We start from the raw sequence: 230,686 nt of genomic DNA, 5'->3' as shown, positions 1-230,686 counted from the left end.
GTAATCGCCAGGCAGGAGCAACTATAAGTAGCCTGGGCCAAGGCAAGCTTGAGGTCATGACCCGGCAAGCCCTGGATATCAACCCCCAGCTTGAATTGAAGGGGTTTGCCAAGGGCGTCACCGCCGACAACCTGGATGACTTTCTGGACGGTGTGGACATTTACGTCGATGGGCTGGATTTTTTTGCTTTTCAAGCTCGCCAGCAGCTCTTTGCTGCATGTGCGGCAAAGGGCATTCCTGCCGTTACTGCTGCCCCGTTAGGCATGGGGGTGGCGGTGCTCAATTTTCTGCCAGGCGGTATGAGTTTCGATGATTATTTTCGTCTGGACGATGGCACCGAGGCGGAAAAGCCCTTACGTTTCCTCATGGGGCTTGCTCCTGCTCGTCTGCAGATGGGCTACCTCGTCGACCCATCGGCAGTTGACTTGGTTAACCACAAAGGGCCATCCACGATTATGGCCTGTCAGCTTTGCGCCGGCGTAGCGGCGACCGAAGTTATGAAAATTCTCCTTGACCGCGGCTCGGTTCGAATGGCGCCCAAGGGCTACCATTTCGATGCATATCGTAATAAATTAGCATTGACCTCGAGGCCCGGCGGTAATCGCAATCCCTTGCAGCGTCTCGCCATCGCTTTAGCCAAACGCAAACTGGGAATATAAGTGCGCACGGTGCCTCAACCCATCGCGGATATTCTTGAACTCGCCCGCTGGGCACCCAGCGGAGACAACACTCAGCCTTGGCGATTTGAGGTCGTCGACGAACGCCATCTAATCGTTCATGCATTCGATACGCGGGACCACTGCGTCTATGACCTGGACGGACATCCCAGCCAGATTGCGCTCGGGGCGATGTTGGAAACTCTCTCCATTGCTGCCAGCACGCGTGGCATGCGGACAGATTTCAGGCGCCGCCTCGACTCGCCCGAGACCCGGCCTGAGTACTTCGTCGAACTGATCCCTGACAGTCAATTACTGCCGGATCCTTTATTTGCCTACATCCGGCACCGGTCCGTACAGCGGCGGCCAATGCATACCAGCCCGCTCACCGACCAGCATAAACAAGCACTGCAAAGTGCTTTTGGAACTTTTTACACCATCCGTTGGTTTGAGGGAGGGATACAACGCTGGCACTTGGCAAAACTGATGTTCGACAACGCCAAGCTCAGGCTCACGTTGCCGGAGGCATATCTCGTTCACCGCAACATTATTGAGTGGAAAACCCGTTTCAGCGAAGACAGGGTGCCCGATCAAGCTCTGGGGCTGGACGCCCTGACCCTCAAATTGATGCGCTGGGTCATGGCCAATTGGCGTCGGGTTAATTTCTTCAACACCTATTTGGCCGGGCATTTGGTTCCCCGGGTTGAAATGGATTTGTTGCCCGGGATTTTTTGCGCGGCTCACTTTGCTATTCTGGCTTCTAAAGCCCCTGAGACGATAGACGATTACGTGGCTGCCGGCAGGGCGGTTCAGCGCTTCTGGTTGACCGCCACCAGTCTGGGGCTACAATTGCAACCAGAGTTGACTCCCTTGATCTTCAGCCGCTATGTGCGTGAGGACAGGACATTCAGTCGCCTGCCTGGCGCCATGAATATGGCGGCTATGTTGGCGAAGCGCTTACCCGGGTTGCTGCAAGGCAATCCGGTAGAACAGGTGGTCTTTCTCGGTCGTATCGGTATCGGGACCGCCGCAGACAGTCGATCCCTTCGGTTGTCCGTTGGGAGATTAATCAGTGGAAATAAGTAAAAACCGGCCTTATCCGGGCGACGAATTGTGAAAGCGGTATCTCAAACATTATGCCGCAGTGCTTCAACGATCACGAGGCGTGACGCGCGCCGAGCGGGAAGTACGGCCGCCAGGAGGGACGCCGATACTCCAGTAAGGCCCGCTATCACAAGCGTCCATGGAACCAGGTGTATCGTCGCGGTGTAGCCCATGCTGGAACCGGGAGGCGGCGGCATCGCAATGCCGATTCTCGATATCATAGCTGCAAGCGCAACTCCGAGAATCATGCCAAGCAGGCTGCCCAGCAAACCCAGCAGCACATTTTCGAGCAGCACCAGCTTGAATATCCGGCGCTGGCGCAGCCCCAGGGCGAGCAAGGTTCCAAACTCGCCGGTGCGTTCGTACATTACCATATTAACGGTGCTGGCAACGCTTAAAACCAGCATGACAAGAATGATGGATTGAAGCGCTCCGAATTGACGCCGGTATAGCGCCTCTGTCTTTTGATAAAAATCGGCCAACTCATGCCAAGGCTTCACTTCGTAACCGAGCGGCTCCAGCCGGTTGGTTAGAATCTCTGCGATGCTATCGGTTGTGCTGGTGTCGTCCAGCAATACAACAATGCTATGCACCGAATGGGTAAACAGCAATTCCTGGGCTGATGACAATGGAATACGTACGGCTCGATCATCGTATTCCTTGGAGAACGTGCGGAACACACCTAAGACTTCATATTCAAGTGTATTTAGGGCGCCTTCGGACGTATTCAGCATCAAGGTCATGAAATCGCCGGGGCGTAGATGCAAGGCGTCGGCGACACCTTCTCCTATCATCGCGCCAAATGCGTCCGTATCCTTCAATGAGCGGCCAGCAACGATAGTTGTTGCGGTGCCCAGCCGTTCTTCCTTGCTGGGTTCAATACCTTCGCCGATGATTGGCAAATCGGCGCGGCTATTGTTGGCCAGTCCGGAAAAATTCACGCGAGCCATTACGTCCTGGACATGTGGAATGGACTGTACCAAGTCCATCACGAGTCGCGGTTGCTCGATCATGTAACGGGAAGGTTCGCGCCGGCCGTATTCGATATAGCCATGTCGAAAAATCTGGATGTGTCCGATGCGAGAGCGAATGGTAGCCTCGCGGAGTTGCACAAACACGTCCTCGACAAAACCGCCGCTGATGATGATGGCAATCACCCCGGTAATGATCGCTGCCAGCGTCAGGAACGTGCGCAACCGATTCCGGAAGATGTTGCGGAATGCCAGCTTGAACATGGTTTTTTGCAATCTTTAAATGTTATGGCGTAACGCATCAATGATTTGCAAACGTGATGCTTTCCATGCTGGATACAGACCCGCCAGCGAAGTGGTAACGAATGCGATCAGGAACGAATGTGCCATCACGCTGGGAGTGACCCGGATTTTACCCGTATAACCCTCCTCCATGCCAGGTGGCGGCGGCATCGGGATTCCAATCGCGGAGATCAATTCGGCCAACCCGTAGCCTGCGATCAACCCAAGAGACGCACCGGCCAGTCCGAGCAGCAATCCCTCAATAGCGAACAAGCGAAGGATTTTACGGCGCTTGAAGCCAATGGCCAGCAGCGTACCGATCTCGCCGGTACGTTCGAGCACATTCATTATCAGCATATTGGAAATGCTGAGCACGATAATGCAGCCAATGATCAATTGCAGTGCGCTCATCTGCTGCGAGAATAGCGCGACCGTCTTGTTGTAGAAATCAGCTTGCTGGTACCATGGAATAAATTCGAGATTATTTGCGTCTGCGGGGAAGCGGGCGCGAAACTGTGCAAGGTACTCGTCGGTGCTCTCCGTTTCATGAAGCAGCACCAGCCAAATATGGGAACCATCTGCGCGCAACAACGACTGAGCCAATCCAATGGGCAGACGCAGGGCGGAGTCATCATATGCCTGGTTGGTGCTAATGAATATCCCCGACACTCTTGCCTCTACGGCTTTAATCCCGCCACCTGAAGCAGTTACCAGCAATGCAACCGTGGCCCCTGGTCCCACATTGAGGCTGCGTGCGAGACCGCGCCCCAGAACGACTTCTTTCGATGTTGCACCGGTTAGATTTCGCCCTTCCACAATGCGCAAGGCTTTGCTCAACTCAGCTTCCTTTTCCGGGTTAACTCCATCCCCAAGGAATGCTACAGTTGCCTCACCGTGACTGATGAGTCCGGTCACCGCCAGTCGCGGCGCCACCAGCTTAACCCCGGGGATAGACTCAATCACCCTGCGTTGTGGCGAATTTTCCGGCAATACATACGCGTAAGGATTGGCTGCGCCTGTGCTTAGGTATCCAGGCCGCATAACCTGAATGTGACCTAATTGAGACTGGATGGTGGCTTCGCGCATACCCCAGAAAATCCACTGGATGAATCCGTCGGCGAGTACCAGGAAGATGACACCGACCGCAACCGTAAACAGAGCCGCCAGCGCACGCCGTCGATTACGTGCAAGATTGCGCACGGCGATCCGCAAGCTAATCATGGGGTTCCAATACGGCTGATTTAAAGTGAATGTTACTCACTTTTCCCGGCAAGAGTGGACAATACAAGAATACACTCCTGGTTATGGTATTGCTTTATTGCAAATATATGCAATAAAAACTGGAAGAAGCGCAGCATGTGCTTTCGGGTGTTGAACGCAATCCAATTTCATTTGCTCTACGGTCTTCCAAAGTTTGCCATCCGACAGTTGTCTGTGCAACGACGCCTCCCGTGGCGATCCCTCCTTGCAGGCCGTGTGAGCGATGGCGATTACGAACTCATAGAAATAATTATCCGAAACGTCACTAAAAATCAATAGCTGAGCTATGATCTAATGGGAGCGGCTAGACTCCTCACGTACGCAACTATTCTATTCTATGAGTAAGAGTGGTTAGGCCAAAATCGAAGCCTATAAATCAAGACGCTGAGCTAACCGGTCTTTTCCGATTTTTGTTCTTGAAGAACCTGCTGACACAGGGGAGCCAATTACCCCAATTAATTGGGGCTCTGAAATACATCTCCCACTTATGAGATTGAGATCAGCGTCAAAACTATACAACGGATGAGGAAATTACCGTAATCGAAGGTTATTTCCCCCAGCTTCTGGGAATCTATAGCCCAAAAACGAGAAGGAAGTGTTTGGGATGACCTGTTCCTTGGAGCCCCCTGATCATGCAATGAAAGCGGCAGGCCGGTTGGAAAAAACATCAACGCATGTAAAGTGATGGAATGAACGCCTTGGCACGAAACCGGGTACAACCTGCGCAAATCCTTCATCATTGGCTTTCCCCGACGAATTCCGACGCCTACCACACTTCGTTCAGAAACAAGATGAAAATAGCCGTCAATAACTGGCTCCTTTATTAAGAAAGAAGTTTTTCTAAGGAATTAATCTTGATCCAGATTCTCAACCCAGAGGGAGATCGGTTCAGTGCGAAAAATTACACTCACACAGATAATAGTTTTTTTTGTGCTATTTGGTTTGGCCCTCGCCTTCGCTATCGTTTCCACTGCCTTTTTGTTCGGGGATATGGCGCTGGGCGATTTTCGGGGAGTCGTTCTGATCATACTGGGGATAGGATTGCTCTACGTTTACGCGATTGTTATCTATCGTTTTTTTCTTCATTATTTGCCACTCCCGGAAGGAGACATTGCCCCTAACTCTACCGAGGAGTTTGTTTATCACGTCTATCTTCTTTTTTACCTGATACTTTTTTATCCTATCATGCGTAGCGGGTTCGTGCCCGTTCCTCTTATGCGCATCGTATATCTCTCCCTAGGAGCCCGCCTTGGCCGCAACACATACAGTTCGGGTATACTTCTTGACCCCCCATTTATACAGATCGGTGACAACACCATCGTGGGTCAGTATGCGCTACTTGTTCCACATGTGATTGAGGGAAGCAAGTTAGCACATGAGCCTATTTGTGTGGGCAGCAATGTTACTATCGGTGCGCACGCTATTGTGTTATCCGGGGTAAGAATAGACGATGACGCTATGGTGGCGGCTGGGGCTGTGGTAACAAAGGGAACTCATATATGCAGAGGCGAGGTTTGGGGCGGCGTGCCGGCGCGACGCTTGCGTGCCAATGAATAGGGGTCCGAAAGGACCCCTATATATCTTACTGTTTGGTGCGGTTGATGATTAGACCGATCTGCTTGTCCGGTTGTTGCTCCGCTTCCGTGACACACCCATTGCTACCAACCCTAAGCCTAGCAACGCGAGGGACGCTGGCTCCGGGATTGGGCGGACAGTGAATGGATCGTTACTCGCGATGTCCCATTGAGAATTACCACCTGACGCTCCCGAGTTGGGATTTATCTCAAACTCGCTCGTGCCAAAAAACTGATTACCAGTAACTCCAATTACAGAGCCCAGCTCATCCTCATTGGGGTCATTAACCAGCCCAAAGCCGAGTCCGGTCGCATTTTGGATCGAATCCAAACCGAAAAAGGATTCACCCGTAAAATTTGCCAAAGTTGATAGAATATTCGGATGACCATACGCATATCCGGTGTCATCTCCTGCGTTGGCGGGACCATCAGCCGGTGTACCGCCATCATTGTAGCCCAGGGTAAGAATATTAGTGCCGTCTGTCGCATTCGCTACATCGCCGGCCAAGGTTCCTCCTGACGTAAATACCGTGGTTCCAGCACCTGTTTGATAATAAAATGCGAAAGTCTCATTTCCGACCAGACCGGTACTGAAGCTATCTCCTCCTTTGATAAAGTCCGTTACTGTCGGAGCTCCCAACGTAAAGTGAGGCGAACTGGTTTGTGCCGGATCGAACGTATCGCTGCCTGTGGGTAATATAGCGTTAATGCGTTGCGCAAAAATACCGGTAAGTTGTTCCGTGGGTCCTGAGAACCAATGGGTAGATCCGTTGGAGTCAATGTTTTGTACATTGAAGATTCCGACCAGATGGTCCCCAACTTCCAAGGCTGTGCCGGGTGCCTTGTAATTGCCGTTTACATCGTAAACATTCTCGAAATTGTTAAAAAAGATCTGGTTATTGGTACCAGTAATAAATAGAGTAGCTGCGTATGCGCCACTCGGCAAAACCGCAGCCCCTATAATCCCGGAAGCAAGGGCGGTTACAAGCAATTTTTTTTTCATTATAAATCTCCGGTTCATATTATGAGTATTTTTTCCCAAAATGCATTTACTACACTATAGCTTAAGCACGAACTGTGCCATCCCATAAAAACTGCTATTTAAACAGCGTGATAGCATTTTCAGTTAACGTAAGAAGCGTTCTTTAATGGCTCAATGTAAAGAATTCCGACGGAAGGCGTCATACGTTTATTTTAACGAATGAAGTATGCCTTCCGTTCGTAGATTTGTCCTCCATTGCTTTACTGTCCGGGCTATAGTTGCAAGATACATCGGGAAGAACTCGCTAATTCACACATGAGCCATCGTATCCACGCATTATTGCACTATTCGGTTTCAGCGGAGTGGAGATAATGCAAACCCGAAATAGGCCAATCATCCTTCTTGTGGCGGAAGCAGTCACGCTTGCGCATTTCGCACGAATTGCAACGCTTGCAAGGACCCTTGATCCATCGTCTTACGAGATAATTGTTGCATCGGATCCTCGTTTTATCAATCTGGAAGCACCGCTTGGGGATGGGTTTCGTCCAATTCGCTCAATCTCCCCCGTCGAGTTTGCGGAGACCCTTGCCCGAGGCAAGCCGCTGTATAACGCCGAGACGCTTACACAGTACGTTGAAGACGACCTGAAACTGCTCGACAGCGTCAAGCCCGATCTGGTCGTCGGTGATTTCCGGTTATCTCTGGCGGTAAGCGCGCCGTTAAGCAAAGTACCTTACGTTGCAGTAGTCAACGCCTATTGGAGTCCTTTCGCAGACATCAGCTATCCGGTGCCTGATCTGCCTATGACCCGGATTCTGGGGGTCCATCTGGCGCAAAAACTGTTCGATATCGCCAGACCCATGGTCTTCGCCCTGCATGCCCGACCACTGAATCAGGTGCGGCGCCGCTACGGACTGCCGCCTCTTAGGGCAGATCTTAGAAATGCCTACACCTGGGGTGATTACACGCTATATGCGGACATCCCCGAATTGGTCCCGACTCGCAGCTTGCCAACCCGCCACCACTACCTCGGTCCAGTGCTCTGGTCCACCCATACACTGCTACCGGATTGGTGGGATCGCTTGCCGGAAGATAAACCGCTTATATTTCTGACCTTGGGCAGTTCGGGGCGGGCGGAACTCCTGCCTATGGTGCTTACCGCCCTGGCGCGGCTACCGGTTACCATTATGGCCGCTACCGCCGGCAAAATCGAACTGGGCGATATGCCTGCCAATGCGTACATTACCGATTACCTGCCCATGAACATTGCAACCCGGCGCTCGCAATTGGTAATCAGCAATGGCGGCAGCCTGACCACCTACCAGGCAGTTGCTAGCGGAGCGCCGGTCATTGGCCTGTGTTCCAACATGGACCAACTGTTGAATATGAACGCGATGGAACGCCTGGGCGCCGGCCTCTCGCTGCGTGCCGGAGAGATCAGTAGCAGAGAACTTGTGGCGGCGGTCAAAGTGATACTGGGGGATCCCTCTTATGCTCAGGCGGCCCACCGGATTGGCCTGCTGTTGAAGCAGTATGATGCGGGGCAACGCTTTCGGAAAATTGTATCGGATATACTCGCCGGGGAGAACGGTCCTTCATCAGATCCACTCCGATCGTAACGGCGGGATTTAAGCGTTGCAGCCCCAATAGACCGCCCCAGGCAGTTGTCGGAAAATTTTATGTCTGTACTGGTGAACCGTTGCCCGACTGCGGATCAGAGCGCAAGGAGCCGGTGAGTGAATAAAAAAAAGCAAGGGTTTTACCCCTTGCCCTTCAAGATGGCCAGTGCAGAATGTTCATGCCTGCTTGCGGCGGCGGGCCGCAAATCCCATGCCTAGCATTCCCAGCCCCACTAGGGCTAGTGTAGCCGGTTCAGGAACTTCCCCAGGTACTTTATCCACGACCTGCGATTCCTGTGTGAAGAGACTGATAGTATAGGTGCCGGCCGCCAATGGATCGGTTGTTACGCCAAACTGGGTAAAAGCACCACCATCATTGGAATAAAACGCCCCATTACCATCGGCAACGAGGTCATTGATGCTGATGTTCAGGCTCTGGCTATCTGCGATTTCAGTACCGCCCGTCACTCCGCCAGCAGCGCCGTCCGGCGCCCAGCTGAACACTACGAGACCTGTGTCATCATCGCGGATGGTGATGTTGTTATCCAGGTTGGGCGAGGCCGAGGAACCAGCGTTGTGAATGAACGCTTCCAGGTATGGGTTTGCTTCAAAAGTAAATGTCAACGCACCGGGAGCGCCCATATCCAGGCTCATTGTCAATATTGAGCTAGAGCTGTTTTCGGCGCCCGACGTGGCGCTGCCAACCCCCTCGTGAATATTCCCCTCGGCGGCATTGATGACTTCGAATCCCTCAGTAAGGGAAGTCTGCTCACGGATGGTGTTGCCATCGGCCCAGGAGTATGAATTGGCGATCCGGCCGAACGGCGAGTAACCGCTATCGGTTTCGGCGAAACCACCCACCGTCTCGTCGATCCTTACAGGGCTCCCCTGCGTTGCAGGGAGGGCATTGGGCGCCGTACCAGTATCGAGATCCCCTGCACGGGTGACCGGCATCGGCGTCCCTGTTGTACTGGTTGAGGAACTGGAACTGGTTAGAGTGGCAGTGCCACCTTCCACGGTTATAATGCCATTCCGAATATGGTTATAAGAGAAGGCATAGGCGCCGGCCTGTGCTTGGCTGGAAAGCGCCATACCAGCCGCCATCACACTTGCCGACAGCGTAAGAAGCTTGAATTTCGTTTTCATGATTGATACTCCTCAGTTGGATAATTTGATATCGAGTAATCTTTCAAAAGCGAAGCGACCAGAAGTGGAGCCACGTTCTAATTGCGGGTCTCACCTCTGATATCGTTTTTAAAGCAAAAAATATGCCCCGTTATTTTAATAGTTTAATTCCAATCACTTAGGCGTCCAGCTATCAGCTCGGGCACTCAAATGCACCTTAAACTGTAAAATAACTCGACACTCTTTATTCGCGAGGTAGTCTCCCTCCGCTTGGAGCGAGCCTAAGGTAAGACGAGATCCAACCGCCGTTTTGTTTCCTATTTCTGATGCAATCGGGGAGATTTCAGCAGGGTAGTGGCCAGAAAAAGGTGGCTCAGTGTCATGAGAATAGAAGGATGATGGCGAACTGCGGCTGAATAGACGGTGGAGATTTGAGATCGGCTGGATGCGAAGTAATGACAAAATAAAAGTTGCATTTGGTACGAGCGTTCCCAGCCATTTGTCGAGTAAATTTACATTTACTGTCGTGCTGCGAACGACCGTACACCTATTTTGCACAGACGAATCATGACAGCGGAGGCGGGTCCTTCCGCTGGCTAATGCGCGAGTTCAGCGCAATCCCGCGCATTGTGCTGAACGTCCACCCGTTCGAGTCATGGAAGGATGCCAATGAAGATTACTGGTTAGCTAGTAGAGGAGTCCAGCGAAAGGCGTCCTCGCAGCGCCTGGAAAATCGCACCAGTTGAATTCGCTCGTCAGCATTGGCTAAACTGGGAATGCGGTAGAGAAATACGGCTCGCGATCAGCTGTGGAATTGTCTACAAAAAGCTGTGCGGATCACGACACAAATGAGTGGGATTAAGTTATACAATTAATTGCGAACCCGCCTCATTCCATATACTTGTGTTGTTAGCTTCGCCGGATGTTGTTATGGCTTGATGCGGGAATAGACTCAGAATTCCAGGTTAGGTAAAACTCGGACAAAATAGACTTCAAGTCTTATCAAAAGTTTTTCTGCTTAACCGCAGTACAAGGCGGTCCAATCGAAAGCTGTTGGCCGGTTAATGTGCAGGATCCGATTGGCTACCTTTTTTCCCTCGTGATGGGATAAAAAATAGGGGTAGAGGGATCTTTCCCGAGGTTGATGCGAGCCCGCCAAAGAAGAAACCTGCGCATCCACGTAATCCAATTCCAAATGCAGCAGCACCGCGGGCGCGTTTACTCGTTGACAGTTGCGCGTTTCCCCAAGCTGGTGGAATCCTAACATCCGTTTATAGTACCCAGTATGCCGTGGGTTAACCTCGATAAAGAAATCGGTCGCCCTATGAATAATGCGTGCGCATATATAAGCAAGATTGAAGAGGGACGCAAGCAATTCCTTCGAGCTGAACTGAGGATCTATCGCGAGCTTTGACAGCTCGCATACCTTTCTGTCCTCCGCACGAAAGGTACTGATCTTCTCTTCATAAAGTTCGTCAGCAAGCAAACCATTTTCCGAATCAAGTCCTAGCGTTAGCGTGCCAACAAGATCCTGTCCGCTGAATGCTTCCAGCGTAGTTTGGTGGTGTGAAGAAACTACGGTACTCTCCGTACTATAGCCGCGCCAGGAGTACATGCGCTTGATCAGAGCACTTGCCTCACTGCGCCGTTCCGATGGCTCGGTTAGACGGATACTGTAATCGCCACGGCTTAAAACACAATTTTGATCAGGGATTTCATTCCGAAACTCCCCCTTTGAGTGTGCGGGAGGCTTTGGCATTAAGTGGAGCGTGTTGCACTTCCCACTTGCTCCGACTGAAGAGGGCAGATGGGTTCTGTTAAAGCGAAGACTTTCATCATTGTATAATAGCATAATGCTAAATTCCCTTATTAATCAAACATATATAATCAGGATAGATTCGAATCGAGAGTGAGTAATTTGCCGTGGCAGCATAAATGCGGGAAAAATGAGTGCTGGACAATCTCACCCGCCGGGCGATTTACGTAACGTTACGCATAGGAACTGATCGAGATAAAAGAAGGGAGCCTGTAGATTATCCATTGCATAAAAACGGCAAAATAATTTACGTGGTGCGCGAAAAGAGCTTGCTCGCATAGAAAAAGTATTTTTGCCGCTGGAATGCCAATACACGTCATGCAATACTCAATGCTTAGTCAATAGCATCATCCTTCACTAATAAACCAGTTAATCACCACTTTGAGATGAGAGTTTGTCGATCTTCAGAATTATAAAGCAAGAATCGTGCCAATTTATTTTAGACTTATAATCAAGCTATTAGTACGCCATCCAAAAGAGCCTCAAGCCTAGACTGTAGTCAATTCCCGACAGGTGGTCAGTATTTTAAATTAACCTTTTGTTTATAAAGCAATTAAATTGTCGCTGGAAAGCTACAAGTCGAGTAGAAAGGGATAACGGAAATTACCCTTGAAACACCTGCTTTCTGATCAGCAAATAGTTTTTCTGTCGGCCTTGAATTCCGGGCTTGAGTTGTGGAGAATGGGCGCAAGACCGTTGGGCCGACTTGCGAAAGGCGAAGCTTGCAGGGCTTATTTACAGGGCTGCCAAGGTGGAGGCGCAAACCGCCTTCAAGTTGACAAATGAAAACGTAAGCTCAAGCCATTGACTGGAGCTTACGGTGAAAGATTGTACTAAAAGATAAAAAGATTACATCTGTCAATTCGCGTTGGGGATTCATGTAAGAATCATTCAGCGGCCTAATACTCGCTTACTGCAGCTGTTTCAGTAATGTTCTGGCCTCATCAATATTGGGGAAATTTTTTCCGGTAGCCAATAGTTGTTCAAGTTCTTTACGGGCTTTAGGCTTGTCACCTGATTTGGCGAGTCCGAATGCCAGATGGTAGCGAAATTCAGCTGCTTCCGGGGCAAGGGAAGTTGCTTTCTGCAGGAGTGGCAGGCCGCGCGCGGTATTGCCCTGTTCTACCAATATCCATCCCAGGGTATCCATTATCATTGGCTCGTCTGCAGCCAGTTGGTAAGCCTTCTCGGCATATTCCAGAGCTCGCGGGTCTTTTTCCTGCTGGTAAAGCCAAGCCAGGTTGTTCAGTGCCGGCATAAAATCAGGGACTTGCTTCAGGACGATCTGATACTGCTCGATGGCGGCTTTATTCTGCCGCTCTGCCATGTATGTTTCGGCAAGGTACAGGCGGGTAGGTCTGTCAGCGGGATGGTCCTTCAGCCATTGGGTCAAGCGAGAGCTTGCCTCTTTTGCTTTTCCGGCCTGGCTGAGCGATGCATGCAACTTCACTAATATTGGTCCGCTCTGGTTGAGAGCAAATGCCTGTTCGTACGCCTTTGCCGCAAGCACCGGTTGTTTTTGCCCTGTCAGCAGCTCACCTTCCAGAATGTAACCCACCGGTGACTTTCCCTGTTGTTTTTGAATCTGCTTGGCGATAGCGAGAGCTCGCTCATGATCTCCTTTACGTACCTCCAGCGCAGCTTGGGCCAATTGGGCATCCAGATAATCCGGTTTTATAGCCAGCGCTTTTTTGAGAGCGTCAGATGCGGCTGACGGGTTCTCCATTGCCATATGAATAGAAGCGACGCGATATTGAGCGAGCGCGGATTCCGGCATCACGGCTGCAAGTTTAGTGTAGCTCTCCAGCGCGCCGGCCTTGTCATTGTTGGCAAGTTTGGTTTGTGCGAGAAGCTCCAGGACATCGGGGTCATCAGGGTGAGTGCCTTGGAGCTTTTTGGCGAGAGCAAGAGACTTCTGTTTTTCTCCCAAGCGTAGGTAATGCGCGCCCAAAAGCAGGGAGGGCTGGAGTGCGTCAGGATTCTCCTGGCTGGCCCGCTCCAGCCAAGCCGTAGCCTCCTTGTTTTGTCCCTGCTTGAGAGCAAGACGGGATAGCGCCGTCATGGCCTGAGTATTTTTCTTGTCCTTTTCCAGGATAGCTTCGAAACGCCTTCTGGCCGCTTCCGGCTTTTTATCCTGCAAATCAAGCTGAGCCAAATTTGCCGCAGCCGGGAAATAAGTGGGCTCCAGAGACAGTGCTTTTTCAAAACTCAATCGTGCGCTCGCTGGATCTTTCTTGCCCAGATAGACGCCACCTTTCAGATTCTGGATAAGGGGATTATCCGGCTGTTCCTTCTCAAGAGCCTTTACTGCGGCGAGCGCCTTGTCGAACTCCTTGAGACGCAAGTGGGTCATGACCAGCAGGACGCCGGCCCGGGATGATTTGGGATCCAGCTTTATAGCCGTTTCCAGCTCGGCCACCGCACGGCCACTCTCGCCTTGCCCCAGCTTGCTCATGCTTAAGGCAGTACGCAGCAATGAACTTTTTGGAGCAATATCGCTGGCCTTTTCAAAGTATTCCGTTGCTTTGGCAAAATCCCTGGCCTGCATATAGGATTCACCCGCCAGGGTGAATAGCTGAGGGTCTTGCTTCACTTCTTTGAGTGCGGGGCTCAGTACCGCGATGGCACTCTGAGTATCGCGGTTTTTCAACAGAACAGAGGCTAACAGTTTGCGTGCCTGGAGGTTCTTCGGGTCCTTTTCCAGATAATTTCTGAGGTGACGCTCTGCCTGATTGGCCGATCCCAGAGCGATTTGTACCGCTCCTGCAAGTAGCACGCTAGGCATGTGTTCAGGCGCTTTACTCAGTATCTGCTGTAAGGAGTCCAGGGCAGCAGCATGCTTGCCCTGGTTAAAATCAAGTAGCGCTTGAGTATAGAAAACCATCAAACCGCCGGGCGCTACTTTGCGGGCCGCTTCGATATCCGCTTTGGCAGCTTCGAATTTTCCAGTGCCGATCTCTATGAAGGCTTTATTGATATAAGCAGAGGAGTTATCCGGTTTCAACTTCACAACCTGATCATAGGCGGCAAGCGCTGGATCAAGCTTACCTTGGATGCGCAGCAGGTCACCTTTGAAAAACCAGGCATCAATGTTCTCCGGGTTTCGGGTTACCGCTAGTTCTGAAAAATTCGTGGCAGCCTCGATATCTCTTTTTGAGAGCGAATATTTTGCCAATCCAATTAATGCATCAGGAAAATTTGATTTGTCCTGAAGCGCCTGCTCGAACAGGTCTTTGGCTTCCTCGGTTTTACCCAGTGCCAGCGAAGCGTTCCCTCTTAATGTCGAAATTTCGGCGGATTTTTTATCTTCATAAAGCGGTTTCGTTTCATCCAGAACCTGCTGAAATTGGCCCAAATTGAGCAAAGTCTGCCCCAAGTCAGGTAATACTTGAGCAGGGCTCATTCCCAAGCTCAAGGCCTTCCGGAGTTCCTTCTCGGCCGACAGCGAATCGCCGGTTTTGTTATAGATCGTACCTAGGAGATAGCGGGCCTCGGGATTATCCGGATTTTTCTGCAAGGCATTTTTCAGTTGGATAATGGCAGCCTTGTTATCTCCCTTTTGCTGATATTGCCTGGCATCCGAGATGAGAGCTTTCGCATCTTCGGTCTTGCCGCAACCAGCGACGCCGCCTCCAACCAGTGTCGCGGAGACCATAAGCATCAACAACCTTTTGGTTGCAGCAGCCTTGCTTGAATTACGCATAATAAAAATCTTCCTTCTCTCCGTTAGCGATTGTAATTATAAGTGAACGCAAGCCCTGGAATCTTGATTCCCGGAGGCAAACGGTGGTAGTGTATGCTCAAACCGTTCTGGTTAGCACCCCTTTTGACAAATCACCCAGATTAAATGGTACTCGGGCTATTTCGAAGATTTTGCGCGGTTGAAAGCTGAACGGAAATAGAATGCGGCGGAAATGATCACAGATAATGTTCTGTCTGGCTATCATAGGCTACCGCCGAGGCAGCTGGATGGTCCGTACTGGAGTTGGCATAGGGTGAAAAGGAGGGGAATATTTTATCTGTGCGCGCGTACCCAGTCGCGCCACTGAATAAATAGGCCTGGATCAAGCGCCGCGATGGCCGAGCGTTGCCAGAGCGGCTCAGTCCAGAAATCATCCTGATCAAGACCACACATGCGCCCTCCAGCCTCTTCCAGAATAAGGCTGCCGGCGGCGTAATCCCACAGTTTTTGGCCACCGTGCAGGTACAGGTCAAACCGCCCGGCCGCCGTGTAGCACCATTCCAGCGAACAGGAGCCGTAATTCCGCTGAGAAGAAAATGGGCGAGCCGAACAGATTCCCTCTGCGAGACTGCGGCTAAGGCGTTTCAAATCAACGTTTGCCATCGCGCTTCGCAACGCCGGCACATGTTCCTTGATCGGCAGTTTTTCACCGTTAAGATAGGCTCCTCTGTCCTGCTCAGCGTAGAACATTTCATCAGCGACCGGATTATAAACCGCGCCGAGTACGCTCCTGCCTCGTCGCATAAGCGCCACCGAAACCGCAAAATAGGGCAAGCCATTGACAAAATTGGAAGTGCCGTCGATTGGGTCCATACACCACAGTCCGGCGTCACCTGCATGCCAATGCGCGACTTGCTCATGCTCCGCCATTTCCTCTCCGACGACGGGGCAGGGATAAATCTTTTGTAATTCGCGCGAAAGTGCTTCCTGCGTGACAATATCCGCTTCAGTGAACAGGCTGCCATCCACCTTGCGCTGTCTTGCTACTTTCAGATAGCGCGGCAGTATTTCCTGCTGTGCGACGGCTTTGACCGCACTAATGACCGCATCGAGCACCTGTTATTCCACCCGCCATTTAATCGAACAGCCGATACTGGAAATCTGTTCGTCAGGTCCGCGGCCGGTCTCTGCGACCTGGCGCATCGCCTCGAAGAGATCGCGCCGCGCACCGGGGGGTGCGGCTTCCTTCCGCGAGGCATCCAGGCGGCCGCGGTACTGTAATCCAAGCTGGTCATTGAAGCCGAAGAAATCGGGCGTGCACACTGCCCCATAAGCTTTTGCCACCTGCTGGGTTTCGTCCCATACATAGGGGAAAGAGAAGTCAAATTCCCTTGCTACTCGCACCATGTTGTCAAATGAGTCTTCCGGATAGTCCAGAGGATCGTTCGACATGATTGCAACTGCGCCTATACCGTACTCTCTCAATTCCGTCACGTCGCGCACGATGCGGTCTCGAACCGCTTTTACATAAGGGCAGTGGTTGCAGATAAACATGACGAGCAGCCCGTTCTCGCCCCTTGTCGAGGCAATGTTGTAGCGCCTCCCATCTACTCCTGGTAAATCGAAATCCACCGCCTTCCAGCCGAAATCGCAAACAGGGGTTTCCAGGCTTGCCATGTTCCTCTCCTGAATGATTGACAAATGACTTATAAGCTATTCAACTCAATACTTGAACGAAGCTCGCGCAAAAAGAATTGCGAGTACCGGATATAATTGATAACCAATTTGTTGACGGTGCTATTCAAGACGAATTTGAAATTGGTCGAGGCGTTAATATTATCATGAGAGAAGCCCATTAATTCTCGTTCCTGAAATCAATGACACTGTCCCGTTTTTATTGCCCCGGCGAAATTTTCGCTGGCCGGGCCATCGAGCTACCCGCAGGCGCCGCGCATCATGCATTTCGGGTATTGAGGCTCGAACCGGGCGCGAATGTGATATTGTTTAACGGCAATGGGGGGGAATTCCTCTCGGTCATCGTGCGGATCGGTAGAAACGGCGCCACGGTCGTACCTGAAAGGCATCTGGATATCGAACGCGAGTCCCAACTCGCCATTACCCTGGCTCAGGCGGTCTGCGCCAGCGAGAAAATGGACTGGATCATTCAAAAAGCGGTGGAGTTGGGCGTAAACCGCATCCAGCCCCTGGCGACGAAGCTGAGCATGATAAGGCTGTCAGGCGAGAGAGCGGAGAGACGTATGAGCCATTGGCAACAAGTTGCTATTTCCGCATGCGAACAGTGCGGTAGAAATCATATTCCTCAAGTGCTGCCGCTGGCGCCGCTTCACAACTGGCTTGATACCCAAGCCAGTGATCGTAAAAGTAACGTTTCGCCTGACTCGTGTTTTATGCTCTCGCCTGTCGCAAAGAATGCCTTGCGCGATTTCCCCCGATCTTCCGCTGATGCTGCCATAACGCTGCTCATCGGTCCGGAGGGCGGCCTTACACCGGATGAGGAGGCCGCAGCCAAGGTGGCAGGATTTGTTCCACTGCAATTGGGGAGGAGGATACTTCGTACTGAAACGGCCGCATTGGCGACAGTCGCCGCAATGCAGACGCTATGGGGCGATTATTGATTCAACCTAAATCCGTCCTGTAGGGCTTCCCATCCAGAATGTGAAATTTGAGTGGGGTAAAAAGTCATTATAGTCATAACGCTTAACTGAAAAAATGAGCAATCAACTGCTGGATTCAGGTTCAATTCAGACCGTAGCGGTACCCGGTCGGTTCTGATGCCTGAATTTTGGCTGTAAACTGTAGAGCTTCTTCCTGAATTTCATTTTATCCGGCTTGGTACGGTTATATATCCATGCAGCTTTCAATGCACCAGCCTGAACCGTGAGGCTCGATACCGACTTTGTAGCCTGGTTTCGCTCGGTCGCGCCTTATGTAAACGCATTCCGCCACAAAGTCTTTGTGGTCGCTTTCGGTGGTGAAGTGGTGGCCGACGGCAAATTTGTCGAGCTTGTTCATGACCTGAACCTGCTGGCAAGTCTGGGCGTACGCCTGGTACTGGTGCATGGAGCCCGGCCGCAGATCGAATCCCGGCTGAACGAACATAATCTGGAAACCGTATACGTCAGAGGAATGCGCGTCACTGACGCCGCAACGCTGCAGTGCGTGAAGGAGTCGATAGGGCGCGTTCGTGTTGAAATTGAGGCACTATTGTCGATGGGATTGCCTAATTCACCCATGGCTAACGCCGCCATCCGTGTTGCCAGTGGAAACTTCGTAACCGCACGGCCCGTCGGCGTGATAGAGGGCGTTGATCTGATGCATACCGGCGAGGTGCGCAGGGTGGATACCGCAGCCATCCGTTCCCGGCTGGAACAGGGGGAGTTGGCGCTGCTCTCGCCCCTCGGTTATTCGCCCACAGGCGAGATTTTTAATCTGACATTGGAAAATGTCGCGGCTGAAGCGGCAATCGCGCTCAAAGCCGAAAAGCTCATTTTTTTGATGGATGCCGGGAGTGTAGAAGAGGAACGTTCCGGTTGCCCGGAAACGTTACTGTCGCGCGAACTGACGGTGGCTGAAGGTAAGGCGCTGCTGAAGGAATTTGCCAATGGCGGGGCTAAACTTTCCGACGATGTCCAGTTGTATCTGCCCTTTGCCATGCGGGCCTGCGAAGGCGGCGTATCCCGTGTTCATCTCATTAGTCGGCATGTGGACGGCGCAATATTGCAGGAGCTATTCACCCACAGCGGCATCGGGAGCATGATATCGCAGGGCCCGTTGCAGAACTTGAGGGATGCGAGGATAGAGGATGTCGGCGCCATCCTGCAATTGATCGCGCCGCTGGAAGCCGACGGAACGCTGGTGCGGCGCAACCGTGAACTGCTGGAAATGGAAATCGACCGTTTTGTGGTGGTTGAGCATGATCGTATGATAATTGGCTGCGCCGCGCTCTATCCATTTCCCGACGATAAAGCGGGCGAGCTTGCATGCCTCATCGTGCATCCCGATTATCGCAGTGGAGGATGCGGCGATGCGTTGCTCAAGAATATAGAAACCAAAGCCAGATCTCAGGGAAGCAGGAAATTATTTGTGCTTACCACCCGAACCGCTCATTGGTTTGTCGAGCGAGGTTTCCTCGAGACTGATGTACGCGAACTACCAAAAGCCAAACAGGGACTATACAATTATCAGCGGCGCTCCAAGGTATTCGTAAAACAAATATAGCAAGGAGCTGATAACTTGCCGGTCCATTTATCCGACCATGAGCTTGTCATTCCGTACCTGATCCGGAATCGGTCCAAGCCGGCAGTGGCAACTTTGTCTGCCACCAGTGCCCTGCCCGGTATAACGTTTGTGCCTTTCTTCGCTGCGTGCATAGCGTCAAGCCGCGTGGTTTATGGTAGAAGTCATTGCGGAGAGGATTGTTGTATGACCATCGATCGACTGGCGAAGCTACGAAGTTCTCAGATTTATCTATTGCATTTGGAGAAGATCAAATGGCAAGAGTTGTTAAGTGCGTCAAACTCGGGCGCGAAATGGAAGGGCTGGATTTCTCACCTTATCCCGGCGAGTTGGGAAAGCGTATTTTCGATAGCGTATCGAAAGAGGCCTGGGCGGGCTGGATCAGGCATCAGACCATACTGGTCAATGAGTACCGCCTGAATCTTTCGGATATCAAGGCACGCAAGTACCTGGCTGAACAGCTTGAGGCGTATTTCTTTGGAAGTGGGGCAGAGCAACCTGTGGGCTATGTGCCCCCGACGAAGTAAATATGCAGGGAGAAGCAGATACATGTTACCTGCAAAATTCAGTTCTCCATTTCCGCCCACGGCTTAACAAGTAAGGCAATTACTGCTTATCCATGACGACCTCCCAACCCGGTAGCCGATTTCTCAACCGCGAGGTTGCGCAGCTCGAGTTCAATCGACGAGTCCTTGCGCAAGCTGAAAACAAGGATACGCCGCTTCTGGAGCGCTTGAAGTTTCTGTGTATCGTCAGTAGTAACCTGGATGAGTTTTTTGAGGTCCGCGTTGCCGGACTGAAGGAGCAGATTAATCTGGATACACCTGGCTTTGGGCCGGATGGAATGTTACCGCATGAGGTATTCAAACTGGTTTCCGAGCAGACGCATGCGCTTGTGGCGCGGCAGTACCAGTTATTGAATCAGGAAATTCTGCCCGGTCTCGCAAACGAGGGCGTTCGTTTCCTGCGCCGTGTCGCGTGGAATGATGCACAGCGGGAATGGATCAAGGCTTATTTCTTTCGCGAGCTGATGCCGGTGCTCACCCCCATTGGTCTGGATATTTCGCATCCGTTTCCCCGCGTGCTTAACAAAAGTTTGAATTTTGCGGTTGAACTGGAAGGCAAGGATGCTTTCGGCCGCAGTTCCGGATCGGCTATCGTGCAAGCGCCGCGCGTGTTGCCGCGCGTAATTCTGCTGCCGAATGAAATCAGCAGCAGCGAATATAACTTTGTGTTTCTGTCCTCTATTTTGCACGCTCACGTGGGCGAATTATTTTCCGGCATGAGCGTGCTGGGTTGCTACCAGTTCCGCGCAACTCGCAATAGTGATCTGTTTGTAGACGAGGAAGAAGTCAAAAACCTGCGGATTGCGCTCCAAGGCGAGTTGCCCCAGCGGCATTTCGGCAATGCGGTGCGGCTGGAAGTGGCCGACAGTTGCCCCAAACACATGTCGGATTTTTTGCTGGACCAGCTCGGCCTTTCGCGCGATGATTTTTATCAAGTGGAAGGACCAGTGAATCTGGTGCGACTGATGCAGGTGCCTGATCGTATTGAGCGTCCAAACCTGAAATACCCGCCGTTCATTCCCGGTCTGCCGCTAACGCTGCAAAAGAAAAAAGCCCCGGATATCTTTCAGATGATACGCAAGAACGATATCCTCCTGCACCATCCGTATCAGTCGTTTCAACCCGTGATTCATTTCTTGCAGCAGGCGGCAGTGGATGCCGACGTAGTGTCGATCAAACAGACCGTTTATCGTACCGGGACCGATTCGCTGATCATGGCTGCCCTGATCGCCGCCGCTGGTAGAGGCAAGGAAGTGACGGTAGTGGTGGAATTGCTGGCGCGTTTCGATGAGGAGGCCAACATCAATTGGGCGAGCCGATTGGAGGAAGTCGGCGCACATGTAGTATATGGTGTGGTTGGCCACAAAACCCATGCCAAGATGGCAATGGTGGTGCGGCGTGAAGAAGGCAAACTGCGGCGTTACGTGCATGTGGGTACAGGCAATTATCATGCCGGCACTGCCAGGCTCTATACCGATTTCGGATTATTCACCTGCAACGAAGAGGTTTGTGCCGACGTAAACGAAGTATTCATGCAACTGACCGGTCTCGGCAAGGCGGGAAAACTGAAATACCTGTGGCAATCTCCGTTCAGTTTCCACAGCCAGATGCTGGCGGCTATCGATAATGAAGTGCAGAACGCCAAGGCGGGAAAGCCCGCTCGCATTATTGCAAAAATGAACGCGTTGCTTGAGCCGGAAATCATCAAGGCCCTCTATAACGCTTCCGGCGCAGGAGTAAAAATCGATCTTATTGTCCGGGGCGTGTGCGCTTTGCGCCCGGGCATAAAAGGATTATCGGAAAACATCCGGGTGCGTTCGATCATCGGACGTTTTCTGGAACATACCCGGATTTTTTATTTTCGTCGTGGCGGCGCCAACGACATCTATCTTTCCAGTGCTGACTGGATGGACCGTAATTTTTTTCGCCGCATTGAAATATGCTTTCCGGTATTGGAGGCTAAATTGAAGAAGCGAGTGCTTACTGAAGGTTTGAACATGTACCTCAGGGACAACAGGCAGGCATGGGAAATGGATGGTAATGGCCATTATCATCTCAAAACCAGGCGCCGGGGAAAGAAGCTCTGTGCCCAGGAGATGCTGCTTACGGAATTGGCGGCAGCGAAACAAGGCTGAGGTACTATATTAAGGAAAACACCTCAGCCATGGCTACCGAAATCGAGCTTAAATTGCGACTGCCGCCGGATAGCGTTGCACGATTGAGGCGTAATCGATTATTAAAGTCCCTGAGTATTTCCCACCCCGTTACGCGAAAACTCTACACCGTCTATTACGATACACCTGATTTTGATCTAAGGCGTCACGATATTGCCTTCCGGTTGCGCCGTACTGGCAAAAACTGGATACAGTCCATTAAAGGCGGAGGCGACGCCACAGCGGGATTGCATCAGCGGTATGAATGGGAAATCCCGCTGCGGACAGCGCAGCCCGATTTCATCGGAATTTCAGATCCTTTCCTCATCGAATTTTTCAAAAATGCCGATATACGCGAGCAATTGCGTCCGGTATTTACCACTGAGTTCAAGCGCAGCACCCGTACGCTATGTCTTCCCGGTGGCAGCGAGGCCGAGTTCTGCCTGGACCAGGGGGTAGTCAGCACCGTCGATGCCAGCGTTCCGTTTTGTGAAGTTGAACTGGAATTGAAATCGGGCGGCCCGCTGCCGTTATTCCAGCTTGCATTGGATCTGCTGCACACTGTCCCCCTCAGGCTGGAAAATGTAAGCAAGGCTGAGCGTGGCTATACGCTTGCTTCAGGCGATAAACCTCCGCCTCTCAGAGCGGCGCCGGTTCAGCTTTTTACTGAAATGAACGTAAGTGAAGCGTTCAAAGCTATCGCCTGGAATTGCCTCAATCATTTGCATAGCAACGAGCCGGGCATGCTGGAATGCCGGGATGTTGAATATCTGCACCAGATGCGAGTTGCTTTGCGCAGAGAACGTTCGGCCTTCAGTATTTTTTCGAAAGCATTTTCCAAATCCGCGTTTTCTCCCCTGGCGCAGGATTTGAAATGGCTTTCCCGGCAGCTTCGGCCAGCCAGGGATTGGGATGTATTTGTAACGGGAACATTAAATGATGTTTGCGCCCATTTTCCCGAGCTTCCGGAGATGCTGGCACTACGGGAACAGTGTGAGGCAATATGGCGCGGTCACAACGAGAATGCGCGCAACGCAGTTGAATCCCGGCACTATACGGAAATGATGTTAAAGCTCGGTGCATGGTTAAGCGCGGAATCCTGGATTGCCCAGCCCGGCCCGGCGGCCTCAGGTGCCGGCACCGGAACCGCATCCAGGGCGCCGCCGGTGAAAGAATTCGCCGAAACATTGCTGGCGCATCGTCACAGGCAAATAAAAAAATACGGCAGGAAGCTTGCGAATCTTGGCGCCCCGGAATTACACGCGATACGTATCCTAGTAAAGAAACAACGCTATGCCGCTGAGTTTTTTGGCGGGCTGTACTCCCATAAAAAAACGAAGCGTTACATTAAGTCTTTGGCGGCACTTCAGGATATTCTGGGCAAGATGAACGATACTGCCGTTATCGAACGACTGCTAAGCGAACTGCCTGTCAGTCAGGATAAGAATGGCATGCATGAAGCGATTGGCATCGTCCGGGGTTGGGCCGCAAACCTGGCGCTGATGAAAAAGCCGGAATTGAATAAGACCTGGGTATGTTTCAAGAGAAATGATTCATTCTGGTAAAGCTTCTTCAATACGTCCTGAATCGAGCAGATAAAGGCAAGCCGTCTGTTTATGGCGGATCGATCTTCCCATAGACAAAAGGCGATCCATGCTGATCGCCTTTTGTCCGTCCTCTCGGTCCCGGTTCAGCTTGCGATGGTCAAAATGAAGTGACGCGCAACGGGACCCGATATGCGTTTTTACTTGATGACGGCTTTCAACTCGCCTTTGGCATATTTACCGGCCATGTTGTCCAGCATGACAGGCTTGATCTTGGCGGCCTGCCCGGCGCAGCCGAATGCCTCAAAGCGTGCCTTGCAAATATCTTTTGCCGCTGCGGTCGCATCCTTGAGGAATTTGCGCGGATCGAACTCGCTCTTGTTTTTAGCAAGATGGCGCCGGATTGCACCCGTCATTGCCAGACGAATGTCGGTATCAATATTGATCTTGCGCACCCCATGCTTGATGCCTTCCTGGATTTCTTCCACTGGGACGCCATAAGTTTCCTTCATATCCCCGCCGTATTCACGGATGATATCGAGCCAATCCTGCGGTACGGAGCTGGAGCCGTGCATGACAAGATGTGTATTGGGAATGCGCTGGTGAATTTCCTTGACACGCTCAATGGCGAGAATATCGCCAGTTGGCTTGCGCGTAAACTTGTACGCGCCATGGGAGGTTCCGATGGCAATTGCCAGGGCATCCACGCCCGTCTGCTTGACGAAGTCCGCAGCCTGCTCCGGATCGGTCAATAGTTGGTCATGGGAGAGCTTGCCTTCCGCTCCGTGGCCGTCTTCCGCCTCCCCCATGCCTGATTCGAGCGAGCCCAGGCAACCCAGCTCTCCCTCGACAGAAACCCCTACCGCATGCGCCATCTCCACCACCTTGCCGGTGACCTCGACATTGTATTCATAAGATGACGGCGTCTTTGCGTCTGCCTCCAGCGAGCCATCCATCATGACACTGGAAAATCCGCTACGGATGGCATTTATGCATACCGAAGGAGATGCGCCATGATCCTGATGCATGACGATCGGAATGTGAGGATATGCCTCTACCGCGGCCGCGATAAGATGGCGCAAAAAAGGTTCGCCGGCGTATTTGCGCGCCCCGGCAGAACCCTGCATGATTACCGGACTATCGCATTCATCGGCCGCCTGCATGATGGCCTGAATCTGTTCCAGATTGTTTACATTGAAAGCGGGCAGGCCATAGCCATTTTCCGCTGCGTGATCCAAAAGTTGACGCAATGATACGAGTGCCATTTGAGCCTCCTCCAAGTTAGAATCAGTTATCGTGAACCGTAAGTGATAAATTCTCAGCTATAAGTGCATGAAAAACGGAAAACAGGATCTCGTGAGGCTCACGATTCCGGCTTTCGTTCATGCCTTCTGTGTTCTCCTACCTTCACAATCTTCATGGTGTTGGTGCCGCCAGCTTTGCCTACCGGCTCACCGATAGTCATGATAATCAGATCACCGTTGCGCACCGCGCCACGCTTGAGCAGTTCGTTTTCAGCATGATTCAGGATGATCTCCGGATCGTTCGAGCCGCCACCGAACTTCACCGGGTAGACACCGCGGAATAAAGTCATTTTACGGCGGGTGTCCTCTTGTGGACTCAGCGCAAAAATAGGGACATTGGAACTTCTGCGCGACATCAGCAGTACCGTCCTGCCGCTTTGCGTGAGGGCCGCGATAGCCCGGATTTTCAGACCACCCGCGGTGAACATGGTCGCGCGTGCAATCGCTTCCTCTATCGTGTCGGGAAGGCCGCCCTGGAGCCGGCGGAGTTCGCTGGCGACCAGGTATTCCTTTTCTGCCTCGAGACAAACCCTGGCCATGGCCGCGACCGCTTCGACCGGATACTGTCCTGTGGCGGATTCTGCCGAGAGCATCACCGCGTCGGTGCCATCCAGTACCGCATTGGCTACATCGGATACCTCTGCACGGGTCGGAATCGGGCTGGTGACCATGGATTCCATCATTTGCGTAGCGGTCACCACCAATTTGTTGTTGGCGCGAGCAGTGCGGATCATTCGCTTCTGCAATGCCGGCACCACTGCGTCGCCCACTTCTACCGCAAGATCGCCGCGCGCCACCATGATGGCATCAGAGGCTTCCAAAATATCGTCCAGCGCCAGGATAGCCTCCGACCGCTCGATCTTTGCCATCAGCAAACTCTTTCCACCGGCCTCGCGCATTACGTTACGCGCCCATCGCATATCATCACCGGAGCGCGGGAAAGATACGGCGAGGTAGTCCGCCTTGAGTGCTGCAGCGGTTCTGATGTCCTCCACGTCCTTGCTGGTCAAAGCGGGTGCGCTAAGTCCGCCACCCTTGCGGTTTATACCCTTGTTGTTGGATAGTATTCCGCCCTGCTCAACCACACAATATACCTTGCGCCCCTTGACCTCCGAAACACCCAGTACGATGCGGCCATCATCAAGGATAAGCGTCGCGCCGGTTTCAACATCATTCGGCAGTTCCTTGTAATCCAGGCCCACGCGCTCCTGATCGCCCAGATCACATTCAGCGTCCAGTACGAATCGGTCGCCGGTTTTGAGCAGAATGTTGCCCTTCTCAAATTTGCCAATGCGGATTTTTGGTCCCTGCAAGTCCGCCAGAACGCCTACGGCATGACCCGCAGAACGTGCCAGCGAGCGGGTCAATTCGGCGGCTGCGATATGCTCTTCCCTTGTACCATGGGAAAAGTTGATGCGTACGACATCCACTCCGGCATTTATCATCCGCTCCAGTACCTTGGGGTCTCTGGATGCCGGGCCTAGCGTTACTACAATTTTTGTTCTACGGATCATTTTGGGTGGGTAGAGGGACGTACAAAGATAGCGTACCGAGTACGTTAACCCATAAAATCAGCGTGCTCGCTGTTCAAGTATTTCCACGGCCGGTAGTTTCTTGCCTTCCAGAAACTCAAGAAAAGCACCTCCAGCGGTGGAAATGTAGGACACCCTTTCGTAAATATCATATTTCTGGATGGCGGCGATCGTGTCGCCGCCACCTGCCAGGGTAAAGGCTTTGGTATTCGCAATGGCCATGGCGATAGTTTTGGTGCCGGCGCCAAATTGATCAAACTCGAATACGCCAACTGGTCCATTCCACACGACAGTACCCGCTTTCATGATGATGTCCGCCAACTCTTGCGCGCTCTTCGGACCGATATCAAAAATCATCTCGTCATCCGCAACCGAATCGGCATCTTTCGATACGGCCGGCTCGTTTGCGTCGAACTTTTTTCCAACCACAACATCTACCGCAATAGGAATAGAGGCATGGCGTTTCGCCATTTTATCCATCAGCATTTTCGCAGTAGAAACCAGGTCGTCTTCACATAACGATTTTCCGATGTTCTTCCCGGCGGCTTTCAGGAAAGTATTGGCAATGCCGCCCCCAACCACCAGCTGGTCCACTTTTTCTGAAAGAGACTCCAGCACGGTAAGCTTTGTCGAAACCTTGGAACCACCGACGATCGCTACCATGGGACGGGCCGGATTCAGTAGCGCTTTGGTAAGCGCGTCCAGTTCTTCCGTCAGCAGAATGCCCGCACAGGCTACCGGCGCATATTTGGCGATACCATGAGTTGAAGCCTGGGCACGATGCGCCGTGCCGAAAGCGTCCATCACGAACACATCGCATAGCCTGGCATATTTTCGCGCCGTCTCGTCGAGATTCTTCTTCTCTCCTTTATTGATGCGGCAATTTTCCAGAACGACCAGTTCGCCTTCGGCAACCTCGAAGCTGTCCTCCACCCAGTCCTTGACCAGGCGCACCGGCTTCCCCAGACGTGCGGCAATATTGTGGGCAACCGGCTTCAGCGAGTTTTCTTCGGACCACACACCTTCTTCGGGACGGCCGAGATGTGAGGTCACCATCACTTTCGCACCTTGTTTCAGGCAATGGTTGATGGTGGCCATCGAAGCAGTTATTCGCGCATCGGATGTAACCTTGCCGTCCTTCACTGGTACGTTGAGATCAGCGCGGATGAATACGCGCTTACCTTTAAGATCAAGGTCGGTGACTTTAATGACAGACACGGAAAACTCCAAGTTTTAAAGCATAAGGAAGTCCGGTGTGGTTCCTTATGATGAATTGAAGGGAAAGGCGGGAGGTCAGGGGAAAGAAACCGGCATTTCGTTCCTCTCCCTTGCGGCGCATCCCTCCTGTTTATTACTTGCCGGCGATAACGCGAACCATTTCCAGAATCTTGCTGGAGTAACCCCACTCGTTGTCGTACCAGGAAACGACTTTTACGAAATTACCATCCAGCGCCATGCCCGCCTCGGCGTCGAAGATTGAGGTGGCGCTTTCGCCGCGAAAATCCGTGGAAACAACCTTTTGATCCGTATAGCCCAGCACGCCTTTCATCGGTCCCTCGGATGCCTTCTTCATGGCGGCGCAGATCTCTTCGTAGGTCGCGTCCTTGTCCAGTTCAACGGTAAGATCAACCACCGATACATCAGACGTCGGTACGCGGAAAGCCATACCCGTGAGCTTCGTGTTCAGTTCCGGGATAACCTTGCCAACGGCTTTGGCGGCCCCGGTCGAGGACGGAATGATATTTTCGAGGATACCGCGTCCGCCGCGCCAATCCTTGTTGGAAGGACCGTCGACAGTCTTCTGTGTGGCAGTAGCGGCATGCACCGTGGTCATCAGGCCCCGCTTGATACCCCAGGTATCGTTCAATACCTTTGCGACAGGGGCGAGACAGTTGGTAGTACATGAAGCATTGGAAATGATGGATTCTCCGCCATATGTTGCATCATTTACCCCGTACACAAACATCGGCGTGTCGTCTTTCGACGGCGCGGACATGATGACTTTTTTGGCGCCCGCGGCTATGTGTTTCTGGCAAGTTTCCTTGGTAAGAAAAAGTCCGGTCGACTCGACGACAACTTCGGCGCCCACTTCGTCCCATTTCAGTTCCGCGGGATCCTTGACCGCGGTCAGACGGATCTTCTTGCCATTGACGACCAGGGTATCGCCCTCAACCGAGACATCCCCCTTGAAGCGGCCGTGCACTGAATCATGCTGCAGCATATAAGCCAGGTAGTCAGGTTCAAGCAGATCATTGATAGCGACGACTTCAATGTCCGGAAAATTCTGTATTGCCGCACGGAATACCATCCGTCCAATTCGGCCAAATCCATTGATACCGACTTTGATTGTCATGTTTTAATACTCCTTGGATTAAAAAAAGATCCCCAGGCGAGGGAATAAGTCCCGCTGCATTGTGCGCACACTGATCGGGATTAGATAACGCTGTTCACCGCCTTTACCACATTCTCTACGGTGAAGCCGAAGTGCTTGAACAGCTCGCCGGCAGGCGCTGACTCGCCAAATGTATCGATGCCGATTACGGCGCCCTCAAGCCCTACATATTTGCGCCAGAAATCGGTAACGCCCGCCTCCACTGCGACGCGCGCTATACCCTTTGGCAATACGCTGTCTTTATAGTCTGGATTCTGGCGATCAAACACATTCGTGCAGGGCATGGAAACCACCCGCACGTGAACATCCGTTTCGGCCAGGGCCTTTTGAGCCATCATCGCCAGCCCAACTTCCGAGCCGGTAGCAATAATGATGGCCCGCGGCTTGCCGTCAGGTGCGTCGGACAGAATATATCCGCCTTTGTCGATCCGCTTGATGGTCTCGGGGTCACGCTTCTGGAAGGGCAGGTTCTGGCGGCTGAAAATCAGCGTTGACGGTCCGTTCTTGCGTTCAATCGCCCGCGCCCAGGCAACGGTCGACTCGACCGTATCGCATGGACGCCACACATCCATGTTGGGTATATAACGCAGCGTCGCAGTCTGTTCTACCGGTTGATGTGTGGGACCGTCTTCACCCAACCCGATCGAATCGTGAGTGAATACAAACAGGTTGCGAATTTTCATCAGGGCCGCCATGCGCAAGGCATTGCGGGCGTATTCCGAAAACATGAGGAAAGTGGCGCCATAGGGGATGATGCCGCCATGCAAAGATAGTCCGTTCATCATCGCGCTCATGCCGAATTCACGTACGCCGTAATAAACATAGTTGCCTCCGCTTTCGGCGGTGACGGCTTTTGAGCCCGACCAGAGGGTAAGATTGGACCCTGCCAGATCCGCGGAGCCGCCGACCAGTTCCGGTAATTTTGGCGCCAGACCCTCAATGGCGTTCTGCGAAGCCTTGCGACTGGCAATCGATTCTTCCTTCGCATGCACACGAGCGATCAATCCATCCACGTGTTCGTGCCAGTCGTCCGGCAGATCGCCGGACATACGCCGAGTGAACTCGGCGGCCTCGGCCGGGTATTTCTCCGCGTATTCCGCAAACTTGCGATTCCATCCATCCTCCAATCTTTTGCCTTTCGCCCTGGCATCCCACATCGCATAGACGTCCTCGGGGATTTCAAAGGGTAGATGATCCCAGCCGATGTGGGGACGGGCGGCGGCTATTTCCAGGTCGCCCAATGCGGCGCCATGGACTTCATGAGTATCGGCCTTGTTGGGGGAACCCATACCGATTACGGTTTTGCAGCAGATCATCGAGGGCTTGTTCCCCGCCTGCTTGGCCGCCTCGATGGCTGCTTCAATAGCCACCGGGTCGTGGCCATTGACGTTGGGCACCACATGCCAGCCATAGGCTTCAAAACGCTTGGGCGTATCATCGGTGAACCAGCCTTCGACATGGCCGTCTATGGAGATGCCGTTGTCGTCGTAAAAACAGATCAGCTTGCCTAGCCCCAGTGTTCCTGCCAGCGCACATGACTCATGAGAGATTCCTTCCATCAGACAGCCATCGCCGAGAAACACGTAGGTGTAATGATTGACAATATCAAAGCCGGGACGGTTGAAATCCGCGGCAAGTATTTTTTCCGCCAGCGCCATGCCGACACCATTGGTGATACCTTGCCCCAGGGGACCGGTTGTGGTTTCCACGCCAGGCGTATAACCATATTCGGGATGGCCGGGAGTCTTGGAGTGAAGCTGGCGGAAGCGCTTTATTTCCTCCATTGGCAAATCGTAGCCGGTGAGGTGCAGCAAGGCGTAAATCAGCATCGAGCCGTGCCCATTGGACAGCACGAACCGGTCCCGGTCGGCCCACGCCGGATTCGCGGGGTTGTGGCGCAAATGGTGAATCCATAATACTTCAGCTATCTCCGCCATGCCCATGGGCATACCCGGGTGACCCGAATTGGCTTTCTGAACAGCGTCCATAGCCAGCGCACGGATAGCGCTCGTCAGGTTTTTGAACACCGGCGCTTCAAAATCTCTAAATGTTCCCATGAACATGGACTCCCTTACTCAACGGAAATATATTTGGCACATAAAAACACCGCTCTCCCAACACGGGAAGCGCCGGGCAGCGGTGCGGATCGGCAAAATCGTTATTATCGCTTAAGATACGATGTCAGACAACATGACAAATCACAGGTTATCGGCAATCAAGCTCGCGCGCCCATAAATCCGACCGGGTGCGCTGGACCTTATTGCCGTGGTGATTTTACCTGTTTACCGATTCAGCGGCGAAAGCGACAAAACACCATCGCTTGTTCAGTATCGGAATACTGAACAAATCTTTCCTCATTTTCCCTTATCTTCCCTCGTAGTCCCGCCGGCAAATCCGGAAATTGTCCAGGGCTCAATTATTCCGCAGCCTGATGCCCAGCAGTTTAAGCTTGCGGTAAAGATGGGTGCGCTCCAGTCCGGCTCGCTCAGCGACTCGGGTCATATTGCCATTTTCCTGATCGATAAGCTGTTCAAAATATACTTTTTCGAACATATCACGCGCTTCACGCAATGGCATATTAAGCGGGACACCCGCAACCGCCGGCGCCGGCGATGAAGATGCGAGTATCTGCTTCACATCGTCCACAGATATTTCATCGCCGGCGCAGGTTAATGCGAGAGAATGCACCGCCCCGGTGAGTTGCGCAAGATTTCCGGGCCAGTCGTGGTTCCGTAAACAATTGAGTGCGGCGGTACTGAATTGCCGCAGAGGCACTTCGCCTGATTCAATATAGCGTGAGAGTATCTGGGCCGCGAGTTCAGGAATATCTTCCCGATGCTCCCTCAACGCGGGAACATTTATGCAAAGGCCGCTCAAAAGTTCATACAGTCGAGGGTCATATACGCCTTGTGCTGCCAGTCCTGCAAGGGGTGTCGAGGTAACGCATACAAGCCGAACGCTGTATTTTTCGAGTTTGCCCAGCAGCAGCAGCAGCCCCTTTTGCGCCAATCTGTTGAGATCACCGATCTCCTTGAGAAACAGCAGTCCGCCTTTTGCCTGTTCAAGTAAATCGAATGGAGCGTTCGCGAGGGCGGCAAGCGTATCCGGCTCCACCCAGGGAGTATTTGGGCGATGCAAAAAACGCGCGCAGAGATCCACTCCGGTTCCTGGCTCACTGGTGAGCAGCAGCGGCGTTCTCAGGTTAGCTACTTGTTCCAGCCGTTTTTTAAGATCGGCGATCAACGGTCCCCTGCCCAGGCTGGAAAGCGGGAGCGTCATGCGTGGCTTGACCTGTCCTCCCCGCAAAGCGCGCCCCACGGTGCTCAACAGCTTTTGCAGCGGCACCGGTTTCTCCAGATACCCCGCTGCGCCCATACGTGTTGCCTCTACCGCAGTATCGATGGTGCCATGTCCTGACATCATCACTACCGGCATGGTGAGCAGTCCGCCGCTCGCCCATTCTTTCAGCAGGGTGATCCCGTCGGTATCCGGCATCCAGATATCCAGCAGTACCAGATCCGGTCTCGCCTGTTTGCGCCAGCTGCGCGCCTGTCCCGCATTTTCCGCGAGGGCCACATGGTAACCTTCATCACGCAGGATTTCGGACAATAGCTCGCGTATGCCGATTTCATCATCAACAACAAGTATTGTGTTGTTACTCATAATTCAGGATCAACTGCTCACAATGTGATGGAATTGCTCTCCAATTTCCCATTACGAATTATCTCTGGATGCTCAGGAGCATGTTCACGATGGCCGGTTCATTACGTCGCCTTGCGGTAGGCTGCCAAACGGGCTTTCTTCGCCGCCGGCAGGGTGATTGAAATGCGCGCGCCGCGAGGCCGGATATTTTCGACCTGTATGGCGCCCCGGTGCTCTTCGATTATTTTTTTGACGATGGGCAGCCCCAGCCCCGTTCCTTTTGATTTAGTGGTAACGTAAGGCTCGAATACCCGGGCTCGGACTTGCTCGGGAAAACCGCCGCCGTTATCACTTACGCTGAACCGTATTCCGCCGGGTGCGAGTTCGGTTCGCACCATAATTGCGGGTTCTGCGACCCCAATCAGTGTGTCCTGGGCATTCTGCAGGAGATTATGAATCACCTGGCGTAGCCGAGCGGAATCCCCTCTCACGGTCGGCAGGCCGGGAGCCAGCGCCAGATAAATTCGTGGCTGGGGACTTCCCGGCGCCGCTGCGCTTGCGGCCTCATACAATGCAAGGATTTCCCGAACCAGACCGTTGAAGTCAAGCAGATGAAACTCGAGCTCGGGCGCGCGAGCGTATTCGCTGAATTCGTTAACCATTTTTTTAAGCGCTTCCACCTGGTTGACGATAGTCTCGGTGGACCGCCGCAGGATTTGCGCGTCATCCTGGCCGAGCTTCCCTGCAAGCTTGTGTTGTACACGCTCGGCGGAAAGTTGTATCGGTGTGAGCGGATTCTTGATTTCATGGGCCAGACGCCGTGCCACCTCTCCCCAAGCGGCCGTACGCTGAGCCTGCAACAAGTTGGTAATGTCATCAAAGACCACCACGCCCCCGCCGCCTGATACATCCGGCAGGCGTGTCCCGCGCAGCAGCAAGACCTGGTTGGCCCCGTCTCTCGAGCGCTCCAGCTGACACTGCCATTCGCCTTCTTTCCCTGAATGAAACCCTTCAAGAATCTCCGTTTTGAAAGAGTCCAGTTGAGATTCACGTGCTGCACATTCTTCAATAGTCAGCCCTTGGAGACCGGACAGTGGAACCTTCAGAATTTGTTCAGCGCTCAGATTTGCAGTACGCACACGTAAGCCTTCGTCGAATACGAGAACGCCGGAGGAAAGATTGGCCAGTACGTTTTCCAGGTAGGCTCTGGCGCTTTCTACTTCCTGTTGATGGTGCTGGGCCGTTGTACGCGCCTCCTCCAACTGCTGAGTCATGAGATTGAATGATTCCGTCAGCACGCCCAATTCATCACGGCTCTGCACTGGATGGCGCCTGCTGAAGTCACCTTGCGCTACCGCACGGGTCCCTTCCGCCAGCATACCCAGAGGCGCGCTCAGCCGCTCACTAATAAGAAATGCCGCAGCCAGAGCGGAAAAAAGCGACAGCAGCAGCGCGAGTGTAAGCGTAACCCCGTAAAGGCTTTTCAACCCTTCGCGCGATAGCAGCAATTCCTGATAGTCCCGATACGCTGCCTGCACTATTTCTGCATCTTCGGCCAGTTGTTTCGGTACTGGCTGCAGCAGTTGCAAGACTTGGGTATCCCCTTCCGCGTCGGGTGCTTCGACTAATTCCAGTACCTTTAAATACAGACCCTTGCCCGGGATCGATTCTACCGCGCTGTACGACCTTTCCGTGATTACCTGGCGCATCACCGCCGTACTTAGCGGTTCCGGGATGGGCTCCGCGCCTCCGGTACGCGAAAAAACGGCTACGCTGCCGTCATGGTTGAACAGCGCGGCTTCCTGTATTTGCGTTTGCTCCAGGAGACGGTTTAGCGTCGATAGCGGTGGTTCCGATTGCTCGGATAGCGAAAGTGCGGCAACCCGGGCCTTGTTGCGAAGGACATCCAGGAGATTGTCGAGTATGTTGCGCCCCAAATTCAAGCCGCCTTCGAGCGCACGGTCCACTTTGACATCAAACCAGGATTCGATGCTTTTCCCCAGGAATTGCACCGATACACCATATACCAGCGCACCCGGAAGGACCGCCATTAGCGAGAAAATCAGCAACAGGCGCAATGCGAGCCTGGAACCGAACACGCCTGCGTTAAGCCTGCCCCTGAGCCTCCAGAGCAGATACCCTACCACCGCCATCAGAAATAACACGAAGCCGACATTGAGCCGGATGAGAAGGCGGTATTTCCGGTCAAAAAGCCCCGTGTCGGCGCCTGCCGTGGCAAGCAGGAACAGCATGACCGCACCTAACCCCGCACTGATGATAATGACGTACTTCACGGCCTGTGGCTATCCGCATGCTTTTGCGGCGGCAATATTGTGCTCCATCGCAGTATGCCGGAACTGAGATCCCACTCCTTTGATCCACCCAGCGTCTCTACCTGAAATGGCTTCGGCAATGCGGATATGTCAAGGCGCATGCGTAATTCCATCGTATATTCGGTGTCCTGCTTCAGTTCGGAACTGACACTGATTGGACGATTACGCACCCGGCTCAGTGCCTGCAATGCCTCCTTCAGCGTCGCGAAGTTCTGCGACAGCGTGCCGCGGCTCAAGCGGTATTGACGAGTCAGTGCGAAATAGCTCAGTCCTTCCCGAACCCTGCTATGGCCAATTCTCTCATCCAGCCAATACCAGCGGGAATTCATTATGTTGAGTTCGGTCACGAAGTAAAGAACGATGCCTTTCTCAAGTGCATATTCCAGTTTGTGGTTGAGCACGATCTCGAAATCAGCGTCAAACTGATAACCTTCCTCAGCCGTTTCCAGTTTTACCGACGTTATCTTTATGCTGCCCTCCGCATGGGCCGTGGCGGCCGGCAAAAGCGCCATGGTCAGCAGCGCAGTTACGCCCGCCCACAACAGCCGCATGAGGAAATCAGGCTTTATGAAGCAAGGCATAAAAGAAACCGTCATGATGGGAGTTCGGCAATAGTTGCCCGTCAATTATTCCAGACCGCGAAAGCGGTAGCAGACGGGCGTCAGAATGATGGCGCAAGAAATCTTTCACCTGAAGTCCGTTTTCCTCTGCAAATACCGAACAGGTGACATAGAGCAGCTTGCCACCTCTGGCCAGGATCTGCCAAAGGGCGTTGAGGATTTCCCGCTGTTTCGCGCAAAATTGGAGTAGATCGCTTTCACGCCTCAGCCATTTAATGTCCGGATGACGTCGCGTCACTCCCGAAGCAGAGCAGGGAACATCAGCCAGGATACGGTCGAATTGCTTGCCGTCCCACCACTTTATCGGCTGCGATGCATCTCCATGAACGATGCAATGGGCTTTAACGCCCAGTCGAGTAAAATTCTGGGTTATGCGAGCGACTCGTGCGGCGTCATTATCGGCCGCGGTTAATTCTACATTCGCCAACTCCAGCAAATGCGCGCTTTTTCCACCTGGGGCGGCACAAGCATCCAAAACGCTCATGCCATCCCCTGCGTCCAATAGGGGCGCAGCCATCTGCGCGCCAGCATCCTGGACCGACACCCAACCTTCCGCAAATCCCGGCAGCCTTTCCACCGCCACCGGTTTTGCCAGCTCAAGCGCGTCATTTAGCGCATCATCTTCCAGTGGCACTGCCTCCATGCCATTTTGAATGAGAATCTCCTGATATTCCGTAACATTGAGTTTATGCCGATTGACTCTCAGCGTCATGGGCGGGCGCTTGTTGCCCGCCTCCAGAATTGCCTTGTAGCATTGTGGATATTGCACGTGAAGTTTATCTATCCACCATTGTGGATGAGAATACCTTCCTACGTCGCTTTCGGCTACTCGCTCAAGCAGGGCGGCACGTTTCCGCATGAAGTTGCGCAATACGGCATTGACCAGTCCCGCCGACCCCTGTTTACCTTTGCCACCTTTGCCACCCTTGCGACCGCTGAGATCGTTGCCCCCCCCAAGGCCGCGAGAAGCTGACACAGCATTATGCACAACCGCGTACGGAGCGGTTTTGCTGTATTCCAGTTGATATAAACCCACCAATAATAAACAGTGCAGATTCTGGTCCTTCAGCGGCTTGTCCAGCAGCAAACGAAGCAATACATCGAGCTGGCCAAAAAAACGCAGTACGCCGTAGCTTAAATCCTGAATGGCGCCGCGCTCCTGATCAGAGAGATCGGAATGGGTGTGCCAGATGTCTCGCAACACCGCCGTCAGGCTCGTGCCAGCCAACACTTTTTCCACAGCGGCGGCGGCCAGACGCTGAGTTCTGATCATTTGCGGCATTCAAAGCGATCACCTGGCAGCAGCGAATGCCCTGAGAGAAATTCCGCTGCACTCAATTTTATTCCACCAGATTTTTGCACGGTTTTCAGTACGAGCGAGCCGTTGCCACATGCAACAACAATGCCATCGCGCCTTATTGCAACAATTTCCCCGGGTTCACCGGCGATATCTGCAGCTGTACTTGCCTGCCATATTTTCATGAAGACTCCGCCTATCCGGGAATAAGCGCCGGGACGAGGATTAAAAGCCCGCACCGCGCGGCTGATATTTTCAGCATTCAATCGCCAGTCGATTTCAGCTTCATCTTTTTCGAGTTTGGGGGCGTATGTCGCCGTAATTTCATTCTGGGGGATTGCAAAAATTTTCCCCTGCTGCAAAAGTGTCAGCGCCTCCACGATGCAATACGCTCCCAGCATGGCAAGCTTGTCGTGCAGAGTTTGTGCGGTATCATCCTGTGCGATCGCGATACTTCGCTGCAATAGGATAGCGCCCGTGTCCAGACCTCGATCCATTTGCATGATCGTAATTCCGGTTTCTCTGTCGCCCGCCAGGATTGCGCGCGGGATAGGGGCCGCGCCTCGCCATCGCGGCAGCAATGAAGCGTGTATATTGAGGCAGCCGAGCTTTGGAATGCTTAAAACAGAGGAGGGCAGGATCAGTCCGTAAGCCGCAACAACCATGACATCCGCGCCGATGGCATCCAGTTGCGCATGCAACTCGGGCTGTTTAAGCGAATGCGGCTGTAATAACGCAAACCCGTATCGTTGTGCCAGTAACTTGATCACACTCGCGGTGGATTTCATCCCCCGTCCGGCACGACGGTCAGGCTGGGTCAACACCAATGCAATTTCATGTCCGGCATCCGCCAGGGCTTCAAGAGCGGGAGCGGCAAATGGCGGCGTACCGGCAAAAATAATTTTCATGGGAAGTAGGCGGAGGTATTCGAAGAAATGCCGCAGCTACTTCGCTTATTAATCCATAGAACCTTGATGATTGCACGTTCACCAGTAAAAAAAATCGATGTCACATTACCTTTCGCCGCTGCTTTTTAAATTTTGCCTGAATACGCGACTGCTTCATCCGGGACCAGTACTCGACGAATACCTTCCCTAGCAAATGGTCCATTTCATGTTGAATACACACAGCCAGCAAACCGTCGGCCTCAAGCGTGTATGGTTTTCCGTCCTGATCCAGCGCCTCGACCGTGACCCGTTCCGAACGCGGTACCTTTCCAAATATTCCGGGTACCGATAGGCATCCTTCTTCATAGTCAGACTCGCCGCTGCGCGTGATGATTTCGGGGTTGATCAACACATGCAACTGGTCATGCGTATCGGAAATATCGATTACGATCACGCGCCGGTGGACATCGACCTGGGTGGCCGCAAGGCCGACGCCAGGGGCGGCGTACATTGTTTCCGCCATATTCTGCACCAGAGTCCGAATTTCGCTGTTAACTTCTGATACTCGGCTCGCTACAGTGTGCAGTCGTTCATCCGGATACTGCAATATTTTCAGAAGCGCCATACGATTCGTGAGCGATGCGTGGGCTTGGGCATCAAACAATCCAACTGCAAAGTTCAAACCGTGCTGTTACCATATTCACACTGCATCCAGTAGTTGACGTAGTATTTTTCAGGAATTTGCCCCATTATATCCTGATTTCGGCAGCAAGCTCATTTTGCAGCCCCCGCTCGCTCGCCCCTTACCCACAAGAGAGAAGTTGATAACGCATCTTCTCTTCAGGCGAATAAAGCGCGGAATCAATTCAAAAATCATTGGCTCTGCGAACATCCAGGGAATACAATCGGCTCGGTAAATGACGATGCAAAAACGGCGCAACTGGCAAATATTAAATGAAGTCCATGCGGGATATTGAATCCTGGCTGGCCCTTGGCATGATTGACGGTCTCGGTGATGAATCGATACGACGATTGCTGGTGGCTTTCGGAAACCCTGGGGAAATTCTTTCCGCTAATATCGCCTCGCTAGAGCGGGTGGTGAAAAAGAAGGTAGCGCATAATATTGTCCAGGGCGCGGACGAAAAAAGAATTGCCGCTACGCTTGAGTGGCTGAAAGATCCGGCAAATTCGATTGTAACGCTGGCAGATTCCCATTATCCCGCGCTGCTGCTCAACATTCCGGATCCTCCCCCTCTTCTTTATCTGAAAGGGAAGCCTGAACTGCTGAATTCGCCGGCGCTTGCCATTGTCGGTAGCCGCAATGCCACACCTCAAGGTCTTGCCAACGCTGAGGCTTTTGCCGAAGCCGCAAGCAATGCGGGACTGTGCATAGCTAGTGGCATGGCGTCCGGCGTGGATGCGGCGGCTCACCGTGGCGGCTTACGGGGTGGAGCAGCCAGCATTGCAGTAGTGGGAACTGGCTTGGATCTCGTCTATCCCGCAAGCAATCGCGAACTGGCGCACGAGTTGGCGGAAAAGGGTATGCTTATTTCCGAATTTCCGTTAGGCACGCCTGCCATCGCCAGCAATTTTCCTCGCCGCAATCGCATCATCAGCGGGATGAGCCGCGGCTGTCTTGTGGTGGAGGCCGCGCTGCGGAGCGGCTCGCTCATTACTGCCAGGCAGTCATTGGAACAGGGTCGCGAGGTGTTCGCCATCCCCGGATCCATACATTCGCCTTTATCCAAAGGTTGCCACGCACTCATCAAGGAAGGGGCAAAACTGGTCGAAAGCGCCGACGATATTCTGGATGAGCTGGCAGAGGAATTAAAGGGACTGGAAGGATTAGAAGGATTAGAACGGGGGCGAGCTGCGGGTGGTGCAGCCCATGATGTGGATGAGGATGAGCCACAGGGCGGCGAGCCGTTGCTGCGGCATCTCGGCCATGACATTACCAATATAGATACCCTGTGCGTTCGCAGCGGCTTGACGATAGAAACGGTATCGGCGATGCTGTTGGCGTTCGAACTGGATGGAGTGGTTGCAAGTCTCCCCGGCGGGCGCTACCAGCGGCTTCGGTAGAGCATCGGCCAGTAGCCAAGTAGTTCCCTATAATAAAATCAATTGAATAGTGGGATGTTTGGCGTTGGTAATTTCAACGCTAGCCAAAAGTGTACTGGCACGGATGGCAAGGTGTACTATTTGCGGCGCGACTTGTCCCTGTCTGGTAAGTTTCCATTATCATGCGCCCGGGATTGCGGTGGCTCGGAGTCAAGTTCTTCTCCTGTACACTAGCTACCGGGAAATTCGAGCCTCACTGGAGTTTCATGGGTAAAATTTTGATTATCGCCGAAAAGCCTTCTGTCGCCGCAGACATTGCGCGTGTCCTGGGCGGGTTCGCAAAACACGCAGATTACTTCGAAAGCGATAAATACGTGCTGTCGTCCGCTGTGGGGCATTTGCTTGAGCTGGCAGTGCCTGAACAGTATGAGGTCAAACGCGGAAAATGGAGTTTTGCCAATCTGCCCGTAATTCCACCCCACTTTGATCTCAACCCCATCGAGAAAACCGAGTCCCGGCTGAAGCTGTTAACCAAACTCATCAAACGCAAGGATGTAGACGCTCTTATCAACGCTTGTGATGCGGGGCGCGAAGGAGAATTGATCTTTCGGTACATTACACGTCATGTGGGAACAAAAAAACCGGTCAAACGGCTTTGGCTGCAATCGATGACGCCAGCTTCAATTCGAGATGGTTTTACTAAATTACTCGACGATGAGGCTGTGCAGCCGCTGGGGGAAGCAGCGGTAAGCCGCTCCGAAGCCGACTGGCTGGTTGGCATAAACGGCACCCGAGCCATGACTGCATTCAATTCGCAGGAGGGCGGTTTCCACAAGACCACCGTAGGCCGGGTACAAACGCCCACGTTGGCAATTCTGATTGAGCGGGAAGATGTCATCAAGAAATTTGTTGCCCGCAGCTACTGGGAGGTGCACGGTACGTTTGTTGCCAATGCGGGGAAGTATAACGGCCGCTGGTTCGACGAGAAGTTTTCCAAAGATAAAAAGGATGCCGAACAAAAAGCCGAGCGGCTATGGGATCAGGCAAGTGCCGAAGCTATTCGAACCAAATGTCAGGATAAACCCGGTGTCGTCAGCGAAGAAAGCAAGCCTGCCTCGGAAATCTGCCCGCTACTGTATGATCTTACCAGCTTGCAGCGAGACGCTAACGGGCGCTTTGGTTTTTCCGCCAAAACAACGCTTGGGCTGGCTCAGGCGTTATACGAAAAACATAAGGTGCTGACTTATCCGCGGACCGACTCGCGTGCATTGCCGGAAGACTATATCGCAACGGTTAAAGACACCATGGGTTCGCTGGAGAGTACCCGTTACGGTGTTTTTGCCAGGCAGATCCTTAAAGCAGGCTGGGTTAAGCCCAACAAGCGTATATTCAACAACGCAAAAATTTCCGATCATTTTGCAATTATTCCGACTTCTCTTGAGCCTAAAGCACTAAACGAGGCCGAAGCAAAACTTTACGACCTCGTCGCCAAGCGTTTTCTGGCCATTTTTTATCCTTCCGCTGAATTTCTTGTTACTACCCGCATCACTCGCGTCGAGGATGAGCCTTTCAAAACTGAAGGCAAGGTGATGATAAATCCCGGCTGGCAGGCCGTTTACGGCAAGGAGGTGCGTGCCAGCGGCGCAGAAGATGAATCGACGTTAGTCCATGTAAAGCCAGGAGAGACGGTTCTTGGGGAGGAAGTCAAGGTCATCGCCAACCAGACCCGGCCCCCGGCCCGATTCAATGAGGCAACGCTGCTGTCCGCCATGGAGGGTGCAGGTAAACTTGTGGAAGACGAGGACCTGCGAGAAGCCATGAGTGCAAAGGGACTGGGTACACCCGCAACCCGCGCCTCGATCATAGAAGGGCTGGTGTCGGAAAATTACGTTCAGCGTGTGGGTCGGGAATTGCATCCTACCGCGAAGGCTTTCTCGCTAATTACGCTGTTGCGCGGACTGAAGGTGCCTGAACTCACTTCGCCAGAGCTGACGGGCGACTGGGAATTCAAACTGCGCCAGATCGAGCAGGGAAAACTCGAACGCAACAAATTCATGGCAGAAATCGCTGGCATGACCAGCCATATCGTGGAGCAGGCAAAAAGCCATCGTGGTGAAACCATCAGCGGTGATTTTTCAACGCTCAAGTCTCCCTGCCCGAAATGCGGCGGTGTGGTGCAGGAAACTTACAAGAAATTCCAGTGCCAGAAATGCGACTTTGCATTATGGAAAATCCTTGCCGGGCGGCAATTTGAAACGTCGGAAATGGAACAGCTGATCACCCAGCGCGAGGTGGGCCCGCTACAGGGGTTTCGCAGCAAGATGGGACGCCTGTTCAACGCCAATGTCAAACTTACCGACGAGTTTGAAATGAAATTCGATTTTGGCGGCGATAGCGAAGAAGATGCGGAAGAGATTGATTTTTCCGATCAGGAACCGCTGGGAAAATGCCCCCGTTGCGGGAGCAGGGTATTCGACCACGGGATGAGCTACGCATGTGAGAAAGCGCTGGGTTCGCTGCGCACGTGCAGCTTCAAGATAGGGAAAATAATTCTCTCGCGTCCCATTGAACGTGAACAAGTCGTCAAGCTGTTGCACACTGGTAAAACCGATCTGCTGTCAAAGTTCATTTCCAAGAAAGGCAGGCCATTTTCGGCTTATCTGGTTGCAGGTCCGGACGGAAAAGTGGGATTCGAGTTTGAACCAAGAAATACAAAGTCAAAAACAACGGCAGCTACAAATGAAACAAGGGTTACGAAACCAAAAACCAGGACGTTGTCATCAAAAAAAGCGCTGTCTGGTAAAATATAGCGAGACCGGTGCGCATCTGAAGGGTGTTTTTACAATCGGGTTCCATTCATTTGATGAGCGGATACAAGCTTGAGCGCCTCATCCTATGATGAAGCCTGGGCCTGATGATTCTCAATATAGGAGATGATATCGCCGACGCTGGTAAACCCTTTGGCTTCTTCACTGTCGAAATTAATGCCGAAAGTATCTTCAGCGTCAAACAAAAGCTGAATCGTATCCATCGAGTCAAGTCCCAGTTCTTCGAACTTTGAAGATCTGGTTATTGTAGATGTATCCAGATTTTCAACCTTTGTAGCGATAAACTGTATCACCTTCGATTCAATCTCTGCTGTGTCCATATCTAATCTCTTCCTTCATTCAAGGTTGTGAAAAGGATACTCGCATTGTTGCCCCCAAACCCGAAAGCATTACATAAGCCGGTACGTGGGTGCTTCTGCTGTGCGTGATTAGCCGTGTAATCGAGATCACACTCCGGATCAGCCTCATCAAGGTTGATGGTTGGATGTATGGTGCCGGTATGAAGTGCCATGATAGTGGCGATGCTGCCGATGGCAGCCGACGCACCGACTGTATGTCCGATCATTGACTTGGTGGCGTTGACGGCGATATGGCGAGCCCGGTCTCCAAACAGATTTTTGATAGCACGGGTTTCCACGATATCTCCAAGCGGTGTGGAGGTTGCATGCGCATTGATATGATCGATGGAATCGGCGTTCATGCCCGCGTCGTCGATCGCCCCCCGCATTGCCGCGACCTGGCCTTCCATGTCCGGCATCACAATATGCGACGCGTCACATGCTTGTCCATAGCCCGCAAGTTGAGCGTATGTTTTTGCGCCTCGACGCGTTGCCTGTTCTTCCCTCTCCAGGATGAGGATGCCTGCGCCTTCCGCCATGACGAAACCATCCCGACCTTTGGCGAAGGGCCGGGATGCCCGGGCCGGATCATCGTTAGAGCTGGTAGTCAAAGCATGCAATATCTCGAAACCATTTATGGTCAGCGGTAATACGCATGCTTCCGCACCCCCCGCAATCACTGCATCCGCTCTTCCCGAGCGCAAGAGGTCAAGAGCCACGCCGATGGCGTTGGCGCCGGAAGAGCATGCCGTACTGCAGGTCAGGTTCACCCCTTTCAGTCGATGTTTGATTGCGATCCAGGCAGCTGCGGAATTTGCCATGGTTCGAGGCACCGTAAAGGGAGGCACCGGCTGATTCCGAAACTTGCGTAGTGCGGAAGACTCGAACGTGGCAAAGCCGCCCATTCCCGAGCCTATGCTTATGGCCACCCGTTGCGGCGCATACGCACCAAGTCCCCCTGCATCCTCGAGAGCAAGATCGGCAGCCAGCAGCGCCAGTTGTGTGAATCTGTCCGTTTGCTCTATGTATTTGGGCGACAGAAAAGTGGCGGGATCAAACCCGGCAACTTCTCCTGCTATCCGGGAGCGTAGATTTGAGGCATCGAAGCTTGTAATTTTTTTGATTCCACTAATACCCTTGACAGCCGCTGACCAGAACTGGTCAGTGCCGATACCGATGGGGGATACAACCCCCATTCCCGTAACAATTACACGCATACGCAATCAGAATCAGTCATGAACGATCTGTGAAATATCATAAATTTTAGTGGGATGGCGAAGTGGAGTTGCCGCCGGCGCATTTACGCCGGGCAGGCAACCTGATAAGAAACACAAGGCGGATTTTCATACGCCTGGAAGCCGGATCATTTTGCGGGTTGAATCATAAATTGAATTCAGGAAAACCACCAAGCCTTCTTCAGTCCTTGACATCGATCCTGCCAAAATGGCGAAACAGGCCATGGCTAGCACCTCGCTCATCCTGTTGTTTTTCAGTCTGAGCATGAATCCGTGCCCTACTGCGCATTAAACATCACTGGGAACAGGTATCTCAATATGCCTCCCATGATCCAGATTACAAGTATTAAACTCGAGATCACGGCCATTCCTTCGATGATCGCCGAAAGGAGCGTCGTGGCCAGGCTATCGAATTCCTGTTGTCCGGCCTCGTTACGCCGGCCCAGACGGCGTTTCCTCACCCATATCTGCAGCCCGATGACAACCGGAATAAGCGCCAGAGATATCAGGAGATTATATTCAGATGTTTCCATTACTAATTAACCTTTCCATATAAATTATCGCGATAGGAAATTTCCATGTTGCCAAGTTGTTTGGCTTCCTTTTTATGCGGCAAGCGCTTACGCTCATTTACGCATTTGCTTCTCAAGGGGCGCCTGGTTCTTCAGTCGCTGGTTATCAGACGTTGGCACGGCCGTCGCAAATTTTTAAAACCGCCAATCTCCCTGATCCATATGGACCAATTAAATAACCACGGAAATCCATGCCTGATGCTCCCGCTTCCTTAACTGCGGGCAATTTACTGAAATCTGCGCCTCAGGTTGTAAACCACCGATTATAATATCACGTCATCAACATGTCATCGAGTTAACATACTTCGCTCATCCGGAATTGTACGAAGGCCATGCTGTGGCTCCGCAGGCGGTCTAAAAGCACGCTTAGCCAGCCTTGAAGAATATTCCCTTATTCCCGCCGGAACGCGCCAGAATCAGCCCGCCTTTTTAAACCGGCTGCCGCTTTTACAATAGCTGATTAACCGCACACACCATTATTCTTCATGAATGAAAAAGCCGCCCAACCAATATCCTCGGGGGTTACCGTACGTCCGGTTACAAATCGCCGCGAGATGGGTGTGTTTATCGATGTCCCGTGGCGTATCTACGCTGACGACCCGATGTGGGTGCCGCCACTACGTTTGGAGCGCCGCCTTCATTTTTCAAGGTTTAACCCTTTTTTCAAGCATGGAGAATGGCAGGCGTGGACCGCATACCGGAATAATCAACCGGCAGGAAGGATCAGTGCCCAGATTGATCAGCTCCATCGGCAGCGCTACGGTGCCGACACCGGGCATTTTGGCTCGTTTGAATGCGTTGATGATGTTGAGGTGTCCAGGGCGCTGGTACACGCCGCCGAGGAATGGCTGGCTGCCCGCCATACCAGACGTGTAACGGGACCATTTAACTTATCGATCAATCAGGAGTGCGGCATCCTGGTAGACGGTTTCGATACACCCCCGGTGGTAATGATGCCGCACTCACGCGGATGGTATGGCCGGTTGCTTGAGGAGCAAGGCTACGAACCTGTAAAGGATCTGCTTGCCTATTGGGTGGAGGTCGATTTCAAGGCGCCTCGATTGATGAGCGCGCTGATCGGGAAATTTTCCGACCAGGTAACTTTGCGAACCCTCCGCCGCGACAAGTTCAACCAGGAGATGGAAGTGCTGCGTGATATATTCAACGACGCATGGTCCGAGAATTGGGGCTTTGTTCCTTTTACCAAGGCTGAGTTTGACGAACTCGGCACGAGCCTCCGCTTGCTCGTCCCCAATGATTGCATTCAAATTGCCGAAGTTGATGGTGTTCCGGCGGCGTTCATGGTGGCACTGCCGAACCTCAACGAAATTTTTGCCGAGCTTGACGGAAGCCTGTTTCCATTTGGCTGGACCAAGCTGGTCAGACTCAAGTCCCGGGGTGGGGTTCGTACCGGGCGGATACCGTTAATGGGAGTCCGCAAGCAGTTTCATAATACTCCGCTCGGCATGGCGCTGGCCTTTATGGTAATTGATGCGCCCAGGAAACTGGGTCGGGCCATGGGAGTTCAGGCGGTTGAATTATCCTGGATACTTGAGGATAACAAGCCCATGCGCGCAATCCTCGCGAGTTTGGGCTGCAGGGAATACAAGCGCTACCGGATTTACGGCAAGACGCTGACCGGTTAACTGACTGACCGATGGAAAATGGAGCAAACGTTTACAATGAATGAAAAGGATCAGTTTGTCGCCGTGGTGCTGGCGGCGGATCGTACCGCCAACGATCCGATCGCTGTTGCAACCGGCGCGGCCTGCAAGGCGATTGCCCCGATTTGCGGAAAGCCGATGATCATACGCGTATTGGATGCGCTGGAAGCCAGCGGCATGGTGCGGACGATTATTGTGTGCGGACCGCCGGCGTCCGTGCTTCCCGAGTGCCCGGAACTGGAGGAGCGGATCAAATGCGGACGTATTACATGGCTGCCGAACCTGGATTCGCCCAGTCGCAGTGCAAATAGCGGTCTCGCGCAAATCGATCAAGGGGCTCCTGTAATATTGACCACCGCGGATCATGCCTTATTGACACCTTCCATTGTGCGATATTTTTTAAGCAAATCTCAGGAGGCGGACAGCGATGCAACAGTGGGTGTCGTTAAACATGAAGATGTCGCCGCCGCGTTTCCGGGAGTAAAGCGCACCGTGATAAGGCTGCGGGATGGAGGCGTCTGCGGCTGCAATCTCTATGCCTTCCTCAATCAAAATGGCCGCGGTCTGGTTTCGTTCTGGCAGCGGGCGGAAGACCTGCGCAAACAGCCCTGGCGATTGATCGGGCAAACCTTTGGTGTTACGACCGTTCTTTTCTATCTCCTGGGATTATTGACGATTGACAAGGGACTGAATGCCGTCAGGACCAAAACCGGCATACGGGTGCGGCCGGTGTTTTTGCCTTATCCACAGGCCGGCGTCGACGTTGACAAGGTCGAGGATATGCTGCTTGTCGAATCAGTCCTGGCGGGAGAAGCACACGTTGCTCAAGAGCAGACAGATCCGCAAAATATCTCGTAGACGGTTCCAGAGACCGTTCATCCATCGCGGCAGAGAATACTCGTGAAAATAATAGAGCGATATATCACGCGTGAGCTATTGATACCGTTTACGGTGGTGGCGGTTATCCTGGCGATATTGTTTGCGAGTTTCAGCAGCGCCCGGTTTCTGGCCGGGGCAGTGACAGAGTCGCTCGGTCTTGCGGCCATGCTGAAGCTCGTACTGCTGAAAACCTTGATTGCGCTGGAAGTGCTGATGCCAATCTCCCTGTATGTCGCCGTAGTCATGGGGCTCGGCCGGTTGCACAGAGATCAGGAAATCGCTGTCTTACGTTCCGCCGGCGTGAGCGAGAGCCGCATAATATATGCTATTCTCATAGTCGCGATTCCAGTGGGGATTGCCAGCGGCGTCCTTTCCATCTTCGTCCGGCCATGGGCATATGAAGAAAGCTATATGCTGAATGCTCAGGCGGAGGCTGAATTGAATATGGAGCGATTCCAGGCCGGGCGCTTCTACGGAACCGAGGGCAAGGGCAGAGGCCGGGTGGTTTATATTCAAACCAAGGATGATGCCGGTAATCAGGTGAAAAATGTATTTCATTATATCAATGAGAGCGGCAGCAGCGAGATCATCCTGGCGAAAGCCGCACATCAGCCTGAGCTCGAGCCCGGCCAGCGCCCACAGATCCATCTGCTGGACGGCTACATTTACCGTCTCACGCATTCTGGAACGGAAGATACCGTTGTCCAGTTCGATAAACTGATTTATTTCACCGACAGCGGTAACGTTCTGGATTACAAACGCAAGGCTGCCCCAACCGCGGCATTGATGAAATCCGATCAGCCACGTGATATTGCCGAATTCCAATGGCGACTCTCACGTCCTGTTGCAACCATTCTGCTGGCGCTTATTGCGGTGCCATTCAGCCGTGCTTCGCCTCGCCAGGAAAAAGGCGAAAGGACATATTACGCCGCAGCCCTGGTTTTCGCGATCTACTATATCTTGAACGGATTAGCCCAGACATGGGTGGAGCAGGGCACTATCGGCAGCTTGCCCGGTGTCTGGTGGCTTTACACGCTGATGTTCCTGATCGTGCTCACTCTGCTGTCACCGCGTTTCTGGCAGAACCTATTTCTGCGCAGATGACTATAATCAACCGCTACCTGGCGTTGCAGATTGTCATGGGCCTGGGAATCGCTACCGCAGTGCTCCTGCCGTTATTCGGTTTTCTCGACTTGCTGGATCAGCTCGATGACGTCGGGAAGGGTACTTATCGCGTCAAGGATGCGTTCCTGCATACCGCCTTGCTGCTGCCCCGCCGATTTATCCAGCTTGCGCCTTTCATTGCGTTGCTAGGCAACGTGGTCGCCTTGGGACGGCTGGCTGTGGGATCGGAGCTGACCGCGATGCGTGCGGCGGGTGTGTCTCCCGCTCATATCAGCCTCGCTTCACTTGCCGTTGGGCTGATACTTTTATCGTTCATTACTGTACTGGACCAATTCGTCGCTCCGCAATTCCAGCAGAAAGCCATCTCTTCCCGAGCCGTTGCGCTCGAGAAGAGCGCCGCACTTGGCAAGCATCTGGGTATCTGGACCCGCGACGAACGAAATGTATTACGTATTGGCGAAATGCTGCATGCGGGAAAAGCAGCAGATATTGAACTGATGCATTTTGATGAAAATGGCTTCCTGCTGACCTACACCTATGCCGGATATGCGGATTTCATAGATGGGGATCTATGGGAGTTGCGCGATGTCACCACCAAGACTTTTACCGGCAACGGGATAGAGTCCGTGAGCACGGCATCCATGCAATGGAAGTCATTCCTGAATCCGGACGATATCTCGACGCTGACCAAGTCGCCGGAAAGTCTTTCCCCGATCGAGTTATTCTTTCATGTGCGTTTTTTACGTTCCACCGGACAGGAGGTAGATGCCTACGCACTCGCTTTATGGCGAAAAGGCGGCGGCATATTGACAACGGTTGCGATGCTATTGCTTTCGATACCCTTTGTTTTTGGATCGGTTCGGGCGGGCCTCGGCAACAGACTCGTACTTGCTTCCATGCTCGGTATCAGTGTCTATTTGTTTGACCAGATTGTGGCGAACGCGGGGCTGCTGCTGCACTTGAACCCGGCATTAACCGCGCTTCTACCCGGGTTGGTGCTAATTGCGCTTGCCGGTTTGTGGCTGCGGCGGATTTTCTAGTCTCCGCTCATTATTTCCTATCTGAATAAAAGAGTCTGTAGTCGCTGCGGACAGATGTTGCTGTGGCATGAATGGAACATATGTTGTAATCTGCGCGGCTTGCCTTGACAAACCTCAGAATAAATCCCTTTAAGTCCCCTTGCGGGGCCAGTATCAAAGATTGAATGATAGAACAATTCAGGATCGATAGACTTAGAGCAGGTTCCGCAACCGTCGGATTCCTGTTCAATCCGATGAGCGGGCGTATTCGCAAGCGCAGGGATGCAATAAGACGTGAAATGGCCGGGATCCATGATGCCATCTGCCGGGACGCGACGAGCGGCCCCGAGATTCGCGCGTCGGTTGATGCTTTTGTGGAAGCTGATACTGATCTGCTGGTCGTCGTTGGCGGGGACGGTACGGTACAGGCCGTATTGAATCATCTGTTCACAATACAGCCACCGGCCAAATGGCCGATTTTGACGGTAATCCCCGGCGGGACGACCAATATGACGGCACTGGATCTGGGTATTCACGGCAGACCGGAAGACAACCTGCGGAAGTTAAGCAAGTGTTTGTTGAACCGGAACCTGCCTCCGTTGCTGCAGCGTCACGTTTTATGTATTGAACAGGCAGGGACCGCCAAGGTCTATGGCATGTTCTTCGGTATCGGCCTTATTGCCCGTGCTGTCATATTTTCCCAGGGCCGGATCAAGCAGCTCGGCGTAACCGGAGAAATTTATTCGGCCATCATAATGCTGGGCTATCTCGCCGGCGCGCTCATCGGACGTCGCCAAGGCCCCTGGGCGCCGGTTCAGCTAGCAGTTATCGAGAGAAATATCGAGCTGCATCGCGGAACTTATACGTTTCTTTTCGCCAGTACCCTTGATCGCCTGCTGTTCGGCATGCGCCCATACTGGGGTCAGGAACAGGAACCGCTGCATGTCACGTTTGTGCGACAGCAGCGAAAGCGCCCGCTGCGCTCATTGTTGCAGTTGCTTTCAGGTCACGGAAGCGCTCTCAAGGAGCAAAACGGCTATTTCAGTTCCAATACCAGCGTATTGGAACTGATGATAGATGACGATTATATCGTTGATGGCGAGTCCTATCGGGCAGCAAGTCAAGGGGGGCCATTGCGTATCTCGGCAGCCGGCCCTATCAGTTTTCTGGTAGCAAATAGCGCCAACGCAAACTTATAAATGTCGAACCGCACACCAGTATTCGATCAACAGCCCCCGGACGAACTGGTATCGGAGATGGCGTCATTGAGTTCAGAGGCTGTATCGGCGGATTTTTTTGTCCTGGTTGAAGCACTGAAATTACGGTTCGGCTCCTCGCTTGAGGCTGTTCTTCTTTATGGATCCTGCCTGCGCTCCCACGAGATTGGTGACGGGGTCGTGGATTTCTACGCTGTGGTGAACAATTACGGTGGTGCTTACCCTGAGCGCTATCTGCGTCGCCTGAACGCATGGTTGCCTCCAAATGTATTTTATCTGGAGGTATCCCAGCAGGAAAAAAAATTTCGCGCCAAGTATGCGGTGGTCTCAATGGCGGATTTTGAGCAAGGAACCCGGCACTGGTTTCACCCATATTTGTGGGCGCGCTTTGCTCAACCAACAAGGTTGTTGTATGCGCGTGACGAAGGTATTCGCAGGAGAATTCACCACGCGCTGGCACATGCGGTGATAACGTTTCTGAAGTCCACCCTCCCGACGCTGACCGCTTCGATCGTGAATGTCGAGACGATCTGGACTAATGGATTGACGCAGACCTATGCCGCAGAACTGCGGCCTGAACGGGCAGGGCGGGCGCGTCAGCTGGCGCAGTTCAATCTGGATGAGTATGCCGAACTGACCGCATATGCGACACCGGCGTTGCCGGGAAGGCTGGAGGCGCTGGCAGATGGAAATTATCGGTGCCTGACCGATGCAGCGAGTCATCGACAGTCGCTGTGGCGCTGGCGGTTGCGCCGCTTGCAGGGAAAGGTCCTGTCTGTGCTGCGGTTGGCAAAGGCGGCTTTTACCTTTCAGGACAGCATCAGTTATGCTGCATGGAAGATTGAGCGCCATACGGGGGTTCGTGTTGAAGTCACCCCCATGTTGAGGCGGCATCCTCTGCTTTGGGGTCTCAAGGTTTCCTGGCGGTTGTTGCGGCGTGGCGTGATGCGCTGATACCGGTTTACATCAGCAAGTATTCAGCGGTCGTATTGCGGGCTCGGTACAGGTCCCACGCTCAGCCGATCAATGGGTGCAGATCGGGCAATATGTTCACATGCGCCGGAAAAGGATTTTTATCCCCGGGACGCACCCGTCCCAAAAATGAAACATTGTTAACCTGGGCGCTTTGATAATCTATCAGGGCGTCGCCTATCATCAGTACACGCTCCGGCAGTAGGGCATGAGCCGATAAAATATCGGCGATAAGCTTCTGTTTGGGCGTCGGGGAACCGCGTACTGCGGTGAAATAGGAGGCCAGGCCACGGCGACCAACAATGGTATTGAGTTCTGCTTCCGGTGTGCCAGATGCGACAAATAACGGGATTCTTTTTGCCTCTTTACGAATCAGTTCGGCCGCGCCAGGCACTGCATCGCTCGCAATCACAGCCTCTACCACCAGCTCGGAAAAGCGTCGATCCAGCTGCCGCTCTTCGTCCGGCGTCAGGGGAGGCTTCTCCAGAAGCGTTTCCTGAAAATAGCGAAATTTCTGATAGCGCGACATACCGCCATTCGAGCTGTGATACTGCGCTACCGCAGTCATTATCGTCTCGCCATAGTCACGATAGAGATTGACAAAGGCTTGCGTTTTGATTTCACCGGATTCAACCACAACTCCGTCAAAATCGAAAATGATGGCTTGCCAGGTTGTAATCTTCATGCTCTGTTGTCCGACGCCAGTGGCGTCGCCTCATCATCTTCACCGGAGTGACGCATCGCCTTGTGAATATCCCTGAGACAATCCAGCAGTCCCTGCCCCAGATCGACATGCTCATTCAGCACCAGTTTGCGGCCAATGCGCGGTTGGAATGCGTAAGGGGTCACCTCGTAGTGATGTCCCGCGCGTGCCTGGTCGAAATGCAGATCAATTTTCCAGGGCATGATTTCAGAGATCATTGTCATGACGTCCCTGATGCGTAGCCGCTCCTGGCCGGTCAGGATCAGATGGCGGTTGGCAAATTCCGGTGCAAGCACCTGTACACTCATGCGCGCAGCGTCCTCCACATGGATGTACTCACGAATCGCCTCGCCGCTACCGTGATAGGTAATCGAATGCCGCTCGACCGCTTCATGCAGCATGCGGTAGATACCATTACGCGCGTCAGCGCGTCGGCCGTACAGTGATCCGTAGCGCAGAATGCTGTAGTCCAGGCCGTAGCGTTCGTGATACGTTTCAATAAAACGCTCGGCCGCCTGCTTGCTGGCGCGGTAAAAAGAACCAGACTCGGAGTAGACGTAAATAGTACTGGCGAAGACAAAGCGGCGGGCTCCAGCAAGGCGGGCGGCTTCCAGTGCATGCATATTGCCCAGCACATTGACCGTGGCGGTAGCCAGCGGTTTATCGTGGGCCTCGTCAATATCCGCGATAGCGGCAAAATTATAGACCACGTCGGCGCCCTTGGCCGCTTCCGTCACCTGGCCAAGATCCATGATGTCGCCAATGATCATTTCCTGGTCTTGGCGCTGATATTGGGATGGGGAGCGATCGAACAAGCGTACCCGATAGCCGACAGTGGACAAAGCGTCGGCCACATGACTGCCAAGAAAGCCACTGGCGCCATATACTATCGCGATTTCGTTGGACATTCCCTGTTTATCCGTTTTTCATTACGCCTGCTTCAATCAGGCCCTGCAGCAGATTCTCTGCGGCTTCGATCTCCATGCGTTGGCGCGATTCCCTGGCAAGTGAGCCGACATGTGAAGTGAGAATTGCATTTTCGCATTTTAGCAGGGGACCGTGGTACGGTTCCTGCTCGAAAACATCAAGCGCCGCCGCAGCCAACTGCCCGGAATTCAAAGCATCTGCCAGAGCGGTTTCATCGATGAGGCCGCCGCGAGCGGTATTTATCACTATGGCGCCGCGTTTCATACGCGCAAAAGCGTTCTCATTCAGCAGATGGTGAGTGTCAGCGTCATACGTGACATGGAGGGTGATGATATCCGCCTCCGCCAGAAGCTTCTCCAAGGGTATCAATTCTACCTCGTCAGGCGAGTTCGTCACATATGAATCATGCGCCACCACGTCGGCGCCAAACGCCTGGCACACCCGCGCAACGCGGCGGCCGACTCTTCCCAGGCCAATGATACCCACGCGTTGGGCGGCCAGTAGCCTTCCCTGTGTTCGCGGCCACTGGCCGGCACGGACCAATTTATCAGTTTCGCATATCCGTCTCAAAATGGTCAATATCAGTGCCAAGGCAAGCTCGGCCACTGCCTGGGCAGGCGCCTCAGGTGTATTGAGAACAGTAATACCGTGGCGCTTCGCTGCCGCAAGATCGACACTATCCAGACCGCTCCCGCAGCGGGATATCACTTTCAAGTTTCTGGCGGATGCGAAAACACGCTCCGTCAGGGGTTCTATCCCGGCGATCATTCCTACAGCATCATTGCCCAGCAATGCGATGGCTTCATCTTCCGTGATTTTGCGTCCGTAACTATTGGCGGCGACGGGCATACCCTTTCTTACTAAATGCTGGATATGGGGGTTATTTTCCATATCAAACGACGAGGTGGAGATGACAAGCTTGCTCATAGATCTTCCCTTATTTTTTGCATATGGCTCCGGCAAAGTGTGTCGAGGATGCGAATGTCCAAACCGTAGCCAAGAAAGCTGAAGCCGGCCTGGATGCTGCGGCGCAGCTGATCGGGATCGGGCTCGACTACATGAATCCCTCCGGGCTTGCCGAGGCGGCGTCCAGCTTCCAGCACCCGCGTTATCGCCGTCTGAACTTCCGGATAATCAAGCTCGCCTGGACGGCCCATCGAGCCGGAAAGATCGTAAGGCCCGATGATATAAGCGTCAATTCCCGGTACGGAAAGAATGGAATCGATGGCATCGACGGAGTCGATATGCTCAATCATGGCTACCACGACCGCGTTGTCTTCCAGCCAGCGCCGATACTGCTGAAATGTCGCGCCATACCCTTGTGCGCGCGCCAGGCCGACTCCACGATGGCCGCGAGGCGGGTAGTAGACGGCCTGGACCGCAGCCTCGGCATCTGCCGCGGTTTTAACCATCGGCACCATTACGCCCGTTGCACCGGCGTCCATGACACGCTTGATCTGATCGGGGTGATTCGAAGTCAGCCGAACGATAGCGGGGCATCCCCGCCCGTCCAGCGCCTGGATCAGTATTTGAACCTCGCTCAGTTCCAGGACACTGTGCTCGGTATCCAGTACGAGCCAATCAAACCCGGCTGCAGCCATGATTTCGGCGATCGCCGGATGTCCCAGGGTAATCCACGAGCCGATGGTTAACGCGTTCCGGGCAAGTTTCGATTTTAATTGCATGAATACATCCAATAGATCCTTTAAACAGCTATCTCGATTTGGGCCGAGGGACGCTGACTCAGTATGAGGCCAGCAGCGGGTCCTCTTCCATCAACTTTGCCACGCGCTCAAGATCGGCCTGGGTATCCACCGCTTGAGTGTTGAACTCCGTTCTTACCATCTTCACCCGATAACCATGCTCCAGCAATCGTAGCATGTCCACTGACTCCAGTTTTTCCAGCGGCGTTTGCGGTAATCCTGCGAAATCGAGCAACGTGTTGCGTCGAAACGGAATGATACAGACCTGTTTATAAGCGAAGGCGGGCTGGAAATTCAATTGTGAGGAGCCCGGGAGGGACGGTATTGGCTGTCGCGACATGAACAGGGCATTGCCCCGTTGATCCATCACCACCTTAATTGTGTTAAAGTCGTAAAAGTCGGTTTTGTTGTCAATACTTCGCACCAGATTAACGCAGCCCAATTGCGGATCGTGCCGAAACGGCTCTACCGCCTCATCGATCATCTCCGGACGGGTCATTGGTTCGTCACCTTGTACCATGACAATGAGTTCAGCATCAATTCCGGCTGCTGCCTCGGCAACTCGATCGCTGGCCCTTTCGTGGGTGTCAGCCGTCATAATCACCGGGGCGCCAAAGTCCTGCGCCGCCCTGCGGATTTCCTCATCGCAAGTGGCGATGTAAGTGGCATCGAGCGCGCGGCTCAGCGCAACACGCTTGTAGACATGTTCCAGCATCGTGCGGCCCAGCAGTTTCGCAACCGGTTTACCGGGAAACCGGGACGAACCCATACGTGCCGGTATTACAGCGATTGTTTTCATTAATAGTTTCACATTCCTTGGATTTATCGGTCGGGGTGCTTTAGTTGTTGATTGCCGATTATCAGCTATTCGCGAGTATCGGGAGCGAATCCGAAACAATCTATTCTAACAGACTGCTACGGACTAAAACGATGGCCGTGCTAGTAAACGGATATTCGCCAGTGTACAATTACGCGCTTTTCGCCACCAGAAACACATCGGAATCCTCAATTAAATGATGGGTATACTGGTTGTTACCAACATGCAAAGGATGAGAATGCGGGGATGAAAGCGCTTTTTTTCCTCCGTCATTATAACGACATAGACCATATTACACCGGTAATCTCGAAGTGGATCGATTCGGGGCATACCTGCGATATTGTCCTGATAGGGAACTCGCGGTTTCGCGATGATTACCGGATCAAGTTCCTGCAGGGGCTCAACGGCGTGCGCATGGCCTACATCGCCGATGTGTTGCCGCCTGTCGAATTTATCAGATGGTTTTTTCAAACGCTGATATTGATCCGCAGTTTGCGCCGTCCGTTCATCGGCCCGATCATGAATGCTCTGGCATCGTTTTATGATGCCAGGCGGCGTGAACCGATCTGGCGAAGTACCGCTAAACGCTTATTGACGCGTAGTTTTGGCGACAATGATGAGGGCGTGGTGGTATTCGACTGGATAGAAAGAAATTCGTCCATTTGCGTGGAATGGGTCAAGGTGATGCTGTCGACAGCGCGTGAAATGGGCCTGGGCACGGTATCGCTGCCGCATGGCGATAGTCCCCATGCCAGTCAGTTGATCCGGCGCCGGGAATTGCGCCTGGAACCCGATACCACGTTTGCCAACGCGGGGATTTTTGAAAGAGTTGTGGTGCCGAACGAGCTATGCTCGGTGCGCTTTCGCCCCTTCATGGATAATCAGAAGCTTGCCGTATTGGGTTCCCCGCGCTACTGTGACGAATGGCTCGCCAAATTGGCCGAATTGATGCCGCCTTCGCCCCTGACCCGCTCCGACAGCAAGCTCAAGGTGGTAATGTTTTTGAGAAAGAGCAATTTTTCCACATTCTGGGAGGAAGTGGGCGAGGTCGTACGTATCGTTGCCGGCTTTCCAGGGGTGGAGCTAGTGATCAAGCCCCATACCCGCGGAGGCTGGCAACAATCCTTGACAAAGGATGTTTCCCTGCGGCGTTTGTCAAACGTCAGCGTAGCCGGCGGTGATGTTCATTCCATTTATCTCATGAATTGGGCGGATGTCATCATTGATCTTGCCACTTCGGTTGTATTTGAAGCAGTCAAGACAAAGAAGCCGGTACTGGCGGCTGACTATCTGCATGCGGGACGGTCCGCGCTGGCTGAATTCATGCCTGAGACAGAGCTGCGTTGCCGGGATGATGTGTATAAAAATATCGAAAGGTTTCTTTCCCATGGCTGCGATTCTTTTTATATCGAAGAACACCACCAACGCTTTCTGAGGGAAATGATTGATGTAGGGGGTCCGGACGTACTATCCCGTTATGTGGCATTGCTGGAGGGACAGGTGCGGCCAGAGGCCAGCCAGTACCAAGCTCATCCCCACGATAGCGCCGCTAAACTGGCTTTTGCATGATTAGCGGGTTTTCCGCCTAGTTTTTCAAGGAGATTGATGAGCCGTATGCCGGTAATGCCATCCATCGATGTGGTAATCCCGGTCTACAACGCGCCGCTGCTGACGCGGCGCTGCATCGATTCCGTCGTTACGTTCCTCAGCGGATCCGTCAGGTATATTCATGTACAGGATGACGCATCCGGCACCGAGACACGCCAGATGCTCGAGCAATTGCCGTATGAATGCATTCGCGTTCATCACGCTCGGACTAATCGCGGTTTTGGTGCGTCGGTAAACGCGGCAGTCGATCGCTCCGACGCATCTTATGTGCTGGTTCTCAATTCGGATACCGAGGCAAGTGAAGATTTCCTGCCGCTGCTTTGTGCGGCGCTAGCGGCTGACCCGCAGCTAGCGGTCATCATTCCCGGGGGCAATGACTATGCCAGGCACGATCTGGGCCAATATTTGCGCCGGCCTGGCGGTTACATTGCTACCTACCGCCTTCAGGGGCACGCGTTTCTGGTTCGCCGCAAGGTTTTCCAGGATACCGGTGGCTTTGACCGGGCATTCGGTCGCGGCTATTACGAAGACGTGGATCTTGGCCGCCGGCTCGACCTGCGAGGCTGGCGGCTCGGCGTGCATCCCGACGCTCGTATACAGCACAAGGGGGGTGGATCATTCGGGCGCGGCCGGTCTTTCAGGGCACTGGTGAGGCACAACCGCAACCTTTATTTCTCGCGCTATCCGAATGCCCGGCGTAACATCCTGCTTCTCTCGGGAAATTATCCGCTGACGCGTTTTCCCTCAACGCTTCTTGATGCGCTCGAGAACGTGTTCCACCAGGGCGGCTATGTTCATTGGCTTTCGCCGGAATCGGCGCGACAGCTTCTCTGCTTGCAGATGCGCAGCCATTCCATAGGCGCGGGGGCCGTGATGAGACTTCTGCTGCGTAGCTGGCGAGAGGACAAGCGTATCTCGGAAATATGGATGCTGCCCGATGCTTCACGCCTGTTGCGCGTCTTGATCATTTCCTGGGCGCGTATGCGGGGCATCAAGGTATTGATGTGGGAAAGGTCTGCGGCAGCACACGGCTGCAGCCTCAGGTTGCTTTGAGGAGCTCCGGGATCTTCAGGGGAGCGCGGATCTTCAGTTCTGAGTCGTTTACTTTCTTGTCTTGCGTCTTTCATCGCCCCAGGGGGCGACAACCATTTTTTGATAGCATTTCTTCACTTCATTCGCTGATCGAAATAAAATGCGCATAACCGTGCTTGGATGCACCGGCGGGGTGGCGGCGGACTTGAGAACCACGTGTCTGATGCTGGATGACGACATTCTGATTGACGTCGGTACCGGGGCCGGAGATTTAACGCTGACTGAAATGTTATGTATCAATACGGTATTTCTTACCCACTCGCATCTCGACCATGCAGGACTGCTTCCAATGGTAGCGGACATGGTGGGGCCGCGGCGTAACAGCCCGGTAACGGTTTATGCGCTACCCGAAACTATTGCCGTACTGAAGCAGGACATGTTCAATTTTCGCCTTTGGCCGGATTACACCCGGCTACCTGCGCCCGACAACCCCTATATTGTGTTCCAACCTGTTGCGGTGGGGGAGACTGTGGAGTTATCAGGAAGGAAAGTGACCCCGCTACCGGTGCGGCATGCTGTTCCCGGCGTGGGCTATCAACTGGATAGCGGCAAGGCCAGTTTTGTATTCAGCGGCGATACCACTTACCATGAGCCGTTCTGGACCGCGTTGAATGCGATCGGCAACTTGCGCTATCTGATGATCGAGACAACCTTTCTCAATCACAACAGGGCAGGCGCCGAGGCTGCGGGTCATATGCGGCCGGAGCTGCTGGCACAGGGGTTAAAACAGCTCAACAAAGCGGTTCGCCTTTTAGTCACCCACATGGAACCTGGCAATGAGGATGCCACGATGGCGGAGATCCAGGCAGCAGCAGGGGAATTCAAACCGGAGAGATTGAGGCGCGGGCAAGTTTTCGAATTTTAAGGCGGGCTTGCTATGATCCTAAATCCGGCAGTTGATCGCTCATTCTCCAGTTTAGGATTATGATCCACAAAGACTTTTTGTATCACTTGACCTTACCTTTTTGGTGAGTTCGCTACGGGGCGGATTGAACGGTTTTTGCGGCACATGGCTGCGTTGCAACTCCTTGGAATGGGGCGCCCCGCAGCGTCGCACGAGGGGCCCCGCAAAGCGGGGATCGGGCAGCGCAGGGGATGCCGCGACCGCGTTTCATGGCGACCGCATCCCGCTCCGGGGTCGCACCTTCCTGCGGAAGGCACTGCTCCGCCCTGCGCGGTCGCACCATTCCGCGTCGTCGCGCCTTGCCCTGCACCCCAAAAACCGCGCACTCCACCCCGTCCAACTACCGGATTTAGGATTATCCTTTCATAACCATTTTTTCCATCGAAATAGCAGCAACATACCGCCGCTGATTACTGCCATCGCACTCAACACCGCAAAGAATCCCAAATCCCATTCAAGCCCCGGCAAATATTTGAAGTTCATTCCGTAGATGCCGGCGATCAGGCTAAGCGGCATGAATATGGTGGTAATGACCGTGAGGACCTTCATTACCGTGCTGATGCGAAAGCTCACGCTGGACATATAGATATCGAGCATGCCCGCTGTCAAGTCTCGCAGGGACTCGATGGATTCGATGATATGTATGGTGTGGTCATACACATCCCTCAGGTAGAGCAAGGTATTACGGGTGAACAGCGGAGAATCGCCGCGCTGCAAGGAGCTGATAACCTGGCGCAGCGGCCACAGTAATCTGAGCAGAAAAGCACCTTCGCGCTTTAGATGGTGAATTGAACGCAGGGTATTCGGTTGCGGGCGAGCTATCAATTCTGCTTCCAGCGCTTCGGTTCTTTCATCAAGTTGTTCAAGAATGACGAAATAGCTGTCCACAATGGCATCGATCAGGCTGTACATCAGAAAATCCGCACCTGACTTTCCGATCTGGCCCTTGCCTGAACGCAAGCGATCGAGCACCGACCGGAACTGAACGCCATCCGCTTCGAGGAACGACAGCACGAAATCTTTTCCCAGTACGAGACTGATCTGTTCCGAATATATCTTCTCTTCTCTGCCTCTGGTTTCGTAACCGAAGGTTTTCAGTACCACATAAAGATAATCGCCGTAATCCTCCAGCTTCGAGCGTTGTTCCGTATTGAAAATGTCCTCCAGCACCAGCGGGTGAAGGTTAAAACAGGCGCCGATCTGCTCCATCACTCCAACATCACCCAACCCGTGCAGGTTGATCCATTTAATACCTCGCGCGGACTTGATTTTATCGGCCAGTCCTCCGGCAGTAACCTCGGATTCGCGTACGCCATTCTCATCATAATCCAGCAGGGTAACGCGGGAAGCAACACCTTTTCTTGCGCCGATATGCACCAGCGTGCCCGGTGGCAGTCCTGCTTTTAAAGATCTCTTTTTGGAGTGTGATGCCATGGCTTCGTTTGTTCAAATTATCCGTGTTGCGCTCTTCGCCGATTTATCCGCCTTATATCCCTGATCAGTCTGGTCTCGTTATCCGGAAATTGAGACCGAGAGCGCTCCACTGTTCGATTTCGTCATAAAGTGCCGTATCGGTCAATGGATTTCTTTCTAACCATCCTCGTTCGATGGAGAGTTTCAACTCTTTATCGTCCAGGCTGACTTCCAGGCGCGGTATCTTGATATCACCACGGCTGCGGTGAAACAATGTTGCCAGACGAAGTGCGCACAGCAGAGCAAAATCCAGTGGGACCGCAATAAATTCTCTCGCTTTACCAAGCATGCCCCGCTGGACGAGCACAAGCGCACTCAGGCGTTCTTGTTCCCTTCTCGAGAAACCTGGCATATCGGCATTGCCGAGAATATATGCTGAGTGTTTATGATAGCCGGAATGGGCTATTGAAATACCGACCTCATGCAATCGCGCAGCCCATGAGAGGGTTTGCAGCAATTCTTCCGCTTCATCAGGAAAATCCTTCAGCAACTGTTTTCCCAGCAACAGCGCCAGTGATTCCACCCGTCTTGCCTGAGCAGCATCCACCCGGTAACGTTGCATGAATCGTTTAACCGTTACTTCACGCATATCATGCTTATGGAAGCGCCCGAGCAAATCGTAAAGCACACCCTGGCGCAATGCACCCATTGCCTGCGACATGCGCTGGATCCCCAGTTCGGCAAATGCAGCGGACATGATGGCAAAACCTCCGGCGATTACCGGCGCCCGATCGGCGCGTAGTCCGGCAAGGTCCAGCTTTTCAATATCGCCAATCTTGAGCAAACGGTCCCGAAAATTTTCCAGTCCGTCCGCGGTGATATCCCCCTCGCTGCTTTCCGGGGCGAGCTTGTTCAGCTTGATGATGTCACCCAATGCACGCGCTGTGCCGGATGATCCGAATGCGTCCCGCCAATGAGCGCTGGAAAACTGTGCGGCGATAGTCTGTATCTCGCTGCGCGCCGAGAGTTCGGCCCGTCTCATCGCACCCTTCGTAATCTTGCCGTCCGGAAAAAAGCGCAGGCTGTAACTGACACAGCCCATATAAAGACTTTCCAGCTTGACTGGCTTCAGACGGCTGCCAATGATAAATTCAGTAGAGCCGCCCCCGATATCCATAACCAGGCGAGGGCTGGTAGAGGCTGGAAGACTGTGGGCGACACCCAGATAGATAAGCCGCGCTTCCTCGTGCCCTGCGATCACTTCAATCGGGAACCCGAGAGCGGCCTCGGCTTTTTTGAGAAATACCGGTGCGTTTCTGGCTACTCTAAGGGTATTCGTTGCGACTGCACGTACTGTATGCGGTGGAAAACCTCTCAGACGTTCACCGAAACGTTCCATGCAACCCAAAGCGCGGACTTGAGAATCCTCGTCCAGCCGCTGGTCCTCCGTCAGGCCGGCGGCAAGCCGCACCATTTCGCGCAAACTGTCCAGCGGATAAAGCTGTTTGCCTTCCACCCGTGCCACTTGCAGACGAAAGCTGTTGGAGCCAAGGTCTACCGCCGCGAGAGTGGAGTATTCGAGCATGGCGTTCCGGTTTGAATTCCGACGGCTGACTAATCGACCTAATCTCTTATTTCACGCTCGATCTCTTCAGCAGTCACATGGCGCACGTCCTTGCCCTTGACCATATATACCACGTATTCGGACATATTTTTGGCATGATCGCCAATCCGCTCGATCGCTTTGGCGACAAACAGGATTTCGAGGGCGGTAGAAATTTTACGCGGGTCTTCCATCATGAAGGTGATGAGTTGACGCATGATCGAACGGAATTCCTCATCCACCTGTTCGTCTTCGCGCACGACCTGAGCCGCTGCTGTCAGGTCCAGACGAGCAAATGCATCCAGGGACTTGCGCAGCATTTCCAGGGCGATGTTGGCTACATGCCTGATTTCGACAAAACGCGGCATATGCATACGGTCTGTTTCGTAGATCAGCTTGGCCATCCGAGCAATTTTTTCTGCTTCGTCGCCAATGCGTTCGAGATCGGTGATGGTCTTGATGACGGTCATGATCATGCGTAAGTCACCGGCGGCAGGTTGTCTGCGGGCGATAATCTGACTGCATATTTCGTCTATCGATACCTCCATTGCATTGACCCGGTGATCATCGGCGATAACGTTTTCTATGAGGCTCTCGTTGCCGGTGGTCAGCGCCTCGATGGCTCTCTCGATCTGCTCTTCCACAAATCCGCCCATGTGCAACACGCGTGTGCGCACCGCTTCAAGATCGGCGTCAAATTGTTTGGATATATGTTCGCTGCTAGCCATTGCGCTCCTGTCGTTCAATCAAAATGAAAGAATATTACTAACCGGTTATGGAGGTTTTATTACTGCTACATCAAATGGCTATTGTCCGGATACCATCATCACTGCTCAGCAGCAATACATCCGCTCCGCGCTTCGCAAACAAGCCGTTGGTCACGACGCCCGTGATCTGGTTGAGTGCGGTTTCCAGTTCAATCGGATTCAGGATCTGCAGACCATGGACGTCCAGGATCACGTTGCCGTTGTCGGTGATGAATCCCTGGCGCAGCACGGGCTGCCCGCCCAGGCGTACTATCTCGCGCGCCACGTAGCTGCGCGCCATCGGAATAACCTCCACAGGCAGTGGAAACTTGCCGAGCAGCTTGACAAACTTGCTCTGGTCCGCAATACAGACGAATTTTTTCGCCACTGCAGCAACGATTTTTTCTCGCGTCAATGCCCCGCCGCCGCCTTTTATCATATGCAGGTGCTCAGTGATCTCGTCTGTGCCATCCACATATATCGGAAGTTCATCGACGCTGTTCAAATCCATGACCTCTATGCCATGATCGCGGAGCCGACGTGCTGTTGCCTCTGAGCTTGCCACCGCCCCCTCGATTTTGTGCTTGATCCTGGCCAGTCCGTCGATGAAATAATTTGCAGTGGAACCGGTGCCCACCCCGACTATGCAACCTGCGGGAACATATTGGATAGCGGCTTCGGCGACCGCCTGTTTTTGTTCGTCTTGCGTCATAGTGTTATTTTTGTGGAAGAAAAAAACTGATTACTCGTGAGGATAATACTATCCACCGATTTTAACAATGAAGCTGGGTATTTAGCGTTTCCTGGCATGCTAAAATGCTGCTTCCTTCGCCAAGCAACGGTTCGATGAAAAACAACTATCTCGAAAGAATTCTCACCGCACGGGTCTATGACGTGGCGGTAGAAACCCCGTTGGAGCTAGCATCAAATTTATCTGCGCGCATACACAATCAGTTATTACTGAAGCGCGAGGATATGCAGGAGGTTTTTTCATTCAAAGTGCGCGGCGCATACAATAAAATGGTCAAGCTTTCCCCGGCCGTGCTCAAGCGTGGTGTGGTGACCGCGTCGGCAGGCAATCATGCGCAGGGGGTGGCGCTTGCGGCACAACGGCTGAGTTGCCGCGCGACCATCGTAATGCCCGTCACCACGCCGCAAATCAAATCACAGGCAGTTCAGGCGCGGGGAGCGACTGTGATATCGCATGGTGATTCTTACGACGACGCCTACGCCTACGCGTGGAAATATGCGGCAGAGCAGCATGCTACGTTTGTGCACCCCTACGATGATCCGGATATCATCGCGGGACAAGGCACAATCGGCATGGAAATCCTGCGCCAGCATACTGGCGCCATTTATGCCATATTTGCGCCGGTCGGCGGCGGCGGACTTATTTCCGGTGTCGCGGCGTATGTGAAGAGGCTTTATCCTGACATCAAGATTATCGGAGTCGAACCGGTTGATGCCGATTCCATGTATCAGTCACTGAAAAAAAAGCGGCGAGTCAGGCTCCCGCAAGTAGGATCGTTTGCGGATGGCGTGGCCGTGAAGCAGGTGGGAGGAGAAACCTTCCGCTTGTGCCGTGAACTGGTGGATGAAATCGTACTGGTTGATACTGACGCGATCTGTGCCGCGATCAAGGATGTGTTCGAGGATACTCGCGCGATTCTGGAGCCATCCGGTGCGCTGTCTGTGGCGGGAGCAAAGGCTTACGCCAGGAGAGAGGGGATTCGCGATAAAAATCTTGTTGCGATCGCTTCCGGCGCCAACATGAATTTCGATCGTCTGCGTCATGTCTCCGAACGGGCAGAACTGGGTGAGCAGCGGGAAGCCGTGATGGCGGTAACGATTCCCGAAGAGCCTGGCAGCTTCAAAAAATTTTGCGCTATGTTGGGAGCGAAAAGCATTACCGAATTCAACTACCGCTATGCCGATCCGAAAGAAGCGAATGTGTTCGTTGCCGTATCCGTTCGAAATCGCGACGAAGCGGCAAAACTCATTAAGAACCTGGAGAGAAGCGGTTTGCGCACTGAAGATCTGAGTGACAACGAAATGGCGAAATTGCATGTGCGCCATCTTGTCGGAGGCCGCGCACGGGAGATAAAAAATGAGCTTCTTTACCGCTTTGAATTTCCTGACCGACCCGGCGCACTCATGAAATTCTTGAACAGCATGAGCCATCACTGGAATATCACTCTGTTCCACTACCGCAATCATGGCGCCGACTATGGCCGCGTGCTGGTGGGCCTGGAGGTGCCGCCTGAAGGGAAGGCGGAGTTCAAAGCGTTTCTCGGCAAACTGGACAACCGTTACTGGGATGAAAGCGAGAACCCGGCCTATAAGCTGTTTCTGGGATAGATGCGAGCCGAATATTCCATTTCCACCGATTTAAACAGGATCGTAGTGAAAGCCATGCGCGCTACGGATAAAGAGCACAGGCGATTTGGGAAGTCGAGCACGAGGCTGACATCACTTTGGTCGTCTGCCAATGATTAAGCAGTCACTCGGGAATAGAGCTGAACGCTTGCGAAAAGACTGAAAATCAATCATGAATCCATGTAAGAGCGACTATTCGATAGAACATTCGTTTACGATAAAGCGGAGGATATTGATGTAGCATTTTGGCCTTTTTTGACAGGAAGGATCAACTCGTGTTCTCGCTGGATGTCACGAATCTTGTTAAACCGAAACATCGACTGTTTTGAACGGCTTCAAATCCTTATGTCCGGGGAACTAAGGAAAAATAAAAATGAAATGCATGCCAAAAGGCAAACGCCAGCTTCTATTTGCGATAGGCAGCCTGTTATCGGTTATGATGAACTCGGATATCCATGCTGCTGGCATAATAGACGTATTCAAGGATAGCGGTATAAGGGTCGGTGGCTGGATCAATGCCGGAGCAACTTATAACCCGGGCAATCCGGGTAACGGCTACAACGGTCCCGTTACTTTTGCGGACCGCGCCAACCGGTTTCAATTAAATCAATTTAATGTGTTTATACAGCGCACGGTGGTAACGGAAGGCAATGCGTTTGATTTGGGAGGCCGTTTCGATTTCATGTTTGGCACCGACTCTATTTATACCCAGGCTTTCGGTGTGCCTCCATTTGATGTGAATTCCGGTCAGCCGCTTGATAGGGGAAATTGGGACCTCGATTTGTGCTGTTCTTCGACCCGCAGCTACGGTATTGCGCTCCCCCAGGCTTATGTTGAAGCCTATCTTCCGGTTGGCAATGGCCTCAATGTCAAGGTTGGCCATTTTTATTCTCCGACCGGCTATGAGACAGTGCCGGCTCCCGACAACTTTTTTTACACTCATGCCTATACATTTAACAATGGCGAGCCGTTTACCCATACAGGCGTCGTGGGTAACTATACAGTCAATGGAAATTGGTCCGTCATGGGTGGCGCAATCACCGGTAGCGCTACCGGTGGATGGGACGGGGGTTTTGATAGGCAGTTAGGGAACTGGGGCGGCCTGGGTGGCATTACATGGACCAGCGATGATAAGAGAACGTCGGCCAATGTCACGGGTACGTACAGCGAAACTTCCACGCGCAGCAATGAACCCTGGGGTATGTACAACATTGTGCTGCAACACAGAGTCACCCCTAGAACGCATCTGGTTCTACACCACGTTCACGGGTATGCTGGGGGAGTCTTGTTGAATGGCGAGCACAGGAATGCCGAATGGTATGGTATCAACACGCATATGTACTATGATCTACTGGATGATCTGTCCATCGGGATTCGAGGGGAATGGTTCCGGGATAGAGATGGCTTTCGCGTCTTCTCGCCATTTCGGGTACTTGCCGCTACCGATAACACGGGACGTAGTTTTGCCGGCGCCTTTGCGCCCACCAGTGCGCCCGCGGATTATTATGCGGTCACAATTGGCATGAACTGGAAAGCGGCCAAAAGGCTGAAGCTGGACTGGAAGTCCATGCAGAAGCTGAACATTCGCCCCAATATTCGTTACGACAGAGCAGATGGCATCAATCAATCGTACAGGCCGTTCGATAACCAAAAAGACCAAATTGTTTTTTCTCTCGATGCGACTATCCCTTTCTGATGCCGCATAGATTGCAGCAGGTAGCGTATAAGACGCAACCCGAATGTTAAACCTTTAAATCTGGACACCGAGGTGAGTAGCGCCAGCTTATCTTTGAGAACCGAGGGGTGCGAGGACCACAACCCCCTGTCATATATTTAACGGCTTCCCTCACGCCTCGGTTCTTTAATAGCGCCATTATGCACGGCGAGATTGGCCTGAGCCTGCTCCAAGGCCATTAGCCGATGGGCGGCAGCCTCTTTTATGTTTTCCTCTGCGGTTTCTTCATATTTACGCACTAACGCGGCTGTGTGCGATTTGAGGTCTTGAGCTTGCCTACCATACAGATAGCCTTTTTCCTCGTAATGCTCAAGCAATTTCTTTTGTTCCTCGGCCTTTGTTTGCATTTCCCTGGCCGCATTTTCAAAATAGCTGGTTAGAGCATTGTGGTCGCTATATGTTCTGGCGTTCTGAGCAGCTTGGCGGATATTTTCATTCTGCACGATCTCTTGAGAACTCATCTGGGCACAAGCAGTCGTGAAGCCGAGGAGCAAAGTGGACAAAAATGCCCTTGTTTTCATTATGTCACCCCTCTTTTAGACCCGACCCTCTTTGATCCAACCATCGAGCGCAGAATGGGAAAGATTCCTACCTCTGCGATTATTATCAGGGGCTAATGACACTTTGTCAAGTTATTTGTGTTATAAGTTTGTTTGGATTGAATTCAGCTATTAGTGGCCTATAATAATTTTCAAGTGCATGGGTGGTGAAAGCGTTAGACGACTGACATTATGGGTGAGCGGCAGAAACAATTGCTTAAGCTGCTGGGTCAAACCAAGCCTGGTTTGAGTGTGGATGAGCTTTCGAAAGGGCTGGGGATTACTCGAAACGCGGTGCGGCAGCATCTTGCATCCCTGGAGGCGGCGGGGCTGGTAGAGGCTGGATCTACACGTCCGTCCGGAGGTGGGCGTCCGCAGCAACTTTATGTTCTTACCGAACTCGGCAAGGAAATGTCGCCTCGCCAATATTCCTGGCTTGCGCAGTTGGTGGTAGCGTCGGTTCGGCGTGAAGACAGCGGCGATATGGGCAAACGTATGAACGAGATTGGTGCAAGCATTGCCCGGCAGATAAGCAATCAATATCCCGGTCTGAGGACCCACAAAGAGAAGGTCGAGAAACTTGTCGAAGTCATGGACCAGCTCGGTTATAACGCAAGAGATGCTACGCTTCCAGGGGGCGAGGCGGTCATTGAAGCGGAGAACTGCGTATTTCACGCCATGGCAAAAAAAGATCTGGCGATCTGCCATCTGGACAGGGGTTTGATGGAAACCTTTACTGGCGGCAAGGTTGATCATTACGAATGCATGGCCCGGGGCAGCAGCTTATGCCGCTTCAAGCTTACGTCCAACGAGTAATCATTCCAGGGATTAACTCCCTTCCGCTTTTCCTTCCACTGTCAGGAGTGCGGGCGCCCTGTTTGCTGGATTTTGTAAATGGATGCCTATCGCAATACGTGCGACATGGTGATTATCTGCCAATCCTCTGAACCCCTCGGTTTGAATCTGTGAGTTCGTTGATGGGTTTCGTCCCATTCCACTTTCTTCACATCGTAGCGATAAATGGAAGTTGAAAATCTTCACAAATCTGAAAAACTTAACATATTATTCACAATAAAATCACATTTTATTTATATATGGCGTGTTACGTTGCCGAGAGAATAACAATTTCGGATGTAGTGTTTTTACCCAGGGGAATCACTATATGTCGTGCACGCCAAAACGCAGAAGCCGGACCGTGTTCGTTTCTGCCGTCAGCCTGTTCGCAGCGGTTGCCGGATCAACGGATGTGCATGCGAATGCGGCAGTGGAGTGGTTTAAAGATAGTGGGATACGGGTAGGCGGCTGGATCAATGGCGGAGCGACTTTCAACCCGGGCCAGGCGAGCGGGTTCAACGGCCCCGTGACTTTTGCCGATCGGTCAAATCGATTTCAACTGAATCAGTTCAATATATTTATACAACGACCCGTAGTGGCCGAGGGCAGTGCGTGGGATTTTGGCGGGCGTTTCGATTTCATGTTCGGTACGGATGCCATTTTTACCCAGGCATACGGCGTTCCTGCGTTCGATGTAAATACTGGTCAACCCCTGGACAGAAGTAACTGGGATCTCGATTTATGCTGTGCTTCGACCCGATACTATGGTATTGCGCTTCCCCAGGCGTATGCGGAAGCTTACGTACCGGTCGGTAACGGCCTGAATGTCAAGCTCGGCCATTTTTATACACCCATCGGTTATGAATCGGTTCCGGCTCCTGACAATTTCTTTTACACCCATGCCTACACGATGCAATATGGCGAACCTTTCACCCATACCGGGGCATTGGGTAACTACAAAATCAACGACAACTGGTCGATTATCGGCGGGGTCACTACCGGGAGCGCCACTGGCGGGTGGGATGGAGCATTTGATAAACAGTTGGGTAATTGGGGCGGTATAGGCGGTATCACCTGGACCAGCGACGACATGGCGAGTTCGGCCAATATCAGCGGCACCTATAGCGAGACCTCCACACGAAGCAGCGAACCCTGGGGAATGTACAGCGTCGTGCTGAAGCACAAGATCACCACCAAGACACATTTTGTTTTCCAGCACGATCATGGTTACGCCGGTGGGGTATTATTGAACGGCGTGAACAAGAATGCAGAATGGTATGGCATTAACACGCACCTGTACTATGATCTTACGCCTGAACTATCAGTTGGCGTCCGCGGCGAATGGTTCCGTGATCGAGACGGTTTTCGCGTATTTTCACCCGGCCGTGTAGCGGCGGCTACAGACAACCGCGGATTGAGCTACGCGCTGGGCCGTGGCCAGTTCGGCAATAGCACCAGCGTACCCGCAGATTATTACGCGGTCACTGTGGGAATGAACTGGAAAGCTGCCAAGACGCTGAAACTGGAGTGGAAGCCGATCCAGCAGTTTAATGTTCGCCCGAACGTACGATATGACAATGTGGATGCGCTCCATGGCGCGACCTACCGGCCGTTCGGAGGGAAAAAAGACCAGGTTGTATTATCGCTTGATTTTATGGTTCCTTTTTAATCACATCTTTCGACTGTTTTTTGTGTGTAAAATACACACAGCTTTCGGAATCAATAATGGCTAATCTCGGGGAGTACGCCGGTATGGGGCAGGTGGATGTTGCCCTTGGTAGCTGGGCAAAGATCAACCGGATTTACTTGACTTGAATGCGATCTACAATCGCAGAACCATTTTCACATGCGGAATCCCTGCGTCCAGGAACTTTTCTCCCTCTATCCGAAAACCGAATTTGGCATAAAACCCGGCAGCATATATCTGCGCATTCAAGGCAACCTGTTGAAATTGCCGATCTCCAGCTTCTTGCAGCAGCCACTGCAGGAGCGCGCCGCCCACGCCTTTGCCTCTCCATTCCTTTAGCACTGCCATGCGTCCGATGGTTCCGACCGGTAAAAACCGGGCCGTGCCAATAGGATTTCCCGCCGAATCCGCAGCAAGGGCATGAATACAGCTCGCGTCAAATTCGTCCCATTCCAGTTCGACAGGAACGCCCTGCTCACGGATAAAAACTTTTTCCCGTATTGAGCGCAGTGCGTGGTTATCACATTGCCAGCTTGCGTTGCGGACGTTATAGCCGTTCATGCCTTTGAGGGTTCAAATGCCCGATTAACCATGAGTCCCGAAGGTTGTAGGTTTATGCAAATTGCAAGTACCTCGAAACCGGGGCATTAAAAAGGGCTACTCGAAGGGATGCCGCAATACAATCGTTTCTTCCCGGTCCGGCCCGGTTGATATCATATCTATCGGCGCCTCGCACACCTCTTCCATGCGCTTCAGGTATTTTCGTGCTGCTGCGGGGAGTTGCCTGAAATTCCTGATTCCTACCGTGCTGTCGGTCCATCCGGGCATTTCTTCATACACCGGCTCGCAGCAGGCGAGTTCCTCTGCGCCCACGGGCAGGATCTCCCTGAAATTTTCGCTTTCACCATTTCCGATCAATTTGTAACCAACCCCCACACGCAGCGTTTCGACACCGTCCAATACGTCAAGTTTGGTGACGCACAGCCCTGAAACGCCGTTGATCTGAATGGAGCGCTTTAACGCGGCGGCGTCAAACCAGCCGCAGCGGCGCGGGCGACCGGTGGTTGCCCCAAACTCGTTGCCCCGCTTTGCAAGATGCCTGCCGACGTCGTCAACCAGTTCAGTAGGAAAGGGCCCGGCTCCAACCCGCGTTGTATAAGCCTTGGTGATGCCCAAAACATAGTGCAGCATTTGCGGACCAATCCCGCTTCCCGTTGTCGCCGCACCCGCAATGCAGTTGCTCGACGTAACAAAGGGGTAAGTGCCATGGTCAATATCAAGCAATGTGCCCTGTGCCCCCTCAAATAACAGGTTGCTGCCGGACCGGTTGGCTTCGAACAAAAGCCGCGGCACATCCGCCATCATGGGTCTGATACGCTCCGCCAGGGATAGCGTATCGTCCACGGTTTGCTGAAAATCCACCACTGGCGCATTGAAATAATTTTTCAGTACGAAATTATGATAATCCAGCATTTCGCCCAGCTTGGCGGCAAAGCGGTCACGGTGAAACAAATCCTGCAACCGGACCGCGCGTCGCGCCACCTTGTCCTCATACGCCGGCCCAATGCCTCGTCCTGTCGTGCCAATTTTGCCCAACCCCCTGGCTGTTTCCCGGGCGGCGTCGAGCGCGGCGTGGCAGGGCAGGATGAGAGGGCAGGCTTCACTGATGCGAAGCCGCCCCTGCACGTCGATTCCTGCTTTCTCCAGCATGTCGACCTCATCCAGCAACGCCTGGGGTGACACGACTACGCCATTGCCTATATAGCACGCAACGTTCTCGCGCAAGATTCCGGAAGGAATCAGGTGAAGTACGGTTTGCTTGCCACCGATGACCAGCGTATGTCCCGCATTATGACCGCCCTGGAAGCGAACCACGCCTTGTGCGTGATCCGTAAGCCAATCCACTATCTTGCCCTTGCCTTCGTCGCCCCACTGGGTCCCAATGACGACCACGTTTTTTGTCATGTCTGCCAATCTCTTTTTGCATGCTGCATCTGATATTCGAGTTAAACCTTTACTACTGACCAAACGCCGCCTTCCAGTATCAATTTCCTGTCACAGTTGAAAATACCCTGGTCATCCTCGTGCCCCGGCAATTCAACCACTACTGTCTGACCTTCATCACGAAGCTGTTCGATTCTTTTTTCAAGCGTTTCGTCACCCTTCACATAAGGCGCCGAAATTCCTTTTGGATAGGGCTGGGGTTGCACCAATCCCGACAGCTCCCGTAAATCCATGCTAAAGCCGGTAGCCGGTCGCGCTCTTCCAAATGCCTTGCCCACCTCGTCATAGCGTCCACCCAGTGCAATTGCATTTGGGCTGTTGCACGTATATGCCGCGAACACCATGCCGCTGTGATAGTGATAGCCGCGTAGATCAGCCAGGTCAAACGCGAGAGTATCCACCAGCGGACTCAACTCCGTTCCCACCATTTCCAATTCATCCAGCGCTGTGACTATCTCCGGATAATCCGGAAGGGATTTGCGCGCCGATGTCAGTATTTGTTTGTCGCCATACAGTTCTGGTAACAGCAATAGCGCCTGCCGCGCTCGCGTATCCACATCCAGGCGGGTGCAAAGCTTTTCCAACGCGGACTTATCCTTGGCCTGCAGCACACCAAATAATTCTGTTTCAAGCTCGGCTGGAATCCCCGCGCCTCTGACCAGGCCCCGAAATACGGCAACGTGGCCGAGATCAAGGTGAATTTTACCTATACCGGCAATCGCCAGGCATTGCAGCATAAGCCGCTGAACTTCCAGATCGCTTTCCAGGCCGTTGTGGCCGTAAAGCTCGGCTCCCACCTGGAGAGGCTCCCGGGTCCGGGTCAAGCCCGACGGCACCGTATGCAGCACAGTACCTGCATAACAAAGGCGGGTAATACCCTTGCGGTTCAACAAGTGGGCATCGATACGCGCAACCTGTGGCGTCATATCGGCACGTAGTCCCATCATTCGTCCGCTCAGCTGATCCACTACTTTGAACATGCGCAAATTGGTATCGCCGCCACTGCCCTTGAGTAACGATTCCACATATTCCAGTAAAGGGGGGCCCACCAATTCGTAGCCGTGTACGAATAGCCAATCCATCACACGCCGGCGCATCATCTCAATGCGAAATGCCTCGGCAGGCAGGATATCCTCAATATATTCGGGAAGAACCCACGCACGCATGTTTACGTTCCAGTGCTCTGAAGAGAAGCGCGAACGCGCAGATCTATTTCACAAGGTAAAGTAGCAGAAGTCCCGCCAGCATGGAGGTAAGACCGATAAAGCGTATCTGGTTGTCACCCGCTTCGGTCAGCTTCCTGAAGGTTTCGCGCCAAACGCCGGGTATCAGGAACGGAAGAAGCCCTTCCAATACCAGCATCAGGGCAAACGCCATTAATAAAGTATCCCACATGCCGTCATGCCTCAGTAGACTCTATCATCTACAGTTCTGCACGAGCTCATTACCGACGGGGAACAGGAAGGAAATAGAGCAGGGCAAAAGGACGCGGCTCATATGTTTTAGATGGTCTGTTATGACTCCGTGGCGACCGGCGATTCAGAATTCGCAAGGTCCTGTTCTCCGGCGGCTGATAAAAAATGGACTATTATTTCGCGCTTCGGCCCGAGTTCTTCAGATACTTGAAGAATTCAGAATTAGGCTCAAGGACCATCATATCGCCCTTGTTTTTGAAGCTCTGCTTATAGGCTTCAAGACTGCGATAGAAAGCATAGAATTCCGGGTTGGGCTGAAAAGCGTTGGCGTAAATTGCGGAGGCCTTGGCATCTCCCTCACCTTTCACCTCCTGGGCTCTCCGATAAGCTTCCGCCAGGATGACCTCGCGTTGGCGATCGGCATCGGCCCGGATCTTTTCGGACTCCGCCGCGCCGGTAGAGCGCAATTCATTGGCCACCCGTTTCCGCTCCGCTTCCATCCGGCGGTAGACCGATTCACTCACTTCCTGCGGCAAATCCACGCGCTTCAGTCGGACGTCCACAACTTCCACGCCAATCTTGCGCGCATCGGCATCAGCTTTCTGGCGCATGATTTCCATTATCATGTCGCGCTCGCCGGAAACCACGTCGTGCACCGTCCGATTACCGAATTCGTCACGCAGGCTGGAATTCACGGTTTGAGACAACCGCGTCTGCGCGAGCATTTCGTCGCCGCGTACACTGACATAATATTGCTTGACGTCAATAATTCGCCATTTCACGAACAGATCCACCAGTACGTTCTTTTTTTCCGAAGTGATGAAACGCTCCGGCTCGGCTGTATCCATGGTCAGGATACGCGAGTCAAAATAGCGCACGTTCTGCGCCAGGGGAATCTTGAAATACAGGCCGGGCTCCGTTTTTACATCTACTACCTCACCCAGTTGGAACAAGATTGCCTGCTGACGCTGATCCACGATATACAGTGAAGAAGTTGCCAGAAGAAACAGGGCGACAAGCGCACCCAAGAGCAACGCGGTATAGTTTTTCACTTATCTTGTCTCCCGTTCACGGCCGCGAAATGCCTCTCGAGTTCGAGCGGCGCTGTCAGGCACAGCCTCTTGCGCAGCGGCAGCCGGCGCCTCCGATGGCGATGCAGCAGGAGACGAAGGTCCACTTGTTTGTATCAATTTATCCAGGGGCAGATAGAGCAGGTTGTTGCCGTTTTTCTGATCCACGATAACCTTGCTGGTGCTTGAAAGCACCTGCTCCATCGTGTCCAGATAAAGCCGGTCACGGGTGACGGCGGGCGCCTTGTTGTATTCGACGAGAACCTGTTTAAAGCGGCTCGCTTCACCCTCGGAACTTGCAATCACCCGTTGTTTGTATCCGTCGGCCTCTTCCAGCAGACGCGCGGCGTTACCCTTGGCCTTCGGAATCACATCGTTGGCGTAGGCCTGGCCCTCATTTTTCTGCCGTTCCCTATCCTGGCCGGCTTTGACCGCGTCGTCGAAGGCCGCCTGCACCTGCTCCGGTGGTTGTGCATTCTGCATGGTTACTTTGCTGATCGCGATCCCTATCTTGTAACGATCGAGAATCTGTTGCATCAGGTCGGTCGCTTTCGCCGCCACTTGTTCGCGCCCCTCGTAGAGCACGAAATCCATTTTGCTTTTACCGATAATTTCCCGTATGGCGGTTTCCGCCGCCTGTAGCACCGCGTTTTCCGGTTCGCGGTTGTTGAACAGGAATTCCTCGGGGTTCTTCAGGATGTACTGCACGGCAAACTGAATGTCGATGATATTCTCGTCATCGGTCAACATCAGCGATTCCTTCAATACCTTGCTTCTCACATTGTTCCGATAACCGATCTCCACCGTCCGTACCTGGCTCACGTTAACGGCTTCCACTACCTCGATCGGATATGGCAGATGCCAGCGCAAGCCGGCCTGGGTGCTTTCGACATATTTTCCGAAGCGCAGCACCAGGCCTCGCTGGCCTTCGTTCACGATGTAGAATCCACTGGCTACCCAAAGCACCACGAGCAGCCCGATAAGCAACCCTATACCCCCGCTATATCGCTTGGGTTGACCGCCGCCAGGCCCCTCGCCGCCGCTCGATCCGTTGCCGCCGCCCTTGCGCTTTAAAAGGTTATTGAGCTTCTTGTTGAAATTGCGCCACAGTTGATCCAGATCAGGTGGACCGGAATTGCCTTTTTTTCTTCCCCACTGAGGATCATTTAATCCCATGATGATTCCTATTTTCTGCTTAATGTCGATAAAACCATTAAACGGTATGGTGAAAATCCTGAATTTCAGCCTGCCGGAGAAAAAATAGACCGCGTTATCTACCTGATATAGTAAATAACTGAACGGGCTATTCATTCATTACGGTTCGGGCTTCGCGCTGATCCTCACACCCTTGCAAAGCCCGGTCTTCAATTGCTTCCGCCAGCGCCAACTTGATAAACTCCAGCCCTTCGCCGGTTTTTGCGCTCAATCGAATCTGTTCGATTCTACCATACTCGTCACGCCGATAACCCGTGCCCCCGGGGGATAAATTGATCAGGTCTACCTTGTTGAGCACCAGTATTTGCCGAACGGAGTCAGCACCGATCTCCTTAAGGACCCTGTTTACTTCATCGATCTGCTCGGAACGGGCAGGACTGCTCGCGTCCACCACATGGAGCAGTAAATCGGCCTGTACCGTTTCCTCCAGCGTTGCGCGGAATGCGGCGACTAGCGTATGTGGCAGATCCCGGATGAATCCCACTGTGTCGGAAAGCACGAGCGGACCGAAATCGGGGATAAACAGCTTGCGGCTCGTGGCGTCCAGGGTGGCGAATAATTGATCGGCAACATAGGCCTGCGCACGGGTCAGACTGTTAAAAAGGGTCGATTTGCCCGCATTCGTATAGCCGACAATGGAAACGGACATCACCTGAGCCCGTTTTCTGGAGCGGCGCTGCAGTGTACGTTGACGCTCGAATTTCGTAAGCTTTTCCTTAAGTAGCTTAACGCGTTTCCCAAGCAGGCGCCGGTCTGTTTCCAGCTGCGTTTCGCCGGGACCACGCAAACCGATGCCGCCTTTTTGGCGCTCCAGATGACTCCACCCGCGTACCAGACGTGTGGCGAGATGCTCAAGTTGAGCAAGTTCGACCTGCAGCTTTCCTTCATGGCTTTTGGCGCGCTGTGCAAAAATATCCAGAATCAGGCTGGTGCGGTCTATTACACGATGTCCGACGCGCTGCTCCAGGTTACGTTGCTGGGCAGGAGAAAGGTCATGGTTGAAAATAACCAGGGATGCGCCGGTTTGTTCCAATGCCGAGGTAATTTCATCGACTTTGCCGCTGCCCGCGAAGGTCGCGGGATCCGGCCTGGAGCGTTTGCCTTCGACAACCGCCGAAATCGCAAGCTGATCGCTTGCCGCCAGCCGTCGCAATTCCTCCAGATTTTCAGCTGAATCGCTGCGCCCCAGATCGAGGCTGACGAGTACAGCGGAATCAACACCGCCGTTAGCGTTAATTGTATTCCCGGAGGGTCGGTCAGGCATCAGGTATAGCGGGCGCCTCAAAGGGTATGTTGACGGCCCTCGCGGGGACAACGGTAGAAATCGCGTGCTTGTATACCATCTGCGTGACGGTATTTTTCAGCAATACCACATACTGATCAAATGAATCGATATGTCCTTGCAGCTTGATTCCGTTTACCAGATAAATCGACACTGGAATATGTTCCTTCCGCAATGTATTTAGAAACGGGTCTTGTAACAATTGCCCTTTAGCGCTCATTGATGACTCCGTATTTTAATTATTCAAGAAGTAACTCTACTTGATTTTCAAGAGTAAATCCATATTTCTGAATGGGAAGCGAGCGGAGTTCAAAATCCCTGCAAATGACCGGAGCAAGGCACGATAATCGCTTGTCCCCAATCCCTGAGAAAATTGGATCGGCAGAGGATAAGACAAGTACTGGAATTGCCTCCCCAGACTGTTATGCCCGAATTCAGGCGCTGCTGAAATGACACGGCTTGAATAGCCCAGGCTTCGGAGCAGCCTGGGCAAATTTAAACATTCCTGTGAGTTAACTCGACGAAGAACAGGACCGCTTTTATCCGATCAGTCAAACGGATGGGGTCTGGGCGTATCCTTCGTTGAGGGCGGCAAAATAGGTAGGGTGAGTTCAGGCTGTTTTCCCGTCAGCGTCTTCAGGAACGCTACGATTTTGGCATTTTCGTCCTTGGTGAAATTCCGCCCTAACTGTATCCGGCCCATGGTGTTCACCGCGTCCGCTAAAGTTGCAGCAGAGCCATCGTGGAAATAGGGGTATGTCAGCTCCACATTTCGCAGGGTGGGTACCTTGAAAAACATGCGGTCTTCCTCCTTGCCGGTTACCGCAAACCGCCCTTCGGCCTTGCTCTGAGTCTCGAAAGGCTCCAGTACGCCCATCTTCTGGAATGAAGCACCGCCAACCGCGGCGCCGTTGTGACAGCCGGTGCAGCCAGTCTCCTTGAATAGCTTATACCCCTCGAGCTCGGTTTGGTTTATCGCTGTCTTGTCACCCTTGAGCCATTTATCAAAACGCGAACCCGGCGTAACCAGTGTTTCTTCAAAAGCGGCAATCGCGTCGGTTACCATTCCGATATCGATTTTATCGGAGCCAAATACCTCCTTGAAGCGAGCCCGGTACTGCGGAATGGACTGAAGAACGCCTACCGCCAATTCATGGCTGAACGCCATCTCCCCTGGGTTCGCGATAGGTCCGCCCGCCTGATCTTTCAGATCCTTGGCGCGGCCATCCCAGAACTGGGCCAGATTCATGCTGGAATTCAATACCGTTGGCGAATTGATAGGGCCCTGGTGCCACTTGTGGCCAATGGACGATGGCAGGTTATCCGACCCACCCATGCTGAGATTGTGGCAGGAGTTACAGGAGATGAATCCCGATTTAGATAAACGTGGATCAAAAAAAAGCATCTTGCCCAGTTCCACCATGTTTTCATTCTTTGGCTTCGCCGCCTCAATCGGCTGGATGGGCTCGGCGGCAATGGCAGGTGAGGCGGCAATGGTGCCAACAGATAGCAGCGATATGATCAACGCCCGCATTATCATCGGTAATCTCCTAAAAAACGCGGCTGTAGTGGCGCAGCCGATTACGCCTAAAATTTGAAGCGATGGGCAAGCTTGACTGCTGACTGAGGACGAGAACAAAAACATGAGTTCATATATTGCGACATAACGGACCTATTGTCGGAAAAGCCGCGGGCTTGCGCGGCGGAAGGACAAGCAGCCAATCCCGGTGGGGAAGGATCTTCGGAGGTGATATTGAGTCCTCATAACCGGGTAAATTCATTTCCGTATTTAAAGTTCCCATTCGCCCATCTATTCATCGTGTTTGGCGGGAGCCACTGCAATCTGTCCCCTGGCGCCATGGCTGGGGCGACCATAGCCATTGCTGCCAAAAGGAGGGATGGGACGATTGAGCAAGCGCGCCAATTCTGTCAGAGCTTGCCGATAAACCTGGCGTTTGAACTCGACCACCGACTCCAGTTCCACCCAGTACTGGTTCCACCGCCAGGCGTCGAATTCAGGACGAACACTTGCGCGCAGGGATACGTCACAATCACGTCCAACCAGACGCAGCAGATACCATATCTGTTTTTGCCCTTTGTAATTTCCTCGCCAGTCGCGCCTTATCCATTGATCCGGCACCTCATAACGCAGCCAGTGACGCGTCCGGCCGATAATCTCGACATGCCAGGGATGTAAACCGACTTCTTCCGTTAATTCCCGGTACATCGCCTGTTCCGGGCTCTCGCCCGGCTTGATGCCGCCTTGTGGAAATTGCCAGGAATCCTGCTTGATGCGTTTGCCCCAGAATACTTCGTTTTTCGAATTGAGTAGAACGATACCGACGTTTGAGCGATATCCATTACGGTCGATCATGTGATTCACCCGTTTGATCCATCACAATAGGATTAGATTTTTCCACATTTTATCCCAGATTGAAAGCTGTCAGAGTTTAATAAAACGGCAGGTAAGGCAGTACATGCAGTGCGGATAAAAATGCACTGCCGTTTCAGAGTAGAATTACGAATCGATTGTCACAGTGGACAGCCCATGCGCGTATCAGGTTTTTTTATTTCCACTCTCAAGGAAGCCCCCGCTGAAGCGGAATTGATAAGCCACAAGCTGATGTTGCGCGCAGGTCTCATCAAGCGTCTCGGAAGCGGACTTTATACGTGGATGCCGCTGGGCTTGAAAATCTTGCGGAAGGTAGAGAGTGTTGTGCGAGAGGAAATGAACGCATGCGGTGCAGCGGAGCTCCTGATGCCCGCTGTTCAGCCCGCCGAATTATGGCGGGAAACCGGACGCTGGGACGTATTCGGTCCGCAGATGTTAAAAATCAGGGATAGGCATCAGCGCGATTTCTGCTTTGGTCCGACGCACGAGGAGGTCATCACCGACATAGCGCGGCGGGAGATTAAAAGTTATCGTCAATTGCCGTTAACCTTTTACCAGATTCAAACCAAGTTCCGCGACGAAATTCGGCCGCGCTTCGGCGTCATGCGCGCCCGCGAATTCGTGATGAAAGATGCTTATTCATTCCACGCCGGCCAGGATAGCCTGGAGAAAACCTATTGGGCAATGCACGGCGCCTATGATCGGGTATTCACCCGCCTGGGATTGAGATTTCGCGCAGTGGCTGCGGATACGGGACCGATGGGAGGCAGCGGTTCGCATGAGTTTCATGTCCTGGCGGATTCAGGCGAAGACGCCATCGCTTTCTGCCCGGATTCGAATTACGCGGCCAACGTTGAAATGGCCGAATCACTCCAACCGGGGGGGGGGCGCAAGAAGGCGGGCGATCCAATGCGGAAAGTCGAAACAATAGCCACAAGGACCTGCGAAGCGGTTGCCGCGGCCCTGGGTATTCCGATCGAGCAAACCGTGAAAACCCTTGCGGTAATGGCAAATGGCGAAATGTACCTGTTGCTGCTACGAGGGGATCACCATCTCAATGAAACAAAGGTCCGAAAGATTCCTTTCCTTCCGGATTTCCGGTTAGCGAACGAAGAAGAAATACGCGCGAAAACCGGGTGTCCTCCAGGGTATATCGGGCCCGTCGGCTTGTCTCTTCCCGTTATTGCCGACCGCACCGTAGCGGTAATGAGCGATTTCGTTTGTGGCGCGAATGAAGAGGATTACCACCTTGTCAACGTCAATTTTAGCCGCGATGTGAAAGAACCGGATCATATTTTCGATGTCCGTGATGTGGTTCCCGGCGATCCATCGCCGGACGGCCGGGGAAAGCTGGATATTTGCCGAGGCATAGAGGTGGGGCATATTTTCCAGTTGCGCACCAAGTATTCGGAGGCGATGAAAGCCACCTATCTCGATGAAGCCGGTCAGACCCGGCCGATGGAAATGGGGTGCTACGGCATCGGCGTGTCACGCATCGTGGCAGCAGCTATCGAGCAGAACCATGACGAGCGGGGTATTATTTTCCCCACGGCAATGGCGCCGTTCCAGGTCGTTATCATTCCTATCGGACTGAAGAAAAATGCACAGGTCAGGACCGAAGCGGAGAGGCTTTATGCGGAACTGGTGGACGCCGGTATCGAAGTTCTGCTTGATGACCGTGACGATCGGCCGGGTGTCATGTTTGCCGACATGGAACTGATCGGCATTCCTCATCGTATTGTTATCGGCGATCGAAGCCTGAAGGAAGGAAAAATCGAGTATCGCGGACGGAGGGACGAACAATCGCAGATGGTGCCTTTCCTACCCCGAAATATTCCTGATTTTATAAGAGGAAAAATATCCGAAGGCATAGCTGGAGGATGATGTGATGACGTTGTTACTCCTCACACTCGCTTCGTATCGGCTCAATTGTAATCTTCCACCAGTATGCCCGCAGCGATGAGGTAATGAAAGAAGCTGCTATCGCGGGAGTTTACCGGTCTTTTCGTTGACTCTTGCCGGAAGGTTTGTTCTCCGGTTTTACTGGATTTTCCCGCATGAATTCCTCCAGACTCTCACGAGAAATTATTCCCACCTTATAAACCGCCGGTTTGCCAGCAGGGTCGAACAAATATGTTGTGGGCAGCATTGATACCGGGCCGATTTGCGCAGCGATCTTCCTGTCGCCAAAAACAATGGGATAGGTGATAGACAACTTGTTAACGTATTTCAGCACGGTTTTCGGGTCGCGGTAATCCATTGCTACGCCAATCACCATTACGTCCTTTCGACTCTCATAAAGCGATACCAGGTCGGGAATTTCCTTCAGGCAAGGTGGACACCAGGTGGCCCAGAAATTTATCAGCACCCACTTGCCCTTGTAATCGGACAGGGTAAGTTTCTTTCCCGTATGATCCGTAAAAGTAAAGCCTATGGCATGCGCACCGGATGACAGCGACAACAATAGGCATAACAAAATGGGGAAACCGTACCGCATCATATTTTTCAAACAACTCCTTACGTGCATTCTATGCCAGGGCATCGGGTGGCTGCGGTGACGCAAGGAGTTGCGACAGTGGCACATTCATTTTCTCATCCATGCCGGCAGTAATATTGTCCAGCAGGCGCTCCAGCTTTTCGTCGTCCGCTGCGGCGGCGCGCGCTGTCTCGGGCCGGAATGTAAACAGGCGGTAAATATCGGCAACCAGGATTTTATCGGGATCAAGTATCAGAACCCATCCTCCAGCCTTCACCTGCCGAACAAGGTTGGTCTGGGTCATAAGCTCCAGTATCGGCTCCAGCTCTTCCAGACTCAGCGTGAGCCGCTGCTGCAGGCTGGAATAGGTTTCAACCTTGCCCGACCTCAACGCTTCTCCCAGCACTTGCAATAAACGCAATGCATCAAGAAACTGCTTTCCCCGCGCTGTCGGGTCGCGCCGCCACTCTCTGAAACGCCAGCTCGAAAGTGAAGCGGCAATCACGGCACCCAGCAACACCATCAGCCATGAGAGATAAATCCACATCAGGAAAATGGGAATAGCGGCAAATGTGCCGTATACCGCCTGATAGGTGGGAAATCGAGTAATATAAACCGCGAATCCCTGCTTCATTATCTCAAATCCTACCGCTGCGGTCACGCCGCCGGCAATTGCATGACGCCATGAGACCGGTCGATTAGGCACGATAAGATATGGAATCGAAAAGGCAATGCTTGTCAGGAATAGCGGCGCCAGTCGCAGGAGCGCGATATCAATCCCTGGAATGTCCCGGGTCACGCCCATTGACACGCCGATCAGCCAGGAAGTGAGCGAGAGGCTCGCGCCAATCAAAAGCGGACCGATGGTCAGGACTGCCCAGTATATCAACAGGCGATGCAAGAGCGGGCGCAGCCGGGAAACGAGCCAAATGGCATTCAGCGCCTTGTCGATAGTCAACATCAGCGCAAGTGCGGTCACGCCCAGAAAAGCCGTGCCGATGGCGGTGAGTTTCACCGCGTTTTCAGCAAACTGCTGCATGTATACCGCAATGACCTTGTTCGCCGCTTCCGGCACCATTGTATTCAGAATAAACAGTTTTATCTGGGTTGAATATTCGGTAAATGCAGGAAACGCCGCCACCACAGATAATCCGATTGTAATTAATGGCACCAGTGAAAGCAGCGTGGTAAAGGTAAGGCTGGCGGCAACACCGGTGCAATTATGCTGAAAGAAGCGGACAAAGACATAGCGCATGAAATCCAGCGGTCGCGAGAATTTCATGCGCTGTGAGACCAGTTGACAGGATCGATAAAAAAACTCAACGCACCCCCGTGCTTTCAAACAGGACGACTTTCGCTATCTGCTCGACAAGCGTGTCCCGGACCCTGAAACGATTCCTAAACCTGCGGATGCGCCCGTTCCAACTTGCTGTGCAGCTTGTTGAGCGCACTGAGATACGCTTTTGCAGAGGCTACCACGATGTCGGTATCCGCGCCGCTGCCATTGACAATGCGTCCCGATTTTTGCAATCGGACCGTAACCTCACCTTGCGAATCGGTACCACTTGTGATGGCGTTAACCGAAAACAATTGCAATTCAGCGCCGCTGCCCAATATCTTCTCAATGGCGCGAAAAGTGGCGTCTACCGGTCCGCTGCCGTCTGACTCGGCGCGAGATTCCTTGCCTTCTTCGCCTATTACTATGGAAGCATGCGGTGTTTCGCCGGTTTCGCTATGAGCCGTCAATGACAGAAGCTTGTAGTGTTCGTACAAGGTCATGGCGTCATCCGAAACCAGCGCATGCAGATCTTCGTCGAAGATGTCATGCTTCTTGTCCGCCAATTCCTTGAACCGCATGAATGTCGCGTTAAGCACTTCTTCTGATTTCAATTCGATGCCGAGTTCCGCGAGACGGCTGCGAAAGGCATTGCGTCCGGAGTGCTTGCCGAGTAATAACTTGTTTGCGCCCCAGCCGACATCCTCGGCACGCATGATTTCGTACGTCTCGCGGTGCTTGAGCACTCCGTCCTGGTGTATACCTGATTCATGAGCGAACGCGTTGGCGCCGACAATAGCCTTGTTCGGCTGTACCGGAAAACCGGTAATACCGGACACGAGTTTGCTCGCTGGTACGATATGAACGGCGTCTATCCGCGTATCACAGGGGAAGAAATCCTGACGAGTGCGCACCGCCATGACGATTTCCTCCAGCGCGGCATTACCTGCTCGCTCTCCCAGTCCGTTTACGGTACATTCCACCTGGCGCGCTCCGTGCATCACCGCTGACAACGAATTAGCGACGGCCAACCCCAGATCGTTATGGCAATGCACTGAAAACACGGCCTTGTCCGAATTAGGCACGCGATTGCGCAGCGTCTGAATGAGATTTCCAAATTGTTCGGGCATCGTATAGCCAACAGTGTCAGGAATATTCAGGGTTGTAGCGCCGGCATTAATGACAGCCTCCAGCACTCGGCAGAGGAACGTGATGTCGGAGCGGCCCGCATCTTCCGGTGAAAATTCCACATCGTCTGTATACTGGCGTGCCCATTGCACGGCTTTTACCGCCTGTTCCACCACCTGATCTGCGGACATGCGCAATTTCTTCTCCATGTGAATGGGTGAAGTGGCAATAAAAGTGTGAATACGTGCGGAACCTGCTCCTCGCAAAGCTTCGCCAGCGCGCCTGATATCGGCTTCCGTCGCGCGCGCAAGGCCACACACAATGCTGTCCTTGATTGTATCGGCCACCGCTTTCACCGCTTCGAAGTCGCCGTTGGACGCGGCCGGAAAGCCGGCTTCGATAACATCCACCCGCATGCGCTCCAGTTGGCGGGCGATGCGTACTTTCTCCTCCCTGGTCATTGATGCGCCGGGACTTTGCTCACCATCACGCAAGGTGGTGTCAAAAATAATCAAATGATCTTTCAATGGTTTCTCCGTTTCCGAAAGGATAATCGAACTGTAGTACAGAATCCAGGAACAGATTCCGTTGGGGACAAACTTGAGGGGATTGTGGTAGTTTAGCGCGCGAAGCGCAGCAGCGGTCTTGCGAGAAGCCGCGGGCGATGCAGAAAGCGGAGTGGAAGGCAGTTTATTTGCTTCATGTCGGAAATATAAAGGGTTTCCTGAATCCTTGCAATAGCGATATTGGATGCTATATTGAAACCAAACGGGCAAACCTCATCACGAACGCTTCCTGAAAAGATTTCCATGCATACACGCATGGATAACGGCTTGACTCGTCCTGCGGATAGCCAGCATCAGTTATCAGTTTTCCCGGTTGACGTTTGTTCACCGCCGCGGGCAGATAGAATTAAATCACCTGCATGAAAGGACGTGCAGATATAAAGAATAAGAGCCTGGGTAAAATACGCGAGCTAAATAACGGGGAAAAAAGTGCATTTTCCCGGCAGGCCAGGAGACACATCTATCAGGAAGAGAAATGGATCAGTCCAGGTTGGCCGAATCGCTTGGCCAGCCTGGGCCGATAAGAGAATTGAATACGATTATTATCAGAAAGCGATCTGATACTGCAGTACAAACTGATTTCTATTCGAAACCTTGAATCCGCCGGAATTGAACACTGGTCTGTTTTGAAAATCGAAGGTAACCTTGCTGTTGTGCCCTTTTATCAGCCAATTCACGCCAGCGCTGAATACGTTCATCTGATCACGCAGGCGATCGAAATTTGCGCTCGTAAAAGAAAAATAAGGCATCAGTTGACCGTTATTTCCGCCGAGTAATTGCTTCGCCATCAAATATCCTATTTGTCCATACCAGATATCGCCTGTGCCGAACATCGGAAAAGCGTTGCCACCCCCGATGAAGGCGGCGGAGCTTCCGTTAGTGGGATTCACGCCGTTGCCATTGGCGCGAAGATAATTTGGACCATAATTGGTATTGAAATAGCCTAGATAAGCGGAAATAGCTGTTTCCTTCACCTTGTCCACTGGCGCATCGAGGTAACCCGCTACCGACCACAAATTCATGTCATGAAAGTCGGCAGTTGCCTCCGAAGCGCCTGTCCATGTCGCATTTTTTTGCGTGATGAAGCCCGCTTCAAGATTCAATATGCTTTTCTTGCCCAGGTAGGTTCCCTGCATGTAAGGGTTGGTCATCGGTTCCTTATCCCAGAAATTCCACATGAAAAATCCCTGATATTGTTTTCTGTGGCCGGTTCTCGCAAATTGGGCGTTCGCTAACGAGATGGGTTCCGGCGCGAGCCCGGAAGTGTTGATGGGAAAACTATCGCTCGCGCTAACGCGATAATTGAGGTTGCCGATCTGCCCCCTCAGATAGAGGCTTAATTTTCTGTTGAATATGTCGGTGCGGTCCGCGGTGGCTTGAGCGAACAATGGGACATCCATGGTCATGATTGTGCTAACGCTCGGGCTGCTGAAGCGGGAAAGGCCATTGGCCATGACGAGACCGCCCCCCACAATCATTTGATGGCCCTGCGTCAGCCGTAATTCACCAAAGGCGTCATGAAAGAAGGATTGAAGTTTTCTGTTATCCGCATTCTGGCTCAGAAAATTGAAATTATTCATACCGTACTGGGTATAAAAATATACTCGATCGGTGAGCTGACCCTGCAACACAAAGCGGGTTCTGCGCAGGCTGATATCAGTCGTATCATCCACAGGTTCGCCTAATACGCTCGATCCGGGGTTGTTCTGTTCATACCGTAGCCAGGCCTGATTCAAAAAACCAAACTTGACGTACTGGCTTCCGTCGGGATTCAGATTGAATTTGAACGGGTCTTTTTCCTTCCAGTTTGCGTAGCCAAATCCCCCTTTCGGCTTTTCGGGACCCACTGCCTGTGATTTTTCTACAGAATTTGGTACATCGCGCAAAAGCGCGCCGCCCTCGTCTTTTCCAGTGCCCGACGCAACGGCGTCGCCCCGGCGTTCGTTGGCTGCCGGTTTTTTCGGCTTATCCGCAACTTTTTCGAAGGAGCCCATGCGTACCCTGCCTTCTCCAGGCTCCGAGTAAATCTGTTTGGTTTTAGTATCGACATAAAGGTCGATGGTATAAGACTGCGAGGATGCGTCCCCGGACTCTGGAGACGAAGATTCCTCGGCATACAAAGGAGTTGAAAGTAAACAACCGGACAACAATATCAGAGAAAGATCACGTTTCATTAAGGCTCCGTTTTTCGAGGTCGATCCATGCGATTTGGCTATTCTGGAATTATTAGAATTAGTTATTATGAATATTTGGAGAAAGAGGGAAATCCCTTGTACCTTCAAGGAAAAAATAGCACGACGTATGTAAATAAAATGTGAAAAAAAAGTTATAAAAAATGAAGAATTCATAAAGAAAATGTCAAAACAAAGTGAAATATTCGTGAAGCGGTATGCATATCCACTATGACAAAAGGGTCTTGAGCGAGCTGTGCGCATCCTGAGTGGAAAATATGGGCCCGCACCGCGGCTAAAGTTGCTGGGAGTAAACTTGGCTCTGCCATCCGGACAACGGGGCTGAGGGGGTGAGGGGGCGAGGTTTACCGTAGCGGAGTTCTGAGCAGGTTGCGCGCGATGCGCGTCACCTCGGAAACCGGACAATAGTCAGAGGGTGAATGCGACGAGGATTGGGTTGGGGTTGACGGCAATGTGGAATCCGCAACACCGGTATGTCGATTTTGCCGCAGTTCCGCTTGGAGGTGCTGCGACGATTGCAACGCGAACGGGCAATGTGTGTCGGGTGGTGTGAGTGCGTTAAGATGAGAGGTGACTACAATAGCGACTTCACTCAGCGCATCTCGGCTATGTATTAACCGCCCCCGGCGCCTCCTGCCGAAATGTTGGTATCCACATCCCGATTCGGCCCACATGAATCGGGCGCGAATAGCAATCCGATAACCTTGCGGAAGAAGCCTTCCTGATCAGGAATTGGTTGCCTGCATGTACCCGATTCCCGGCTTGCGGATGATGAGCCAGTTTGATCAGGGGCACCCTGGCTTGGGGAAGAGCTGCCATCTTCGGGCGCCGTCGCTTTTTGACCTGCCGTATCGTTTCCTTGCCCGGGTTGGGCTCCTGCAGCAGAACCGGGGCGCGCCGGCATCGAGCCGGTATCCTTTCCGGCATTGTCGCCCTGTACGGGGGAGGCGGCTGCTATCCCGAAAAATATCGTGCAGGCAAGTATCCAGGATCGGGCGATGCCGCCTTTCATAACGGAAACGTGGCTCACGATAAGTCGTAGTCCAAACACTCCGAATGGCGAAAAATAGTCATTACCGGACTGAAAATCAGCCTCCAGCGCCCCCCGCCGAAATATTGTCGTCCACATCCCGGTTGGGTCCGGACGAGTCGGGACCCGTCAGGACTCTTATGACCTGGCAAAGAAAATCCTCCTGGTCTGCAATAGACTGGGGGCACCAGCCAGACCGTTTTCCTGCGGACCAACCCGTTGGAGAACCATCCTGTCCGGACGAGGCCGGTACTGTTGCTGAACCCGGCTGACCCGTCTGTCCAGGCACCGCTGCCTGACCTTGTTCCTGCGCGGCGGTCTGTGCATGGCATACGCCTGCAATGCCAAAAATGATGACGTTGACAAGAAAAACAGATGTGGCCGTAAAGTTTCTCAGAGTGAAATCATGCGTCATTACGTGTTCTTCCTCAATCCAATGAAATAGCCTTTACGCTATTCTGCTGGAGCAACGTCCCCGAGTCGAGATGCTGACCGAAATCCCATTGCCGGCCGAAATTGCAATATCGGAATTGAATCCGTCCGTAGCTGATACACAATTTCACTCCTTAGTCTTTATGCGGCAGAACCCGAAAAATCCGGGTTGACCACGCGCCGCTTGTTTTGACGGATTCCGGCAAAGCCTATCAGGATCAGCCCCGCTAGCAGCATGGCATAAGTTTCGGGTTCCGGAACAGCCGCCGCAAATGCCGGTTCGGTGAGTGAAATATCTCCGTTGTCAAGCGCCCCAACCTTGAGCGCATCGCTATGAGGAATCAGCGGACCCAGGATTGGATCCAGGATTGGATTCAGGATACTTGTTCCCGATTCCCCACTGTGGTCAACGAATCCCGGCACGTCAGTAAGCACAATTCGTCCATTGAGCTCCTGAACTTCACGCGAGTTGCCTTCCGGGAACAACGACTCGAAGGCGTCAATCTGGCCTCCGGATAGATACAGGGGGCTAGCCAACTGGACCCAACTTACGTTCTCCGAAAATGGAGGGGTGGTGAGGGAACCGGAATAGCGGAAAGAGCCCAGGTAATCTGGCAGAAGCGTGTTCAAATTGAAATGATCGATGTGTAGTGTTTCGTCGGTAGTCTGCGGTAAATCCGAGAAAATGGGATCGAGCGATTTATTATTGAAAAGGCCTTGCCTGATCCCTCGGCTGACCACAAGGAGATCGTTGGCGGAATCGGCGAATACGAGGTGCATTTCCATGGGCGTTCCCCGACTATTTATCAAGTGCTCTGAAGGTGTATGAAAGTGAAACTGAGCGAGATTCCATTCATGGCCGGAAAGTAGCAGAGATCCTGCCCCGGCGTTGACATTGGCTCTGATGGTGCTTTCGTGATCCGGAGAGCCGTTATTGATCACCGCCAGCGAGGTGTCGGAGTCCAGGTCGAATTTCAGCGGCGCCAGTTTTCCGTAGTATGTATTATCCGAGCGAATGTCAATGGGGCTTTGCGACTCCATTAACTCCAGGTTCTCCTCCAGGGTATTTGCATTAGAAGCAGACAATCCGCTCAGAAAAAGGGCTGAAATGAGCAGGGCTTGTCGCGATAGTCCGAGTGATGATATTTTCATGAAAAAGGCCTCACAAATAAAATGTTTTAGAAGGTGATAATTACATTACGATGGCTTAAGGAATTCACATACGTCCTCTATTCAGCTCAGCAACTGCTGAACTGGCAAAACAGGGCTGATCAGTACGCGCGACAAGAATCGTACCGCAGCCTTCCGCTTCTACAATGGCGATGCGAGGAGTGCAACCCGCGAACGTCCAATGCCGAGGCTCATTTGCCATAATTCAGTTGCCAATTGAATTGCCAACCGAGTGTCAGCCAAGTTGCAACTGCGCGACGGATAGGGCATTGCGGGAGCGGTCCATTGTCAGGCTTGCAGCCTGCATTGGATCTTGTTGGAGGTGTCTAAAACATAACACGCGTTGTGTGAAAAAAATGTTCGGTAAGTGTCAAGAATTTGTTAGGCCTCTTCCATGCGACGAAAACTCCCGGGACGAGTATTTGAACGATGAACTAGAATGAATCAGCCCAGGCGTGCTCGGAGCTAGTCCGCGCCACGCTTGGGGTGGAACGTGGGGAACCGGCAACGGCGTTTTAAAAGGTTAGGGGAGCCCGCTATCGCTTCGCGGGTAAACCCAATGCTCGTCAAGAACTGAATATAACGTCATCTCTTCCCGCCTGGCGCTTACGGTAAATGAAACCTATCAGAGCCAGTCCGGCTAGCAGCATGACATAGGTCTCAGGTTCGGGAACGGCTGTCACGAACCCAGGTACATCGGTCAGTATAATTCTGTCATTGAGATCCTGAATCTCGCGCGCGTCCCCTTCGGGAAAAAGCGAACTGAACGCATTAATTTGCTCCTCCGACATATACAGCGGTTCGGCCAGATCGACCCAGCTTACGCCCTCTGAAAACGGTGGGGTGGTCAGTGAACCCGAGTAGCGGAAAGATTGCAGGTTATCTGGCACGAGGGTGTTCAGGTCGAAGTGATCGACATGAAGTGTTTCTGTAGTAGTCTGCGGTATATGTGAGAAAATCGGGCCAAGCGCGCTGTTAAAGCTGCCTTCCTTGACCCATCGGCTGACCACAAGGAGATTGTCGGCAACATCGCTGAATACCAGGTGCATTTCCATCGGGCTCGCTTTACCATTCAGTAAATGCTCCGAGGGCGTATGGAAATGGAACTGAGCCAAATCCCACTCATGCCCGGAAAGCGTCAGCGATCCCGCACCAGCATTGACATTGGCTCTGACGGCTGTTTTTTCGACGCCGGGCGAGCCGTTATTGATTACCGTTAGCGGAGTGTCGGTGCTCAGAGCAAATTGCAGTGCCGGCAACGTTCCGAAATAGGTATTGTCCGAGCGAATGTCGATGGGGCTTTGAGACTCCATCGTGTCCGCATGCGCAGCGGGTAAGCCAAACAGGAAAAGGGCTGAAATGAACAGGCTTCGCTGCAATAATCCCGATAATGATGCTTTCATATAAGAGACCTCACAAGGTTATGACAAATGTTTTAGATAGCGATGTGTTGAAAAATAACATGCGCCGTGTGAAAAAGCTGTCCTCTAAATGTCAAGAATTTGTCAACCCTGCGGGGTATGGAGTGAAGTCGACCACTGCATCGCCGGTAAAGCCGCCTACAAGCTATTGTGTATCAGAGCCGATTCTCCGGGCCCAGATATCATGCACGGTGACTCCGTGTCGCAGTGATGGCCGAAGCGCGATGGAGTTGATAGAGACGAGGGAGGCTCGGGAAGGGCCGAATGGCAGCCCCTTCATCAGCAGAGACCAAGTGACATTGCTACTGGGGCTTTTCTACGCAATGAAGTGGGGTACTTTCCAAATCTTTTTCACCCGCCGCCGCTGAAGCAGCAGGGGTAGTGCCAGCACGAGGTCTTGTGACCCTTGCATCCAGGCAACGGCACCAATGTTTACACGAGGGGTTGTTGCGAGAGGAGTTGTTACGAGAGTGGCGGATTCTCTATTCCGGATTGTGCCAGCAGCCATCCGGCCCGATCAGGGAATCCGCTGCGGGAGGTCCCCAACTGCCCCTTTCATAAGGTAGGGCGGGGGGATATGTCTTGAGGACAGGATCCAGGGCCGCCCAAGAGGCTTCGATCGCATCTTTTCGCGTGAAGAGCGTTCCATCTCCAACCATGGCGTCATGTAAAAGGCGCTCATAGGGCGATTCGCGTCCGAAGTGTTCTTCGACCAGGCAGAGTTCGCGCTGGACACCGACAAACTCTTTTCCCGCCCGCTTGACGCGGGCTGCGATAGCAACGGCTGAGACCGGAGAAAGCCGGAAGCGCAAATAGTTGGCGCGGCAAGCTTCTTCGGGCGAGTCGTCAAAAAGTCGTTGCGGCGGCGGTTTTAACTGGACAATAACTTCCGCGGCTGTCCTGGCGAGAGATTTGCCCGAGCGTAAATACCACGGCACCCCTTCCCAACGCCAGGAGTCAATAAAAAGGCGCAGAGCGCAGAATGTCTCGACATCTGAGTCTTTCGCCACACCTTCCTCCTCGCGGTAGCCCACATACTGCCCACGCACCAGGTCAGCCGGCGCCAAGGGACGCATGGCCTGGAGAATATTGACTTTCTCGCTTTGAACGGAGCCTAGTCCCTTGTAGGCAGGCGGTTCCATCGCAAGCAGTGCGACGACCTGCAGAAGGTGGTTCTGAACTACGTCACGAAGACAGCCTGCGGATTCGTAAAATCCACCGCGTCCCTCTATGCCAAAATCCTCCGCCAGCGTGATTTGAACGCTGGCCACATAGTTTCGGTTCCAGATCGGTTCAAGAAGCGAATTGGCGAACCGGAAATATAAAATATTCATGATCGCCTCCTTCCCGAGGAAGTGGTCGATACGGAAAATCGATTCCTCCGGAAATACAGACTGTGCGATCCGGTTAAGCTCACGTGCTGAGGCGAGGTCACGTCCGAACGGCTTCTCAACAATGACACGTGCATTGCTTGCCAAATCCATGGCGCCGAGCCCCCTTATGACATTTCCAAAAAGAAAAGGTGGAATGGCAAGGTAATAAGCAGGGCGTTTTGCATCCTCCAGAACCTCCTTGAGTGCTTTGAATGTGTCCAGATTATTGTAATCGCCGCGAACATATCGAAACAGGGAAAGAAGATGGCTAAGCGCGTTTTCATCATCGACTTTTCCCGACTTGCTTACGGCCTGGGTAACCCTGTCACGAAGTTGCTCGATGCTCCATGGTGTGGAGGCGACGCCGACCAACGGCACATTGAGAGCCTCTTTCTTTACCATGGCGTATAGTGCCGGGAAAATCTTCTTATAGGCCAGGTCACCCGTCACGCCGAACAGCACCAGCGCATCGGATGGCGCCGCATCATTGTTGATCTTGCGCATATCAGCATCCTCCCTTTTGTAATGACGCCAAATCGTTTGCCGTTTAAACAGCGCCAACGGTATCGATTCAACTGAATTCAGTTGTCAGCGATGCGCACTACGTATGCAGATACGTATGCAAAAGGCCAGCCAGAATTTCGTCGCATCGACAATATGAAATTGCCCCTGTCCGTGATCAGACACGAAAATCAGGGGAACCCAAACCATTCTCACTGATTATACTTGTGCGGGTTCACTATCCTGCGCGGCGGTAAGCGCATCACCGACTATTGTTTGCGCCTCCTCAAGGATGCGATGCAGGTGATCTGATCCCAGAAAGCTTTCAGCATAAATTTTGTAGATGTCCTCGGTGCCCGACGGGCGCGCGGCGAACCATCCATTCTCGGTAATCACCTTAATGCCGCCAATGGATGCGCCATTGCCCGGTGCATGCGTGAGAATGGTCTGGATTTTTTCGCCGCCCAGCTTCGAGGATTCTATTTGCTGCGGTGACAGCTTGGCCAGGATGGCTTTTTGCTCTGGAGTGGCTCGCGCATCCACCCGTTCAAAAACCGAGCCTCCAAACTCGCCCTCAAGCTCCTGGTAAATCTCGCCGGGATCGCGCCCAGCGCGCGCGATGATCTCCGCGGACAGCAATGCGGGAGCGATTCCATCCTTATCCGTGGTCCAGGCTGTGCCGTCGAGGCGGAGGAAAGAGGCGCCAGCACTTTCTTCTCCACAAAGGCCGAGCGAGCCATCGCACAGGCCGTTTACGAACCACTTGAAGCCGACCGGCACTTCATAGAGTTTTCGGCCGAGCCTGGCGGTCACCCGATCGATCATCCGGCTACTCACCACTGTTTTGCCCACCGCGACCTTTTCGGTCCACTTTGGACGATGTTGAAAGAGGTAGTGAGCAGCAACGGAAAGATAATGATCCGCGGGGAGCAGGCCCGCGCTTCGGGTTACGATCCCGTGCCGGTCATGATCGGTATCGCAGGCGAAGGCAATGTCGAATCGATTTTTCAGTTCGATCAACCCTTGCATGGCATAGGATGAGGAGGGATCCATGCGAATCCTGCCGTCCCAGTCGACAGTCATGAAGCGGAAGGCAGGATCGACTGCCTTGTTGACCACGACCAGGTTTAGCCCGTAATGCTCGGCAATGGCGTCCCAGTAGTGCACTCCGGCTCCTCCAAGGGGATCAACTCCCATGCGGATGTTGGCGCCGCGGATAGCATCCATATCGATCACGCTGCGAAGATCGCCGACGTAAGTGTTGAGAAAGTCATGCTGGTGCGTTGTCGAGGCGCGTAACGCATTTTCGAAACGCATTCTTCTTACGCCTGAAAGATTCTTTTCCAGGAATGCATTGGACATGGCTTCGATCGAGGCAGTGGCTTCAATGCCCGCTGGTCCGCCGTGGGGCGGATTGTATTTAAAACCGCCGCTCTCGGGAGGATTGTGAGAAGGCGTAATGACTACGCCATCCGAAAGCCCCTTGGTGCGGCCGCGATTGTAAGTCAGTATGGCGTGGGATATCGCGGGAGTGGGAGTGTATTCTCCATTGTTCGCCAGCATGACATCGACCCCGTTTGCGGCCAGCACTTCGAGTGCGCTGGCATATGCCGGTTCGGAAAGTGCGTGGGTGTCAATGCCCAGGTATAACGGCCCATCGATGTCCTGCTGTTTGCGATATTGACAAATAGCCTGGGTGATCGCCAGAACGTGCCATTCATTGAAGCTTCCTTCAAGCGCTGAACCACGGTGCCCTGAGGTACCGAATGCGACTCTTTGCGCGGGCACCGAACAATCGGGAATCTGGGCGTAATAAGCAGTGACAAGCCGGGGCACATTCGCCAGCATTGCCGGTTGGGCTGGCTTCCCTGCAAACGGACTGATTTTCATATGATCTTCTCCGTGACCATGCTACCTTACCTCTACCGGACGGCAAACGAAGCAGGAACGCACAAATAGAGTCTTCAACGCCTAAACCTGATTCGCTAACTCGAAGCGTTCGAAGCGTGACGTGCAATTTGATCCTTGGCTGCGGTAACGACGTGCGACGGTTCGAATCCGAAGCACTGTGCGACGATCTTTGCCGGAGCTGACAGGCCAAAGCTATTTACGCCGAGGATGCGGCCCCCAAAGCCGGTATAGCGTTCCCAACCGAAAGGGGATGCCTCTTCAACTGCGACGCGCGCCAGAATCCCGGGGGGCAGAACGCTGTCACGATATTCCTGACTCTGGTCTTCGAACACTTCCCACGATGGCATGCTGATTACACGAGCCTTGATTCCTTCCGACTTTAGCTGTTCATAGGCAGCGACACAGAGTGAGACTTCGCTTCCAGTAGCCAGAAGCAGTACGTCAGGATTGTGATCCTGCGCATCGGCCAGCACATAGGCGCCACGCGAGAGGCCGCTCGCAGGCGCATACACAGAGCGATCCAGCGTGGGTACGGACTGCCGCGTCAGTATCAGGCAAACCGGACGGTCGGTGAACTGCATGATGAGCCGCCATGCCTCAACGACTTCATTCGCATCCGCTGGCCGCAGGACAACGATGCCCGGGCTCGCGCGCAGAGAAGCAAGATGTGCAATTGGCTGGTGCGTGGGCCCGTCCTCTCCGAGACTGATGGAATCATGGGTCCAGATGTAAATCACGGGAATTTCCATCATGGCGCTCAGCCTCAGCGCTGCGCGGCAGTAGTCGGTAAAGATGAGAAAACTCGCAGCATAAGGGCGCAGTTTCGATAGGCTCATTCCGTTGGCAATGCCACACATCGCGTGTTCGCGCAAGCCGAAATGGAAATTGCGCCCGCGGTAATCTCCATTCAGGTTTTCAATTTGTCCGGGCGCCTGAAAATCGCCATAAAGCGCACCCTTTAGTTCCGTTTTTGTCGAAGGCGCAAGATCCGCGGCGCCGCCCAGCAGCCAATGCATTTTTCCGGCAATGGCGTTCAATACCTTGCCCGACGACTCGCGCGTCGCCATACCCTTCGTATCCGCCGGGAATGTTGGTAATGCGCTATCCCAGCCAGCCGGAAGGCCGCGTCGCTCCATGCAGCCGATTTGTTCGGCCAACTCCGGATATCGTGTACCGTACGCGGCAAACAATTTTTTCCAGGCTGTATGCGCGGTTGCGCCGCGCTCACCAAGCTGGGCTTTAAAATGTTCCCGGACACCGTCGGGCTCGTGAAATTGCTTGTCAGGGTCGCAGCCGAAGAATTCTTTTGCCAGCCGGACCTCTTCGGGACCCAACGGTTCGCCGTGCGCTTCTCTCGTGTCGTGCTTGCTGGGTGCTCCGTAACCGATATGGCTACGCACGATAATTAACGTCGGGCGATCCTGCGTGGCGAGAAACGCCTCATAAGCGCTCGTTAGTTGGGCCAGATTGTTCGCGTCGCCAACTCTTGCGACATTCCATCCATAACTGACAAACCGGGCGGCGACATCTTCCGTGAAAGCGAGATCGGTTGACCCTTCAATGGTGATGCGGTTGGCGTCATAAATCCAGCACAGATTGGAGAGTTTGAGGTGTCCGGCCAGCGATGCCGCTTCGCTGCTGATTCCTTCCATCATATCGCCGTCACTGCATAAGGCGTAGACATTATGTTCAAACAGCTCAAAATCGGGCCGGTTATAAGTCGCGCCCAGCCAGCGGGCGGCGATCGCCATCCCGACGCTGACAGCAGCACCCTGTCCGAGCGGACCTGTAGTGGTTTCTACACCCGACGTCCAGCCATATTCCGGATGGCCAGTGCAGCGGCTGCCCGCCTGCCGAAAGGTTTTGAGGTCATCGAGCGTCACCGCCAGCCGGTCCGCCTTCTCGTAGCTTGGACTCGCTGCCTTGACACCAGTCAGATAAAGGAGACTGTAGAGCAATGCTGAGGCGTGACCTGCCGAAAGGACGAAACGGTCGCGGTTCAGCCATTCGGGGTTGTCTGGATCATAGCGCAGGAAACGTTGCCAGAGACAGTATACCGTCGGCGCTGAACCCATCGGCGTGCCAGGATGACCAGAATGCGCTTTTTCCACTGCATCCATGGATAGGCTGCGAAGCGTATTGATACAGATCTGATCGCGTTCCATCTGTTCGGTCATGGGATTATTCCGGTAGAGCAAGCCGCAGCGCTTGCGTGAGAAAATTGTTGCCTACTTGAAAATGTTGACCTCCTCGACCAGCATTGAGCCGCATGCAGACTCGCCTCTGCCGTACCATTCACCATTGTTAACGAAGTGCCGCCCTTCCGATATTACAGAATTTCTTTCCCTGCCCGCAAGATCAAAAGGCAGATAGAGGTAAGCAGGGTTTCTTATTACGCCTTTTTGAACGCGTTGTAGCGTCGTATCAGCGCATTGGTCGAACTGTCATGCTGCAACGGCTGCCCGCCTGTGCTACCTGTTGTGCCCTCTAATTCCGCCATAACGCGCTTGGCCAGCGCCTTGCCCAGTTCTACGCCCCATTGATCGAACGAATCGATATTCCAGATCGCCCCTTGCGTGAAAACGCTGTGTTCGTAGAGTGCGATCAAGGCCCCAAGCGTATGCGGTGTCAGGCGCTCGGCGAGAATGGTGTTGGTTGGGCGATTCCCTTCAAAACTCCGATGGGGACACAGCCAGCCGGGTGTTCCTTCAGCTTTCACTTCATCCTCGGTTTTTCCGAATGCCAACGCCTCGGTCTGAGCGAACAGGTTCGCCATCAGCAGGTCATGATGACTCCCCAGTGGATTCAAGGTTTGGCAGAAGCCGATAAAGTCGCACGGGATCAGCCGGGTACCCTGGTGTATGAGCTGATAAAACGAGTGCTGTCCGTTAGTGCCGGGTTCGCCCCAAATAACGGGCGATGTCGGGTAGTTGACACGGGAGCCATCAAGCGCGACGTGCTTGCCGTTGCTCTCCATTGTCAATTGCTGTAAATAAGCTGGGAAACGCTTTAGGTATTGATCATACGGCAGCACAGCTACCGTTGGCGCATTGAAGAAATTGTTGTACCAGATTGCGTGCAGTCCCATGAGCATGGGGAGATTTTTCTCGAACGGAGCGGTGCGGAAGTGTTGATCCATCGCGTGAAAACCTGTCAGCATGGCGCGGAAATTCTCGGGTCCGATGGCAATCATGGTCGAGAGGCCCACCGCCGAGTCCATCGAATAACGTCCGCCCACCCAGTCCCAAAACCCGAACATATTGATTGTATCGATGCCGAATCTGGTCACTTCCTCGGCATTTGTCGAGACAGCAACGAAGTGTTTGCGTACCGCGCCGATGTCATTGACTTTATCCAGCGTCCATTGACGTGCTGCATGGGCGTTGGCCAGGGTCTCTGTGGTGGTGAATGTTTTTGAACAGATGATGAATAGGGTTTCTTCCGGGTCGGCGGCGCTCGTGGCTTCCCTGAAATCCGTTCCGTCCACGTTGGATACGAAGCGGAAGTTCATGTCGCGCGAACTGTAATGACGTAGCGCTTCATAGGCCATCACCGGCCCCAGGCCGGAGCCGCCAATACCAATATTGATGATATTGCGAATTCGCTTGCCCGTAGATCCTTGCCATTGCCCGCTGCGTAACTGGTTTGCGAAACCGACCATCCTGTCAAGCACCGAATGTACCTCGGGCACAACGTCGATGCCCTCAACAAGGATTTGTTCACTCTCGGGTGCGCGCAAGGCAATGTGAAGCGCGGCACGCTGCTCTGTCGAATTGATCAGATCGCCCCTGAACATGGCGTCAATGCGTTCACGCAGGCCGCACTCCTCCGCAAGCCGCGCAAGCAGGTGGAGCGTCTCATCGGTAACCCTGTTTTTGGAGTAGTCCAGGTAAAGGCCGGCGGCTTCGGCCGTGAAACGCTCGCCGCGGTTCGGGTCATCAGCGAAAAGCTGACGCAGATGCACGTTTTTGATTGCCTGGTAGTGTTTTTCGAGCGCCTTCCATGCCGGACGTTCTGTCAGAGCCTGTGTCATGAAGGTTCTCCTGCTTCTTGTGCCTCGCTCGTTCTCTTTTTCTTGATACGCCGCAATATCCACATTACATAGCCGGACAAGGCATAAAGAAAAAAAAGACAGAACAGCACAACGGGTGGCTGACTCGGAATCAATACAAAAAAGAACAGCGCCAATAGCAGGACAGTGATGAAAGGCACGCTTTTTCGTAAATTGATTGTCTTACCGCTGTAATAGGGGATATTACTCACCATGGTAAGGCCTGCGAACAGCGTAATGCACCAGGCGAGCCATCTGATATCCTCGCCACTTATTTCGAAGTCCAGCATTACCCAGACCAGTCCTGCAATCAGTGCAGCGGCGGCGGGGCTGGGCAACCCCTGAAAAAAACGCTTATCCGCGACCTCTATATTCGTATTGAAACGCGCCAGGCGCAGCGCAGCACAGACACAATAAATAAAAGCCGCAATCCAGCCCCACTTGCCCATGCCCTTCAAGGCCCACTCATATATCACCAGCGCGGGAGCGGCGCCGAAGGAGACCATGTCGGACAAGCTATCGTATTCCGCGCCAAATTCACTCTGGGTGTGAGTCAACCGGGCTACCCGGCCGTCCAGCCCGTCCAGCACCATCGCGATGAAAATCGAAACTGCGGAATGCTCAAAACGTCCATTCATCGCCTGTACAATGGCATAAAACCCAGCGAACAACGCGGCGGTGGTGAACAGGTTGGGTAATAAATAAATGCCCCTGCGGCGCAGTTTGGATTTGAGCATGTAGCGCGGATGAGGATCATGCATCATTGTGCATTCCCGAAAGGAGACCGATGCATGTTAAACGGTTATCGACCGGCGGTAAACAGTGGCCAGTGCGGGCAGGGAAACAGGGACTATTTCTCTGCAATTACGAATTCGAGAAATATCGCCAGCAATGGGAATAATTGGCTGCGGGCAGGTAGCGTTGATCTGAGCGTCAGATGGTAGGCAAGAATAGAATGGGTAATATTTGAGAAGGGGATGGCAGAGGGCAGGTGGGCGCATTGATGCGCCATCTGCCCTCTCTCTGTGTGTAGTTGCTAATTTTTTGCCTGGTCAACCAGTTGATTCTTTTTGATCCACGGCATCATGTCGCGTAATTTCGCGCCCACCGTTTCAATCTGGTGTTCGGATGCAAGGCGGCGGCTGGCTTTAAGCATGGGCGCACCCGCGCGATTTTCAAGAATAAATTCTCGGGCGTATTCGCCTATCTGAATTTCGTGCAGAATCTTGCGCATTTCCGCACGGGTGGCGTCCGTCACGATGCGTGGACCGCGCGAAACGTCTCCGTACTCCGCATTGTTCGAGATCGAGTAGCGCATGTTGGCGATGCCGCCCTCGTAGATTAAATCCACAATCAGCTTCACCTCGTGCAGGCACTCAAAATAAGCCATCTCAGGCGCATATCCTGCTTCAACCAATGTTTCAAAGCCGGCCTGGATTAAGGCGGTGAGACCTCCGCACAGCACCACCTGTTCGCCGAAGAGGTCGGTTTCGGTTTCCTCGCGGAAATTGGTTTCTATCACACCCCCGCGGGTGCCTCCATTGGCTGCAGCATAGGAAAGCGCGAGTTCTCGCGCCCGACCCGACTTATTCTGATGCACGGCGATGAGTGAAGGCACGCCGCCGCCCTGCTTGTAGGTTGAGCGAACCAGATGGCCGGGCCCCTTGGGCGCAATCATGATGACATCGAGATCTTCTCTTGGGGAGACCTGGCCGTAATGAATATTGAAGCCATGAGCAAACGCAATTGTGGCACCCTTCTTGAGGTTGGGTTCGATCTCGGATGCGTAAACCGCGGCGATCTGCTCATCGGGTAGCAGCACCATCACGACATCAGCGCCGTTCACAGCTTCCGCCACTTCCTTGACAGTAAGGCCCGCCTTCTCCGCTTTGCTCCAGGAGGCGCCGTCCCTGCGCAGGCCAACCGTGACCGTTACGCCGGAATCGTTCAGATTATTGGCGTGAGCGTGCCCCTGTGAGCCGTAACCCACGATGGTGACCTTCTTGTCCCGGATGAGCGACAAATCTGCATCTTTATCATAATAAACGTTCATGGTTTCCTTTCTGTTCAAATCAAATAGTAAAGCGCCGAAGGCCAGCCGAGGCCCGCCGCCTGATATTCATAATCTCGCGGGGAGACTGCTATACCTTCAATATACGTTCGCCGCGACCAATACCGGAGGCGCCGGTACGTACCGTCTCCAGGATCGCGCCGCGTTCCATGCCTTCAAGAAAAGCATCAAGTTTGGAACCGGTACCCGTCAATTCGATGGTGTACGATTTATCGGTGACATCAATGATGCGGCCGCGGAAAATATCAGCCATGCGCTTTATCTCCTCGCGGTCCTTTCCGACCGCGCGCACTTTCATCAGCATCAGTTCGCGCTCAATGTGGTCGCCATCGCTCAAATCCACGACTTTGACCACCTCGATGAGTTTATTCAGCTGCTTGGTGATCTGCTCGATCACATCGTCTGAACCAGCGGTAACGAGCGTCATGCGAGACAAGGTCGGGTCTTCGGTGGCGGCGACCGTAAGCGACTCGATGTTATAGCCGCGCGATGAGAACAGGCCGGCTACGCGAGACAAGGCGCCCGCTTCATTTTCCATCAAGAGAGAAATGATATGTCTCATGTTTACACCAGAATCATTTCAGAAAGACCTTTTCCGCCTGGCACCATGGGGAAGACATTCTCGGTCTGGTCCGTTATGAAATCCATGAATACCAGCCGGTCCTTGAGCTTGAATGCCTCTTCCAACGCATTTTGGATATCGCCGGGCTGCTCGATTTTCATACCGACATGACCATAGCTCTCCGCCAATTTGACAAAATTCGGCAGTGCATCCATGTAAGATTCAGCATAACGATTGCCATGGAAGAATTGTTGCCACTGCCGCACCATTCCCATATATCGGTTATTCAAATTGATGATCTTGAGCGGAAGACTATATTGCTTGCAGGTGGACAGCTCCTGTATGCACATCTGGATGCTGGCCTCGCCCGTAACGCAAGCCACCGCGCCTGAGGGGTTCGCGAACTGCACGCCCATGGCTGCGGGAAGACCAAAGCCCATGGTTCCCAGGCCGCCCGAGTTTATCCACCGCCTCGGCAAGTCGAATTTATAGAATTGGGCCGCCCACATCTGATGCTGGCCAACATCCGAAGTAACAAAAGCGTTGCCGCCAGTTACCTCATAGAGCTTTTCGACCACCATTTGCGGCTTGATGATTGAGCTGGCGCGGTCGTATTTGAGACAATCGCGCGCGCGCCACAGATTGATCTGGGTCCACCATGCGTCAAGGGCGGTTTGATCGGGCTTCTCCTTGCGGGCTTTAAGCAATTTTATAAGTTCGTCCAGTACGCCCGAAACGCTGCCAACGATGGGTACATCGACCTTGACGCGCTTGGAAATGGATGAAGGATCGATGTCTATGTGAATGATCTTGCGATCTTCGTTGAAGAAATGCTTGGGATTGCCGATGACGCGATCATCAAATCGGGCGCCAACAGCCACAAGCACATCGCAATGCTGCATGGCCATATTCGCTTCGTATGTGCCGTGCATGCCAAGCATCCCAACAAACTGGTTGTCGGTTGCGGGATAGCCGCCCAAGCCCATAAGCGTATTGGTGCAGGGAAAACCCAGCACTCGTACCAACTCGGTCAATTGCGGCGACGCATCACTCAGGATAACGCCCCCGCCTGTGTAGATCATCGGCCGCTTGGCTTCCAGTATCAGTTGTACCGCTTTCTTGATCTGTCCCGCATGCCCCCGGATAACAGGATTATAGGAGCGCATCGAAACATTCTCCGGATAGGCGAATGCCGTTTTCTGCTGGCTTACATCCTTTGGAATATCCACCAGCACCGGGCCGGGGCGGCCGGTTGAAGCGATATAGAACGCTTTCTTGATGGTGCTGGCCAGTTCAGCGATATCTTTTACCAGAAAGTTATGTTTAACGCAGGGGCGGGTGATGCCGACAGTATCCACTTCCTGAAATGCGTCCAGTCCGATGGCGTGCGTCGGCACTTGCCCACTGATGATGACCAGGGGAATGGAGTCCATATAAGCGGTGGCGATGCCGGTTACGGCGTTAGTCACACCGGGACCGGATGTCACCAGGGCCACTCCTGTCTTGTTACTGGAGCGGGCATAGCCGTCCGCCGCATGCACCGCCGCTTGCTCGTGCCGCACCAGTACGTGCTTGACCTTGTCCTGCTTGAACAACTCGTCATAAATGAACAGCACGGCGCCGCCAGGATAGCCAAAGATATGGTCTACCCCTTCCTCCTGCAAACAACGCACCGTAATTTCAGCGCCAGTTAGTTCAGTGCTCATGCTATCTTTAATTCCAATGTTCAATGTTGGGTATCAGCAAAAATATATTAAATAGAACGTTGAACAGTAACGTTTAGGCGCTCTTTGGTCAACCGCTTTGATGAGGAGTCCACAGGGGACGGGAATCATGCTCAGGCGTATCCAAAAGTTGCTTCATCAAACAGACAACTGCCGTCTGTCGAGGGAGTTTGAGGGAATGGCAAGTTCAGCAGATCGTGGATGTAGCAAGCCAAATCTCGAGCGTTTCCATATTGAATAATCGGTCGGCGGCTTTAGCCCATCATTATAATGCTGAATCTGCGCCTCCCGGATAAAAATCAGAAAAACTCAGCTTTTTTCGTGGCTGTCTTTTTCTTCTGTTTTCCGATGGGGGCAAGCCGGCTTGATACAATCCGCGTACAGTGACAGTGAGTGTTCGTGTATGGCAAAGCCTCGATCCTTGGCAATCTTGACTTGACGCTTCTCGATTTCAGCGTCATAAAATTCCTCCACCCTGCCGCACTGCAGGCAGACCAGGTGGTCGTGGTGAGTGCCGCTGGCCAGTTCAAACACCGCCTTGCCGCTTTCAAAATGGTGGCGCTCAAGCAATCCCGCCTGCTCGAATTGGGTCAGTACCCGATACACCGTGGCAAGACCGATGTCCTCGCCTTCATTAATCAGCGTTCTATAAACGTCTTCCGCCGAGAGGTGGCGAACCGGACTGCTCTCGAACAAACTTAGTATTCTAAGCCGCGGCAGCGTGGCCTTCAAGCCCATGGTTTTAAGATTTGGCTTGCTCATAGCTATATCCATCCATTAAGTTATTTGCTGTATCATATAACGTTGAGTTTGCTTTGGAAACATACGCCGCCCGATGCGCGCAAGAATACTGACGTTGGTCGTTTTGCTATTGCTCGCAGGATGTTCGTCTGTTCCATCTTTGCTCTACAAAATCGATATCCAGCAGGGCAATGTCATTACCCAGGAAATGGTGGAGAAACTAAAGCCCGGCATGACCCGTTCGCAGGTCCGCTTCGCGCTTGGTTCGCCCATGATCAGCGACGCTTTTCATGAAAACCGCTGGGATTATGTGTATCGCGTCGATGAGAAGGGACAGCTGGTTGAACAAAGAAACCTGACAGTTTTTTTCGAAGACGACAAGCTGGCGCGCATCGACGGTACTTTTAAATCTCCGCTTGCCTTTACTCAGACTCAGACTCAGACTCAGACTCAGCCAGCCGGGTCGACCGATGAAGCTGCGCCAGCTGGGCCGCTCGTCAGGGAACAGGGCGGCGGTCCGGTTGCAGATGATGCCCGCGTTTCTGACGCTATCCCAAGTCCTGCCGATGTTCCGGCGCCGGGCGATGCCGCGGCTTCAGGCGGTGCTCCGGTTTTGAGCAGTATTCCGGATGCGAGCGCCGCTCCGGCTGCGAGCGACACTTCAGGTTTGCCCGCGCCGGATAAGGCGAGCCCCATGAGCCCCAGACAAGTGCCGTCGCAGGCAACCGACACGGGCAATAGAGGCGCCGATCAATTGAAGGAATAGGATTACCAGGAGCAGGATTTCATCCCAGGCGCTTGAAAAAGAATGTTATCAGAATATAAATGGCGACATTGAATATTGCTATTGCCGGAAGTTCGGGGCGCATGGGACGGGCGCTGCTGGAAGCGGTCGAGCGCGCGCCGGATATGCGGCTGACGGCGGCGTTGGAGCGCGCTGGAAGCCCCTACCTTCACAAGGACGCGGGGGAGTTGATCGGGACGTCGTGCGGTATCGATATCAGCGAAAATGTGATTGCAGCGCTTTCGGGAAGCGACCTGCTGATAGACTTTACCCGTCCCGAAGCAACGTTGGTGCATCTTGCTTCCTGCCGCGCCAATAGCGTCAAAATGGTAATCGGGACGACCGGCTTTTCGGTAGAGCAAAAAGAAGAGCTCGAGGCTGCATCAAAAGACATTCCGATCGTATTTGCGCCTAACATGAGCGTGGGCGTGAACGTTGCGTTCAAGCTGACGGAAATGGCGGCAAAGGTACTTAACGAAGATTACGACATCGAAATCATCGAGGCTCACCATCGGCACAAGATAGATGCGCCGTCCGGCACCGCGCTGCATATGGGCGAGGTGGTTGCGAAAGCGCTGGGTAGGCACCTTCCGGAAGTGGCTGTGTATGGACGGGAAGGCAATACAGGCGAACGAGCCCCCGGCACGATTGGTTTTGCCACGGTGAGGGGTGGAGATATAGTTGGCGATCACACGGTGATGTTTGCAGGAACGGGTGAGCGCATCGAAATTTCACACAAGGCGGGTAGCCGCGCAACTTTCGCCGAAGGCGCATTGCGCGCTGCCCGATTTCTTGCGGACAAACAGAACGGCTTGTTTGATATGCAGGACGTGCTGGGGTTACGCGAATAGCCCTGCTATCCGGCGCCTTGCCACACCCTCCGCGAGTTGACCTACTGCCGGGGTCTCATTGAAGCACGGCGCTTTTGGAAGTATAATTTCTTGCTATGAAACGGGACAGGTGGTACTTGTCCCGTTTTCATGCCTTATCCCCTTTTCCCATTTGCCAGGAGCTTCCCGTGCCACAACGCCCGAATGCTGTTCTCGCGCTCGCTGACGGCACAGTTTTTCGCGGCGTCTCCATCGGCGTGGAAGGAGTAAGTACCGGCGAAGTAGTCTTCAACACTTCCATGACCGGCTATCAGGAAATCCTTACCGATCCGTCCTATTGCAGGCAGATCGTTACGCTGACTTATCCGCATATCGGGAATACGGGCACCAACCCCGATGATGTTGAATCAGGCAATAGTAATCGCGTATACGCCGCAGGACTGGTGATCCGGGATTTGCCCCTGGTTTCCAGTAATTGGAGACAGACCCAGACTTTACCGGAATATCTGGAACAGCAGGGCGTGGTGGCGATTGCGGATATTGATACTCGCAAGCTTACGCGCATTCTGCGGGAAAAAGGTGCGCAGGCCGGTTGTATCATGGCGGGATATCCCGATGAAGCTGAAGCACTTAAGCATGCCAGGGAGTTTCCGGGGCTGGTCGGTATGGATCTGGCCAAAGTGGTGAGTTGCACCCAGCCTTATGAATGGAACGAAGGCGAATGGAGGCTGGGGCATGACAATCAGTTTGAGAAGGAGCCTCGCTTCCATGTTGTCGCTGTCGATTTTGGAATCAAAAGCAACATACTCCGTAAGCTGGCGCAGCGTCGCTGCGAGATTACGGTATTGCCCGCGCAAACAACCGCCGAGGAGATTCTGGCGTTACAACCCGACGGCGTGTTTCTTTCAAACGGACCTGGCGATCCCGAGGCTTGCGATTATGCCGTCAACGCAACCAGAAAGTTGCTCAAAACAGAAGTGCCCATCTTTGGTGTTTGCATGGGGCATCAATTGCTGGGGTTGGCGAGCGGCGCCAAAACCATAAAGATGAAGTTCGGCCACCACGGCGCCAATCATCCCGTGCAGGATCTGGATAGCGGAAGGGTAGTGATCTCCAGTCAGAACCACGGCTTCGCAGTGGATATCGATACATTGCCGAAGAATACACGAATTACCCACTTGTCATTATTTGACGGGAGCCTGCAAGGGTTTGAGCTGATTGGTCAGCCTGTATTCTGCTTTCAGGGACATCCCGAAGTCAGTCCGGGTCCCCACGATCTGGATTATCTATTCGATAAATTCATAGGGTTGATGGAAAGAAAAAAGGACGAATCACACCTTGAAACGTAGAGGCGGCGCACCGCTTTCATCCCTTACATTTCGCTGCAGCCATGCCTAAACGTAACGACATAAAAAGTATACTCATAATCGGCGCGGGGCCTATCGTTATCGGGCAGGCCTGCGAGTTCGATTATTCCGGTACGCAGGCGTGCAAGGCATTGCGGGAGGAAGGATATCGCGTCATCCTGGTGAACTCCAACCCTGCCACTATCATGACCGATCCGGAAATGGCAGATGTCACTTATATCGAGCCCATTATCTGGTCAATTGTGGAGAAAATCATTGCCGTGGAGCGCCCGGACGCGTTGCTGCCGACGATGGGTGGACAGACCGCATTGAATTGCGCCCTTGACCTGGCAAAGAATGGCGTTCTGCAAAAATACGGGGTCGAATTGATCGGCGCTTCGCGCGAGGCCATCGACAAGGCTGAGGATCGGGAGAAATTCAAACAGGCGATGACCCGTATCGGGTTGAGTTCTGCGCGTTCCGCCATTGCTCATAGCCTGGAGGAAGCGCTGCAGGTACAGGCAATGGTCGGCTACCCCGCCATCATTCGTCCGTCATTTACCATGGGTGGCAGCGGCGGCGGTATCGCCTATAACCGCGAAGAATTTCTCGGGATTTGCGAGCGTGGACTGGAAGCTTCGCCCACCAGGGAGTTATTGATCGAGGAATCGGTCATCGGTTGGAAAGAATTCGAGATGGAGGTAATACGTGACAATAAGGACAATTGTATTGTCGTTTGCGCCATTGAGAATCTCGACCCGATGGGTGTCCATACAGGGGATTCCATCACCGTCGCGCCGTCGCAAACGCTGACCGACAAGGAATATCAGATCATGCGCGACGCATCGATAGCGGTGTTGCGCGAAATCGGTGTTGAAACCGGCGGTTCCAATGTGCAGTTTGCCATTAACCCGCAGGATGGGCGCATGCTTGTCATCGAGATGAATCCACGGGTATCGCGCTCCTCTGCATTGGCGTCGAAAGCGACCGGATTTCCCATCGCCAAGGTGGCGGCCAAGCTTGCAGTGGGCTATACCCTGGATGAGCTGAGAAATGACATTACTGGCGGCGCAATGCCGGCATCATTCGAACCGTCCATAGATTATGTGGTAACCAAGATACCGCGTTTCGCCTTCGAGAAATTCCCTCAGGCCAACGATCGTCTTACCACCCAGATGAAGTCTGTGGGCGAGGTTATGGCGATTGGACGCACTTTTCAGGAATCTTTTCAAAAAGCCCTGCGTGGACTGGAGATCGGCGTCGATGGTCTGGATGAGAAAACGGCAGATATCGAAACCATCGCAGCCGAATTGGCTGATCCGGGACCGGACCGGATCTGGTATGTGGCGGACGCGCTTCGCTGCGGCATGACTTTTGCTGAAATTCAGGAGCATACACACATTGATCCCTGGTTCCTGGCACAGATCGAAGATCTGGTAAGACAGGAACGAGCGCTTGCGGGGAAGTCTCTGGATGCGCTGGACCCGCATTCATTGCGCAAATTGAAACGCAGCGGTTTCTCCGACCGTCGGCTGGCAAAGCTGATGAATACAACGCAGGAGGCGGTTCGCTCCAGGCGCCATCAACTTGGCTTGCGTCCGGTATACAAGCGGGTCGATACCTGCGCCGCGGAGTTTGCCACTCGCACTGCTTACATGTATTCCACTTACGAAGAGGAGTGCGAAGCGCTGCCCAGCACCCGAAAAAAAATCATGGTGCTGGGCGGTGGTCCCAATCGCATCGGTCAGGGTATCGAGTTCGATTACTGCTGTGTTCATGCGGCGCTGGCGTTACGTGAGGATGGTTTCGAGACCATCATGGTCAACTGCAATCCTGAAACGGTTTCGACCGATTACGACATTTCCGATCGGCTTTATTTCGAGCCCTTGACGCTGGAGGATGTACTCGAAATCGTCGCGGTGGAGAAGCCTTCGGGTGTGATCGTTCAATTCGGTGGCCAGACTCCGCTGAAACTCGCCCGCGATCTCGAGGCGAATGGCGTGCCCATTATCGGGACCAGCCCCGACATGATCGACTGTGCCGAAGATCGCGAGCGTTTCCAGAAGATGTTGCATCAACTTGGGCTGAAACAGCCGCCAAATCGCACTGTCCGCGACGCGGATGCCGCAATTACAGCTGCTAACGAAATTGGTTATCCGCTGGTTGTGCGTCCCAGCTATGTGCTGGGGGGGCGCGCCATGGAGATTATCCACGAGCAGGCATATCTCGAACGCTACATGCGAGAGGCTGTAAAGGTTTCGCACGATTCGCCGGTGCTATTGGATCATTTTCTGAATGACGCCGTTGAAGTGGATGTGGACGCGGTTTGCGACGGAAAAGCCGTACTGATTGCGGGTATTATGGAACACATCGAGCAGGCTGGCGTGCACTCGGGCGATTCAGCCTGTTCGCTGCCACCTTTCAGCCTTTCTGTCCCCTTGCAGGATGAGCTGCGCCGCCAGACGTCGGCAATGGCGCATGCACTCAAAGTGGTGGGATTAATGAACGTGCAATTCGCCATTCAGGGCAACACGGTATACGTCCTGGAAGTCAATCCCAGAGCGTCGCGCACGGTGCCTTTCGTATCCAAAGCCACCGGACTGCAATTGGCCAAAATTTCCGCTCGCTGCATGACGGGTAAGACGCTTGCCCAGCAGGGTCTGGCCAAAGAAGTGATTCCTTACTATTATTCAGTTAAGGAAGCCGTCTTTCCTTTTATTAAATTTCCCGGTGTGGATACCATACTTGGGCCCGAAATGAAGTCTACGGGCGAAGTAATGGGAGTCGGGCAAACTTTTGCGGAGGCGTTTGTCAAATCGCAACTGGCCGCTGGAGTAAAATTGCCGCTTGCAGGTAAAGTCTTCATAAGCGTGCGCCAGGTGGATAAGCCGCGCGTAGTGGAAATCGCTCGCAATCTTGCGAAACTGGGATTCACGCTTTATGCTACTCGCGGTACCGCTGCAGTGCTGAGCTCGGCGGGATTGGCCGTAACGCCAGTCAACAAGGTGGCGGAAGGGCGTCCACATATAGTAGACATGATCAAGAATGGCGAGATGGACTTGATTATCAATACTGTGGAGGACAAGCGGAGCGCAATTCTCGATTCCTATTCGATCCGCCACGCCGTGTTGCAGGCAAGGGTGACGTATTTCACGACGTTGGCAGGCGCGCGTGCTGCCTGCATCGGCATGGCAAGCATGCGGGAGCTGCAGGTCTACAGCTTGCAGCAACTGCATGGATTGCTGGAAGCTGCGCCACTAAACGCTGTCTCGTGAAAAACATGGTATCGCAGCTTCAATCGCGCAGGAGCAAGCCGCGCTGCGATCAAGCAAATAAATTAGCAATGAAGCTGAACACAAACAAGGTGTGGTAAAAAAGACTATGAGCACAATTCCATTAACAGTAGTTGGCGCGGCAAAACTACGCGCCGAATTGCAGGAAATGAAAACCGTCCAGCGCCCCGCCGTAATTGCGGCGATTGCGGAAGCCCGTTCCCACGGCGATCTCTCGGAAAATGCGGAATATGACGCGGCCAAGGAACGGCAAGGTTTTATTGAAGGACGCATCGCCGAGTTGGAGAGCAAGCTTGCCAATGCTCAGATCATCGATCCGGCGCTGCTGGACGCTGACGGCGCTTGCGTGTTTGGCGCAACCATTGATCTGGAAGACATGGCCAGTGAGACGACGGTAACTTACCAGATCGTTGGCGACGATGAGGCGGATATCAAGGAGGGAAAGATTTCTATAAGTTCCCCCATTTCCCGCGCTTTGATAGGCAAATATCCTGGAGATGTGGCCGAAGTTCTAGCGCCGGGCGGGTTGCGGGAGTATGAGATACTTGACGTAAAATATGTTTGATTACCGGGACACCAGGCTCGGTGAAACAGTACTGTATCCGACAGGATACTAGGTGGAAAGACGACGTTTGCTGTGACGTAACTTCTTCTCGTTACCAGGAGGAATGATATCCGACGCGGCTGTTTCGATTGTTTCCGCTGGCCGGGGCCGGTAGATCACCAGTATCTTGCCGATGTGCTGGACAGCTACAGCTTCAAGTCGCCTGCAGATTTCCTCCAGCAAGGCGTTTCTTGTTTCACGCTCATCACTGGATACCTTGACTTTGATCAGCTCGTGGCTTTTGAGTCCCACATCCAGTTCGCGCATAATGCCTTCCGACAAACCTGCCGCACCTATCCAGACAATTGGTTTCATGGCGTGGGCACGCGCCCTGAGGTCACGCCGCCGAGCGAGGGTAAGCTCTAACATTAGACGTCCTGAAATACGGGATTTTAAGCGATGAAACGCTCCAAGACCAGTAAAACCTGGATGAAAGAGCATGTGAATGATTTCTTTGTAAAGCAGGCAAAAAAAGAGGGCTACCGTTCCCGTGCCGCCTACAAGCTGATCGAAATCGCCGAGCGTGACCATTTGTTTTGGCAGGGTATGACAGTTGTGGATCTCGGCGCGGCTCCCGGAGGCTGGTCGCAGGTTGCAGCGGAAAAACTGGGAGGGAAAGGCAGAGTGATTGCGTTGGACCTGCTGGAAATGAAGGCCTTGCCCGGCGTCACATTCATTCAGGGGGATTTCACAGAAGCGCCCGTTTTGGCGGAACTGAAAAAACATTTGGAAAAATATCCTCTTGACCTTGTAATTTCGGACATGTCACCTAATATAACGGGCATAGGAGTGACCGATCAAGCGCGCGGCATGTATCTTGCGGAGCTTGCTCTGGAATTCTCCGGGGAGCGATTGAACTATGGCGGTAATTTTCTCGTCAAAGTATTTCAGGGTTCCGGTTTTGAGGGGTTTCTACGCACAATGCGCACTACATTCAGTCGAGTGGTAACACGTAAACCTGAAGCATCTCGTGGCCGTAGCAGCGAAATTTATTTACTGGGGCTGGGGAAGCGGAATTCAAATATTTCAGCTGAAACGCAGTAAAACGCAGTAGCCAGTAAATTGGTGGAAGGTGGATGGGTTCGGGGAATCACGGCGGCCGCGGTGGGTGGGCCGGCTATTATAAATCTCGAAATGGGTTTAGAATGAAACACCCAAGGATTTTGACGGCGCAAGCCAAGGAGTTATCTTGAACAATCTCATTAAAAATATGGCCATCTGGCTGGTGATTGCTCTGGTGCTGATGACGGTATTCAATCAATTCAGCACGCGGCAGTCAGCACAGGCGCCGATGGAATATTCGCAGTTCATCGAAGAGGTGAAACAGGGTAGGATCGCCAAAGTCACTATTGAGGGCCGCACGCTGAAGGGCACTAAATCAGATGGCAGGCGTTTCACCACCTATACGCCCTCGGATCCCTGGATGGTCAGCGATCTGCTCAAGGCCGGCGTCATTATCGATGCCAAGCCGGAAGAAGAGCCGTCGCTGCTGATGAACATTTTCGTTTCGTGGTTCCCGATGCTGTTGCTGATAGGCGTATGGATTTTCTTTATGCGTCAGATGCAGGGGGGAGGCCGTGGCGGGGGCGCGTTCTCGTTCGGAAAGAGCAAGGCGCGCATGCTTGACGAGTCCACCAATCAGGTAACATTCGCTGATGTGGCTGGTTGCGAGGAAGCCAAAGAGGAAGTTTCCGAGCTGGTCGAATTTCTGCGCGATCCCAGTAAATTCCAGAAGCTTGGGGGCCGCATTCCCCGTGGCGTATTAATGGTGGGAAATCCTGGCACGGGTAAAACGCTTTTGGCTCGTGCTATTGCCGGAGAGGCCAAAGTTCCGTTCTTCAGTATCTCCGGTTCCGATTTCGTGGAAATGTTTGTCGGCGTGGGCGCCGCAAGAGTGCGTGATATGTTCGAGCAGGCGAAAAAACATGCGCCCTGCATTATCTTCATCGACGAGATCGATGCGGTGGGCCGTCAGCGGGGCGCGGGCCTTGGCGGCGGCAACGATGAGCGTGAACAAACATTGAACCAGTTGCTGGTGGAAATGGACGGTTTTGAAGGAACCGCCGGTGTGATTGTCATTGCGGCGACTAACCGGCCTGATGTGCTTGACCCTGCCCTGTTGCGCCCCGGCCGTTTCGACCGGCAGGTAACAGTGCCGCTACCCGATATTCGAGGCCGCGAGCAGATACTGCACGTACATATGCGCAAGGTCCCGATCGCGCCCGACGTGCATGCAGATGTCATTGCACGCGGTACGCCCGGAATGTCGGGGGCTGATCTCGCCAACCTCGTGAATGAGGCAGCGTTGTTCGCGGCGCGCGGTAATAAACGGTTGGTGGATATGGACGACTTCGAGCACGCCAAGGACAAGATCTTCATGGGCGCGGAACGCCGGTCTGTGGTAATGCCGGAACGTGAGCGGCGCAATACTGCCTATCATGAATCCGGGCATGCGGTGGTGGCGCAGCTATTGCCGAAAACGGACCCCGTGCATAAGGTTTCCATCATTCCGAGGGGACGTGCGCTGGGCGTGACGATGCAATTGCCCACAGAAGACCGTTTCAGCATGGATCGAGAGGAAATTCTGGAGAATATCGCGGTTCTGTTCGGAGGGCGGATCGCCGAGGAAGTCTTCATGGGGCAGATGACAACTGGCGCCTCGAACGATTTTGAGCGTGCCACGGAAATGGCGAGGCGCATGGTAACGCAATGGGGCATGTCGGATTCCCTTGGGCCGATGGTATATGGCGAGAATGAGGGAGAAGTGTTTCTCGGCCGCTCTGTCACCACGCACAAGAATGTCAGCGAAGCCACCATGCAGAAAGTGGACATAGAAATTCGCCGGATCATTGATACGCAGTACAGTCTGGCGCGTAGGTTGATCGAGGAAAACCGCGACAAGATCGAAGTCATGGCCAAAGCCCTGCTAGAGTGGGAAACCATAGACTCCGAGCAGATTGGCGATATCATGGAAGGCCGTGGGCCGAGGCCGCCGAAGCCCACCAAGACCACGCCGACGCCTCCCAAGGACAATACGCCTCCGGCTGCGCCGGCAACAACACCGACGCCGGCTCAGGAAGTTTAAGCCGAAGGCTACTGTGTGAACCAAAAATGAATTAGGCGGGCTTGTCCCGCCTTTTTTTTAATTGAAGCGTTATACCACGCTGAATCTTCTGTTTTCTCTTCTATATCTCGTCGGCATTTGATCTGAACCCTACGGTTCTATCGAACTCATCCAACAGGAACATCAAGTGGCGCAAGAAGCCATTGCCAGTCATGGCACTCAACTGAGGAATAACCACTCAACTGCCGAATTCAGGTTTAATATTCTTGCTCCCCACCGACCTCTCATCATGGGGATCGTCAATGTCACCCCGGATTCCTTTTCGGACGGTGGCTTGTGTGCTTCGACCGAAAGTGCGCTCCGCCACGCCGTCCGCCTGATTGAACAAGGCGCCGACTGGCTGGATATCGGCGGTGAATCCACCCGCCCCGGTAGTATGCCGGTGGATGTAGAGGAGGAATTGCGCCGTATTATTCCCGTAGTGGAGGCCTTGGCCGGCATGGGCGTACCTGTTTCGGTAGATACCACGAAGCCGGAAGTGATGCGTGCGGCAATCAAGGCTGGCGCCGCCATGATCAATGATGTCAATGCGCTAAGGAGCCCGGGGGCGCTGGAGGTAGTTGCGGCTGGAGGGGCGGCGGCATGCCTTATGCACATGCAAGGTGAACCGCGCAATATGCAAATCAATCCGCAGTATGATGACGTGGTGGCGGAAGTGAAAGAGTTTCTACAGCAGCGCCTGGATGCGGCGCAGGCCGCTGGTATTACGCGCGAACGGCTGGTAATAGATCCCGGTTTTGGTTTCGGTAAAATGCAGGAGCATAATATCGAGTTGCTGCGACATCTCGACCGCTTCTCCGATCTCGGTGTACCTCTCATGGTAGGGTTGTCGCGCAAGGCCATGCTCGGAAAAATCACCGGCAACGAAGCCGCTGACCGTGTTCACGCCAGCGTTGCTGCTGCTTTACTCGCGGCGACGAAGGGTGCCGGAATCGTGCGGGTACATGATGTCAAAGCCACCAGGGATGCGCTAGCGGTTTATAATGCGGTGAACGGCTAATGAACGCTGTCAAGAGAGCATTACGCTTTTGAAGGACCGAATCGCCCCCATACAGCTCGCTCCTTGCTTAACGCACCGCCCACAAATATGTAAGTTCTGAACGGGCTATAAGACAATCGTCTGACTTGCCTTATGAATGCAGGATGCTCGCAAAGTGGGCGCAGAAATAAACGATCGCAAGGCGGCTTGGGGTGTCGCTAAATTCCAACTATTTACGGGTTTTCAATTGACAAAAAAATATTTTGGCACTGACGGTATACGTGGGCGGGTAGGGGAAAGGCCTATCACACCGGAATTCGTGATGCATCTCGGTTATTCTGCCGGCAAGGTGTTGACCTCATCGGACTGGCATCTGTCCAAGGGCGAGCGCCCGGCCGTTCTGATTGGCAAAGACACTCGCATATCCGGATATATGCTTGAATCAGCGCTACAAGCCGGGCTTTCCGCCGCCGGCGTGGATGTCTTGTTATCCGGACCTATTCCGACACCAGCGGTAGCTTATCTTACTCGCGCGTTGCGACTGCAGGCGGGCATCGTCATTTCCGCGTCGCACAACCCGTTTGAAGACAATGGCATCAAGTTTTTTTCCGCGTTGGGCACAAAATTACCCGATGCGACCGAACATGAGATAGAAGCAGGGCTGAGTGCTCCCATCAAGTCGATGGCTTCGGCCCAACTTGGTAAAGCAAGACGTATCAACGATGCAAGAGGACGTTACATCGAGTTTTGCAAAAGCACGTTTCCGAATCATCTTGATCTGCGCGGTTTGCGTATTGTGGTCGACTGTGCTCATGGAGCGACATATCAAGTCGCCGGACCCGTGCTGCATGAGCTGGGCGCCGATGTTGTTGCTATCGGGGCTCAGCCTGATGGTCTTAATATCAATCACGAATGTGGCGCCACACATAGCGCCACGCTACAGGAAGCTGTCAGGCGGCATCACGCCGATATTGGCATTGCGCTCGATGGCGATGGCGACCGCGTCATCATGACCGATGGAGACGGCGTGCTTTTCGATGGCGACCGGCTGATCTACATTATTGCCACGCATCGCCAGAAGAAGGGGCTGCTCAAGGGAGGGGTGGCAGGAACATTAATGACCAACCTCGCGGTAGAAAACGGTTTAAAGAAACTGGATATCTCCTTTGCCCGCGCTAATGTGGGCGACCGTTATGTGCTGGAGCTGCTGCAGAAAAAAGGCTGGCAATTGGGCGGCGAGGGTTCCGGCCATATTATCTGCATCGATAAACACACTACGGGTGACGGCATCATTTCGGCATTGCAGGTTTTATATGCCATACGCGATTCAGAAAGGACTCTGACCGAGCTTGCGCAGGGTGTCACGCTTTATCCGCAACAGTTGATTAATGTCAAGGTTCCCAAGGGGTTTGATTCACGAGCTAACGCGGCGATCAAGGCGGCCCAGGCAGAAGCGGAACGCGACCTGGACGGCACTGGCCGCGTGCTGCTGCGTCCATCAGGCACCGAGCCGCTGATACGCGTAATGGTCGAGGGTGAGTCCAGGCAGAAGGTTGAACATTGGGCGGAGAAAATAGCTGATCTCGTGCGGACGGTCGCGGCGGAATGAAAGCGCAACGGACAATAACGGTCTAACGGGCTAACGGGCAAGCCCTGCTGTAACGGCATACCCAAGTTCCGGTTAGCGTATTCGCCTTCTATCCGTCAGATACGATACCAATGGAACGAGATCTTTGTAATCAAAAGCTGGCGAACAACGGAAGTGGTTATCTCGCCGCTGCAAGCGCGGATGTCACGGAACGGTAATACTAATAACCTAGCATGACCATGCCGCAAGGGGGCAGTGTCCCTGATCAATCAAACGAGGGAATGAAATGTTGAGTTTGCCAAATAGTATCGTACTGGGAATGTCAGCCGTATTTGGAACATTGATGGCCGTTGCCGGCGTTGCCAGTGCTGACGCATTCGTAAAAATCGATGGCTCCAGCACCGTTTATCCTATAACGGAAGCAGTGGCGGAAGATTTTCAGAATGCGAAGAGAGGTGCGGTTAAAGTAACCGTCGGCATCTCGGGCACAGGCGGGGGCTTCAAAAAATTCTGCCGCGGGGAAACGGATATCGCCAATGCTTCACGCCCCATTCTCCAAAAGGAAATGGACGAATGCAAAAAGGCCGGTGTGCAATATGTTGAGATGCCAGTGGCATTTGATGCGTTGACGGTAGTGGTGAACCCCAGAAATAGCTGGAGCCCAACTATCACTGTCGCCGAGCTGAAGAAAATCTGGGAACCGGCCGCGCAAGGTAATATCACCAAATGGAGCCAGGTAAATCCGGCCTGGCCTGACGAATCGCTCAAACTCTACGGTGCAGGTGCGGATTCAGGTACTTTCGATTATTTTACGGAAGCTATCGTCGGCAAGGCCAAATCGAGCCGTGGCGATTTTACTGCGTCGGAAGATGACAACGTATTGGTACAAGGAGTGGCGAGCGACAAAAACGCGCTCGGTTTCTTCGGTTATGCCTACTATGTCGAAAATCAGAAAAAGGTCAAAGCGGTCGCTGTCGATGGAGGTAAAGGTCCTGTTCTCCCCTCCGCAAAAACAGTGGAAGACGGTACATACCAGCCGCTGTCCCGTCCTATTTTTATTTACGTGAACATTAAATCGGCTGAGAGGCCTGAAATCCGGCAGTTCGTTGACTTTTACATGAAAAACGCGCCTGCCTTGGTGAAGGAAGTCAAATTTTTTCCGCTACCGGCCCAAGCTTATACAACCAATCTTGAACATCTCGACAACAAAAAGGTGGGAACCGTATTCGGTGGCCGGTCGGAAGTCGGCTTGAGGATCGAAGAATTGCTCAAGCGCGAGGCTAGCCTATAATTCCGGAAAAAAACCGAATATCGGTTGAGCTGAGCTGAGGGAGAACGATCAGCAGATTACCTGGGCACAAGCGATCTGCTGATTCAAGCGCTATGGTCCGGCCTCATTCCTTCTGCAGCAATTTCTTTTCCCTTTTCCTACTGATCGCTACCTTCCTGCACCATCCTTGCGTTCAAATCAACCTTGATTTGGTAAGATAAGGCTGATCGGGGCGCCGTCTGGCGCATCGCGCGCTGGGCTGATATAGTTCTGCCTCCTACGGCAGGGGCTCCGTTTGAGTCCAAATTCTGCATGAGCTGCAAGTCGGGCTCATGAACACCGAGGAGAATTATGGCTCCCGTGCAAAGTCAAGGGATTGCTGATTTGGGCTATTTTTACAATAGGGAAAAATTGTGACTGTCGTTCGATTGCCCGATGGTTCGGAGCGTACGTATGAGCAGCCGGTGACAGTAGGCGAAGTCGCTGCCTCGATAGGCGCGGGACTGGCTCGCGCGGCGCTGGCAGGCAAAGTGAACGGTAAGCTGGTGGATATATCCAGTCGCATCGAAACAGATAGCGATTTGAGTATCGTCACCGAAAGGGACGCTGAAGGGCTGGAAATCATCCGCCATTCCAGCGCGCATCTGCTGGCGCATGCGGTGAAAGAGTTGTTTCCGGAAGCACAAGTCACCATTGGCCCCGTGATCGAGGATGGCTTTTATTACGATTTTTCCTACAAACGCCCATTCACGCCAGAAGACCTTGCGGCAATTGAAAAGCGCATGGCGGAAATCAGCGCACGAAACCTGAAAGTCGAGCGCAAGGTTTGGGAGCGCTCCGAAGCAATCAATTTTTTCAAGAACCAGGGCGAGCACTACAAAGCGCAAATTATCGAGGCCATTCCGGGAGACGAGGAAGTTTCTCTTTATTCTCAGGGAAATTTTACCGATTTGTGCCGTGGGCCGCATGTGCCGACCACATCCAGGCTCAAGGTCTTCAAGCTGATGAAGCTGGCGGGTGCCTATTGGCGCGGCAATTCACACAACGAAATGCTGCAGCGGATTTATGGCACTGCCTGGGTTAAAAAGGAAGACCAGGACGCCTACCTGCATCGCCTTGAAGAAGCGGAAAAACGCGACCACCGCAAGCTGGGGAAGCAACTGGCTTTGTTTCATATCCAGGAAGAAGCGCCGGGTATGGTATTTTGGCACCCCAAGGGCTGGATTATCTGGCAACAGGTGGAACAGTATATGCGTGAAATATTCCGCAATAACGGCTACCTGGAAATCCGCACGCCCTCGGTGCTGGACAAAGGGCTTTGGGAGCAGTCAGGGCACTGGGAAAATTTCCACGAGAATATGTTCATTACTCAGTCAGAGGAGCGCGAATTTGCGGTCAAGCCTATGAATTGCCCGGGTCATGTCCAGGTTTTCAAACAGGGTTTGAAAAGCTACCGCGACCTGCCGTTGCGGTTGGCCGAATTCGGTTCATGTCACCGCAATGAGCCATCCGGTGCTCTCCATGGTATCATGCGGGTACGAGCCTTTACTCAGGACGATGCCCACATCTTTTGCGCTGAGTCCCAGATACAGGATGAGGCGGTACAATTTATTGACCTGTTGCAGAAGGTTTATACCGATTTCGGCTTTAATGAGCTTCTGGTGAAGCTTTCAACCCGACCCCAAAAGCGTGTCGGCTCTGAAGAGCAATGGGACAAGGCGGAAGCCGCATTGCAATCGGCATTGAATCACAAGAACCTTGTCTGGGATTTGCAGCCCGGCGAAGGCGCCTTCTACGGGCCTAAAATCGAGTTCTCTCTCAAGGATAGCATTGGTCGTTTATGGCAGTGTGGCACCTTGCAACTCGATTTTTCCATGCCGGAGCGCCTGAAGGCTGAATATGTGGCGGAGGATAATTCCCGGCGGGTGCCAGTGATGCTTCACAGGGCGATTCTTGGGTCCCTCGAACGCTTCATCGGCATCATCATCGAAAATCATGCGGGCGCTCTCCCATTGTGGCTTTCTCCGGAACAGGCGGTGGTGCTGAATATTTCCGAGGGGCAGGCAGACTACGCCAGGCAGGTAACAGAGGAACTCAGGCGTCACGGCATTCGTGCAAGCGCGGACTTGAGAAATGAGAAAATAACTTATAAAATACGAGAACATAGTTTGCAGAAATTGCCTTATCAGATCATTGTGGGCGACAAGGAAGTGGCCGCGCAAGTCATAGCCGTGCGAACCCGAACAGGTTCCGATCTTGGCCAGATGTCGTTGCAGGCGTTTATTCAACGGCTTACAGCAGAGATATCCATAAGAGCTGGCGCGGTTTAATTTATTAACAGATTTGGGGAATTACTATAGTTCAAGAAAAAGCAGCCCGCATCAATCAGGAGATTAATGCGCCCGAAGTGCGCTTGATTGGTGCCGATGGAGAGCAGATAGGCGTCGTCTCCCTGGCGGTCGCCAACACGCTCGCCGAGGAAGCAGGGGTGGATTTAGTCGAAATCGCGCCTACCGCTCAACCCCCGGTTTGCCGTTTGATGGATTATGGCAAGTTTCGCTATCAGGAAAGCAAGAAAAAACACGAGGCCAAGCTCAAACAAAAACAAATCCAGATCAAGGAGGTCAAATTCCGTCCCAACACGGACGAAGGTGATTACAACATCAAGCTGCGGAATTTGATCAGCTTTCTGGAAGAGGGTGATAAGGCCAAGATCACATTACGTTTTCGCGGACGTGAAATGGCACATCAGGAATTCGGCGTGCGTCTGCTGGAGCGATTGCGCGGTGATCTGGAGCCACATGCAGTGGTCGAGCAGTTCCCCAGAATGGAAGGACGGCAAATGGTGATGGTGCTGTCTCCCCGGAAGAAGGAAGTAAAAATACCCAAGCCAAAGGCAGTTACTGAAACTGATGCTGGTGGCGGTTAAGATATAGCCCGGCGCAACTGCAGCAGTACCGTAAGGTGACAGCCGAGTAGTCGGAAGGTAAGGTAGCGAGGCCTGGAGTCGTTCCCCGTATATCAATAAAAGCAGAGCGGGCAAGCGGGCACATAGATAGGTGATGCCCAGGCAATTTGCGGCATCGAAAAAAACAAGTGATTTCCGGGTTTAAAGCGTTCCGGTCAGGAAACACCCGGCGTCATGTTAAAGCAGGAGTAATGTATGCCAAAGATGAAAACAAAGAGTGGAGCAGCAAAGCGTTTTACTGTGCGGGCAGGCGGCAGCGTAAAACGCTCACAAGCATTCAAGCGCCATATTCTTACCAAGAAAACCACGAAAAGCAAGCGTCAACTGCGCGGAACTGTGGGTGTCCATTGCAGCGACGTGGCGTCGGTGCGCGCCATGATGCCTTACGCCTAAGGAGAGACTGATATGCCAAGAGTGAAACGTGGTGTAACGGCTCACGCCCGTCACAAAAAAATACTGGATCTCGCAAAAGGTTATCGCGGGCGCCGCAAGAACGTCTATCGTGTGGCCAAGGAAGCGGTGATGAAAGCGGGGCAATATGCCTACCGTGATCGCCGTCAAAAGAAGCGTCAATTCCGGGCTCTGTGGATTGCGCGTATCAACGCTGCTGCGCGGGAGTGCGGATTGTCCTACAGCGTTTTCATGAACGGTCTGAGAAAAGCCGAGATTGAGGTTGACCGCAAGGTTTTGGCTGATATTGCCGTATTTGACAAGCCGGCTTTTGCGAAAATAGTTGAGCAGGCCAAAGCAAGTCTGGCCATATAGCGGTAATAGCAATAAAGCTGCGAGGAGGCTGAAGGCACACACGCCTTGCCTCCTTTTTTCTTGTTTGGGCCAACGCAATCCATCCGTGCCATATTTTCATGACTAATCTGGATCAACTTCTCCGTGAAGCGATCGAACTGTTCAACGGCATAGACAATACCGTTGAGCTGGAGCAGGCGAAGGCGCGCTATCTCGGCCGGCACGGCAGGTTGACCGAATTATTGAAGGGATTGGGCAAGCTCGCGCCGGAAGAGCGTCCCGTCATGGGGAGCCGCATTAATCAGGCGAAGGAAGCGCTCGAAGCCGCGCTTAACCTCCGCCGCGATGTAATCCAGGAAAAACAACTGGAGGAGCGGCTAGTCGAAGAAGCATTGGATGTGACTCTGCCTGGACGCGGTTTGGGAACAGGCGGCGTGCATCCTGTAACGCGAACACTGGAGCGCATACAGTCGTTGTTTCATTCGATGGGGTTTACAGTGGCTTCAGGCCCCGAGATAGAGACAGATTTCTACAATTTTACGGCGCTCAATATTCCGGAAAATCATCCGGCGCGCGCAATGCATGATACATTTTACATCGATAATGACGGAAAAGATGGGCAACTGCTGCGTACGCATACCTCGCCAGTCCAGATCCGGCACATGGAAGGCAATCGGCCGCCCTTGAAGGTAATCGCCCCAGGAAAGGTGTACCGCTGCGACTCTGATTTGACCCATACGCCAATGTTTCATCAGGTAGAGGGCTTGTGGATCGATGAAAATGCCAATTTCTCGGCATTAAAAGGAGTGTTGGGGGATTTCATGCAACACTTTTTCGAGCGCGATGATTTGCCGGTGCGCTTCCGTGCTTCTTTCTTCCCGTTTACCGAGCCTTCCGCTGAAATGGACATCGGCTGCGTGATGTGTCAGAACGGTTGTCGTATATGTGGTTATACAGGCTGGCTCGAAGTGCTCGGTTGCGGCATGGTGCATCCCAACGTTCTCAAGCATGTCAGCATCGATAGTGAGAAATATATCGGCTTCGCTTTTGGTTTGGGGGTCGAGCGGCTGGCGATGCTGAGGTATGGGGTGACTGATTTGCGGTTGTTTTTCGAAAATGATTTGAGATTCCTGAAGCAGTTTAATTAAATGAGCCCCTGAATGGGGTTTTCCGTGGAGCGATAAAAACCCACGTCCCCGGAAAGAGCAGATACTCATGAAATTCTCAGAAAATTGGCTCCGTACTTTCGTTGACTCACGGCTATCGACAAACGAGCTCGCTCATGCGCTGACGATGGCGGGCCTGGAGGTTGAAGCTATCGAGCCCGTTGCCCCGGCCTTCAGCAAGGTGGTCGTGGCCGAAGTAGTATCCTTGCATAAACATCCGGACGCGGATCATCTTAATGTCTGCGAGGTGAACACAGGTTCAGCAGGAGGTGGTGAGCCCTTGCAAATTGTCTGCGGCGCAGCCAATGTTCGTGCCGGAGTAAAAGTGCCGTGTGCGCTGAATGGCGCCCGACTGCCGGGCATTGCCATCAAGCCGACGAGAATACGCGGGGTCGAATCTGGCGGTATGTTATGTTCAGCCAGGGAACTGGGACTAGGGGAAGGCACGGCAGGTTTATTGCTGCTTCCGGCCGACGCCCCAACAGGCGCCGATTTCCGCCATTATTACGAGCTCGAGGATAAACTCCTTACCCTCAAGCTAACCCCGAACCGTGGTGATTGCCTGGGTCTGACCGGCGTCGCGCGGGAGGTGGCGGCGATTACTTCTCAAAGTCTCAGACTCCCCACAGCTAAGCCGGCTGTGGGTCAGATCGATGAGATTCTGGCTATACACGTTGATGCGCCGGATGCTTGCCCGCTATACTGCGGCCGGGTAATACGTGGCATCTCCCTTGATGTTCCCACGCCCCAATGGATGCTTCGCCGTCTTGAACGCAGTGGCTTGCGCGCGATCAACGGGGTAGTGGACGTGACCAATTATGTAATGCTGGAAACTGGTCAGCCGCTGCATGCTTTCGATCTGGCTAAGATTTCGGGCGCCATCACGGGTTCAATTCGCGTGCGCTACGCCGCGGCCGGCGAAATGCTGCAATTGCTGAACGGCGAAAACCTTGTGCTGCAACCCGACATGCTGGTTATTGCGGATGAGGCCAAACCACTGGCGCTGGCAGGCATTATGGGTGGAAATGAAAGCGGAGTGACACAGGGGACAACCGATGTATTCCTGGAGAGCGCTTTTTTCAGTCCAGACGTGATTGCCGGCAAGTCATTCTCCCTTGGGTTCAGTTCAGATTCAGCATACCGCTTTGAACGTGGGGTGGATTTTGGCGGAACCCGCAGTGCGATGGAGCGGGCGACAGGCCTGATTCTGGACATTTGTGGTGGCACGGCGGGGCCGGTGGCGGAAACCAGGGGTAAGCTCCCGCGGCGTGATCCGATCGGCCTCCGATTGGAACGGGTCCGGCGAGTCCTGGGCATAGACCTTGGCGAAGCCAGAGTGGCTGAACTGTTGCGCCGCTTGCAATTCAGCTTTTCGATCGCTGGGGGATTTTTCGCGATAACGCCGCCGACCTACCGCTTCGATCTTGCCATAGAGGAAGATCTGATCGAGGAATTGGCGCGCATACACGGCTACGATCACATACCTCCAACGCTGCCTCGCGTGAGCCTGGGAATGCTTCCTGAGCCTGAAATCCGGAAAGCGCCGTCACGGCTGCGGCAAATCCTTGTGGGACGGGATTATCAGGAAGTCATTAATTATGCTTTCGTAGATCCCACATGGGAATCGGAGCTGGCTGGCAATAAAATGCCGGTCGCATTGAAAAATCCACTGTCCAGTCTGCTGACAGTCATGCGCAGCAGCCTGCTTGGGGGTCTTTTATCGAACCTGCAATTCAATCTTAACCGTAAGCAGTCCAGGGTTCGTCTGTTCGAGAGTGGATGCTGTTTCGAGAGATCAGGCGAGACTTACACTCAACAGGAAAAAATGGCCGGGCTTTGCTATGGAGACGCAATGGCTGAGCAGTGGGGAACCGCCGCTCGCTGGGTAGATTTTTATGATGTAAAAGCGGATATTGAGGCGCTGTTTTGGCCATCAGTAGCAGATGTTGCGGCGGCGACCCATCCAGCCTTGCACCCCGGCAAATCCGCCCGGATCAGCCTGAATAATAAAATCGCCGGTTTCCTGGGAGAACTCCATCCTCGCTGGCAACAAAAGTTTGACTTGCCTAAATCCGTCGTGCTGTTTGAGCTGAATATGGACGTACTGACGACCCAAACGCTGCCGAAGGCTACGGAAATTTCAAAGTACCCGCCGATACGACGTGATATTGCCGTGGTAGTGCCGGAGAATGTCCGCGTTCAGGCGATGCTTGACTGCATGTACGCAAACAGATCATCGGTCGTTTCGGAAATTTCCTTGTTTGATGTATACCATGGGAAAGGTGTCGAAGATGGAAAAAAAAGTCTTGCTTTCCGTATGTTATTGCAAGATACTGAAAAAACGCTGACCGATGCCGAAGCCGATCGGATTACAAAAATGTTGATAAACGTTTTGGAAAGTCGGTTTGGTGCGACGTTGCGCAACTGATAAAAGACGAGAATTCGGCGGTGTCGGAAAGTAAAATAAACAGGTGAGGGAGACTATGACCTTAACAAAGGCGGAGTTGGCGGATTTGCTCTTTGAAAAAGTCGGGTTCAACAAACGCGAAGCCAAAGACATGGTGGAATCCTTTTACGAAGAGGTGCGCGTCGCGCTACAAAACGGCGACGGCGTTAAACTTTCGGGCTTTGGAAATTTTCAGCTGCGCGACAAGCCGCAACGTCCTGGCCGCAACCCCAAGACAGGTGAAGAAATTCCCATTACCGCCCGAAGAGTGGTCACTTTTCACGCCAGCCAGAAACTGAAGGCAATGGTCGAAAAAAACCAGCATGGAAAACCTAACACCTAGCGGTGCATTGCCGCCCATCCCTGCAAAGCGCTACTTTACTATTGGGGAAGTAAGCGAGTTGTGTGGCGTCAAGCCGCATGTGTTGCGTTACTGGGAGCAGGAATTCACTCAGTTGAGACCCGTCAAGCGCCGCGGCAACCGTCGCTACTATCAGCGCCACGAAGTGCTGCTGGTCCGCCGTATCCGGGAATTGCTCTACGAGCAGGGTTTTACCATTCATGGCGCTCGCAGCCGTCTGGGTCAAGGCATGGCCGAGGCGGTATCTTCTGTCCCAGGCTCAACCTTTACCCCATCAGTCGATTTGGCGCTATTGCGAAGCGAAATAAAAAGTATCGTGTCTTTGCTTCGATCCTGATCCATTCCCATTCCGTATCCTTCTCCATCCAGGGTTACAAAGTAGCCCTAATCTCCTGGCTTATTGTTATAATTTGACTTTCGGGGCGTAGCGCAGCCTGGTAGCGTACTTGCATGGGGTGCAAGTGGTCGGAGGTTCAAATCCTCTCGCCCCGACCAGTTGAGCTCACAGGTAATTTGATCATTTTTTATGCATCGTGGGCTTGCCCGTAATGCTTAGCGAATATTTTTCGCCCCAATAAGCTAAAAAACACCCTGGGGTACTATCCGAATGCGCATATTGCTCAGCAATGATGATGGGTATTTTGCGCCAGGTCTTGCCTGCCTTGCGGAAGCGCTTTCCGTTATTGCGGATATCGTTGTGGTCGCACCTGAACGTGACCGGAGCGGCGCCAGCAACTCTCTTACGCTTGACCGACCCCTCAGTTTGCGTGAATCCCACAACGGATTCTTTTACGTCAATGGAACACCCACGGATTGCGTACATCTTGCTGTCACCGGTATGCTCGATACATTGCCCGACATGGTGGTATCGGGAATAAATGATGGCGCAAACATGGGAGACGACACGATTTATTCTGGCACCGTAGCTGCCGCTACCGAAGGTTTTTTGCTGGGCATACCCTCGCTTGCCATTTCTCTTGCCAGTTTTTCCGCGGGAAATTTTTCAACCGCCGCGCGCATTGCGACAGAAATAGTGCAGCGTTTCGAAGACGACAAGCTCCATGGCCCTATACTGCTTAATGTCAATATACCTGACATTCCGTACGATGAATTGCAAGGGATTGAAGTTACGCGGCTTGGAAGGCGGCACAAAGCGGAGCCGGTGGTCAAGTCGAAAAATCCGCGCGGCCATACAGTTTATTGGGTAGGCGCGGCTGGGCCTGCTCAGGATACCGGAGAAGGGACCGATTTTCTCGCTGTTCAGCGTAACTGCGTATCGGTGACGCCATTGCAAATCGACCTGACGCGATATGGACAGATGGATGCGGTAAAAGAGTGGTTGAAATAGCAGCCAGGCTTTATTGTTGTCGTGCCTGGTTTAAAGGCCAATTGCTCGGGGCATGTCTGGTTTGAACGCTCACCATTCCGGAATTGGCATGACTTCGCAGCGCACCCGGGCGCGCATGATCGAGCGTCTGCGCACGCAAGGTATCATGGACGAAGTGGTACTTGCGGCGATGACTGCCATTCCCCGCCATATCTTTGTTGATGAAGTCCTGGCGAATCGCGCCTACGACGATGTCGCGCTGCCTATCAATTTCGGCCAGACAATCTCGAGTCCGTTTACGGTAGCGCGCATGAGCGAGTTGCTGCGCGCGGGTACCGGGCTCGGCAAGGTGCTTGAGATCGGCTCGGGCTGCGGTTACCAGACAGCTATACTGGCACAGCTTGCCCGCGAGGTTTATTCTATCGAGCGAGTCGGTCCATTGCTTACCCGCACTCGTACTCGCTTACGGGAGCTGCGCCTCAGCAATATTCGACTGAAGCACGCCGACGGCCTGCTCGGTCTGTCCGAGGCCGCACCGTTTGACGGCATTATTCTCACCGCCGCGACCACGCATATTCCCCCGCCACTGCTGGAGCAATTAGCGATTCGCGGCAGAATTGTTTTTCCCAAAGGGAGTCAGGAGCAGGTTCTGTGCGTTATCGAACGTAACTTGCAAGGCTACACTGAGACAATACTTGACGAGGTCAGGTTTGTCCCAATTATGCCCGGCATCTGGAAGCGCTAAAGAATGTCAGGAGACGTCAAGGAACGTTAAACGTTAGGCGATGCAGAAACAAGAGACAGGAATGAGGAATACAGGAATAGGATGGAAGCACATAAAGAGTGACGCATTAGCCTGCGGATTTATCGCGGGCCGCCGCTGCGTACCTCCTTCGGGCAAGTTTCTGCCATTCTATTCAGCTCTTGTTCTATGCCTCCTGGTTGCTGGTTGTGAATCCACCCCGCACCACCATGCGCCGGTAGTCGATAGTTATATGCCTGAGCCGGGGAAACCCGGCCCAATCTCCGAGACCGGCGCTCTACGCTCGAACGTCTATATTGTAAAAAAGGGCGATACGCTCTACAGCATCGCGCAGAGCCATGGCATTAACCAGAAGGATTTGGCGGAGTGGAACAATATCCGGGATCCCGGAGCGGTCCATGTCGGTCAGCAGCTCATCTTATCTTCACCCACGCCATTGGCACAGCCATCGCTGTTCCCGATCCAGGAGCCCGCGCGGCCATCGGCGGCTTCCGCCGCGGCTGACGCCGGCTCCCAAACTGGAACAAAATATCCGAGTAACACCGATAAGCTGAAAACCGGCCCCAGGGCATTCAAACTTCCCTATTCGGAGCAGGCTGTAGCACAGATGAAGAAAGGCCTGGCGGATATTCCCCCCTCCATAATGACAGTAAAGGCTGATCCGAGTCCTGAAAAAAATATCAGTGCCCCCGCAATTGACCCGATACCGCCCACTGCAGAAGCTGCTCCTGATGACGATCGTGTCGAATGGACCTGGCCTACGAAAGGCAAAGTGTTGGACCTGTTCTCGGAAAGTACCAAAGGCATCGACATACTCGGCAAGACGGGGCAAGCGGTGACGGCGTCCGCGGGGGGCAAGGTAGTTTATAGCGGTGCGGGACTGCGCGGCTACGGTAAGCTAATAATTATCAAGCATAACAATACATATCTTAGTGCCTACGCTCACAACGACAAGCTTCTGGTGAAAGAGGGGGAAATAGTAGTCAAAGGTCAAAAAATCGCTGAGATGGGGAATACCGATAGTAGCCTTGTGAAACTCCATTTCGAAATTCGCAAAAACGGAAAACCGGTCGACCCGCTAAAACATTTACCTGGACTATCAGGATAAATCAAGGATGAACCAAGGATGAATCAGCTCGAATATTCCGACGACGAAGAATCCTTCGACAAGACCGATCCATTGGATCCGGACAATGCGCTTGAAGTTTCCGAACCGCCACCCAGCGTTGGCGCCGAGCCTCTCGGTGACTTCCTGCTGACTGACGTCACTCAAATCTATTTCAATGAGATCGGTCATAATGCCCTGCTGACAGCGAAGGAAGAGGCGGCTTTGACCCGCCTGGTCAAGCAGGACGATTTTAATGCCCGCCAAAAAATGATTGAGTGTAATCTGAGGCTAGTGGTAAACATCGCAAAACATTATACCAACCACGGTGTTGCGCTACTGGATCTGATCGAAGAAGGAAATATGGGAATGATGCATGCACTGGACAAATTTGACCCGGAGCGCGGATTCCGCTTTTCGACTTATGCCACTTGGTGGATACGCCAGAACATTGAACGCTGCATTATGAATCAGTCGCGGACAATCCGCCTGCCTGTGCACGTCATCAAAGACTTGAACATCATTTTGCAAGCGGCCCGCCACATGGAAGCGCATACGGGAAAGGAACCCAAGCCGGAGGATGTAGCACATCTGTTGGGACGCCCGGTGAAGGAGGTGCAGCGTATGCTGTCCCTGAACATGAGCATGATGTCATTGGATGCCCCCCTTGATGTGGATCCGTTGCTGTCCATCGGAGATGCCATCGCGGATGACCAGAACCCGGGCCCCGACCTTATGATGGAGCAATCCGAGATTAAATGTCGCGTGCAGGAGTGGCTTAACCGGCTAAATGAAAAACAACGATATATAATTGAAAAGCGCTACGGCCTGAACGGTTATGAAACCCAAACGCTGGAACAACTGGCCACGAGCCTTGACCTCACGCGAGAGCGCGTACGCCAGATTCAATTGGAGGCGCTGCAAACATTGCGCGTAATATTGAGGTGTGAGGGGGTATCGAAGGATGGCGTGTTCTAGGGTTTCAAACGTGCCATGAACAAGCGTAGGCCCGCGGGAACTCAATATCAAACTCTCATCGAATCGCTTGAATCCGCATTTGAACCTTTACTCAGACAGACTTGTCACATAAAATAATGTTGAAAGTGTGTATGTTAACGTACATAATTCAAGTACGTGACAGTGCGAGGCCAGGTGGTGGACGGCAATCGCAGAATAATCTGGACGGCAGATTTTAACCCGATGACCATCTCGCATGACTGCGGCGAATATTATTTCTGAGTGACGATAATCATGACTATGCTACAACCAGAGTTTTTAGCACCCAACCCCGGCTTGTGTACCGAAGAGGAGATTTCACGGCTGGTGCATACCTTCTATGCGAGAGCCCGGAAAGATCCTCTGCTGGGCCCGATTTTTGAAGCACACGTAACCAACTGGGACGCGCATTTTGTGCAGATGATCAATTTCTGGTCAATGAAACTACGCGGAACAAGCGATTTCCGGGGGGCACCCATGCCCAAGCATGTAGCCCTTCCAGGGCTCACTTCCGAATTATTTGAACGATGGCTTCAGCTCTTTCGCCAAACCACGAGTGAGATGGGAAACCCGGATTTACAGTTCAACGCGGATACGCTGGCATTGCATATCGGCGGCAGGCTATGGCTAAGATATCAAATGGAGCGCTACCCTGATAGGGAACTGGTCGAACTCTGCGGAGCATAATTGCCTGTTTGGTCTTGATGGAGATATTGGCCACGAGGGCGGATGCAAGCAGTTTAGCGATGTGTTCGCGCTAAGCGCCAAGTTTCAAGCCATACTTCCGTCCTCAACTGAACATCTCATGTTCGTCGCCAAGGCCGGCCTACGATGCAAGAGCCAGCGTACAATGCAAGATGCGCGTGTCTTAAGCGTTGTCTCCTCGTGTATTGCGTTTTGTCGCGGACTGCCGCATCCGTATAACGTCACAATTCGTCGTTCAAGCCCAGGCTCTTCAATTCCAGTCCCTCTATCTCCTGCAATGATTTCCCGGCAATTCCCTGCAGGTCTCCATACATTCCTACTGTTGCGCTCATGACGCGCATGATTTGCTCCTCGCGCTTGGCCCATTGTTTCATTATTACCTTGCGCTCTTTATCCAGATCCTCCTGCATGGTGGTAAATGCTTCAACGATGGCTTCTACGCGCTGACGGAAACGCGGACCGGTGAGATATTGATAGATCATTTCTGTCTTGGTTTGCACGCCATCGGAAGACTGGCGCGCGAGGGCAAGTTCCAGTAGTGAGTGGCGCAGAATAAGCGCTACCGGCAATGCTGCTCTGGGGTGCGTTACCCAGACGCCATCGACCATTTCAAAGGTTTCAACGCCCTTTGGCAACGTGTGACTCACGATCACCGCAATCTCCGCTTTTGCGACGCGCTGGTCTTCCCGCAATTTTGCAAGCCACATATCGCTCCAGTTTCTGGTACGCTTCGTCTCCCATAAAATTGTGCCCCCGGACTGTCCACCACTCCCGATAACACGGTGCAGTACATCTCCGCCGTAGTCGCCTTTGGGTACAGGCTCGATCGCATCGAAAGGGAATTTTGCGCGCAACAGATTTTCAAGCGCCAGTTCCTGCACTTCCCCTTGCAGTTGTTGAGAACCCTGCTCCGCCCTGCGCATCAGTTCTTCGATTTTATGCTGCATGGATGCGATGGTCTGGTCCTTTTCCATTACCTTGAGTTTGAGTCCTTCTTCCGCTTCCTGCCTGGCCCTCATGCGTACCACAGTTAATCCGTCCTGCACACGCTTTTCTATCGTGAGTTCGAGTTCACGTCTGGCATCGTCGAGCTCCCGCTGTTTTTTGATAAGTTCCGCCTGAACCTTTTGGGCCGCTGCCAGCTTTTCGTCGCGGCCTTTGAGTACTTCCTGAAGCTCTGCAAGCTCCCGCATCTTGCTGTCCAGTTCGGCGGCGCTGGCAAGCCTCGCTTTTCTGGATTCGTCGGCAATAACGCGGCTTCGCTCGATACTCATCCGTGCCGCGACCTGATCGGCTACCCGATCATCCAGCGTACGTTTAGCCTCTGCAATCTCTTTTTCTTTTTCGCGGATCCCTTGTTCGCGCTTAACGATATCTTCGTCTTTTTGCAAGAGCTGCTGCTCGAACTGCTTGCGCGTGGCGGCCAGGAGCGGTGCGGCAAGGGATTCTGTGAGGCGGATTTCGGTCTTGCACCGTGGACACGTAATCGTAGGTTCCGTCATGTTTCAATCCTGAAAATTATCAAAAGGCCGGTGTCCTGCTCCTCGTGAGATGGAGGGTATTCCGGATTATAGGGCATACGGCATGGAACGATCACTGGCATTGGACCTGATTGGCGCCTTCTGTCCAGGGAGGCGGCGGTTGCGCTTATTTTCCGCCATTTTCAGATATACTTGCCTCAATAGTCGTAACTACCCGCCCCAGGGAACAATGGGAATCGAGTTCAAGCCTTTTTGGCTATCTGCCATAGGCTCATGATGTTTCCCCGCAGGAGCTGAACGTAGTATGTTTATCGAGGCATCTTTCTGCCTTGATAATTCATCCAATTTTTTGATATTTCCCAGAAGTTACTTCCTGGGCTGTAATGGCTGTACCGGGCTGTATTCCAAAAAAACGAAACGGATTACATTTTGTCACCACACAGGAGCGAAAATGATGAGCAATCAAACGACTGGAAGTGCGCCACATGTTCTGCCACCTTTGCCCTACCCGGATAATGCGCTGGACCCTGTCATTTCGGCAAATACGCTGGGTTTCCACTATGGCAAGCATCACAAGACTTATGTCGATAACCTCAACAAACTTATAGCGGGTACGGAACTCGCGGATTTATCTTTGGAAGAGATTATTACTTCAACAGCAGGTAAGGCAGACAAAATCGGCGTCTTCAATAATGCGGCACAGGTCTGGAATCACACTTTCTACTGGAATAGCTTGTCGCCAAAAGGTGGTGGCGAGCCGCCTGCGGCGCTGAAACAAAAAATCGAGACCTCTTTTGGTAGTGTCGAAGCGTGCAAAAAAGAGCTGGTGACCGCGGCAACCACTCAGTTCGGCAGCGGATGGGCGTGGCTCGTGAAGGATGGTGACAAGCTCCAGGTGATCAAGACCGGCAATGCGGATCTGCCGTTGACCAAAGGAATGAAGCCGCTCCTGACAATTGATGTATGGGAACATGCGTACTACCTCGATTACCAGAATCGCCGCCCGGATTATGTTAACGCTGTACTCGACAAGCTGATCAACTGGGGCTTTGCGGCTGACAATGACAGATAGCATGCTCGTCACGCTGCTGTGACGATACACATTTCAGACCAGCTGGAAATAATCAGGCGAGGTTGCAGCGAGATTCTGCTGGAAGACGAGCTGAAGCAAAAGCTTGCTTTGAATCGTCCGCTCAGAGTCAAGGCTGGATTCGACCCTACAGCGCCTGACTTGCATCTGGGTCACACCGTTCTGCTCAATAAGATGCGCCACTTACAGGATCTGGGGCATCACGCCCTGTTCCTGATCGGCGATTTCACGGGCATGATCGGTGATCCCAGCGGCAAGAACACGACTCGCCCTGCCCTTTCCCGTGAGCAAGTGCTTGAGAATGCGAAGTCCTACCAGAGTCAGGTCTTCCGGATACTCAAGCCCGAACAGACCGAGGTGGTGTTCAATTCAACATGGATGGATACGCTCAGTGCTGCCGACCTGATTAAACTGGCGGCGACTCATACTGTCGCACGTATGCTGGAGCGCGACGATTTCGGCAAACGTTATCGAAGTAACAAGGGTATCGCGATTCACGAATTTTTATATCCGTTAATTCAAGGCTACGATTCAGTTGCCCTCAAGGCGGATATCGAGCTGGGAGGGACTGATCAGAAATTCAATTTGCTGATGGGGCGCGAATTGCAGAAGCATTTTGGCCAGTTGCCGCAGTGTGTTATTACCATGCCGCTCCTCGAGGGGCTGGACGGGATCAACAAAATGTCCAAATCCTCCGGCAACTATATCGGGATAACCGAGAATCCGGCTGATATATTCGGTAAGTTGATGTCGGTTTCCGATGAGCTGATGTGGCGATACATTGAATTGTTGTCATTCGAGCCCATCAGTGTTGTTCGCCAGTGGCAACAGGACGTCGGACACGGACGCAATCCGCGCGACATCAAGGCGATGTTCGCACAGGAGATCGTGGCCCGGTTTTACAGCCGGCAAGAGGCGGAAACAGCGCTAGCTGATTTCGAAGCGCGGTTCAGGCGTGGCGGGCTTCCGGATGACATGCTTGAAAAAATATTGTATACTGCGTCAGAAGGGTTATCCATTACACAGCTGCTCAAGCAAGCCGGATTAACCGCCAGCACAACAGAAGCACTACGCATGATCGAGCAGGGTGGTGTGAAATTGAATGGCGAGAAGATCAGCGACAAAACCATCAAGCTAGGTCGTGGTGAAACTGCCGTGGTGCAAGTAGGCAAGCGAAAGTTCGCCAGAGTAACGATCTCCTCTGAGCAAGAATAGAACAAGAATAAAAGTTTCAAAAAGCCCTTGACCGGGTGTTTGGCATCTGTATAATGCCGCCTTCGCTGTCTGACTTTGAGTTTGTCAGGCAGCATCGCTCTTTAAAAATTTACAGCCGATAGGTGTGGGCACTTGACCGGGACACCAGGTTATTTTCGTTTTCGAGCGGGAATAATCAGGACTTAAGTGTTGAAGTGCTCGCACAATGTAAGAAGAATTTCAGTTGCTATTCCGATAACTCAGGATAGAAGCTGGAATTCAGTAATACGTCAAGCGAGAGTTTTACCAGTATTGAACTGAAGAGTTTGATCCTGGCTCAGATTGAACGCTGGCGGCATGCTTTACACATGCAAGTCGAACGGCAGCACGGGGGCAACCCTGGTGGCGAGTGGCGAACGGGTGAGTAATGCATCGGAACGTATCTTCAAGTGGGGGATAACGCACCGAAAGGTGTGCTAATACCGCATAATCTCTACGGAGAAAAGCAGGGGATCGCAAGACCTTGCGCTTTTGGAGCGGCCGATGTCTGATTAGCTAGTTGGTGAGGTAAAGGCTTACCAAGGCGTCGATCAGTAGCTGGTCTGAGAGGACGACCAGCCACACTGGGACTGAGACACGGCCCAGACTCCTACGGGAGGCAGCAGTGGGGAATTTTGGACAATGGGGGAAACCCTGATCCAGCCATGCCGCGTGAGTGAAGAAGGCCTTCGGGTTGTAAAGCTCTTTCAGCCGGAACGAAACGGTCACGGTTAATACCTGTGATCACTGACGGTACCGGAAGAAGAAGCACCGGCTAACTACGTGCCAGCAGCCGCGGTAATACGTAGGGTGCAAGCGTTAATCGGAATTACTGGGCGTAAAGCGTGCGCAGGCGGTTTTGTAAGTCAGATGTGAAATCCCCGGGCTTAACCTGGGAACTGCGTTTGAAACTACAAGGCTAGAGTGTAGCAGAGGGGGGTGGAATTCCACGTGTAGCAGTGAAATGCGTAGAGATGTGGAGGAACACCGATGGCGAAGGCAGCCCCCTGGGTTAACACTGACGCTCAGGCACGAAAGCGTGGGGAGCAAACAGGATTAGATACCCTGGTAGTCCACGCCCTAAACTATGTCAACTAGTTGTCGGGCCTTAACGGGCTTGGTAACGCAGCTAACGCGTGAAGTTGACCGCCTGGGGAGTACGGTCGCAAGATTAAAACTCAAAGGAATTGACGGGGACCCGCACAAGCGGTGGATTATGTGGATTAATTCGATGCAACGCGAAAAACCTTACCTACCCTTGACATGTACCGAAGCCCGCCGAGAGGTGGGTGTGCCCGAAAGGGAACGGTAACACAGGTGCTGCATGGCTGTCGTCAGCTCGTGTCGTGAGATGTTGGGTTAAGTCCCGCAACGAGCGCAACCCTTGTCATTAATTGCCATCATTCAGTTGGGCACTTTAATGAAACTGCCGGTGACAAACCGGAGGAAGGTGGGGATGACGTCAAGTCCTCATGGCCCTTATGGGTAGGGCTTCACACGTAATACAATGGCGCGTACAGAGGGTTGCCAACCCGCGAGGGGGAGCCAATCTCAGAAAGCGCGTCGTAGTCCGGATCGGAGTCTGCAACTCGACTCCGTGAAGTCGGAATCGCTAGTAATCGCGGATCAGCATGTCGCGGTGAATACGTTCCCGGGTCTTGTACACACCGCCCGTCACACCATGGGAGTGGGTTTCACCAGAAGCAGGTAGTCTAACCGCAAGGAGGGCGCCTGCCACGGTGAGATTCATGACTGGGGTGAAGTCGTAACAAGGTAGCCGTAGGGGAACCTGCGGCTGGATCACCTCCTTTCTAGAGAAATTCCTGTTTCAAGTGTCCACAACCTATCGGTTGTTTAAAAGCAAAGCTATGGGGGCCAAGGAGTAATAGGGTGGAGAATGGAAAAAAACCCATTTCTTTGTTTCCAGGCTCTGTTCAGGGTCTGTAGCTCAGTTGGTTAGAGCACACGCTTGATAAGCGTGGGGTCGGTGGTTCAAATCCACCCAGACCCACCAACTATCGGGGGTGTAGCTCAGATGGGAGAGCACCTGCTTTGCAAGCAGGGGGTCATCGGTTCGATCCCGTTCACCTCCACCAATTTTTCAATCCGGATCACGTATTAGAAAATAGAAGTAAACGTAATCGTTTACTTCTGGTTTTTAACCAGCGGCTGTATTTCGGGAACTGGCAGGAAGTATTCAGGTATGTTCTCGATGTTCTTTAACAATTTGGAAGAAGTAAAGTATTCCGCATTCAGCGGGTACGTTACCCCTTATCGGGTCGCGTATTCATGGAGCGCGGAATAATGGGTTAGATTGTATCGACACATCGCATTTTTAGTCGGATGCGATGTGAGCAAACACCTGTAACCAAATGGTTTGGAAAAAGAAAGAAAATCCGGTTATTCACCGGTTTCCATTTCTGATTCCGAAGCCCTTAAGGTTATAGGATCAAGCGAATAAGTGCATGTGGTGGATGCCTTGGCGATTACAGGCGATGAAGGGCGTGGTAGCCTGCGAAAAGCTCCGGGGAGCTGGCAAACGAGCATTGATCCGGAGATGTCCGAATGGGGAAACCCGGCCCGCAAGGGTCAACCTTGGCTGAATACATAGGTCAAGCGTGGCGAACCTGGCGAACTGAAACATCTAAGTAGCCAGAGGAACAGAAATCAACCGAGATTCCCAGAGTAGTGGCGAGCGAAATGGGAACAGCCTCCAATTTTTAGCACTCGAACTAGCCGAGCCGTCTGGAAAGTCGGGCCATAGTGGGTGATAGCCCCGTAGGCGAAAGTTTGAGTGTGGAACTAGGATTGGAACAAGTAGGGCGGGACACGAGAAATCCTGTCTGAATATGGGGGGACCATCCTCCAAGGCTAAATACTCGTAATCGACCGATAGTGAACCAGTACCGTGAGGGAAAGGCGAAAAGAACCCCGGGAGGGGAGTGAAATAGATCCTGAAACCGCATGCATACAAACAGTGGGAGCGGACTTGTTCCGTGACTGCGTACCTTTTGTATAATGGGTCAGCGACTTACATTCAGTAGCGAGCTTAACCGAATAGGGGAAGCGCAGCGAAAGCGAGTCTTAATAGGGCGATTAGTTGCTGGGTGTAGACCCGAAACCAGATGATCTACTCATGGCCAGGATGAAGCGGGGGTAACACCTCGTGGAGGTCCGAACCCACTAATGTTGAAAAATTAGGGGATGAGCTGTGGGTAGGGGTGAAAGGCTAAACAAATCTGGAAATAGCTGGTTCTCTCCGAAAACTATTTAGGTAGTGCCTCACGTATCACCTTCGGGGGTAGAGCACTGTTATGGCTAGGGGGCCGTTTAGGCCTACCAAACCATGGCAAACTCCGAATACCGAAGAGTGCGAGCGTGGGAGACAGACATCGGGTGCTAACGTCCGGTGTCGAAAGGGAAACAACCCAGACCCTCAGCTAAGGTCCCAAAGACACAGTTAAGTGGTAAACGAAGTGGGAAGGCTAAAACAGTCAGGAGGTTGGCTTAGAAGCAGCCACCCTTTAAAGAAAGCGTAATAGCTCACTGATCGAGTCGTCCTGCGCGGAAGATGTAACGGGGCTCAAACTGTGCACCGAAGCTAGGGATTTACACGCAAGTGTAGATGGTAGGAGAGCGTTCCGTAGGCCTGCGAAGGTGGCTTGAGAAGGCTGCTGGAGGTATCGGAAGTGCGAATGCTGACATGAGTAGCGATAAAGGGAGTGAAAGGCTCCCTCGCCGTAAGCCCAAGGTTTCCTGCGCAACGTTCATCGGCGCAGGGTGAGTCGGCCCCTAAGGTGAGGCAGAAATGCGTAGCTGATGGGAAACTGGTTAAAATTCCAGTACCTTTGTTCAATGCGATGTGGGGACGGAGAAGGTTAGCTCGGCCGGGTGTTGGATGTCCCGGTTGAAGCGTGTAGACGTGCTGCTTAGGCAAATCCGGGCGGCTTAGTTGAGGCGTGATAACGAAACGTCCTTCGGGACGCCAAGTGAGTGATACCCTGCTTCCAGGAAAAGCCACTAAGCTTCAGTTGAACGAAGACCGTACCGCAAACCGACACAGGTGGGCGGGATGAAAATTCCAAGGCGCTTGAGAGAACTCAGGAGAAGGAACTCGGCAAATTGACACCGTAACTTCGGGATAAGGTGTGCCCTCGGTACGTGTAGCGCCTCGCGCGTGAAGCGGAAGGGGGTTGCAAAGAAATGGTGGCTGCGACTGTTTAATAAAAACACAGCACTCTGCAAACACGAAAGTGGACGTATAGAGTGTGACGCCTGCCCGGTGCCGGAAGGTTAAGTGATGGGGTGAGAGCTCTTGATCGAAGCCCCGGTAAACGGCGGCCGTAACTATAACGGTCCTAAGGTAGCGAAATTCCTTGTCGGGTAAGTTCCGACCTGCACGAATGGCGTAACGATGGCCACACTGTCTCCTCCTGAGACTCAGCGAAGTTGAAATGTTTGTGAAGATGCAATCTCCCCGCGGCTAGACGGAAAGACCCCGTGCACCTTTACTGTAGCTTTACATTGGACTTTGACAATACCTGTGTAGGATAGGTGGGAGGCGTTGAAGTGGGCTCGCTAGAGCTCATGGAGCCGACGTTGAAATACCACCCTGGTATTGTTGAGGTTCTAACCTGGGTCCATTATCTGGATCGGGGACCGTGTATGGTAGGCAGTTTGACTGGGGCGGTCTCCTCCCAAAGTGTAACGGAGGAGTACGAAGGTACGCTAGGTACGGTCGGAAATCGTGCTGATAGTGCAATGGCAAAAGCGTGCTTGACTGCGAGACTGACAAGTCGAGCAGATGCGAAAGCAGGTCATAGTGATCCGGTGGTTCTGTATGGAAGGGCCATCGCTCAACGGATAAAAGGTACGCCGGGGATAACAGGCTGATTCCTCCCAAGAGTTCATATCGACGGGGGAGTTTGGCACCTCGATGTCGGCTCATCACATCCTGGGGCTGTAGCCGGTCCCAAGGGTATGGCTGTTCGCCATTTAAAGTGGTACGTGAGCTGGGTTTAAAACGTCGTGAGACAGTTTGGTCCCTATCTGCCGTGGGCGTTGGAAGTTTGAGAGGACCTGCTCCTAGTACGAGAGGACCGGAGTGGACGCACCTCTGGTGTACCGGTTATGACGCCAGTCGTATCGCCGGGTAGCTAAGTGCGGAAGAGATAACCGCTGAAAGCATCTAAGCGGGAAACTCGCCTCAAGATGAGACTTCCCGGGGGTTAAACCTCCCTAAAGGTTCGTCGAAGACCACGACGTTGATAGGTCGGGTGTGGAAGCGCAGTAATGTGTTAAGCTAACCGATACTAATTGACCGTGAGGCTTGATCCTATAACCTTAAGTAAAACATAAGGTTGTTTGCCCAGATACAATCATCCCATTTTACTTCTTCCAGATTGTTGGCTTGCGATGGAGGCCAGGACTAATAGTCGTGGCTTCTGTTGTTTGCCATTAAAGTTACGCTTGGCGGTCATAGCGCTTTGGACCCACCCCTTCCCATCCCGAACAGGATCGTGAAACGAAGTTGCGCCGATGATAGTGTGTTTTCACATGCGAAAGTAGGTCACTGCCAGGCACCTTATAGAAAAAAGCCCCGCTCTAAACAAGCGGGGCTTTTTTTGCTATGCGCGTGCGGGTGCGGACCTGTATGCGGGGCGGTGTGACGGGGGTGACCAGTTATACTAAGTCATTCTTTATGTCCACTGCGAATTCCCCGCCCAAAACGGCGGAAACGATACTGCGGCCTAGTCGGATTTCAGGGGGCCAAATGGCGAGAAAATCATCATGAAATCAGTACGATTTTTATCCCTCTTTATGCTGGCATTGATCGTCTGCTGCACAGCGGGACGGGCGGGTGCGCAGCCGGGCGATAAACCCTATCGGGCAGCAGTGAATATTGATGGCGTGCAACATGTGAACATCCTGGCTGGTGACTATTTTTTCAAGCCCAGCCACATCATTGTCAAAGTCAACGTGCCCGTAAAGTTTGTGGTTCGCGTGGAGCGGGGGATCATTCCTCACGGCCTGGTGCTCAGGGCGCCCGAAGCGAATATCTCGATCGATGAGGAACTGAGCGGGGAGGCCCAAACATTCACTTTCACCCCAAGCGCGCCCGGCAAGTATGCTTTCTATTGCCCAAAGAAGCTGCTCTTTTTAAAGAGCCACAGGGAGCACGGGATGGAGGGCATTCTGGAAGTTGTTGAGTAGCTGGCAGGAGATCTCAGTGTATCTGAGCCGGGAAGAGATCCAGGCGGGAAGGTTTAATGAAAACCTGATTGCCTCGCGTCAATTGCAGTTCGCGAAAGCGCTCCTTGCTGATTTCGACCTCGATTAATTCCTTGTCTTCGCCGTCATCACGCGTCAACCCAAGACGCACTACCGGACCAACCGAGAGAATGTGGGACACATGTGCCGCAATTGCTCCCTTCCCATTCAAGGCATTGGCCACCTTGTCCACATGGATATCATGAGGGCGTACATAGGCTACCGCCGCGAGCTCTTCGGCTTCGGTATGCTCAGGCGCATCGACTTCAATTCCTCCTATCCAGGCCCGACCGCGGTGCAATCGGCCATGGAACAGGTTCACCTTGCCAAGGAATTCATATACAAAGGGGCTTGCCGGGCGCTCGTACACTTCGTCCGGCGTGCCGATTTGTTCGATTCGGCCTTCGTTCATCACTACTATCCGATCCGCCACTTCCAACGCCTCTTCCTGATCGTGGGTAACGAACACGCTGGTGATGTGCATGTCGTCATGGAGTCTTCGCAACCATGACCGCAGTTCCTTGCGCACCCTGGCGTCGAGCGCGCCGAAAGGCTCATCCAACAGCAAAACTTGCGGCTCCACCGCCAGCGCCCGCGCCAGGGCGATGCGCTGACGCTGCCCTCCCGAGAGTTGATGCGGATAACGGTCGGCCAGCCAGTCCAACTGTACCAGCTTCAGCAGTTCATTCACACGCCGGCTAATCTCCGCGCCGGCGGGGCGGAAATTCCTGGGGCGCACGCGAAGACCGAAAGCGACATTCTCGAAAATAGTCATATTCCGGAACAGCGCATAGTGCTGGAATACGAAACCTACATGCCGATCGCGCACGTGCTGTCCCGTCGCGTCCTCACCTTGAAACAACACTTGACCGGCATCTGCAGCCTCGAGCCCTGCGATTACACGCAGTAGTGTTGTTTTTCCGGAACCGGAAGGCCCGAGCAACGCCAGCAATTCCCCCGATTTAACTTCCAGGGTGATATCGCGTAGTGCGGCAAAATCGCCAAACTGTTTGGAAAGATTACGCACCTCGATGCTCATCGGTTTTTTCCCTTATCATTTTGCATGTTTTTCGATTCAATCAGTGTTTTCAGTGCCAGCGTGACCAGGGCAAGCATCGCCAGCAGCGACGCCACCGCAAAGGCCGCCGCAAAATTGTATTCGTTATAAAGAATCTCGACATGAAGCGGGAGCGTGTTGGTGCTGCCGCGAATATGACCGGATACCACGGATACCGCGCCGAATTCTCCCATTGCTCGCGCATTGCACAGAATTGTGCCGTATAGCAGGCCCCACTTTACGTTGGGAAGCGTTACCCGGAACAATATCTGCCATCCCCTTGCGCCCAGTACCACGGCTGCCTCTTCCTCTTCCGTACCCTGAGACTGCATGAGGGGGATCAGTTCCCGTGCAATAAAGGGAACCGTAACGAATATAGTGGCGAGCACAATGCCCGGTACGGCAAAAATAACCTTGATGTCGTGTTCCGCAAGCCATGGTCCCAGCCAGCCCTGCAATCCAAAAACCAGCACGTAGATCAGTCCCGAAACTACCGGCGAAACCGAAAAAGGCAAATCGATGAACGTCGTCAACAGATTCTTGCCGAGAAATTCAAACTTGGCGATAGCCCATGCCGCCGCTATGCCGAATATCAGATTAAGCGGCACCGCAATCGCCGCAGCCGTCAGGGTAAGCTGGATTGCGGATACCGCGTCCGGTTCGGTGATAGCGGCGATATAAACTGCCCAGCCCTTCTTGAGCGCCTCATAGAAGACCGAGATCAGCGGCACAAAGAGAAAGAGCGTCAGAAAGGCAAGCGCCAGACCGATCAAGGTCCAGCGCACCCAGACCGGCTCCTCTGTCGGCCTCGCCCGGTGTGCGAGGGAAGATACCGGAAGCGCAATAACAGTCATCGGAATCTCCTCATGCCAGGACGCTCCGACGGCGGCTCCACCATTGCAGCAAGTTGATGATGAGGAGCATCACAAAAGAAATCACGAGCATTACGACAGCCAGCGCTGTGGCGCCTGCGTAGTCATACTGCTCAAGCTTCGTGATGATTAAAAGCGGCGTGATCTCGGAAACCATAGGCATATTGCCCGCGATGAAAATAACAGAACCGTACTCCCCGATCGCGCGCGCAAAGGCAAGCGCAAAACCCGTCATCAATGCCGGCAGAAGCGTGGGGAAGATGACTCGCAAAAATGTTTGCAGCCGGTTTGCGCCTAGCGTCGCCGCCGCCTCTTCCAGCTCAGACTCGATATCTTCCAGGACCGGTTGCACTGTTCGCACCACAAAAGGCAAGCCGATAAAAGTCAACGCCACAAAAACACCGATTGGAGTAAAAGCGATTTTTATGCCGAGCGGTTCGAAATACTGGCCGATCCAGCCATTGCCGGCATAAAGTGCAGTCAGCGCAATGCCGGCCACCGCGGTCGGCAGCGCAAACGGCAGATCCACCAGTGCGTCCACCATTTTTTTACCTGGAAAGCGATAACGGACCAGTACCCAGGCCACCAGAAGCCCGAATACGGCATTGACCAGGGCAGCGGCGAACGATGCGCCGAATGTCAGCCTGTATGAGGCGACGACCCTTGGCGTCGTTACCGCGTTCCAGAATTCAGGCCAGGTTAGCGCTGTAGTCCGAACGAATGCCGCAGAGAGCGGAATCAGCACGATCAGGCTCAGATAAAGCAGCGTAAATCCAAGCGCCAGGTTGAATCCAGGCAGAACACTATGTTGCTTAAACGTATACATCTTGCGCTCCTGCCGCATCACGGTTGTGCCGAACCGTTGCCGCGGACGCTCCAGCGGTTGCTCTGCCGGGTCTTTTTTCGAGTGCAACCGTAAATGGCGTGACCGTGTCCGTCGTCATTTCTGGTAAATCTGGTCAAAGGTGCCACCATCGGCAAAGTGAAGCTTGTGCGCGTTCTTCCAGCCGCCGAACGCATCATCGATCCGGAACAGTTTGATAGAGGGGAACTGATTCGCATACTTTGCCGCCACCCTGGCGTTGGCTGGACGGTAGAAATTCCTGGCTGCAATCTCCTGACCCTGCTCCGAATAAAGATGCTGGAGATAGGCTTCGGCGACTTGGCAGGTGCCCTTCTTATCGACGACTTTGTCTATCACCGCGACCGACGGTTCAGCAAGAATGCTGATTGATGGCGCAATGATCTCGAATTTGTTCGGTCCGAGTTCCCTGATTGCCAGGAAAGCTTCATTTTCCCAGGAGATGAAGACGTCACCGATGCCGCGCTCCACGAATGTTGTGGTCGAGCCACGTGCGCCGGAATCCAGGACAGGCACGTTTTTATATAGTTTGGTTACAAATTCCTTTGCCTGGGCGTCGTCGCCATAAGTCCGTTTTCCATACTCCCACGCTGCCAGATAATTCCATCGTGCGCCGCCGGAGGTTTTCGGATTGGGCGTAATCACCGATACACCGGGTCTCGCCAGATCGTTCCAGTCCTTGATGTTCTTGGGATTGCCTTTGCGCACCAGTAGCACGATAGTGGAAGTATAGGGCGTACTGTTGTGGGCCAAGCGCTTCTGCCAGCCATCGGGCAGAAGCTTGGCCTTTTCCGCGATTGCGTCAATGTCATTGGCCAAGGCAAGCGTCACGACATCAGCCTCGAGACCATCGATGACGGACCGCGCCTGTTTGCCGGAACCGCCGTGGGACTGCTTGATGGCTACCTTTTCCCTGGCCTTTTCCTCCCAATGCTTCGTGAATGCCGCATTGAATTCCTGATAAAGCTCACGGGTGGGATCATAGGAAACATTCAATATCGTCTTATCGGCCCACGCACTGCCGCCGATCAGGACGGTTGCGGCCGCAAGACCCGTTAGCCATGTTTTGATTTTCATCATTCTTCCTTCAAAGAGTTAGTCGGGAGAGTTCAGGACTCCATTAAAAGGCGCTGATCATTACTTCAACGTAAAAAAAGTCGGAACTGCCAGGGCTCCTGCCGAGTGTCGCTACTTGTCTGTTGCGCGTGAACTCGCCGGTCGTAAAATGCGAGTAGCCAACGGTTGTATCAATGTTCTTCCCCAGTTTGTAACGCGCACGAATATCAAAAGCGTGGCCGATGAAGGCGCCGCTGTTTCCGGTAGGGTCACGATTGGCGTTGCCTCCATTGGCGCCGTTGCTCCCGAAGAGGTTATTGAAGCGATCCCTGTCGCTAGCCAGCCAGAAAAGGTTGTAGCCAGCGTCTATACGCAAATCCTTTGCCGGCTGAAATTCAAGCTTGACTTTAGGCGCCTTGATATTTTCGAAAATAATATAGTCGTCCGCCGACCAGGGCCGGGAGAAACCGAAAAAACGCTCAAAGCGATTGTTTACGTTGTCATTGGGATCACGGTCTCCGGTGGCGTAGCCATAAAAGGCGCTGATACGCGGTTTCCAGCTGTGCCTGGCGGTATATCCCACCTCAGTGGTATAAGCATGAGCGTCATGGTCCTGAGTTCCATTTCGACCGAACTGATAGATCAGGTTGAAGTCATAGTCCAGCCCGGTATCTCCGATCTTGCCGTAGCCGCGAAGGGCAGGCGAATGAATATGCCGGTCGATCTGACCCGTCTTGCTGCCGTCCTGCGTGAGAGCCATGTAATACGGCTGGAGCGTGATGAAGTCCGACCATTTGCGCCAATGGCCGATGGCGCCGTAGAACCACTGATTCTCGATGCGCTCGTCAAAGTCCGACAGCAGTCGTCTAACGGGCTGATAGGCCCATAAGTCAACCTCCCAGTCGTTGACCTCCTGACCCAGATTGATGCGAAAGCCTTCGAAGGTGTTCGTAGTGTTGCGCCATTCGTTGCGGCCGATCAAGCGCCGATCCAGCGCTTCATAGGCCATGCGGCCCACCCGAAACCTGAGCGGGCGCTGTTGTTTCCGATCGTCTTCACCCAGTGCTCCTTTGAAGTAGAGTTCGCCATAGGCCTGGATCAGTTCGTAATCATTGAAATCGCGGTCGTCATGTGAAAAATTGCCGTTGTAGCGTCTGGAATCCTGAAACTCGACGGCCCCGCGAAACGGATCGAGAATTTCCCTTATGCCTGCATAGGCACGCGAGCGCAGCAGAAAGGGTTGATCGAGCGTCAGGTCGGTACGCCGTATATCGTTACTTCGAAATTCGTAACGGGTCCGATGCTGGAAGCCTATATCCAGCCAGGTTATATTCTTGAATGCTTCGATACCTGTTTTGCTCAGATTGCGCACATATCGCGGTGGATCGGATTCCGGTTGGGTGCCATAGCTGCTGGAAGGCTGGAAGTAACCTGTCGATTTCTTTTCCGCTTCTTTGGCCGCCGTTTTGGTCACCGTCTTTTTATTGTTCTGTGCAGCGACTTGCGACTCTATGTTTCTGCTGCTTGCATCTCTCTGAACAATCCGGATTGTTTCTTGCTTGCTCATTTGTGACTCTTCAAACTTCCTGATATTCACGTCCGCCTGAATCGCGCTGACCGGTAACATCGCAATTGCAGATGCAAGCGTGATTCGCCAATAGAGTTTCATTTCTCTCGCCCGTATCGCCCCTACCGGTATTCTCGTCCGATGCCGATATAGCTTTTTCTTATGACTCGCAGCCATCTATTTCCCCTGAAATGAGCAATACTGACATGGCGAAAGGTACCAGCCGTTCTTTATAATTGAAACTAATATCATTTCATTTGCTTATCTGTTTTACGTATATATCACCCGTGCGGCCTCCTCGAGTCGCGCTGCGCACATCATCGACAATCGGGGTCATGCGATCTAATAGACTAGACAGAGGTCTCCATCATCCGAGTACTGTCCAAACACTGCCCAACATGGGAAAATGCCTTGGGAATCTGCTGTAATCAGTACTACTGATCTTTGAGCGCCTGGCTGTTCCCCTTATTAATATTCGAGAATGAGGCTGGCAATGGGAGTGGAGGTGGGAGTGGGAGCGGTGTCCAGAAAGGAGCAACATAATGTCAATAAGCTGCACAAGCGGCTGAGGCGTCTTGTCGGCTCGGCTATTGCCGATTTCAATATGATCGAGCCGGGCGACCGCGTAATGGTGTGCCTTTCGGGCGGTAAGGATAGCTACGCGTTGCTCGATATCCTGCGTAATTTACAAGCGCACGCGCCCTTACAGTTTGATCTGGTGGCGGTGAACTTGGATCAGAAGCAGCCGGGTTTCCCCGAACACGTATTACCGCAGTATCTTTCTGCCATCGATATGCCCTTCCGCATTGTTGAACAGGATACTTACAGCGTCGTAAAGCGTCTCATACCCGAAGGCAAAACGACCTGCAGTCTCTGCTCCCGCCTGCGTCGCGGCGTCCTGTATCGTGTTGCGGGCGAGCTGGGCGCGACTAAAATCGCGTTGGGACATCATCGTGACGACATGCTCGAAACGCTTTTCCTCAACCTGTTTTACGGCGGCAAGCTAAAAACCATGCCGCCCAAGCTGGTGAGTGACAATGGTCGTCACATCGTTATTCGGCCGCTGGCCTATTGCAAGGAGAAAGATCTCGCCGCTTATGCCGAGATAGAGGATTTTCCTATCATCCCCTGCAATTTATGCGGATCCCAGAAGAATCTCCAGCGGCAGGCGGTGAAGGAAATGCTGCAACAATGGGATAAAAAATTTCCCGGCAGGCTGGAAACCATGTTTACGGCGTTGCAGAACATTCAGCCTTCTCATTTGGCCGATCCCGCACTCTATGATTTTCAGGGGCTCAAGGCGGGAAATGAACCTGTCCCCGATGGCGACAGGGCATTTGACCCCGAAACCTTCGAACTCGGAGTGAATGAGATGCCGGGCTTGGGCAAGGGACTGAATAACGAGGTGGATTCCTAGCCGTTCAGGTTGATTTTGGCGAAATTACTCTTGAATACGTTAATGAGAAAATCATTCCGGTTTTCATTACCGACCCTTTTCGTTGGTTTGCTGGCAGTGGCGTTGTCCGCCCACTCGGCTGTGCCTCTCGTCAATGGCAAGAATGGCATGCCGACACTGGCGCCAATGCTTAAAGATGTTACCCCGGCCGTAGTGAATATTTCCGTGCTGACTCGCGCGGCCATTGAAGAGAATCCGCTGTTTCGCGATCCTTTCTTCCGTCATTTTTTTAACCTTCCTGAGCAGGCGGCCCGACCTGAGCGGAGCGTTGGTTCGGGCGTGATTTTGGATGCGGCCAATGGCTATGTCGTCACCAACTATCATGTGATCAAGGATGCCCAGCAGGTGGTTGTCACGCTCAAGGACAGGCGCCAGTTTCAGGCGACGCTGGTGGGAACGGATCCTGGCACCGATATCGCGTTACTGAAAATAGACGCAAAGAACTTGCAGGCGCTGCATTTTGGAGATTCAGATTTGCTTAACGTGGGGGATTTTGTCGTTGCCATCGGAAATCCGTTTGGCCTCGGCCAGACCGTTACTTCCGGCATCGTCAGCGCGCTGGGAAGAAGCGGAATCGATATTGAGGGCTATGAGGATTTCATACAGACCGACGCGTCCATCAATCCGGGCAATTCGGGAGGCGCCCTGGTCAATCTCAAGGGAGAACTGGTTGGTATTAATTCAGCCATTGTCGCGCCCACCGGCGCCAACGTCGGCATTGGCTTCGCAGTTCCAAGCGTTATGGTCAAGGCGGTTCTGGATCAACTCGTGCGCTTTGGTGAAGTGCGCCGCGGCAGGCTGGGCGCGACCAGCGAAGATATTACGCACGACCTGGCGGCATCGCTGGGGTTGCCTTCCACCGAAGGCGCAATCATCAGTACCGTCGAGCCCGGTTCGCCAGCAGAAAAGGCGGGCATGAAGTCACGCGATGTGGTAATGGCCGTCAACGGCAAGTCTATAAGAGATTCCATGGATTTACGCAACAAGATAGGATTGATGCCGATCGGAGAGACGATAAATCTCGGGCTGATAAGAGACGGCAAGCCTGTCACTGCAAGAGTAACGATTGCCACGCCGCTCGATGTACCGGGCACCGAGGCGGAAACAGTGCCCCAGCTCGCGGGCGCGACCGTTGCTAATCTCAAAGGCGGGTCATCTCATGGCAGAATCGAAGGGGTATTGGTGACCAAGGTGGACGCAAACAGTCCGGCCTGGCGGCACGGTATCCGGCCGGGCGATATCATCATTGGCGCCAATCGTAAAAAAGTCCGCTCTGTGCGCGAATTTCTTGCGGTGCTTCGAACCAGTGAAGATTCCATCGTTCTCAATCTGCTGCGAGGGGATTTCAGGTTGACTCTTATAATCCGGTAAAACGGTTTTTCCCGGAAAGGGATAAGAGATCCGGGAATTAGGGATGAATGGACTTGCCCTTGGCTATGCTTCAGCCTGCTGGTGACGCCATGCCGCGGTCAATCGGCACGGGAGCAACAGCCATTCTTTCAATATCTTCAGTTCATTCTTATCCATTTTTCCGCACCGTATCGACGAACTGTCCAGGCCTTAGCATTTTAATTAGTGCGATTTACAGCATATCTTCATTATGGTCCTCCATGTACGACATCGAGGATTTTTGTTCGCGGTATAATCGCAGGATTTATGCCAGAAAGCCGGGTCTTTATGCAGGAAAAATATCATCCCCAGGAAATAGAAGCGGAAGCGCAGCAGCATTGGCAGCGAACCGCGGCTTTCCGGGCCGTGGAAACGCCTGGAAAGGAAAAATATTACTGCCTGTCCATGTTTCCATATCCATCAGGCAAGCTGCATATGGGGCATGTGCGCAATTACACGATTGGCGACGTGCTGTCGCGCTATCGCCGCATGCAGGGGTACAACGTTTTGCAGCCTATGGGTTGGGACGCTTTCGGCCTGCCTGCGGAGAATGCGGCGATGGAAAACAACGTGCCGCCTGCCAAATGGACTCACGATAACATCGCGTATATGCGCAAGCAGTTGCAGAGCCTGGGGCTGGCGATAGACTGGAGCCGGGAGCTCGCGACCTGCAAGCCGGATTACTACCGCTGGAATCAGTGGCTTTTTCTGAGGATGCTGGAAAAAGGGTTGGCTTACAGAACCACTGGCACCGTCAATTGGGATCCGATCGATCAGACGGTGCTTGCCAATGAGCAGGTAATAGACGGACGCGGCTGGCGCACCGGCGCATTGGTGGAAAAGCGCGAAATCCCCATGTACTACATGAAAATTACTGCGTACGCCGACGAATTACTGGAAACGCTGGATACGCTGCCCGGTTGGCCGGAGCGGGTAAAAACCATGCAGGCCAACTGGATCGGGAAGAGCTTTGGCGTTGACGTGACGTTTCCCGCCGACACGGGATCCGGCATGCCCCAGGCGTTGAAAGTTTTTACTACGCGCGCGGATACGCTGCTGGGCGTAACTTATGTCGCGGTGGCAGCCGAACATCCGGTCGCGCTGCATGCCGCAAGCAGTAATCGAGATCTGGCCGAGTTCATTGAAGCGTGCAAGCAGGGGGCCACGATGGAAGCGGAGCTGGCCACCCAGGAGAAGAAGGGTATGGACACCGGGCAGTTTGTGGTCCATCCACTGACCGGGGCGAAACTGCCGGTATGGATAGCCAATTATGTACTGATGGGCTATGGCGAAGGCGCGGTGATGGCAGTCCCCGCGCACGATGAGCGAGATTTCGAGTTTGCAACAAAGTATTCACTGCCGATAAAGCCAGTGATCAAACCGCGCAATTCCGACCCGGCAATGCCCCTTGCTCGGGCTTATGTGGAGCAGGGCGTCACTTTCGACTCAGGCGAGTTTTCCGGCCTTGAATTCCAGGCAGCGGTGGACGCAATCGCCGCGGCGCTGGAACAGAAGGGATTGGGAGAAAAGCGCGTTCACTATCGCCTTCGCGACTGGGGCATTTCGCGGCAGCGTTACTGGGGCTGCCCCATCCCTCTCATTTATTGTGATGCATGCGGTGTGGTGCCTGTACCCGATGACCAGCTTCCCGTAGTACTACCAGAGGACCTTGTGCCGGACGGCTCAGGCAACCCGCTGGCAAAGACCCCGTCATTTTACGAGTGTCGCTGCCCCCGCTGTGGCCAGCCGGCACGGCGGGAAACCGATACGATGGATACATTCGTCGATTCTTCATGGTATTACATCCGCTATGCCTGTGCGGGACAGGATGGGGCCATGGTGGATGCCCGCGTGGATTATTGGCTCCCGGTCGATCAGTATATCGGTGGCATCGAACATGCGATTTTGCATCTGCTCTATTCACGTTTCTGGAGCAAGGTCATGCGCGATCTTGGCCTGGTCGTCTTCGACGAGCCGTTCGCCAACCTCCTGACTCAGGGCATGGTGCTGAACGAGATCATGTTTCGGAAAACCGAAACCGGTCGCATTGTCTATTTCAATCCCGCTGATGTGGATGTGCAAACCGACGAGCAAGGCAGGCCCGTGGGCGCACTGTTGCGCGCGGATGGTCGGCCGGTGGAATCAGGTGGTATCGGCACCATGTCTAAATCCCGGAACAACGGTGTCGATCCGCAAAAACTGGTGGAGCAATATGGCGCCGATACCGCACGGCTGTTCATGATGTTCGCCAGTCCGCCGGAGCAGACTCTCGAATGGGCGGATGCGGGAGTGGAGGGTGCGTTCCGCTTCCTGAAACGGTTGTGGAAACAGGTTTATGAACATGTGCAACAAAAGGCGGATGTGGATAGTCCAATATCGGATGATGAGCTCGATCCCGAACTGAAAGCCTTGCGTTTTCAATTGCACCAAACAATTGCCAAGGTTGGCGATGACCTGGGCAGGCGGCACACCTTCAACACTGCGATCGCAGCCGTGATGGAGTTGATGAATGCGCTCGCAAAACGGGAGGATGCCAGCCCGGCTTCGCGCAGACTGATGCAGGAAGCAATGGAAAAAATCATATTGCTGCTGTCGCCCATTGTTCCGCATATATGTCACGCCCTGTGGCGCGAACTCAAGCCCGGAACCGAACTACTCGACCAGTCCTGGCCGCTGGCGGATAGCGCGGCATTGGTGCAGGACGAAATTGAATTGATAGTGCAAGTCAACGGCAAACTGCGCGGCAAGATACGCGTTGCCAGCGACACGAAACCAGCGGTTATCGAGCGTTTGGCGCTGGAGAATGACCAGGTGCAAAAGTTTGTCGCGGGAGATACGGTGAAGAAAGTAGTCATGGTGCCGGGTAGATTGGTGAATATCGTTGTGTAAGGACATAAACCTCACGTGAGGATTCGTTAATGAATAAAATTATTCTGGTTGTATTCTGCTTCTTGCTCACTGCATGCGGCTTTCAGTTGCGCGGCACGGCCATACTTCCGTTTGAAACCATTTATATTTCCGCCCCGCCCGGACACCCCATGGGTACCGATCTCAAGCGGCTTATCCGGGCTGGAACCAATGCCCGTATTGTTGATAAAGCCAAGGACGCCCAAGCCATACTGGAAATTATCAGTGTGACGAACGACAGGCAAATCATGTCGGTATCCGGGGGCGGAAGAGTGAGGGAGTTTGAGTTGCGCTACCGTGTCTCCTTTCGCCTCAAGGATGCCAAGGGGATGGACATCATCCCTGTCAATGAAATTGTCATGCGCCGCATTCTTCCCTACACCGATGCGCAAATAGTGGGGAAAGAGGGAGAGGAAGGGCTGCTCGTGAGAGAAATGCATCGCGACTCCGCAGATCAAATTGTGAGGCGGATGGCTGCGATAAAAATTGGGGAAGTTGATGAATCGCCCATTTGAATCCCCGGTTTGGCATTCTGTACTGTAATCCGAACAATGCGTATTGCCCCCGATCAGCTTTCCCGGCATCTCCAGAAACAGCCGGCGCCGCTCTACACGGTATTCGGCGACGAGTTGCTGCTAAGTATGGAGGCGGCCGACCTGATTCGCGCCGGCGCGCGACAGGCAGGCTACGTCGAACGGGAGATTTTTACGATCGACCATCACTTCAATTGGACAGGGCTGCAACAGAGCGGCGCCAGCCTGTCGCTGTTTGGGGAACGTCGTATAATGGATATACGCATCCCTTCCGGCAAGCCGGGAAACCAGGGTAGCGCAGTCTTGGAGGCATATTGCCGTTCTTTGCCGCCCGATACCGTTACGCTTGTTACTCTGCCGAAAATCGACAAGCAAGGTTTGGCAGCAAAATGGTTTAAAGCGCTTGAAGCGGCAGGGGTAATGGTTCAGGTCTATCCTGTGGAACGTGCTCGTTTACCCTCCTGGATCGGCCAGCGTCTCGGCATGCAGGGCCAAAACGCCGATCCCGATACCTTGCAGTTTCTCGCCGACAAGGTGGAGGGCAACCTGATCGCAGCCTATCAGGAGCTCAAGAAACTGGGGCTGCTTTATCCATCCGGGACGCTGTCCTTCAATCAGGTGAAAGATGCCGTACTGGATGTCGCCCGTTACGACGTTTTCAAATTGTCCGGAGCGATGATGGCAGGCGAGACAGCACGCTACAGCCGCATCCTGGAAGGGCTGCGGGGCGAGGGGACAGCTTTGCCGCTGATCGTCAACACGCTCGCGGGACAAATCCGCTCGCTGGCGACTATTCGTAGAGGACTGGATTCCGGCAGGCCTGTCGCGCAACTGATGAGCCAGGTCAGGGCATGGGGAGATCAACAGAAAGCAATGGAAAGCGCGGCCAGACGCCTCAGCCTTGAACAGTTGGTATCGGCGCTGTCGCGTGCCGCGAAAATAGACAGGATAAGCAAGGGTATTGGAAAGGGCGACGCCTGGGATGAGTTGCTGCAGCTGGGGCTGCGTTTCGCGATTGCCAGGTGATGGGGATTACAGCGGTTTTGGAATTCCATACTATTTATCTGGCACGAGAAAATACTATGAATTTCGTCATTTCGGGCGTGACCCGGAATCCAGTTCAAACCAACAGTTGCATGCGCTGTACCCCGCGCTGGATGCCGGCTCTCGCCGATATGGCGTCTATACGGTTGGCTCGCCGGATGTCAGCGCATATCCGCTGGCTTATCCCGGTATTGGCATCTCGCATTGATCAAATTTATTGTCTAACTGGAACTGCGACATGGACATCATCGACATCAAGACTTATATGCAGTCCGTCGGGCGTGAAGCCCGCGCCGCATCACGTCACATAGCCAAGGCGGAGACAGCCGCCAAGAACTTGGCCCTCAGTCTGACGGCCGCGGCCATCAAGCGTGAGGAGCAGCAGTTGCTGATTGTGAATGCAAGGGATGTGGAAGGCGCGAAAGCACGAGGACTCGACCCGGCTTTGATCGACCGCCTGACGCTCACCTCCAGAAGTATTGGGAGCATGGCGGAAGGCCTGCTGCAAATCGCTGGGCTGGCTGATCCGGTGGGTGAAATCAGCGATTTGAAATACCGTCCTGCCGGCATACAGGTTGGAAAAATGCGGGTGCCGCTGGGCGTGGTCGGTATCATTTACGAAGCGCGTCCCAACGTTACCGCAGATGCCGCCGGGCTGTGCCTCAAGGCGGGCAACGCGGCAATATTGCGCGGAGGGTCGGAAGCTATCCATAGTAATCAGGCTATCGCGGCTTGTGTGAAGGAAGGGTTGAAAGGTGCGGGATTGCCGGAAACGGCGATACAGGTTATTGAAACCACTGACCGGGCGGCCGTGGGTGAACTCATCACTATGAAAGAATTCGTCGACGTCATCGTGCCGCGCGGCGGCAAAGGATTGATCGAACGTATTTCCAGTGAAGCGCGTATTCCGGTTATCAAACACCTGCACGGCGTCTGCCATGTTTATATCGATGACGGAGCCGATCCGGATAAGGCCATTCGCGTCGCTGACAACGCCAAGACTCAGCGTTACGGCACGTGCAACACCATGGAAACCCTGTTGGTGCATGAAGGCATTGCCAGAGAAGTGCTGCCTCCGCTGTGCAAGATTTATCTGGATAAGGGCGTGGAGCTGCGCGGCGATGCGGCTTCCCGAGCCATCATCGAACAGATGGGCGAAGCGGCGGAAGAGGATTGGCACACGGAGTATCTTGCCCCGATCCTGAGTGTGCGGGTAGTCAGCGGGCTGGATCAAGCTATCGAACATATTTCTGTTTATGGTTCGCAACATACCGATTCGATCATTACCGAGGACTATGGCCGTGCCCGCCGTTTCCTGCGCGAGGTGGACTCCAGTTCGGTAATGGTGAACGCCTCCACGCGTTTCGCAGATGGATTCGAGTACGGACTCGGCGCGGAAATCGGGATTTCCACTGATAAAATTCACGCCCGCGGCCCGGTAGGACTGGAAGGGTTGACCAGCCAGAAATTCATTGTGCTGGGTGATGGGCACATCCGGCAATAGACCATAACATTTCCCAATAGAAAACCTGCTTCTTCGCTCAAAAAGGTTGTCATGACTCAGCTTACCGAAATAAAAATTCCGGACATCGGCGATTTCAAGGACGTTCCCATTGTTGAAGTGCTGGTAAAACCGGGCGATACGGTGGAAAAGGAAACGTCGCTGATCACGCTGGAAACCGATAAGGCGACGATGGAGGTTCCCACGCCTCAAGCTGGTGTAGTCAAGGAAGTCAAGGTCAAGGTTGGTGACAAAGTTTCCGAAGGATCGCTCATACTCATGCTGGAAGCGGAGGCGCCATCCGGGGAAGCGGCTTCAACTGGTAAAGCGCCTGAACCTGCAAAATCAGCTGAGCCAGCTGAGCCGACTGGGCCGGCTGAGCCGAAGGAAACGCCTGCGCCTGACGTTGCGCCCGCTCCTGAAAAAGAAGAGAAGACATCGGACTCGGCCACCCCGACCCATAAAGAATCTGCTACGCCCCCTTCCATTCCTTCTGTTCCGCGCGGCGATATACATGCCGATGTAGTTGTGCTGGGAGCAGGTCCTGGAGGCTATACTGCCGCGTTTCGTGCCGCCGATCTAGACAAGAAGGTGGTATTGATCGAACGTTACCCCACGCTTGGCGGCGTCTGCCTCAATGTCGGCTGCATTCCATCCAAAGCGCTGCTGCATGTGGCAAAGGTTGTCGCCGAAGCAGAGGAAGCGGCCCATCAGGGCATTACTTTCGGTAAACCCGGCATAGAGCTGGATAAGCTGCGGGGTTGGAAAGAAACCATTATCGGCAAACTTACCAAAGGACTGGCCGGGCTGGCGAAGCAGCGCAAGGTGCAGACAGTACAAGGAAAGGGCAGGTTCACCTCGCCTAACATGATAGAAGTGGAAACATCTGATGGCTCAAAAACCGTCTCGTTCGACCACTGCATCATCGCGGCAGGCTCAAGCGCGGCGCGCATTCCCGGTTTTCCCTACGAGGATCCGCGCATCATCGATTCTACCGGTGCGCTGAAACTGGAGGATATCCCAAAGCGCATGCTCATCATCGGGGGGGGCATCATCGGCTTGGAAATGGCGACGGTGTATGATGCACTGGGTAGCAAGATCAGCGTCGTGGAATTAATGGATCAACTGATCCCAGGCGCAGACAGCGATCTCATCAGGCCATTGCAAAAGCGCATACAGAAACGCTACGAGGCAATCTACCTGAAAACCAAAGTCACCGCAATCGAGGCTCAGGAAGATGGACTGAAAGTTACATTTGAGGGAAAGTCCGGCGGCGCCCCTGCACCTGAGCCGCAAATCTACGATCGCATCCTGATGGCGGTGGGACGCCGCCCCAACGGACGCGATATTGGCGCCGAAAGTGCCGGTATCAATGTGGACGAACGCGGGTTCATTCCCGTAAACAAACAACTGCGGACCAATGTGCCGCATATTTTCGCTATCGGCGACATCGCCGGCGAGCCCATGCTGGCGCACAAGGCTACGCACGAAGGCAAGCTCGCCGCCGAGATTATAGCGGGCGGAGAACATGCAAAAAAAGCGGCGTTCGACGCGCGTGCCATCCCCTCCGTAGCCTACACCGACCCGGAAATTGCCTGGATGGGCCTGACGGAAACCGAAGCCGGCAAGCAGGGCGTCGAGTACGAGAAAGCGGTATTCCCCTGGGCAGCAAGCGGCCGCGCGCTGGCAATGGCGCGCGACGAAGGCATGACCAAATTACTTCTGGACAAAAAAACCCGTCGTATTCTTGGGGCCGGCATTGTTGGGGTCAATGCGGGCGAACTGATTTCCGAAACCGTGTTGGGGCTTGAAATGGGCGCGGATATGGAAGATATTGGCCTTACCATCCATCCTCACCCGACGTTATCCGAAACTATCTTTTTCGCTGCCGAAATCGCGGAAGGGTCTATCACAGATCTTTATGCACCGAAGAAGTAGGCGTGTTGATTCCACCTATTAGACCGTGGAAAAAAATCCCTGAAAACGATAGAAGTCAGCAATTTTTTACGTCTTCTCGATTGCTCGCAAACGAAACCGTGGTCTGTCCCCAATAACTACCCGATAACTCCCCAGTAACTATCCAATAACTCTACCGGGAAAACGATGGCCCAAACTGTTCTTCAGGCCGAGCCGTTTGTCCGCCTGGGGTTTTTTATGGCGGCTCTTGCAGCGATGGGTGTTTGGGAAGTCTTGGCGCCTCGGCGGCGGCGGGGCTTGTCGCGGCTCAAGCGTTGGCCAGCCAATCTCGGCATGGTGGCGCTGAATACGCTGGTGGTTCGCATACTTTTCCCGACAGCCGCCATCGGGGTTGCGTTATCGGCTGAGGAGCGAGGCTGGGGCCTGTTGAACGCTTTTGCTGTTCCGGAATGGATCGCTATTCTGATTGCTGTCCTGGTTCTTGATTTGGCCATTTACCTTCAGCATGTATTGTTCCATGCGGTGCCTTGGCTGTGGCGGCTGCACAGGATGCATCATTCAGACCTCGATTTCGACGTAACAACCGGTGTACGTTTCCATCCGATTGAGATCGTGCTCTCCATGATCATCAAACTGATGGTTGTGGCTGCGCTCGGAGCGCCTGCGCTGGCCGTGCTGATATTCGAGATATTGCTTAATGCCACTTCATTATTCAATCACGGCAACGTTCGCATCCCCCCGCCCCTTGACAGATTCCTGCGTTGGCTGGTTGTGACTCCCGATATGCACCGCGTCCATCATTCCTGGTACCCCAACGAGACGAATTCAAATTTCGGATTCAATCTGCCGTGGTGGGACCGGCTGCTGGGGACTTATCAAGATCAGCCGCGTGATGGCCACGAGGGCATGACAATTGGCATAAACCTCTTCCGTGACCCGGTTTGGGAGCGGCTTGACCGGATGCTGATTCAGCCTTTCATTGGCCCTGCCAATAGTTATCCAATCAACATGCGCGAGACAAAGGATGGGTCATCCGCCAGCGGAGCTTTGGAAAAGGGCAAGGAGGAGCGGAATTAAGACCAGGGACTGAGCAGTCTCTCCTCTTTTTTTGCCCGACCTATACCCGGAAAGCAAAGACATCGAAAAGCTGCTGGCCGAGGTGCAACGCGACGAAACGGGAATTTTTTGGGGCTAAGTTCCGTATCAAACGTCGCTCAACCGAATCTCGGATGATCCGGAGGATTCTTTAGAATCCCGTTACGACTGAACGAACTTCATGCTGGCCTGATATTTTCGATAGAAATCCAGCACGCGCGGCACATAAGCTCTGGTCTCCTGAAACGGCGGAATCTGGTTTCCATATTTGACGACGTTGTTCTCGCCTGCATTGTAAGCAGCCAGCATGAGGCTCATGTCGCCATTAAACATCTTCAACAGGTGACTCAGATATCTCGCGCCACCATGAAGATTTTGTACGGGGTCGAACCGGTCGGTAACACCGTATCGCTGCGCGGTTTCAGGCATTAACTGCATTAGCCCGGCGGCGCCTTTTTTTGAAACCGCCTTGGGGTTATAAGCCGACTCTACAAGGACTACGGCATGTATCAGCGCACTTTCCAGGCCATAAGTCCGGGCAATCTCTTCGACTATGGCGCCATACTGAGCTTTAACCGGCTGCCGAGGCGGCGCGCCGAGCGGAGTGGCCATCGCTTTCTTTACAACGGTGCCACCGGCTGCTGTAAACGGGACGTAACGTTTATCGGTGGGCACGTTGGAAAAATGTACGACGCCATTTTCGTCGGTAAACCAGTAGATGATCTCCGCGCCGGCCGGCTGGGCCAGACTCCATGTCAGGAAAGCCATAAATGTGAATACATGCGGTGCGAAAAATTTCATGACCTGTCTGACGAAGCTTTCTTCCGTTTTTTTTGTCGCTTTGGTCGCTAAATTATACGTATGCTCATGGTGATGTATTAAATCAATAAACGGCTATTTGGGTGTCTGATATCTCAATGAGAGCCCAGAATTGTTCCTGCTGAAACTATCTGCCGATCAGACTTGCGCTATGCAAGCTATCATTCACCCAAGCGGTTTGCCGCGGCCACAAACTGAGCCACGGATAAATTTTCCGCACGCTGGTTTGAGTCAATCTCCAGCGCGGCGTAGTCCTCGGGCTTGAGATAATCGCGCAGCGTGTTGCGCAGGGTTTTACGCCGCTGCGAGAATGCTGCGGAAACGATACTTGCAAATACCTTTTCCTTGCTGGCCTCCATGAGTTGTTCCCTGCGGGGGATCATGCGGACAATGGCCGACTCCACCTTGGGCGCGGGCCGAAAGCATTCCGGCGGGACAATGAAGAGTTGTTCCATTTGGAACCGGTACTGCAGCATGACTGAAAGCCGGCCGTAATCCGGCGTGGAGGGTGCGGCCACCATCCGCGCTACCACTTCCTTTTGCAGCATGAAATGCATGTCCCGGATGTTTTCCGCAAACTGGCTTAAATGAAACAGGATAGGCGTGGAAATGTTGTAGGGCAGGTTGCCAACCGCCCGAAGATTTGATCCTAGCGCCCCAAAGTCAAATTCCAGCGCGTCGCCCTGATATATCGTCAGATTTTTTTCAGAAAATTCCCTTCGCAAGCGTTCGACGATGTCGCGGTCAATTTCCACCACGTGAAGGTGATCAAGCGACCGCAGCAGGGGCCGGGTCAATGCACCCAGTCCCGGTCCGATTTCCACGAGAAGGTCGCCTTTGCAGGGATGGATGGCACGAATAATATCCATCACGACATGGGGATCAACCAGAAAATTCTGGCCGAAACGTTTGCGGGGGTTGTGGGGCATGGGCGAGACGATAAAGCCGATAATTACTGCTACGGGTGCCGGATTGTTCCCTCTGCTTACACAGATTCTCTGTTACCTGGTTCAACAAGCAATCGGTCCCATGTCATACAGGTGAAAGCCGGTGCCAATGGTGTGTACAGCACATTCATTTATTCGGACTGGATTCGGGTCAGGTCCCTGAACGAAGAAATCCATAGTATTTCTCGCCGGATAAATCGGATAAATAGAAAATTATCGCTGGCTTCCGGCCAGCATCATCGCCATCTCGATTGCAGCCATCAGGCTCCCGTGGTCAGCGAGGCCGGTCCCGGCCAACTCGAGGGCTGTGCCGTGATCTACTGAAGTGCGAATAATAGGCAGCCCCAACGTTACGTTGACAGCCGCACCAAAGCTGGCATGTTTCAACACCGGCAGTCCCTGGTCATGGTACATGGCGAATATGCAGTCATAGTCCTTCAGCTTCGATGGATTGAACAGGGTATCGGCCGGCAGCGGTCCGATCAAGTCCATGCCTTCGGCGCGCAGCTTGTCGAGCGCAGGAATGATGGTATCGATCTCTTCCCTGCCAAGATGGCCTGACTCACCGGCATGAGGGTTTAACCCGGCCACGACGATACGGGGCCGGGGAATGGCAAAGCGCTTGATCAGGTCGTGCTGAATGATGCGAAGCTTTTTTTCCAGCGTTTCGCATGTAATAGCCGATGCCACGTCCTTGAGTGGCAGGTGGGTAGTGGCAAGCGTCACACGCATGCCGCCGCCGACGAGCATCATTACCGCCTGGCTGCGGGTGAGTTGCGCCAGGTATTCCGTGTGGCCCGTGAACGCGATGCCGCCGTCGTTGATGATGCCTTTATGCACCGGTGCGGTAACCATCGCATCGAATTCGCCATCGCTGCAACCCTTAACGGCGCGTTCCAGCGTCTTCAGGACATAAGGAGCATTGACTGAATCCAGTTTTCCAGGGAACGCAGTTTGAGCGAGGGGTAGGTGCAACACTTGCAGATTGCCCTTTTCATGCTCAACTACAGTAGCAAGAGGGCGGTATTCTGTTAATTCCAGCGGAAGCCGCAGCATGCTCGCCCGTTCCCGCAGCAGTCCGAGGTCGGCGATGACGATCAGTCTGCCTGGCAGATCCAGTTGGGCGATCTGCACACATAAGTCCGGTCCAATTCCCGCAGGCTCTCCTGCGGTAAGGGCAATCAGCGGCTGCATGGGTTTCTGCAACTTCCGGACATTATGAACCCCATGGCGCCCCGCCGGTGCCCGGAATGGCATTCAGCAATTTACTGATCCTAACCTTCCTCCAGCCTGTATTCGACGTAAGCGCGGTCGCGCAGACGTTGCAGCCATTCCTGAAAAGCGGCGTCCGCTTTACGCGCACGTATCGCCTGTCGGGCGGATTGGCGCTGCCGCTCCTGGCTTACATCCTGGGAACGTCGCTCGACAACCTGTATCAGGTGCCAGCCAAACGGCGATTGTACGGGCTGGCTGATTTGGCCGGGTTCAAGCGCATTCATTGCCTGTTCGAACTCCGGTACGGTGTCGCCAGGCGAGACCCAGCCGAGGTCGCCGCCTTGCGGCGCCGTAGCATCTTCGGAATGGGTTTTCGCCAGTTCTTCAAACTTGCCGCCGTTCTCCAGGCGCTCTTTCAGATCCGTTATGCGCCGCTTCGCATCTGCTTCAGACGTAAGCTCGCTGATTTTTATAAGGATATGACGAGCATGGGTTTGATCCACCATTGTTACAGCGCCATTTTGATTGCGGCGATCGACAAGCTTGAGAATATGAAAACCATTCGGGCCCGGAATTACCGGCGTCAACTCGCCCTTTTTCATCGAAACCAATACTTCGGCGAACTTCTTCGTTAGTTGAGCAGCGGGTCGCCAATCAAGCAACCCGCCTTCCGTAGCGTCAGGCGAATCGGAGAACTCCGCCGCTACCTGGGCAAACTCGGCGCCCTCTTTTAGCCGTGCCAGAGCGGCTTCAGCCCGCTTCCGTCTGACTTCGCTTTGCGAGGCATCGGCTCCCTCCGGTACCTGTACCAGAATGTGGGCAATACGATATTCGTCATCGTTATTACCGCCCGAGGAACTCTGTGCTTCGAGATAATTATCGACCTCTCCCTCGGTCACACTTACCCGGTTGCTTACCTCGCGTTCTTTCAACCGTACCAGAATGATTTCATCGCGAATCTCGTCCCGGAATTTATTGAAGCTGATGCCGTCCTGCTCAAGCGCGTTATAAAACTCCTGCATCGACATTTTGTTTTCCTGAGCAATGCGGCGCAAGGTCTGGTCGAGCTCCGAATCGCTTATTGTCAGGCCCGTTTCTTTCGCAAGTTGCAGTTGGACCCGGTTAACGATAATACGCTCCAGTAACTGTTTTTCCAGTACCGGGGGCGGAGGGGGCTGCACTCCCTGTTTCTCCAATTGTTTAAGGGTGGCCCGGAGCACTTCATCCAGCTCATGGCGCGTCACCACATTCTCATTCACAACCGCGACAATATGATCTATCGTCTGGATGCGATCGTAATAGCCGGGTTCCTGGGCAGCCACGATGTCGGCGATCAGCAATGCCAGCAGAATAAAGGGGACAAGGGGACGTAGCAACAATTTCGTACCCATGTGAATAAGCATTATCAGAGGTTGCAGAGGAACGGAATGAGGTGATTCAAGCGAAGAGTGATGAGTATGGTCTTCGATTTATGGCCCTTCTGTAATACTGCTTCCCTGGCTGCCGATTCTGGTATATCCGGGAATGCGTTGCAGTGCGGTCAGCGGATTTGACCCGATTTGCATCAAGCCATTCAACTCCAGTTGCACAAAAGCCTGCGTGGTTGTTCTCTGGGTGGCAAGGGTTAGATGCTGGAGCACGAACCGCAGCGACCAGCAGCAGGCATTATACTCAAGTCCCGCCAGTCCTTCCAGAATTCTCTCATCCTGCAGAGAGTAGTTAAGACGCCCGATGGTTTGCCATCTTTCCGACCATCGCCATTGGCCCGAGGCATCCACCTGATGCAATACATCGCGGGTAAAACGGTAGCCAACGTTCAGTACTCTGCCAGGCTCGGGGCGATAGCTCAAACCTGAGCGGACCACATCCGCGACAAATCGGGTCTGGTCAAATTGCATGCTTGTATCGGTGGTGATCGTCGGCGTAAGAAATCCTGTCACTGCGGCGACAAAATCCGGTCTGCGGTCTATCGTTCCCGGTGCATTCAATGTTATACGGCGATCGATGAAGCTTAACTGCTGGCCAACGGCCACACGCAAGCGCTCTTTTCCGGTGCCCGGCTCGATCAGGCGCGACGTAAGCGCGAAGGTAATCTGATTCGCATCATTGATGCGGTCGCTGCCGCTGAAACGGTTTTCAGTCAATGCCTGGGCAAAACTGAAGTCAGTCCTGGCGGAGTCAAAATTTGGCAGATGCGCCTGTTCACGGAACGGTACGTAAACATAGAAGAGCCGCGGCTCAAGGGTCTGCGTGAATTTTTCTCCGCGAAATGAAACATCGCGGTCAAAAGCGAGGCCGCTGTCAACACTGAACATCGGCAAGGTTCGGTGCGGGCTTTCATCCGGCGTGGTCGCAGTGGCGTCCAGATTGTAACGGGTATGATGCACACCCACCTTTGGGGTGATATAGCCAAAGGCGCTACGAAGAGGATAGCTCACGCTTGGAAAGATCACCGCGCGATGGCCGTTCACAAGCGTGGGATGAGAGAAATTCGACCAACTCCCGATAAGATTCAGCTCTGCACCCAAAACGTCTGCCTTGTGTGCATTGAAAGAAACCTGCGGCAGGCGTTTATAAGGAGCAACAACGGAGGCAAGCGGATCCTGAATGGTTTGGAAGCTCTGCACGAGCGAATTTACGTTCAACGTGCCGTCGTCCCCAAGGGCTCGATTGTAGGACACCAGACCCTGCTGCAACAGGTTGGTCCTTGAAGTGAGATTCAGGCTGTTGCCGAGATCCCGGAAATAGGAGTCATCCGAAACCTGGTTATAGTCGAGGCGGCTCGACAGGCCGTTGCCAAAATTATAATTGTGCCAGAACGTTGTGCGCCACCGGCTCCGCCCGGTATCCAGGTCTTGCGGCAATATGTCAGCCAGTAACGCCCCGCTCGAGCGCTCCCCCAGATAGCGAAATTCGTTGTTAAGCTGGATCCCGCGCCTAGACATCATGCGCGCCGAGAAGGTCGCGTCAAAGTTGGGCGCGATATTCCAGTAAAAGGGCACAGTCATTTCGAGCCCGGTCCTGCGATTGGCGCCATACGTGGGGGCAAGCAAGCCCGACTTGCGTTTTCCACTGTATGAGAAACTCATCCATGGCGTATAGAGGATCGGTACATCCTTGAATGAGAGTTTAACCTTTCTGGCGGTGCCTGCTTTATCCTCATCGTCGAGTTTCAGGTCGGCTACCTGGAGGTTCCAACCGTTATCTCCAACCGGGCATGTGGTATAAGTGGCCTGCTTGAGCCGATACTGGTTCTCGCCTTCAAATAGCAGCACATCGGCGTAGCCCCGGCTGCTTGCATCCTTCAAACGATAGTTGGGGCCGGTTAACTCGCCGGTTTTGCTTAACAGATTGAATTTGAGCTTGGAACCCTCCAGTATGTCCCCGCGTTGTTCAACACGGACGCCGCCTTCGGCCTCCGCTTCGTCGGTATTCTGATTATATTTCAACCGGTTGGCGGAGATGAATTGCTCGCCCGTGGAAAGCTCGGCGTTGCCTATTGCCTCGATTTCCTTTTCCGTGTGCCCCTGCATGCGCTCGGCTGCAATAAATACAGGTTTGGTTTTTTTTGTCTCTGTCTCTACGTCGGGCATTGCCGCCTTTATTCCAGTCTCCGGCTCGGCCTTGCCGTCGAGGCGGAGCCTTTCTTCGCTCTCCTGCGCCAAGTGTCCGCGAATATGCTCTGCCTCAGTGAATCCCGGTCTGCTCCTGTCTGCCTCGGGGCCGGCGCTAGGCGCTGCCAGCTTGCCTGCCGGTTTGGCTGGCGACGACGCCACGCCGGTGGGCGCGCTCGGGCCTCCATGGCGTAGACTGGCTTCATCTTCTTGCGGCGCGTGCCCCGTTATGCGCTCGATTCCCGTAGGTTTTGGCTGGTTTTCCCGGTTTTCCGCCTCGGTAGGCGAAGCAGCCAGGGCGGACTCATCTTTTGGCGATCGTGTATAGTGCTGCTGCGGCCCGGATCGCAGACCCTCCGGTGCTTCCGCCGCTTCCGGTGCATGGACGGGACGTTCCATGGAAGCATTGCCTGCGACTCCCGCATCATCGGTTTTTTGGCGAGATTTCTTCTGATCTGCCGAGATTACCCGGTCATGCCGCAGTTCAGTTTCGCCATTGGCTCCCGTTTCATACTCATGGTGACCCTTTATACGCTCGGTGTCGATAAGCACAGGTTTATTGCTATCGATTTCCGGCTGTGACGGCGGCGCTACGCGCTCGTATTTATTTTTCGAGGCTGGGGCTGGTGTGTCGGCACGCGCATTATATGCAAGGCAAAATATAAAAACAGACCAGCAGATGGGTCGGGAAAAGCGCGATTTCATTTGAGGGTATTCAGCCCGAAAAGGACACCATCAGCATACGGATGAGCTGCCTTTCTCAGATTTATCAGTCTCGAATCACAGGTGTTGAAGCGCGGAGGCACATAGCGTATTTGAGCCGGGGTGATGGAAATCGGGAGGGCCGTGTATTGAGCCAGTTGCTCGGTTGGCCTTGATGGTAAATTAACTGAGAACAAAAGCCGTAAGTGTAACAAAAAACGGAAGACAAACTATGCATGGGCTGTGCGCAGCTACGAGAGCGTATACTGTACACGGCCGGAATGCATCATGGCGCGCAATATCACTTCATATTCAGGTACCAGGCTTTGCATATTCATATTCTCGGTATTTGTGGCACTTTCATGGGCGGGATCGCCGCCATCGCGCGAGAAGCCGGTCATAAGGTTACCGGCTGCGACGCTGGCGTGTATCCACCCATGAGTACCCAGCTGAATTCCCAGGGGATTGAGCTGATTGAAGGATTTTCCCCGGAACAAGTCAGACTGAACCCAGATCTGTTTGTAATCGGTAATGTGGTGGCGCGCGGCAATCCGCTCATGGAGGAGATTCTCAACCGTAACCTTCCCTATGTATCCGGTCCGCAATGGCTCTCGGAGAACGTCTTGCGCGACAAATGGGTTCTGGCTGTCGCAGGTACTCACGGCAAGACAAGCACGAGTTCGATGCTGGCATGGATACTCGAATACGCAGGAATGGAACCGGGATTCCTCATTGGTGGCATACCCGGCAACTTCGGGTTATCAGCCCGACTGGGCTTTTCAGATTTTTTTGTCATCGAAGCGGACGAATATGACACCGCTTTTTTTGACAAGCGTTCCAAGTTTGTCCATTTTCGTCCGAGAACGGCGATACTGAACAATCTGGAATTTGATCATGCCGATATCTTCGCTGATCTTGCCGCGATTGAGCAGCAGTTCCATTATTTAGTACGCATAATTCCCGGCAACGGTCTTATCATCTCCAACGGACAGGAAGAGAGTCTGGAACGGGTGTTGACCAGGGGGTGCTGGACGCCTGTGGAAAGGCTAGGGGTGGCGAACGGATGGCAGGCCAGCGTGCTGGCGGACGGACAAACCGGAATTTCTTTCAGGGGTGATTCCCAGGCCGCCCTAGACTGGGAATTACTGGGAAAACACAATCGGATGAACGCCCTGGCTGCCCTGGCTGCCGCCCGTCATGCCGGCGTACCGGTGACCACGGCCGTTGCTGCGCTGAGACAATTCAAAAACGTCAAGCGTCGCATGGAAGTGCGCGGTGTGGTCAGGGACGTTACAGTGTATGACGATTTTGCGCATCACCCAACTGCGATCCGGACAACTCTCGATGGCTTGCGTGAAAAAGTGAAGAGCGCGCGCATCATCGCTGTGCTGGAACCTCGTTCCAACACCATGAAGATGGGTATATGGAAAGACAGTCTGGCAAGCAGCCTGGCAGGAGCGGACATAGTGTTCTGCTATACCGCCAACCTGGGCTGGGACGTGAAAGAGGCTGTGGTTTCCCTCGGCTCAAGAGCGGCGACCTATGACAACCTGGAGTCATTAATCGAAGCTGTCGCAACCACTGTTCAGTCCGGCGACCACGTACTCATCATGAGCAATGGCGGCTTCGGCTGCATTCACGAAAAGCTGCTAGGGAGAATGGAGGCAACGGGCGCAATGGATACATTTGGCGCTGCCGGGACCATGGGCGAAGCCGCTGCAAGACGATGAGCCGGATGTAAAAAATCAGTACAGCGTCTTCGATGTTGCGCAACTCGCACTAATCCATCGACCGGTCGTGTCGGCATGTTCATTGATCGGCCTGTTTTGTACCGTGCCATTGAATATGGTCCATCCCGAGAAGCTCTCGGGACTCGTGAATGTTCCCTCAGCTCTTCCATTTCCTTTCAATTGAGGGTTCGTACAAACGAGATCCATTTTGTAGGTATTTTCTGTCCTGATTGCATTCTGGATACTACAGCCTGATTGATATGCATGAAAATAGGATGGAATTTTTTGATCCGCCATTTGTGGAGTAATGCAGATTTTGGATGTTGCCGCACCATCCTTGATCCGGGGCATGTCCAAGCCGTATTGCTTTGCCAGGCTCGTCAATTTCTGCATTTGATCGGGCGGAATCTGCGGCACCAGAGCCAACAACATCGACGTGGTTGTTACCTCCCATAATCCGGGACGTACATTGTTCTCCATACTCTCCGTATTTTCGGCCGCGCCTGCTGCGGAAACAATTGATAGCAATGATAGGGATATAAGGCTTTTTCGCATCGGATCTCCAAAACAGTAGCGCATGGCTTTCATATTTATTTGTTGAGGTGGTTAGAGTATTGTTGTTTGAATCGTTAGTTTGATCGGGATAATCCGGATCGGTTCACCTTCGGTAGGGGTCCGGGAGAACAAGGCAGAAAAAGTGCGATAGTATGGGTGGCATGGGTGGCAAGTGGATGGGGGCGGAGATAGGCAGTTATCGTTTTTATTGCAAATCGAAAATCAGGAATATGTCATGAAAAGCGGAACTGAAATAATAAAGTTGTCGAACTATACGTATGTCTGGAGCGTGCTGATAACTTTATTCTGCGTTTCAACGAGTGCGTGGGCCGTGGGGGAGAGCGAACTCATCGCTGCGGCCGGCAAGGGGGATCTTGCCCAGGTCAAGGCGCTGCTCGCTGCCAAGGCCAATGTGAATGCCACGGTGGATGGCGGCACCACCGCGCTGATAGCAGCATCGCAAAATGGTTACGAAGAGGTGGTACAAACGCTGCTTGAAGCCAAGGCAGACGTAAACGCCAAGACAGACAACTGTACTACCGCACTGATGCGGGCATCGCAAAAAGGCCATGAACAGGTAGTGCAAGAGTTGCTTGCCGCTAAAGCCGATGTGAATGCGAGGAGGAGCGATGGCCTCACAATATTGATGCACGCGTCCCAGGAGGGACATCAGCAGATAGTGAAGATGCTGCTCGAAGCCGGGGCCGATGTGAATGCCCGGTTGGATAATGGCGGTACCGCATTGATGTTGGCGTCGCAGGTCGGTCATCCCGGCGTGGTACAGGCACTGCTCGCCGGTAAGGCCAGTGTGAATGCAAAAGCAGGTAATGGCGCCACAGCGCTGATGCTTGCATCGAAATATCGTCACCAGGACGTGGTAAAGCTCCTCAAGAAGGCGGACGCCAAATAGTAAGTCACAGGTAATAGCCAGGCAAACCAAAATAGTTAAGTGAACCCGACAGACAATTCCGGGAGTCATAACCTGCCTGCCCTGCCCCGCCGTTCGCGAATCAGATAGAAACCAGGTAGAAATTTGCGGCAGAAATAAAAACCAGGCAAATAAAATAAGCATGAGGAAATGCACTGACTATAATAAATTGTTGGTGTTTACTTTTGAATCAAGTCCGCAACCTTAAATTCCTTACCTGACTTCCAAGGGGGGCGACATGTTCCCATACTCAGACCCGGCAGGACGAAATTTCCTGGGTAACAATGAGGTAGCCGATATTTTTCAGCAGCAGATGCAGGGGTTCTATGACACATTTGCGCGTCGCGTCAATTCCGGTTTCACCTGGCTCGAAGCGTTCGATCAGCTGTCCGGGGGCCAGACGCGCCAGGAGGTGAGTGTAGACTGGTCGTCATTTCCCATAACGGCACAGGCGACCGATGCGTTGATAGATCGTGACCGTTTCGAGCACCAGGACGAATACGTGGAATGGCGCACAGAAACAAACGGGGACGGGTTGGCGCAGGTAACATTTACCACGGAATTTCCGGAATACTTTGAAGCTTTTGCTGCACTTGGTTTCAGCGATTTGGTGAACGCCATCCAGGATGTGATGCCCGGCGCAAACCCGACAGCGGAAGAGCTGTTTGGCCAGGGATTCAATCCTGCTTCCGGTCCGCCTCTCGGGCGTGCACGGATGTTTCGAGCTCATCTGCAGGAAAACCCGTGGAATAACGGAGAAAAGGGGATACTCTGCCTGACCCAGCGCTTCAATACGCTCAATGCGTTGTTCAATTTACTCGCAGCGTGCAGTGTTCGCAGAACGCAAGGTACTCCTGAAAATACCTGCTCACTCGTGGGAGCGGCGTGCGGGCCCGCACGAAGTTCTGATCCCGCATTGTGTGCTGCAGTGCAGCGGAGCGTCCGGGGTAATCTGGGATTGAGCTTGCGCGACCCGGGGGGCGTGCGTATTGTGAAATTGGATGGGGTCTGGAGGATCAATAATAGTCCGATAGACATCAACGATCCTGCCCAAAATCAGGGGAGCTGGGTAGTGAGCCGGAACGCACGGCGAGCGGTCCTGACTATCGCGGCCGGGTTGACCGTGGACGGAAATCCAGTTAGAACAGGAGCGCAGATTGCGCGTAAGCTCCAGGTCGCGGCCGACGTTCTGGCAGCGCCAAACGCGGCGCTTCCCGAATGGGCGCGCGTCGGTGTCGAGTCCAGTTCGCGCGGGCCAGAGTGATTGGAATGGGCGCCTGGCGAAAATTTGTTGGGATACTTGACCAATTTCGGGTACGGGTTACCGGAATAATACGAGGACGCGCCATTGTCGTTGCCGGATTATTCGTATTGGTCGCGCCCGGTTTCGCTTATGCCCAGTCATCCACGCTGCAATTCAAGCAGACAAGGAATGAATCTCAACCCCAGTTATTGACGGCTGCGGAAATTGCCGACCTTGGTGATCCATTCTTCAACCTGCTGCTCAAGGATAAGGCCGACAAGGTGACGCTCACGGACGTGCAGAACGCGATACAGCCCAACGCTGCTAATCGGCATTTATTCGTGGTTAGCGAACGTATCGTCCAGACCGTAAAGGCGGGCTCGCGGCGCGCGGTGCTGACGTTCGACGGTACGAATGGCGGCGAGTCACTCAAGGGTAACGTGATGTTGTCACTCTCGTTTGGACCGAACGGCTTTCCGGAAGACAGCGAGATTGAAGCGTGGGGCTGGGATGATCAACGAGGGCGATACAACTATTACAAGCTGGATTCCGCCGGCTCGTCGACAGATGCGATGATATGGAAGTTTCGGGGGTCATCGGAAAAAGCAGACTTGCAAACCCCCTCGGAACGAGCGGGAACCTGCCTGCGATGTCATGTGGTGGGTGCGCCGATCATGAAGGAGCTGTTTTTTCCCTGGAACAATTGGCATGCCGGGGTAGGGGGAAGTTTTGTAGCGGACTATCTCGACCGGAACTCGCCCAATCCTGACAAATGGCCCGCGGCCAACACGCGTCCCTTCCAGCGACTTTCCACGGCAGACAAGCTTGAGACCGACTTTCTCATTCCCACGTTCAAGCGGTTTAACAGCTCGCGTCTGAACGCAGCGCTGAAGCGCGATGATGGAAATGCGGCTCCTTCGATTTCCTCCACGGGACGCATGACGGTGCTGGAAGGCAGCCGCCTGCTGAGGCCCTTGTTTCAAACGACTGAAATCAATCTGATTTCATCCCGCAACACGTCAGGAATACATCCCTTCGGGAGTGCTGCCGACTTTGTCCCGGAACTCGACATGCAAATCCCGTCGTCATTCTTCCTCAACACTCAACTGATTGCGGGGGGCGGCACGGGAGGACTGGGTGGGCTCAAACTGACCGATGCAAACGCGTTTTCCACATTCGCCAAACTGAGTCAACAGGAGAACAAGGAGCTTGTTGAGAAGTTCAAACTCCTTTTGAACGGAGTGCGCGGCGACACTCATTTCGGCTGGTTTGTGCCGGAAGCCGGTTTTGTAGAGAACGATCTTATCGATCAGGCGTTGCAACTCGGCGTTATTACACCGCACTTTCTTGCCGCCGTACTGGCTGTAGACCTGGAAGCGCCCGTCTTTTCGGTCAAGCGCGCCGAGTTGCTGAAGTTCGTGCCGGATCAGTTCGAGTTCATTCCCGTTGGCGCGGGAGTAGATCCAGTAACTGTCCCGCGAGATACTACGAAAGATTTCCTCACGCAGGCGGTGGTTTCCCGCATCAACGAGGCCAATCCAGCTCCGGGTTCAAGCGCCGATGAATTCCGCCAACTGCTGACCTCGGCGGACGCCGTTGCTGAACTGCAGAAACGGATAACGAACTACGTAAAACGGGTGCAAACCGCGCTCGAATCGGCAGGCGCCGACAAGCGGAAAGATGAACTGGAGCGTCTGTACAGCGTGCTGGTGGAGCGGCGGCTTCTCATGGAAGCGCACCCTGTCCTTCAAAACCTGGATGAAACCGATGGTCAGCTACTCTTTCCACTGCCAAGCGGAGGCTGAGAAGATGTGAGGGCGCATTTGAAATTTATTTCCTTCAGCTAGCAGCCTGCGGGATTTGAAGAATCGAAGCGAAAAAGTGACCAGCCAGACGCTTTTGCCGTCGATTTGTTTTAGGTCCGGCAGGCTGCCAGGAAGGAGGACATGAAACAAGCGACATTTGTCATCCGGCGCGTGTGGATCGGCGCGGCAATAGCAACTGCTGCGGTGGCAATCTATATCTCGTTGCCCATCGCTCTTGCGCAGACGCCCACTGCTTCTGCTACGACAGCATCGCCTGTGCTCGATAATGCCGGGTTCTATTCAGGCGATTCCGGTTTCAATGCCTCGGAGCGAGCGGGCCGCGAGATCTGGTATAAGGCCACCGCCGGGAATAGCCGGTTCTACACCTACCTGTTTCCGCAACGCTTCAATGTGCTGATCGACTGGTATCGCGTGCTTAACGCGAATGAGCACCATGATCGGTTCGCCGCATGGGGCATCATCAATGATCCGGAGTGCTGTACACCCGGCGCCGTGGGCTGTCCGGCGAAAAATCTTGAAGAAACCTATGGGTTCGAATGGTGCCCCGGCGATGAGGAATTACTCAGGTATGTCGGGCGTTCGGGCTACCGGGATCCGGCATGCGACTACAATGACGCGCCACCCAGCAGGACCGACCCGCATCATACGGTCAAGGATCAGCGCCAGTCCGCCTGCGATCTCGCCTTTGGCACCTCAACCGGCGCCATCGGTTTCCGCAAGTTTCCCAACCCCCGTTTTGACAAGGCGCAATGGATCAAGGTAAACGGAGGTCTTGCGAGTTGGGACGGATACCGCTATTCCTCCGAGAAAGAACCCCATTCAAGTGACAGCGAGCTGGCTCGTCTTGCCGATGGTTCAATCGAGCCACCGTTTCTGATTGGCATCGCCTGCGCGTCCTGCCATGCCTCATTCAACCCGTTAAAACCTCCCAAAGATACCGCCAATCCAAAACAGGAAAACATCAGGGGCATCGTCGGCAACCAGTATTCGCGGATCTCCGAGGTGCTTACCTCCGGCATGCCGGGCACTACGCTCGAGGTGCAGATATTTTCGCATGCGCGGCCTGGAACGTCGGACACCTCGGCGATCGCTACTGATCAGGTACACAATCCCGGTACGACGAACGCAATTATCCATACTCAGACCCGCCCCCGATTCGAAAACGAGCAGGTCACCCGGTGGCGCAAGGTTACCAACTGTTCGGCTGGCGATCCCGACTGCTGGTGCGAGCCAGGCCGCGCCAGCAAGTGCTGGCAGCGGGGCGCGGAGACCGCTACGGTACACCACCTCTTGAAGGGCGGCGAGGACTCGATCGGTGCGCTCGAGGCGATTCAGCGGGTCTATTTCAACATTGGAGGGTGTTCGGAACAGTGCTGGGCTAATCACTTGACAGATCTGCGCCAGTTCGACCCACGGGGCCGCAATTTTGGCCAGACGCCGCTCGATATCGGTCAGTGCCGGCGCGATTGCGCAAATTTCCGCGCTATTGAGGACCGGGTGGAGAACATCCATGACTTTCTCCTATCGAGGGAGGGCGATGCCACCGATCTTGCACGAGCCCGCGAACTCGCGCTGCGCGAATCTGATGCGACGGCCACCTACACGGAGGCGGATCTGGAACATGACCTGAACAAGCAGTTTGGGAATAACGCGGTGGTGCGCGGCCGCAGGGTGTTTGCCGACAAGTGCGCGCGGTGCCATTCGTCTATTTCAGAGCTGACCGGCGGCGCATTCCGGAGTCGCGATTTCAGGGCGCTGAACCTCACCGGCATGCGCGCCGACTGGTTGGGCTCTGACCAGGCCCTATTCGCCTCCGAAGTTGGTACCCATCGCTGTCGTTCGCTCCACTCGAATCATATGACCGGCAACGTCTGGGAGGAGTATGGCTCTGAGACGCTTCGTGCGCGGCCGCCGGATCCGAACATTCGTGAGCCGCACGACGGCGGCCGGGGCTACTACCGCAACATCTCGCTGCTGTCTCTTTGGGCACATGCTCCGTTTCTGCATAATAATTCCGTCGGCCCGGAGCTTTGCGGAAATCCGGCAAACAAGACAAACGATTTCTACCGGTCCCCCTACGTGGATGCGAATAAGCAGGCGCTTCCTGCTGACAAAGCGCCGGGCTGCTGGGGGTACGACCCGAGCGTCGAGGGACGTTTCAAACTCTACGTTGCTTCAATGCAGGCTCTGCTCTATCCCCGCCAGCGCGTGCTGAAGCTCTCCCGCTTGGATAAGGATATACGCATGGGGCTTGGGCCGCGGATTTGGGATGGAAAAGAAGGGCGGTTGCTCGGCCTTACCCTGGAACTGCCGGCCGGTGTCAGCGTCGGGGGTGTTGCGAGCTTCCAGCACAAGATGTTCGTGAATGACATGATTCTCTCAAGGCTCAAACCGGACGTCTTTGATGAGAAGCTCGCCAGGCAGTTCGGCGAAGTGGAGGGTAAAAAAATTGCCGCGGAGTTGCGTTCATTGGCCGGCAAGATCACAAAGGAGCCTGATCGCATGGTCGAGGCCATCCGGGGCTTTCCGGACCTCGTGGCAGCCTACAGCTCATGCACTGCCGATGTCGAGAATGAGGGTCATCGCTTTGGAGAGGACTTGTCCGATAGTGACAAGAACGCGCTCATCGCCTTTCTCGCGACACTCTAGGGATGAGATCCTGATGAAAGGAATGATCATTGTTTGTGCGGGCATTATGCTTGCGGCCTGCAAAGGTCTGCCGACTTCCGAGATCAAGTTCGGCCGTTATGGCGAGCTTCACGCAAGCAAGCCCGATTTTGCCCGAGTGGAGCATGAGTTCCCGCTCGCTCTCGCCGATCTTGCGAAGCTCACCCCCGAAACTCTTATCGCCTATGACCAGGAGCAGATTGACCAGATCTATGCTCGCCTCGCTGCCGGCGCTATCCCCGATGGATTGTTCGATGGCAGCCCGTTTTCCCCAAAAGACACCTTTGGCAACAGGCTCACCGCCGGATTCGCCGATGGCTTACCGGATATTGCCGCCAGGATCAAAACGACAAAATTCGAGCTTCTCCGCAAATACCTCTGGAGTAAGAAGGTCTTCTATCGTGATAGCCGCCTGGCCCGAAACCGCGTCGAGAACATGGCGTCGCTTGAGCATCTTGTCAGCGGAGACCTTACGTCAATTCCCAATGTCACCGTGAACGGGCAGAAACAATGGTTGATGTTTCCGGCGCGTCTCTATTGTGGCCAAAGCCTGCTCGATTCACGTCGCGAGTCGATAGTCATCGATTATTCTTATAACGATGAGATTCCCGGCTACCGCGAGCAGCCTGACTCTCTGGCAGGACGGCGCGGCATGCAGGTGCGCGATGAGATCCGTATGATACGGCCGGGCTTCTATCTCGGCCGCGCTTATCTCGGCAAGATCTTTTTACTCAACTTCACGCTCTACAATAAGGAAATTGCCGAACGCCACTCCCCGGAGTACCTGAAGACGGGCAAAACCCGGCAGGATTGCTGGCCAGGGGAGCAGGCCAGATCAGTAGTTCACCGGTAAAGAAAGGGAAAGGTAAAGGCATGCGCCGCATTGGCGTGACTCTAATGATCTCCCTGGTCTACATTTCGGATGCAGCCGCCAGCGATGGTTGCTTCCCGACGTGCGAGAAGGCGATCTGGGCTGTCGATCCCGCAAAGCCTGGCCCGATGCTCCCGCCAGCCGGCCGTTCACTCTTTGATTTCATAGCAGCCGACGGCATTCCGTTCCCGTTTGAAGCCCTGGTGCGGAAGGTCGAAGCGCACATCGGATGCACGGACGGAGGGTGCACCACTCCCGTGCTGATCCCGCTCGGCCGTTCGCTGCAGCGGACCGCTGCTGCGCCTGACTTCTTTGAATACCCGCGCGCGGTTGTCGCGGTAACAGGCGAGGGCGCGGGCCCGATGGTTGCCCGAGACCGGCTATATCTGGCTTATCAGGAGAAGATGAACCTTATCGAGGTGATCAGCTACAACGAGACCGCCGCGCGTTTTGAATTTCAGCTGGTTCGCAACTACCGGGAGGACAGCGCGCCGCGGCTGGTTTACGCGAACCGGAATATATGCATCTCATGCCACCAGAATCATTCGCCAATTTTCTCGCGGCAAGTATGGGATGAGACAAACGCGAATCCCAAGATAGCGGAAGAGCTTTCGCAGGTGAGAGAGCTGTTCTACGGAATCCCTGTACATCGCGGCATTGATCTGCCGGATATTATTGACAAGGCGACCGACCGGGCAAATCTTATCAGCGTAACTCAGCGCATCTGGCGCGAAGCGTGCGATATGGCCTGCCGCGTCTTGGCGATAACAGCTGCGGTGCAGTATCGTCTGTCGGGAGGACGCATCTTCGATGTGAGCGCTCTCGCGCAGACCCTCTCGCCTGGATTTGCCGCGCGATGGCCTGCCGGCCTTGCGATACCGAATCCAGATATTCCTAACCGTGATCCGCTCGCATTTCCGCCCGGGACCCAAGGCGTGGCGCAGTCCCACGTCCTCGCGGTGTTCGATCCGTTAGCGCCCCGTACACCGCTTGAGACGTGGATAGCGAGCGATCCGCTGCTTCTTGCACGCCGCTTCGTTGTGGGATTAGCCGATCTCATAGCCGAGAGAGACATACACGATCTTGATGCATTGCTTGCACGCCATGCCACTCAGGCAGCACGACGGATACATATTGCTCCTTGCACGCTCTCCGGAGAACGATACGACTGCGCCGGCGAGTTCACGCTGCGTGGCGGCACGAACTTTATCGATGCGCTGGCAATCGGTGATGAGCCATCGCTTCATTTTTCGCTCAAGAACGGAATTGCAACAAGCCATGGCTTGCGAGCCCGCACGACGGACGGCAACCTGATCGAGAGGATTACCGTGACCCATGAGCGCGACAAGGCAGAAGCCACGGTTGCTGTTGTCGAAGACTTCGCCCACGTACGCGCGATAATTGCAAAATTTAACTGGTCCGATGCCCCGATCAACCGTATGCGGCTGCGCCTGGCGCTTGGTCTCGATACCCAGGACATATGTTGCCAGACAGCGGTTTTACTTGAACCAGCGCAGGCCGACCTTGAAATGACGGGTCCTGTTCCCGAGCCTGGTGCAGCGTTCAAGAAGGCGTGCGGAGCATGTCATCTGACGGCGGAGCGCTTTCCGCCCAACTTCCTTGCGGGTGATGAACGCAGAGTCAGCGCAAGCCTCGCGCAGTGCGCACCCAGGATCTTCGTGCGCCTCTCAATGTGGCATGCTCCCCCCGCTTCGCGCGACAAGGTACCCATGCCGCCGCCGCTCGCGTCACGCAAAGGCAGCCCGTGGGTCCAGGCCGCGCCTCATCCGTCTATCGCCGTGCTACGCAATACCGTCGCGGAGTGGTTGCGCGCCGAGACTGGGCGGGTGCCCGATGCGCGGGCAATGGTTGCGCATGGCTATGAGAATCTGCGCCGGTGCCTGCCGCCCGCGGACGCCACTGCCCATCGGGAGTAACGGAACGGACGGGGCCGAGCAATCAATGATTTGTTCAACTTCAGGACGTGCGGATCGCCGGACTTCGTGCTGAGCAGGTGCGCAGAGTCTATATATGCGAGATGCCAGCAGCGCCATCAGATAGGGCCGGCATTCGTCTGGAGTTGATAAACCCGGGATTATAACTTGGGACTGCTTATGAAGCGTTCCCAGCCCGCGTCCTCCAAAATTACATCGCTTGCTTTTTCGCTAATCATGTAGATAGATGAAGCAATGAAGAACCCCGGTATTTTGGGAAAAACCGAGGCGTCCACGATTCGCAGATTCCGGGTTCCGTGAACACGAAATCGGCTGTCCACTACCGCCATCTTGTCGCCGGCAGGTCCCATCTTGCAGCTGCAGGAAGCATGGTGTCCCCAGGCCTGATTCCTGATGAAGTCGCGTATATCTTCACGGCTTCTGACTTCGGGTCCAGGCAGCACCTCCTCGTCGACGACGTCCTCACATCGTTTGATGATATTTCGAACCGTTTCCACTCCGGCAACAAGTGATTCCATATCCTCCCCGGCATTGGTGCCCTCGGAGAAATAATGGAAATTGATGTCAGGCACGTCCCGGGGATCCCCGGAACGAAGCGTGACGCGCCCGGCGGTGTTGGCGGTATGTCCCTTTAGAATGGCCCAGGTAAAGGCGTTTTCCGCCTTGCTGATATCCTTGGAGTAGCCGGGATAATAGCCCCGAAAATCGCCGATCAGGCCAAAAATAAATAAATCCGGGTCCGGGCGTTCGGGAAACGAGCGTTTCATGAGAGCTAGCGTAGCGCCATTGGTGCTGTACGGTCCTTCCTGGCGGAGCCACTGGGTGAACTGTGGATCGGGGGTTTCGCCTGGCGCGGGACAGCGAAGTTCCATCCCCTCGATCAAGGGAATGTTTTGCTTGAGCCGTGTTACCACTCCTACTTCATACCGGTCTTGAAGGTTTTCTCCCACTCCAGGCAGGTCCACTTTGACTTCAATTTCATGAGCCTCCAACTCTTCCCGGGGGCCGATCCCCGAAAGCTTGAGCAACTGCGGCGTATTGAATGCGCCTGCCGAGACAATCACTTCCCGTTCCGCAAGCACGGTTTCCGTCACGCCGGGAGTCGCCAACTCATGCCTGGGATCGGCGCGATATTGATGAGCGCCGGCCAGATACTCCACTCCGTAAGCCCTGTTCTGACCATCAAGCAGGATGCGCTGTGCCAATGCGTGGATTCTTACTTCAAGATAGCCCGGGCATTGCTCACGAACTCGCGATATATACTCCCGTGTGCCCATCCTCCGCGCGTTCTGCGTAGTGATCGGTATCTTGCACAGACCCTCCGGTTTCCTGCGGATAAAACGCCAATCGTTGGGGTCGCCGTGAGTCCTCAATTTAAGCAGGGTACGTTTCACAGGATTGACAATGCTGCGTAGAGATTCGGTCAGCGCGGCTTTCGCAAGCTTCCTCAAAACCTTGTCGTTCAGCAGCATTTCGCGTTCGGCCAGGTTGGTCGGCAGCCAGCCCTCGAATCCATGCCGGCTTTCCGGTCCTTCGAACCTGCTCGCGTATTCGCAGCGTTCCAGGCGCTTGAAATACTTGTGCATATTCTCACTGCGCCAGGATGCGTCTCCTGTCAACTCGGCAATATAGTCCCAATCACTGTTGTGGGGATAAACCAGTATCATGGCGTTGTGTGCGGTACACCCGCCTAGCGTCCCGGAACGGGGATAGAGGACGCCGTTCTGCTCAGCGCTGAACTTGTCGTCCAATTTCTGCCGGTCGTTGTCAGCATAGTGGCGTACGAAAAAATCCCAGCGGAGGGCCTCATGTTCCGAAGCATGCGCATGAAAGGCGGGAACATAATATTCGCAGGGGTTCTCTTCTCCTCCTGCTTCCAGCAGCAACACGCGGAAACCTTTCAGGGCGAGGTTACAGGCAAGCGGTCCTCCCCCCGCACCGGAGCCAATCACAATATAATCGTATTTGTTGCCGGAAGATGGCGGACAATCCAGGGGACCGAACGGCCGCGATGCTCCCTTCCAGAGAAGGGAGGTGCATCCCGTCAGAAGGGTGCTTGCGCCCGACAGCAGTAAGGCGCCGAACTTGATAAAACTACGCCGGGAGATCAAGGATGAAACCCAGAAGTATTTTCAGCAACGGCCTTCAAAGGACAGTTCTGAAATCAGTATAAAGAAAAACCTTCTTGTGGCGCCGGCGGGTGCATTTGTTTGCATTTTCTCCCTTCGACAACGCGCACGGGGGCGCACCAGCCTCATGATTACATAGTCTTGAGGAACTCGATCAATGCCCGTTTGTCGCTCTCACCGAGGACCGGCCGACCTTCATCTGCGGGAAGGTAATCCGTTCCAAAGTAATGTCCCCGGTTCACAACAAAGTCCGGGCACTTGCTCACACCAAGTAGAGGATCGACAAGATCGGAGTAGACTTCCCGCAGTTCCTCGTCCGTAATCCGGTCGGGATTTATTTTGGTCAGGATAAGGTCCCCAAGATGCCCTTTGAGTTTCTTAAGGAGAGGCTTGACCTCGTCGCCCCTCTTTTCCAGGTCCAGATTGGATAGCAGACTGACAGGAGTGCCGGCGGGTATCGGTCCGAGATCCAGTACGCCGTCGTGGATAGGCAGCCTGACATACCAGGGGAGATAACCCTCCGGTATCAGCACCCAGCTCCTTGCCCAGGTTCGGTCGATAATGCCCGGTACTTCCTTGCCGGATCGGGTGAGGTAAGTGCGGTCCTGGCAACTATTTTTCCCCCCATCCCCATATTCCTCAGTGTAATGATCAGTCACAGCGTACAAATCTTTTTGATCGCAGTAGCGCTTCTCTGGCCAGAGTAGCTGCTCTATACCGCTGTCGAAGGATTTCATCCTGTCCTCAACTGAACCCGAGGGATAGAACTTGCCCAAGGTGTTGTTCAGCAGGAACGGTGCCGTTGACCAGAGGCTTGCGAGGGAAGCCGGTCTAATGTATCCGCGGCCGCCACCCGGCATGGAGTATGCCTGGGGCTTCCGCGTTAGCGGATGATGAATCGTAGTGCTGCCAACCGAAGGCAACTTCTTGTAGGAGGTGGATGAGAAATTATCCCAGGTATCGCCCTCGAGAGCATTTGTGGCGAGGGAAGCACAGATGTTGGTTTCGAGTAGCGTGACTGGTATCCGCAGGTCGGTAGAGAGGAAATTGTCGTCGAGGAAATCTTCTTTTAATACTATCTCCTTCATTTGTTCTCTGAACTCGTCAGTTTTGGTCCAGTTCCAGTACTGGTTCCAGCAATTCAGATAATCCGGGCCGACACAGCCATCGTTGCCGAAGAATTTCACCGCTTTCTCGGGAAGCTTGCTCGAGTGGCACCCGGCGCAATTCTCTGCAAACACTTCCTTGCCGCGCTTCAGCGTGCCCGCGTCGGTGGTCAAATAGCGCTCGCCTCCCGGTGCTTCCTTCAAATAATCCGGCCTGCTTGCGGCGAGGAAAAACAAGGATGTGTCCAGCGTCTGGTTCTCCGTTGCCCTCCAATAGCTGGAATTCTTTGCCGCGGTCGCAATCGGGAAAGGAGTAAACGGTTTTCCTCCAATCAGTGGATTGAAGTGCTGGAGCCACTCCTCGCTAAAGAGACCGATGTTCACGAAAACCCGGTTTAAAGCACCCAACGCTCCCACCGAATCTGCCCCGTCCTTGAGAACCAGCGGTGTAGCCACTCTATCCGGACTTTTAAAAAACTCTCTCAGCACGCTATCGGGAGGAATCTCATAGTCATTAAACTGTTTATTGTTCAGTTCGCCGCCCGTCAGTTTTTCGTAACCCCAGCGGAGCGCATTCTTCATGCGCGGCCCAAGGTTGTAAATCGCATTCATGGTACGTGGATTGTTCATATAATCGGTTGAGATCAGAGAAGTATCCAATGCACCAGGTCGATTAGTGCTGAGAAACTGATAGGCAAAGCTGTTCTTATCGGCCTCGTAGGCGAACACCCGATCGAACCAGAAGTATTGTGCGCCCGGGTTCGAATTGAGATTACTCCATTCCGGGTTCTCGGGATCCTTCGGCGGATTGGAAGGGTTCGGACCGACATGGCAGAATCCGCACGACATGCCTACGCGATAGGGCTTGACCAGGTTGGCGTCGTTATAATATGAAGGATCGGTATAAAACCTTTCGGGGTCCCAACGCTTTCTCGCGGTTTCATCGAAATCCGGATTGGGGAATAGTCGTAGCCCTACGATGCCACTTGCGTAGCCATAGTAGGAGCCTATCGGTACTGTCTTGCCACGTGAGCCGATCTTGACGCCAGGATATTTTTGCTCATTCTCAAAAGGATCCGGTCCGCAGTTCGGATCGCGCACATCCAGATAAAGGCCAAAGCGATCCCTGCGTCCTATCGGTTTACCCTGTGGATCGGCGTTTTTCTTGAAGCAGGGTTCATTGACGAGACCAAACCAATACCAGCGATTGTCGCGGCTGTATCCCGGATTTTTCATAAGACTGGGATGGTTTGAAAGGACCTTCAGGAGATCGAAACTTCCCTCGCTGTTAATGTTGAGATGATCCCAGAATTTATCGTTGCCACCCGTCCAGACGATCCAGTTGTTACGGCCTCTGACCACGGCTTTTACGGCGTCCTCGGGTGTGCGGGAGATACCTGGCAAAAATGGTTCCAGTGCGGCAACAACCTTGTCCGGCTGCTGGCTGATGCCATAGTCCATATCCTTGAAGTAATCCTCGTCCGCACCAGGAAAGCTTTCCGCCGATCTTTTCGCGCATTGCGCCTCATCTTTGACTGCGCCCGCCTTCGCGTACGCGCCCTCGATACACTCTGTCGCGATCCAGGGGGGGCGCTTGTAAGCGCAACCGGCCATGAATATAACCAGTCCCGTTGCAATGAAGGTGATAGCAGCCATTCTGGATTTCATAGCAGCCTCCTGCGATAAATCAGATGTTGGTATAACCTCGGCTTATATTGGACGTGCTGGAAGTACCTCAATCAAACGCTGAGCCGCATCGCGGGAAACCGTGTGGAGGCCATGGATATTGGCATATTGATACTCAACTCTCGCACCCTCTTTAGACTCCGTGTGGAACGTGTTCCGCTCTGCTGATTTCAGTCTAGGCGCGATTCCTGAAAATACAAGAAATTCCACCGGGGCATCGGCAGCGTGTTATTTGCGAAGATAAAAAGCTGTTCTGGATGGCCGCAAATCCAGCCCAACCACGAAACATAATGACATCCAAAGAGCCCTTTTCCGCTCTGTCAATGTGCCGGAAATCGGATTGACTAAATGAAGAACAGATATATGATGAAATCAGGACGCGCGAAAAAATGCACACTGCGGCACAAATCTGCTGAAGGAAAAGAACTGGCCGTTGAGGGGCGCAAGGCAGGGTCCGACAGGGCTGCCAAGGTTGGGTGACCTGAAAAAGTACGATTTATTCGAGTTTCCGCAACCGGCTTAGCAGTCTGAGTGATGTACCAGGGAATGGTCCTGGCCGCGCCGATGGTTGGGGCTTATGTGTTGTAGATATGCAATACAGATAGGGAGGTAACAATGGCCTACGATATTGAACAGGTGATCAAGATGTCTGAAGACGAGCTTGACAGATTGTTTTCTGCCAGCGAATCCGGGGAGATTCCCGACGGTGAAGCAAAGGGTACGGCCATTATCGCACCGGGGGCCGGCTACAATCATGCCATTGCACAGATAGTCAATTATTTTGCCTGGCAGGGCAAGATCTTCGACGCCAAGAGCGGTACGTTGAAGAACGAGATTACGCCCTTTGGCCTTCGCGCCATCCTTGCCAGGGTTTACAAGGGCGACAGCTGGTTCGACCAGAAGCCGTGCATCGTCCTTGATTATTCAGAGACATCGGTGGTTGCGCAAAGGATACGCGACGAAATTCGCAAGGTCGCAGACAAGCAATATTTGGGCAAGGTTTACTGGGGCAAGAAACAGTTAATACATTTCTTCCTGCAGTTCTGAGCGGCTCCGCCGCATACCCATTGGGGCGAACTTCGAGCCCAGGGAGGGAAGCGACTGGTGGATTTCCTTCGATAAGAATTTGACGAAAGACCTGGCAAAGCAGGCCGCCTCTCAAAGTAAAGTGTTGAGCCAAGGGGCTGCGGCAAGCTGGACGCCCGTCATGTTGCACCGTTGGTACCTTGAAACCAGACATGAGGTCCGGACAGCCAACAACCTATACCGATACCCCGCCAAGAAGGCCGGGTGAATCTATAAAAGGAAGTCGTATAAATGTTTACTTGAGATAGAAAACTATGACACCCCAATCCAGCTTCTTGATTGTTGCGACTGTACGTGATGGGCAGTTGAAAAACCTGCGAACATTATTCGCCTCGATGAACAAAATACCTGGTCATGCTGACCCGGACAATGAGTTGATTTCATTCGGGAGGTTTGATCGCTTGCATGTTGCGCGTTTTGTAATCATAGAAGCAAGAACCGCACACGAAATTAAAGAATTTGGTGTAACACCAAGACCGTGGCTACCCACACTTGCCTTTCTTGGCGACATTGATGGAGATGTACATACTTTTTTACTAGAACTCGTGGAGCATGCGGAATCAGGTCTAAAAAAAATCTTTTCTCATTGCGAAGGTTTTTCTGAGGAAGATCAAAATCTGCTGGAATGGATGAAAGCAAACAATATAAATGCTAACGCCAATTATGTTAACTGGATCGGTCGAACGGTCAGGCAAATCCATGAAGAAGCAGCGCTACATCGAAGTTTGTCTACCTATTTACAGAAGGTTGTTGATGACGATGGCCGGGAGAATGTCCGTGCCTTAAGGCAAAAGCTGTTGTCTTACGTCGAATTGGAAAAATATAAAGGCAGGCTTACGTTATCCCCACCGGAACCCACACCTCGTGAATGGAAAATCCGCAATCTCCTGCATAAGATCGGGATTCCATTGATCATACTTTTTCTATCCCCGCTATTGTTGGTTATCGCTCCTTTCTTCGCGCTACGCTTGAGAATGCTGGAACGTTCAGAACCTGAGCTCTTTATCCGACCCAGCCGTAAACATTTAGCAGAACTTACAGTGCAGGAAGATTGGGATGTCACTAATCAGTACAGTGTGTTTGGTGATGTGAAACCTGGCCTGTTCCGCTTACTGACTTTCAAATTCATACTCCTGCTGACTGACTATTTTGCCAGGCACATATACAACCGTGGATTTCTCGCTCGAATAAAAACGATCCATTTTGCCCATTGGGTGCTCATGGATAATAACCATAGAGTTTTTTTCGCCAGTAATTACGATGGTAGCCATGAAAGCTATATGGACGATTTTATTAATAAGGTCGGCTGGGGCTTGAATCTCATCTTTAGCAATGCTGTCGGCTACCCTACCACGAGGTGGATTATTAAAGAAGGCGCACATCGGGAGCATGCGTTCAAATATACGCAAAGGCGACATCAGATACCCACAGAGGTTTGGTATAAAGCCTACCCCGGACTAACAGTCGTTGATCTGGCGCGAAATAGTCGTATTCGGCAAGGCGTGGAAGTTCGCCAATCCAATGATGCGGAAATCAGTGAATGGCTCAGCCTGATCTGAGCAGGGAGTATGGAAATGAAAAAATCAAGCGACTTTGAATTCGATGATCTGCAGGGACTGCTACGCTTTGGATATGGGAAATTAACGGATACCTGTTTCATGTTGCTGAATATTGCGAATGTTGATTTGGCTAAACAATGGCTGAATACGGTGCCGATCAACAGTGCCATTACGAAGGATCCTCCGCCGGCTACGGCGGTGCAGATTGCCTTTTCTGTAGAAGGTCTGCGTGCACTGGGACTAAAGGAATCAGTTGTCGATGGCTTCTCCGATGAGTTCATCGTGGGTATGGCAGGAGATGAAAGCCGCTCTCGCCGCTTGGGCGATGTGGGCCGCAATGCACCGCAACGGTGGAAGTGGGGTGGCAATGCGGCACAAGTGCCGCATGTTTTATTACTGCTTTATGCCAGAAAAGGGAATATTGAAGCCTGGCGAAAAACTGTAGAAGGTGAACATTTCTCAGGGGCATTTCTGTTGCTGGAAGAATTACCTACACTTTATATAGGCGACATTGAATCTTTCGGATTCCACGATGGCATCAGCCAACCAACAATTGACTGGACGCAGCGACAAAGCACGGATATACATGAACGCGATAGTTTTTCCAACTTGCTTGCTGTTGGAGAGATGGTGCTTGGCTATCCCAATGAATATGGGCAATACACTGCGCGACCGCTCATCGATCCCAGGAAAGACAAACTTGCAACCTTGCTGCCTAATGCCAACAATGACCCCGCATGGAAGGATTTTGGTCGTAATGGAACATATCTGGTGCTTCGGCACCTGGGCCAGGATGTTGCCGGTTTTTGGCAGTTTCTTGACAAGGTGTCGGATCACGTGCCGCAAAAACGAGAACAACTTGCTGCAGCGATGCTAGGTAGAGAACGTAATGGCACGCCTTTGATTGCGGAACGCATTCCAGGTATCCCACGCGAAGATCATTGGAACGATTTTACCTTCGACCAGGACCCAAATGGGAACCATTGCCCGCTTGGTGCACATATCCGTCGATCCAACCCACGCACAGGCGACCTGCCACCGGGGGTAAATGGCTTTATCAGCCGGTTGATCAAGATATTAGGTTTTGGTCAAAGGCCGGACGAGGATCTGGTTGCCTCTTCCCGTTTTCATCGTTTGCTGCGACGTGGTCGCAGTTATGGACCAGCACTTGCGCCGGAAGATGCCATCAAACCGGATGCGCCTGCCAGCGAACGTGGTCTGCAGTTTATTTGTCTCGTAGCCAACATATCACGGCAGTTTGAATTTGTTCAGAATGCCTGGACCATGAATAGTAAATTTAATGGGGTGCAAGAGGAAAGAGACCCATTGCTGGGGAATCGCGAACCGTTAATGAGCGGTGAAGGTACTGATCATTTTAATTGTCCCGGTCAGTCCGGGCCGATGCAGAAAACCAGTCATTTGCCGCAGTTTGTTACCACCCATGGTGGCGGATATTTCTTTATGCCTGGGCTGCGTGCACTAAAGTACATTTCGGCCTTACCTGCTAACGGGAGTGATAGCCATCATGACGAAGATCAAGAACCGGATACTAAAAGCTATTCACAATTTTCTGATTCAGCTGCTACGCATTGAGCGCCGATTAGAACCCTGGTTTCGTCCACAGTGGAACTATCTCTTTCGCGAGCCCAGCGCGAAGTTTATCCAGTTTTTGATTAACCGGCGACGCAAGAACGAAGGCCTGCAACTGGCTGAAGAAAAATTCTACCCGGATGAGGAAGAGAGTTTAAATAAAATTATCGACCTCATGATGGATCAGATGCGCGGGCGTTTCAAGCCGGGGGGGTACGAGCGGGGCGGTAATACAAAAACACACGGTATTGTGCGTGCCACGGTAACCATACGAGATGATTTGCCGGAACATTGTCGCATAGGTGTTTTTGCCAATCCACGCAGCTACCCTGCCTATGTACGCTATTCCGGACCGGGGCCGAATGTGCCTGCTGACATTAATGATGTAGGTTTTATGAGTATGGCGGTGAAACTCATGGGTGTTCCGGGCGAAAAGCTCATGAGTGAGGAAAAATTTACGCAGGATTTTATAACAACCAGTGGCGGCGCGACGTTTGTCACGCCCAACACGCGGGAAAATGCCAAACTCCAATACTGGAGCCTGGTAGATATGACGCTTTATTATTTTCTCAATCCGAAGGATTCCCACTTGCTTGACTTCTTCATGCAGAGTCTGTGGAATGAAACTCAGTATAACCCCTTGGGACGACGTTACTGGAGTTGCACCCCCTATCTATTGGGTGAAGGACAGGCCATGATGTACTCATTCGTGCCAAAAACGCCAGAAGTTGAAACTCATATTCCTGGTCTGCCATTTGGCACACCGCCTTTCAATTATCTACGGGAGAACATGATCAAGACTTTGAATGAGAAAGATGTTGAGTTTGATCTTATGATTCAGTTACAGACAGATCCCCATTTAATGCCCATCGAAGATGGTTCGGTACGTTGGCCCGAAGAGCTTTCCCCGTTTATTCCTGCTGCTACCGTTCATATCCCGAAACAAAAATTTGATACCGAGGCGTACCTTGAGTTTGCCAAACGACTGAAAATGAATCCCTGGCATTGCCTTCCCGAGCATAGGCCATTAGGCAATCTGAATCGAGCGCGCTTTAGAATGTATTATGAGTTATCCAAATTTCGGCAGGAGATGAATCAAACCATACATCTTGAACCAACCGGGGATGAAATACTCGATTAGTATTGTTATCGCATCTGCCTCTGTTGTGTTCCGCGAGCGATTGCTCGCAGGGAAAATTCTACTTTTGAATTGTCTGCACAGTGGGGAAGCTTACGCATCCACCAATCATTCCTGGCACCAAGAAAGACTTTGATACTTAAAATTGATTTGCTGTCATAGCCTTCTCGTTAAATGGTCACACCGTTTGGAATGAATCTTGGATTCATGCGATCATAGCTGAAAGGGCGGCTGCTATTTCTTTGATCAATTTGCCCTTCTATTTCTTTTAACCTGTCTCTGAATCGCTTTATCACATCGCGCGCCTCAGGATCGAATTGCTGTAGCTCGTACTGACCGATTGAGTTAACACGAAAATTTGTCGAGAAATAGGTCCAGGTCTGGGAATACGCGGCTCGAAACGCTGGCTGAAACTTCAACAAATCGGCTGCATCGATTTCAGTGTTTTTTCCCGCCGGAGGTGGCGCATAAGCTGAATGCGGCATGTTGGGAACGAACCCCGGATATTTGTATTGGTTGAAGTGAATGCAGGAATGAAAAGCAGTACATAAAAAAATGATATGACCGAGAGTCTCAGCTAGCTCTTGCCTGGAATCGAATCTGGCAGGAAACCCGGGGATTCTGCCGCGATCTCGTGCACTGATATCATTTGCCCATGCCTGAATTTCATGGTCTCCGGTAACATCTGCTTCAGATTTGTAATATAAATCGACATATTCTTTGATAAAGCTTTGAATTGCATTCCATAGCAAAATGCCATCATCGCGATAGGGATAAAAAAGATCAGGATTATCGACTTCCCGCTTCGCAATATCATTAGGAAAGGCGGATTCTTTAAAATTAAAGGTCGTCATGCCATTGGCCATGCACTGAGTCATCGAATCATAGTCTCCCGCAAATAACTCACCATATCGGCCCGGGCGTCCTTTCCGATCTTTCAGGAAGATGTGCTGGTGATTAACGTTGAGTGTATATTGAAGATGTGGATTTAATAGAATATAGAGCGGGTGAGATTTATAAAGCTGTCTGCGTGAAGCCATGATGATGGCTTCCATGACGTAATGGATGCGGGTCGCATGGGTATACAGTATGTGATGGTTGCCATCTGCGACTTGCGCGAACATCTTTGCTGTCAGCCAAAGGTTGCCGTCTTTTGAGGTATAGATTGAATTATCGGGCCTGGAATCCTGGTATAACTGTATGGCAATCGGCCGCAACATTCCATCAGATTGCAGAAATAATATGACGATCGGAGTGGTGATATATTGTTTTTGGCCACCGTCGATATATCCCGGATTTGACTGCAATACATGTAAGTCCGCATAGTCCAGGACGTATACGCGCTTTTGCTCAGTAGCCGCTGCATAGTCAATCTCATCAATCTGCTCTTCAAAAATTTGTCGGATCTCTGATTCCGGCAGCTTTTCCGGTAGAGGATTCTGGCGGGTTACAGCGCGCAATATCACAGGATTTACCCCGACGACGCGTTGCAGACCAAATACCAGATCTTGCTGGAAGCTATCAACCAGATCGGGGTTTGGAGGACTGGACGGATAAAAAACGTAGTCTCGATAGCTTCCCATCGGCTTGCCGAGCAGGTAGCGCAAAAAAGTAACCGATAGACTGGGTAAACTTGGAATCAACTGTAAAAGATTCATCCCCCCGCGGAGCCAATATCCAAACCCAGGTTTCTCCTGCCGCGGCAGTTCACGCACGACAGCAATAGTATTGACATACTCGTAGGCGTATTGATACTGGGCTTGCCTCTGAAGAAGATAATTTTTCCGATCTTCTACTTTGTGTACATTTTCTTCGTTTTGCGGCAGCTTGTTCGACATGGGGCCTCCTTTACAGAAAATAAAGTTCGCCTAGTTTCTGCAGCTTTTCTATATGCACGATGTCAGGAATTTTACTGCGATGCATATTCCGTTAAACGTGATCGCGCATTTCCGGTTTGAACGTGACCAGTCAAACCAAAAAGCATCCTGATATTCGAGCGTGCTTCCACATTTAAGTCCAAATACCGTTAGCTGCCGGTGACAGAGTAGATGTCTGGAAGCTTGCAACGACCGTATCGCTATCTTTTACGTTACGACCAACAATATCCGCAAGTGAGTTTGTTTCTTCAATAATAGATTGTCCAACCTTTGAGAATGTTGTTTCGTTGTGTACGTAGATCGATACAAGCGGGTTTGTCAGCGCGTGGGTAAACGCATCGTAACCAACCATCCGTACCATAAGGCGTCCAAGACTGAAGCCTTCATCATGATCTTCCGCGGATATACCGACTTGCCACTCCAGATCTTCGATCCGGTCTTTATAGAGCTCCTTCAGTTCTCGCTGTAGTTCCTTATCCTCTGTTAACTCCTCAAAACTCATCAAGCGAGGCATGCCGAATGCTTCGCGATAGTCATTGAATGAGCGCAACTTGGCCTGGCGTCCCATTGCGATCGTGCGCTCCATGACACTTCTATTATCGTCACCGATAGGAATCGGATCGAAAAAGAAACTATGCGTATTGTGAAGACCAATACGACCGGCTCTTTGTATTGATGCAGCCGTTATCAGCGTCCCAATACCATGTTGAGTTACCAAAGGGGTGTTGTTACGAAATTCATCCAGCTTGTATAACTTGTTACCGACCACGTAGTTTTCTGGAACCATTGAATGCCAGCGGTATAGGAGGTTAAATTCCAGGGAGATCCAGTTGGTGCGGTACCAGCGCTGCCTTTCCGCCAAGTCAGGGGATGGGTCGAGGGTAAAACCAAACTGTGTAAAGCGCGAGACGTAATCTCGCAAGATCACTTTAATCAGCAGCACAATCATGATGTTTCTGGCCGTCTGAAACAGGCGTTCATCATCCCAGTTTGAATAGGCTTCTTTTAACAAGTCACAAATCCGATTGTGCTCACGCAGCATGAGTGTATTTATTATGGTATAGCCGATCGACGAATTGCCGTGCTCCAATCCAACGGCAAACATGCGTTTTAGCCGCTTTTCAGGAACATTGTTGAAAATAAAATCCAAAGCGTGCCGGGGGTGCAACTTCTCGAATTCTTTATTGGCGAACACCCAATTGCCCGTCGTCGTCTCGTCAACGTTAAAGAGGTAGGGAGGATAAATATCTCCATCGATAATTTGGTACTTCAGCTTTCCATCTTTTTGTAACCGTAGATAATGTGTAATTTCTTCACGCAAACCATAGATTTGGCAGAGGTCAATTGCGTGGTTCGATGTATTTTTTCGACGATCGAGAAAATCTGTCCTGAGGAAACTATCTGTAAACCACTGGGCAAAGAAAGAAAATAGTATGCTTGTATCGACCGAAGGTATTTCCTTATTCTCTTTTCTTCGCCATAGATCAACAGTTTTCTCTATGCTCGGAAGATTCTGATCTCCTTCCGCCTCTGGCAGATGTCGTCCGGTAAATGACCTATCGGTCAGCGATTGCCATGTTGTATACGACGAAGCCATTGAAAACGGCCTGGGCCGAGGGTTTGTGGCATAGGCCTGCCAATTGATATAAATGTTACTGATAAACCGGCGCAACCACGTTATCCGGGAGGCGATCCTGGCGATCCATGGGAACCTGTTTGCAATCCAAAAAACGATCCGAAAAAAGTCATCCATAATCCCATACCTCTTTTTCGTTCATGCGGCAAACATTGATGACTTGCATATTCTTCTTTGTTGTTAAAACGTTAGTGTAGACACGGCCGATTTATAACTGAGAGAAGATGAACGAATGAGGAAGCGCAACTCATGACTCTGGCTCCTGAATCATGGAAGAAGAGTGCGATCACGAAGACCCATGAATAATAGGAACATGCAAATAAACTTCAGTACGGTAGCGCACATCACGCTCATCGATCGTCCAATTGCGACGGACACCGACTCTTTGCCATATCAAGGTCTCCTTTTCGGTAATCTCTGATATGCCGCAACGTTATTTCTTAAAATGCTTTCCGGTTACATTTATTCGGCGCAATTCGTATTAGCCAGTCGTTGGAAAAACCATAAAATGGACTATGATAAAAACTGTCGTGATCTTTCATCTGCTATTAGGCAAGTAAGGGAATTCAATGTCATCAACCAGCCGTCCGCCCGAAGAACAAGCCCGTGTCAAGCCATTTGATCCGGTAGTGCTAGACCGATCGGTCATCGCTATCCCGCTTCTCCGAGAGATGGAGGAAGAACTGCGGCGAATAAAAGCTTTTGAGGATGAGCACCCCTTCGATCCGGAGTTCAATGCTGTGATCGAGTACAACAGGGAATATCCCGGTAAGCCGGAGGAGATACGGGAGCTTGTGGTCGAGATGGCAGAGCGCGCCAAAACTCGTGCTGTGGAAGCATCAAAAAAACGCCTTGAAGAGATCTTGCCCGAGGGGAACCAGGTTCCGGATGATTCCACACAGGATCGCGACGCCATTTATGGGAATGTGGCCGTGATGGAGCAGAGGCGGCACAGCGCACTCAAAGAGGCAATCCATACGCAAAAGATTGGCCCCATCCTGGGGGATGGGTCATATAGTTTTGCTAATCTGCACGCTTCTGTCATCCGGCGCTTGCTGGCAGCGAATGACCGCTTATCTGCATCAGGTGAGGCGAGGGTTAAGCCAATCATCAAGATCCATCCTGCTCGATATGATGTCATCATTGATCTCAACCTTGAATACCCGGGTGGCCGTGAGGCTGCACGGCGCTGGGTTTTCAGGAATGTCGAGAAGGCAAAAGAAAACGTGAGGGTACGCGACGCCGGCCAGGATGTTCACCTGAGGAAAGATCAGCGTGAAAGCAGCTACATATTTGCACGGCTGGAAGCACGGGTTATTCAAGCCCTTGTCGATCTCGATATCGACGCGGCCAAGTCTGAGGCGAAGGCCAGAAATCGGGGTGAGAGCCTGGACAATTCGACCGGTGCACCGAAAGTTAATCCGAGCAAATTTCGCGCGATCTTTCGTATCTGGCCGGACTTCGAGATTTCCGCGTATATCAATAAATCAATCGCCACCGTGAAAGCCGATGCTGCGCAAAATTCTTTTTCGGCGCATGGTGCGGGAATCACATGGGCTGTTATGGATTCGGGAATCAAGCACGATCATGAGCACTTCCGTAAATACAATAACGTCGATCCAGACTCAAAATGGCATAAGGATTTCACGATAGATGGCGCAGGCGCCTTCGATGACGAAAATGGACATGGCACGCATGTCGCCGGGATTATTGCTGGAGAATGGTCCGTTCCAATCGATGCGCCTGCGGCCCCAAACGCGTCCTTCTATGCATCCAGGCCGGCTGTGCGAGTTCCTGTCGCGGTCTCGCGCTATGTGAAAAAAGACTCCGAGGATATCGAATATCAGCCGATAAAACTCGTCGAGGGCATGAGCGGCATGGCTCCGCGGTGCAAGCTCGTAAGCTTGCGGGTGCTGGATGAAAATGGAAAAGGCAGCGTGAGCAATCTTATCGCCGCAATCGGTCACGTGCAGGAAATCAATGGTTATGGACGGAGACTTCTGATTCACGGTGTAAATATAAGCCTCGGATATTCTTTCGAGCCTGAGTGGTTTGCGTGTGGTCAGAGTCCGCTTTGCGTAGAGGTGGATCGTCTGGTAAAAACCGGCGTTGTCGTTGTTGTTGCGGCTGGCAATACCGGATACGGAACGCTGAAGTCCACCAATGGCGCCACAGCCGCGGGCATGGCCCTGACAATCAATGACCCCGGCAATTCCGACCTGGCCATTACCGTTGGCTCGACGCACCGCGATATGCCGCATATTTATGGCGTATCGTACTTTTCCTCCAAAGGGCCGACGGGCGATGGCCGCCTCAAACCGGACCTCGTCGCTCCGGGCGAGAAGATTCTCTCTTGCGCAGCGGGTCACCTGAAAAGCGAGGGCGCGCGTGGCATGGAGTGCGACTACGTAGAAACCAGCGGCACGAGTATGGCGGCTCCCCATGTCAGCGGCGTGATCGCCGCATTCCTGTCCGTGCGGACCGAATTCATCGGCAAGGCGGAACGCGTCAAGGATATCTTCCTTGCCTCCGCCACGGATCTGCGGCGCGACCGCTACTTTCAGGGCGAGGGTCTCGTTGATCTGATGCGCGCCATTCAGTCAGTATGAGCTCGCAGGTCAATAACATAATAAAAGGAGGAGCACATTATGAATGACATCGCGGGAATTCCGTATATTGAAGCACAGTTCGACAAGAATGGCCGTCCAACCGGTGAAGTCGTACTGCCGGCAGGGGTCACGGACGTCCTGGTCATATCGCACGGATGGAATAACAACAAGGCCAGAGCCGAAGCGCTCTATCGTGAGTTTTTCGAGAACTTCGCGGCTGTTGCCGAGCCCAACGATCTGCCGGGACGCAGCTTTGCCATCGTTGGGGTAATTTGGCCTTCAAAGGAATATGACGCTTCCGTTGCCGTTTCCGGCACACCGGGCGCAGGACAAGGAGCTGCCAGCCTGGGTGGTGGTGCAAACGGGGATTCTATCGACGCGATCGAGGAGAAGCTCGATCAGATGAAAGAAGTGTTCACCGAGCCCGGGCAACAACGGCTTCTGGAGGAAGCGAAAGCACTCCTTCCGGATATCGAGGAAAAATCCTCCGCACGGCTTGAATTCGCGAACAAGATGCGCTCATTGCTCGATCCTGGGGCCGCAACCAAGGAGGATGCGTCAGATAGTTTCTTCAAGGACGACGGCAATGAACTGATGAAAAATCTGAAGGCCGATGAAGATGACCTTGATGAGGAAATAGCAAGTGCAGGTACTGGGGGTGGGGCATCGCTTGCCCTCGGGGTGGGGACCGTTACCCCGCCGGAGGGTGGGGCGGCGGGACTTGTGGAGTTTTTCTCCGGGTTCAAGGCCGCAGTCGTAAACCTCCTCAATTACACAACGTACTACGAGATGAAGACTCGCGCCGGTGCAGTGGGTCGGAATGGCGTCGCTCCCCTTATAGACAAACTTGCGACGCAGGTGCAGGGAATTCACCTGATCGGTCATAGCTTCGGGGGCCGCGTGGTCACCGCGGCCGCCTCCCATTCCAAAAACGATAAAATAAAAACGATGGCGTTAGTGCAGGCGGCTTTCTCGCAGAACGGCTTCTCCAAGGACGTGCCGGGATTCTTCCGGGGGGTGGTCGATAATCAGCGGATCAAAGGTCCTGTCCTGGTAACGCATACCCCTAACGACAGAGCTGTAGGTTTCGCGTATCCGCTGGCATCCCGCATTATTGGAGATAAGACCATGGCGTTTGGAGATAAGGACGACATGTTTGGAGCTATGGGTCGTAATGGAGCACAGAAAATGGAAGACGGTGAGACCGTTACCGGTCGGCTACTCTCGGTGGGCTCCAGTTATGCATTCCAACCCGGTAAGTACTTCAATCTCGAAGCCAGCGATTTTATAAAGGACCACAACGACGTAAAAGGGAAGGAAATCGCCTACTTGGTGCGTAAAGCCATCGCAGCTTGAACATGAATCAAGCCAGCCCGTCAGTCAGGGGGAGGGGCTGGAGCGGCTCTACAGAGCGAGAAAAAGACTTCACGGATGAAGTTGTATCCCTTAGTCAGGGGTGGGGCGGGTGGAAGCGGTGCGGTATCGCCCCCACTGCCCGATTGCCCGGTCCTCCGCTTCGCGGGCTTTCCTCCCTTTCCTCCATGATCTCCTCCTCAGAGCCTGGCGAATGCACGGAAAGGCAGACTGCGCCAGGGCCGCTCCATTCGCTTAAACCTGTGGGACGTAAAAACTGGCGCTTATTGCGGCGCTCCTGCATGATAGACGTTTACGCCCGTCGTTATGCACTTGACCACCGATCTTCAAACTCGGTTGGCCATTATGGCCGTTCTCGCAAAAACTGAAGCAGGCAGAAACTTTTCGCCCGAAATATAATCAAAAAAACGAACGTATTGATTATCTTGATCTCCTCCGGCGCGGCCTCTTTGAATTCGAGACCGTCGGAAAGTCTCGTGCCGGGCCACCGGTATCCACCGCATAACAAAGTAGTCTACCCAGGCCAGAGCGGCTCAGTCCGATCTCTGGAGAGGTATGTTTGGGCTGAGATATGAGTTAAGACTTTGTATTTAAGCTTCTTATAATTTTAACGGTATTGGCCGCGAACTATTTCATGAACGTTTTTTACGAAGAAGAAGGTACCTTCAAAGTTGGCGCGGTTCTTGCGGACAACACGACCTCACTTCAGGTGGAGGCGCCTCACGGCAAGCGCGCGAAAATAAAGGCAGCTTCCGTGTTGCTGCGGTTCAACGCGCCTTCCTTGTCGGAATTCATGGATCTTGCCCAAAAAACGGCGGAGGATCTGGACCCGAATTTTCTTTGGGAATGTTGCGAGAGCGAAGCAGAGTTTGCCAGTGATGCATTGGCTGCGGATTATTTCGGCCACGCAGCCACCCCTGAGGAAGCGGCGGCAGTGCTGATCCGGTTGCACAGCGCACCGATGTATTTCTACAAGAAAGGGCGCGGGCGCTACAAGGCTGCTCCACCGAAAGCGCTCGAGGCAGCGCTTGCCAGTCAGGAAAAAAAGCGCCGCCAGGCGGAACAGCAGGCGCGTTATATGCAGTTGCTGAGCGAGTTCATTCTGCCGGAAGAATTCGCGTCATCGCTATCCAGCCTGCTCTACCGGCCCGACAAGAATACCATCGAGTGGAAAGCACTGGAGGCGGCTTGTAGCGCAAGCAAGCTGAGCGTCTTCCGGTTGCTGGAGAAATGCGGTGCGATACCCTCTACCCACGACTTTCATCTCAACCGCTTTTTGCTGGAGCACTTTCCGGAAGGTACTGGTTTTGCCGCGCTCAGTGAGGGGGAACTGAGCGATCCGGCAGACTTGCCGATAGCGGATGTGACTGCCTTCAGCATTGATGATGTCACCACTACCGAAATCGATGATGCTTTTTCGGTGACTCCCTTGACCTTGGGCAGCTTCCGCATTGGTATTCACATTGCGGTCCCGACGTTGGGAATCCGGCCAGGCTCGCCGCTGGATACGGTGGCGGCACAGCGGCTGTCGACTGTGTACCTTCCGGGCAGCAAGATCACCATGTTGCCAGAGCCTGTGATACAGCACTACACATTGTGCGAAAGACGCTTGCGGCCAGCCCTCTCGATGTACCTGGACGTGGCGGATGATTTCACGGTTTTCGCCACGACCAGTCGCGTCGAACAGGTCAGGATTGCCGCCAACCTCAGACATGATACCCTGGAGGAGCACTTTAACGAATCCACGCTGGCGAGAGGAATCGTCGATCATCCCTTTGGTCAAGAGTTGTTGACGCTGTGGAATTTCGCCTGCAAGGCGGAGGCCCTCAGGGGAAAGACCAACGACAGCAACAATGACAGAATCGATTACTGTTTCAGCGTTGTCGATGATCACATTTCCATTAGTCAGCGCCGGCGGGGTTCGCCAATTGACAAGGTGGTGTCGGAACTGATGATTTATGTCAATGCCGAATGGGGCAAGCAGCTCGCTGACAACGGCGTTGCCGGTATTTATCGCAGCCAGGGGGGCGGCAAAGTCAGAATAAGCACCTCTCCCGCGCCGCATCAGGGCTTGGGCGTCTCGCAGTACGCCTGGATAAGTTCGCCTATGCGCCGCTATGTGGATTTCATTAATCAGCGGCAACTGGTTGCGTTGCTGCGCGGAGAAACGCCGCCTTATACCAGAGAGAGCGAGAGCCTGCACATCTTCATGCGAAGTTTCGAGGCTGCTTATGAGGTCTACGGGGATTTCCAGCGCAGCATGGAGCGCTATTGGTGTCTGCGCTGGCTGTTGCAGGAAAACGTCACCACAACCGGTGCGCAGGTATTGAAGGAAAATCTGGTGAAGCTGGATTGCCTTCCGCTGGTGGCACGAGTCGCCTCATTACCTGAAATGCCGCCGGAAACAAATATCGAAGTTGAGATTTCGAATATCGACTTGCTGGAGCTCACTTTCAACGTGAAATTCCTGCGCAAAGTGCAGACATGAAATTTTATCGCCATTCATGTGACGAATGACGTCATTTTTGTTTAAAATGTCGTGAAATTTCTACTCCAGCATAATTCTCATACTCTTCGGCAGATTGAGCGCCTCCCCGAATATATTCGATTTCAATACCGCTGCGGCTCCGGGTTGGCTGCCAGGAGCATCTTCACGCCTGAACCTCGCTATATTGATATCGGTGATTTTCCATGCGGTTGTGTTGTTCGGTATCAATTTCAAATTCCCGCTCCCTGAAAACGGCAAGGCGGGCACGCCGCTGGAAGTGGTGCTGGTGAACAGCAAGTCCGCTTCCAAACCGGACAAGGCAGACGCGGTGGCACAGGCCAACCTGGATGGCGGAGGCAATACCGACAGCAATCGCCGGGCCAAAACTCCTTTTCCGGTTACACCGAAGCCTAAACGGTCGGGGGATACGTCCACCCCCGCGCATCCGGCCACGCCCACAGCCATGCAAAAAACGGAGCAGCTTGAACAGGAGGCGGAGCGGTTGATGACGGCGGTCAATAATGATCACGATCAAAGCGTTTATCAGGCTGATCTCCCTGTTGCGCAGTCCGAAGAGAACCGAGCCATTAATGGGGTCGATCTGGTTCAGCGAAGCTTTGAAATTGCTCGGCTGGAGGCACAGACTGCCCGGAATTACGAAGCTTATCAGAAGCGTCCGAAGCGCAAATTCGTCGGCGCCCGCACGCAGGAGTACCGGTTTGCCCGTTATGTCGAAGATTGGCGCCTCAAGGTGGAACGGGTCGGCAACCTCAATTATCCTGAAGCAGCGAGACGGGAGCAGCTTTACGGGAGCTTGCAGCTCACAGTCGGCATCAAAGCCGATGGAAGCCTGGAATCGATCGAAATAAATCGGCCCTCGGGGAAAAAAGTGCTGGATGAAGCAGCGATACGAATCGTTAACCTCGCCGGCCAAAACGGATTTGCTCCGTTCCCACCGGACATCGGCCGGGACACCGACATTCTCCACATTACCCGTACCTGGGTTTTTACCCGCTCGGATGAGCTGGCGAGCGAATAATCGGCGCCGGTCTGACGGTCGCCGTTCTTGAGACCAGGTCGTCTGGTCGGGCACTGCAGATGACTGATTTCTATGCGGTCATTGGCAATCCCATTGCTCACAGCAAGTCGCCGTTGATTCATGCCGAGTTCTCCCGGCAAACCGGTCAGGATATGCGCTACGAGGCCATACTGGCTCCGATGGATGCATTTGCCGCAACGGTAACCGGTTTCAGGCAGCGCGGCGGCAGGGGTGCGAATGTGACCGTTCCATTCAAGCTTGAAGCCTGGGAGATTTCGAACAGTCTGACGGAGCGGGCAGCAGCAGCTCAGGCGGTTAACACGCTCGTGTTCGAGGCTTGCAGGATTGCCGGCGATAATACGGATGGGGCCGGGCTGGTGCGCGACATCGTAGTCAATCTGGAATTTTCACTTAAAGCCAAGCGGGTTTTGCTGATGGGTGCGGGGGGGGCGGCCCGGGGTGTTGTATTACCACTGCTGGAACATGAACCTTGCATATTTGTCATCGCTAACCGTACCAGACAAAAAGCCTATGAATTGCAGCAGCAATTTTTACGCCAAGGCTGCGGGAACATCGTTCCCGTAGATTACGCTGATCTTGCTGGGGAAAAATTCGACCTCGTCATCAATGGCACCTCAGCCAGCTTGCAGGGCGAGCTGCCGGCGCTTCCCCCCGATATTTTTGCCGCCAAGTCGCTGGCTTATGACATGATGTACAGCAATGGATACACGCCTTTTCTGAAATATGCCAGGCAGCAGGGCGTGACGCGCCTGGCTGATGGTATCGGCATGCTGGTAGAGCAGGCAGCAGAATCCTTCTTTTTGTGGCGTGGAATACGGCCAAAAACGGCGCCGGTAATTGAAATACTCCGATCTTGTTCGATAAGTTAAAAAGCATAATGGCGCCACAAACACATGGGAACGTTCATCAAGCGCTGGTTCTGGCGGATTCTTTTGCTTTTCATCGGCGGTGTACTCGTTTATCAGTCCTGGATTTTCAGCCATGTGGTTTACTGGAATTTTTACAATCCATCTTCCAGCGCTTTCATGCAAGATCGCCTGGACGCATTACGCAAAAGAAATGCAGCTGCGGTATTGCGCGCGCAGTGGACCCCTTACGACAAGATTTCTCCCAGTCTCAAGCGGGCGATTATTGCTGCCGAGGACAGCAAATTTTTAACGCATGAGGGGTTTGATTTCGAGGCCATTCAGAACGCATATGAGAAAAACCTGAAAAGGGGCAGGCTGGTTGCGGGCGGATCCACCATCAGTCAGCAGCTGGCAAAAAATCTGTTTCTTTCCGGCGAAAAAACGCCGTGGCGGAAAATCCAGGAGGCCCTCATCACGCTGATGTTGGAAAACGTGATGTCCAAACGCCGCATACTGGAAATTTATCTGAATGTAATCGAATGGGGCCAGGGGGTGTTCGGCGCGGAAGCGGCGGCCCGTCACTACTACGGCGTCTCGGCATCTACTCTCACTGCAGAACAGGCCGCTCGCCTCGCCGCCATGATTCCCAATCCCCGCTTCTACGACAAGCACCGTAATACATCCTGGTTATCGAAGAAGACCGGCATCATAGTCAGCCGGATGGCGTCCGCCAGGATTCCCTGAAGTTTGAACGATGGCGCAGGGGGATGCTTGCTTTGCGTTCGCCACCCGCCCTGTCATAATATCGGGCCAAAATTTCCCTACAATCAGACACCCTGGTTCATCAAGGGCGATCCGAAATGACAAAATCAAGTAACCGCAGGGAAACCGAAAATCTGCAGGAGCATTTGCAGCGGGTAATCCATTTGTTGTACCAGCACAAGCTGGTGGAAGGGCTCGTGCAAACGCAGACAGTGCCGCATCAGGAGTTTGAGGAAGCCCTGATGCACAGGCAGAGTCTCACTGAGCTGCGAACGCTTCTTGACAAACTTCACCCTGCCGACGTCGCCCATATTCTGGAGGCGATGCCGCTGGAAGACCGTCTTTTGATCTGGGATCTGGTCAAGGCGGAGCGTGACGGCGAAATTCTTCTGGAAGTCTCGGACGCGGTGCGCGAAACGCTGATTGCCACGATGAACAGCGGAGAGATGCGCGCCGCGGCAGAGCAACTCGACGCCGACGAAATCGCCGATATCGCTCCTGACCTTCCGCGTTATGTTCTTGATGATGTGTTTCAGTCGCTTCCGATGGAGGAACGCGAGAAGTTGCGGGCGGCCATGTCCTATTCGGACGATTCAGTCGGCGCGCTGATGGATTTCGAGGTTGTGACTATTCGTGAGGATGTGACGCTGGAAGTGGTGCTGCGCTATCTGCGGCGGCTGGAGGAACTGCCCGACCATACTGACCAATTATTCGTTGTGGATCGGGAAGAACATGTCAAGGGCATACTACCGGTAAACCGGCTGCTGGTAAGCGACCCCGATGCCAAGGTGGGTTCAGTGATGACCACCGAGATGGTGGTCTTTCACCCCGATGAGAAGGCACACGAAGCGGCACAGGCATTCGAGCGCTATGATCTTGTTTCCGCTGCCGTGGTCAATGTGGAGGACAAACTGGTGGGACGCGTTACTGTTAATGCGGTGATGGATTTTATCCGCGAGGAATCCGCAAGCGAAGCGCTGAGTCTGGCGGGTCTGCGGCAGGAAGAGGATTTGTTCGCGCCAGTCTGGAAAAGCCTGAAGAACCGCTGGACCTGGCTTGCGATTAATCTGGTAACCGCTTTTATTGCATCGCGCGTGATAGGCGTATTTGAAGATTCAATTGAAAAACTGGTGGCGCTGGCGGCATTGATGCCGATCATAGCCGGGATCGGCGGCAATTCCGGCAACCAGACCATCACGATGATTGTGCGAGCACTTGCTTTGGGACAACTTAATGCAGGCAATGCCCGGATGCTGTTTGCCAAGGAAATAGGTGTGAGCGCCGTGAACGGGTTGGTGTGGGGCAGCGTGGTAGGTTTATTCGCGTTCCTGATCTACCGCAGCATTTCCCTGAGCCTGGTGATGACGCTCGCAATGATGTTGAATCTGCTGCTGGCGGCGCTAGTGGGGGTGCTGATTCCTCTGACGCTTCATCGGCTGGGCCGCGATCCGGCAGCAGGCTCCAGTGTAATGATTACCGCAGTCACCGATAGTGGGGGATTTTTTATTTTCCTGGGGCTGGCTACGATTTTTCTTGTGTAACCAGTCCGGTGCAGCCAGCCTCCGGAGGGGCGCTATCATAACGGCGGCTGTACAATTTTGGACATCGGACTAAGGCAGAATCGTCTCGCCAGCCATCAATTGCGCCACCGATTCGCGCTCACGGATAAGATGAACCTGGTCGCCATCCACCATCACTTCTGCGGCGCGGGGGCGGGTATTGTAATTGGAGCTCATGCTCATGCCATATGCGCCAGCGGACATGATCGCTAGCAAGTCTCCCTGGGAGAGTGCAAGGTTCCGGTCATGTCCCAGAAAGTCGCCCGTTTCGCAAACCGGTCCGACAACCTGATAAGTTTTAACGCTACCGTCATCCCTGACATGGACCGGAAGGATTTCATGATAGGCATCATACAGCGCCGGGCGCATGAGGTCATTCATGGCAGCGTCCGCGATGGCGAAATTCCGATGGGATGTATGCTTGAGATACTCGACACGCGTAAGCAGTACACCTGCATTTCCCACCAACGCCCGACCAGGTTCGATCAGGATGCGCTGCTTACGCGGGCCAATGCCGGCGCATAAGGCTTCGACATATTCCCGGGCCCGCGGCGGGTTCTCCCCGGTATAACGTATTCCCAGTCCCCCGCCCAAATCCACATGATCGATTTGCAATCCCTGGTTTTCGAGGCGATCAAGTAATCCGAGCATTTTCTCGCTGGCTTCGGCAAAGGGGCCGAGGTCGGTCAATTGAGAGCCTATGTGGCAATCCAGTCCGGTAACGCGTATGTTATGTAGCCCTTTGGAAGCTGCATACAACGATTCCGCCTCATCGAAGGGAATGCCGAATTTATTTTCCTTGAGGCCGGTAGAAATATAAGGATGCGTTTTGGCATCCACATCGGGGTTGACCCGCAGGCTCACTGGCGCGATTTTATTCATCTCCCCAGCGACCTGATTCAATACTCTCAGCTCCGCTTCCGATTCCACGTTGAAGCAGAATATGTCGGCGGCAAGCGCCGCCCGCATTTCGTCCGGCTGCTTTCCGACTCCAGAAAAAACTGTTTTTTGCGGATCGCCACCCGCTTTGAGCACACGCTGCAGTTCTCCGCCGGAGACTATGTCGAAGCCGCTGCCGAGCCGGGCAAACAAGTTGAGAATGGCCAGATTGGAATTGGCCTTGACCGCATAGCACACCAGATGATCGCGCCCGGCAAACGCGGCGTCAAATTCCTCGTAAGCGGCAACCAGTGCCGCACGCGAATAAACATAGCAAGGTGTACCAAACTCCTGCGCGATGCGTTCCAGTGGTACCGATTCACCGCAAAGCCTGGCGTTGCGGTAATTGAACGAAGGGAATCCGCTCACTTATCTTTCTCTTCATCCTGAGATTGCTGCGGCTGTGACTGCGGCTGCGGCTGTGGTGAAGGCGACTCTTTCTGCGGAAGGTAGAGAGGCCCCTTGAGGCCGCAAGCGCTAAGCAGCAAGGCTATCAGGAGGGAAGCGGTGAGCGTACGCATGGGGCGGTGCAAGAACGATGAAATGGAAATACTAACACAAAGGGTAAGAACCTCAGAATATGTGTCGGTAGTCACAGCATGTACTCCACTGAAAGCTTATTCAGGGCTTTTTAAACAGTTAGATCGATTTCTGGAAGTGGCGCAATTGTGCTGGCCGCGTTAGTCAGCTCCCAACACACAATCGACATTCGGTAATAACGTAAAACCGGGTCTAGCTCAGTTGTAGTTGCCCCGTTAAGGGTACCTGTGCGGTTATTGCGAATCGGCCGGAAGAGGAGGCCCCATCAGACAGCACCATGCCCTTTTCGCCAAATAATCAAGGGTAAGCCTCTTCCAGCGGGATGATGCGGTACACCGCGTTTTTCCTCCTTTGCCAGCTACCTTGAGATGCGCGACCCGCGACCTCCGCGTGTGCCCTTGAGCGTTACATATTCCTGCATCAAACAGCCCATGCGCCTGGTGATCACCGATTACGGCTGTCTTGCCCGTCGTAGTTTCCACGACGGCGGTTTTACCGCCTTAACCGGATTGTGGGTAACGGCATTTTTCTCGCACAAATATTCAAATAAAGAATGGCAGCGCAGCTGGGGTCGGATGGTTGTACCACTCAACCGGCGGTACTTCAGATCATCATGGCAGGCGTGACATGAGAACGGATTAATTATTGATGACATTAATTAAGTGTTGAAAGAGGGTCCCGAATGGTATCGCGGTCTTGACTCTATTGAGTGCAGTACGGCCACTCGATATGAAAGCCAAAACGGCGTTAGCAGTTGGTTGTTGGGAGTCATCGGAAGTATTCGCAACTGACAATTCGATTGTATCGGTCCGCAGTCTTACGGCAAAGCAAACGAAGCTAGGTGTAAATTGCCCTCAAACTATTTCCTATCGTCAGCGCATCTGCGTCCAATTCAATTGGAGCTACTATGTTTTTATTGAATAGTCAATAAAAAGAAGACATATAAAACAGCTTCTTTTCTTATCTTAACTCGTTTTTTAATACATTAGAGTACTGCTGAGCTATCAAGAAATATTTGATAGCCACCCCTCATTTTCTCAATCGAGATAGAAACTTCAAACCTGACTTAGGGAGAAATATTATGAGCGTGCTTTTTGCAACACCTGGGAATTGGGACGATGGCCGGCTAGTCACTTTAGATCCAAGTAACAATCAGTACGTTTGTACAACCATCCAAAATGGCGCAAATGGCATATTCCTTTATAACGCGGCGAACGCCGATCATGATACGACAGTAACCATAGTAACTACCAATGCGACAGCTCCAGTCAAAGTCATTGTTCCTGGCACGACGGGAAACCAGGGGCTTGCCGCAATCGTATTAGTTAATGGGAATGTAACAAATACCGTTACCATCAGCTTAACCAGTAATCAACCGTCCGATTCCAAGATAAGTGCATTTATTGGAAGCCTCGCGTTTCCTATTAATACTTCCGGCATCAATAACAAAAGCCTGCCAGTAAATGGAGTTACTCAGAACTTTACGGCATTTACACGGTTTTATGCGGTACCCGCTTCTACCTGGTATCAAATGAATTTGCAAAGCAATATCACGCAGTTTTATGCAGCCCAGTTTGGGCCAGGGTCATCAGCTGTCAGCATCTATTGCGTGAATCCCGGACCTTTGGCAGAGGCTAATATTTATCAGGCCGATCCAGGTAACCCCGTCAGCTACAAATTTATTCTGCCAGCTCCTAATCAACCACAGCAACAGATCTCGGCTTCATTATTTGGTAATGGTTCCCAGTTCGTCTGGATCAATGCCGATAGCATTCAAAATAGCCAACAGGCAACTATCTCCCTCCAACAACTCTAGTATCTTTTGCTACGCCTCTCTGCAAGTCATAGCTCGATCTATGAAGGTAAGCAACTTAATATCGAATTAATACTTGCAGTGACGGCGTAGAGTTATTTTTTACCAATAAGCGGTCTTCGATATTTATCCAATTTGACTTCAGGCCAGCCGAGAGGCGGTTTACCCATCGCACGATACTGTATCGAACCCGGGCTTCAGCCCAAGGCAGAAACCCTCAACTGTATAGAGCGATTCCATAATCAAAAAAAGAGGCCTGCTGGAATGCCGGTCCTGCCAGGACTGCATTAAACCGGAAGAAGCTGTGTTTGCAACCTGGGTTCCTTAATGAAGGGAACAGCGTCATGCCATGTCATTATTTATCAATCGTATAAGGGGAATTCAAATGATTTCAATGAAAAATATATTTTTAGCGCCCCTGGGAGCTCTATGCATATTGACAATATCGGTGGGTGAGATCCAGGCAGAAAATCATCTCTCTCCCTTAAGAGAGGGCAATTCATCAAGCAACGACCTTTCGAGCGCAAGCGCTGGCAAGGTGCGCACCAGGATCGACAGCCTGCGTGGAAAAGATGACAAAGTGTTTGCCAACGATGACGATTACGCGGATAAGAACAAGGGACGCGACCGCCGGCGCGGAAGAGATGACCACGAGCCATTGCCGCTCGATCAGTATCCTGATGTTTATAACAATTATATACAGCCCGTGGCAATTGCGATCGATTACCACAACGGGATGGTTTATCTCTTTAACTATGAAAACGACAAGTTGATAATCATAGACCCGACCACGCTTCCCGGCTGGCCTGGAAACGTTCCCTTGCAGCACACGGTGATGATGCCCGAGGGAAAAAAGATTTATATTACTTCCGACAATACGCAGGACCACCCATCTTATATCATCGCCTTGAACGTGAACGACATCAATTGGGATACACGCTTGGCGTCGTTAACCGTGAATGCGGTGCTGGCAGCCGATTCCCCGAACAATCCCTCTGAATTGCCGTTTGTCACACCAGTCAACCAGGTCCAGGCCATCCCCAACTGGCTGATTGGCAGGGGAACCCAGATTCATGGACCCACGCTGCTACCCTACTCCGATTTCCTCTACTTTACGGAATTTACGTCGGACAGGATACGTGTGATCAATCACACAACGAACAAGTTTGTGAGTTTTGATCCTATTGTCATACCTGGCTACACTGAGCAGACGCACGGGGTAAATTTCAACAGGTCGGGAACCATTGGCCTTGGAACAGGATACTTTTTTGACAATAGTGTCATCGATGTATACAAACCCAACAGGGAAACCGGTGAACTGCAAACAGTAGGTCAGATCATGCTGGGCAACGAGAAGAAGCATGCGGCTTTCACCCACTTCGTCTACTGGCTGGATGAGCGCTACGCTGTCACCGCATCCATGCAATTAGACAAAACTTCCCTAACACCTTCAACCACGAACCATATCATCCCGCCGAGCGTTTGGCTGCTTGATACTCAGGAGGGGACAGCAAAGGAAATAGTCAAGAACACCAATCATGCCAATGGCCATGGAGTGTTTCGTTCTGCATCCGATATTGCGGTAGTGAATGGAAAACTATATATCGCAGAAGAAGATACCCTTGACTACACGTTCGGTAACGACGGGTACATTTCCGTGTTCGATTTAACCGATCGAGAAAAGCCGCAGTTCATCAAGAGACTTCGACCCGGCTTCGAACTCCCCAAAGGATATTCCGTCGCTCATACGATCAGCCCGACGCCAGACCATCGACACTTGCTGGTGGCTAGCTGGGTTTCCGGCTATGTGCTGAAGATCGATACGGAAACAGATACCGTCGCCAAGGTGTGGGGTCCGAGTGACGGTCTCGTGAAGCCACATGGCATATTTGCGGCGGGCGGACTGCGCTAGTTTCCGGTTATCCCGCTTTATACCCGCCCATTTGTTTTTCCTGGGATTCATCCCGGGTGAACAAGATGGGCTCCCTTGATGAACTACCAAGGTGATCGCAAATTGATATGAAATTGAAATGGATAAACGAAATCCAATCAGGGGCATTCCGGAAACGTCTTTTTCCGGGTGCGCTGACAGCATTTTTCCTATTTGCCCAGGCCAGTATCGAAGCGGCCACTGTCATCCCGGCCTATCCGATACCCTTGCGGCCTGAAATTATCGGTCAACTGAAACAAGCGCATGCGGACAAGGATACGCAGTGGCAACTGGTTGTTTTTGGTTTTACGCATTGCAAGGATGTCTGTCCTGCCTCTCTTGCCAATCTATCCATGCTCGTCAATGCGGCCGCGGCTGAAAAGATCAAGCTGGACGGAATCTTCGTCACGGTGGACCCGGACAGGGATACTGACGCTGTTCTTTCACGCTACACCAAAGTCTTCGGATCGAATCTTGCCTATTTGCGTTTTGAAGGTGAAGAACTGGAGCGATTCAAGGCCGCTTTCAGCGTCGAGACCGCTTTTTACACAAAAAATCCCGGAAATATGCAGAACTATCAGGTAGACCATAGTACTACCGCATTTCTGATTGATTCCAGGGGAAATATCAGGGTGATATTTGATGCGCTGAAGGATGCGGCTCAAATGGAGCAGATATTTCGTGAGAATAAGGCCCTGTTCGAGTCATGATTTGGACTGTCGCACTCATCCCATTGCTGCTAATCGTCTCTCTCACCGCATCTGCGATGCAGATCGATGCCGATCCTCGTGTCATTGTATCGTTCATGGATAAGTCGCTTTCTCCAGAGCTCGACATTCTATCCGTAGCAACCGATATTTCCGTGGATAATCATCTCGTGTTTCAAGTCAAGACCAGGGGAGAACGGGCAGATGGGGAAGCTGGAGATCACCTGCTGCTGCGTATACTGAATGGGAAAATTTATGGTTTCCTCATTCCGATAAATAAAGAAGATGGCGATAAGGTACTGATGTATGAAAGCGCGCCTCAGCATGACGGCGCTATATTGCCCCAGGTATTGGAAACGTCGCGTGGAAATGCCCGGTCAGTAGCTTTGAATGCCAAGCGTATAGTCAACGGAGCAGAATTTATTCTGCCTCTCGACTGGGTCGATTTTGGTGAAAATTTTGGTTTCGATGCTTACACCGTCAAGGCACACGTGCAAGGGAATATTGTAGAGATCACTGAGATATACGATCAGGCAGGAAAAGGCCGCGGTGGACGCAATATTTTCTCCGCCGTTACCCTTCTCAATAAACTCTGCACGCCACAACGGCTGCGATCAAATCAATGACTTAGAACTCGACAGCCCTGAAAGTTCTGCCAAGCTTCAAGGCGATGCTCCTGATGCAAATATCGGGGTCAGACCACCAACTGCCTCGAAGAAATCCTTATACTGTCCAGCCCCATAGCCACATTTCTCCCCATGCGCCCAGCTAAAAAATACGTCGTTGTCGAGTCCCGGGAAGATGGTGGTGTCGAGGTCTATAAAATGAAGGAGTGGTGCCGCGCGCATCCACATGATCCTCCGATGGACCCAAACCAGACCAACTCACAAACGTTGCGTCGCGGCTTCAGAGAATTGGGATGGACAATCGACGAAACCGACACACAGGTTCGATTTTTCCGACGTGGCACAGCGGCGTTGGTCGATGAGACGCTTGGCAGCAGTGAAGATCAAATTTCGGATAGCGATGAGGCACAGGATTCGAGAGAGACAGTATTTGAACTCGAATATCAGTTACGCGACTTTATTGCACACAATATCGAAACGATCGACATCGATGGAAAACGGCTTAAATTGTATGTTGATCCCACTGGTCGTGACGGAATCGAATTTCAGACTGAGGTGGGCATCATCGACATTCTCGCCACCGATGACGAGGGTGCGTTTGTCGTGTTCGAGTTGAAACGCGGTCGTGTTCCCGATCAAGCTATCGGTCAAATAGCAAGATATATGGGCTGGCTTAAAAAGACTATTTCAAAAGATCAACCTGTTCGAGGCATCATCGTTGCCAAGGCGATTAGCAGAAATCTACGTTTCGCGATCGCGGCGGTACCAAACGTCTCGCTATTCGAATACGAGGTCAGCTTTACGCTAAAAAGAGTTGCGGAAGCGATTGAACTTCATAGTTGTTGATCTGCTTGCATTCTTCCTACTTGGTATCTGATACAGGTTCAAACAGGTTTGCAACATACCGGACTTGCCATCACCCGACGCCCCTCAATTTCTTCCTGGCCGCCGCATACTCCGGATATACACTTCCCACCGTCCGCCAGAACGCCTTGGAGTGGTTCATTTCGATCAGATGCGACAACTCATGCACTACGACGTAATCCACCAAGTCGAGCGGCTTCTGGATCAGCCGCCAGTTGAGATGGACGATGCCGCGCGAGTTGCAACTGCCCCACAGGGTTCTGGCCCGTGATAATCGTATTTGCGGCAGCTCAACGCCAAGCTTATTCGCATACAGCGCAATGCGCTCGCTGAAGCATGTCATTGCCCGATGACGATACCATTCCATTACCGCGCTTTCTATTTGCTGGGCTGTGAGGGCGGACGGCAGAGGTAATGTCAGTTGCTTATCCTCAAATTCGCTATTCAAATTGGCTGGAACCATTTGCACAGCGCCAGCAGCGGTAACTGTCACCTGCCAGGGCTCTCCCAGCAATGAGAAAATTGCCCCTTCGTGCCACATGAGCTTGGCGGATTCCCGGTTTTTCCATTCATCGAGTTTTTGTACGATCCAGTCGGCTTTTTTTTTCAATACCGATTCCACCCAGCGTAACGACTCTCTCAATGGAATACGGACGGTCAAGCCGTCGCTGCTTATTCTCATGCCAATGGTTTTTCGCCTGCAGCGCATGAGGGTATAAGCCACATCGGTGCCGTTCAGGCTGATATGGCGAAGCTCGTTTGCTGCCAGATTACTCGTCCTGGGAGATCGGGGTGAGTTTCTCTTCATGTTCATTATCTGGATTCGGGTTGTCAATGTGCGCCATCTCGGCTTCGATCCAGGACTCAACTCTGGCATTGAGATCGGCAGGCTCCATTCCCGCGGGATCTATCGGCACGCCGATGCTGACGGTTATCGTGCCGGGCAGTTTGATGAGGGCGTTCCTGCCCCAGAACCGTCCCGCGTTATGCGCCACAGGTATCACCGGCGCACCGGTATGCGTGGCAAGCCATGCGCCGCCTATGCCATATCTGCCTTTTTTGCCGGGGGCTATGCGTGTTCCTTCCGGGAAAACCACTATGCAGAACCCTTTCTTAAGCCGGTCTTTCCCCTGCTCGACGACCTGTTTCAGCGCTGCTTTTTTCGAACTGCGGTCGATCGCTATCGGACTGGTCATTGCCAGGCCCCAACCGAAAAATGGAACAAGCAGCAACTCTTTTTTCAGTACCCATACCTGGGGTGGGAATATCTGCTGAAACGCGAGTGTTTCCCACGCGGACTGATGTTTGGACAGGATGATGCTCGGCACATGAGGAATATTTTCCATCCCTATCACCCGATAACGGATGCCACAGATGATACGGAGCAGAAACAACATCAGATGCGCCCAGCCGGAAGTGATGCGATAGCGCTTGAGCGGGTGTAGCGGGAATGCGGCGAACACAATCAGGAAATAAAAGGGAGTGATAACGACCTGCAAGAGCGTGTATAACGCCGAACGCAGCGCCGACAAAACCCAATTCATTGGGTCAGGACATCGACAGCCGCGGAGAGATTGGAAAATACTTTAGTATTTTCCGGCAACCCACCCTCTGCTTTGGTTTTTTTTCCTTTGCCCGTCAGTACCAGGACCGGGATCGCAGCGACTGCGGCCGCAGCCTGCAAGTCGCGCATCGAGTCGCCGATCGCAGGCACGCCTTTCAACTCCACACCAAAGCGGTCGGCGATTTCCTTGAACATTCCAGTTGCCGGCTTGCGGCAATCGCAATTGTCCGCATTGGCATGAGGGCAGAAAAACATCGCATCGATGCGGCCGCCTGCCTGAATCACTGCCTTGCACATCTTGTCGTTAATGGCATTGAGCGCCACCATATCGAGCAGACCTCGGCCGATGCCGGACTGATTGGTGGCAACCACTACGCGATACCCCGCCTGCGTAAGATGTGCGATGGCTTCCAGACTGCCGGGAATGGGTTTCCACTCGTCGGGCGTTTTAATAAAGGCGGCACTGTCGTAATTGATGACGCCGTCGCGATCGAGAATGACCAGTTTCATGTTAGGTAGCCTGGATTTAAGTTGCCAACCTGGAGATATCGGCTACGCAATTCATGGCATGGTGCAACCGTGCGAGCAGGGCAAGCCGGTTGCGGCGCAACGCCTCATCTTCAGTGTTAACCATTACATTATCGAAAAAGTCGTCTACCGGCTGTTTTAACGCGGCCAGAATTTGCAGTGAAGCGTTGTAGTCGCCAGCCGCGAAGGCTGCGTCGGCTTTGGGTACAATGTGGCTCAGCGTCTGGTGCAAAGCCTGCTCAGCAGGTACTTGCAGTAGCGAGGTACTGACCTCTTCTCGCATAGCGACATCAGCCTTCTTGAGAATGTTGCCGACACGCTTGTTGGTTGCGGCGAGACTTTCCGCGTCCGGTAACGCAGCGAAGGCGCGTACCGCTTCCAGCCGTTTTTTTACATCGTTCAACTGTTGAGGCCGCAGCGCAAGCACTGCGTCAATTTGTTGTGGAGAGAAACGTGGGCGATCCTCGGCAGGTTCCGTATTAATGCGTTTACCTGGCTCAATCGCCTGCTCATCAGAGGACTCGATACTGAAATAGTAACGAAGCCGCTCATAAATGAAATCACTCAGCGCTTCTGACGTTCCGTTAATCTTCGGGCCAAAAATACCTGTAGTTTGCTCAAGTAAAACATCCAACGGAAGCGGAACTTCCTTTTCGATCAATATTCGTATTACGCCCAGTGCATGACGGCGCAAGGCGAACGGATCTTTGTCTCCTGTTGGAATTTGTCCGATGCCAAACATACCCACCAGCGTTTCGAGCTTGTCCGCCAGTGCCACGCAAATACCGACCATATTACGCGGCAACGCATCTCCCGCGAATCGTGGCTTGTAGTGGTCTTCAATTGCATCCGCCACGTCGTTAGCCAATCCATCGTGTCTTGCATAATAACGCCCCATGACCCCTTGCAACTCCGGGAATTCGCCCACCATATCGGTGAGAAGGTCTGCTTTGGACAGCATTGCGGCTTCGCCAGCCTGCGCCGCAAGTTCGTTGCCGCCCAACCGAAGGCCAACCGCCTGCGCAACCGCCCAAATCCGCTCGACGCGCTCCGCCTGAGTACCCAGCTTATGGTGATAGACCACCTTATCCAAACCGGCGACGCGTGAAGCCAATGTCTTCTTGCGATCCTGATCGAAAAAGAATTTCGCATCCGCCAGCCGCGAGCGCAGCACGCGCTCATTGCCGGCAATTATCTGGCTGGCATCAGCCGGGCGGATGTTGGAAACGATTAGAAATTTATGAGAAAGCGTGTCGTCCGCGTCCAGCAGCGGGAAGTATTTTTGATGCACTTTCATGGTCAGGATCAAGCATTCCTGCGGTACATCCAGGAACTCGGATTCGAATTCACCAACCAGTACATTTGGCCGTTCGACTAACGCGGTAACTTCGTCTACCAATGCATCATCCTGGATCAATTTGAGGTTTTCCCGGCTCCCAATCGCCGTCAACTGGCGTTCGATTTCGGCCCGGCGCGCGGAGAAACCAGGGATTACCGCGCCCTCCGCTTCAAGCTGTTGCGCATAGCTGTCAGCGTCTTCCAATATCAGCGGGCTCATATTCGCTTCGAAGCGGTGGCCTTGTGTCTCGCGTCCCGCGTTCAAGCCCAACACACTGATGGGCACGATCTCCCTGTCATGCAGGGCGACCAGACCCTGCGCTGGCCGCACGAAATTCACCGTGCTCCAGCCGTCGCCAAGCTGGTAGGTCATCATGGTGGCAATCGGCAGCTTCTCAAGCGTTTCATCGATTGCTTTCTGTAAACCTTGTGTCAGCGTTACGCCTTTCACCATGCTATCCAGGAATAAAGCCTCTACCTTGCCGTCAAGTGCCCGCTTTAGCTGGGACACCGGCGGACAGGCGGCATCGCCGCAAAGGCTCCGTAATTTCTTGAGCAGTGCAGGTGTGGCTTGCCCGTTCGCATCCAGACCGACCGTTACCGGCATGAGTTTTTGCGAAATGGACTTATCAGCGGCTTGCGCCGCCACGTGTTGGATATGTACTGCGAGGCGACGCGGGGAAGCAAAAGGTGTGGCGGTAGCATCGTTCGCTGCCAGGCCTTGTCTCTTGAGGCTTATTGCCACTGTTTCCGCAAAACTGTCACCGAGCTTCTTCAGCGATTTTGGCGGCAGCTCCTGGACAAGCAATTCAACTAGAAGATTCCGGGTTGTCAGACTTTGAGTTGCATTAGTCAAGCGGCTTTCTCCATCAACTGCCTGGCCCACTCGGGCGGCGCCATGGGGAAGCCCAAACGTTTGCGGCTCTCATAATAAGCTTGCGCTACGCTGCGAGCGAGGTCGCGGATTCGTCCCATGTAGGTGGCTCGCTCGGTAACGGAAATCGCACCGCGTGCATCAAGAAGGTTGAAAGTATGCGCTGTTTTCAACACCTGCTCGTATGCGGGTAGGGCCAGTCCCTCTGCCACCAGATGCCGGGCTTGCGCCTCGTGACTGGAAAAGGCATTCAGCAGGAAGCTCACATCGCTGTGCTCAAAGTTATAGGCGGATTGCTCGACCTCGTTCTGATGATAGACATCCCGATAAGTGAGCCCTTTTGTCCAGATTAGATCGAACACGTTGTCCACGCCTTGCAGGTACATCGCAAGCCGCTCCAGGCCATATGTGATTTCGCCCGTGATCGGCTTGCAGTTCATGCCGCCGACCTGCTGAAAATAGGTAAACTGTGTCACTTCCATGCCATTCAGCCACACTTCCCAGCCCAGGCCCCACGCGCCGAGGGTTGGGTTTTCCCAGTCATCCTCGACGAAACGGATATCGTTTTGCTTAAGGTCGAAGCCAAGCTCTTCCAAGGAGCCGAGGTACAGTTCCAGCATATTGGAAGGCGCGGGTTTCAGCACTGCCTGGAACTGATAGTAATGCTGCAAGCGGTTGGGATTTTCGCCGTAGCGTCCGTCTTTCGGCCGACGGGTAGGCTGCACATACGCCGCTTTCCAGGGTTCGGGGCCAAGCGCGCGAAGAAATGTGGCGGTGTGAGAGGTGCCCGCTCCCACTTCCATGTCATAAGGCTGGAGTAGCGCACAACCCTGTTTATCCCAATATTGCTGCAAGGCGAGGATAATTTCCTGGAATGTGCGCATGGGAATGTCTGGACAAAATGAGGGTGCTTAACAACGCGATTTTACAGGTTTTTTCGTCTCCCGCGAGAAACGGGCAGCACGGCGATCAAAAGTATTATTCCTGCAAGTCCCAGCATCAGGCTATTGCCGAACCGGACATACGGAGTCGCACCGGTAAATCCTTGTGCAATACCGTGCAATGCGGTTGTGGTAAACACTTCTGCTTCCTGCAGCACCTCGCCACGCTCGTTGATGATGGCGGTAACCCCGGTGTTGGTGGCGCGCAGCATATAACGGCCGGTCTCGAGTGCACGCATTTGTGAAATCTGCAAATGCTGCCGCGGCCCGATGGACCGGCCAAACCAGGCATCATTGCTGACGTTGGCGAGTAGCGTTGCCTGGGGCAGTTGCTGAATTATTTCCTCCCCGAACACATCTTCATAGCAGATATTCACTGCCACTCGCTGCCCGGCGATTTTCATGGGTTGCTGGTCAAGCCCGCCGCGCGAAAAATCTGATAATGGGAATACCTTAGTGACCCAGCCGAACAGGAATTTCAATGGAATGAATTCACCGAATGGCACCAGATGGTGTTTTCGGTAACTCTGATCTGGCGAGGCGCCGAAGCTGAACATGGAATTGTAGTATCCGTTGCCTCCACTGCTCCCACCATCACCAGCCACCTCGATCATGCCGACCAGGATGTCTCCATCATTTTCCCTTGCATGGGCGGCAAGTTGCGCCAGGTAATTTGACGGTACTTTATCTCGGGGCAGCGGTATGGATATTTCCGGCGTGACGATCAGGCGGCTGTTACTCTCCAGGGTAAGGGCGGCATACCTTTCCAGGGAGTTGACGAGCTGATCCGCACGCCACTTCAGGTCCTGCGAGATATTCCCCTGCAACAGGCTTACTGTTACCGATTCGCCCTGTGGTTTGGTCCATTGGATATGCTGCAAGCCGAAACCGGTAACCCAGATTGCAAGCAAAGTGAACAGGTATTTTTTTTGGCGAAATTCTCGTTCAAACAACAGACATATAAGTGCTGAACTGCACGCCAGTATCATTGAGACGCCATAGACGCCTATCACTGGAGCAAAACCCGCCAGGGGACTCTGTGGAGCCTGAGAATACCCTAGTGTCAGCCACGGAAACCCAGTGAACAAAACGCTGCGTAGCCAGTCGGACAGCCCCCATAGCGCGCCCGAAGCCAATAACCAGATCGAAGGCGAAGCGATCCGAAGTTTCTTCAATATCCAGCCTGCCGCGGCGGGAAATAGCGCGAGATAGGCGCACAGAACAATTAGCGCGATGACCGCGGCCGCCATCGGCATTCCGCCGAAATCATGCAAGCTGACATAAATCCAGGTCACGCCTGCGCTGAACATACCCATGCCAAAAGTGAAGCCCAGTAGCGCCGCGTTGAAGGGTGTTGCACTCCTGCGCCAGAAATGGCACAGCAGCGCGAGCGTAAAAAGCGGAATCGGAAAAAGATAAAACGGCGCAAAACCGAGAACGGTAAGTGCGCCGATTAGAAATGAGATGCTTAATTGCGTGCGGATTGTATTTTTTGACACTTCAATAAATTTGTTTGCTAGCGTTGATGCCGCGGGACGGATATTCTGTCCGGTCAGATCGGAGGATCAAGCTCCAGTAGCGGTTGATTCCAGACGCCGATACGAACGGTCCGTGCAGGCTAGAGCGATATCGAACGATAGTGAAGTTTCTTCGCGGTTTATTGAGATGAGGCAATTCCAAAAATTCGTATGCGGAAATCAAGACAACAGGTCTTTTCCTCGGAAACAAAATACACAAAAAAACGCACGAACCGGCTAATATAAGAACTGAACAGTCACATCTTGTTTTTCGAAGCTTGATCCGGCAGCATTAACTTGAATGTCGAACCAACTCCTACTTTGGAATCGATTTCGAGTTTGCCACCCAAAAGTCGGGTAGCCTCCGTAGCAATGGACAGCCCAAGCCCCACGCCGGGCTTTCCATACGTATCGCCTCGCCGGAAGGCATCAAATAAATGAGTCAGATCTTCGGCCCCAATGCCAGGGCCCTGATCGCTGATGCTCAGCTCCCACCCGATGCCCTCCCTATTCGAGTTATTCCGAGCCGTTACTTTTATTCTGCCCCTTGAACTGTATTTTATTGCGTTACCCAGCAGGTTTTGCAACACAAGTGTCAGCAGACTTTCGTCACTGACAGTCTGCGCGTCGGCAGGCACGTCCAACTCCAGCGCTAGTCCCTTGGATTTGGCTTCGTGGGCTAACTGGTTGACAACTTGAGGTAGCAAAGAATTCAAATCGACTGGCTCTGCTACATGCGGAACATCGGTTTTGCGCAGTTGCTCGCACTGGAGCAATCGGTCCATGCCCATAGTGGTCTGAAGTATTGCTTGCTTGACGGACTCCAGGTCGACTGCACTGCTCGCATATTCGGGAATTTTAGCAAGTCTCATGGCGAGAAGCTGTATGTGAAGCAAGGCATGATGGAGGTGGTTCCGAAGATCATGCGAAAGAAATGAAAGATATTTGGATTGAACTTCGGTAGAAGCACTGATTTGCTGTTGCAGGTGCTCGGTAAACATGACGATTCCACTTTGAAGGGCCGTGTCCACGGCCATGTTCAAGGCGATATTATTTCGCACATCCAGTCTCTCATCCAGTTCCTCGGAAATTTGCTGGATAATGACCCGGCGAAGCAACCGGTACTCGACGACCAGTTCGCGCATATTATAATTTTCCTGAAAGCGCGATTCTCCATGCAGCTTGCTGCCTTCCACGAGATCGCGGGTGGCGACGGGTTGATCCGAAGCAAACGCATCGATAATCTCCTGCAGGATCAAGGGTACGGAATCCCGGAGACTCTTGAGTGTGAGCGCGTCGGCAGCCGGCAGTGTAAGAGCAACAGCAGATTCCCATTCCAGAAGAATGGAATCCTTCCGCAACGTCAGAGCCGATGCGAGAAGAGGGAAGGAGTGGTAAGCCAAGAGGTCAAGCGTCAAGTCGTCAGTCGACATAAATGCACCTTGTGCGCGTTTTCAATGCCAGATAATTTCGACGGATGTTACTGCTGATTTTGAGATCGCTTGCAGCCGCGCGCTTCGGCGTTGTCGCCGCGGTTTGCTGCTCGAACGGCGGCTTGGACGAACTGTAGATAAAGCGAGAAAGTATACCTTACCTGAGATTGGCGTATGGGAACTACGCTTCCTTTATTCTGCAGATTTTATGTTAGACTCTGCACCTCAAAAGCCATGAAGGGAATGAGGGATATCATGCCGGGCAACAAAGACAAAGCTTCAGCGCAGAGGCCGCAGGCACTGACAAAAAAAAGATTACGCTGGCTCATTCTGTTATCCAGTTTTCCCTTATTCGGCATGATGGCGGCTTTTGGTATTGCGCCGAATACTTCATTGGAAGAGGTGCCCGTCCAGCAGGTCGTCCTCGGGCTCGAGCTTCCTGAAATCCAACTTGATTCCAGTGCCGACATGACGTTTTGGCGGCAGGAACGCATTCAGCGCGGCGACACTTTGGCAACTCTGCTGTCCCGCCTCGATGTGGATAATCAGGAAGCGCTGACTTTCATGCGCGATGCCAGAGATATGAAGGCCATACATCAACTGGTGGCCGGCAAGACCATCCATGTGCAAACCACGGCTGCGGGTGAGTTGCTGCTGCTCCGTTACTTTCCCGGCGGCAGCGAGCAGATGGTGGTGGAAAAAACCAATGGCTCATTTAAGGTAAGCGAGAAACCAGCCCAGCTGGAAACCCACATCCAGATGAAATCGGGTGTAATAAACACCTCACTATTCGCTGCTATCGACAACGCGGGTGTGCCTGAAAGTGTTGCTACTCAAATCGTCGATATTCTGGCGTCCGAAATCGATTTTCATCGGGATTTGCGCAAGGGCGATCGTTTTACGGTGGTATATGATTCCCTTTATGGCAATGGCGAGCCCGCTAGAGCCGGCCGAGTACTCGCGGTGGAGTTCGTCAATCAGGGAACGCCCTATCGGGGATTATATTTCGAGGTCAACGGAGAAAGTGGTTACTACACACCTGACGGCAAGAGCCTGAAAAAAGCGTTTCTGCGTTCACCGCTGGAGTTTTCGCGCATCAGTTCCGGTTTTTCCGCTGGTCGCTTCCATCCTGTCCTGAAAACATGGCGTGCGCATAAGGGAATCGACTATGCCGCGCCGACGGGCACGGGGGTGAAGGCCGCGGCCGATGGGACTGTGGCATTTGTCGGCTCGCAGGGCGGCTATGGTAACGTCATTTTCCTGGATCATCAGGGATCGTACTCCACCGTTTACGGTCACCTATCAGCTTTTGCCAAAGGCTTGCGCAAGGGGCAGCGTGTCCGCCAGGGCGACATTATCGGCCGCGTCGGCGCAACGGGAATGGCTACGGGCCCGCACCTGCATTATGAATTCCGTTTCAAGAATGTCCAGCGCGACCCCTTGAAGGTGGCGATGCCCACTGCGGATCCCGTCCCGCCCAAACATATGGCTGGATTTTACGAATATACGAAATCATCGATGGCGAGGCTGGACATGCTGCGCGGCACCAGCCTCGCATTTCTTGATTAGCCTTGAATCAGGCGTTAATCCGAAATAGTGGGTTACCCAGGTGCATAGGCGGAAGGATTTGAAGACCGCTTACTATATCGGAATCATGTCGGGCACCAGTCTGGATGGGATAGATGCGGTGCTGGGTGATTTCAGCTCCTCGCCCCCATCCCTGCTGCACACCTTTTATCTGCCCTACGAGGCAGATCTACGCAGCCGCTTGCTGGACCTGCATTACCCAGGCCAGGATGAGCTGCACCGCGCAGCCATGCTCGGCAATGAACTTGCCCGTCATTATGCCGAGGCGGTGGCGGGCCTGCTTGACGAAAGCGGCCTGAAACCGGGGGACGTGGCAGCCATCGGTTGTCACGGCCAGACCGTACGCCATTGCCCGCAATCAGGGACCGGTTACAGTATCCAGCTATGCAACTCAGCATTGTTGGTTGAACTCACCGGCATTGCCGTGGCGTCGGATTTCAGAAGCCGCGATATAGCGGCAGGCGGTCAAGGCGCTCCCCTGGTTCCGGCGTTTCATCAGGTCTTGTTTCGAGATCCTCGAGTTCATCGTGTCATTGTCAATATCGGTGGGATCTGCAACCTCACCAGCCTCACGCCTGGTGGAGAAGTCAGCGGTTTCGACTGCGGACCCGGTAATATGGTAATGGACGCATGGAGTTGGCGGCATACGGGCGAGGTATATGATGAAAATGGGGCGTGGGCCGAATCCGGAAAAGTAATCCCGGCGCTGCTTGAAAGCCTTTGGGCAATTCCATTTTTTTCCATGGCGCCCCCAAAAAGTGCTGGCAGGGAGCTGTTCAATCTTGCCTGGCTGGATAGTTATCTAACTGGACAGGAGAACCCGGCTGATGTGCAGTCGACGCTGCTGCAGTTGACCGTTCGGGGAATTGCCGAGCCGCTGCTTGCCTATTTCCCGAGTGCGGCAGAAGTTTATTTATGCGGAGGTGGAGCGCATAACGCGGCATTGGTAGCGCGATTGCAAGTGGCGTTGCCTGACAAGAAGGTGTTATTAACCGACAGTCTCGGCGTCGATGCGGACTGGCTGGAAGCGTTTGCTTTTGCCTGGTTGGCAAAACAGGTGATCGAGGGGATTTCCGGCAATCTTCCGGCGGTAACTGGCGCAAGAGGCCACAGGCTGCTCGGTGCGATATATCCCGTTTGATCCCGACAATGAATACCTATCACGCCCCCATTTTTCTCTGCAAACAAAAACGGAAGCCTGAGCTTCCGTTTTTGTTTTATCCTACTCGCTGCCGTAAAAAGCACGCCACTGTATCGTCTGGCGCACGCCCCGGTTACATGGAAAATGAGGATCCGCAACCGCAGGTACTGGCGGCCCCTGGATTCTTGATAACAAACTGCGCGCCTTCGGCACTTTCCTGGTAATCGATTTCCGATCCGGCGAGGTACTGAAAGCTCATCGCATCTATCAGGAGCTTCACGCCATTCTTTTCCAGCACGATATCATCTTCGCTCGTTAGCTCATCAAATGTAAAGCCGTATTTGAAGCCGGAGCATCCTCCGCCCGCCACAAATACTCGCAGCTTGAGATCGGTGTTTCCTTCTTCTTCGATCAATTGACCGACTTTGTTTGCCGCGCTATCGGTAAAGATCAACGGAACCTGCATTTCGGCAACCAGGTTAGCCTCGGTTGGTGCGTTCATATTGAATTTTCCGAATAAATTAACCAGAAAAAATTATCCCCCGCTATTGCGCAAAGGTCAATCACTCTTGGCGACAGGGGAGGGTATGAGTGTCACCACCTTGTTGTCGGCTTGTGCCTCCAGATGATGAAGCATCCCGTCAACCGATGCGCCAAGTTGTATCTCCATGGTTTTATAATGGACATCACCGAAGATCCTGGCCTTGGGTTGCAGCTCTACATATTCGCTCGCATGGATGGCGCCTGTTATGGAGCCATTAACAACCGCGTGAGAAACCTGGATCTTTCCCTCGATGACTGCCTGATCGCTTAACACCAAAGCGCTGGGCCTGTCGCCCAGTGCGACAATATTTCCTGTAACGTGGCCGTCTATGCGTAATCCTCCACTAAAGCTGATATTGCCCTCGATATGTGTGCCCGCACCGATAAGCGAGTCAATCTGGTTTTGAGGCTTGCCTGTTTTTTTCCCGAACATTTTCTCTTTCTCTCCTTCACAAAGACAGATTCACGGTCTGCGTTAGCCTTGCCTGCGGTACGCCTTTTTCAAACACCTTCACTTGCATGCTGTCAACGACGGCGTCCGGCGGCAGATGGAAGGTATTTTCTATTCGCTGGTAAAACTTGAAGCTCAGGTCAGGTGCTTTTGAGGTGTTGTCGGCAAGAGGTAACACCATCTTTTCCCCATTTTGCTGGAAATTGACCGCAAATTCCAGGCTGCCCTGAAAATCCTTCGGACGCTGCCCGCCCTGGACCAGCAACATGCTATAACGATATTCGCCGGGCAAATTGCCTCGTTCCAGCTTTAAACGCCCGATCGAAAGCCGCTGCTCGGTTTTCCCGGTAGCCGACCCGAGACTCTGGAAAAACGCCAGATCCTCTTTCAGGCGAATATTTTCATCTTCCAGGCCTTTGATCTGCCGGGTGATATCTTCCCGCGCGACGAGGTCCATTTGTACCTGGCGATCAAGGCCCGCCACTTTCATACGCAGTTCGTCGTTATCCTGCTGAAGCCGTGCATTCACCTGTGACAGCCGATCCAATTCATGGCTTGTTTCATTCTTGTCAAAACCTGCAAACTTGCGGCCGGCATCGTACATCCCCCAGGACAGAACCACGGCCAATACAGCGAGGATGCCGACAACCAGCCATCGCACGTAAGCGGGTGTTTGCGGACGTATCGCCACTCTCGGCGCTGATATGCCGAACTTCCTCTTAAGCGTTTTAATCATAACCTGAGCAAAGCCTCATGACATCAAGCAACTACCGAGGCACAGCCGCAGTGTTTCCTCAGGGAAGCAATGGTGCATAATCAATCGCCAGCGTTTCCGGCAAGCCGAACATGATGTTCATGTTCTGCACGGCCTGACCCGCCGCACCTTTCACAAGGTTGTCTGTTACCGAGAGTATTACCGCTGTGTCGCCGCCCTGCGGCCGATGCACTGCAATACGACAGAGGTTCGAGCCTCGTACCGAGCGCGTTTCCGGATGGGCGCCCGCGGGAAGCACGTCAACAAACGGCTCTTCGGCATATCGTTTTTCGTATAAAGCCTGTAAATCGACATCGGTGTCAAGCCTGGCATAGAGTGTGGCGTGTATGCCGCGGATCATGGGTGTAAGGTGCGGCACGAACGTGAGTCCGACAGGCCTCGTTGCCATGCCAGAGAGACCTTGCATGATCTCTGGTAGATGACGATGTCCCGGCACACCATAAGCTTTGAAATTATCAGCGGCTTCCGCGAACAACGTATGTATTTCCGCATTGCGTCCCGCGCCCGATACGCCGGATTTTGCATCTGCAACCAGGTGGTCGAGGTCCACAACCCCGGCCTCGACCACGGGCAGGAATCCCAGTTGCACCGCGGTAGGATAACAGCCGGGGTTCGCTATGAGCCGCGCATTCCTGATTTTGTCGCGATTGATTTCCGGTAGGCCGTAGACCGCCTCCTCAACCAGATCGGGGCAGGCATGGGACTTGCCGTACCATTTTTCCCACACCGCGATATCCTTGATACGAAAATCGGCAGCCAGATCTATCACACGCACTCCCGCTTCCAGCAAGGACCGGGCCTGTTGCATGGCAATACCGTTGGGCGTGGCAAAGAACACGACATCGCATTTGTCCAGGCCAGCTTCTGTAGGATCAGAGAAATTAAGCGATACCCGGCCGCGCAAACTGGGGAATAATTCGGCTACGCCTATTCCAGCTTCTTTACGTGAAGTAATTGCCTGTATGCTTGCCTCAGGATGTTGAGACAGAATGCGCAGCAGTTCTACACCGGTATAACCGGTTCCGCCTACAATACCAATTTTAAGCATGACTCCTCCAGGTTTTGCAGGAAGAGTGAGATTCCTCATAAGAGGCCTGCAAAATGAAATTTATACCCGCCACCCTCTGCTTTACGGATCGTGGGTTTCGCTGCTTCATTAACAATACTTTTCCTGCCTCCAGAAATTCCTTGCTACAGTCGGTTCGTCCGTCTGATATTTTTAGTGCCTGGTGCTCAGTCGGCAGCCCCTCTGTTGGCAACTGTTTCGCAGATAAGTTCGACTACAGGCTTATATTCCGAGAATACGCGTTTCCGTTTCCTGCTCGGGCTATTTATCTTCCCAGGAAACGTAAACGGGCCCGGGCGATTATAAGCAACAAATAAAAAAGCCGCCAGAACGAGGCGGCTTTTGGTATGACAGGTACAAAGCCTATCTCTTCGAAAATTGTTTACGCCGGCGCGCTTTGCGAAAGCCAACCTTTTTTCGTTCCACTTCCCGCGCGTCACGGGTCACAAGTCCGGCATTGCTCAATACGGGTTTCAGCGTGGCGTCAAAGTCAATCAATGCGCGGGTGATGCCGTGTCGCACCGCTCCCGCCTGTCCCGATTCTCCGCCACCGTGGATGTTAACCATGATGTCAAAACTTGTAAGATTTCCCGTCAACTCAAGTGGTTGACGAACCACCATGCGACCGGTTTCGCGGGAAAAAAACTCGTCAACCGGTTTGTCGTTGACAGTAATCAAGCCCCTGCCGGGTTTGAGGAATACCCGTGCCACCGCACTTTTGCGACGACCGGTGCCGTAATTATAGGTTGCGCTCATGGTAATCAGGCCCTGACTTCAAGTTGTCGCGGTTGTTGCGCCGCGTGCGGGTGCGCAGCACCGGCATAGATTTTTAGTTTCTTCAGCATTGCATATCCGAGGGGACCCTTTGGCAGCATACCCTTGACTGCTTTCTCCAGGGGACGTCCCGGGAAGCGCGCATGCATTTTGGCAAAACTGGTTTCGTAAATGCCGCCTGGATAGCCGGTATGCCGGTGATAAATCTTGTCTTCAGCCTTATTGCCGGTGACGCGCAGCTTGTCGACGTTGATTACAACGATAAAATCGCCTGTATCCACATGAGGAGTGTAAATGGGCTTGTGTTTGCCGCGCAGACGATGAGCAATCTCTGCAGCGAGACGCCCCAGTACCTTGTCGGCCGCATCAATTACGAACCACTCGTGGACTACTTCATGTGGTTTAGCCGAAAACGTTTTCACAAACCCCACCCCTGCTTATTTCAGTAAAGCCGCGCATTTTATGCCAGAGCCCTGCGAATGTCAAACATCCGTCTGTTCCGCGAGTGTTCGGGACAAAGCATGTTCCAGCAGCAGAAACGCTGCTCTTGCAAGCCTGAATGTTGTTTTATCTTTGTCTGTTCCCACCAAAATTCTTGAGAAAAAAGGTATTATAGCGCTGCTCAAGACTTGCTGAACCAGCGAAAATATTGAAGCGAAAACCACTACCTTATTATCTTATTGTCCTGAGGAGAAAGTCTGTATGTCACAAAAACACCCCGTCATCGCCGTTACCGGGTCATCCGGCGCCGGAACGTCGACGGTCAAGAATAGTTTCGAGCATATATTCCGGCGCGAGAAACTGACTGCTGCGGTGGTAGAGGGGGATAGCTTCCATCGTTATGATCGCGAGGCAATGAAGAAAGCCGTAGCTGACTCCGAGAAAAGCGATGGTCATGCCATCAGTCATTTCGGTCCCGAGGCCAACGAGTTCGAAAAACTGGAAGCCTTGTTCAAGGAATATGGCGAGAGCGGAAGCGGGCAGGTTCGCCTGTACCTGCACAATGATGATGAAGCCGCTCCATACCAGCAGAAGGCTGGCACCTTTACCCCCTGGTCATCGATAAAGCCCGGTTCCGATCTGCTGTTTTACGAAGGCTTGCATGGCGGAGTAAAGAGCGATACCGCCGATGTAGCAAAATATGTTGATTTGCTGGTGGGCGTCGTGCCCATTGTCAATCTGGAATGGATCCAGAAGATCCATCGCGATATGAATGCGCGCGGTTATTCAGCGGAGGCGGTTACCCATACCATCCTTCGTCGCATGCACGATTATGTGCATTACATTACCCCGCAGTTTTCGCTTACGCATATCAATTTTCAGCGTGTACCCACAGTGGATACGTCCAATCCCTTCATTGCGCGCGACATACCCACGCTGGATGAAAGCTTTGTCGTAATCCGCTTCCGCGACCCCAAGAACGTGGATTTTCCGTACTTGCTGGCAATGATTCACAACTCGTTCATGTCTCGTCCAAATACCATTGTCGTGCCGGGTGGAAAAATGGGTCTGGCAATAGAACTGGTATTGACGCCGCTCATTCTGGATCTCGTGAGGGAAAGCCGACGCAGGTAAACGCAACTTCCGATGAAGTGCGTAATAAATCCAAATCCGAACTTCCCATTTCCGCGCTTTCACCGGTGGTTGCAAGCTTGGCGGGTTGTGCCGATAAAGCTTGCCTGGGAAGTTTGGATTTATAGGGCGCCATACCGGCGTTTCTTCCAGCCCATCCCCTCAAACTGAACGAAGGCTGATAATAATTCCGCCTCTGCTCCAACTGTTTTCTCAATGTCTTCTCTACTTTCCGCACTAAATCCCGAGCAACACGAAGCGGTCGCTTTGCCGCATCAGTCGGCATTGGTGCTGGCGGGTGCGGGCAGCGGCAAAACCCGCGTGCTCACCACCCGCATCGCCTACCTGATCCAATCCGGACAGGTCAGCCCCCACGGCATATTAGCTGTCACTTTCACCAATAAGGCAGCGAAGGAAATGCTCACCCGTATTTCTTCAATGCTCCCGATCAATACGCGCGGTATGTGGGTGGGTACTTTCCACGGCCTGTGCAATCGCATGCTTCGCGCTCATCATCAGGATGCCGGATTGCCGCAGGCATTTCAGATTCTGGATTCGGCCGATCAGCTGGCGGTCATCAAGCGCATTTTGAAAAACCTGGGTGCGGACGACGAAAAATTTCCCCCGCGGCAAGTGCAATGGTTCATCAACAACGCAAAAGAAGAGGGACTTAGAGCATCGCAGGTCGAGACGTATGATGATTTCGGGCGCAAGATGGCGGAGTTTTACGTTTCTTATGAGCAGCAATGCAATAAGGAAGGAGTGGTGGACTTTGCTGAGCTGCTGCTGCGCAGTTATGAGCTGCTGACCCGCAACGAAATCATACGCGAGCATTATCGTGGCCGCTTTCGCCATATTCTGGTGGATGAATTTCAGGATACCAGCCGCCTGCAATACAGATGGCTAAGGCTGCTTGCCGGCGAGCAGGCTGCTGTATTTGCGGTTGGCGATGACGACCAGAGCATTTATGCGTTTCGTGGCGCCAACACGGGCAATATGAAAGAGTTTGAGCGCGACTTCCGTATCTCCAAAATCATCAAGCTGGAACAGAACTACCGCTCGCACGGCAACATACTGGACGCTGCCAACACGCTGATACGCAACAATAGTGGGCGGCTCGGCAAGAATCTCTGGACTTCGGAAGGCCATGGCGAGCCCATACGCGTGTATAACGCGCCGACCGATTTTGATGAAGCTGCTTTCATCGTGGACGAAGTGAAGTCGCTACGTGCGGAAGGCTTAAAGCTGTCAGAAGTGTCTTTGCTCTACCGCTCCAATGCGCAATCGCGTGTGCTCGAGCATGCTTTGTTCAACGCGTCGCTGCCTTATCGCGTCTATGGCGGCATGCGTTTTTTCGAACGCCAGGAAATCAAGCATGCATTGGCATACCTGCGGCTGATAGCCAACCCTCATGACGACAATGCGCTACTCCGCGTTGTCAACTTTCCTGCTCGCGGCATCGGTATGCGGAGTCTGGAGCAATTGCAGGATGAAGCCAGGCGGCAAGGCGGAAGCCTTTGGGACGCAATGGTAAGGAAATGCAGGGGTGGCGGAACTTCAATGCCAGAAGCAGAGAGTAAATGGCCGGCCTTGATTGAGGAAAACAGGGGATCGAACAAGTTAAAGAAAGGCGTTGAAGGCTTTGTCGTGCTGATCGAATCAATGCGTCAGGTCTGCGAGAAATTGCCGCTACCGGAAGTTGTGGAACACATGCTGGAGCATAGCGGGCTGATGGCGCACTATCGTGCGGAACGCGAGGGGGCCGACCGGCTGGAGAATTTGAACGAGTTGATCACTGCCGCCGCCAGCTTCGTGCATGAAGCCGAGGACGACAGCCTCACGGTATTTCTTAACCATGCCTCGCTGGAAGCGGGCGAGCATCAGGCTGGCGGGGGTGAGGATGCGCTGCAGTTGATGACGGTGCATTCCTCCAAAGGGCTGGAATTTCACAGCGTGTTTCTCAGCGGACTGGAAGAAGGTCTTTTTCCACACGACAACAGTCGCAACGAAGCAGGAGGTCTGGAAGAGGAGAGGCGGTTAATGTATGTTGCTTTGACCCGGGCCAGACGAAGGCTGTATCTGAGTTTTACCCAGAGTCGCATGCTTCACGGTCAGACCCGCTACAACATCCCCTCGCGTTTCCTCCAGGAGATCCCGGATAGTCTGCTCAAGTGGCTGCAGCCGGTACAGAAGACCATGGTCAGGAATCAGGAATCAGGACCCGCATACCCCGGCCACGCCGCCCTGCGCCCCAGGCAACTTCAGGAGTCCGGCATTCGGGACTCGGCCGCGGGGCAGTGGAGGGTTGGACAAAATGTCCTGCATGCTAAATTTGGCGCGGGTGTAATCGTCAATTGCGAAGGCCGCGGCGCGGATGCCCGCGTTGAAGTCAAATTCGGACGCGCTGGCACAAAATGGCTGCTGCTGGAATACGCAAAGCTGACGCCGGCATGAAACCGGATGTGATGCGGCTCTATGCGGTTTCAGCGCCTTCCTCGAAGATGTCCTTGTAACTCGTGTAAATAGAGGCGAATACGGTCGGTATCAATACAAACAATCCCAACCCATAGGGTATGGTGGCAAGTATCGTCAGCACCACCAGTATTACCGCATAAATCTGGAACGCTATAATATTTTTCAGGCAAGCAAAAAAGCTTTGCCGCATCGCTTCCACTGGAGGCAAGCCTTTGAATATAACCAATAGGGGCGCGAACCAGGCAGCCATCAATAGCGGGATGGATAATGCCAGCCCCACCAGAGAAGCAGACAACATATGGCCCGATACATCTTTCAACTCATTTTCGTCGACCCGTTTTCCCTCTATCAACAGATCCATCAGCACATCGCCGCCGACCAGCATGAAGATGCCAAGAATCAAAACTTGACCTACCAGATAAATTCCGCCTATCGTAATCAGCGGCGCGGGATTGCTCCGGAATCCGGCGAGCAAGTGAGAAATTTCCAGATCACCCCCCTGTTCCAGCGTTTTGCATCCTATCATCAGTCCGGCTAAAAACACCGGGGAAAGCAGCGTAAAGATAAATTGCCCTGCCATCGGAATCAGCGCCAGCGTGGCGGCAATCAGCAGCAAGGTGAAGCACAGGACAATCCATACCAGCGGAATTCTGCGGAACAGACCGAAGCCGGTCACTATCCACTGCCAACCTTGCTTTGCATCGACTTGCCTGACTTCCATTTTCTCTATCTCCGATGGGCTGTGCCCACACCCGGTTGTTGACTCGCAGTTTATCGCTCAAACCCAAACTTGCGCCAGTTTTGAGTTTGACGCCGCGTGATTTCTGAGTATATGCATGAAATGCGCGGGATCCTTGACATGGGTGAGTTCCCCTATACGCGGCAAATGATAATCCTGCAGCCGCGACAACCAGAAGCGCAATGCCGCCGCACGCAACATCACCGGCCAGGCGCCGCGTTCGTTTGCACTAAGGGGGCGGGTCCGGTGATAGGCTTGGAGTAAAGACAATGTCCGTGCCGTTTCCAGTTCACCATTTTCATTCAGACACCAGTCATTGGCGGTAATGGCAAGATCGTACAGCAAGACATCGTTGCAGGCGAAATAGAAGTCGATCACGCCACCCATGGTGCTGTTGTTGAATAACACATTGTCACGAAACAGGTCGGCGTGGATTACGCCCCGCGGAAGGTTTTCGAAGCGGTAGAGTGACTGAAAACGCAATTCCTCCTTGAGGACTTCAGTTTCATCGGCCGTAAGAAACGGCATGACCTCAAGTGCTGCGCCTTTCCACCACTTGGGCCCCCGCGAGTTCTCCATCTTTTCAGGATAAGAAAGGCCCGATAAATGCATGCTCGCCAGGAGTTCACCGACTTCCGCGCAATGTGCCGCCGTTGGCCGCTCCTGAGATTTTCCAGGCAGGCAGGTAACGATGCTCGCCGGTTTACCGTTGAGTTCGCCGAGGAACTTGTTGTCAAGGTCCGCAATGGGACTGGGGCAGGGAATGCCATGGCGTGACAGATACGCCATAAGGTTCAGGTAGTAGGGCAGATCGGAAGAGGTCAGTTTTTCAAACAGCGTGAGAACATACTTGCCATGACTGGTGGTCACGAAATAATTCGTATTTTCGATACCGGAGGAGATGCCCTGCAGATTGATCAGCGTGCCGAGGGAATAGCTTCTCAGCCAGACAGAAAGCTGATCGTGGGTAACGGTAGTGAAGACAGACATGAGCAAGAAAAAAGGTAAGGCGGAAGCGTAGGAACAAACCCAATTGCCGTCTTTCAGGAAAAGTCAGAACTCCCGGATCACCCACATTGGAGGACGAACGCCTTGATCAAGACCACCGACGTCATGGGTGGAAAACGTACCATCCCCGCGATTGTCGATCAGATAATACGGCAGTCCGATGCGGGGCGTAACCTTGATCATGTAGAGGCGCCCATTGAGACGATATTCCTCGATCTTGTCCTCTCCGCGCCTGGTGATGGTAACTTGTGGCTCGAGCGACTCGTCTTCCTCATCGGCGCCTGGCGATGGCAATGCCAACTCCGGCGGTTCAGGGACTTCCGGCAAAGGCCGCAGATCCTTGGGCTGGTTGGACTGCGCTGCTGCTGGTAGTGCAGAGCTCAATAACAATGCAAGAACTATGCGACGCATGACGCCTCCCGGCAGGTCAATATGCCATTCTATCCGAAATGACACCGCTGTTACAGATTGAGCTGAACCTCCCGTTCCGCTGCGGAAGGTTCGAAACCCCGAGTTTCATAATACTTGAATATTGCGTCTACAACCTCTGTCGGTTCGTCAATTATCTGTATCAAGTCCATGTCTTCGGGCGCGATCATGCCTTCGGCCACGAGCACGTTTCGAAGCCAGTCGAGCATGCCGCTCCAGAAATCAGAGCAGACAAGGATAATAGGCATGCGCCGGGTTTTGCCGGTTTGAACCAGCGTGAGGGCTTCCATCAGCTCGTCAAGTGTGCCGAAACCACCCGGAACCACCACGTAGGCGGTAGCGAGTTTGACAAACATGTACTTGCGCGCGAAAAAATGGCGAAAAGTCTGGCTGACGTCCTGATAGACGTTCCGATGTTGTTCGTGGGGGAGCTGGATATTCAGGCCGATGCTGGGCGATTCCCCATAGTAGGCGCCCTTGTTGGCCGCTTCCATAATACCCGGGCCGCCGCCGGAAATTACGGAGAAACCTGCATCGGACAATTGCCGGGCGATCTGCTCGGTGAGCTTGTAGTAGGGATGATCCGGGAGGGTGCGCGCACTACCGAAAATGCTTACTGCGGGTTTAATCGAATTAAGGCGCTCCGTTGCCTCGACAAATTCTGCCATAATCCCGAACACACGCCACGATTCCCTGGCCGACCAGGTTTTTTCCCGAAAATCGTTTGTCATTGTACGAGCTAATTTATCTTTCGGGTTCATTGGAAAACCTTTGGAGTTAAATGAAAACATTACTGCTGGTTGACGGCTCATCCTATCTGTATCGCGCTTTTCATGCGCTGCCCGATTTTCGAAACCGCAACAACGAGCCGACTGGCGCAATTTATGGCGTGATCAACATGCTGCGCCGTTTGCACAAGGATTACCAGGCTGATTATAGCGCGTGCGTATTTGATGCAAAAGGCAAGACTTTCCGCGACGATCTCTACGCGCAGTACAAGTCGCAT

183 protein-coding genes, 3 tRNA genes and 3 rRNA genes (2 of these 189 running past the window's edge) are annotated in these 230,686 nt (G+C 53.1%); 94 read left to right on the top strand and 95 right to left on the bottom strand.

The annotated features are described in order from the left end of the window. Together BMX66_RS07980 and BMX66_RS07975 are read left to right on the top strand one after the other, a co-directional pair. On the top strand, positions 1–659 hold the 3' portion of the coding sequence (locus BMX66_RS07980) for a ThiF family adenylyltransferase (RefSeq protein WP_090881085.1). It extends 199 nt beyond the left edge of the window; the window shows 659 of its 858 coding nt (coding positions 200–858); its start codon lies off the left edge, out of view; it ends in the stop codon at positions 657–659. After that, positions 660–1,742, top strand: coding sequence for a nitroreductase family protein (locus BMX66_RS07975; RefSeq protein ID WP_090880604.1), 1,083 nt, complete (start codon positions 660–662; stop codon positions 1,740–1,742). Positions 1,743–1,783: 41 nt separating this feature from the next. On the opposite strand, the gene BMX66_RS07970 is transcribed toward BMX66_RS07975, so the two are convergent. Both BMX66_RS07970 and BMX66_RS07965 read right to left on the bottom strand, forming a co-directional pair. Further along, on the bottom strand, positions 1,784–2,995 hold the full coding sequence (locus BMX66_RS07970; RefSeq protein ID WP_090880600.1) for an ABC transporter permease: 1,212 nt from the start codon (positions 2,993–2,995) through the stop codon (positions 1,784–1,786). A 15-nt stretch (positions 2,996–3,010) separates the two neighbouring features. Then, positions 3,011–4,234: an ABC transporter permease gene (locus BMX66_RS07965; protein ID WP_090880597.1), complete on the bottom strand. Its 1,224-nt coding sequence runs from the start codon at positions 4,232–4,234 to the stop codon at positions 3,011–3,013. Positions 4,235–5,164: 930 nt separating this feature from the next. Here BMX66_RS07965 and BMX66_RS07960 point away from each other — a divergent pair. Continuing rightward, positions 5,165–5,830 carry an acyltransferase gene (locus BMX66_RS07960; protein WP_090880595.1) on the top strand — a complete coding sequence of 222 codons (666 nt, stop codon included), beginning with the start codon at positions 5,165–5,167 and terminating at the stop codon, positions 5,828–5,830. 48 nt (positions 5,831–5,878) lie between these two features. On the opposite strand, the gene BMX66_RS07955 is transcribed toward BMX66_RS07960, so the two are convergent. Continuing rightward, positions 5,879–6,850: a PEP-CTERM sorting domain-containing protein gene (locus BMX66_RS07955; protein WP_177168756.1), complete on the bottom strand. Its 972-nt coding sequence runs from the start codon at positions 6,848–6,850 to the stop codon at positions 5,879–5,881. A gap of 350 nt (positions 6,851–7,200) precedes the next feature. Between BMX66_RS07955 and BMX66_RS07950 the strand changes: the two genes are divergently transcribed. Continuing rightward, the gene (locus BMX66_RS07950) at positions 7,201–8,448 is read left to right on the top strand and encodes a nucleotide disphospho-sugar-binding domain-containing protein (protein ID WP_090880590.1); all 1,248 of its coding nucleotides are present in this window, start codon (positions 7,201–7,203) and stop codon (positions 8,446–8,448) included. A gap of 177 nt (positions 8,449–8,625) precedes the next feature. Here the strand turns inward: BMX66_RS07950 and BMX66_RS16010 are convergent, their stop codons facing one another. The 5 genes from BMX66_RS16010 to BMX66_RS07925 form a co-directional block, all read right to left on the bottom strand. Further along, positions 8,626–9,594, bottom strand: a complete 969-nt coding sequence (locus tag BMX66_RS16010) for an EDSAP-1 family PEP-CTERM protein (RefSeq protein ID WP_090880587.1) — start codon at positions 9,592–9,594, stop codon at positions 8,626–8,628. A gap of 997 nt (positions 9,595–10,591) precedes the next feature. Then, positions 10,592–11,332: an N-acyl amino acid synthase FeeM domain-containing protein gene (locus BMX66_RS07940; protein ID WP_090880584.1), complete on the bottom strand. Its 741-nt coding sequence runs from the start codon at positions 11,330–11,332 to the stop codon at positions 10,592–10,594. A gap of 967 nt (positions 11,333–12,299) precedes the next feature. After that, entirely contained in the window at positions 12,300–15,092 is a 2,793-nt protein-coding gene (prsT, locus tag BMX66_RS07935) for an XrtA/PEP-CTERM system TPR-repeat protein PrsT (protein WP_090880581.1), read from the bottom strand. 312 nt (positions 15,093–15,404) lie between these two features. After that, positions 15,405–16,187: an inositol monophosphatase family protein gene (locus tag BMX66_RS07930; RefSeq protein ID WP_090880578.1), complete on the bottom strand. Its 783-nt coding sequence runs from the start codon at positions 16,185–16,187 to the stop codon at positions 15,405–15,407. Between the two features lie 3 nt (positions 16,188–16,190). Continuing rightward, complete coding sequence (locus BMX66_RS07925; RefSeq protein WP_090880576.1) at positions 16,191–16,748, bottom strand: thioredoxin family protein; 558 nt, start codon at positions 16,746–16,748, stop codon at positions 16,191–16,193. A gap of 200 nt (positions 16,749–16,948) precedes the next feature. Here BMX66_RS07925 and BMX66_RS07920 point away from each other — a divergent pair, with 200 nt between their 5' ends. From BMX66_RS07920 to BMX66_RS07900, 5 genes are all read left to right on the top strand, one after another. Beyond that, the gene (locus BMX66_RS07920; protein WP_090880573.1) at positions 16,949–17,707 is read left to right on the top strand and encodes a 16S rRNA (uracil(1498)-N(3))-methyltransferase; all 759 of its coding nucleotides are present in this window, start codon (positions 16,949–16,951) and stop codon (positions 17,705–17,707) included. A 262-nt stretch (positions 17,708–17,969) separates the two neighbouring features. Beyond that, the gene (gene argA, locus BMX66_RS07915) at positions 17,970–19,310 is read left to right on the top strand and encodes an amino-acid N-acetyltransferase (protein WP_090880570.1); all 1,341 of its coding nucleotides are present in this window, start codon (positions 17,970–17,972) and stop codon (positions 19,308–19,310) included. A 272-nt stretch (positions 19,311–19,582) separates the two neighbouring features. Next, entirely contained in the window at positions 19,583–19,855 is a 273-nt protein-coding gene (locus BMX66_RS07910; protein WP_090880567.1) for an oxidative damage protection protein, read from the top strand. A gap of 92 nt (positions 19,856–19,947) precedes the next feature. Next, positions 19,948–22,029 (top strand): polyphosphate kinase 1, encoded by a 2,082-nt coding sequence (gene ppk1, locus BMX66_RS07905; RefSeq protein ID WP_090880564.1) that lies wholly within the window; start codon positions 19,948–19,950, stop codon positions 22,027–22,029. A 29-nt stretch (positions 22,030–22,058) separates the two neighbouring features. Further along, the gene (locus tag BMX66_RS07900) at positions 22,059–23,612 is read left to right on the top strand and encodes a CYTH and CHAD domain-containing protein (RefSeq protein WP_090880562.1); all 1,554 of its coding nucleotides are present in this window, start codon (positions 22,059–22,061) and stop codon (positions 23,610–23,612) included. Positions 23,613–23,791: 179 nt separating this feature from the next. On the opposite strand, the gene fba is transcribed toward BMX66_RS07900, so the two are convergent. From fba to def, 11 genes are all read right to left on the bottom strand, one after another. Next, positions 23,792–24,856 carry a class II fructose-bisphosphate aldolase gene (gene fba, locus BMX66_RS07895; RefSeq protein ID WP_090880556.1) on the bottom strand — a complete coding sequence of 355 codons (1,065 nt, stop codon included), beginning with the start codon at positions 24,854–24,856 and terminating at the stop codon, positions 23,792–23,794. Between the two features lie 98 nt (positions 24,857–24,954). Further along, positions 24,955–26,409, bottom strand: a complete 1,455-nt coding sequence (pyk, locus tag BMX66_RS07890; protein ID WP_090880552.1) for a pyruvate kinase — start codon at positions 26,407–26,409, stop codon at positions 24,955–24,957. A gap of 57 nt (positions 26,410–26,466) precedes the next feature. Then, positions 26,467–27,645 carry a phosphoglycerate kinase gene (locus BMX66_RS07885; RefSeq protein WP_090880549.1) on the bottom strand — a complete coding sequence of 393 codons (1,179 nt, stop codon included), beginning with the start codon at positions 27,643–27,645 and terminating at the stop codon, positions 26,467–26,469. A gap of 133 nt (positions 27,646–27,778) precedes the next feature. Further along, the gene (gap, locus tag BMX66_RS07880; protein WP_090880546.1) at positions 27,779–28,780 is read right to left on the bottom strand and encodes a type I glyceraldehyde-3-phosphate dehydrogenase; all 1,002 of its coding nucleotides are present in this window, start codon (positions 28,778–28,780) and stop codon (positions 27,779–27,781) included. 80 nt (positions 28,781–28,860) lie between these two features. Continuing rightward, positions 28,861–30,876 carry a transketolase gene (gene tkt / locus BMX66_RS07875; protein ID WP_090881082.1) on the bottom strand — a complete coding sequence of 672 codons (2,016 nt, stop codon included), beginning with the start codon at positions 30,874–30,876 and terminating at the stop codon, positions 28,861–28,863. Between the two features lie 355 nt (positions 30,877–31,231). Next, a complete protein-coding gene (locus tag BMX66_RS07870; protein WP_090880543.1) occupies positions 31,232–32,482 on the bottom strand; it encodes a sigma-54-dependent transcriptional regulator in 1,251 nt (416 codons plus the stop codon). Between the two features lie 101 nt (positions 32,483–32,583). Beyond that, a complete protein-coding gene (locus BMX66_RS07865; RefSeq protein WP_090880541.1) occupies positions 32,584–34,755 on the bottom strand; it encodes a sensor histidine kinase in 2,172 nt (723 codons plus the stop codon). After that, entirely contained in the window at positions 34,752–35,375 is a 624-nt protein-coding gene (locus tag BMX66_RS07860) for a DUF4390 domain-containing protein (protein WP_255398865.1), read from the bottom strand. The genes BMX66_RS07865 and BMX66_RS07860 overlap by 4 nt, the downstream gene beginning before the upstream one ends. Then, positions 35,353–36,687 carry a 16S rRNA (cytosine(967)-C(5))-methyltransferase RsmB gene (rsmB, locus tag BMX66_RS07855; RefSeq protein WP_090880536.1) on the bottom strand — a complete coding sequence of 445 codons (1,335 nt, stop codon included), beginning with the start codon at positions 36,685–36,687 and terminating at the stop codon, positions 35,353–35,355. The genes BMX66_RS07860 and rsmB overlap by 23 nt, the downstream gene beginning before the upstream one ends. Then, positions 36,684–37,619 (bottom strand): methionyl-tRNA formyltransferase, encoded by a 936-nt coding sequence (gene fmt / locus BMX66_RS07850; RefSeq protein ID WP_090880533.1) that lies wholly within the window; start codon positions 37,617–37,619, stop codon positions 36,684–36,686. The genes rsmB and fmt overlap by 4 nt, the downstream gene beginning before the upstream one ends. A 100-nt stretch (positions 37,620–37,719) precedes the next feature. Next, entirely contained in the window at positions 37,720–38,223 is a 504-nt protein-coding gene (gene def, locus BMX66_RS07845; protein WP_090881079.1) for a peptide deformylase, read from the bottom strand. A 329-nt stretch (positions 38,224–38,552) separates the two neighbouring features. On the opposite strand from def, the gene dprA reads away from it, so the two are divergent. Both dprA and BMX66_RS07835 read left to right on the top strand, forming a co-directional pair. Next, entirely contained in the window at positions 38,553–39,680 is a 1,128-nt protein-coding gene (dprA, locus tag BMX66_RS07840) for a DNA-processing protein DprA (protein WP_090880531.1), read from the top strand. A 245-nt stretch (positions 39,681–39,925) separates the two neighbouring features. Continuing rightward, entirely contained in the window at positions 39,926–42,469 is a 2,544-nt protein-coding gene (locus BMX66_RS07835) for a DNA topoisomerase III (RefSeq protein WP_090880529.1), read from the top strand. 83 nt (positions 42,470–42,552) lie between these two features. Here BMX66_RS07835 and BMX66_RS07830 read toward each other — a convergent pair whose 3' ends face one another. The 3 genes from BMX66_RS07830 to BMX66_RS07820 all read right to left on the bottom strand — a co-directional run bounded on the left by BMX66_RS07830 (position 42,553) and on the right by BMX66_RS07820 (position 44,593). Next, complete coding sequence (locus BMX66_RS07830) at positions 42,553–42,807, bottom strand: acyl carrier protein (protein WP_090880527.1); 255 nt, start codon at positions 42,805–42,807, stop codon at positions 42,553–42,555. A 2-nt stretch (positions 42,808–42,809) separates the two neighbouring features. Then, complete coding sequence (gene fabF / locus BMX66_RS07825; protein ID WP_090880525.1) at positions 42,810–44,042, bottom strand: beta-ketoacyl-ACP synthase II; 1,233 nt, start codon at positions 44,040–44,042, stop codon at positions 42,810–42,812. 296 nt (positions 44,043–44,338) lie between these two features. Then, complete coding sequence (locus BMX66_RS07820) at positions 44,339–44,593, bottom strand: hypothetical protein (protein WP_090880523.1); 255 nt, start codon at positions 44,591–44,593, stop codon at positions 44,339–44,341. A gap of 524 nt (positions 44,594–45,117) precedes the next feature. Between BMX66_RS07820 and BMX66_RS07810 the strand changes: the two genes are divergently transcribed. The 6 genes from BMX66_RS07810 to BMX66_RS16000 all read left to right on the top strand — a co-directional run bounded on the left by BMX66_RS07810 (position 45,118) and on the right by BMX66_RS16000 (position 51,490). Beyond that, on the top strand, positions 45,118–46,278 hold the full coding sequence (locus tag BMX66_RS07810) for an N-acetyltransferase (RefSeq protein ID WP_090880518.1): 1,161 nt from the start codon (positions 45,118–45,120) through the stop codon (positions 46,276–46,278). 36 nt (positions 46,279–46,314) lie between these two features. After that, the gene (locus tag BMX66_RS07805) at positions 46,315–47,154 is read left to right on the top strand and encodes a nucleotidyltransferase family protein (protein WP_090880515.1); all 840 of its coding nucleotides are present in this window, start codon (positions 46,315–46,317) and stop codon (positions 47,152–47,154) included. Between the two features lie 42 nt (positions 47,155–47,196). Continuing rightward, positions 47,197–48,279 carry an LPS export ABC transporter permease LptF gene (lptF, locus tag BMX66_RS07800; protein WP_090880512.1) on the top strand — a complete coding sequence of 361 codons (1,083 nt, stop codon included), beginning with the start codon at positions 47,197–47,199 and terminating at the stop codon, positions 48,277–48,279. Beyond that, positions 48,276–49,340 carry an LPS export ABC transporter permease LptG gene (lptG, locus tag BMX66_RS07795; protein WP_090880509.1) on the top strand — a complete coding sequence of 355 codons (1,065 nt, stop codon included), beginning with the start codon at positions 48,276–48,278 and terminating at the stop codon, positions 49,338–49,340. Before lptF ends, lptG begins: the two co-directional genes overlap by 4 nt. A gap of 164 nt (positions 49,341–49,504) precedes the next feature. After that, positions 49,505–50,518, top strand: a complete 1,014-nt coding sequence (locus BMX66_RS16005) for a diacylglycerol/lipid kinase family protein (RefSeq protein WP_255398864.1) — start codon at positions 49,505–49,507, stop codon at positions 50,516–50,518. Then, positions 50,519–51,490 carry a hypothetical protein gene (locus tag BMX66_RS16000; protein ID WP_255398863.1) on the top strand — a complete coding sequence of 324 codons (972 nt, stop codon included), beginning with the start codon at positions 50,519–50,521 and terminating at the stop codon, positions 51,488–51,490. A gap of 61 nt (positions 51,491–51,551) precedes the next feature. On the opposite strand, the gene BMX66_RS07785 is transcribed toward BMX66_RS16000, so the two are convergent. The 5 genes from BMX66_RS07785 to BMX66_RS07765 are packed head-to-tail and all read right to left on the bottom strand — an operon-like array spanning position 51,552 to position 55,640. Then, positions 51,552–52,193 (bottom strand): HAD family hydrolase, encoded by a 642-nt coding sequence (locus BMX66_RS07785; protein ID WP_090880505.1) that lies wholly within the window; start codon positions 52,191–52,193, stop codon positions 51,552–51,554. Beyond that, positions 52,190–53,119, bottom strand: a complete 930-nt coding sequence (locus BMX66_RS07780; protein WP_090880502.1) for an NAD-dependent epimerase/dehydratase family protein — start codon at positions 53,117–53,119, stop codon at positions 52,190–52,192. The genes BMX66_RS07785 and BMX66_RS07780 overlap by 4 nt, the downstream gene beginning before the upstream one ends. 7 nt (positions 53,120–53,126) lie before the next feature. Beyond that, positions 53,127–54,065 carry a phosphoglycerate dehydrogenase gene (locus BMX66_RS07775; RefSeq protein ID WP_090880499.1) on the bottom strand — a complete coding sequence of 313 codons (939 nt, stop codon included), beginning with the start codon at positions 54,063–54,065 and terminating at the stop codon, positions 53,127–53,129. After that, positions 54,062–54,823, bottom strand: coding sequence for an HpcH/HpaI aldolase family protein (locus tag BMX66_RS07770; protein ID WP_090880496.1), 762 nt, complete (start codon positions 54,821–54,823; stop codon positions 54,062–54,064). Before BMX66_RS07770 ends, BMX66_RS07775 begins: the two co-directional genes overlap by 4 nt. A gap of 58 nt (positions 54,824–54,881) precedes the next feature. Continuing rightward, the gene (locus BMX66_RS07765) at positions 54,882–55,640 is read right to left on the bottom strand and encodes a 3-deoxy-manno-octulosonate cytidylyltransferase (RefSeq protein ID WP_090880494.1); all 759 of its coding nucleotides are present in this window, start codon (positions 55,638–55,640) and stop codon (positions 54,882–54,884) included. A 264-nt stretch (positions 55,641–55,904) separates the two neighbouring features. Here BMX66_RS07765 and BMX66_RS07760 point away from each other — a divergent pair, with 264 nt between their 5' ends. The 3 genes from BMX66_RS07760 to BMX66_RS07750 all read left to right on the top strand — a co-directional run bounded on the left by BMX66_RS07760 (position 55,905) and on the right by BMX66_RS07750 (position 59,223). Further along, positions 55,905–57,227 (top strand): hypothetical protein, encoded by a 1,323-nt coding sequence (locus tag BMX66_RS07760; RefSeq protein WP_090880491.1) that lies wholly within the window; start codon positions 55,905–55,907, stop codon positions 57,225–57,227. A 36-nt stretch (positions 57,228–57,263) separates the two neighbouring features. After that, entirely contained in the window at positions 57,264–58,319 is a 1,056-nt protein-coding gene (locus BMX66_RS07755; RefSeq protein ID WP_255398862.1) for a glycosyltransferase family 2 protein, read from the top strand. Positions 58,320–58,458: 139 nt separating this feature from the next. Next, the gene (locus BMX66_RS07750; RefSeq protein WP_090880488.1) at positions 58,459–59,223 is read left to right on the top strand and encodes a 3',5'-cyclic-nucleotide phosphodiesterase; all 765 of its coding nucleotides are present in this window, start codon (positions 58,459–58,461) and stop codon (positions 59,221–59,223) included. Between the two features lie 402 nt (positions 59,224–59,625). On the opposite strand, the gene corA is transcribed toward BMX66_RS07750, so the two are convergent. The 4 genes from corA to rpiA all read right to left on the bottom strand — a co-directional run bounded on the left by corA (position 59,626) and on the right by rpiA (position 63,736). Continuing rightward, positions 59,626–60,696: a magnesium/cobalt transporter CorA gene (gene corA / locus BMX66_RS07740; protein ID WP_090880481.1), complete on the bottom strand. Its 1,071-nt coding sequence runs from the start codon at positions 60,694–60,696 to the stop codon at positions 59,626–59,628. Positions 60,697–60,760: 64 nt separating this feature from the next. Beyond that, positions 60,761–62,260 (bottom strand): exopolyphosphatase, encoded by a 1,500-nt coding sequence (gene ppx / locus BMX66_RS07735; protein WP_090880478.1) that lies wholly within the window; start codon positions 62,258–62,260, stop codon positions 60,761–60,763. Positions 62,261–62,298: 38 nt separating this feature from the next. Then, positions 62,299–63,006, bottom strand: coding sequence for a phosphate signaling complex protein PhoU (phoU, locus tag BMX66_RS07730; protein WP_090880475.1), 708 nt, complete (start codon positions 63,004–63,006; stop codon positions 62,299–62,301). Between the two features lie 70 nt (positions 63,007–63,076). Continuing rightward, on the bottom strand, positions 63,077–63,736 hold the full coding sequence (gene rpiA, locus BMX66_RS07725; protein WP_090880473.1) for a ribose-5-phosphate isomerase RpiA: 660 nt from the start codon (positions 63,734–63,736) through the stop codon (positions 63,077–63,079). A 134-nt stretch (positions 63,737–63,870) separates the two neighbouring features. Between rpiA and ilvA the strand changes: the two genes are divergently transcribed. After that, positions 63,871–65,382, top strand: coding sequence for a threonine ammonia-lyase, biosynthetic (gene ilvA, locus BMX66_RS07720; protein ID WP_090881073.1), 1,512 nt, complete (start codon positions 63,871–63,873; stop codon positions 65,380–65,382). A gap of 391 nt (positions 65,383–65,773) precedes the next feature. Continuing rightward, positions 65,774–67,096, top strand: coding sequence for a porin (locus BMX66_RS07715; protein ID WP_090880470.1), 1,323 nt, complete (start codon positions 65,774–65,776; stop codon positions 67,094–67,096). Positions 67,097–67,233: 137 nt separating this feature from the next. On the opposite strand, the gene BMX66_RS07710 is transcribed toward BMX66_RS07715, so the two are convergent. Then, positions 67,234–67,656: a hypothetical protein gene (locus tag BMX66_RS07710; RefSeq protein ID WP_090880468.1), complete on the bottom strand. Its 423-nt coding sequence runs from the start codon at positions 67,654–67,656 to the stop codon at positions 67,234–67,236. A gap of 210 nt (positions 67,657–67,866) precedes the next feature. Here BMX66_RS07710 and BMX66_RS07705 point away from each other — a divergent pair, with 210 nt between their 5' ends. Continuing rightward, positions 67,867–68,490 (top strand): helix-turn-helix transcriptional regulator, encoded by a 624-nt coding sequence (locus BMX66_RS07705; protein WP_090880465.1) that lies wholly within the window; start codon positions 67,867–67,869, stop codon positions 68,488–68,490. Between the two features lie 346 nt (positions 68,491–68,836). Then, positions 68,837–70,177 (top strand): porin, encoded by a 1,341-nt coding sequence (locus BMX66_RS07700; RefSeq protein WP_090880461.1) that lies wholly within the window; start codon positions 68,837–68,839, stop codon positions 70,175–70,177. 153 nt (positions 70,178–70,330) lie between these two features. Here the strand turns inward: BMX66_RS07700 and BMX66_RS07695 are convergent, their stop codons facing one another. From BMX66_RS07695 to BMX66_RS07650, 10 genes are all read right to left on the bottom strand, one after another. Further along, on the bottom strand, positions 70,331–70,756 hold the full coding sequence (locus tag BMX66_RS07695; protein WP_090880458.1) for a GNAT family N-acetyltransferase: 426 nt from the start codon (positions 70,754–70,756) through the stop codon (positions 70,331–70,333). 96 nt (positions 70,757–70,852) lie between these two features. Next, positions 70,853–72,160, bottom strand: coding sequence for an adenylosuccinate synthase (locus tag BMX66_RS07690; protein WP_090880455.1), 1,308 nt, complete (start codon positions 72,158–72,160; stop codon positions 70,853–70,855). Positions 72,161–72,201: 41 nt separating this feature from the next. Next, positions 72,202–73,365, bottom strand: coding sequence for an ATP phosphoribosyltransferase regulatory subunit (locus BMX66_RS07685; protein ID WP_090880452.1), 1,164 nt, complete (start codon positions 73,363–73,365; stop codon positions 72,202–72,204). 43 nt (positions 73,366–73,408) lie between these two features. Continuing rightward, on the bottom strand, positions 73,409–73,594 hold the full coding sequence (locus BMX66_RS07680) for a DUF2065 domain-containing protein (protein WP_090880449.1): 186 nt from the start codon (positions 73,592–73,594) through the stop codon (positions 73,409–73,411). 193 nt (positions 73,595–73,787) lie between these two features. Further along, positions 73,788–74,666, bottom strand: a complete 879-nt coding sequence (gene hflC, locus BMX66_RS07675) for a protease modulator HflC (RefSeq protein WP_090880446.1) — start codon at positions 74,664–74,666, stop codon at positions 73,788–73,790. After that, positions 74,667–75,860, bottom strand: coding sequence for an FtsH protease activity modulator HflK (gene hflK, locus BMX66_RS07670; RefSeq protein ID WP_090881071.1), 1,194 nt, complete (start codon positions 75,858–75,860; stop codon positions 74,667–74,669). It abuts the gene before it with no gap. 127 nt (positions 75,861–75,987) lie between these two features. Then, positions 75,988–77,163 (bottom strand): GTPase HflX, encoded by a 1,176-nt coding sequence (gene hflX, locus BMX66_RS07665; RefSeq protein WP_090880442.1) that lies wholly within the window; start codon positions 77,161–77,163, stop codon positions 75,988–75,990. Then, the gene (gene hfq / locus BMX66_RS07660; protein WP_025040529.1) at positions 77,156–77,401 is read right to left on the bottom strand and encodes an RNA chaperone Hfq; all 246 of its coding nucleotides are present in this window, start codon (positions 77,399–77,401) and stop codon (positions 77,156–77,158) included. The genes hflX and hfq overlap by 8 nt, the downstream gene beginning before the upstream one ends. A gap of 327 nt (positions 77,402–77,728) precedes the next feature. Beyond that, on the bottom strand, positions 77,729–78,721 hold the full coding sequence (locus tag BMX66_RS07655) for a cytochrome-c peroxidase (RefSeq protein WP_090880439.1): 993 nt from the start codon (positions 78,719–78,721) through the stop codon (positions 77,729–77,731). Between the two features lie 270 nt (positions 78,722–78,991). Further along, entirely contained in the window at positions 78,992–79,555 is a 564-nt protein-coding gene (locus BMX66_RS07650) for an RNA pyrophosphohydrolase (protein WP_090881068.1), read from the bottom strand. Between the two features lie 174 nt (positions 79,556–79,729). Between BMX66_RS07650 and BMX66_RS07645 the strand changes: the two genes are divergently transcribed. Then, a complete protein-coding gene (locus BMX66_RS07645; protein WP_090881065.1) occupies positions 79,730–81,457 on the top strand; it encodes a proline--tRNA ligase in 1,728 nt (575 codons plus the stop codon). A 109-nt stretch (positions 81,458–81,566) separates the two neighbouring features. On the opposite strand, the gene BMX66_RS07640 is transcribed toward BMX66_RS07645, so the two are convergent. The 17 genes from BMX66_RS07640 to fur all read right to left on the bottom strand — a co-directional run bounded on the left by BMX66_RS07640 (position 81,567) and on the right by fur (position 104,219). After that, positions 81,567–82,073 carry a TlpA family protein disulfide reductase gene (locus BMX66_RS07640; RefSeq protein WP_255398875.1) on the bottom strand — a complete coding sequence of 169 codons (507 nt, stop codon included), beginning with the start codon at positions 82,071–82,073 and terminating at the stop codon, positions 81,567–81,569. Between the two features lie 28 nt (positions 82,074–82,101). Next, positions 82,102–83,331, bottom strand: coding sequence for a YihY family inner membrane protein (locus BMX66_RS07635; protein ID WP_090880436.1), 1,230 nt, complete (start codon positions 83,329–83,331; stop codon positions 82,102–82,104). A 116-nt stretch (positions 83,332–83,447) separates the two neighbouring features. Further along, on the bottom strand, positions 83,448–84,980 hold the full coding sequence (locus BMX66_RS07630) for a 2-isopropylmalate synthase (RefSeq protein ID WP_090880433.1): 1,533 nt from the start codon (positions 84,978–84,980) through the stop codon (positions 83,448–83,450). Positions 84,981–85,564: 584 nt separating this feature from the next. Beyond that, entirely contained in the window at positions 85,565–87,193 is a 1,629-nt protein-coding gene (locus tag BMX66_RS07620) for a hypothetical protein (RefSeq protein WP_090880426.1), read from the bottom strand. 631 nt (positions 87,194–87,824) lie between these two features. Next, positions 87,825–88,340 (bottom strand): hypothetical protein, encoded by a 516-nt coding sequence (locus BMX66_RS07615; RefSeq protein WP_143058217.1) that lies wholly within the window; start codon positions 88,338–88,340, stop codon positions 87,825–87,827. Then, the gene (locus BMX66_RS07610; protein ID WP_090880420.1) at positions 88,300–88,656 is read right to left on the bottom strand and encodes a hypothetical protein; all 357 of its coding nucleotides are present in this window, start codon (positions 88,654–88,656) and stop codon (positions 88,300–88,302) included. The genes BMX66_RS07615 and BMX66_RS07610 overlap by 41 nt, the downstream gene beginning before the upstream one ends. A 158-nt stretch (positions 88,657–88,814) precedes the next feature. Continuing rightward, the gene (locus BMX66_RS07605) at positions 88,815–89,825 is read right to left on the bottom strand and encodes a carbonic anhydrase family protein (protein ID WP_090880416.1); all 1,011 of its coding nucleotides are present in this window, start codon (positions 89,823–89,825) and stop codon (positions 88,815–88,817) included. Between the two features lie 584 nt (positions 89,826–90,409). Continuing rightward, on the bottom strand, positions 90,410–91,246 hold the full coding sequence (locus tag BMX66_RS07600; RefSeq protein ID WP_090880413.1) for a carbonic anhydrase: 837 nt from the start codon (positions 91,244–91,246) through the stop codon (positions 90,410–90,412). Positions 91,247–91,746: 500 nt separating this feature from the next. Next, a complete protein-coding gene (zwf, locus tag BMX66_RS07595; RefSeq protein ID WP_090880408.1) occupies positions 91,747–93,141 on the bottom strand; it encodes a glucose-6-phosphate dehydrogenase in 1,395 nt (464 codons plus the stop codon). A 216-nt stretch (positions 93,142–93,357) separates the two neighbouring features. Next, positions 93,358–95,028 (bottom strand): phosphoglucomutase (alpha-D-glucose-1,6-bisphosphate-dependent), encoded by a 1,671-nt coding sequence (gene pgm / locus BMX66_RS07590; RefSeq protein WP_090880405.1) that lies wholly within the window; start codon positions 95,026–95,028, stop codon positions 93,358–93,360. A gap of 95 nt (positions 95,029–95,123) precedes the next feature. Further along, on the bottom strand, positions 95,124–97,226 hold the full coding sequence (tkt, locus tag BMX66_RS07585; protein ID WP_090880402.1) for a transketolase: 2,103 nt from the start codon (positions 97,224–97,226) through the stop codon (positions 95,124–95,126). A 215-nt stretch (positions 97,227–97,441) separates the two neighbouring features. Then, positions 97,442–99,082 (bottom strand): glucose-6-phosphate isomerase, encoded by a 1,641-nt coding sequence (gene pgi / locus BMX66_RS07580; protein ID WP_090880399.1) that lies wholly within the window; start codon positions 99,080–99,082, stop codon positions 97,442–97,444. Next, positions 99,079–99,861 (bottom strand): CDP-diacylglycerol--serine O-phosphatidyltransferase, encoded by a 783-nt coding sequence (gene pssA / locus BMX66_RS07575; RefSeq protein WP_090881059.1) that lies wholly within the window; start codon positions 99,859–99,861, stop codon positions 99,079–99,081. Before pssA ends, pgi begins: the two co-directional genes overlap by 4 nt. Positions 99,862–100,136: 275 nt before the next feature. Further along, a complete protein-coding gene (ilvC, locus tag BMX66_RS07570) occupies positions 100,137–101,153 on the bottom strand; it encodes a ketol-acid reductoisomerase (protein ID WP_090880396.1) in 1,017 nt (338 codons plus the stop codon). Positions 101,154–101,241: 88 nt separating this feature from the next. After that, positions 101,242–101,733: an acetolactate synthase small subunit gene (gene ilvN, locus BMX66_RS07565; protein WP_090880393.1), complete on the bottom strand. Its 492-nt coding sequence runs from the start codon at positions 101,731–101,733 to the stop codon at positions 101,242–101,244. A 2-nt stretch (positions 101,734–101,735) separates the two neighbouring features. Continuing rightward, positions 101,736–103,439, bottom strand: a complete 1,704-nt coding sequence (locus tag BMX66_RS07560; RefSeq protein ID WP_090880390.1) for an acetolactate synthase 3 catalytic subunit — start codon at positions 103,437–103,439, stop codon at positions 101,736–101,738. Positions 103,440–103,766: 327 nt separating this feature from the next. Next, entirely contained in the window at positions 103,767–104,219 is a 453-nt protein-coding gene (gene fur / locus BMX66_RS07555) for a ferric iron uptake transcriptional regulator (protein WP_090880386.1), read from the bottom strand. A 73-nt stretch (positions 104,220–104,292) separates the two neighbouring features. Between fur and BMX66_RS07550 the strand changes: the two genes are divergently transcribed. The 5 genes from BMX66_RS07550 to greA all read left to right on the top strand — a co-directional run bounded on the left by BMX66_RS07550 (position 104,293) and on the right by greA (position 111,016). After that, positions 104,293–104,964, top strand: coding sequence for an outer membrane protein assembly factor BamE (locus BMX66_RS07550; RefSeq protein ID WP_090880382.1), 672 nt, complete (start codon positions 104,293–104,295; stop codon positions 104,962–104,964). A 59-nt stretch (positions 104,965–105,023) separates the two neighbouring features. After that, a complete protein-coding gene (dapB, locus tag BMX66_RS07545; RefSeq protein ID WP_090880379.1) occupies positions 105,024–105,833 on the top strand; it encodes a 4-hydroxy-tetrahydrodipicolinate reductase in 810 nt (269 codons plus the stop codon). Between the two features lie 167 nt (positions 105,834–106,000). Then, entirely contained in the window at positions 106,001–107,161 is a 1,161-nt protein-coding gene (gene carA / locus BMX66_RS07540) for a glutamine-hydrolyzing carbamoyl-phosphate synthase small subunit (RefSeq protein WP_199679293.1), read from the top strand. 41 nt (positions 107,162–107,202) lie between these two features. Beyond that, a complete protein-coding gene (gene carB / locus BMX66_RS07535) occupies positions 107,203–110,433 on the top strand; it encodes a carbamoyl-phosphate synthase large subunit (RefSeq protein ID WP_090880373.1) in 3,231 nt (1,076 codons plus the stop codon). Between the two features lie 106 nt (positions 110,434–110,539). Continuing rightward, positions 110,540–111,016, top strand: a complete 477-nt coding sequence (greA, locus tag BMX66_RS07530; RefSeq protein ID WP_090880371.1) for a transcription elongation factor GreA — start codon at positions 110,540–110,542, stop codon at positions 111,014–111,016. Between the two features lie 48 nt (positions 111,017–111,064). Here the strand turns inward: greA and yhbY are convergent, their stop codons facing one another. Then, positions 111,065–111,424, bottom strand: coding sequence for a ribosome assembly RNA-binding protein YhbY (gene yhbY, locus BMX66_RS07525; protein WP_090880368.1), 360 nt, complete (start codon positions 111,422–111,424; stop codon positions 111,065–111,067). A 30-nt stretch (positions 111,425–111,454) separates the two neighbouring features. On the opposite strand from yhbY, the gene BMX66_RS07520 reads away from it, so the two are divergent. The 19 genes from BMX66_RS07520 to BMX66_RS07430 all read left to right on the top strand — a co-directional run bounded on the left by BMX66_RS07520 (position 111,455) and on the right by BMX66_RS07430 (position 130,579). Further along, complete coding sequence (locus BMX66_RS07520; protein ID WP_090880365.1) at positions 111,455–112,099, top strand: RlmE family RNA methyltransferase; 645 nt, start codon at positions 111,455–111,457, stop codon at positions 112,097–112,099. Between the two features lie 145 nt (positions 112,100–112,244). After that, a complete protein-coding gene (gene ftsH, locus BMX66_RS07515; protein WP_090880360.1) occupies positions 112,245–114,140 on the top strand; it encodes an ATP-dependent zinc metalloprotease FtsH in 1,896 nt (631 codons plus the stop codon). Between the two features lie 268 nt (positions 114,141–114,408). After that, positions 114,409–115,179 (top strand): dihydropteroate synthase, encoded by a 771-nt coding sequence (folP, locus tag BMX66_RS07510; protein WP_090881055.1) that lies wholly within the window; start codon positions 114,409–114,411, stop codon positions 115,177–115,179. A 226-nt stretch (positions 115,180–115,405) separates the two neighbouring features. Beyond that, a complete protein-coding gene (gene glmM / locus BMX66_RS07505; protein ID WP_090881052.1) occupies positions 115,406–116,767 on the top strand; it encodes a phosphoglucosamine mutase in 1,362 nt (453 codons plus the stop codon). A gap of 265 nt (positions 116,768–117,032) precedes the next feature. Then, on the top strand, positions 117,033–118,037 hold the full coding sequence (locus BMX66_RS07500) for a PstS family phosphate ABC transporter substrate-binding protein (RefSeq protein WP_090880357.1): 1,005 nt from the start codon (positions 117,033–117,035) through the stop codon (positions 118,035–118,037). A gap of 392 nt (positions 118,038–118,429) precedes the next feature. Then, a complete protein-coding gene (thrS, locus tag BMX66_RS07495; RefSeq protein ID WP_090880354.1) occupies positions 118,430–120,346 on the top strand; it encodes a threonine--tRNA ligase in 1,917 nt (638 codons plus the stop codon). A 20-nt stretch (positions 120,347–120,366) separates the two neighbouring features. Beyond that, complete coding sequence (infC, locus tag BMX66_RS07490) at positions 120,367–120,945, top strand: translation initiation factor IF-3 (RefSeq protein WP_369826974.1); 579 nt, start codon at positions 120,367–120,369, stop codon at positions 120,943–120,945. A gap of 234 nt (positions 120,946–121,179) precedes the next feature. After that, positions 121,180–121,377, top strand: a complete 198-nt coding sequence (rpmI, locus tag BMX66_RS07485) for a 50S ribosomal protein L35 (protein WP_090880347.1) — start codon at positions 121,180–121,182, stop codon at positions 121,375–121,377. 12 nt (positions 121,378–121,389) lie between these two features. Continuing rightward, a complete protein-coding gene (gene rplT, locus BMX66_RS07480; protein ID WP_090880344.1) occupies positions 121,390–121,749 on the top strand; it encodes a 50S ribosomal protein L20 in 360 nt (119 codons plus the stop codon). A gap of 98 nt (positions 121,750–121,847) precedes the next feature. Beyond that, a complete protein-coding gene (gene pheS / locus BMX66_RS07475) occupies positions 121,848–122,876 on the top strand; it encodes a phenylalanine--tRNA ligase subunit alpha (protein ID WP_090880340.1) in 1,029 nt (342 codons plus the stop codon). Positions 122,877–122,943: 67 nt separating this feature from the next. Beyond that, positions 122,944–125,322, top strand: a complete 2,379-nt coding sequence (gene pheT, locus BMX66_RS07470) for a phenylalanine--tRNA ligase subunit beta (protein ID WP_090880337.1) — start codon at positions 122,944–122,946, stop codon at positions 125,320–125,322. Positions 125,323–125,377: 55 nt separating this feature from the next. After that, positions 125,378–125,683, top strand: a complete 306-nt coding sequence (locus tag BMX66_RS07465; protein WP_090880334.1) for an integration host factor subunit alpha — start codon at positions 125,378–125,380, stop codon at positions 125,681–125,683. Then, positions 125,664–126,038 carry a MerR family transcriptional regulator gene (locus BMX66_RS07460; RefSeq protein WP_090880331.1) on the top strand — a complete coding sequence of 125 codons (375 nt, stop codon included), beginning with the start codon at positions 125,664–125,666 and terminating at the stop codon, positions 126,036–126,038. Before BMX66_RS07465 ends, BMX66_RS07460 begins: the two co-directional genes overlap by 20 nt. Positions 126,039–126,119: 81 nt before the next feature. Next, positions 126,120–126,196 (top strand) — tRNA-Pro (locus BMX66_RS07455). 112 nt (positions 126,197–126,308) lie between these two features. Further along, positions 126,309–127,049, top strand: a complete 741-nt coding sequence (gene surE / locus BMX66_RS07450) for a 5'/3'-nucleotidase SurE (RefSeq protein ID WP_090880329.1) — start codon at positions 126,309–126,311, stop codon at positions 127,047–127,049. Positions 127,050–127,110: 61 nt separating this feature from the next. Then, entirely contained in the window at positions 127,111–127,773 is a 663-nt protein-coding gene (locus tag BMX66_RS07445) for a protein-L-isoaspartate(D-aspartate) O-methyltransferase (RefSeq protein WP_090881049.1), read from the top strand. A 61-nt stretch (positions 127,774–127,834) separates the two neighbouring features. Further along, positions 127,835–128,899 carry a peptidoglycan DD-metalloendopeptidase family protein gene (locus BMX66_RS07440; protein WP_255398858.1) on the top strand — a complete coding sequence of 355 codons (1,065 nt, stop codon included), beginning with the start codon at positions 127,835–127,837 and terminating at the stop codon, positions 128,897–128,899. A gap of 18 nt (positions 128,900–128,917) precedes the next feature. Then, entirely contained in the window at positions 128,918–129,874 is a 957-nt protein-coding gene (rpoS, locus tag BMX66_RS07435) for an RNA polymerase sigma factor RpoS (protein WP_090880326.1), read from the top strand. A gap of 279 nt (positions 129,875–130,153) precedes the next feature. Next, entirely contained in the window at positions 130,154–130,579 is a 426-nt protein-coding gene (locus BMX66_RS07430; protein ID WP_369826973.1) for a group III truncated hemoglobin, read from the top strand. Positions 130,580–130,818: 239 nt separating this feature from the next. Here BMX66_RS07430 and BMX66_RS07425 read toward each other — a convergent pair whose 3' ends face one another. Beyond that, positions 130,819–132,099 (bottom strand): DUF2130 domain-containing protein, encoded by a 1,281-nt coding sequence (locus BMX66_RS07425; RefSeq protein WP_090880320.1) that lies wholly within the window; start codon positions 132,097–132,099, stop codon positions 130,819–130,821. A 433-nt stretch (positions 132,100–132,532) separates the two neighbouring features. Here BMX66_RS07425 and BMX66_RS07420 point away from each other — a divergent pair, with 433 nt between their 5' ends. The 8 genes from BMX66_RS07420 (at position 132,533) to BMX66_RS07385 (ending at position 140,614) form a co-directional block, all read left to right on the top strand. Next, entirely contained in the window at positions 132,533–133,150 is a 618-nt protein-coding gene (locus BMX66_RS07420) for a superoxide dismutase (protein ID WP_090881044.1), read from the top strand. 18 nt (positions 133,151–133,168) lie between these two features. Then, the gene (gene tyrS / locus BMX66_RS07415; RefSeq protein ID WP_090880317.1) at positions 133,169–134,383 is read left to right on the top strand and encodes a tyrosine--tRNA ligase; all 1,215 of its coding nucleotides are present in this window, start codon (positions 133,169–133,171) and stop codon (positions 134,381–134,383) included. A 293-nt stretch (positions 134,384–134,676) separates the two neighbouring features. After that, a 16S ribosomal RNA gene (locus tag BMX66_RS07410) occupies positions 134,677–136,212 on the top strand. Between the two features lie 126 nt (positions 136,213–136,338). Continuing rightward, a tRNA-Ile gene (locus BMX66_RS07405) sits at positions 136,339–136,415 on the top strand. Between the two features lie 6 nt (positions 136,416–136,421). Next, positions 136,422–136,497, top strand: a tRNA-Ala gene (locus BMX66_RS07400). A 351-nt stretch (positions 136,498–136,848) separates the two neighbouring features. Continuing rightward, positions 136,849–139,738: ribosomal RNA gene (locus BMX66_RS07395) — 23S ribosomal RNA — on the top strand. Positions 139,739–139,869: 131 nt separating this feature from the next. Then, positions 139,870–139,982: ribosomal RNA gene (gene rrf, locus BMX66_RS07390) — 5S ribosomal RNA — on the top strand. The 16S, 23S and 5S rRNA genes sit together here with 2 tRNA genes alongside, the layout of an rRNA operon. 209 nt (positions 139,983–140,191) lie before the next feature. Further along, complete coding sequence (locus BMX66_RS07385) at positions 140,192–140,614, top strand: cupredoxin domain-containing protein (protein ID WP_158593397.1); 423 nt, start codon at positions 140,192–140,194, stop codon at positions 140,612–140,614. A gap of 13 nt (positions 140,615–140,627) precedes the next feature. Here the strand turns inward: BMX66_RS07385 and BMX66_RS07380 are convergent, their stop codons facing one another. The 5 genes from BMX66_RS07380 to BMX66_RS07360 all read right to left on the bottom strand — a co-directional run bounded on the left by BMX66_RS07380 (position 140,628) and on the right by BMX66_RS07360 (position 146,262). Further along, positions 140,628–141,710, bottom strand: a complete 1,083-nt coding sequence (locus tag BMX66_RS07380) for a sulfate/molybdate ABC transporter ATP-binding protein (protein ID WP_090880312.1) — start codon at positions 141,708–141,710, stop codon at positions 140,628–140,630. After that, on the bottom strand, positions 141,707–142,582 hold the full coding sequence (gene cysW / locus BMX66_RS07375) for a sulfate ABC transporter permease subunit CysW (protein ID WP_090880310.1): 876 nt from the start codon (positions 142,580–142,582) through the stop codon (positions 141,707–141,709). Before cysW ends, BMX66_RS07380 begins: the two co-directional genes overlap by 4 nt. A 10-nt stretch (positions 142,583–142,592) precedes the next feature. After that, positions 142,593–143,426 (bottom strand): sulfate ABC transporter permease subunit CysT, encoded by an 834-nt coding sequence (gene cysT, locus BMX66_RS07370; protein ID WP_090881041.1) that lies wholly within the window; start codon positions 143,424–143,426, stop codon positions 142,593–142,595. 114 nt (positions 143,427–143,540) lie between these two features. Further along, positions 143,541–144,539: a sulfate ABC transporter substrate-binding protein gene (locus tag BMX66_RS07365; protein WP_090880307.1), complete on the bottom strand. Its 999-nt coding sequence runs from the start codon at positions 144,537–144,539 to the stop codon at positions 143,541–143,543. Between the two features lie 43 nt (positions 144,540–144,582). Then, positions 144,583–146,262, bottom strand: a complete 1,680-nt coding sequence (locus BMX66_RS07360) for an alginate export family protein (protein WP_369826970.1) — start codon at positions 146,260–146,262, stop codon at positions 144,583–144,585. A 316-nt stretch (positions 146,263–146,578) separates the two neighbouring features. Here BMX66_RS07360 and ttcA point away from each other — a divergent pair, with 316 nt between their 5' ends. The 9 genes from ttcA (at position 146,579) to BMX66_RS16135 (ending at position 158,027) form a co-directional block, all read left to right on the top strand. Then, the gene (gene ttcA, locus BMX66_RS07355) at positions 146,579–147,502 is read left to right on the top strand and encodes a tRNA 2-thiocytidine(32) synthetase TtcA (RefSeq protein WP_090880301.1); all 924 of its coding nucleotides are present in this window, start codon (positions 146,579–146,581) and stop codon (positions 147,500–147,502) included. Between the two features lie 42 nt (positions 147,503–147,544). Then, positions 147,545–148,912: a DegQ family serine endoprotease gene (locus BMX66_RS07350; RefSeq protein ID WP_177168755.1), complete on the top strand. Its 1,368-nt coding sequence runs from the start codon at positions 147,545–147,547 to the stop codon at positions 148,910–148,912. 306 nt (positions 148,913–149,218) lie between these two features. After that, a complete protein-coding gene (gene leuS, locus BMX66_RS07345; RefSeq protein WP_090881035.1) occupies positions 149,219–151,819 on the top strand; it encodes a leucine--tRNA ligase in 2,601 nt (866 codons plus the stop codon). Positions 151,820–151,848: 29 nt separating this feature from the next. Next, entirely contained in the window at positions 151,849–152,352 is a 504-nt protein-coding gene (gene lptE / locus BMX66_RS07340; RefSeq protein ID WP_090880298.1) for an LPS-assembly lipoprotein LptE, read from the top strand. 36 nt (positions 152,353–152,388) lie between these two features. Then, entirely contained in the window at positions 152,389–153,396 is a 1,008-nt protein-coding gene (gene holA, locus BMX66_RS07335) for a DNA polymerase III subunit delta (protein ID WP_090880295.1), read from the top strand. Positions 153,397–153,652: 256 nt separating this feature from the next. Next, on the top strand, positions 153,653–154,918 hold the full coding sequence (locus BMX66_RS07325) for a glutamate-5-semialdehyde dehydrogenase (RefSeq protein ID WP_090880289.1): 1,266 nt from the start codon (positions 153,653–153,655) through the stop codon (positions 154,916–154,918). A gap of 51 nt (positions 154,919–154,969) precedes the next feature. Continuing rightward, a complete protein-coding gene (gene lpdA / locus BMX66_RS07320; protein WP_090880286.1) occupies positions 154,970–156,853 on the top strand; it encodes a dihydrolipoyl dehydrogenase in 1,884 nt (627 codons plus the stop codon). A gap of 165 nt (positions 156,854–157,018) precedes the next feature. Continuing rightward, positions 157,019–157,909: a sterol desaturase family protein gene (locus BMX66_RS07315; protein WP_090880283.1), complete on the top strand. Its 891-nt coding sequence runs from the start codon at positions 157,019–157,021 to the stop codon at positions 157,907–157,909. A gap of 31 nt (positions 157,910–157,940) precedes the next feature. After that, entirely contained in the window at positions 157,941–158,027 is an 87-nt protein-coding gene (locus tag BMX66_RS16135) for a DUF3024 domain-containing protein (protein WP_121169258.1), read from the top strand. Positions 158,028–158,089: 62 nt separating this feature from the next. Here the strand turns inward: BMX66_RS16135 and BMX66_RS07310 are convergent, their stop codons facing one another. From BMX66_RS07310 to lptD, 5 genes are all read right to left on the bottom strand, one after another. Beyond that, positions 158,090–158,728 carry a lytic transglycosylase domain-containing protein gene (locus BMX66_RS07310; RefSeq protein WP_255398857.1) on the bottom strand — a complete coding sequence of 213 codons (639 nt, stop codon included), beginning with the start codon at positions 158,726–158,728 and terminating at the stop codon, positions 158,090–158,092. Between the two features lie 179 nt (positions 158,729–158,907). Beyond that, positions 158,908–159,675 (bottom strand): 16S rRNA (adenine(1518)-N(6)/adenine(1519)-N(6))-dimethyltransferase RsmA, encoded by a 768-nt coding sequence (gene rsmA, locus BMX66_RS07305; RefSeq protein ID WP_090880279.1) that lies wholly within the window; start codon positions 159,673–159,675, stop codon positions 158,908–158,910. Positions 159,676–159,906: 231 nt separating this feature from the next. Beyond that, positions 159,907–160,887: a 4-hydroxythreonine-4-phosphate dehydrogenase PdxA gene (gene pdxA / locus BMX66_RS07300; RefSeq protein ID WP_090881029.1), complete on the bottom strand. Its 981-nt coding sequence runs from the start codon at positions 160,885–160,887 to the stop codon at positions 159,907–159,909. A gap of 80 nt (positions 160,888–160,967) precedes the next feature. Further along, positions 160,968–162,299, bottom strand: coding sequence for a peptidylprolyl isomerase (locus BMX66_RS07295; RefSeq protein ID WP_090880276.1), 1,332 nt, complete (start codon positions 162,297–162,299; stop codon positions 160,968–160,970). Between the two features lie 78 nt (positions 162,300–162,377). Continuing rightward, positions 162,378–165,227 (bottom strand): LPS assembly protein LptD, encoded by a 2,850-nt coding sequence (lptD, locus tag BMX66_RS07290; RefSeq protein WP_090880273.1) that lies wholly within the window; start codon positions 165,225–165,227, stop codon positions 162,378–162,380. 323 nt (positions 165,228–165,550) lie between these two features. Here lptD and mpl point away from each other — a divergent pair, with 323 nt between their 5' ends. Beyond that, positions 165,551–166,954 carry a UDP-N-acetylmuramate:L-alanyl-gamma-D-glutamyl-meso-diaminopimelate ligase gene (gene mpl, locus BMX66_RS07285; RefSeq protein WP_090881025.1) on the top strand — a complete coding sequence of 468 codons (1,404 nt, stop codon included), beginning with the start codon at positions 165,551–165,553 and terminating at the stop codon, positions 166,952–166,954. A 15-nt stretch (positions 166,955–166,969) separates the two neighbouring features. On the opposite strand, the gene BMX66_RS07280 is transcribed toward mpl, so the two are convergent. Then, positions 166,970–167,509 (bottom strand): DUF3617 domain-containing protein, encoded by a 540-nt coding sequence (locus BMX66_RS07280; RefSeq protein ID WP_090880270.1) that lies wholly within the window; start codon positions 167,507–167,509, stop codon positions 166,970–166,972. Between the two features lie 235 nt (positions 167,510–167,744). On the opposite strand from BMX66_RS07280, the gene BMX66_RS07275 reads away from it, so the two are divergent. From BMX66_RS07275 to BMX66_RS07250, 6 genes are all read left to right on the top strand, one after another. Continuing rightward, positions 167,745–168,419, top strand: coding sequence for an ankyrin repeat domain-containing protein (locus BMX66_RS07275; protein ID WP_143058216.1), 675 nt, complete (start codon positions 167,745–167,747; stop codon positions 168,417–168,419). A 256-nt stretch (positions 168,420–168,675) separates the two neighbouring features. Continuing rightward, positions 168,676–169,701: a hypothetical protein gene (locus BMX66_RS07270; RefSeq protein ID WP_090880265.1), complete on the top strand. Its 1,026-nt coding sequence runs from the start codon at positions 168,676–168,678 to the stop codon at positions 169,699–169,701. Further along, complete coding sequence (locus BMX66_RS07265) at positions 169,656–171,485, top strand: hypothetical protein (RefSeq protein ID WP_147432045.1); 1,830 nt, start codon at positions 169,656–169,658, stop codon at positions 171,483–171,485. The genes BMX66_RS07270 and BMX66_RS07265 overlap by 46 nt, the downstream gene beginning before the upstream one ends. Positions 171,486–171,626: 141 nt before the next feature. Then, complete coding sequence (locus BMX66_RS07260; RefSeq protein ID WP_199679294.1) at positions 171,627–174,155, top strand: cytochrome c; 2,529 nt, start codon at positions 171,627–171,629, stop codon at positions 174,153–174,155. A gap of 13 nt (positions 174,156–174,168) precedes the next feature. Beyond that, positions 174,169–175,026: a hypothetical protein gene (locus BMX66_RS07255; RefSeq protein ID WP_090880258.1), complete on the top strand. Its 858-nt coding sequence runs from the start codon at positions 174,169–174,171 to the stop codon at positions 175,024–175,026. A 20-nt stretch (positions 175,027–175,046) separates the two neighbouring features. Next, positions 175,047–176,981, top strand: coding sequence for a hypothetical protein (locus BMX66_RS07250; protein ID WP_090880255.1), 1,935 nt, complete (start codon positions 175,047–175,049; stop codon positions 176,979–176,981). A gap of 158 nt (positions 176,982–177,139) precedes the next feature. On the opposite strand, the gene BMX66_RS07245 is transcribed toward BMX66_RS07250, so the two are convergent. Both BMX66_RS07245 and BMX66_RS07240 read right to left on the bottom strand, forming a co-directional pair. After that, positions 177,140–179,110 carry a GMC family oxidoreductase gene (locus tag BMX66_RS07245; RefSeq protein WP_255398856.1) on the bottom strand — a complete coding sequence of 657 codons (1,971 nt, stop codon included), beginning with the start codon at positions 179,108–179,110 and terminating at the stop codon, positions 177,140–177,142. Between the two features lie 149 nt (positions 179,111–179,259). After that, positions 179,260–181,902 carry a hypothetical protein gene (locus BMX66_RS07240; RefSeq protein WP_090880252.1) on the bottom strand — a complete coding sequence of 881 codons (2,643 nt, stop codon included), beginning with the start codon at positions 181,900–181,902 and terminating at the stop codon, positions 179,260–179,262. A gap of 633 nt (positions 181,903–182,535) precedes the next feature. Between BMX66_RS07240 and BMX66_RS07235 the strand changes: the two genes are divergently transcribed. The 4 genes from BMX66_RS07235 to BMX66_RS07220 all read left to right on the top strand — a co-directional run bounded on the left by BMX66_RS07235 (position 182,536) and on the right by BMX66_RS07220 (position 187,296). Then, the gene (locus BMX66_RS07235; RefSeq protein ID WP_090880249.1) at positions 182,536–182,967 is read left to right on the top strand and encodes a hypothetical protein; all 432 of its coding nucleotides are present in this window, start codon (positions 182,536–182,538) and stop codon (positions 182,965–182,967) included. A gap of 293 nt (positions 182,968–183,260) precedes the next feature. Continuing rightward, the gene (locus BMX66_RS07230) at positions 183,261–184,565 is read left to right on the top strand and encodes a DotU family type IV/VI secretion system protein (RefSeq protein WP_090880246.1); all 1,305 of its coding nucleotides are present in this window, start codon (positions 183,261–183,263) and stop codon (positions 184,563–184,565) included. A gap of 9 nt (positions 184,566–184,574) precedes the next feature. Beyond that, positions 184,575–186,158: a Dyp-type peroxidase gene (locus tag BMX66_RS07225; protein WP_255398855.1), complete on the top strand. Its 1,584-nt coding sequence runs from the start codon at positions 184,575–184,577 to the stop codon at positions 186,156–186,158. Continuing rightward, on the top strand, positions 186,091–187,296 hold the full coding sequence (locus tag BMX66_RS07220; RefSeq protein ID WP_090880243.1) for a catalase family protein: 1,206 nt from the start codon (positions 186,091–186,093) through the stop codon (positions 187,294–187,296). The genes BMX66_RS07225 and BMX66_RS07220 overlap by 68 nt, the downstream gene beginning before the upstream one ends. 167 nt (positions 187,297–187,463) lie before the next feature. Here the strand turns inward: BMX66_RS07220 and BMX66_RS07215 are convergent, their stop codons facing one another. Both BMX66_RS07215 and BMX66_RS07210 read right to left on the bottom strand, forming a co-directional pair. Next, positions 187,464–189,131, bottom strand: a complete 1,668-nt coding sequence (locus BMX66_RS07215) for a lipoxygenase family protein (protein WP_090880239.1) — start codon at positions 189,129–189,131, stop codon at positions 187,464–187,466. A gap of 172 nt (positions 189,132–189,303) precedes the next feature. After that, on the bottom strand, positions 189,304–190,923 hold the full coding sequence (locus tag BMX66_RS07210; RefSeq protein ID WP_255398854.1) for a peroxidase family protein: 1,620 nt from the start codon (positions 190,921–190,923) through the stop codon (positions 189,304–189,306). Positions 190,924–191,375: 452 nt separating this feature from the next. Between BMX66_RS07210 and BMX66_RS07205 the strand changes: the two genes are divergently transcribed. The 7 genes from BMX66_RS07205 to mgtE all read left to right on the top strand — a co-directional run bounded on the left by BMX66_RS07205 (position 191,376) and on the right by mgtE (position 201,488). After that, a complete protein-coding gene (locus tag BMX66_RS07205; RefSeq protein WP_090880233.1) occupies positions 191,376–193,415 on the top strand; it encodes a S8 family peptidase in 2,040 nt (679 codons plus the stop codon). Positions 193,416–193,454: 39 nt separating this feature from the next. Further along, the gene (locus BMX66_RS15635; protein WP_090880230.1) at positions 193,455–194,771 is read left to right on the top strand and encodes an alpha/beta fold hydrolase; all 1,317 of its coding nucleotides are present in this window, start codon (positions 193,455–193,457) and stop codon (positions 194,769–194,771) included. Between the two features lie 652 nt (positions 194,772–195,423). Then, the gene (locus BMX66_RS07195) at positions 195,424–197,277 is read left to right on the top strand and encodes a ribonuclease catalytic domain-containing protein (RefSeq protein ID WP_090880227.1); all 1,854 of its coding nucleotides are present in this window, start codon (positions 195,424–195,426) and stop codon (positions 197,275–197,277) included. 94 nt (positions 197,278–197,371) lie between these two features. Further along, the gene (locus tag BMX66_RS07190; RefSeq protein ID WP_090880224.1) at positions 197,372–198,316 is read left to right on the top strand and encodes an energy transducer TonB; all 945 of its coding nucleotides are present in this window, start codon (positions 197,372–197,374) and stop codon (positions 198,314–198,316) included. 59 nt (positions 198,317–198,375) lie between these two features. After that, on the top strand, positions 198,376–199,206 hold the full coding sequence (gene aroE / locus BMX66_RS07185) for a shikimate dehydrogenase (RefSeq protein ID WP_090880221.1): 831 nt from the start codon (positions 198,376–198,378) through the stop codon (positions 199,204–199,206). Positions 199,207–199,230: 24 nt separating this feature from the next. Beyond that, positions 199,231–199,929 carry a monofunctional biosynthetic peptidoglycan transglycosylase gene (gene mtgA, locus BMX66_RS07180; RefSeq protein WP_090880218.1) on the top strand — a complete coding sequence of 233 codons (699 nt, stop codon included), beginning with the start codon at positions 199,231–199,233 and terminating at the stop codon, positions 199,927–199,929. A gap of 116 nt (positions 199,930–200,045) precedes the next feature. After that, positions 200,046–201,488, top strand: coding sequence for a magnesium transporter (gene mgtE, locus BMX66_RS07175; protein WP_090880215.1), 1,443 nt, complete (start codon positions 200,046–200,048; stop codon positions 201,486–201,488). A 69-nt stretch (positions 201,489–201,557) separates the two neighbouring features. Here the strand turns inward: mgtE and lysA are convergent, their stop codons facing one another. Further along, positions 201,558–202,814, bottom strand: a complete 1,257-nt coding sequence (gene lysA, locus BMX66_RS07170) for a diaminopimelate decarboxylase (protein ID WP_090880212.1) — start codon at positions 202,812–202,814, stop codon at positions 201,558–201,560. Beyond that, a complete protein-coding gene (locus BMX66_RS07165; RefSeq protein ID WP_121169263.1) occupies positions 202,811–202,966 on the bottom strand; it encodes an LPS translocon maturation chaperone LptM in 156 nt (51 codons plus the stop codon). Before BMX66_RS07165 ends, lysA begins: the two co-directional genes overlap by 4 nt. 1,100 nt (positions 202,967–204,066) lie before the next feature. Here BMX66_RS07165 and BMX66_RS07160 point away from each other — a divergent pair. The 5 genes from BMX66_RS07160 to BMX66_RS07140 all read left to right on the top strand — a co-directional run bounded on the left by BMX66_RS07160 (position 204,067) and on the right by BMX66_RS07140 (position 208,907). Next, the gene (locus BMX66_RS07160) at positions 204,067–204,801 is read left to right on the top strand and encodes a hypothetical protein (RefSeq protein ID WP_090880207.1); all 735 of its coding nucleotides are present in this window, start codon (positions 204,067–204,069) and stop codon (positions 204,799–204,801) included. 382 nt (positions 204,802–205,183) lie between these two features. After that, positions 205,184–206,710: a YncE family protein gene (locus BMX66_RS07155; protein WP_090880204.1), complete on the top strand. Its 1,527-nt coding sequence runs from the start codon at positions 205,184–205,186 to the stop codon at positions 206,708–206,710. Between the two features lie 107 nt (positions 206,711–206,817). After that, positions 206,818–207,438, top strand: a complete 621-nt coding sequence (locus BMX66_RS07150; RefSeq protein WP_090880201.1) for an SCO family protein — start codon at positions 206,818–206,820, stop codon at positions 207,436–207,438. Next, positions 207,435–208,061, top strand: a complete 627-nt coding sequence (locus BMX66_RS07145) for a hypothetical protein (RefSeq protein WP_090880198.1) — start codon at positions 207,435–207,437, stop codon at positions 208,059–208,061. Before BMX66_RS07150 ends, BMX66_RS07145 begins: the two co-directional genes overlap by 4 nt. A gap of 132 nt (positions 208,062–208,193) precedes the next feature. Continuing rightward, the gene (locus BMX66_RS07140; RefSeq protein ID WP_177168754.1) at positions 208,194–208,907 is read left to right on the top strand and encodes an endonuclease NucS domain-containing protein; all 714 of its coding nucleotides are present in this window, start codon (positions 208,194–208,196) and stop codon (positions 208,905–208,907) included. Between the two features lie 70 nt (positions 208,908–208,977). Here the strand turns inward: BMX66_RS07140 and BMX66_RS07135 are convergent, their stop codons facing one another. From BMX66_RS07135 to BMX66_RS07105, 7 genes are all read right to left on the bottom strand, one after another. Continuing rightward, complete coding sequence (locus tag BMX66_RS07135; RefSeq protein ID WP_255398853.1) at positions 208,978–209,733, bottom strand: M48 family metallopeptidase; 756 nt, start codon at positions 209,731–209,733, stop codon at positions 208,978–208,980. Beyond that, positions 209,696–210,469, bottom strand: coding sequence for a lysophospholipid acyltransferase family protein (locus BMX66_RS07130; protein WP_177168753.1), 774 nt, complete (start codon positions 210,467–210,469; stop codon positions 209,696–209,698). The genes BMX66_RS07135 and BMX66_RS07130 overlap by 38 nt, the downstream gene beginning before the upstream one ends. Next, complete coding sequence (gene gmhB / locus BMX66_RS07125; protein WP_090880189.1) at positions 210,466–210,999, bottom strand: D-glycero-beta-D-manno-heptose 1,7-bisphosphate 7-phosphatase; 534 nt, start codon at positions 210,997–210,999, stop codon at positions 210,466–210,468. The genes BMX66_RS07130 and gmhB overlap by 4 nt, the downstream gene beginning before the upstream one ends. Before the next feature lie 16 nt (positions 211,000–211,015). Beyond that, positions 211,016–213,190, bottom strand: coding sequence for a glycine--tRNA ligase subunit beta (glyS, locus tag BMX66_RS07120; RefSeq protein ID WP_090881014.1), 2,175 nt, complete (start codon positions 213,188–213,190; stop codon positions 211,016–211,018). Between the two features lie 17 nt (positions 213,191–213,207). Next, positions 213,208–214,113 (bottom strand): glycine--tRNA ligase subunit alpha, encoded by a 906-nt coding sequence (glyQ, locus tag BMX66_RS07115; protein WP_090880187.1) that lies wholly within the window; start codon positions 214,111–214,113, stop codon positions 213,208–213,210. A 41-nt stretch (positions 214,114–214,154) separates the two neighbouring features. Beyond that, complete coding sequence (gene lnt / locus BMX66_RS07110; protein ID WP_090880184.1) at positions 214,155–215,669, bottom strand: apolipoprotein N-acyltransferase; 1,515 nt, start codon at positions 215,667–215,669, stop codon at positions 214,155–214,157. 275 nt (positions 215,670–215,944) lie between these two features. Next, positions 215,945–217,120 carry a sensor histidine kinase gene (locus tag BMX66_RS07105; RefSeq protein WP_090880181.1) on the bottom strand — a complete coding sequence of 392 codons (1,176 nt, stop codon included), beginning with the start codon at positions 217,118–217,120 and terminating at the stop codon, positions 215,945–215,947. 255 nt (positions 217,121–217,375) lie between these two features. Between BMX66_RS07105 and BMX66_RS07100 the strand changes: the two genes are divergently transcribed. Further along, the gene (locus BMX66_RS07100; RefSeq protein WP_090881011.1) at positions 217,376–218,689 is read left to right on the top strand and encodes a M23 family metallopeptidase; all 1,314 of its coding nucleotides are present in this window, start codon (positions 217,376–217,378) and stop codon (positions 218,687–218,689) included. A 58-nt stretch (positions 218,690–218,747) separates the two neighbouring features. Further along, positions 218,748–219,848, top strand: a complete 1,101-nt coding sequence (locus BMX66_RS07095; RefSeq protein ID WP_090880178.1) for an anhydro-N-acetylmuramic acid kinase — start codon at positions 218,748–218,750, stop codon at positions 219,846–219,848. Positions 219,849–219,981: 133 nt separating this feature from the next. Here the strand turns inward: BMX66_RS07095 and erpA are convergent, their stop codons facing one another. The 6 genes from erpA to rplM form a co-directional block, all read right to left on the bottom strand. After that, positions 219,982–220,350 carry an iron-sulfur cluster insertion protein ErpA gene (gene erpA / locus BMX66_RS07090; RefSeq protein WP_090880176.1) on the bottom strand — a complete coding sequence of 123 codons (369 nt, stop codon included), beginning with the start codon at positions 220,348–220,350 and terminating at the stop codon, positions 219,982–219,984. A 57-nt stretch (positions 220,351–220,407) separates the two neighbouring features. Next, positions 220,408–220,824: a bactofilin family protein gene (locus BMX66_RS07085; protein WP_090880173.1), complete on the bottom strand. Its 417-nt coding sequence runs from the start codon at positions 220,822–220,824 to the stop codon at positions 220,408–220,410. A gap of 16 nt (positions 220,825–220,840) precedes the next feature. Beyond that, positions 220,841–221,578 carry a DUF6776 family protein gene (locus tag BMX66_RS07080; RefSeq protein WP_255398852.1) on the bottom strand — a complete coding sequence of 246 codons (738 nt, stop codon included), beginning with the start codon at positions 221,576–221,578 and terminating at the stop codon, positions 220,841–220,843. A 58-nt stretch (positions 221,579–221,636) separates the two neighbouring features. Continuing rightward, on the bottom strand, positions 221,637–222,665 hold the full coding sequence (gene argC, locus BMX66_RS07075) for an N-acetyl-gamma-glutamyl-phosphate reductase (RefSeq protein WP_090880170.1): 1,029 nt from the start codon (positions 222,663–222,665) through the stop codon (positions 221,637–221,639). 381 nt (positions 222,666–223,046) lie between these two features. Then, positions 223,047–223,439, bottom strand: coding sequence for a 30S ribosomal protein S9 (rpsI, locus tag BMX66_RS07070; protein ID WP_090880167.1), 393 nt, complete (start codon positions 223,437–223,439; stop codon positions 223,047–223,049). A 5-nt stretch (positions 223,440–223,444) separates the two neighbouring features. Beyond that, entirely contained in the window at positions 223,445–223,879 is a 435-nt protein-coding gene (rplM, locus tag BMX66_RS07065) for a 50S ribosomal protein L13 (protein ID WP_090881005.1), read from the bottom strand. 280 nt (positions 223,880–224,159) lie between these two features. Between rplM and BMX66_RS07060 the strand changes: the two genes are divergently transcribed. Together BMX66_RS07060 and BMX66_RS07055 are read left to right on the top strand one after the other, a co-directional pair. After that, a complete protein-coding gene (locus BMX66_RS07060; protein WP_090880164.1) occupies positions 224,160–225,032 on the top strand; it encodes a phosphoribulokinase in 873 nt (290 codons plus the stop codon). A gap of 213 nt (positions 225,033–225,245) precedes the next feature. Further along, entirely contained in the window at positions 225,246–227,483 is a 2,238-nt protein-coding gene (locus tag BMX66_RS07055; RefSeq protein WP_090880161.1) for a UvrD-helicase domain-containing protein, read from the top strand. A gap of 19 nt (positions 227,484–227,502) precedes the next feature. Here the strand turns inward: BMX66_RS07055 and BMX66_RS07050 are convergent, their stop codons facing one another. From BMX66_RS07050 to BMX66_RS07035, 4 genes are all read right to left on the bottom strand, one after another. Next, positions 227,503–228,225 (bottom strand): BPSS1780 family membrane protein, encoded by a 723-nt coding sequence (locus tag BMX66_RS07050; RefSeq protein ID WP_090880158.1) that lies wholly within the window; start codon positions 228,223–228,225, stop codon positions 227,503–227,505. A gap of 57 nt (positions 228,226–228,282) precedes the next feature. After that, positions 228,283–229,233 carry a homoserine kinase gene (locus tag BMX66_RS07045; RefSeq protein ID WP_090880155.1) on the bottom strand — a complete coding sequence of 317 codons (951 nt, stop codon included), beginning with the start codon at positions 229,231–229,233 and terminating at the stop codon, positions 228,283–228,285. Between the two features lie 63 nt (positions 229,234–229,296). Next, a complete protein-coding gene (locus BMX66_RS07040) occupies positions 229,297–229,662 on the bottom strand; it encodes a DUF2782 domain-containing protein (RefSeq protein WP_090880151.1) in 366 nt (121 codons plus the stop codon). Positions 229,663–229,712: 50 nt separating this feature from the next. Next, positions 229,713–230,441, bottom strand: a complete 729-nt coding sequence (locus tag BMX66_RS07035; RefSeq protein WP_177168752.1) for an LOG family protein — start codon at positions 230,439–230,441, stop codon at positions 229,713–229,715. 20 nt (positions 230,442–230,461) lie between these two features. On the opposite strand from BMX66_RS07035, the gene polA reads away from it, so the two are divergent. Continuing rightward, positions 230,462–230,686 carry the start of a DNA polymerase I gene (polA, locus tag BMX66_RS07030; protein ID WP_090880148.1) on the top strand. 2,511 nt of this gene lie beyond the right edge of the window, so only the first 225 of its 2,736 coding nucleotides appear in the window; the start codon lies at positions 230,462–230,464; its stop codon lies beyond the right edge, outside the window.

The sequence above is a fragment of the Nitrosovibrio sp. Nv6 genome (assembly GCF_900110495.1).
In the GTDB taxonomy this organism is placed as follows: Bacteria; Pseudomonadota; Gammaproteobacteria; order Burkholderiales; family Nitrosomonadaceae; genus Nitrosospira.
The sequence above is the reverse complement of the archived record's forward strand: the minus strand, read 5'-3'. Positions and strand labels throughout refer to the sequence as shown.

Bases quoted from the DNA above. Each gene is read 5' to 3' on its own strand.
- BMX66_RS07970 (WP_090880600.1), bottom strand. From the start codon at position 2,995: ATGTTCAAGCTGGCATTCCGCAACATCTTCCGGAATCGGTTGCGCACG.
- BMX66_RS07965 (WP_090880597.1), bottom strand. From the start codon at position 4,234: ATGATTAGCTTGCGGATCGCCGTGCGCAATCTTGCACGTAATCGACGG.
- BMX66_RS07955 (WP_177168756.1), bottom strand. From the start codon at position 6,850: ATGAAAAAAAAATTGCTTGTAACCGCCCTTGCTTCCGGGATTATAGGG.
- BMX66_RS07950 (WP_090880590.1), top strand. From the start codon at position 7,201: ATGCAAACCCGAAATAGGCCAATCATCCTTCTTGTGGCGGAAGCAGTC.
- BMX66_RS16010 (WP_090880587.1), bottom strand. From the start codon at position 9,594: ATGAAAACGAAATTCAAGCTTCTTACGCTGTCGGCAAGTGTGATGGCG.
- BMX66_RS07940 (WP_090880584.1), bottom strand. From the start codon at position 11,332: ATGCCAAAGCCTCCCGCACACTCAAAGGGGGAGTTTCGGAATGAAATC.
- prsT (WP_090880581.1), bottom strand. From the start codon at position 15,092: ATGCGTAATTCAAGCAAGGCTGCTGCAACCAAAAGGTTGTTGATGCTT.
- BMX66_RS07925 (WP_090880576.1), bottom strand. From the start codon at position 16,748: ATGGCAAGCCTGGAAACCCCTGTTTGCGATTTCGGCTGGAAGGCGGTG.
- BMX66_RS07920 (WP_090880573.1), top strand. From the start codon at position 16,949: ATGACACTGTCCCGTTTTTATTGCCCCGGCGAAATTTTCGCTGGCCGG.
- BMX66_RS07910 (WP_090880567.1), top strand. From the start codon at position 19,583: ATGGCAAGAGTTGTTAAGTGCGTCAAACTCGGGCGCGAAATGGAAGGG.
- ppk1 (WP_090880564.1), top strand. From the start codon at position 19,948: ATGACGACCTCCCAACCCGGTAGCCGATTTCTCAACCGCGAGGTTGCG.
- BMX66_RS07900 (WP_090880562.1), top strand. From the start codon at position 22,059: ATGGCTACCGAAATCGAGCTTAAATTGCGACTGCCGCCGGATAGCGTT.
- fba (WP_090880556.1), bottom strand. From the start codon at position 24,856: ATGGCACTCGTATCATTGCGTCAACTTTTGGATCACGCAGCGGAAAAT.
- pyk (WP_090880552.1), bottom strand. From the start codon at position 26,409: ATGATCCGTAGAACAAAAATTGTAGTAACGCTAGGCCCGGCATCCAGA.
- gap (WP_090880546.1), bottom strand. From the start codon at position 28,780: ATGACAATCAAAGTCGGTATCAATGGATTTGGCCGAATTGGACGGATG.
- tkt (WP_090881082.1), bottom strand. From the start codon at position 30,876: ATGGGAACATTTAGAGATTTTGAAGCGCCGGTGTTCAAAAACCTGACG.
- BMX66_RS07870 (WP_090880543.1), bottom strand. From the start codon at position 32,482: ATGAGTAACAACACAATACTTGTTGTTGATGATGAAATCGGCATACGC.
- BMX66_RS07860 (WP_255398865.1), bottom strand. From the start codon at position 35,375: ATGCCTTGCTTCATAAAGCCTGATTTCCTCATGCGGCTGTTGTGGGCG.
- rsmB (WP_090880536.1), bottom strand. From the start codon at position 36,687: ATGATCAGAACTCAGCGTCTGGCCGCCGCCGCTGTGGAAAAAGTGTTG.
- fmt (WP_090880533.1), bottom strand. From the start codon at position 37,619: ATGAAAATTATTTTTGCCGGTACGCCGCCATTTGCCGCTCCCGCTCTT.
- def (WP_090881079.1), bottom strand. From the start codon at position 38,223: ATGGCGCTTCTGAAAATATTGCAGTATCCGGATGAACGACTGCACACT.
- dprA (WP_090880531.1), top strand. From the start codon at position 38,553: ATGAAGTCCATGCGGGATATTGAATCCTGGCTGGCCCTTGGCATGATT.
- BMX66_RS07835 (WP_090880529.1), top strand. From the start codon at position 39,926: ATGGGTAAAATTTTGATTATCGCCGAAAAGCCTTCTGTCGCCGCAGAC.
- BMX66_RS07830 (WP_090880527.1), bottom strand. From the start codon at position 42,807: ATGGACACAGCAGAGATTGAATCGAAGGTGATACAGTTTATCGCTACA.
- fabF (WP_090880525.1), bottom strand. From the start codon at position 44,042: ATGCGTGTAATTGTTACGGGAATGGGGGTTGTATCCCCCATCGGTATC.
- BMX66_RS07820 (WP_090880523.1), bottom strand. From the start codon at position 44,593: ATGGAAACATCTGAATATAATCTCCTGATATCTCTGGCGCTTATTCCG.
- BMX66_RS07810 (WP_090880518.1), top strand. From the start codon at position 45,118: ATGAATGAAAAAGCCGCCCAACCAATATCCTCGGGGGTTACCGTACGT.
- BMX66_RS07805 (WP_090880515.1), top strand. From the start codon at position 46,315: ATGAATGAAAAGGATCAGTTTGTCGCCGTGGTGCTGGCGGCGGATCGT.
- lptG (WP_090880509.1), top strand. From the start codon at position 48,276: ATGACTATAATCAACCGCTACCTGGCGTTGCAGATTGTCATGGGCCTG.
- BMX66_RS16005 (WP_255398864.1), top strand. From the start codon at position 49,505: ATGATAGAACAATTCAGGATCGATAGACTTAGAGCAGGTTCCGCAACC.
- BMX66_RS16000 (WP_255398863.1), top strand. From the start codon at position 50,519: ATGTCGAACCGCACACCAGTATTCGATCAACAGCCCCCGGACGAACTG.
- BMX66_RS07785 (WP_090880505.1), bottom strand. From the start codon at position 52,193: ATGAAGATTACAACCTGGCAAGCCATCATTTTCGATTTTGACGGAGTT.
- BMX66_RS07780 (WP_090880502.1), bottom strand. From the start codon at position 53,119: ATGTCCAACGAAATCGCGATAGTATATGGCGCCAGTGGCTTTCTTGGC.
- BMX66_RS07775 (WP_090880499.1), bottom strand. From the start codon at position 54,065: ATGAGCAAGCTTGTCATCTCCACCTCGTCGTTTGATATGGAAAATAAC.
- BMX66_RS07770 (WP_090880496.1), bottom strand. From the start codon at position 54,823: ATGCAATTAAAATCGAAACTTGCCCGGAACGCGTTAACCATCGGCTCG.
- BMX66_RS07765 (WP_090880494.1), bottom strand. From the start codon at position 55,640: ATGAAAACAATCGCTGTAATACCGGCACGTATGGGTTCGTCCCGGTTT.
- BMX66_RS07760 (WP_090880491.1), top strand. From the start codon at position 55,905: ATGAAAGCGCTTTTTTTCCTCCGTCATTATAACGACATAGACCATATT.
- BMX66_RS07755 (WP_255398862.1), top strand. From the start codon at position 57,264: ATGAGCCGTATGCCGGTAATGCCATCCATCGATGTGGTAATCCCGGTC.
- BMX66_RS07750 (WP_090880488.1), top strand. From the start codon at position 58,459: ATGCGCATAACCGTGCTTGGATGCACCGGCGGGGTGGCGGCGGACTTG.
- corA (WP_090880481.1), bottom strand. From the start codon at position 60,696: ATGGCATCACACTCCAAAAAGAGATCTTTAAAAGCAGGACTGCCACCG.
- ppx (WP_090880478.1), bottom strand. From the start codon at position 62,260: ATGCTCGAATACTCCACTCTCGCGGCGGTAGACCTTGGCTCCAACAGC.
- phoU (WP_090880475.1), bottom strand. From the start codon at position 63,006: ATGGCTAGCAGCGAACATATATCCAAACAATTTGACGCCGATCTTGAA.
- rpiA (WP_090880473.1), bottom strand. From the start codon at position 63,736: ATGACGCAAGACGAACAAAAACAGGCGGTCGCCGAAGCCGCTATCCAA.
- ilvA (WP_090881073.1), top strand. From the start codon at position 63,871: ATGAAAAACAACTATCTCGAAAGAATTCTCACCGCACGGGTCTATGAC.
- BMX66_RS07715 (WP_090880470.1), top strand. From the start codon at position 65,774: ATGAAATGCATGCCAAAAGGCAAACGCCAGCTTCTATTTGCGATAGGC.
- BMX66_RS07710 (WP_090880468.1), bottom strand. From the start codon at position 67,656: ATGAAAACAAGGGCATTTTTGTCCACTTTGCTCCTCGGCTTCACGACT.
- BMX66_RS07705 (WP_090880465.1), top strand. From the start codon at position 67,867: ATGGGTGAGCGGCAGAAACAATTGCTTAAGCTGCTGGGTCAAACCAAG.
- BMX66_RS07700 (WP_090880461.1), top strand. From the start codon at position 68,837: ATGTCGTGCACGCCAAAACGCAGAAGCCGGACCGTGTTCGTTTCTGCC.
- BMX66_RS07695 (WP_090880458.1), bottom strand. From the start codon at position 70,756: ATGAACGGCTATAACGTCCGCAACGCAAGCTGGCAATGTGATAACCAC.
- BMX66_RS07690 (WP_090880455.1), bottom strand. From the start codon at position 72,160: ATGACAAAAAACGTGGTCGTCATTGGGACCCAGTGGGGCGACGAAGGC.
- BMX66_RS07685 (WP_090880452.1), bottom strand. From the start codon at position 73,365: ATGCGTGCGTGGGTTCTTCCCGAATATATTGAGGATATCCTGCCTGCC.
- BMX66_RS07680 (WP_090880449.1), bottom strand. From the start codon at position 73,594: ATGTGGGATACTTTATTAATGGCGTTTGCCCTGATGCTGGTATTGGAA.
- hflK (WP_090881071.1), bottom strand. From the start codon at position 75,860: ATGGGATTAAATGATCCTCAGTGGGGAAGAAAAAAAGGCAATTCCGGT.
- hflX (WP_090880442.1), bottom strand. From the start codon at position 77,163: ATGCCTGACCGACCCTCCGGGAATACAATTAACGCTAACGGCGGTGTT.
- hfq (WP_025040529.1), bottom strand. From the start codon at position 77,401: ATGAGCGCTAAAGGGCAATTGTTACAAGACCCGTTTCTAAATACATTG.
- BMX66_RS07655 (WP_090880439.1), bottom strand. From the start codon at position 78,721: ATGATAATGCGGGCGTTGATCATATCGCTGCTATCTGTTGGCACCATT.
- BMX66_RS07650 (WP_090881068.1), bottom strand. From the start codon at position 79,555: ATGATCGACCGTAATGGATATCGCTCAAACGTCGGTATCGTTCTACTC.
- BMX66_RS07645 (WP_090881065.1), top strand. From the start codon at position 79,730: ATGCGCGTATCAGGTTTTTTTATTTCCACTCTCAAGGAAGCCCCCGCT.
- BMX66_RS07640 (WP_255398875.1), bottom strand. From the start codon at position 82,073: ATGATGCGGTACGGTTTCCCCATTTTGTTATGCCTATTGTTGTCGCTG.
- BMX66_RS07635 (WP_090880436.1), bottom strand. From the start codon at position 83,331: ATGAAATTCTCGCGACCGCTGGATTTCATGCGCTATGTCTTTGTCCGC.
- BMX66_RS07620 (WP_090880426.1), bottom strand. From the start codon at position 87,193: ATGAAACGTGATCTTTCTCTGATATTGTTGTCCGGTTGTTTACTTTCA.
- BMX66_RS07615 (WP_143058217.1), bottom strand. From the start codon at position 88,340: ATGTGGACGACAATATTTCGGCGGGGGGCGCTGGAGGCTGATTTTCAG.
- BMX66_RS07610 (WP_090880420.1), bottom strand. From the start codon at position 88,656: ATGACGCATGATTTCACTCTGAGAAACTTTACGGCCACATCTGTTTTT.
- BMX66_RS07605 (WP_090880416.1), bottom strand. From the start codon at position 89,825: ATGAAAATATCATCACTCGGACTATCGCGACAAGCCCTGCTCATTTCA.
- BMX66_RS07600 (WP_090880413.1), bottom strand. From the start codon at position 91,246: ATGAAAGCATCATTATCGGGATTATTGCAGCGAAGCCTGTTCATTTCA.
- zwf (WP_090880408.1), bottom strand. From the start codon at position 93,141: ATGCGCAAGATCAACAATGATGCGGCGCCATCCGATGCGCTGGTGCTG.
- pgm (WP_090880405.1), bottom strand. From the start codon at position 95,028: ATGAAAATCAGTCCGTTTGCAGGGAAGCCAGCCCAACCGGCAATGCTG.
- tkt (WP_090880402.1), bottom strand. From the start codon at position 97,226: ATGACCGAACAGATGGAACGCGATCAGATCTGTATCAATACGCTTCGC.
- pgi (WP_090880399.1), bottom strand. From the start codon at position 99,082: ATGACACAGGCTCTGACAGAACGTCCGGCATGGAAGGCGCTCGAAAAA.
- pssA (WP_090881059.1), bottom strand. From the start codon at position 99,861: ATGCATGATCCTCATCCGCGCTACATGCTCAAATCCAAACTGCGCCGC.
- ilvC (WP_090880396.1), bottom strand. From the start codon at position 101,153: ATGAACGTTTATTATGATAAAGATGCAGATTTGTCGCTCATCCGGGAC.
- ilvN (WP_090880393.1), bottom strand. From the start codon at position 101,733: ATGAGACATATCATTTCTCTCTTGATGGAAAATGAAGCGGGCGCCTTG.
- BMX66_RS07560 (WP_090880390.1), bottom strand. From the start codon at position 103,439: ATGAGCACTGAACTAACTGGCGCTGAAATTACGGTGCGTTGTTTGCAG.
- fur (WP_090880386.1), bottom strand. From the start codon at position 104,219: ATGAGCAAGCCAAATCTTAAAACCATGGGCTTGAAGGCCACGCTGCCG.
- BMX66_RS07550 (WP_090880382.1), top strand. From the start codon at position 104,293: ATGCGCGCAAGAATACTGACGTTGGTCGTTTTGCTATTGCTCGCAGGA.
- dapB (WP_090880379.1), top strand. From the start codon at position 105,024: ATGGCGACATTGAATATTGCTATTGCCGGAAGTTCGGGGCGCATGGGA.
- carB (WP_090880373.1), top strand. From the start codon at position 107,203: ATGCCTAAACGTAACGACATAAAAAGTATACTCATAATCGGCGCGGGG.
- greA (WP_090880371.1), top strand. From the start codon at position 110,540: ATGAGCACAATTCCATTAACAGTAGTTGGCGCGGCAAAACTACGCGCC.
- yhbY (WP_090880368.1), bottom strand. From the start codon at position 111,424: ATGTTAGAGCTTACCCTCGCTCGGCGGCGTGACCTCAGGGCGCGTGCC.
- BMX66_RS07520 (WP_090880365.1), top strand. From the start codon at position 111,455: ATGAAACGCTCCAAGACCAGTAAAACCTGGATGAAAGAGCATGTGAAT.
- folP (WP_090881055.1), top strand. From the start codon at position 114,409: ATGGGGATCGTCAATGTCACCCCGGATTCCTTTTCGGACGGTGGCTTG.
- BMX66_RS07500 (WP_090880357.1), top strand. From the start codon at position 117,033: ATGTTGAGTTTGCCAAATAGTATCGTACTGGGAATGTCAGCCGTATTT.
- rpmI (WP_090880347.1), top strand. From the start codon at position 121,180: ATGCCAAAGATGAAAACAAAGAGTGGAGCAGCAAAGCGTTTTACTGTG.
- rplT (WP_090880344.1), top strand. From the start codon at position 121,390: ATGCCAAGAGTGAAACGTGGTGTAACGGCTCACGCCCGTCACAAAAAA.
- pheS (WP_090880340.1), top strand. From the start codon at position 121,848: ATGACTAATCTGGATCAACTTCTCCGTGAAGCGATCGAACTGTTCAAC.
- pheT (WP_090880337.1), top strand. From the start codon at position 122,944: ATGAAATTCTCAGAAAATTGGCTCCGTACTTTCGTTGACTCACGGCTA.
- BMX66_RS07465 (WP_090880334.1), top strand. From the start codon at position 125,378: ATGACCTTAACAAAGGCGGAGTTGGCGGATTTGCTCTTTGAAAAAGTC.
- BMX66_RS07460 (WP_090880331.1), top strand. From the start codon at position 125,664: ATGGAAAACCTAACACCTAGCGGTGCATTGCCGCCCATCCCTGCAAAG.
- surE (WP_090880329.1), top strand. From the start codon at position 126,309: ATGCGCATATTGCTCAGCAATGATGATGGGTATTTTGCGCCAGGTCTT.
- BMX66_RS07440 (WP_255398858.1), top strand. From the start codon at position 127,835: ATGAGGAATACAGGAATAGGATGGAAGCACATAAAGAGTGACGCATTA.
- rpoS (WP_090880326.1), top strand. From the start codon at position 128,918: ATGAATCAGCTCGAATATTCCGACGACGAAGAATCCTTCGACAAGACC.
- BMX66_RS07430 (WP_369826973.1), top strand. From the start codon at position 130,154: ATGCTACAACCAGAGTTTTTAGCACCCAACCCCGGCTTGTGTACCGAA.
- BMX66_RS07425 (WP_090880320.1), bottom strand. From the start codon at position 132,099: ATGACGGAACCTACGATTACGTGTCCACGGTGCAAGACCGAAATCCGC.
- BMX66_RS07420 (WP_090881044.1), top strand. From the start codon at position 132,533: ATGAGCAATCAAACGACTGGAAGTGCGCCACATGTTCTGCCACCTTTG.
- BMX66_RS07385 (WP_158593397.1), top strand. From the start codon at position 140,192: ATGAAATCAGTACGATTTTTATCCCTCTTTATGCTGGCATTGATCGTC.
- BMX66_RS07380 (WP_090880312.1), bottom strand. From the start codon at position 141,710: ATGAGCATCGAGGTGCGTAATCTTTCCAAACAGTTTGGCGATTTTGCC.
- cysW (WP_090880310.1), bottom strand. From the start codon at position 142,582: ATGACTGTTATTGCGCTTCCGGTATCTTCCCTCGCACACCGGGCGAGG.
- cysT (WP_090881041.1), bottom strand. From the start codon at position 143,426: ATGTATACGTTTAAGCAACATAGTGTTCTGCCTGGATTCAACCTGGCG.
- BMX66_RS07365 (WP_090880307.1), bottom strand. From the start codon at position 144,539: ATGAAAATCAAAACATGGCTAACGGGTCTTGCGGCCGCAACCGTCCTG.
- BMX66_RS07360 (WP_369826970.1), bottom strand. From the start codon at position 146,262: ATGGCTGCGAGTCATAAGAAAAAGCTATATCGGCATCGGACGAGAATA.
- ttcA (WP_090880301.1), top strand. From the start codon at position 146,579: ATGGGAGTGGAGGTGGGAGTGGGAGCGGTGTCCAGAAAGGAGCAACAT.
- BMX66_RS07350 (WP_177168755.1), top strand. From the start codon at position 147,545: ATGAGAAAATCATTCCGGTTTTCATTACCGACCCTTTTCGTTGGTTTG.
- leuS (WP_090881035.1), top strand. From the start codon at position 149,219: ATGCAGGAAAAATATCATCCCCAGGAAATAGAAGCGGAAGCGCAGCAG.
- lptE (WP_090880298.1), top strand. From the start codon at position 151,849: ATGAATAAAATTATTCTGGTTGTATTCTGCTTCTTGCTCACTGCATGC.
- holA (WP_090880295.1), top strand. From the start codon at position 152,389: ATGCGTATTGCCCCCGATCAGCTTTCCCGGCATCTCCAGAAACAGCCG.
- BMX66_RS07325 (WP_090880289.1), top strand. From the start codon at position 153,653: ATGGACATCATCGACATCAAGACTTATATGCAGTCCGTCGGGCGTGAA.
- lpdA (WP_090880286.1), top strand. From the start codon at position 154,970: ATGACTCAGCTTACCGAAATAAAAATTCCGGACATCGGCGATTTCAAG.
- BMX66_RS07315 (WP_090880283.1), top strand. From the start codon at position 157,019: ATGGCCCAAACTGTTCTTCAGGCCGAGCCGTTTGTCCGCCTGGGGTTT.
- BMX66_RS07310 (WP_255398857.1), bottom strand. From the start codon at position 158,728: ATGAAATTTTTCGCACCGCATGTATTCACATTTATGGCTTTCCTGACA.
- rsmA (WP_090880279.1), bottom strand. From the start codon at position 159,675: ATGCCCCACAACCCCCGCAAACGTTTCGGCCAGAATTTTCTGGTTGAT.
- pdxA (WP_090881029.1), bottom strand. From the start codon at position 160,887: ATGCAGCCGCTGATTGCCCTTACCGCAGGAGAGCCTGCGGGAATTGGA.
- BMX66_RS07295 (WP_090880276.1), bottom strand. From the start codon at position 162,299: ATGGGTACGAAATTGTTGCTACGTCCCCTTGTCCCCTTTATTCTGCTG.
- lptD (WP_090880273.1), bottom strand. From the start codon at position 165,227: ATGAAATCGCGCTTTTCCCGACCCATCTGCTGGTCTGTTTTTATATTT.
- BMX66_RS07280 (WP_090880270.1), bottom strand. From the start codon at position 167,509: ATGCGAAAAAGCCTTATATCCCTATCATTGCTATCAATTGTTTCCGCA.
- BMX66_RS07275 (WP_143058216.1), top strand. From the start codon at position 167,745: ATGAAAAGCGGAACTGAAATAATAAAGTTGTCGAACTATACGTATGTC.
- BMX66_RS07270 (WP_090880265.1), top strand. From the start codon at position 168,676: ATGTTCCCATACTCAGACCCGGCAGGACGAAATTTCCTGGGTAACAAT.
- BMX66_RS07265 (WP_147432045.1), top strand. From the start codon at position 169,656: ATGGGCGCGCGTCGGTGTCGAGTCCAGTTCGCGCGGGCCAGAGTGATT.
- BMX66_RS07260 (WP_199679294.1), top strand. From the start codon at position 171,627: ATGAAACAAGCGACATTTGTCATCCGGCGCGTGTGGATCGGCGCGGCA.
- BMX66_RS07255 (WP_090880258.1), top strand. From the start codon at position 174,169: ATGAAAGGAATGATCATTGTTTGTGCGGGCATTATGCTTGCGGCCTGC.
- BMX66_RS07250 (WP_090880255.1), top strand. From the start codon at position 175,047: ATGCGCCGCATTGGCGTGACTCTAATGATCTCCCTGGTCTACATTTCG.
- BMX66_RS07240 (WP_090880252.1), bottom strand. From the start codon at position 181,902: ATGAAATCCAGAATGGCTGCTATCACCTTCATTGCAACGGGACTGGTT.
- BMX66_RS07235 (WP_090880249.1), top strand. From the start codon at position 182,536: ATGGCCTACGATATTGAACAGGTGATCAAGATGTCTGAAGACGAGCTT.
- BMX66_RS07230 (WP_090880246.1), top strand. From the start codon at position 183,261: ATGACACCCCAATCCAGCTTCTTGATTGTTGCGACTGTACGTGATGGG.
- BMX66_RS07225 (WP_255398855.1), top strand. From the start codon at position 184,575: ATGGAAATGAAAAAATCAAGCGACTTTGAATTCGATGATCTGCAGGGA.
- BMX66_RS07220 (WP_090880243.1), top strand. From the start codon at position 186,091: ATGACGAAGATCAAGAACCGGATACTAAAAGCTATTCACAATTTTCTG.
- BMX66_RS07215 (WP_090880239.1), bottom strand. From the start codon at position 189,131: ATGTCGAACAAGCTGCCGCAAAACGAAGAAAATGTACACAAAGTAGAA.
- BMX66_RS07210 (WP_255398854.1), bottom strand. From the start codon at position 190,923: ATGGATGACTTTTTTCGGATCGTTTTTTGGATTGCAAACAGGTTCCCA.
- BMX66_RS07205 (WP_090880233.1), top strand. From the start codon at position 191,376: ATGTCATCAACCAGCCGTCCGCCCGAAGAACAAGCCCGTGTCAAGCCA.
- BMX66_RS15635 (WP_090880230.1), top strand. From the start codon at position 193,455: ATGAATGACATCGCGGGAATTCCGTATATTGAAGCACAGTTCGACAAG.
- BMX66_RS07195 (WP_090880227.1), top strand. From the start codon at position 195,424: ATGAACGTTTTTTACGAAGAAGAAGGTACCTTCAAAGTTGGCGCGGTT.
- aroE (WP_090880221.1), top strand. From the start codon at position 198,376: ATGACTGATTTCTATGCGGTCATTGGCAATCCCATTGCTCACAGCAAG.
- mtgA (WP_090880218.1), top strand. From the start codon at position 199,231: ATGGGAACGTTCATCAAGCGCTGGTTCTGGCGGATTCTTTTGCTTTTC.
- mgtE (WP_090880215.1), top strand. From the start codon at position 200,046: ATGACAAAATCAAGTAACCGCAGGGAAACCGAAAATCTGCAGGAGCAT.
- BMX66_RS07165 (WP_121169263.1), bottom strand. From the start codon at position 202,966: ATGCGTACGCTCACCGCTTCCCTCCTGATAGCCTTGCTGCTTAGCGCT.
- BMX66_RS07160 (WP_090880207.1), top strand. From the start codon at position 204,067: ATGAGCGTGCTTTTTGCAACACCTGGGAATTGGGACGATGGCCGGCTA.
- BMX66_RS07155 (WP_090880204.1), top strand. From the start codon at position 205,184: ATGATTTCAATGAAAAATATATTTTTAGCGCCCCTGGGAGCTCTATGC.
- BMX66_RS07150 (WP_090880201.1), top strand. From the start codon at position 206,818: ATGAAATTGAAATGGATAAACGAAATCCAATCAGGGGCATTCCGGAAA.
- BMX66_RS07145 (WP_090880198.1), top strand. From the start codon at position 207,435: ATGATTTGGACTGTCGCACTCATCCCATTGCTGCTAATCGTCTCTCTC.
- BMX66_RS07140 (WP_177168754.1), top strand. From the start codon at position 208,194: ATGCGCCCAGCTAAAAAATACGTCGTTGTCGAGTCCCGGGAAGATGGT.
- BMX66_RS07135 (WP_255398853.1), bottom strand. From the start codon at position 209,733: ATGAAGAGAAACTCACCCCGATCTCCCAGGACGAGTAATCTGGCAGCA.
- BMX66_RS07130 (WP_177168753.1), bottom strand. From the start codon at position 210,469: ATGAATTGGGTTTTGTCGGCGCTGCGTTCGGCGTTATACACGCTCTTG.
- gmhB (WP_090880189.1), bottom strand. From the start codon at position 210,999: ATGAAACTGGTCATTCTCGATCGCGACGGCGTCATCAATTACGACAGT.
- glyQ (WP_090880187.1), bottom strand. From the start codon at position 214,113: ATGCGCACATTCCAGGAAATTATCCTCGCCTTGCAGCAATATTGGGAT.
- BMX66_RS07105 (WP_090880181.1), bottom strand. From the start codon at position 217,120: ATGTCGACTGACGACTTGACGCTTGACCTCTTGGCTTACCACTCCTTC.
- BMX66_RS07100 (WP_090881011.1), top strand. From the start codon at position 217,376: ATGCCGGGCAACAAAGACAAAGCTTCAGCGCAGAGGCCGCAGGCACTG.
- erpA (WP_090880176.1), bottom strand. From the start codon at position 220,350: ATGAACGCACCAACCGAGGCTAACCTGGTTGCCGAAATGCAGGTTCCG.
- BMX66_RS07085 (WP_090880173.1), bottom strand. From the start codon at position 220,824: ATGTTCGGGAAAAAAACAGGCAAGCCTCAAAACCAGATTGACTCGCTT.
- BMX66_RS07080 (WP_255398852.1), bottom strand. From the start codon at position 221,578: ATGATTAAAACGCTTAAGAGGAAGTTCGGCATATCAGCGCCGAGAGTG.
- argC (WP_090880170.1), bottom strand. From the start codon at position 222,665: ATGCTTAAAATTGGTATTGTAGGCGGAACCGGTTATACCGGTGTAGAA.
- rpsI (WP_090880167.1), bottom strand. From the start codon at position 223,439: ATGAGCGCAACCTATAATTACGGCACCGGTCGTCGCAAAAGTGCGGTG.
- BMX66_RS07060 (WP_090880164.1), top strand. From the start codon at position 224,160: ATGTCACAAAAACACCCCGTCATCGCCGTTACCGGGTCATCCGGCGCC.
- BMX66_RS07055 (WP_090880161.1), top strand. From the start codon at position 225,246: ATGTCTTCTCTACTTTCCGCACTAAATCCCGAGCAACACGAAGCGGTC.
- BMX66_RS07050 (WP_090880158.1), bottom strand. From the start codon at position 228,225: ATGGAAGTCAGGCAAGTCGATGCAAAGCAAGGTTGGCAGTGGATAGTG.
- BMX66_RS07045 (WP_090880155.1), bottom strand. From the start codon at position 229,233: ATGTCTGTCTTCACTACCGTTACCCACGATCAGCTTTCTGTCTGGCTG.
- BMX66_RS07040 (WP_090880151.1), bottom strand. From the start codon at position 229,662: ATGCGTCGCATAGTTCTTGCATTGTTATTGAGCTCTGCACTACCAGCA.
- BMX66_RS07035 (WP_177168752.1), bottom strand. From the start codon at position 230,441: ATGAACCCGAAAGATAAATTAGCTCGTACAATGACAAACGATTTTCGG.